Annotated in this window: 170 protein-coding genes and 15 pseudogenes (1 of these 185 only partly in view); 165 read left to right on the top strand and 20 right to left on the bottom strand. The window is 43.2% G+C overall.

Translation table 11 applies throughout. The annotated features are described in order from the left end of the window. Positions 1–173 precede the first annotated feature (173 nt). From AM231_RS09690 to AM231_RS09630, 13 genes and pseudogenes are all read left to right on the top strand, one after another. Positions 174–476 (top strand): annotated as a pseudogene (locus tag AM231_RS09690) (MarR family winged helix-turn-helix transcriptional regulator); the annotation flags it as partial. Further along, on the top strand, positions 448–1,647 hold the full coding sequence (locus AM231_RS09685; RefSeq protein WP_242615108.1) for a macrolide family glycosyltransferase: 1,200 nt from the start codon (positions 448–450) through the stop codon (positions 1,645–1,647). The pseudogene AM231_RS09690 and the gene AM231_RS09685, both read left to right, overlap by 29 nt. 1,726 nt (positions 1,648–3,373) lie before the next feature. Continuing rightward, complete coding sequence (locus AM231_RS09680) at positions 3,374–6,022, top strand: ABC transporter permease (protein ID WP_054402429.1); 2,649 nt, start codon at positions 3,374–3,376, stop codon at positions 6,020–6,022. A gap of 19 nt (positions 6,023–6,041) precedes the next feature. After that, positions 6,042–6,503, top strand: coding sequence for a TlpA family protein disulfide reductase (locus AM231_RS09675; RefSeq protein ID WP_054402428.1), 462 nt, complete (start codon positions 6,042–6,044; stop codon positions 6,501–6,503). Further along, positions 6,493–6,960, top strand: a complete 468-nt coding sequence (locus AM231_RS09670) for a TlpA family protein disulfide reductase (RefSeq protein WP_054402427.1) — start codon at positions 6,493–6,495, stop codon at positions 6,958–6,960. Before AM231_RS09675 ends, AM231_RS09670 begins: the two co-directional genes overlap by 11 nt. Beyond that, on the top strand, positions 6,957–7,661 hold the full coding sequence (locus AM231_RS09665) for an ABC transporter ATP-binding protein (RefSeq protein ID WP_054402426.1): 705 nt from the start codon (positions 6,957–6,959) through the stop codon (positions 7,659–7,661). The genes AM231_RS09670 and AM231_RS09665 overlap by 4 nt, the downstream gene beginning before the upstream one ends. Before the next feature lie 6 nt (positions 7,662–7,667). After that, positions 7,668–8,546 carry a MauE/DoxX family redox-associated membrane protein gene (locus AM231_RS09660; protein ID WP_054402425.1) on the top strand — a complete coding sequence of 293 codons (879 nt, stop codon included), beginning with the start codon at positions 7,668–7,670 and terminating at the stop codon, positions 8,544–8,546. Beyond that, entirely contained in the window at positions 8,521–10,323 is a 1,803-nt protein-coding gene (locus tag AM231_RS09655; protein ID WP_054402424.1) for an ABC transporter ATP-binding protein, read from the top strand. Before AM231_RS09660 ends, AM231_RS09655 begins: the two co-directional genes overlap by 26 nt. A gap of 843 nt (positions 10,324–11,166) precedes the next feature. Continuing rightward, a complete protein-coding gene (locus AM231_RS09650) occupies positions 11,167–11,985 on the top strand; it encodes a MerR family transcriptional regulator (RefSeq protein ID WP_054402423.1) in 819 nt (272 codons plus the stop codon). 24 nt (positions 11,986–12,009) lie between these two features. Further along, the gene (locus AM231_RS09645) at positions 12,010–13,170 is read left to right on the top strand and encodes an MFS transporter (protein ID WP_054402422.1); all 1,161 of its coding nucleotides are present in this window, start codon (positions 12,010–12,012) and stop codon (positions 13,168–13,170) included. Positions 13,171–13,492: 322 nt separating this feature from the next. Next, positions 13,493–14,302 carry an alpha/beta fold hydrolase gene (locus AM231_RS09640; RefSeq protein WP_053493316.1) on the top strand — a complete coding sequence of 270 codons (810 nt, stop codon included), beginning with the start codon at positions 13,493–13,495 and terminating at the stop codon, positions 14,300–14,302. A gap of 183 nt (positions 14,303–14,485) precedes the next feature. Continuing rightward, on the top strand, positions 14,486–17,317 hold the full coding sequence (locus AM231_RS09635) for a ligand-binding sensor domain-containing protein (protein ID WP_054402421.1): 2,832 nt from the start codon (positions 14,486–14,488) through the stop codon (positions 17,315–17,317). Positions 17,318–18,027: 710 nt separating this feature from the next. Continuing rightward, the gene (locus AM231_RS09630; RefSeq protein ID WP_053494230.1) at positions 18,028–19,374 is read left to right on the top strand and encodes a lytic polysaccharide monooxygenase; all 1,347 of its coding nucleotides are present in this window, start codon (positions 18,028–18,030) and stop codon (positions 19,372–19,374) included. A gap of 87 nt (positions 19,375–19,461) precedes the next feature. Here the strand turns inward: AM231_RS09630 and AM231_RS09625 are convergent, their stop codons facing one another. After that, complete coding sequence (locus tag AM231_RS09625; RefSeq protein ID WP_054402420.1) at positions 19,462–20,772, bottom strand: amidohydrolase family protein; 1,311 nt, start codon at positions 20,770–20,772, stop codon at positions 19,462–19,464. Between the two features lie 156 nt (positions 20,773–20,928). Here AM231_RS09625 and AM231_RS09620 point away from each other — a divergent pair, with 156 nt between their 5' ends. Both AM231_RS09620 and AM231_RS09615 read left to right on the top strand, forming a co-directional pair. Further along, positions 20,929–21,357 carry a MarR family winged helix-turn-helix transcriptional regulator gene (locus AM231_RS09620; RefSeq protein WP_054402419.1) on the top strand — a complete coding sequence of 143 codons (429 nt, stop codon included), beginning with the start codon at positions 20,929–20,931 and terminating at the stop codon, positions 21,355–21,357. A gap of 274 nt (positions 21,358–21,631) precedes the next feature. Further along, positions 21,632–22,417: a copper amine oxidase N-terminal domain-containing protein gene (locus tag AM231_RS09615; protein ID WP_054402418.1), complete on the top strand. Its 786-nt coding sequence runs from the start codon at positions 21,632–21,634 to the stop codon at positions 22,415–22,417. Between the two features lie 91 nt (positions 22,418–22,508). Here AM231_RS09615 and AM231_RS09610 read toward each other — a convergent pair whose 3' ends face one another. After that, positions 22,509–23,426, bottom strand: coding sequence for an AraC family transcriptional regulator (locus AM231_RS09610; protein ID WP_054402417.1), 918 nt, complete (start codon positions 23,424–23,426; stop codon positions 22,509–22,511). A 103-nt stretch (positions 23,427–23,529) separates the two neighbouring features. Here AM231_RS09610 and AM231_RS09605 point away from each other — a divergent pair, with 103 nt between their 5' ends. After that, on the top strand, positions 23,530–24,381 hold the full coding sequence (locus AM231_RS09605; RefSeq protein ID WP_054402416.1) for an aldo/keto reductase: 852 nt from the start codon (positions 23,530–23,532) through the stop codon (positions 24,379–24,381). A 26-nt stretch (positions 24,382–24,407) separates the two neighbouring features. Continuing rightward, positions 24,408–25,403 carry an aldo/keto reductase gene (locus tag AM231_RS09600; protein WP_054402415.1) on the top strand — a complete coding sequence of 332 codons (996 nt, stop codon included), beginning with the start codon at positions 24,408–24,410 and terminating at the stop codon, positions 25,401–25,403. 145 nt (positions 25,404–25,548) lie between these two features. On the opposite strand, the gene AM231_RS09595 is transcribed toward AM231_RS09600, so the two are convergent. Together AM231_RS09595 and rsgA are read right to left on the bottom strand one after the other, a co-directional pair. Beyond that, positions 25,549–26,358, bottom strand: coding sequence for an AAC(3) family N-acetyltransferase (locus tag AM231_RS09595; protein WP_242615107.1), 810 nt, complete (start codon positions 26,356–26,358; stop codon positions 25,549–25,551). 210 nt (positions 26,359–26,568) lie between these two features. Continuing rightward, positions 26,569–27,642 (bottom strand): ribosome small subunit-dependent GTPase A, encoded by a 1,074-nt coding sequence (rsgA, locus tag AM231_RS09590; protein WP_082341584.1) that lies wholly within the window; start codon positions 27,640–27,642, stop codon positions 26,569–26,571. A 464-nt stretch (positions 27,643–28,106) separates the two neighbouring features. On the opposite strand from rsgA, the gene AM231_RS28105 reads away from it, so the two are divergent. Next, complete coding sequence (locus tag AM231_RS28105; RefSeq protein WP_242615106.1) at positions 28,107–29,027, top strand: AraC family transcriptional regulator; 921 nt, start codon at positions 28,107–28,109, stop codon at positions 29,025–29,027. On the opposite strand, the gene AM231_RS09580 is transcribed toward AM231_RS28105, so the two are convergent. After that, complete coding sequence (locus tag AM231_RS09580) at positions 29,017–29,304, bottom strand: hypothetical protein (protein ID WP_165593386.1); 288 nt, start codon at positions 29,302–29,304, stop codon at positions 29,017–29,019. The two genes, AM231_RS28105 and AM231_RS09580, sit on opposite strands and share 11 nt — an antisense overlap. 462 nt (positions 29,305–29,766) lie before the next feature. Here AM231_RS09580 and AM231_RS09575 point away from each other — a divergent pair, with 462 nt between their 5' ends. The 19 genes and pseudogenes from AM231_RS09575 to AM231_RS09490 all read left to right on the top strand — a co-directional run bounded on the left by AM231_RS09575 (position 29,767) and on the right by AM231_RS09490 (position 46,642). Beyond that, a complete protein-coding gene (locus AM231_RS09575; protein WP_053493325.1) occupies positions 29,767–30,000 on the top strand; it encodes a hypothetical protein in 234 nt (77 codons plus the stop codon). 677 nt (positions 30,001–30,677) lie between these two features. Further along, positions 30,678–31,238, top strand: a complete 561-nt coding sequence (locus AM231_RS09565) for a helix-turn-helix domain-containing protein (RefSeq protein WP_054402412.1) — start codon at positions 30,678–30,680, stop codon at positions 31,236–31,238. Between the two features lie 217 nt (positions 31,239–31,455). Further along, complete coding sequence (locus AM231_RS09560) at positions 31,456–32,691, top strand: CynX/NimT family MFS transporter (protein WP_054402411.1); 1,236 nt, start codon at positions 31,456–31,458, stop codon at positions 32,689–32,691. 2 nt (positions 32,692–32,693) lie between these two features. Continuing rightward, positions 32,694–33,128, top strand: coding sequence for a universal stress protein (locus AM231_RS09555; RefSeq protein ID WP_054402410.1), 435 nt, complete (start codon positions 32,694–32,696; stop codon positions 33,126–33,128). A 268-nt stretch (positions 33,129–33,396) separates the two neighbouring features. Continuing rightward, positions 33,397–34,326 (top strand): poly(ethylene terephthalate) hydrolase family protein, encoded by a 930-nt coding sequence (locus AM231_RS09550; protein ID WP_054402409.1) that lies wholly within the window; start codon positions 33,397–33,399, stop codon positions 34,324–34,326. A gap of 172 nt (positions 34,327–34,498) precedes the next feature. Further along, a pseudogene (locus AM231_RS29900) lies at positions 34,499–35,055 on the top strand (transposase); the annotation flags it as partial. Between the two features lies 1 nt (position 35,056). After that, positions 35,057–35,430, top strand: a pseudogene (locus tag AM231_RS29895) (transposase); the annotation flags it as partial. A 1-nt stretch (position 35,431) separates the two neighbouring features. Then, a partial coding sequence (locus tag AM231_RS30430) for a hypothetical protein (RefSeq protein WP_423212921.1) occupies positions 35,432–35,534 on the top strand: 103 nt, incomplete at its 5' end. Positions 35,535–35,760: 226 nt separating this feature from the next. Further along, positions 35,761–37,263, top strand: coding sequence for a spore germination protein (locus tag AM231_RS09540; RefSeq protein WP_054403595.1), 1,503 nt, complete (start codon positions 35,761–35,763; stop codon positions 37,261–37,263). Beyond that, positions 37,260–38,354, top strand: coding sequence for a GerAB/ArcD/ProY family transporter (locus AM231_RS09535; RefSeq protein WP_054402408.1), 1,095 nt, complete (start codon positions 37,260–37,262; stop codon positions 38,352–38,354). Before AM231_RS09540 ends, AM231_RS09535 begins: the two co-directional genes overlap by 4 nt. Continuing rightward, positions 38,351–39,478 carry a Ger(x)C family spore germination protein gene (locus tag AM231_RS09530; RefSeq protein WP_053493333.1) on the top strand — a complete coding sequence of 376 codons (1,128 nt, stop codon included), beginning with the start codon at positions 38,351–38,353 and terminating at the stop codon, positions 39,476–39,478. The genes AM231_RS09535 and AM231_RS09530 overlap by 4 nt, the downstream gene beginning before the upstream one ends. Before the next feature lie 94 nt (positions 39,479–39,572). Beyond that, on the top strand, positions 39,573–40,091 hold the full coding sequence (locus AM231_RS09525; RefSeq protein ID WP_053493334.1) for a hypothetical protein: 519 nt from the start codon (positions 39,573–39,575) through the stop codon (positions 40,089–40,091). A gap of 143 nt (positions 40,092–40,234) precedes the next feature. Continuing rightward, positions 40,235–40,912 carry a response regulator transcription factor gene (locus AM231_RS09520; RefSeq protein WP_053493335.1) on the top strand — a complete coding sequence of 226 codons (678 nt, stop codon included), beginning with the start codon at positions 40,235–40,237 and terminating at the stop codon, positions 40,910–40,912. Further along, positions 40,909–41,970 (top strand): HAMP domain-containing sensor histidine kinase, encoded by a 1,062-nt coding sequence (locus AM231_RS09515; protein ID WP_082341583.1) that lies wholly within the window; start codon positions 40,909–40,911, stop codon positions 41,968–41,970. The genes AM231_RS09520 and AM231_RS09515 overlap by 4 nt, the downstream gene beginning before the upstream one ends. 123 nt (positions 41,971–42,093) lie before the next feature. Beyond that, positions 42,094–42,807 carry an ABC transporter ATP-binding protein gene (locus AM231_RS09510; RefSeq protein WP_053493336.1) on the top strand — a complete coding sequence of 238 codons (714 nt, stop codon included), beginning with the start codon at positions 42,094–42,096 and terminating at the stop codon, positions 42,805–42,807. Next, positions 42,804–43,589, top strand: a complete 786-nt coding sequence (locus AM231_RS09505) for an ABC transporter permease (RefSeq protein ID WP_054402407.1) — start codon at positions 42,804–42,806, stop codon at positions 43,587–43,589. Before AM231_RS09510 ends, AM231_RS09505 begins: the two co-directional genes overlap by 4 nt. A gap of 44 nt (positions 43,590–43,633) precedes the next feature. Continuing rightward, positions 43,634–44,344, top strand: coding sequence for an ABC transporter permease (locus AM231_RS09500; RefSeq protein ID WP_242615104.1), 711 nt, complete (start codon positions 43,634–43,636; stop codon positions 44,342–44,344). Between the two features lie 246 nt (positions 44,345–44,590). Further along, positions 44,591–45,268 carry an ArsR/SmtB family transcription factor gene (locus tag AM231_RS09495; RefSeq protein WP_053493339.1) on the top strand — a complete coding sequence of 226 codons (678 nt, stop codon included), beginning with the start codon at positions 44,591–44,593 and terminating at the stop codon, positions 45,266–45,268. 66 nt (positions 45,269–45,334) lie between these two features. Next, positions 45,335–46,642, top strand: a complete 1,308-nt coding sequence (locus tag AM231_RS09490; protein ID WP_054402405.1) for an MFS transporter — start codon at positions 45,335–45,337, stop codon at positions 46,640–46,642. Between the two features lie 472 nt (positions 46,643–47,114). Here AM231_RS09490 and AM231_RS09485 read toward each other — a convergent pair whose 3' ends face one another. Beyond that, positions 47,115–47,978 (bottom strand): AraC family transcriptional regulator, encoded by an 864-nt coding sequence (locus AM231_RS09485; RefSeq protein ID WP_054402404.1) that lies wholly within the window; start codon positions 47,976–47,978, stop codon positions 47,115–47,117. Between the two features lie 235 nt (positions 47,979–48,213). Between AM231_RS09485 and AM231_RS09480 the strand changes: the two genes are divergently transcribed. Then, entirely contained in the window at positions 48,214–49,140 is a 927-nt protein-coding gene (locus AM231_RS09480) for a phosphotransferase family protein (protein WP_054402403.1), read from the top strand. A gap of 226 nt (positions 49,141–49,366) precedes the next feature. Here AM231_RS09480 and AM231_RS09475 read toward each other — a convergent pair whose 3' ends face one another. Further along, positions 49,367–50,002: a flavin reductase family protein gene (locus AM231_RS09475; protein ID WP_054402402.1), complete on the bottom strand. Its 636-nt coding sequence runs from the start codon at positions 50,000–50,002 to the stop codon at positions 49,367–49,369. A 116-nt stretch (positions 50,003–50,118) separates the two neighbouring features. Between AM231_RS09475 and AM231_RS09470 the strand changes: the two genes are divergently transcribed. The 5 genes from AM231_RS09470 to AM231_RS09450 all read left to right on the top strand — a co-directional run bounded on the left by AM231_RS09470 (position 50,119) and on the right by AM231_RS09450 (position 53,893). Further along, on the top strand, positions 50,119–50,490 hold the full coding sequence (locus AM231_RS09470) for a winged helix-turn-helix transcriptional regulator (RefSeq protein ID WP_054402401.1): 372 nt from the start codon (positions 50,119–50,121) through the stop codon (positions 50,488–50,490). Between the two features lie 66 nt (positions 50,491–50,556). Further along, entirely contained in the window at positions 50,557–51,483 is a 927-nt protein-coding gene (locus AM231_RS09465) for a DUF2268 domain-containing putative Zn-dependent protease (protein WP_054402400.1), read from the top strand. Continuing rightward, positions 51,458–52,222 (top strand): MerR family transcriptional regulator, encoded by a 765-nt coding sequence (locus AM231_RS09460; protein WP_054402399.1) that lies wholly within the window; start codon positions 51,458–51,460, stop codon positions 52,220–52,222. The genes AM231_RS09465 and AM231_RS09460 overlap by 26 nt, the downstream gene beginning before the upstream one ends. Before the next feature lie 167 nt (positions 52,223–52,389). Beyond that, positions 52,390–52,983, top strand: a complete 594-nt coding sequence (locus tag AM231_RS09455; protein ID WP_054402398.1) for an RNA polymerase sigma factor — start codon at positions 52,390–52,392, stop codon at positions 52,981–52,983. Further along, positions 52,943–53,893 (top strand): hypothetical protein, encoded by a 951-nt coding sequence (locus tag AM231_RS09450; RefSeq protein WP_054402397.1) that lies wholly within the window; start codon positions 52,943–52,945, stop codon positions 53,891–53,893. The genes AM231_RS09455 and AM231_RS09450 overlap by 41 nt, the downstream gene beginning before the upstream one ends. A gap of 698 nt (positions 53,894–54,591) precedes the next feature. Here the strand turns inward: AM231_RS09450 and AM231_RS09445 are convergent. Then, positions 54,592–56,568, bottom strand: coding sequence for an ATP-dependent DNA helicase (locus tag AM231_RS09445; protein ID WP_054402396.1), 1,977 nt, complete (start codon positions 56,566–56,568; stop codon positions 54,592–54,594). 66 nt (positions 56,569–56,634) lie between these two features. Here AM231_RS09445 and AM231_RS09440 point away from each other — a divergent pair, with 66 nt between their 5' ends. The 4 genes from AM231_RS09440 (at position 56,635) to AM231_RS29495 (ending at position 58,643) form a co-directional block, all read left to right on the top strand. Continuing rightward, positions 56,635–57,600 carry a S1C family serine protease gene (locus AM231_RS09440; protein WP_242615103.1) on the top strand — a complete coding sequence of 322 codons (966 nt, stop codon included), beginning with the start codon at positions 56,635–56,637 and terminating at the stop codon, positions 57,598–57,600. 131 nt (positions 57,601–57,731) lie between these two features. Next, positions 57,732–58,004: a hypothetical protein gene (locus tag AM231_RS09435; RefSeq protein WP_054402395.1), complete on the top strand. Its 273-nt coding sequence runs from the start codon at positions 57,732–57,734 to the stop codon at positions 58,002–58,004. Between the two features lie 51 nt (positions 58,005–58,055). Continuing rightward, on the top strand, positions 58,056–58,280 hold the full coding sequence (locus tag AM231_RS09430) for a hypothetical protein (protein ID WP_054402394.1): 225 nt from the start codon (positions 58,056–58,058) through the stop codon (positions 58,278–58,280). Positions 58,281–58,415: 135 nt separating this feature from the next. Then, positions 58,416–58,643: a hypothetical protein gene (locus AM231_RS29495; protein ID WP_054402393.1), complete on the top strand. Its 228-nt coding sequence runs from the start codon at positions 58,416–58,418 to the stop codon at positions 58,641–58,643. Here AM231_RS29495 and AM231_RS09420 read toward each other — a convergent pair whose 3' ends face one another. Further along, on the bottom strand, positions 58,644–60,005 hold the full coding sequence (locus AM231_RS09420) for a TolB family protein (RefSeq protein WP_054402392.1): 1,362 nt from the start codon (positions 60,003–60,005) through the stop codon (positions 58,644–58,646). Positions 60,006–60,708: 703 nt separating this feature from the next. Here AM231_RS09420 and AM231_RS09415 point away from each other — a divergent pair. From AM231_RS09415 to phnE (AM231_RS09290), 25 genes and pseudogenes are all read left to right on the top strand, one after another. Then, positions 60,709–63,423, top strand: coding sequence for an FIMAH domain-containing protein (locus tag AM231_RS09415; RefSeq protein WP_242615102.1), 2,715 nt, complete (start codon positions 60,709–60,711; stop codon positions 63,421–63,423). Between the two features lie 540 nt (positions 63,424–63,963). Continuing rightward, positions 63,964–64,872, top strand: coding sequence for a carbohydrate ABC transporter permease (locus tag AM231_RS09410; protein ID WP_054402390.1), 909 nt, complete (start codon positions 63,964–63,966; stop codon positions 64,870–64,872). A gap of 213 nt (positions 64,873–65,085) precedes the next feature. Further along, the gene (locus tag AM231_RS09405) at positions 65,086–65,907 is read left to right on the top strand and encodes a carbohydrate ABC transporter permease (protein ID WP_054402389.1); all 822 of its coding nucleotides are present in this window, start codon (positions 65,086–65,088) and stop codon (positions 65,905–65,907) included. 129 nt (positions 65,908–66,036) lie between these two features. Continuing rightward, entirely contained in the window at positions 66,037–67,398 is a 1,362-nt protein-coding gene (locus AM231_RS09400; protein ID WP_054402388.1) for an ABC transporter substrate-binding protein, read from the top strand. Positions 67,399–67,549: 151 nt separating this feature from the next. After that, positions 67,550–69,349 carry a cache domain-containing sensor histidine kinase gene (locus AM231_RS09395; protein WP_242615101.1) on the top strand — a complete coding sequence of 600 codons (1,800 nt, stop codon included), beginning with the start codon at positions 67,550–67,552 and terminating at the stop codon, positions 69,347–69,349. Then, the gene (locus AM231_RS09390; protein WP_054402386.1) at positions 69,321–70,922 is read left to right on the top strand and encodes a response regulator transcription factor; all 1,602 of its coding nucleotides are present in this window, start codon (positions 69,321–69,323) and stop codon (positions 70,920–70,922) included. Before AM231_RS09395 ends, AM231_RS09390 begins: the two co-directional genes overlap by 29 nt. A 32-nt stretch (positions 70,923–70,954) precedes the next feature. After that, positions 70,955–72,826, top strand: coding sequence for a DUF2264 domain-containing protein (locus AM231_RS09385; protein ID WP_082341582.1), 1,872 nt, complete (start codon positions 70,955–70,957; stop codon positions 72,824–72,826). 27 nt (positions 72,827–72,853) lie between these two features. Further along, positions 72,854–73,978 (top strand): glycoside hydrolase family 88 protein, encoded by a 1,125-nt coding sequence (locus AM231_RS09380; RefSeq protein ID WP_207383609.1) that lies wholly within the window; start codon positions 72,854–72,856, stop codon positions 73,976–73,978. A gap of 755 nt (positions 73,979–74,733) precedes the next feature. Next, the gene (locus tag AM231_RS09370; protein WP_054402383.1) at positions 74,734–76,800 is read left to right on the top strand and encodes a binary toxin-like calcium binding domain-containing protein; all 2,067 of its coding nucleotides are present in this window, start codon (positions 74,734–74,736) and stop codon (positions 76,798–76,800) included. Positions 76,801–77,339: 539 nt separating this feature from the next. Continuing rightward, positions 77,340–78,713 (top strand): ADP-ribosyltransferase, encoded by a 1,374-nt coding sequence (locus AM231_RS09365; RefSeq protein ID WP_054402382.1) that lies wholly within the window; start codon positions 77,340–77,342, stop codon positions 78,711–78,713. Positions 78,714–79,070: 357 nt separating this feature from the next. Next, positions 79,071–79,553, top strand: a pseudogene (locus AM231_RS09360) (IS3 family transposase); the annotation flags it as partial. A gap of 309 nt (positions 79,554–79,862) precedes the next feature. Beyond that, positions 79,863–80,339: a GNAT family N-acetyltransferase gene (locus tag AM231_RS09355; protein WP_054402381.1), complete on the top strand. Its 477-nt coding sequence runs from the start codon at positions 79,863–79,865 to the stop codon at positions 80,337–80,339. A gap of 138 nt (positions 80,340–80,477) precedes the next feature. Then, complete coding sequence (locus tag AM231_RS09350) at positions 80,478–80,957, top strand: NUDIX domain-containing protein (RefSeq protein ID WP_054402380.1); 480 nt, start codon at positions 80,478–80,480, stop codon at positions 80,955–80,957. 151 nt (positions 80,958–81,108) lie between these two features. Next, entirely contained in the window at positions 81,109–81,408 is a 300-nt protein-coding gene (locus AM231_RS09345) for a ribbon-helix-helix protein, CopG family (protein WP_082341581.1), read from the top strand. Positions 81,409–81,424: 16 nt separating this feature from the next. Further along, positions 81,425–82,558, top strand: a complete 1,134-nt coding sequence (dnaN, locus tag AM231_RS09340; protein WP_082341580.1) for a DNA polymerase III subunit beta — start codon at positions 81,425–81,427, stop codon at positions 82,556–82,558. Between the two features lie 262 nt (positions 82,559–82,820). After that, positions 82,821–83,495 (top strand): hypothetical protein, encoded by a 675-nt coding sequence (locus AM231_RS09330; RefSeq protein WP_242615100.1) that lies wholly within the window; start codon positions 82,821–82,823, stop codon positions 83,493–83,495. Between the two features lie 22 nt (positions 83,496–83,517). Then, positions 83,518–83,922, top strand: a complete 405-nt coding sequence (locus AM231_RS09325; protein WP_054402377.1) for a hypothetical protein — start codon at positions 83,518–83,520, stop codon at positions 83,920–83,922. Positions 83,923–84,088: 166 nt separating this feature from the next. After that, a complete protein-coding gene (gene rarD / locus AM231_RS09320; protein ID WP_054402376.1) occupies positions 84,089–84,967 on the top strand; it encodes an EamA family transporter RarD in 879 nt (292 codons plus the stop codon). 160 nt (positions 84,968–85,127) lie between these two features. After that, positions 85,128–85,217: pseudogene (locus AM231_RS29890) on the top strand (sigma factor); the annotation flags it as partial. Between the two features lie 32 nt (positions 85,218–85,249). Continuing rightward, positions 85,250–85,429: a hypothetical protein gene (locus tag AM231_RS09315; RefSeq protein WP_054402375.1), complete on the top strand. Its 180-nt coding sequence runs from the start codon at positions 85,250–85,252 to the stop codon at positions 85,427–85,429. Between the two features lie 89 nt (positions 85,430–85,518). Further along, entirely contained in the window at positions 85,519–85,728 is a 210-nt protein-coding gene (locus AM231_RS09310; RefSeq protein ID WP_054402374.1) for a DUF6366 family protein, read from the top strand. Between the two features lie 291 nt (positions 85,729–86,019). Then, positions 86,020–87,120 (top strand): phosphate/phosphite/phosphonate ABC transporter substrate-binding protein, encoded by a 1,101-nt coding sequence (locus AM231_RS09305; RefSeq protein ID WP_423212908.1) that lies wholly within the window; start codon positions 86,020–86,022, stop codon positions 87,118–87,120. A gap of 120 nt (positions 87,121–87,240) precedes the next feature. Further along, positions 87,241–88,026, top strand: coding sequence for a phosphonate ABC transporter ATP-binding protein (gene phnC / locus AM231_RS09300; protein WP_054402373.1), 786 nt, complete (start codon positions 87,241–87,243; stop codon positions 88,024–88,026). Then, entirely contained in the window at positions 88,019–88,834 is an 816-nt protein-coding gene (gene phnE / locus AM231_RS09295; protein ID WP_053493374.1) for a phosphonate ABC transporter, permease protein PhnE, read from the top strand. The genes phnC and phnE (AM231_RS09295) overlap by 8 nt, the downstream gene beginning before the upstream one ends. 21 nt (positions 88,835–88,855) lie before the next feature. After that, on the top strand, positions 88,856–89,662 hold the full coding sequence (phnE, locus tag AM231_RS09290) for a phosphonate ABC transporter, permease protein PhnE (RefSeq protein ID WP_054402372.1): 807 nt from the start codon (positions 88,856–88,858) through the stop codon (positions 89,660–89,662). Positions 89,663–89,829: 167 nt separating this feature from the next. Here phnE (AM231_RS09290) and AM231_RS09285 read toward each other — a convergent pair whose 3' ends face one another. After that, positions 89,830–91,419 carry a bifunctional metallophosphatase/5'-nucleotidase gene (locus AM231_RS09285; protein ID WP_054402371.1) on the bottom strand — a complete coding sequence of 530 codons (1,590 nt, stop codon included), beginning with the start codon at positions 91,417–91,419 and terminating at the stop codon, positions 89,830–89,832. Between the two features lie 226 nt (positions 91,420–91,645). On the opposite strand from AM231_RS09285, the gene AM231_RS09280 reads away from it, so the two are divergent. Together AM231_RS09280 and AM231_RS09275 are read left to right on the top strand one after the other, a co-directional pair. Then, positions 91,646–94,972 (top strand): chitinase N-terminal domain-containing protein, encoded by a 3,327-nt coding sequence (locus AM231_RS09280; RefSeq protein ID WP_054402370.1) that lies wholly within the window; start codon positions 91,646–91,648, stop codon positions 94,970–94,972. Between the two features lie 24 nt (positions 94,973–94,996). Continuing rightward, positions 94,997–95,560, top strand: a complete 564-nt coding sequence (locus AM231_RS09275) for a hypothetical protein (RefSeq protein ID WP_054402369.1) — start codon at positions 94,997–94,999, stop codon at positions 95,558–95,560. 246 nt (positions 95,561–95,806) lie between these two features. Here AM231_RS09275 and AM231_RS09270 read toward each other — a convergent pair whose 3' ends face one another. Next, on the bottom strand, positions 95,807–96,397 hold the full coding sequence (locus AM231_RS09270; RefSeq protein WP_054402368.1) for a TetR/AcrR family transcriptional regulator: 591 nt from the start codon (positions 96,395–96,397) through the stop codon (positions 95,807–95,809). 218 nt (positions 96,398–96,615) lie between these two features. Between AM231_RS09270 and AM231_RS30335 the strand changes: the two are divergent. Then, a pseudogene (locus tag AM231_RS30335) lies at positions 96,616–96,696 on the top strand (nitroreductase family protein); the annotation flags it as partial. Positions 96,697–96,891: 195 nt separating this feature from the next. Then, positions 96,892–98,079 (top strand): MFS transporter, encoded by a 1,188-nt coding sequence (locus AM231_RS09265; RefSeq protein ID WP_054402367.1) that lies wholly within the window; start codon positions 96,892–96,894, stop codon positions 98,077–98,079. A gap of 1,020 nt (positions 98,080–99,099) precedes the next feature. Here AM231_RS09265 and AM231_RS29490 read toward each other — a convergent pair. Further along, a complete protein-coding gene (locus AM231_RS29490) occupies positions 99,100–99,276 on the bottom strand; it encodes a hypothetical protein (RefSeq protein ID WP_207383557.1) in 177 nt (58 codons plus the stop codon). Positions 99,277–99,601: 325 nt separating this feature from the next. Between AM231_RS29490 and AM231_RS09260 the strand changes: the two genes are divergently transcribed. From AM231_RS09260 to AM231_RS09200, 15 genes and pseudogenes are all read left to right on the top strand, one after another. Further along, a complete protein-coding gene (locus tag AM231_RS09260; protein ID WP_054402366.1) occupies positions 99,602–100,588 on the top strand; it encodes an ABC transporter substrate-binding protein in 987 nt (328 codons plus the stop codon). Positions 100,589–100,635: 47 nt separating this feature from the next. Beyond that, positions 100,636–102,330, top strand: a complete 1,695-nt coding sequence (locus AM231_RS09255; RefSeq protein WP_242615099.1) for a helix-turn-helix domain-containing protein — start codon at positions 100,636–100,638, stop codon at positions 102,328–102,330. Positions 102,331–102,498: 168 nt separating this feature from the next. Further along, a complete protein-coding gene (locus AM231_RS09250; RefSeq protein ID WP_054402365.1) occupies positions 102,499–103,536 on the top strand; it encodes an NAD(P)/FAD-dependent oxidoreductase in 1,038 nt (345 codons plus the stop codon). Positions 103,537–104,012: 476 nt separating this feature from the next. Then, positions 104,013–104,780, top strand: a complete 768-nt coding sequence (locus tag AM231_RS09245) for a DeoR/GlpR family DNA-binding transcription regulator (protein WP_053493383.1) — start codon at positions 104,013–104,015, stop codon at positions 104,778–104,780. A gap of 179 nt (positions 104,781–104,959) precedes the next feature. Continuing rightward, positions 104,960–105,796, top strand: coding sequence for a DMT family transporter (locus AM231_RS09240; protein WP_242615098.1), 837 nt, complete (start codon positions 104,960–104,962; stop codon positions 105,794–105,796). Between the two features lie 38 nt (positions 105,797–105,834). Next, positions 105,835–106,695 (top strand): metallophosphoesterase family protein, encoded by an 861-nt coding sequence (locus tag AM231_RS09235; protein WP_423212920.1) that lies wholly within the window; start codon positions 105,835–105,837, stop codon positions 106,693–106,695. Positions 106,696–106,854: 159 nt separating this feature from the next. Next, positions 106,855–107,028 (top strand): hypothetical protein, encoded by a 174-nt coding sequence (locus AM231_RS29485; protein WP_207383556.1) that lies wholly within the window; start codon positions 106,855–106,857, stop codon positions 107,026–107,028. Positions 107,029–107,243: 215 nt separating this feature from the next. Next, positions 107,244–108,299, top strand: a complete 1,056-nt coding sequence (locus AM231_RS09230; protein WP_054402362.1) for a serine hydrolase domain-containing protein — start codon at positions 107,244–107,246, stop codon at positions 108,297–108,299. A gap of 727 nt (positions 108,300–109,026) precedes the next feature. Then, the coding region (locus AM231_RS09225; protein ID WP_207383555.1) for an IS3 family transposase at positions 109,027–109,629 on the top strand (603 nt) is incomplete at its 5' end. Positions 109,630–109,700: 71 nt separating this feature from the next. Beyond that, a complete protein-coding gene (locus AM231_RS09220; protein WP_054402360.1) occupies positions 109,701–109,898 on the top strand; it encodes a fructose-bisphosphatase class II in 198 nt (65 codons plus the stop codon). Between the two features lie 77 nt (positions 109,899–109,975). Further along, positions 109,976–111,046: a hypothetical protein gene (locus tag AM231_RS09215; RefSeq protein WP_054402359.1), complete on the top strand. Its 1,071-nt coding sequence runs from the start codon at positions 109,976–109,978 to the stop codon at positions 111,044–111,046. Further along, positions 111,043–114,375, top strand: a complete 3,333-nt coding sequence (locus tag AM231_RS09210; RefSeq protein ID WP_054402358.1) for a hypothetical protein — start codon at positions 111,043–111,045, stop codon at positions 114,373–114,375. Before AM231_RS09215 ends, AM231_RS09210 begins: the two co-directional genes overlap by 4 nt. Beyond that, a complete protein-coding gene (locus tag AM231_RS09205) occupies positions 114,372–120,518 on the top strand; it encodes a hypothetical protein (RefSeq protein ID WP_054402357.1) in 6,147 nt (2,048 codons plus the stop codon). The genes AM231_RS09210 and AM231_RS09205 overlap by 4 nt, the downstream gene beginning before the upstream one ends. 186 nt (positions 120,519–120,704) lie before the next feature. Further along, a pseudogene (locus AM231_RS28080) lies at positions 120,705–120,863 on the top strand (erythromycin esterase family protein); the annotation flags it as partial. Positions 120,864–121,188: 325 nt separating this feature from the next. Continuing rightward, positions 121,189–121,359, top strand: a pseudogene (locus AM231_RS09200) (MFS transporter); the annotation flags it as partial. Between the two features lie 292 nt (positions 121,360–121,651). Here AM231_RS09200 and AM231_RS09195 read toward each other — a convergent pair. Further along, on the bottom strand, positions 121,652–122,359 hold the full coding sequence (locus tag AM231_RS09195) for a P-loop NTPase family protein (RefSeq protein ID WP_054402355.1): 708 nt from the start codon (positions 122,357–122,359) through the stop codon (positions 121,652–121,654). Between the two features lie 221 nt (positions 122,360–122,580). On the opposite strand from AM231_RS09195, the gene AM231_RS30425 reads away from it, so the two are divergent. The 12 genes from AM231_RS30425 (at position 122,581) to AM231_RS09140 (ending at position 135,113) form a co-directional block, all read left to right on the top strand. Next, positions 122,581–122,853, top strand: a complete 273-nt coding sequence (locus tag AM231_RS30425; protein WP_082341692.1) for a GNAT family N-acetyltransferase — start codon at positions 122,581–122,583, stop codon at positions 122,851–122,853. Positions 122,854–123,061: 208 nt separating this feature from the next. Continuing rightward, positions 123,062–123,397, top strand: coding sequence for a hypothetical protein (locus AM231_RS09190; protein ID WP_054402354.1), 336 nt, complete (start codon positions 123,062–123,064; stop codon positions 123,395–123,397). Positions 123,398–123,582: 185 nt separating this feature from the next. Continuing rightward, a complete protein-coding gene (locus tag AM231_RS09185; RefSeq protein ID WP_054402353.1) occupies positions 123,583–124,647 on the top strand; it encodes a serine hydrolase domain-containing protein in 1,065 nt (354 codons plus the stop codon). Between the two features lie 350 nt (positions 124,648–124,997). Next, positions 124,998–125,783: a DeoR/GlpR family DNA-binding transcription regulator gene (locus AM231_RS09180; RefSeq protein ID WP_341271604.1), complete on the top strand. Its 786-nt coding sequence runs from the start codon at positions 124,998–125,000 to the stop codon at positions 125,781–125,783. 313 nt (positions 125,784–126,096) lie between these two features. Next, positions 126,097–126,303, top strand: coding sequence for a hypothetical protein (locus tag AM231_RS09175; RefSeq protein WP_165593385.1), 207 nt, complete (start codon positions 126,097–126,099; stop codon positions 126,301–126,303). Further along, entirely contained in the window at positions 126,300–126,953 is a 654-nt protein-coding gene (locus AM231_RS09170) for a phosphatase PAP2 family protein (protein WP_054402351.1), read from the top strand. The genes AM231_RS09175 and AM231_RS09170 overlap by 4 nt, the downstream gene beginning before the upstream one ends. A gap of 209 nt (positions 126,954–127,162) precedes the next feature. Next, positions 127,163–128,089 carry an ABC transporter permease gene (locus AM231_RS09165; protein ID WP_054402350.1) on the top strand — a complete coding sequence of 309 codons (927 nt, stop codon included), beginning with the start codon at positions 127,163–127,165 and terminating at the stop codon, positions 128,087–128,089. An 18-nt stretch (positions 128,090–128,107) separates the two neighbouring features. Then, a complete protein-coding gene (locus tag AM231_RS09160; RefSeq protein ID WP_106406059.1) occupies positions 128,108–129,010 on the top strand; it encodes a carbohydrate ABC transporter permease in 903 nt (300 codons plus the stop codon). A gap of 104 nt (positions 129,011–129,114) precedes the next feature. Next, on the top strand, positions 129,115–130,641 hold the full coding sequence (locus AM231_RS09155) for an ABC transporter substrate-binding protein (RefSeq protein ID WP_054402349.1): 1,527 nt from the start codon (positions 129,115–129,117) through the stop codon (positions 130,639–130,641). A gap of 165 nt (positions 130,642–130,806) precedes the next feature. Continuing rightward, positions 130,807–132,552 carry a sensor histidine kinase gene (locus tag AM231_RS09150; RefSeq protein ID WP_054402348.1) on the top strand — a complete coding sequence of 582 codons (1,746 nt, stop codon included), beginning with the start codon at positions 130,807–130,809 and terminating at the stop codon, positions 132,550–132,552. A 19-nt stretch (positions 132,553–132,571) separates the two neighbouring features. Beyond that, complete coding sequence (locus AM231_RS09145; protein ID WP_054402347.1) at positions 132,572–134,179, top strand: response regulator transcription factor; 1,608 nt, start codon at positions 132,572–132,574, stop codon at positions 134,177–134,179. A gap of 661 nt (positions 134,180–134,840) precedes the next feature. After that, entirely contained in the window at positions 134,841–135,113 is a 273-nt protein-coding gene (locus AM231_RS09140) for a DUF2277 domain-containing protein (protein ID WP_054402346.1), read from the top strand. 499 nt (positions 135,114–135,612) lie between these two features. Here AM231_RS09140 and AM231_RS09135 read toward each other — a convergent pair whose 3' ends face one another. Beyond that, complete coding sequence (locus AM231_RS09135; protein WP_054402345.1) at positions 135,613–136,806, bottom strand: alpha/beta hydrolase family protein; 1,194 nt, start codon at positions 136,804–136,806, stop codon at positions 135,613–135,615. Positions 136,807–136,958: 152 nt separating this feature from the next. On the opposite strand from AM231_RS09135, the gene AM231_RS09130 reads away from it, so the two are divergent. Then, the gene (locus AM231_RS09130; protein WP_054402344.1) at positions 136,959–137,522 is read left to right on the top strand and encodes a PadR family transcriptional regulator; all 564 of its coding nucleotides are present in this window, start codon (positions 136,959–136,961) and stop codon (positions 137,520–137,522) included. A gap of 828 nt (positions 137,523–138,350) precedes the next feature. On the opposite strand, the gene AM231_RS09125 is transcribed toward AM231_RS09130, so the two are convergent. After that, complete coding sequence (locus AM231_RS09125; protein WP_054402343.1) at positions 138,351–138,902, bottom strand: TetR/AcrR family transcriptional regulator; 552 nt, start codon at positions 138,900–138,902, stop codon at positions 138,351–138,353. A 148-nt stretch (positions 138,903–139,050) separates the two neighbouring features. Here AM231_RS09125 and AM231_RS09120 point away from each other — a divergent pair, with 148 nt between their 5' ends. Further along, entirely contained in the window at positions 139,051–139,974 is a 924-nt protein-coding gene (locus AM231_RS09120) for a ketopantoate reductase family protein (RefSeq protein ID WP_054402342.1), read from the top strand. A 901-nt stretch (positions 139,975–140,875) separates the two neighbouring features. On the opposite strand, the gene AM231_RS09110 is transcribed toward AM231_RS09120, so the two are convergent. Further along, entirely contained in the window at positions 140,876–141,631 is a 756-nt protein-coding gene (locus AM231_RS09110; RefSeq protein ID WP_054402340.1) for an SDR family NAD(P)-dependent oxidoreductase, read from the bottom strand. Positions 141,632–141,788: 157 nt separating this feature from the next. Here AM231_RS09110 and AM231_RS09105 point away from each other — a divergent pair, with 157 nt between their 5' ends. The 6 genes from AM231_RS09105 (at position 141,789) to AM231_RS09080 (ending at position 145,605) form a co-directional block, all read left to right on the top strand. Next, a complete protein-coding gene (locus tag AM231_RS09105; RefSeq protein WP_341271603.1) occupies positions 141,789–142,244 on the top strand; it encodes a MerR family transcriptional regulator in 456 nt (151 codons plus the stop codon). Positions 142,245–142,493: 249 nt separating this feature from the next. After that, positions 142,494–142,895, top strand: coding sequence for an alpha/beta hydrolase (locus tag AM231_RS09100; protein ID WP_054402338.1), 402 nt, complete (start codon positions 142,494–142,496; stop codon positions 142,893–142,895). Positions 142,896–142,897: 2 nt separating this feature from the next. Further along, entirely contained in the window at positions 142,898–143,140 is a 243-nt protein-coding gene (locus AM231_RS09095; protein ID WP_054402337.1) for a hypothetical protein, read from the top strand. 90 nt (positions 143,141–143,230) lie between these two features. Beyond that, on the top strand, positions 143,231–143,677 hold the full coding sequence (locus tag AM231_RS09090) for a LytTR family DNA-binding domain-containing protein (RefSeq protein WP_207383554.1): 447 nt from the start codon (positions 143,231–143,233) through the stop codon (positions 143,675–143,677). 13 nt (positions 143,678–143,690) lie between these two features. Further along, positions 143,691–144,119: a DUF3021 family protein gene (locus AM231_RS09085; protein ID WP_054402336.1), complete on the top strand. Its 429-nt coding sequence runs from the start codon at positions 143,691–143,693 to the stop codon at positions 144,117–144,119. A gap of 178 nt (positions 144,120–144,297) precedes the next feature. Next, positions 144,298–145,605, top strand: a complete 1,308-nt coding sequence (locus tag AM231_RS09080) for an alpha/beta hydrolase family protein (RefSeq protein ID WP_054402335.1) — start codon at positions 144,298–144,300, stop codon at positions 145,603–145,605. A 231-nt stretch (positions 145,606–145,836) separates the two neighbouring features. On the opposite strand, the gene AM231_RS09075 is transcribed toward AM231_RS09080, so the two are convergent. Further along, positions 145,837–146,544, bottom strand: coding sequence for a P-loop NTPase family protein (locus AM231_RS09075; protein ID WP_054402334.1), 708 nt, complete (start codon positions 146,542–146,544; stop codon positions 145,837–145,839). Between the two features lie 184 nt (positions 146,545–146,728). On the opposite strand from AM231_RS09075, the pseudogene AM231_RS09070 reads away from it, so the two are divergent. The 16 genes and pseudogenes from AM231_RS09070 to AM231_RS08990 all read left to right on the top strand — a co-directional run. Beyond that, positions 146,729–147,524, top strand: a pseudogene (locus AM231_RS09070) (tyrosine-type recombinase/integrase); the annotation flags it as partial. A gap of 895 nt (positions 147,525–148,419) precedes the next feature. Beyond that, positions 148,420–149,997 carry a discoidin domain-containing protein gene (locus AM231_RS09060; RefSeq protein WP_054402332.1) on the top strand — a complete coding sequence of 526 codons (1,578 nt, stop codon included), beginning with the start codon at positions 148,420–148,422 and terminating at the stop codon, positions 149,995–149,997. Between the two features lie 51 nt (positions 149,998–150,048). Beyond that, positions 150,049–151,581 (top strand): amino acid adenylation domain-containing protein, encoded by a 1,533-nt coding sequence (locus tag AM231_RS09055; RefSeq protein WP_054402331.1) that lies wholly within the window; start codon positions 150,049–150,051, stop codon positions 151,579–151,581. Positions 151,582–151,627: 46 nt separating this feature from the next. Continuing rightward, complete coding sequence (locus AM231_RS09050; RefSeq protein ID WP_053493467.1) at positions 151,628–151,888, top strand: acyl carrier protein; 261 nt, start codon at positions 151,628–151,630, stop codon at positions 151,886–151,888. Positions 151,889–151,906: 18 nt separating this feature from the next. Beyond that, the gene (locus tag AM231_RS09045) at positions 151,907–152,953 is read left to right on the top strand and encodes a hypothetical protein (RefSeq protein WP_054402330.1); all 1,047 of its coding nucleotides are present in this window, start codon (positions 151,907–151,909) and stop codon (positions 152,951–152,953) included. A gap of 19 nt (positions 152,954–152,972) precedes the next feature. Then, a complete protein-coding gene (locus AM231_RS09040) occupies positions 152,973–153,860 on the top strand; it encodes a phytanoyl-CoA dioxygenase family protein (protein WP_054402329.1) in 888 nt (295 codons plus the stop codon). 48 nt (positions 153,861–153,908) lie between these two features. Further along, positions 153,909–154,652, top strand: coding sequence for a YqcI/YcgG family protein (locus tag AM231_RS09035; RefSeq protein WP_054402328.1), 744 nt, complete (start codon positions 153,909–153,911; stop codon positions 154,650–154,652). Positions 154,653–154,676: 24 nt separating this feature from the next. Next, the gene (locus AM231_RS09030; RefSeq protein WP_054402327.1) at positions 154,677–155,855 is read left to right on the top strand and encodes a DUF4915 domain-containing protein; all 1,179 of its coding nucleotides are present in this window, start codon (positions 154,677–154,679) and stop codon (positions 155,853–155,855) included. Between the two features lie 37 nt (positions 155,856–155,892). Further along, complete coding sequence (locus AM231_RS09025) at positions 155,893–156,420, top strand: DinB family protein (RefSeq protein ID WP_054402326.1); 528 nt, start codon at positions 155,893–155,895, stop codon at positions 156,418–156,420. 67 nt (positions 156,421–156,487) lie between these two features. Next, positions 156,488–157,135: an adenylyl-sulfate kinase gene (cysC, locus tag AM231_RS09020; RefSeq protein WP_082341576.1), complete on the top strand. Its 648-nt coding sequence runs from the start codon at positions 156,488–156,490 to the stop codon at positions 157,133–157,135. A gap of 23 nt (positions 157,136–157,158) precedes the next feature. Continuing rightward, complete coding sequence (cysQ, locus tag AM231_RS09015) at positions 157,159–157,971, top strand: 3'(2'),5'-bisphosphate nucleotidase CysQ (protein ID WP_242615097.1); 813 nt, start codon at positions 157,159–157,161, stop codon at positions 157,969–157,971. Between the two features lie 63 nt (positions 157,972–158,034). Next, the gene (locus AM231_RS09010; RefSeq protein WP_054402325.1) at positions 158,035–158,463 is read left to right on the top strand and encodes an ectoine synthase; all 429 of its coding nucleotides are present in this window, start codon (positions 158,035–158,037) and stop codon (positions 158,461–158,463) included. Next, positions 158,456–158,959 (top strand): diaminobutyrate acetyltransferase, encoded by a 504-nt coding sequence (gene ectA / locus AM231_RS09005; RefSeq protein WP_054402324.1) that lies wholly within the window; start codon positions 158,456–158,458, stop codon positions 158,957–158,959. Before AM231_RS09010 ends, ectA begins: the two co-directional genes overlap by 8 nt. Positions 158,960–159,036: 77 nt before the next feature. Then, a complete protein-coding gene (gene ectB, locus AM231_RS09000; protein WP_054402323.1) occupies positions 159,037–160,320 on the top strand; it encodes a diaminobutyrate--2-oxoglutarate transaminase in 1,284 nt (427 codons plus the stop codon). Between the two features lie 89 nt (positions 160,321–160,409). After that, positions 160,410–162,188, top strand: coding sequence for an ABC transporter ATP-binding protein (locus AM231_RS08995; RefSeq protein WP_054402322.1), 1,779 nt, complete (start codon positions 160,410–160,412; stop codon positions 162,186–162,188). Continuing rightward, on the top strand, positions 162,175–163,878 hold the full coding sequence (locus tag AM231_RS08990) for an ABC transporter ATP-binding protein (protein ID WP_054402321.1): 1,704 nt from the start codon (positions 162,175–162,177) through the stop codon (positions 163,876–163,878). Before AM231_RS08995 ends, AM231_RS08990 begins: the two co-directional genes overlap by 14 nt. Before the next feature lie 289 nt (positions 163,879–164,167). Here AM231_RS08990 and AM231_RS30420 read toward each other — a convergent pair. Then, positions 164,168–164,269 (bottom strand): annotated as a pseudogene (locus tag AM231_RS30420) (helix-turn-helix domain-containing protein); the annotation flags it as partial. 462 nt (positions 164,270–164,731) lie between these two features. Between AM231_RS30420 and AM231_RS08980 the strand changes: the two are divergent. The 7 genes from AM231_RS08980 to AM231_RS08955 all read left to right on the top strand — a co-directional run bounded on the left by AM231_RS08980 (position 164,732) and on the right by AM231_RS08955 (position 171,398). Next, positions 164,732–165,589, top strand: coding sequence for a carbohydrate ABC transporter permease (locus AM231_RS08980; RefSeq protein ID WP_053494245.1), 858 nt, complete (start codon positions 164,732–164,734; stop codon positions 165,587–165,589). Continuing rightward, complete coding sequence (locus tag AM231_RS08975; protein WP_054402320.1) at positions 165,586–166,470, top strand: carbohydrate ABC transporter permease; 885 nt, start codon at positions 165,586–165,588, stop codon at positions 166,468–166,470. The genes AM231_RS08980 and AM231_RS08975 overlap by 4 nt, the downstream gene beginning before the upstream one ends. Before the next feature lie 54 nt (positions 166,471–166,524). Continuing rightward, the gene (locus AM231_RS08970; protein ID WP_054402319.1) at positions 166,525–167,910 is read left to right on the top strand and encodes an ABC transporter substrate-binding protein; all 1,386 of its coding nucleotides are present in this window, start codon (positions 166,525–166,527) and stop codon (positions 167,908–167,910) included. 132 nt (positions 167,911–168,042) lie between these two features. After that, positions 168,043–169,038 carry a LacI family DNA-binding transcriptional regulator gene (locus AM231_RS08965; RefSeq protein ID WP_054402318.1) on the top strand — a complete coding sequence of 332 codons (996 nt, stop codon included), beginning with the start codon at positions 168,043–168,045 and terminating at the stop codon, positions 169,036–169,038. Positions 169,039–169,444: 406 nt separating this feature from the next. Beyond that, on the top strand, positions 169,445–169,735 hold the full coding sequence (locus AM231_RS29880; protein WP_054402317.1) for a hypothetical protein: 291 nt from the start codon (positions 169,445–169,447) through the stop codon (positions 169,733–169,735). Between the two features lie 88 nt (positions 169,736–169,823). Then, entirely contained in the window at positions 169,824–169,979 is a 156-nt protein-coding gene (locus AM231_RS29875; protein ID WP_242615096.1) for a hypothetical protein, read from the top strand. A gap of 891 nt (positions 169,980–170,870) precedes the next feature. Then, positions 170,871–171,398 carry a GNAT family N-acetyltransferase gene (locus AM231_RS08955; RefSeq protein WP_054402316.1) on the top strand — a complete coding sequence of 176 codons (528 nt, stop codon included), beginning with the start codon at positions 170,871–170,873 and terminating at the stop codon, positions 171,396–171,398. 260 nt (positions 171,399–171,658) lie between these two features. Here AM231_RS08955 and msrA read toward each other — a convergent pair whose 3' ends face one another. After that, positions 171,659–172,177, bottom strand: a complete 519-nt coding sequence (gene msrA / locus AM231_RS08950; RefSeq protein ID WP_054403583.1) for a peptide-methionine (S)-S-oxide reductase MsrA — start codon at positions 172,175–172,177, stop codon at positions 171,659–171,661. On the opposite strand from msrA, the gene AM231_RS08945 reads away from it, so the two are divergent. The 20 genes and pseudogenes from AM231_RS08945 (at position 172,137) to AM231_RS08855 (ending at position 192,986) form a co-directional block, all read left to right on the top strand. After that, positions 172,137–172,934 (top strand): HAD family hydrolase, encoded by a 798-nt coding sequence (locus AM231_RS08945; RefSeq protein WP_054402315.1) that lies wholly within the window; start codon positions 172,137–172,139, stop codon positions 172,932–172,934. The genes msrA and AM231_RS08945 overlap by 41 nt on opposite strands. Positions 172,935–173,557: 623 nt before the next feature. Continuing rightward, positions 173,558–173,767 carry a hypothetical protein gene (locus AM231_RS08940; RefSeq protein WP_054402314.1) on the top strand — a complete coding sequence of 70 codons (210 nt, stop codon included), beginning with the start codon at positions 173,558–173,560 and terminating at the stop codon, positions 173,765–173,767. Positions 173,768–173,936: 169 nt separating this feature from the next. Further along, positions 173,937–174,638: a lantibiotic protection ABC transporter ATP-binding protein gene (locus AM231_RS08935; RefSeq protein ID WP_054403582.1), complete on the top strand. Its 702-nt coding sequence runs from the start codon at positions 173,937–173,939 to the stop codon at positions 174,636–174,638. Beyond that, positions 174,638–175,399, top strand: a complete 762-nt coding sequence (locus tag AM231_RS08930) for a lantibiotic immunity ABC transporter MutE/EpiE family permease subunit (RefSeq protein WP_054402313.1) — start codon at positions 174,638–174,640, stop codon at positions 175,397–175,399. The genes AM231_RS08935 and AM231_RS08930 overlap by 1 nt, the downstream gene beginning before the upstream one ends. A gap of 2 nt (positions 175,400–175,401) precedes the next feature. Then, positions 175,402–176,127: a lantibiotic immunity ABC transporter MutG family permease subunit gene (locus AM231_RS08925; RefSeq protein WP_242615191.1), complete on the top strand. Its 726-nt coding sequence runs from the start codon at positions 175,402–175,404 to the stop codon at positions 176,125–176,127. 17 nt (positions 176,128–176,144) lie between these two features. Then, positions 176,145–176,819, top strand: a complete 675-nt coding sequence (locus tag AM231_RS08920) for a response regulator transcription factor (RefSeq protein ID WP_054402311.1) — start codon at positions 176,145–176,147, stop codon at positions 176,817–176,819. Next, the gene (locus tag AM231_RS08915) at positions 176,795–178,126 is read left to right on the top strand and encodes a sensor histidine kinase (RefSeq protein WP_054402310.1); all 1,332 of its coding nucleotides are present in this window, start codon (positions 176,795–176,797) and stop codon (positions 178,124–178,126) included. The genes AM231_RS08920 and AM231_RS08915 overlap by 25 nt, the downstream gene beginning before the upstream one ends. 454 nt (positions 178,127–178,580) lie before the next feature. Continuing rightward, complete coding sequence (locus AM231_RS08910) at positions 178,581–179,021, top strand: hypothetical protein (RefSeq protein WP_131724732.1); 441 nt, start codon at positions 178,581–178,583, stop codon at positions 179,019–179,021. Between the two features lie 30 nt (positions 179,022–179,051). Next, complete coding sequence (locus AM231_RS08905) at positions 179,052–179,468, top strand: phosphotransferase (protein ID WP_054402308.1); 417 nt, start codon at positions 179,052–179,054, stop codon at positions 179,466–179,468. Next, positions 179,469–179,972, top strand: a pseudogene (locus AM231_RS28065) (MBL fold metallo-hydrolase); the annotation flags it as partial. 273 nt (positions 179,973–180,245) lie between these two features. After that, positions 180,246–181,301 carry an NAD(P)/FAD-dependent oxidoreductase gene (locus AM231_RS08895; protein WP_054402306.1) on the top strand — a complete coding sequence of 352 codons (1,056 nt, stop codon included), beginning with the start codon at positions 180,246–180,248 and terminating at the stop codon, positions 181,299–181,301. After that, positions 181,301–182,224 (top strand): ABC transporter substrate-binding protein, encoded by a 924-nt coding sequence (locus AM231_RS08890; protein WP_054402305.1) that lies wholly within the window; start codon positions 181,301–181,303, stop codon positions 182,222–182,224. Before AM231_RS08895 ends, AM231_RS08890 begins: the two co-directional genes overlap by 1 nt. A gap of 178 nt (positions 182,225–182,402) precedes the next feature. Continuing rightward, positions 182,403–183,404 (top strand): FecCD family ABC transporter permease, encoded by a 1,002-nt coding sequence (locus tag AM231_RS08885; RefSeq protein ID WP_054402304.1) that lies wholly within the window; start codon positions 182,403–182,405, stop codon positions 183,402–183,404. Then, the gene (locus AM231_RS08880) at positions 183,401–184,417 is read left to right on the top strand and encodes a FecCD family ABC transporter permease (protein ID WP_054402303.1); all 1,017 of its coding nucleotides are present in this window, start codon (positions 183,401–183,403) and stop codon (positions 184,415–184,417) included. The genes AM231_RS08885 and AM231_RS08880 overlap by 4 nt, the downstream gene beginning before the upstream one ends. A 925-nt stretch (positions 184,418–185,342) precedes the next feature. After that, entirely contained in the window at positions 185,343–186,710 is a 1,368-nt protein-coding gene (locus AM231_RS08875) for a cytochrome ubiquinol oxidase subunit I (protein WP_054402302.1), read from the top strand. Next, complete coding sequence (locus AM231_RS08870) at positions 186,707–187,720, top strand: cytochrome d ubiquinol oxidase subunit II (RefSeq protein ID WP_054402301.1); 1,014 nt, start codon at positions 186,707–186,709, stop codon at positions 187,718–187,720. The genes AM231_RS08875 and AM231_RS08870 overlap by 4 nt, the downstream gene beginning before the upstream one ends. A 68-nt stretch (positions 187,721–187,788) precedes the next feature. Beyond that, complete coding sequence (gene cydD, locus AM231_RS08865) at positions 187,789–189,567, top strand: thiol reductant ABC exporter subunit CydD (protein WP_054402300.1); 1,779 nt, start codon at positions 187,789–187,791, stop codon at positions 189,565–189,567. Then, entirely contained in the window at positions 189,560–191,287 is a 1,728-nt protein-coding gene (cydC, locus tag AM231_RS08860; RefSeq protein ID WP_054402299.1) for a thiol reductant ABC exporter subunit CydC, read from the top strand. Before cydD ends, cydC begins: the two co-directional genes overlap by 8 nt. A 314-nt stretch (positions 191,288–191,601) precedes the next feature. Beyond that, positions 191,602–191,694 (top strand): annotated as a pseudogene (locus AM231_RS30205) (alpha-galactosidase); the annotation flags it as partial. Between the two features lie 359 nt (positions 191,695–192,053). After that, positions 192,054–192,986, top strand: a complete 933-nt coding sequence (locus AM231_RS08855) for an SPASM domain-containing protein (RefSeq protein WP_054402298.1) — start codon at positions 192,054–192,056, stop codon at positions 192,984–192,986. A 31-nt stretch (positions 192,987–193,017) separates the two neighbouring features. Here AM231_RS08855 and AM231_RS08850 read toward each other — a convergent pair whose 3' ends face one another. Continuing rightward, positions 193,018–194,145: an ROK family protein gene (locus tag AM231_RS08850; protein ID WP_054402297.1), complete on the bottom strand. Its 1,128-nt coding sequence runs from the start codon at positions 194,143–194,145 to the stop codon at positions 193,018–193,020. A 322-nt stretch (positions 194,146–194,467) separates the two neighbouring features. Between AM231_RS08850 and AM231_RS08845 the strand changes: the two genes are divergently transcribed. From AM231_RS08845 to AM231_RS08800, 11 genes and pseudogenes are all read left to right on the top strand, one after another. Further along, positions 194,468–195,868: an MFS transporter gene (locus AM231_RS08845; RefSeq protein WP_054402296.1), complete on the top strand. Its 1,401-nt coding sequence runs from the start codon at positions 194,468–194,470 to the stop codon at positions 195,866–195,868. A gap of 83 nt (positions 195,869–195,951) precedes the next feature. Next, a complete protein-coding gene (locus AM231_RS08840) occupies positions 195,952–197,382 on the top strand; it encodes a sulfatase family protein (protein ID WP_054402295.1) in 1,431 nt (476 codons plus the stop codon). A gap of 133 nt (positions 197,383–197,515) precedes the next feature. Continuing rightward, on the top strand, positions 197,516–198,337 hold the full coding sequence (locus AM231_RS08835) for a purine-nucleoside phosphorylase (protein WP_054402294.1): 822 nt from the start codon (positions 197,516–197,518) through the stop codon (positions 198,335–198,337). Positions 198,338–198,467: 130 nt separating this feature from the next. After that, a pseudogene (gene deoB, locus AM231_RS08830) lies at positions 198,468–199,430 on the top strand (phosphopentomutase); the annotation flags it as partial. A gap of 145 nt (positions 199,431–199,575) precedes the next feature. Next, positions 199,576–200,874 (top strand): NCS2 family permease, encoded by a 1,299-nt coding sequence (locus AM231_RS08825; protein WP_054402293.1) that lies wholly within the window; start codon positions 199,576–199,578, stop codon positions 200,872–200,874. Between the two features lie 304 nt (positions 200,875–201,178). Further along, positions 201,179–201,987, top strand: a pseudogene (locus tag AM231_RS08820) (alpha/beta hydrolase fold domain-containing protein). A 328-nt stretch (positions 201,988–202,315) separates the two neighbouring features. Next, positions 202,316–203,113 (top strand): annotated as a pseudogene (locus AM231_RS28055) (translocation protein TolB); the annotation flags it as partial. A gap of 282 nt (positions 203,114–203,395) precedes the next feature. Further along, positions 203,396–203,602: a helix-turn-helix transcriptional regulator gene (locus AM231_RS08815; RefSeq protein ID WP_054402291.1), complete on the top strand. Its 207-nt coding sequence runs from the start codon at positions 203,396–203,398 to the stop codon at positions 203,600–203,602. Then, positions 203,603–204,043: a hypothetical protein gene (locus tag AM231_RS08810; RefSeq protein WP_054402290.1), complete on the top strand. Its 441-nt coding sequence runs from the start codon at positions 203,603–203,605 to the stop codon at positions 204,041–204,043. It begins immediately after the preceding gene. A gap of 1,118 nt (positions 204,044–205,161) precedes the next feature. After that, the gene (locus AM231_RS08805) at positions 205,162–206,031 is read left to right on the top strand and encodes an abortive infection system antitoxin AbiGi family protein (RefSeq protein ID WP_054402289.1); all 870 of its coding nucleotides are present in this window, start codon (positions 205,162–205,164) and stop codon (positions 206,029–206,031) included. 10 nt (positions 206,032–206,041) lie between these two features. Beyond that, positions 206,042–206,571 carry the beginning of an abortive infection system toxin AbiGii family protein gene (locus AM231_RS08800; protein ID WP_054402288.1) on the top strand. The gene runs 661 nt beyond the window's last position, so the window shows 530 of its 1,191 coding nt (coding positions 1–530); its start codon is at positions 206,042–206,044; its stop codon lies beyond the right edge, outside the window.

Raw genomic sequence — 206,571 nt, 5'->3', positions numbered from 1 at the left:
ACATTACAAAAACTCCCATCATGGTAGAAGTAGAGTTTTGTTTTTTCTACTGTCTACTATGATGGGAGCATATCAAACTCTGGCTGGCCTTTTTTTATGTGCGTGTTACGATGGGAGAAATTTATGATGGATTATCGAAGATGGCTTAATGCCTGCTAGCTGTGATGATATAAGTAGATCGAACAACCGCAGCACGCGCGATAAAAAAACTTGAAATGAACGGCTTTATTGAAAAGAAAGACGATGAGCATAATAAAAAAAACAAAAAACTCTTTCTGACAGAGAGAGGGGAACAGGTTTATCCTTTTATCAAACGGGAACATGATTATTCTAATACTGTTGCTTCAGAAGAATTCTACGAAAGTGAAGCAGAAACTCTATTTAACCTGCTAACAAGAGTCGGAAAAAATGTAGAAAAAGACTGGGAGTATGTAAAGAAGGAGGATAATGACGATTGCACGCGTTTTGTTTATTAATGGAGGTTCCGAAGGACATATTAATCCGACCATAGGCCTGGTTCAAGAACTGGTTCGTCGTGGCGAGGAAGTCGTTTATTGTATAGCAGATCAATACCGTGATCGCGTCGAACAGGAGGGTATAAAAGTCATCACGTTTGATATCAACAAATTTGTAGAGGCTTTTCTGGCCCGTGGAAGAAGCCCTTGGGGACGAGTGAGCGGACTTTTGCGTACTGCTGACATCATCATTCCCGGCGTCCTGGAGCAAACCAAAGGAAAACGATTTGATTACATTATTCATGACTCAATGTTCGGCTGCGGAAGATTGCTTGCCCAAATCTTCGACTTGCCAGCAATCAACTCGTGCACGAGCTTTGCATCTCAACAAAATAACTTTGACCGTCTGCAAGACCAGCTTTCAAGCCATTTTCCGGCAGAAGTGAATGAGCGTGCACAACAGGAGATTCAGCAACTAGCCAGCAAGTTGGAAGCGAAATACAATGTACACGTTGGCTCTGCCTACGAGGTTTCTTGCAATCCTGCGCCATTGAACATCGTCTATACTTCGAAAAGCTTTCAACCGGGTGGAGCAAGCTTCGATGACAGCTTTAAGTTCATTGGCCCGTCAATCGTTCCGCGTTCAAGTGGTCCTTTTGATTTTGCTCATGTGGACTCGGATCACCTGATTTATATTTCCTTCGGCACGGTTATCAATCAAGCAATGGATTTCTATAAGATTTGTTTTGCTGCGTTTGCCGAAACGAAGTACGGCGTAATTCTATCCGTCGGAGGGCAATCCCTGATTGCTGAACTGGGGGAGATCCCAAAGAATTTTTCCGTTCACAGCTACGTCCCGCAACTCGAGGTACTGCAAAAAGCCAAGTTATTTATTACACACGGTGGCATGAACAGCACCAGCGAAGGCCTTTATTATGGCGTGCCGCTGATTGTAATTCCTCAAAGCGCAGACCAGCCTATGGTGGCGCGGCGTGTTGCTGAAATCGGAGCAGGCGTCCATTTAAATCAAGACAGATTGACCGCGGAAGAGCTCAGAGAGACGGTAGAACGTGTGTTCAAGGTCAAATCAATACGAAAGGCAGCCCTTGAAATGGTGGTTCTTTTCGGCCTGCGGGCGGATATCATCGAAGAAATCTTCGCATATAAACGAAGTCTAGGATTGAATAATTAAATCATGCTTCACGAGCATTTGTGTATACTGCTGGCCGATGGCCGGCTTTTTTTTAACAACATGAGTTGAGTATGAGCAATACCACTTCCGAAAGGTTCTTTTCCATCGAATTCAATTTTTCTATGTAACTTTTTTGCTCTATTGGTGTTTATTAAGTTGAAGGAGATAACCGTTAGGCAAGGAGTGGGAATCATAAATCATATGGTGAAGTGAATATGCCATGGTCACATTACGAAAATTAAAATGTCGCGGGAGAAGTGAGAATGTTTAAAACTATAAAAGACATGACTTTGAACATGGCTATGCTCCTCAATAAGCCTTGTTTCTAAAATTATTCTTTGCGTTGCTTCTTAGCGTACCGTTTACAATTATAAATTTCAATGCATACCTAAAAGGCAACCCACCTTCAATTATGAACTTAGTGAGTACTATTCTCTTTTTAATTTTATGGATGTCATGGGGAGGTTACAAACATTATAGGAACAAAGTGAACACTCATTTTCTTAAGTTCAGCTCCATATACTGTCTTTTCTCTATTGCATGTGTTTTTGTAATGTATCTTATAGATTCAATACTTTTTGCAATACCAGTAGGAATAATTATTTTAGGTCCAGTGTATGGGTTAAGATATTTCTTACCCTCAGTATCATATGAAGCATTCGGATTTATTAGTGTAATAATAGTGTTTGCTGTCAGTTTGATTGGTTCCTTTATAGGATTTATGACAAGTAAAAAAGCAGCAAGTAAGTTCAGTAATGGATTGACCTGTAGTGAGCTAAAATAAAAACGCCTTCGAGAGAATGCAAGCATTTTCCATGGAATTTCATTAGGCTTGGGCAGGACGGTTCAATAAATTCATGAATATTCTAAATGTGTAATTAAAACTCAAATATACCTTTTTTTGACTAACTATTCCATTTCATAACATTTATGTTATACTTAGCCTAACCGATTGAGTAGTGCCTTGCAAGGACACTCAGCATCGAAGAAACTGCTCTTGAAGTCGAGAATATGGTCATTCTACTACAAGAGAGTAATCTAATAATCTTATTATTCTCGTAAATGTCAAGGAGGTGAAAAGTATGGAAATTCAGCCATTAGCAGCGTGTCCTTCCGGATATTCTGCACAAGGGAATTCATATGGCAGCTGGTTCTGTAATGGAGAATGGTGTAGTCCATTAAATCCGTTTTCGGATCGCCAAAAAGTTAGGCATATATACATTCGTTGTGTTCGTAGTTCGGATGGCGCTATCCAAGACGTGTACGCTAATACCGAGATTGAATGTACATGTCCTAATTAATCCATCTTTCTGATGGTCGATTATTAGGTTCGCTCCTGATGTCATTCGTTCTTGAACGACTGTGACTTGAGAGTTCCCTTAATCCTGGTGATTGTGCATCCAATCAGTAGTACGTTAGAGTGTGGGAATTGCAGCGAATTCGAATGACCGACATGCAATTGAAACTCCTGCACCCCCAGTACCCGTTTCGGTGACGTGTTCGTGTATATGCACATGCCGTCACCGAGCACGGCGGGGATAAACCAGTCAATCCAAACGCAAGATATTGGTTCACGAAAACGTGTCAAGTAGTCCTACGGAATACGTAAAAGTATCTTTAGATTTACTCTTTGTTTCTGCATTAAGGGGACGAAGATTATAAGCGCCCGTAATAGAAAGTTGGTGCCATAATAAGTATATTTTGGAAAATGGGAGCTCGAAATTTCATGGCCCAGATACGGCAAACGCTACTCACCGTATGCATAGGGTCTATCGGTGTCGTTCTGATTTTTTCTTGTTATTTTGTCATTTCTTCTATTACACATAGCAAATCACAATGGGAAGAAAAGCACTTTGGTGTAATTGGTACAGAGATTTATTCGCGTGTCGGACTTGATTTGACCGAGGCTCAGATTAAAAATGTTCAAACGAAGCTTCAAACCAGAAATATTACCAGTCTTCCCTACGTTTCTCAGGTCGTTTCCGTGCACAGCGGGAATAGTGATGAAGCCAGGGAAGATAGCATCGTTGCATTAGGGTTTGATTTTCAAGTTGCTCGGGACTTAGAACCGAAGCAACCGCTGTGGTCTACGGATCCCCTGTCAGAAGAAGAAGCGATTGTATCGGTTCCGCTAGCACGGAGGTTGGGACTTAGTGTCGGTGAAACAATGGTAATCTCGTTTGCTGGGCAAGAAGTGCCTGTAATGATTCGTGATATAGCAGAGGAACGTGGATTAACAGGTTTTCGCGGAACAATGAGGGCACAAGGGACAGTTATTCTCTCTGATACGCTTGCGCATCAGCTATTCGGCGTTCCAGAAGCAAGCGCACACAGTATGTTACTGGCGACGAACAAGATGTATTCATCATTACCAGGCAGTTCATTCTTTACGGATCTCACGGAGAGAGCAATCAAAAAAGAAGCACTATCTCATATGTCGATGGTGCAGAGTATTTTCACGCCTCCATTTTTATTTTTTGTCGCTGTTTCTTTGTTCGCTGGAATTCTGCTGTTGGCGCAGTTGTTTAATATTCTGAAAGAAAGGCGCAAATTTTATATTGGCGTGCTCCGATCGCTTGGACTCAGTAACCGCAAATGCTTTGTCATCTACATGAGTGAGTGTACGTTACTGTGTGCGGTCATTACCATCTCGGGAGTTGTTCTCGGAAATGTACTCGGTTTCGGATTATTATCTGTTAATGTATTTTATATCGAACAATTACTGGAACGGTATGCCGCTTACGCCTATCCAATCCAACCCCACGTGAATGTGACGGCAACATGCTGGATTGCGTTGGCCATGTTTATCGTTTTCTTACTCCTTGCTTGTTTTGTCGGGCGTTTCATTAAGCGCACATCCATTTTGCACCTTATGGGCAAGGAGGATAATCGTGTGAATCCGGCACAGAAGCGTCTACTCAAAATCTTAGGTTGTCTCCTTGTCACAGTGGCATTCATATATTTTAATTATATCGCCACAGAGGGGATTTCAGATGGCGATAGGCTTGATGCAAAAGTATTCGGTTCGATTATAAGTTGGCTTATTGGAATTATAACGACTGCCTATCTTGTGTTTCTCATTGTACCTTGGATGAAACGGGCCTCCTCCATTTTGCCACATCGGTGGTTGAATCGTTTGGCTGTTACGTTAGGCACGCAGTACCCGCATATGCGGTTTAATCGTTCATTTGGCATCGTTTTATTGTTCACGGTATTATCCTGCTGTTTGATTGTGATGATAAGTTTCGCTTCCAATGTTGAAGATTATGCCGCTGTAAACAAGAGAGATTCTTTTATGGCTACCGACGCCTATATGTCTTATGTCGATGAGCTGGAAAAAAATGAGCTGACAGTCAATATGAATGAAGTGAAAGAAATCGTCCAAGGTGCTGCCTACGTGGATACGTATAGAATACTCGTTTCATCTCCCGACAATGCAGTTGATCTTACAGAATTAACACCCCCTATGAATGGTTACAAATGGGCACATTCCCAAGTTGTGTGGGGAAAGTGGCTAGGGAAAGGTTACCAATTACCGCTTACCTCCCGTGCGCCGCAATTTCAGAGCGATGCAGAAGTATTTCAAGCCTTGAGCGATCAAGCGTCTGTCGTTCTCGTGGATGATAAATTGGAAGGCACATACCAAGTAGGCGATCAGATTCCGCTTCGTTTATTGAAAGGTGGGGGCAAAGAGGAGAACCTGATTGGAGAGGAAGTGGTCACGGTAGCGGGAACGTTCGCCATTGGTGATGATAACCGCTTCAAAGGCAAGGTATTTATAGTGGCTGACGAACTTTACAACAAATATAGCAAAAGCGGCGCCTATAAGTGGCCTGGGGATCCCAAAGGCTATGCGCTGTTGCAGTTGAATGATACAGATGTGACGGCGGTAGATCCCATAAAGACACTGAAATACCATTTTACAAAAACAGCTGGTGTTACGGTGAGTACGCCTGGTGAGGACCAGGCAATCATTACGATGATTGTTAAAGCTGAATTCACTCTGTTCTCTTATATTATGTCATTCATGATGCTTATGGCCTTGCTCGGCATGTATGTGATTCAGATTCGATCTGTACAGGAGCGGGTTCCCCATATGGTTATGTTATGGCAGATGGGTGTAAGTCAAAAGTCGTTGAAACAGGTTTTTATCGTAGAGGGTTGCCTGATTGGTATCGTAGGGTTGATTAGCGGTATTGTGGTCGGAATGCTCGGTTCGGAGATGCTGATGCGTTTGGCGTGGATGGGTGTTGAGTTTTCGTTCCCTTATCTGAAAGTGACAGGTCTCATCATCGGATTGCTGATCTTCATCTGGTTGTTTAACCGACTCAGCACAGCCGGATTAAGACGTTTACAGATCAGTCGGACAGAGTAACATGGGAGGAGGATGACTGATGGAACATATAGGTTACAGGAAATTTTTGAAAAAGGTGCAGCAACGTGTTGTACCCGAGCTTGGAGAGTTGCTGCCTAACTTCCCCGTAGGGACGAAAAATCTATATGATTTTTTAGGAAACGGACTGTTAGTGATTGTCGTCTCTACTCGGTGTGTACCTTGCCAAGATGCACTTGCTGTGTTATCCGATTACTATCAGATGCATTCGGTTAATACGGTCATGCTAGTGGACACACAGGAGGACAATATGCCCTTATTCTATGAAGCGTTTGCTGCGTATGCGGAAGTGTTTCATATGGAGACGGAGAATTGGAAAAAACACTTTGCTGGCGTTCCATGGGCGACAGCACTGGACAGAAACGGGGTCATATTGCAATCGGCACCATTCAGGTCTTTACCGACACTGATGCCGGTATTAGACTTTATTGTTGATAGGGAGATGATTCGCCATGATGAATAAGATCAACCGGTTGTTCGATTCATTGCGAGAACCGAGTAGTAAAGCGCCTGAAAAATATCACTTGGGTGAAGTGCCGATGTTTGCTGGGCGAACGCCCCATCGCAACTCCACGTTAATTGTCATTATCTCTCTGTATTGTGCAGTATGTGTGGAGTTGTTGCCAAAACTCGAAAGTGTTGCCGATGTATTCGATGGGGAGATTGTTCTTGTAATCGATGGTGACGTGAACGAAGCCCAAGCAATCCAGCAGCACTTTGACTTTTCCTTCGATGTACTGTCTGCATCCGCTGAAGAATTCTATAATGTGTACCGTCCGGAAATCACCCCATATGCCTATGTGCTTAACCCTGACCGTACCATTGCCTACATGGGGCATGTGGGAGAGGTAGCGACGACGAAGGGAACGATTGCCCAATTAGGTCTTATGCCCGAGGTAGAGGAGGTTTCTAGATCATGATTGCTGCCAAAGCTGTTCGTAAGAACTACGGCATGGTAGCGACTCCACAAACAGCCGCATTATCAGGAGTGGATTTACACATCCATAGGGGCGAGATGGTGAGCATTATGGGGCCATCTGGTTGTGGCAAGTCCACGTTGCTTTATACGCTATCAGGTATTGAGTCAGCTGACAGTGGCGAGATTTGGTTCGACAAGCAAGCAATACACCAAATGAGCGAAAAAGATGTCTCCGCGCTCAGGTTGACGTCGATGGGGTTTGTCTATCAGCAATACAATCTGATTCCTGTGTTGAATGTCATTGATAACGTTGCATTACCGCTTATCAGTCAGGGCGCTCAGATGTCAGTTGCCCACAAAGCTGCAAAGGCAGCACTTGAAGATGTCATGCTATCGGATAAGTTGAAAGCCATGCCGCATGAACTGTCCGGAGGACAAGCCCAGCGGGTTGCAATTGCCCGAGCTATTGTCCATAATCCTTGCGTCATCTGGGCTGATGAGCCTACTGGAGCTTTAGATACAGTGACATCGAAGGCGATAATAACTTTGCTACGCAAGATAAATACAGACAAGCAAGTGACCATAGTTATCGTCACGCATGACCCGTTAGTTGCATCAGCAACAGATCGTGTAATCCGTATGAAAGACGGAAGACTAACTGATTCTGTTGAGCGCGACGGGGTAGAAGAAACAGGCGGGTGATAAGCCGTGATCGTGTTTAGTTATGCGCTTGATATCCTGTTTTCAGCGTTCTTCTTGCTGGCACTACGTAGCAAGGTAACTAACGTAATGAATTTTCGCTATGAAATCATATCATATGGGGTAGTGTACAATCCGTTAGTTGTAAATGTAGCAGCGTGTTTTGTTCTGATCTCCGAAGCGCTCCTTGTGCTTTGCTTTGCTACAGGCCTAATGTTGGAATGGGGAATTGCTTTGGCGATTTTGTTACTTGGCTTTTTCACCATCTTGTATTGGAGAAAACGAAGGTTAACAGGCGCGAAAGGATGCCACTGTTTCGGACATAATAGTTGGCTGAATCGGATGCCAGTTTATCGGAACGGGACGATTGTCATCCTACTTGCTGTACGCTTAATATTACTACCGCATCGTCCACCGGAATTGTGGATCACGATGCTAGTACTAGTAGCGGTAGTGATTCTGTCATATGGATTGCAAGGGAAATCAGCTTTCTCACGGACTCGCGCTTCAAGTCTTGGGATTGCAGAAGCAGTCAGACGAAAAACGGGAAAGATCCATACATACATTGCCGTATTGGGTCATCAAACCGATGTGACGGCTGGTATGGATAATCTATTGTCGGCTGTATCGACTGACACGAAGCAACACCATGATATGGCAGTCATTTTGGATGCACCAGATTGGTTTATCGCAATGAAACGACAAAAATGGAATAACGTATTGGTCTTATCCGCAGAAAGTATTTTGCCACAAGGCAGTGACTATCCATTCATTCTCGTTTGTAAAAGGAGTCATTCTAAGCGGATAGTCTATTCGATGGTGACCGAAATAGATGGCTTTGCGGAATGGTGGGAGATGAAAAATGACAAGTCAAGTGAAATGGCGTAAAGTCATTCATACAACTTATAAAATTTTACCATTAGTGTGGAAGATGTCACCGAGAGCATTGATAGTTAGTCATATCATTATGATTATTCAGGGCTGTTTACCGCTTGTCCAAGTTTATCTGGTCGCTAAGGTTGTAGGAACGACTGAGCGGGTGATTGCGGGAGAACTGCCGTATATATATGCCGTTTTTTGGCTGTTGGGACAAGTTTCCTTAAGCGCTTTCACAAGTATTATGGTGCTCGTAGAGCAATTAAATGGGCGGCGGCTGGGTTATCGCGCGGCTAATTATTTTGAGCATTTAATCATTGATAAGACGTTGCGTCTGTCATTATTGGAATTTGAAAAGCACGCCTCTTATGATCTGTTACAGCTGACAAGCGGAAGCGGTGAGCGTGGAATGCAAATGATTATGACTTTACGGCAGATGGTCATGAACATCATTACGATTTCCGGATACTTGCTTACGTTATGGTACTTCAGCCCATGGCTTGCCCTATTCCTTCTCATTGTCACAATACCTTCGTTTTTAGCTAATATAAAACAAAGCGGAGATCGCTTCCGTTTAACAATCACTCAATCTCCGCTAATGAGGAAAGCGTCGTATTTACAACAGTTGTTCCGTAATCGAGACGCGATAAAGGAAATTCAGTTATTTCGCATGGGCGCGTATTTTAAGAAGAAATGGAATGACGTATACTGGGAACAAGCGGAAGAGAACATGAAACTAGAACGAAAATCTGGCATTGTGAACTATGTAATGGAGAACATCGGACAATTATCAATTGCTGGCACAACGGTTATTCTTGTGCACATTGCGTCCAAGGGGCGTATGACGATTGCCGAGTATGTAGCTCTAACCATCGTGGTTAGTTCCGCATACGCTTTGATGAAAGGCTTGGTTAATTATATTGTGCGTTTCGGAGAAGATGGGATGTACGCTGAGCGATTGTTCAACTATCTGCAATACCCAGAAAGTAAACAACAAGACGCGAAGCTGGAATTTCCTAAAAATCTGACGCACGGAATTACAGTGAAAGATTTATCCTTTACTTATCCAAATCGACAAGAGTCCTCTCTCAAAAATGTCAATTTGCACATCAAACAGGGAGAAAGGATTGCCATTGTTGGCGACAATGGGGCGGGAAAATCAACATTTATCAAATGTTTATTGGGGATTTATCCTGTGCAAAACGGGACGATTTTTTATGACAAGACAGATATTTGTGACATTCGCAGTGATAGTCTTAAGGAAAGTAGTATCGCCGTATTTCAGGATTCCGTCCGTTATCAGCTAACGGTACGAGAAAACCTTATGGTGGGCAATATGGATGGGGTTACGGATGATAAACGACTGCATGATGCTTTGAAAGTGGTCGGGCTTTCTAGCGAGAACAATTCGCTAGAGCTGGATACTGCATTAGGTCATCTGTTTCAGGATTCCACAGATCTATCTGGAGGTCAATGGCAAAGGATAGCACTTGCGAGGGTGTTTATTCGTGACGCATCGTTTATCGTGTTCGATGAACCGACAGGAGCGCTTGATCCGCTTGCCGAAGAACACATATTTAACAAGATGCTTGAATTGACGGAAAGCAAAACAGCTATTTTTATCTCGCATCGTTTAAGCAGTTGTATCAAAGCTGACCGAATCGTTGTATTCAAGGACGGCGAGATTCATGAGTTCGGCACGCATAACCAATTGTTGGGACATGGGGGCTACTATGCGAAAATGTTTCAAGCTCAGTCAGAAAAATACCAAATGCAGTCCGCACTATAGATGTCCAGACCACGAGAATCAATCGGAACTACCGCACCAGCGGAAAAAGAACTAAACAAACTAATAGAGACTAAAAAACTATAAATGCGGATGTTTAATAAATAAAAGAAAAGCGAAATACATATACAAACATGAGTGGAATCAAAGAAGAACCGAACATCAAAGTTAACTTATTAAATCCCCGAATGCGAATGTCTTTTAAAAGGACGATTTCGGTAAACTCAGACTAGAACATTCAACCAGCTAAGTCTAATGCCCCCTTCCCTAAAGCATTTACACTTACTGTTATATCGATCAAAAAACAAGCTGAAATAGAAAGTCACTCAGCGGAATTAATTATGGGAAATGTACTTTATAAGAGCGAAAGAATAACCTAGGAGGATAAGGTAGAGTTTGGAGGCCGCCGTTGTTGAAGGACAAGCGACGGACAAACACGTGGTCCCAATGAAAGTCGCTATTTTAGCGGCTTTTTTGTTTTCTCTTGTACAAGTTCTTCTACCGATTGTCGTAAAAATTGCCGTTTAGCAAAGAAGAAGGTCCGATTACCGATTAGATAAGTATTAAATTATATTTCGTCGAATGAGTGCATACCATACTTAATTTAAAGCTCCATAGGCATGGAGGTTAGGTGTTAAAATGGACAGTCGAAAGTAATGGCGTATTTCAGCATCTTTGGAAAGGATTTTTCAAACGTTTCTTTGTCTTACCAATAAAACCAACATAGAGTGATGACAAGAAAGGCAGCCGATTTTAGCTATGAAAAAGAGAAACATTCACACCCTTGACTTTCCCCTGCACAGGAAACTGTATAATCGGATTATGTCATAGATTGGAGTTGATATTTTGTTCAAAATCAGTGCGTTTTCCAGACTAAGCAAGGTCTCCTTAAAGACACTGCGTTATTACGACCAGATCGGCATACTTAAGCCGAGAAAGGTAGATCACGATACGGGATACCGTTACTATTCCGCAGATCAGCTTCTTGAGCTCAACCGAATCTTAATCTATAAAGAACTCGGATTCACATTGCCACAGATCATACAGCTGCTCCAGGAGGATATTACACTGGAGAATATTCAAGGGATGTTTAAGCTGAAGAGAAGTGAAATCCAGCAAATTATTGATACAGAACAAGCCAAGCTCGTCAGGATTGAGGAGCGTATGCAGCTTATTGAAAAAGAGGGCCAATTCGAAACAGGTCAAGAAATCAGAGTCAAAGCAGAAGGTGCACAATCTTTTCTTTTTCAGAAAGCATGCGGGAGAGAAGAGGACATTCCAGATTTATTACGTCAATTTGATCAGTTATTAACCAAGGAGATTCGCCAGTTGACTCAAGGACCTCAGGTTGTTTTGTGGAAAGAAATCGACGGAAGAGAGGAAGAGTTTGAATTTGAAGTCGGTTATTTTTTAACTTGTGAGCTGCAATCATCTCCAGAACCGTTTTATCTGCGGACCCTTCCTCCAGAACCAATGATGGCCACCATGGCTTTTCATTCAAATTCGAAGTTTGATGGTGCGGCCTGTGTTCATTTAGCTACATGGATTGAGAAGAATAACTATCAGATCAAGGAGAACGAATCGGGTAGGGAACTATATTTACCGTTATCTCCAGATCAAGATGCGCAATTCATCGAAATACAAATTCCAATTATACATAGATAACTGAAGAAGGTGGAGTGGAGTAAATTGAAAAATAAAGGAATCATCTACATCCTGGCACTGGCTGTTTTTCTAATCGGGACCATTGAATACATTATTACAGGCGTCATTGAAATGATCGCTATGGATTTGGGAGTATCAACTTCCGAAGCCGGGTTACTGGTGACTGTGTTTGCCCTCGCAGCGGCCATTATCGCTCCAATGTTAATTACACTCACGATCAATGCAGATCGTAAAAAGCTACTCATGACAACCCTTGGAGTGTTTATTGCCAGCAATGGACTCATGTTAGTAGATCTTACTTATGAATCATTACTATGGGTACGAATTATTCAAGGGGCTAGCGGAGGAATTGCAACTGTAGTAGCCATGGCAGTAGCGACAAGACTCGTTGAAAAAGAAAAAAGGGGCAATGCCATCGGCATCATTTTGATGGGGCTTAGCAGTTCGCTAGTGCTTGGTGTTCCTATTGGCACATTTTTTAGTGAGATGTTTGGATGGAGAGTACTGTTTATTTTAATCAGTTTATTAAGTATTCTTCCATTATTTATCATCTATAAAAAGGTGCCAGCAATCAAAGAAGAAGAAAAGGTTACCATCAGAATGCAGCTTTCCATTTTGAAAAATCCTACTATTCTGATTGCCTTGGTTATTACGTTATTGTATGTCGGTGGCTATGCTACACTGTTCACTTATATTACGCCTTTCTTGCAAGCGACATCCTCTCTTTCCATGAACGAAATTAGCGGAGTTCTTTTCCTGGCGGGCGTTTGCAGCTTTGTCGGTTCAAAGATAGGAGGACAATTAGCAGATGCAAAGGGATCGAAATTTACGATTTATCTCGGGCTTCTGTTACAAGGGGCGACTCTTCTATTATTCGCTCTAGCAGGTGTCAATCTCTTTGTGTTAATCGTGGTACTCATGATTTTCATGTTAGCAACGTGGAGTATTTCTCCTGCCCAGCAACTATTCCTGGTTACTCTTGCGCCTCGAAATCCGGACATTGCCCTTAGCGTAAATACTTCGTTCATCCAATTTGGGTTTGCACTGGGATCTGGATTAGGCGGGCTTGTCGTCAGTCGTACATCTGTCCTGTATTTGAATTGGCTGGGTTTTGCTGCTGTATGTATAGCCTTGCTTCTTGCCATCTTGCTATTTAAGAAAATGAGCAGTAGGACTGAGAAATGAATGTTTGATTAAAGTAGCACAAATTGACTATGAAATAGGATTGTGGAATCATGAAATAGGGTGATGAAATGGCGAAGTTAGTTAATACAGAAGATACGGATTGTTCGGCTAGCAATAGGGGAGGTAACCGGAAAGGGGCAGGTCGCAAGCCAATAGGTGTAACCAGGAAAATTTCACTAACTTTACCGCAGGAATATTGGGAACAAATCGACCGGTGCTGTCACAGAGGGGATTATTCTGTTTCCGAAGTCATACGATCCATCATCGAAGATAATCTCCATAATGCCGATCTATTATGATGTAGTTGTTGGAGGTTCGTGTTATGCTAGAAGGCTTTTTGAAAATGGATGATGGGCAGCTTTATTATACGGTGTCAGGAGAAGGTAATCCCGTTATCCTGATCCATGGGAATTTTAATGATCATCAAATCTGGAATGAACAAGTGGATTCTTTATCCGCAAATTACAAATTAGTTCGATATGATTTAAGAGGATACGGCCTTTCCAGTACGCCAAATACCACATTTTCCAATACAGAAGATTTAAGGATACTAATTGATTCTTTGAAGCTCCGCGGGGTTACTTTAGTTGGTTCCTCCATGGGTGGTGGCATTGCTACAGACTTTACTCTTACTTATCCTCATTTGGTCGAAAACCTGATCTTGGTCGCACCCTCTATAAACGGTAAACCTTATCCTGTGAGGATGATGTGGCAAGGAACAAAAAACTATATCAATCTTCGATTGAAAGGACGCAAGAAAGCCATTGCTTCATTCATTAGTAATCCCTACTGGAGTTACTTATTTCCTTCCACAAGAAAAGAAGAGGCTAGGACAAAATTGATTCAAAATATCAGCAACCCTAATAACTTTTGCAGATACTCTCCAAGTCTTGCTATTGCAGTTAAGCCTTATGCTTCTAATCGGTTGCACGAAATAAACATACCGACTCTTATCATGATTTCTGATGAAGACCATGTATTTAACAAGGAAACTGCTGAAACATTACATAGTAGTATAGAACCTTCCATAAAAATAACCATGCAAGACTGTGGTCACCTCCCATTTATCGAGGCATCGAATGAATTCAATCAAGCAGTACTTGATTTCCTATCAAAAAGCTCGCTGACTTAAATAGTTGGCGGGCTTTTAAAACTATGAAAGCTATAGTTAAGTATCATAACACCGCTATCAGTTTCGAATGATATATACATGTATTTTACTTGTATACGAATGAGGAGATATGATAAGATGATAACGATTCTGAAAGCGCTTACCAAAAACAGCAAGAAAATTTAATCGCAAAGGAGAGAGTTAATGAGAAGCAAGTGGAGGAGTCGGGTTGCTATAGTAGCAGCAGTTATCATGATGTTCGCAAGTGTCGAGTGGGCAATGCCGAGAACGTATGCAGATGATAATTCGACCAACGTATTGGTCAACGGCGGCTTTGAGATTTCAGAAGAAGATGGCCGATTACCGGGCTGGCAGGCTGATGAAGATGCAACTGCCTTGGCCATAAGTGAGTCCGTGTATATGGAGGGGCAGCGTAGTCTTCAGGTGGAACGCTTGTTGCCTACAGAAGGTTCCGGAGCGGTGAGTGACGCTTACGCCGTACAGCCATTTGGTAATGTCATCATGACAGCAAATGTGCTTTCAGAGGAAGGTCATGGCGGCAAAGCCGACCTCAGGTTTTATGATCCAGACGGTAAGCTTGTCTCGGTAGTCAGCGGCCTGGTCGGTGAACCATTGGGCAAATGGCAAAGTTTAAGAGTGGCTGCTGCCGCACCTAAAAATGCAGCAGAGGTCAGGGTAGCCTTCTATTTTAATGGCGATCAGATCGGCAGATATTTCGTTGATAGTGTAGCATTGGAAACGCAAAATTCCTCCCCGTACTTAACGAATTTAGGGCCGCAATCTTCGAGTCTGACTCTGATGACTGCTGCGTTCGGTAAAGACAAGGAGGGGCGGGCTGCCATGTTTACGGTCGCCCAGGGCGATCCGGCACAATTCATCGTGATGGATGTGGCATCGAAAGAAGTGAAGGCAACCCATCCTTTAGTTGCACTTGACGGGAGCAACGTATCTGCAGCATGGGCGATTGTGACAGCCTCCGACGGAAAGGTATACATCGGCAGTACGCCGAACGGGACGCTGTTTCAATATGATCCGACAGAGGATAAGCTGCGTGCTATTGGAAAACCGGTTCCTACCGATACCGTAATATGGACACTTGTTGCCGGAGAAGATGGCAAAGTGTATGGAGGAACGGGATATTCCCAAACGCTGTTTGAATACGATCCCGTATCTGACCAGACTCGAATCCTTAAATCCTTCAAGACTTCATCGAAAGAAGCTCATATCCGCAGCCTTGCTTACGATTCCGATCGCCAAGTGATTTATGTGGGGGGAGCCGATGTCGCCAAGCTTTACCAATACGATCTCGCTAGTGGTACATCCATAGCACTTCATCCTCCTGAGTTTAACGGGATGACTTCGGTTTACGATCTTCGGTATGCCGGAGGTAAATTATTCGTGCGCGTGGATCCGGGACCTGTCATGTTCGTGTATGACCCCGATTCTGTAAGCTGGATCGTAAATAAAAATACAGCATATAATACCCGCGGATTTTCACCATTATCGCCTGACGGCAAACAAGTATACTACACTTATTACGAGACCCTTCCTGAGGGTGCGCAGCAGTGGTCTCTCTATTCATACGATGTGAATACGGGTGTTTACGGCTCGCTGGGTGTGGATGTAAAAGGGGCAGGCGTTGCATTTGGTTATGTACAGCTTGACCAGACAAAGTATCCGGGCTGGACATTGGTTGGTTTGGCTGGAAATAGTGGAAGAGCCTTCTATTACAATCTGGAGACTGGTTTGATTGAAACGCCGGAGCTTCCTTTTCCGCCACAGTTTGTAGAATTGTTTAACATCGGGAAGAGCACAGACGGGCAGATGCTGTCTTCGGGCTTCATTTCAGGCGGAGGAATGGGAATTTACTCCCCGACACGTAACGAAACCAAGCACTATCCTCAGATCGGCCAAGTCGAGGGATTCGGCTCCTTGAACGGGAAAATGTATTTTGGTGTTTATCCTAAAGCCACTATCTTTGAATACGATCCGGCCAAACCATGGAACCGAACGAACCCTTCAGAACCGAATAATCCGCTTAGGCTTAATCAGCTTGGTTCTGATCAAGATCGGCCCGTCGCCATGCTCGGGGTCGAGGAAGAAAACCTGTTATACATCGGGTCCTATCCGATTGCAGGCAAAACAGGCGGAGCTCTAACGATCTACAATCCCGTGACTAGCAAGTTCGATGTGAAACGGGACATTATTGCTGGACATTCGATCAATTCGTTGCTCTATAACAATGGAAAGCTGTTTATGGGTACAGGCGCGATGACTGGTGGGGAAGGAAAGCTCGCCATTTACGATACAGCATCCGGCCGAGTAGAGCTGGAACAGATACCTGTACCGGGTAAAAAAGCAGTAACCACTTTAATATGGGGCCCGGATGGCAACATATGGGGGATGGCGCTCGGGGCACTATTCATCTATGATCCGGACCTTCAAGAAGTTATTTACAGCGACGATATGTTTCCCTCCGCCGATTATGCTCACAGCAATCCTCGCTTGACCGTTGGCACAGACGGCAATGTTTACGGAACTATTTTTACAGGCTATGTTGCTGACCAGACGTATACGAGTAAGATGTTTAAAATCGATGCAGCGAGCAAAACGCTGTCCATCTTGCTGGAGAGCAATGCGGAGAAGCTGGCACAGGACGACTTTGGCAACTTATATTTCAAATATGGCAGCGAGCTGATGAAATACAGCGATCCGAATTTGGTGGTACAGATAGATAAAATACAGCTTATGGCGGCCAAATCGCTTCAGCTCCATCCTGGAGCTGAAGTCGATTATTCCTACGAAGTCTTCCTTGAAAAAGGAAGAATGACAAAGGAGTTATCCGGCGCTAGTATTGAGTATATAAGCAGCCGTCCGGATAAGGCGGAGATCGATCCCAGCGGAAAGATTATCGCCAAACATCCGGGCCAAGCCGAGTTGTCGATCCGAATAACATTGAACGGGGTAATCGTTGAATCCAATAAAATCAAGGTGAAAATAACCGGCCCTTTTTAAAACTGTTAAGAAATATAGCAACAAGAGACCGTTGTCTATGACAACGGCTCTTTATTTTCAAGTGATCCATTAGACGAGAAAAAGCTGTTAGATAAAATACACTCTTGACAAGAAATGGTTATTATTTAATAATGAATACAACCAATTACTGGTAACATATCTTTCCTTTCTACTGACCCATACATCATTAACTTCTCTTAGCTTTTTGACACTCCGTTAAACACGACTCCATTGTGACCAATCTCTTTAATACCAATCTATATAGATTCCTCCAAATTGAGACATGATCCCTTACCCCTCAATGCTTTACTCATAAGCGTACTTATTGGTTTCGACCTCCACCTAGTTGCGCGCTATGAATGTCTGTAATCATCAGCAGTTTACATAGCTGCTTCATTATAGTAGAGCAGAGTTGCTCACGGTTATTTAAATTCCCCCTTCCCGCGAAGATTTCCAACCGGCTTGTTTATGCTTCTCAGAAATGCAATTAGTATGGTTATTCCTGACTTTGTAAGAGTATATAAGCTCCATAGGAGTTTGTATAAATCGGCTTAAAAAGGAGCGGATGCCCACACGTTTACGGTGTTTGTACACAGCATTGGTAGGATCATATTCAAGAGAGGAGGCAGTTCTAAAGACTGCGGCAAAGATGGTGTCGGAAAATGAAAGGTTTATCATGGCCAAACCAAATAATGGGAGGTAATGTGATGATGTTTCAAACCCGTTCGGATTCCAGTTTCACACTACGTTTAATGATGATTGGCGGCGGACTGCTGCTAATATTCGCTTGTATGTTCGCATTCTCGAAAACTGTGTCAGCCCACGGATATATTAATGATCCAGCCAGCCGCGCGATCCAGTGTAAAAATGGATTGAATACCAACTGCGGCCCGATTATTTATGAGCCCCAGAGCCTGGAGGGACCGAAAGGTTTTCCTGCTGCCGGACCTGCTGACGGCAAAATCGCTAGTGCCGGTCTTGCCGGCTTCTCTCAGCTTGATCAGCAATCAGCCACACGTTGGAACAAGGTCAACATGACCAGTGGCACCAATAACTTCACTTGGATTTTTACCGCTCGTCATGCCACGACAAGCTACCGTTATTTCATTACCAAGCCGGATTGGAATCCCAACGCTCCGTTAACACGGGCCCAGTTTGATCTGACTCCGTTCTGTACGATCAACGGGAATGGCCAGCAGCCGCCTTCCACGTTAACTCACACTTGTAACGTGCCGCAAAGAGACGGTTACCATGTCATCCTCGGCGTGTGGGATATCGCGGATACCCAAAATGCCTGGTACATCGTCATTGATGCTCAATTCGGTGCTGGCGACAACGTTGCACCTACGGCGCCGACAAATTTGGCCGTCAGTAACGTTGGCACAACAACCGCCACATTGACTTGGGGAGCCTCGACGGACAACAAAGCCGTCGCGGGTTATGAAGTGTACAATGGCGGCAATGTTATCGCCACTACAACTGCCAATCAAACGACAGCCAATCTTACCAATCTATTGGCAGGCACATCTTATAACTTATCGGTGAAAGCGTTTGATACTTCCGGCAATCGGTCGCCAAACAGTAATAGTGTCCAGTTTACAACCACGCAGTTACCGGTTGACGTGACGCCTCCGACCAATCCGACCGGCCTGCATGTAATGGGAACGCCGACGTCGACGTCAGTCACGTTGATGTGGAATGCATCCACAGATGATTCCGGCATCGCTGGTTACCGGATTTACAACGGCAGCACGGTGATCGCTACCGTCACTGGAACGGCAACCGAGAAGGAAGTTACCGGTTTGTCGCCGAACTCGCAATATTCATTCACAGTCCGCGCTTACGACTCGTCCAACAACGAATCTGGCGATAGCAATGCTGTCTCGGTGACAACGCCTGACGGTCCGAGTGCAACACCATGGGCGCCAAATACCACTTATACGGCCAATACGCTCGTATCCTATAATGGCAAGGTGTACAAATGCATTCAGAACCATACCTCCTTGCCTGGTTGGGAGCCTAGCAACGTACCCGCACTCTGGCAGCTACAACCATAAACTAAAGGCTTTAGAAGAACAGGAAGCCCGACGCTTGCAAAGAGCGCCGGGCTTCTTTTTTATGGTTGATTCGGAGACCGAATCTGATTAACCTAGTTGCTGTGAACCATTGAACCACACAGATTTGATCGACAAGGTATCCGAAATATTATTGATCGGATCACCGTCTACGAGAATAAGATCAGCGCGAGCGCCTTCGGTAATACGGCCGCGATCGTGTAGACCAAAACAGCGGGCCGGTTTGGAAGTAGCCGACTGAAGAGCTTCAAGCGGAGTGAGCCCGGCCTTCACCAGCAGCTGCATTTCATGGTGGACACTGGCCCCATGAGCAAGGCCACCAAGGTTCGGAACGGGAACCGGCGCGACATCCGTCCCTACCAGAATATCAACTCCGGCACGGTGAAGGTCCATCACATTCTTAAAGCTGTTCTCCATATTGCCTTGCGGGTACGTATTGAAGCTTGAGTTCAAAATATCGATCCAATCTGGACTTAATTTGGAATGAACACGTGGATCATTTGCCAATTCCGATGCCGGATTTCCAATAATCGATGAATTCAACACCAAGCACGGTGTAACAAAAGCGCCTGAATCCGCTATGGATTTCACTAACTCGGACGTATACTCGGGTCTGTCGATAAACAAGTGTCCCAAGCCATCGACTCCAAAATCGATGGCTTCTTGCGATGAAAGAGCCGTCAAGACGTGGGCGATGACCAGCTTATCGAACTTGTGGGCCTCTGTCACGGCTGCTTTTAGAATCTCGTCGCTTAATACAGGCAGGCCAGGTGCACCCATGACCGATCCTTCTTCAATCATAATTTTAATATAATCGGCTCCGTTCTCCACTTGGGTATGCACATGTTTAATCGCTTCTTCAACTGTCGTCACTTGCGGTATTTCTTCGTGATCGTGAGCGTATGCGGCCAACATCGCTTCCCGGTCTTCCTCCGATAACTTCTCTAGTTCCTTTAATACGAATTCCGGTATTTCATCTCCATCCGGCAGTAATTCATCTGGGTGTCCGCCCGGAGCGGTGATGGCTGTACCAGCAGAACGAACATCTGCGACGTCATTCACATTTTTTAACTGAATCTCGCGCCCTCTTTTAGTAAAATCGCCGTTCATTTCGAGTTCGGTTGTAACACCGAATTTTAAGGCATCTCGTAATCCACCGATTGAAGTGTGCACATGTGCATCAATCAGCCCAGGCAGTAGAGTCCCATTTTCCCCATCGATAATCGTTGCATCGGCCGGAAAATCTCCGCCTACTGAAATAATGGACTCCCCTTTAATGACAATATGTCTAGGCGCAATAATCTGATTTCCATCAAAGATACGTACATTTGTAATCGCCGTAACTTGTTCTAACGCAGCGTTTCGAGTTATATTCTCCATTTGATTTCCTCCCAGGTGTTTGTTGTTCAACAATTCGGAGTATAACTGTTAGGTTCCTAACTGTCAATAAACTAATATTTTTTTGACAATAGGGTCACTGTATAGTTTAATTACTTACAATTAGGTTTCTAACAATAATAGGGGAGGAGGAAGACTATGCAATCCCGAAAGGATACACCTTATCTGGATTTGTTTCAGATTATCGGTCTTAAGTTAAAGAAAAGAGCGGACGAGAGTATAAAAGAACTGGGGTTAAATGCTCAACAAGGAAAAGTAATTGAATATATTTATGAGAATCAAAGTAATCAAATTATTCAAAAGGACCTTGCAGATCGGTTTCATCTACGTGGGGCCAGCATTACGAGCATGCTTCAAGGTCTAGAGCAAAAAGGGTTCATCGAGCGTAAAATTCCAGCCAATAATGAACGGCAAAAAAATATATATGTATTGCCAAAAGGGGTTGAACTGATAGAAAATTTTCAAGACTCTTTCCAAATGGTGGAGGAGGATATCGTTCAAGTCCTTACCGACGAAGAGAAGCAAGTCTTAAAGAAATTGTTAATCAAAATCAATGAGCGTATATAAAGAAGACGATTCCTTATGAAATATTACATTAAAAACCGCATAAGTTGCGGTTTTTTTGTTTTTAGTATGGTTCGAATAATTCATATTTAGAATTAATTGATTCATACATTTTCTCCTGATTCGTATATTACATGATTGGTGTATTTCTTATTAAAATCTGCAACATTATCCATTTAAATTGCGTTAACCTAACTGATGAGCATTTCGCAAAAAATTTGACTACAAAATTTAACTAGGATCAAGAATTTTCTAGAACCGTAGGGAGTAATCATCTATGAATAAATCAAAAATTGCGCTAACACTATCTTTAGCGTGTACCTTACTAATCGGTAACCCGGCGCTAAGCCTCGCCAATGATATTTCGAATACGGTTGACAATGGGAAGATTGAAAATGGACGAATACTGATTCCACTACGTGCTGTTTCAGAAAGTTTCGATTCAGAAGTCACTTGGAACCAGGCAAAAAAAAGCATTACGATTATACGTGGCAAAAGAAAGCTAGTACTAGAAGTTAATTCGCGCACTGCATTATTAAATAACGCTACTCTCAGCCTTGAGGTGCCTGCAAAAATCGATAATGGAATCACCTATATTCCAGCGCGTTTTTTTGCTGAAACCTTTGGCGGTACAGCGCTGTGGTCCGAACAAGAACGAAAAGCAACCATTACAATCGGTCTAGCACAGGTCTTTATCCATACAGAACCGATTAAAGCTTGGAGAATGAGTCAGGACAGAGTAGACACACTTAATGAAAAGATAAATGAAGCCACCGATCTCTCAAACTTCTCTCAAATTCGAACATATTTCAGACCTTATTTCACTGACTCATTTATAAACAAGATTATTCACAGTAAAGGCATTAAAAATAACGCCATACTAACAAAAAAAGCCGATATTACCTATAGCAGCACCACTGCGGCGAGAATGCACCAATCTGCTTATTTTGAAAGTGGCCCTACCCATCTCGAGCTCGTTGATCGTTATGTATTTTATAAATTTGTTGATGGCAAATGGAAGGTAGACGATGTGAATGTGGGGAGACAAGTTATTGAGCCATAATACGGATTAGCAGTTCATTAAGAAGCTGTATCAAGAACGATCGTTGTCCATTTCCTATACACAAAAAGCCCCCTACCATAAGGAAGGGGGTTCAAAGGTTTATCGTTTTATCTTGGTGTTCTCTCAATCGCTTTACATCTTCTTTAGGTGGTAAGCCAAACATACGCGAATACTCACGGCTAAACTGTGATGGACTTTCATAGCCAACCCGGAATGCAATATCTGCCGCATCCTCTGATTCGGATAATAACAGGCTCCGAGCTTCTTGAAGTCTCAGTTGTTTTTGAAATTGAATGGGGCTCATTGCTGTTACCTCTTTAAAGTGCCGATGTAGAGAAGAAACACTCATATTTGCTATTTCCGTAAGTTCCTCAATCTTAAAAGACTTTTCATAGTTATTCATGATATGTCGAATCACGTCACTGATTTGATTTGTGGAACTTCCTTCTATGGCTATTTGTTTTAACATTCCTCCATGTTCTCCTTGCAGAACTCTATAGATGATTTCTTTCCTAATTAGAGGGGCAAGTACTTTAATATCTTTTGGAGTCTCCAGCAAACGAGCTAATCTTGTTACTGAGTCTAGCAAAGATGGCTCTATTCTACTGACATACATTCCTCGTTTGGTATTCTCTTTCTTTTCGATTCCCATTTCGAATTCACGTAACACCTCCAATATTTCACTGGGGGTGAATTCAAGTTTGAGAGCCAGATAAGGTACTTCAGAAGACGCTTCGGTGACCTGTCCGGTAATTGGCAGATTAACGGATGCAACCAGGTAATCGGCAGGACCGTACCTGAAGCGCTCCTGTGAAAGCAATACCTCTTTCATCCCTTGAACGACAATGCATAAGGAAGGCTTGTGAACTCCGTAATTTGGTCCAGTATGATTAGAGTAACGGGAGAAAAATAAAGAGGGTATAGCCGTCATTTGAGTACCGTCCAGTCCAGTGTGTATCTCTATGATTTTGGTGAGCTCAACTCTTTGTCTATATACTTGTTCAATCATAAGCTTCTCCTTTGTACTCCCTCTAGATGATCCTATTATAATTGCAGAATATACAATGGAAAAATAACAGATATTCAACATGTAAAAAACAGGAGGGCTACATATGCAAAAAGTTATTTTAAACAATGGTGTTGAGATGCCTATACTGGGATTTGGTGTTTTTCAAATTCAAGATGAACATCAATGTGAAAAAGCTGTTTATGATGCGATTATGGCAGGCTATCGCCTGATTGATACTGCTGCTTCTTATCTTAATGAAGATGCTGTCGGCAGAGCAATTAAGCGCAGTGGTGTGCCAAGAGAGGAATTGTTTCTTACGACAAAACTCTGGGTTCAGGATGCCGGTTATGAGAGCACAAAGAAAGCATTTGAAAATTCCTTTAAACGACTGCAACTTGATTATCTTGATTTGTATTTAATTCACCAACCATTTGGCGATGTCCATGGTTCTTGGCGCGCAATGGAAGATTTGTACCGTGAGGGTAAGGTTAGAGCAATCGGAGTAAGTAACTTCCATCCAGACCGCTTGATTGATTTAATTATCCATAACAAAGTGGTTCCTGCTGTAAATCAAGTTGAAACACATGTATTCAATCAACAAATTGAAAGTCATAACTTTATGAAAGAGAACGATGTTCAAATTGAGTCTTGGGGACCTTTTGCTGAAGGGAAAAACAACTTTTTCCAGAACGAAGTCTTGGTATCAATCGCTGAAAAATATAATAAGTCCGTTGCTCAGTTGGCTTTACGTTGGTTGACACAAAGGGGAATTGTGGCAATTCCGAAGTCTGTCCGTAAGGAAAGGATCATCGAAAACTTCAATATCTTTGACTTTGAATTAAACCAAGAGGATATGAACCTGAGCGCCACCTTAGATACGAAAGAGAGTTTGTTCTTTTCACACAGGGATCCAGAAATGGTCAAATGGATTGGGACACGTAAGCTTGATATTTAAATCATAAAATTTAGGAGGTTTGAGAAATGGAATATGTGAAATTAGGAAATTCAGGATTAGATGTATCACAGATTTGCCTCGGCACAATGGGAATTGGAATTGCCGAACGGTGGGTTCATCCCTGGGTGCAGAATGAAGAGAATAGTCGTCCTATTATAAGAAAAGCCCTCGAACTAGGGATTAATTTTTTTGATACGGCGAATGTATACAGCGATGGAACTAGCGAAGAAATTCTCGGGCGAGTGTTAAAAGAATATGCAAATCGTGATGAAATTGTTATAGCTACAAAAGTTTATTTTCCAATGGGCAATTCTTTAAATAGTAATATTCCAAATTCAAAGGGGCTTTCCCGAAAAGCAATTATGAGAGAAATTGATAATAGTCTCAAAAGACTGGGCACGGATTATGTTGATCTTTACCAAATTCACCGCTGGGATTATAATACTCCGATTGAAGAAACGATGGAGGCTTTACATGACCTTGTGAAATCTGGAAAGGTGAGATATATTGGAGCTTCCGCGATGTATGCTTGGCAATTTTTAAAAGCAAATCTTGTTGCAGAGAAAAATGGTTGGACAAAATTTGTTAGCATGCAAAATCATATGAACCTTATCTACCGCGAGGAAGAGCGCGAAATGCTACCGCTTTGCCTTGATCAAGGAATTGGCGTCATTCCATATAGTCCCCTTGCTTCGGGAAGACTCACGCGTGACAATTCAGAAAAAACGCATCGTTCCGAAACGGATCAAACTCAAAAATCAAAATATGATAGCATGATGATTGCTGATCAGGCAATTATTGACCGTGTTTCTGAACTCGCGCAAAAACATAATGTTTCTCGCTCTCAAATTGCACTCGCTTGGCTACTTCAAAAACAACCTGTTACAGCTCCGATCGTTGGTGCAACAAAAGTAAGTCACCTAGAAGATGCTGTAGGGGCACTTTCTATTATGTTAGCTTCGGACGAGGTTAAATACCTTGAAGAACCATATGTTCCACATCCCGTTGTCGGTACTTTATAACCCTCTTGACAATTTCCTGACAATAAATGCTGTACGGGCCGGTTAATGGAACTTTTCTTTTTAGCTAAATAAACTCAAAAGATACCGAAGGCATATGCAGAGAAGTCGCATGGCGCGCGCTCTCCGCATATGCCTTTTCCTATCCTTACACCCGGTTACGCTCCATCCATGTGGCTGCCCAGTCAACCAGCTGTCTTTGGCGGATCAGCCGGACAAATGCGTTTCCTACCTGATGCACAGTGACACGATGTTCCTGCTCGAACTCGGCGCCCAACCGCACAAAATCCCGATCATCAACCACTTGCGTCGAATAGGTCACCCACCTACGCTGTCCGTCAATAATCATGGCACTGCTTTCATCAGCATATGTCTTTCCGGAAAAATTGGCCCTGGTCTCCGCGAGATGGAGCGAGGTATTCTTGTCATGCCCGACACCGATGAGTAGTACATAGCCATCCAGTACGTACAGCTTGTCGAGAGGGGAGCCTTGGCCAAAAATATTGCTCAAATCGTGGCTTTCCGTCAAATATTCCGCATGCTTGCCGACGGCCGCGAAAGATCGTGCCGGATGATCGGAGCGCCGCGCTCCCGGCCATGTTCGGAGCATCTCGGCGACAACGCCCATCCCGATCGCCGGAGTGACTGCCTTATCGTAAGCGGGCCATTGTTCCCGGATAATCGGCCACCAAGCTTCTTCTGCATCCCAGTGAACGCCGGTCACCGGATCAAGATTTTTCCACGTTTGCGCTGGCATCATCACGGTCCCTTGCTCTCCAATGATTGTGAGCAGTGCACGGATCAACGTTTCCGCTCCGCCTACGACATAACCGAGACTTTTCAAAGAAGTATGAACGATTAAGGTCTGTCCTGCTGACACCCCGCACCGTCCGAGCTGTTCGATAAGATCTTGCTTCGTTAAAATTATTCTTGACTGTATTGCCTGCTCCTCCATCATGCGAATCCCTCCCGATATGACAACATAAAAAAACAACCCCGCTGCATGAGCGGGGTTGTTACTGGCTGCTCGCCAGAAAAGCATAGCCCTTATGTTATAAAATGAAGTTCCTTCCCGAATTATACATAAAAGATCTGTATTATACAAATGAGTTTTATGAAGACGACAGTTACGTTTCAGAAACGAATCCTTTACGATATCGGCTGTCTTTTATTTCTTCCATCCTCCGTTTTTCTTCGTTTGCTTGCTCTGCATGGCGATCATTTTGTTTCGAGCTCTCTTGTCGATGAGGTAGCTCGTTTTATCTTGGACATACTTATTCTCATGCTGCTGGGCAACGTAAAGCTCCCAGCGTTCACGCAGCAACGAACCGTCGGCAAGCGCGGCGAGAACAGCACAGCCCGGCTCGGCCTGATGACGGCAATCTGTAAATCGGCATAACGAGAACCACTTCTCCACATCGGTAAAGCTTGCGCGTATGCCTTCGTCGGCATCAATAAGTCCAAGCTCACGCATCCCCGGTGTATCGATGACCATCGTACCGGAGGGGAGCATGAACAGTTGACGGTGTGTTGTCGTATGCCGCCCTCGGCTGTCGACCTCCCGGATATCCTGAACCTTCATGACTTCCTGTTCCATCAACGCATTGAGCAGAGACGATTTACCGACGCCGGACATACCGAGAAATACGACTGTTTTACCAGGCAACAAGTAGGGATTGAGTTCGTTAAGCCCCATACCTGTATGGCTGCAGATCGCGTGGACTGGCACATCAGGGATGTTATTTGTAACTTCTGCGAGTGAGCGATAAGGATCTTCAACGAGATCTGCCTTGGTCAGGATGACGACCGGCTGGCCGCCGCTCTGCCTGGCTTGTGTCAGGTACCGCATGATACGGGTAACATTGAAATCCCAATTCAGAGAAGAGAGGATGAACACATAGTCAAAGTTGGTTGCAACGACCTGTTCCCTCACGGTTTTGGCATAGCCTGCGGCATGCCCTGAGTAATCCGCGCGCGAGAACTTGGAACGGCGGGGCAGTACCGTAACGATGAGAGAATCTCCGCTCTCGTTATACTGCAGCAAGACAAAATCACCGACGCATGGAAAGTCTATGCGCGTTTCCGCGCTGTGGTAGAACGCCCCTTTGAGTACCGCCATTACTTCGCCGCGCTCGGTCATAACCGTGAAGCGCTCGCGTCGAAGCTCCGTCACTCTGCCGGAGATTAATCCATCAGGGATTGCTTCTATTTCTGTGTAACCATAGGTTTTTAAATTCATCATGATTTTTTTGTTAGCTCCTTTTTAATGTTGTTTTTTTGGACGCAAAAATGCCACGGACAAGCAGCCTCTAAAGAAGCTGCTGTCGCGCGGCATCAGGGCGCAAAAAAGATACGACCTTCATCGTATCCCGCAAACAGCAATATTCACGAAAGGTTACTTTGAGTGGCATGCCGAATACCACGGGCGTTTTCCCGCTTTTTTCGTGTATGCCTGCTATTCAGTTTTAAGACCAAACCACCATATAAGTAGTTGCCATTAAAACACATCTCCCTTCGTGTCAGGAACTTGCTTATCGCTAAGCTTTCTATAAAATAACCTATTTTGGTAAAAAAATCAATGCCTTACAGTATAGTTTGGGTATGAGACAGGATCGTTCAATAATTTCGCGAATACTCTATGTATTAAATTTTTTTCGAAATTCGTAGATAAGACTTTATAAGAATCGGCGAAAGGACATAAAGAAAATGATGAATAAAAACAATTACGTCGATCGAATTAACAAGGTGTTGAATTTTATTGAAAACAATTTAGGTAATAAGATATCACTCGACGTAATGGCGGAAACAGCCCACTTCTCAAAGTATCATTTTTCTAGAGTCTTTACGGCTATGGTAGGGATAACGCCCGTAGCATATTTGACAAAAGTAAGATTAGATAAATCAATTCACTATTTGGCTGATTCAAATCGAACAATACTAGAAATCTCCAATTTATGCGGTTTTGAATCTGCTTCTAGTTTTAATTCTGCATTTAAGAAGCAATTCAATACAACCCCAAGTGAATATAGAAAAGCCTTAAATAAGGATAGCAATATTTCATTATTTCTTGGCAATAAACAAATAGATGAATTAAATCCTCCTCGATATGATGAAAGTGTTAAAAACAACTTTCTGAGGAGGATTTGGCAAATGAATGTTTCAATTAAAGAGTTACCTGAGTATGAAGTTGCATACGTGAGACATGTTGGAAGTTACCTGGATACGCAAAAGGCGTGGCAGCAATTATTAGCATGGACAAACCAGCATCAATTATATCCACCGAATCAGCAATTCATAGGAATCTCTCTGGACGATACAAGTATTACAGAAGAGTACGAATGCCGTTATGACGCTTGTGTGACCATACCACACTCTTTTGTTAAAGAGCATGATTCTGAAATTCAATTCAGAATATTGCCAGGCGGGCTTTATGGCATGTTTCATTTTTATGACACAGTAGATAAGCTAGGCATTTTTTATCAAAGTATTTTCGGTCAATGGTTTCCAAATAGTGAGTATGAACCAGACGAGCGGGAATGTCTTGAATTCTGTATGAATAATCCATTTGAAGATCCTGAAGGAAAGGCTAAGGTTGATTTATACGTTCCTATTAGAGCTAGAGATTAATCGAAATGTATAGTAATGGTTTAATATGCTGATCTGCTGCATTTAGTTGATTAGTAAATTCCTTAGAACTTTCGTATTCTTTTGGTAAATCACCTTCAAATAACTGGATTTGATCGATGACTTTTGCAAGTACTTCCGAATGAACACTATCACTAACTATTTGTTGTCTTACAAGAGAAGCATAGCGAATCCTAAAAATCATAAAATCATTGATTAGTTCATCCATTTCACTAAAACTTTTGGTGTTTTCTTTTAGTTGAGTTAATCGGTCATTCACGAAAATTATCGATGTATACACATCAAACATATGTAAAATAACTTCATTAGATTCTGCTCCATTTGTTTAATTGTAGCGGTAATCAAGAATACGAGAGCGAATATGATGACTCTAGAATATTTTATTAACATGATTAATTAAATTAAAACTTTATCTTTCTTCATTATGTAAAATACCCCCAATTTTTTGTTGTGTGGGATTCCTAAACAACAGGAGTAATATTAACACTAAGATTGTTATAACTCTATCTGAATATCTTACCAAATAAATCAAAAAACTAATGATTAAAGAAGCCAATGAGCAAGGAAATACTGCACACCATGCGCGGCGACGGAACTCACCCAATTCATGGAGCAGACACATGGGAATGCGATCGTTATCGCTCCTACATAAAGTATATTCATGCTGGCAATGGACAACGCTTAAGATGAAGTATTATCTTATGCGGGAGGTCATTGCTTCTTGAAATTTGAACTTGGACGTTGCTTGTTGAATGAACGATTGTTGGAATCCGGAAAGTCAGCGGAATGGCTGGCAAAAGACTTGCTTATCAAACCAGAACGAGTTTACGACTTTATTGAAAACAAAAGAGTGATGCCACTCAAAATGGCCATATCGATCGCTGATTCCATCGGTTGTGATGTTCGAGCCTTATATGAATTAATTCCGTACGAATATGAAGTAAAGAGATATTAACGGAAACATTAGATGCATATAAGGCTGCTGAAGCATTCACACTCACATGCCTGGCTACAGATATATACTCCTTGCATTCTCGTTGAAAAAGTCTGTTATATTTTTATACTTGGTTATGTCTATACGATTATCCCGAAGAATTTTCTGAATAAAAATGGCATCGGTAAAAATAGTATTGATGATCTGTTCGTACCATAACGGTGTATTGTTGAAGTAATCCACAAGGTCATTCAATTCATCAAAGTTAAAGTAAAGGATATACGTGACATAATTCTGTAGGAGCATTCTGAAGCAGTAATCTCGATAAGAGCTTGAATGCTCAACAGAGAGACACTCCGCCATTACTTTAAAAACCTCTGATTTATTTTTCCGGTTCTTATGTATTAAATGATCAACGTTATTGATGAGCTGTAATACATCCCGTTCCAATGTCGGTACAAGCCATGGATATGTTCGAGCGTCTGAGACCTGCTAACGGGAAACGATAGTTGAATAAATAGAGAAGGCAGCTGGTCAGAGCGATCAGTTGCCTTTTTAAACTAACGGGCAGACTAGTTACATAGACGGCAGAATTTTGCATAGGAGTGTTATTCCACCATCAAATACTAATCGTATGGAAAAGAATCTAGATTAACAATATACTAGCTATAACAGTTTATTGTTGAGGTGAATATCAAATGGATGATGTCAATGAATCAAAACAAATTGTATTACAAATCGGCGGTGCCTTGAAAAAGTACAGAAAAGAAAAAAACATGAGCTTAGACGACTTAGCGGAATTAACGGGCGTAAGCAAACTTACTCTGGGGAATATCGAACGTGGCGAAACAAATCCAACTTTGGCAATTATATGGAAAATTTCAAAAGGCATATCTTTACCGCTATTAGCTTTGTTCAAATCAGAAGACCCTGTTAGTTTGTATCGAGCAGGCGAAGGATTGCGGTTTTCAAATGATCAAAAAAATTGGATCATTGAACCAGTCTTTAAAAGCAACGATACTGAAATGTGTCGGGCATACTTACAGCCAAATAGCTCGTATTCCCCTGAAGGTCATCATGTGAATACAACTGAAATTGCGACAGTAATGACGGGTTCCATTGAAATACAAGTCAATGGAGAGATTTACACATTGAATCAATATGATACGATTAGTTTTCGTGCAGATTCTCCTCACGCTTATACCAATCATACGAATAGTGAGACAGTGCTCCATTTATCCTTAAAGTATGGTTTCTAAAAGTCGAAAATCCCACTTATTAAATACAACTCCGAATTCCAAGACGGGAATTCAGAGTTGTAATTTTTTTGTTCAGACGAGTTATGGTATACCATAAAATATTTCTTGTTATATTTGATATATTATAATATACTTTTATTGTTCGCGCGAATGTTATAGCATAGTTTTTTCTATGGAAGCAAATAATACGTATGAATTCACGAAGGAGAATTGAAGAATGCCGAATAAACAAAATAAAAAAGCCGTACCATCCTCTATAGGGCTGATCATTCTCGGCATTATTGTTATTGCAGCTAATTTACGTACTCCCTTAACCTCAGTCGGTCCTTTAGTGAGTCTCATAAGGGATGACGTTCATATTTCAAATACATTAGCAGGCCTGATAACAACGGTACCCTTGCTTGCCTTTGCTTTATTATCCCCTCTAGTACCAAAATTAGGACGAAGGTATGGGGTTGAACGTATCATTTTGATTGCCCTAATCTTTCTGACTGTTGGTATTGTATTACGTTCTCTATCGGGCGCAGCTAATCTGTTTATTGGGACAGCAATTCTTGGATTCGCAATTGCCGTATGTAATGTATTATTGCCAAGTATAATCAAAAGGGATTTCCCAAATAACATTGGCTCCATGACAGGTGTTTACTCCATTTCAATGAATTTATGTGGAGCAATCGCATCGGGAATCAGCGTACCGCTAGCCGTGAACGCAGGTCTAAAATGGCAGGGAGCATTGGGAATATGGGGGATTCTAAGCTTTGTATCGATCCTCTGTTGGTTACCCCAATTAAGAAATCAGACGAAGCAAACAGCTACGACGAGTCAACAGATGGCCAGCAACGATGTGAATGTTTGGCGATCCCCGCTTGCCTGGCAAGTAACCTTGTTTATGGGTATACAGTCCATGGTTTTCTATGTGTTGGTCGCATGGTTACCTGAAATTTTAAAGCAGCAAGGAATTGACTCCAGCCAGTCAGGATGGTACCTCTCGTTCATGCAGTTAGCTATGCTTCCATTTACCTTTATTGTCCCCGTTATTGCTGGGCGCATGTCTAGCCAACGTTTGTTAGTGGTCATCACAACCATTTTGCTTTTGACGGGAACGCTCGGACTTCTTTACGGAAGCTCCAATATCATTCTGTTGTGGATCATCATACTCGGAATTGGTGGAGGCTTCGCCTTTAGTTTGTCCATGATGTTTTTCGGGTTACGTACTGAAAATGCGCATCAAGCAGCGGAACTGTCTGGCATGGCGCAATCGATCGGATATCTTCTTGCCGCAATCGGTCCTGCCCTTATAGGATATCTGCATGATGCGACAAATAGTTGGAACCTGCCACTCTTCATTCTGCTTGGCGCTTCGGTCTTACTCTTTTTAGTCGGTATAGGAGCAGCAAGAAACCGTTTTGTAGGTAGCCGAAATAGTTACGAGCTGCCACGGAAAGGACGATAAATATGTTTGATAAAATTATTGTGGCCATTGATAAAGCTGAAATAACGAACAAACTTCTCGATGCAACCATTGAAATAGCCCGAAACAAACAAACTCAAGTTACCTTGGTTAATGTCAGCCAGGATTATGTGTCGAATGGCATGACATATGTACCAGAGAATTTCTTGGAAGAAATATTGAACGAAATGGAGAAAGCGAGTTTGGAACAGTTGCAACAAGCCAAATTCAAATTAGAAAAATCTGCGGGGATTAACCCAGAAACAGTTCATCTTAAGGGAGATCCTGCACATGAAATTTTAAAATATGCAAGGGATACCGAGCAGCAACTCATTATTATTGGAAGCCGTGGGCTAAGTGGCATAAAAGAAATGATGCTTGGAAGTGTCAGCCACAAGGTTTCACAGCTATCAAATTGCCCAGTCCTCATTGTACATTAACGGCTTCGGTAACTGTAAAGATGGTGCACTGTTATACTTATACTAATGGGAAAGGTCTCAGCACAATAAAGACAAGCAGGCAGCCGATACATAATGATCGGCTGCTTTTCGTTTGTGTTATTAATGAAATCCCATGAGGTGTCTGTGTTTGAAAATATGGGTTATGGAAATGCAACATAACTACATCTTTTACGTATATTCAATCAGATTCATACTTTAACAGAGAAAACGATAGAGAAATCTATAGACTATCGTAGAGGTCATGTGTATGTCGGTTTTGAAAAAACGAAAGTGGATTTCTTGGTTGTCAGCTTTAGTCCTTATCGTTGCAGTTCTAATAACCATTTTCATACAAATAATCATTCATTCTAATGTACCAGAACTTGCAGAAGGAAGCATTGAGCAGCGATATGCACAGAAAGGAAGCTATCATGTAAAGGTAGAAGAAGTTAAGAGAATGAGCGGGGAGGGTTTATTTAGAATATACTACCCAACATTTCAAGAAGACGAATCCTATCCTATTATTTCATGGGGGAATGGAACAGATGCCACGCCAGATCGTTATGATGAGCTCTTAACTCATCTAGCTAGCTGGGGATTCATTGTAATAGATTCCTATAGCAAGACAACAGGAACAGGCAAAGAAATTATGGAGGCTATTGATTATTTAAAAAATGAAAACGAACAAGCAAACAGCTTGTTTTATCAAAAAATACAAATGGAACATATTGGAGTAGCTGGACATTCTCAAGGGTCTACAGGGGCCATTAATGCTCATACCAACTATAAAAGTGGATCGTTGATTAAGACGATTGTATCCATCGCTCTCCCGGATTTGAAGTATTGTGATCCAGAAGATGTGTACGATACAGCACGTATTACCGTTCCTTTTCTTATTATGGGCGGTACACGAGATTTTCTAATCTCACCGCTATCAACGAATCAATTTGCAATGCAAAGTACTAGCCCAAGCACGCCAGTTATGATGGGGATGGCAAAAGGTGCAGCTCATACAGCGATCGAAGGTAATGGTGGCAATCATAGGGGGTACTTGACAGCTTGGATGAGATATCGGCTGCTAGATGATCAGGAAGCCATGAAGGCATTTCATGGGGATTCTTCCGAGATGATGCATAACACCAATTGGGTGGATGTTATACAAGCAAATATGGATGATAATAAATTCGTGCATCCATAACAGTAACACTGAAATTATGATTCTAACTAATATGTTTATGGAGTAAGCACCCTAATGGGTGCTCAGGCTGTCGAGAAAGTCTCGGCAGCTATTTTTTATGCATTTAATTCAACACGACACCGCGTTATGTTGTATAATATAAGTAAATAAACCGTTCGGAAGGGTGTTAACTATGCTGCGTTCTAACCGGGAAAAACAGCAGGCTTATGAGTTTGTTTCGATTGAAGAATTGGTTCCTCAAGATCATCTTCTCCGTAAAGTGGACAAGTATATCGATTTCTCTTTCATCGACGAAAAGGTTCGTCCACTTTACTGTGCTGATAATGGGCGGCCTGCGATTGACCCTGTCGTGTTATTTAAGATGATATTCCTCGGTTATTTTTACGGCATCCGTTCCGAACGTCAACTCGAACGTGAAATTCAGACCAATCTTGCCTACCGCTGGTTTTTGGGGTTAGGGCTAACCGACAAAGTGCCTGACCATTCAACGATTCGTTGGAATCGTCGGACTCGCTTTAAAGACACAGAGATTTTCCAGGAGATTTTCGATGAGATTGTGCTTCAAGCTATTCAGCATCGTATGGTAGGCGGACGTGTTTTAGTTACCGATTCCACCCACGTCAAAGCGAATGCGAATAAGCATAAGTACACCAAGGAACAGGTTTTACAAAACACCCGTGATTATGTGAGTGAACTTAATACCGCCGTCGAGGCCGACCGGAATGCACANCATTTTTGCTGTTATTGCTCACCGAAGATTCCATCCGACCCAAGGTTTATTCCCAAAATGGAAGTTCACGTATGATGTAGAGCGCAATCTTTATGTCTGTCCGGCAAAGCACGAATTACCGTACAAGACGACCAACCGAGAGGGATACCGGCAGTATGCTTCGGATCCGCAGCACTGCAAGAACTGCGCGTTATTAAACGAATGTACGCGGTCTCGCAACCACCGAAAGGTGGTAACCCGTCACGTCTGGGAGGACAGCAAAGAATGGGTGCGAGGCAACCGGTTGAGTCGATCCGGGAAATATCTCTACCGAAAACGAAAAGAAACGATTGAGCGAAGCTTCGCGGATGCCAAAGAGCTCCATGGGTTTCGCTNACGCGGTCTGCAGAACGTCAGGGAGCAAGCTTTGATGACAGCAGCCGTGCAGAACATGAAGAAGATAGCGATCCACCTGGATCGCCTAGAAAAACGGGGGTAGCCCCCCATTTTTCATACCTAGCCACTTTAGAAAAGTCGAGAAACCCTGTACCTTTGAAAAAAGTACAGGGTTTCTCGACAATCTGAGCACCCTAATGGGTGCTTTTTCTGTGCCTTCATAAGATATATTACCGCATTGAAACTGGATGTGTACTCAGAGGATATGTATATCAAAGTCCAAAATCGTCATAATAAGGAAAACATGCGGGGATGAAGGGAGCAAATGGATAGTGAAGGAGCGATCAGCCAATTTCGGGCAAGGGGAACACATTACCACACACATAAAAGAATCTATAGACAGAATTGAAGAAGTCTTCACTGACACACCCGACTTGATCATACGTAAGCTGCATATTAAACAAACTGGGGAAGAAGCGGCTCTCGTATACATGGACGAATTAACCGACAAGACTTGTCTCAATCATGACGTTCTCGCACCGCTTCAGCTTGAATCGGGGAACCCTTCCGGAGACTTCGTCACAAATGTAGGTTATGTAATACCGGAGTCCAAGTGGGATGTGCTCAAGCTGAACATAATGCTCGGTAACAGCTTGCTGTTCATCGAAGGCCGATCCACTGCTTATATATTGGATACGAAGGGACTGCCAAAGCGCGCGATTGAAGATCCGCAGCAGGAGCCCTCACTGAAAGGTGCACATCAAGGATTCATTGAAATCGGCTCTCAGAATATTGCCATGATCCGTCGTTACATCCCGGATAAAGAGCTGAAGCTGCGGCGTTATATCGTTGGGAAAAGGGGGCAAACGGCGGTTTCTTTGGTTTATTTGGAAGATGTTGTAGAGCCAGAGATTATTCAAGTATTCGAGAAACGAATACAAGCCATTGATGTAGATGCCATTATCAATACAGGCGAGCTGGCAGAATTCATTGAAGACCATCCCCTTGCACTGCTTCCGCAGATCTTGACGACCGAAAGGCCGGATACGGCCGCTTCGCATATATTACAAGGCCGCTGCGTCGTTGTCGTTGACGGTTCGCCCAGTGTTTTGGTAGCGCCTGTAACTTTCATGTCTTTTTTTCAAACTGTGGATGATTACAGCTCTCGCTGGTCGATATCGTCTTTCCTTCGCATTCTGCGAATATTTGCGTTTTTTATCGCTATCTTTTTGCCCGGATTTTATATATCGGTCATCTCCTATCATTTTGAAATCATACCTATGAAACTGCTGCTGACACTTGGCGAATCACGGGGACAAGTTCCGTTCCCGCCATTCGTGGAAGCGATTATTATGGAAATTACGCTTGAGATGTTACGGGAAGCGGGGGTTCGGCTTCCTGCGCCGATCGGACAGACTGTAGGGATCGTCGGCGGTATTGTGATCGGACAGGCTGTGGTGCAAGCAGGGCTGATCAGCAATGTCATGGTGATCGTAGTTGCTTTTACGGCCATCTCCTCTTTCATTATCCCGAATCAGGACATGATGGCTGCGGTCCGTATCATGCGGTTCATGATCATGGTTCTTGCGACTTGGTTCGGTTTCATTGGCCTCGTCGTTGGAATGATGACCATCATGGCGAGACTCATTACGCTGAATTCGCTGGATACCTCCTACAGTACACCGCTTGCACCATTTAAAGCTCCAGACTGGAAGGATACCTTTCTGCGTTTGCCGCTTTGGATGATGACCAACCGTCCCTTAAGTACAAGAACAATCCAAGAAAGACGACAAGGAAGGAATCGAGGCTGGAAGGAGAAAAATAATAGATGAAGACGACTCGTCCGGTATCCACGCTACAATTCACCCTAATGGTTTCGGCTTTTCAAATCAGCGTGGCGTTTTTATCCCTTCCAAGAGAACTGGCCAGGCAAGCGGGAACGGATGGTTGGATCGCGATTTTTTTTGGCTGGGGAATGGCCACATTGGCATCTGTCGTGCTCGTTAAGGTGATGAAAAATAGTCCAAATGGTTCGATCCTTGAGTTGATCCAACGATTTATGGGCGTCTGGGCATCAAAAATAGCAGCTGTAATTTTTATAGCCTATTATTTACCATTGGCCTATGACGGCTTTATGATCGCTTCGCTTGTTATGAAACTTTGGTTATTGCCCAGCACGTATATCTATGTTCTAGTACTGCTCCTGCTCATACCTACTTATCAAATTGCCCAGCATGGGTTTCAGGCAATCGGACGGTATTGCGAAATTGTAACGCTTATCTCCATATGGATTCCGTTCGTTTATTTATCTACGCTTCGCCATGCCCACTGGCTCTATTTACTGCCTGTCTTAAAAGAGGGCTGGCTTCCGGTGCTTTCAACCGTAAAAATCATGTTCTTTCCGATGGTGGGCATCGGTCTCGTGTTCTTTATTTACCCCCATCTCGTTAATAAAGAAAAAGCTTTGAAAGCTATGGTGATATCGAATACGCTCACTTGCCTTGTATATTTGGGTATTACTCTCGTGTGTTTTGTGTATTTCAGTCCTGATGAAATCGGCGAATTCAATGATCCTGTTATCAGCATCATGAAGTCGATCGAACTTCAGTTTATCGAACGGGTGGAAGTTCCATTCATTGCATTTTATCTGTTCGTGTTCTCTTGCGTATGGATCCCTTCCATGCATCTTGTATCCATGAATTCGGCATGGCTATTAGGAAGGGGTGGAGAAAGAGGGAGTCTTGTTGTGTGGTGTTTCGCAATTGCGGTTAGTTTTTTCATCTATAAGCCCAGCTTTATCGATGCTGCTCGAGTTAATAACTTCCTAAACCTCACTGGTTTTGTGATGGAATTTGCTTTGCCTTTATGCCTTCTTCTGTATGTGGCCATCGCCAAAAAGGTAAGAGGGGGGAGGCGATCATGAGATGGTTCAAAAAATTCTCTGCTGTCGCAATGAGCTGCACGCTGCTGCTTGCACTGATAAGCTGTAGCAGTGACAAAAACAATCTTGAAGATGCAACTGTACCTTTATCCCTCGGTCTGGACGTCATAGATGGAAAGCTTCATTATTATTTGTCAGCACCGGTATTCAGCAAAGACATTGAGAAGAAAAGCCGAGAAGGGGAAGGAATAGCAGAAGGTTTAAGACAGGCAAGAAATCAGGAGGACGCCCAGTTTCCGGGGACGGTTGCCTTTCGCAATTACCAGGTGATCATTGTGGGGAAGAAGCTGCTTCAATATAAGGATTGGTTTAAAGTGCTGGATGTTACGTTCCGCGACCCTCGCAATACGACCGCCGACCGCATCATTGCTTATGATGGTCCCGTTACCGATGTCATTCATTTTCAAGCAAAGGATCAGCCAACGACTTCCGTGTTTTTAAGAGGGCTGATCGATTCGGGAAGCAGACGGTCAACAACGGTAAAAACGACGGAGCAAGAGCTTCATAGACAATTGCATGACCGTGCAATAACCCCTGCCATCTCGGAGATCATGATTGAGAATAATAAGATATTGCTCAAGGGAACGACACTGCTGTCCAAACAAGGTCAGTACCGGGATTCGCTAAGTTATCAGGAAACCTCGCTTCTGCAAATTTTAAAAAAAGAATCTAAACCCGGAGTCAGCCTCACTTTTCCTGTTGAGGGGATGCGGAAACAGTTGCCTTTCAACACCGATTTGGTGAGTTTTAGCATAGGGAACATTTCTGTGAAGATTAAAACTTCATATGAAGATGGCAGGTTCCACTACAACATTAAGATTAACTCGTTTATCAGCATTACAGAAAAGTTTCTTGAATATGAACTTCAGGAGAATTCCGAGGAAATGGCGAATGATTTAAGCGACGAAATGAAGAAAAGCATTGAGAAACTCATCGGTAAATTTCAGCAGCACAAAATTGACCCGGTAGGTTTCGGCCTTTATGCAAGAGCCTATCATTATCCTTTATACAAGGCCGCCCAGGATAGCTGGGGCGAAGAGCTCGCCCGTGCTAAATTTCAAGTAGAGGTTAACCTTCGGATCGGCGCAACAGGGGCAGTAGAATAATATGGACAAGTTTATGACATAGTCAGGGGAACAGACAATATGGAGGACAGACTCAAATGAATGGTACAATCAAAGCTCGAGTAGAAATTAATTTATGAAGAAAGCAAATTCTAAAATCATGATATTGGTTGTCGTTTGCTTGATTATTGCTTCAATTGGTACATTGATTAACAACCTAAGCATTAAGAAAGAAGATGAGGTTAAATCCCGTTATTATACGGGTTTCATTTCGAGAGTGCAGAGATTAGAGGAGACACTTGCTCAAACAAATGATACAAGGTCTATTGGGGATCCTGTGCAAATGCTTGATGTGTATACATCGATTATTTTAGTGAATGACCGATTAAATCTACTAAAAAACAACACTAAAAGTTTTACTGATATGGATGTTCTAATAAATGATTTTTTGATATTCAGGGATGAGTATGGTTATCTCCTAAGAAATCAATTAGAAGGTAATGGTGTGGATTCTGAAGTACAGTTAAAAGTAGACAATCAGATCAAGTTGTTTCTAAGTGATCTACCAAAAGAATACGAGAATTCTAAGGAATTTTCTAATCAGTTTCGTGCAGCAGAGGAGCATATTAAACCATTACTACACCTTAACTACTAAATATAGTCAGCTATCATGATGTAGTTTTCAATTCTTTTTGAGTCGCGATTGCGGCTCTTTTTTCAATATTAACTGGAAACCATTTTTTTCATTGTGTGTTAATCTGTCTAATAGAGAACCCCATGTAGAGAGAGGGATGTTACTTGAAAAGAAGCGTGTTATATATTGAAGATAATGAGAAGATAGGTAGTTTGGTAAAAGAAGAATTGGAAAAGCGAGAGTTTTCAGTTCAGTGGCTCCTTTCTGGTGAAGGTGCCGACAAAGAAGTAAATCAGCATGATGTCGTTATTTTGGATATCATGTTACCCGGGTTAGACGGATTTACGGTGGGAAAACGATTAAAAAAGGCAGCTCCTGCTGTTCCTATTTTGCTGTTATCTGCTCGTACATCGATAGATGACAAGGTAGATGGTTTACAATTTGCTGATGACTATGTAACGAAACCATTCCATACGGATGAATTAATTGCAAGATTAGAAGTATTAATCCGTCGAAGGGGTGGAACACATTCCGAACGTATTTCATTAGGAAATCAGATTGAAGTAGATCCAGAAGGCCAACTGGTATATGACAAACGCACAGGAGAAGAAATTATATTGACAGGGAAACAACATCAAATCTTAATGTACTTCTTACGGCACCCTAATCAAGTTCTGCCAAAAGAACAAATCTATGAAGCGGTTTGGAATGAAACATACATAACGGGTGATAAAACCATAATGGTGCATATTCATCGATTGCGTCAAAAGTTAGAGCGTCATCCAGATTCCCCGGAGATTATTGAAACGTTGAAGGGAATAGGTTATCGGGTGAAACTATGAAACAGAATAGATCCATATTTCGTCGGTTTCTAAAAGTACATTTTCTATTTATCTTTTTTCCTCCGATTATGCTTATTTTCTTCAGTGCGTTTGTTGGGTTTTCCAACGCCCATGAGAAAGATCTAAATTCGCTAAATCTGTTTTACCTTACCGTGCTATTGTTTGGTTTTATAATTGTCGCATTTGTTATATTATCTTGGCTGTTCTTCTTAAAACTCCAAAAACGTCTCGCCCGCTTACAGGAAGTCATGTCATGTTCAGCTCAAAACAACTCATTTCCTAAACCCATATCTGTTCAAGCGGATCGTATGGATGAGATAGACCAGTTAGGAAGTTCTTTTAATTGGATGATTCAGCAGCTTGAAGGCAGCCGCAAGCGAGCATATGAAGAGGAATTACTAAGACATCGTCTCATTGCGAATTTATCTCACGACTTACGAACGCCACTTACCATTTTGAGAGGACATGTTACCAGATTAAATCACGAATCCTTGAGTCTAGAAGGACAAAACTCGTTAACTGAGATCAACCATACGATTACACGAGTCGGAGATCTAATGGATGATTTACTTACCTATACATTACTTACATCAGGGAAACTTCCTTTTGTACCCGTTACAACAGATATTGGACGTTTAGTAAGAGCATCAGTTGCTGCGTGGTATCCTGTATTTGAAGAAAGAGAAATTCAACTCGATGTTGATTTACCGGGAGACGAAACTTTTTATTGGGAAGCGGATCCACAATGGATGACTCGGGTTCTGGATAATTTATTTCAGAATATTCTGCGTCATGCCGCAGAGGGGAAATACGCAAACATTATGGTCGATGTAGAAAAAGAACAGATCATTGTTGCAGACAGAGGTCCAGGTATGGGTAACTCTTCTCATGAGCGTGGGGCAGGGATTGGTTTATCGACTTGTCATTATATGTTGAAAAAAATGAGACTGAAAGCAGATTTTACATCAAATGAAAATGGCACAAGAGTAACTATCAAACATACCGAGAGGACTTCCACTTCTGCAAGTGGTGAGGTGAATCGGTGGTCGCTTGAATAGCCCACGAAACCCTCCAATTAGTAGAGCGTAACCTAAAGTTAAACCAGACGTAAACAGCATGATAACCGAGATGTAACTTTGCCTCTTTATAATGAGAACCATAACAGAAAGGGAGTGTTATGGTTGCTTACAATCAATAACTTAGTCAAACATCGCGGTAATCAAGAAATCTTATCAGGTATCAGTTTTAAAGCCAGACCAGGTAGAGTAACTGGTTTTTTAGGTCCGAACGGGGCAGGCAAAAGTTCTACACTTCGCATCCTGCTTGGATTAGATCGTGCCACCTCAGGAAGTGCACTCATTAATGGCAAGCCATTCACAGAATTACATAATCCTCTAACAACAGTAGGTGCCGCACTTGATGGATTTGGAGCTCATCGAATGCGAACAGGACGAGCACATTTGCGCTGGATTGCTCGGGCCGCAGGATTGCCTCAATCACGTGTCGAGGAAGTTCTAGAAATAGTAGGTCTTACAAATGCAGCTGGCAAAAGGGTCGGGAGTTATTCCCTTGGTATGGGGAAAAGACTTGGAATGGCAGCTGCACTTCTTGGTGATCCCGAAATATTAGTCTTAGATGAACCCGTAAACGGGCTCGACCCACAAGGAATTCGCTGGATTCGGACATTTTTACGTGAACGTGCTGCCTCTGGTAACACGGTGTTGCTATCCAGTCATCTCATGGGAGAGCTTGCAGAGACGGTTGATGATGTGGTGATTATTAATCATGGAAAAATCGTTGCAGATGGAACATTGGAAGAAATCATAGGTAACCATTCTACACTGGAGGAAGCCTTTTTTGACCTGACATCTGAACATGCAGGTGATGTTGTATGAGAGCATTCAACGCAGAATTATCTAAATTGTTCTCCCTGCCGGGCATTTGGCTTGCCTTTCTAATTGGAGTATTTGCCCCAGCTGTCGTTGCGGCCTTGGACAGTTTAGCACAAAAAGAGGAGATCATAGCTGGAGTTAGCACACGGCTATCAGAAGTTGGCTATATTGGACTAGGTTTTGGCGTGCAAGGTGTCATTATTCTCGGCGTGCTTGCTGTTAGCAGTGAGTATTTGACAGAGAGCAGTGAATCTGGTGGAGGACAACAAATTACAACAAGTTTAACTGTTGTGAAGTCCCGGTTTCATTTTTTGCTGGCAAAAGCTGGCGCTGTGACGGTAATCAGCATACTGCTTTGTATAGTTGCTATGATGACAATTGTCCCAACAACACATCTTATACTTGGTGAATATGCCCCTGCATTTGAATGGACTAGACTGATTGGTGCAGTTTGTTACTGGACATTCACTGCTCTTTTAGCACTTGGGATGACTTTGCTAACTAAGAATGGCATCATCCCGCTTGCTGTGCTCATGATAAATTCATCCGTTGTATCATTCAGTGTCCTGCTTTCTAAGATTACAAAGTTGGCGTTCTACTTACCAGATCGGGCTGGCCTTGAAATGTTTATGTTTACGAGCGACAAATTTCACACTCCATCCACAGGCAGTTTCTTCGATAGATTTCACACCCCGTTCACAGGCGGTTTAGTCATGTTTGCCTGGGTAGTCGTTATTTTCATTGTTGCAGCTATCGTATTCCATAGAAGGGACGCTGCATCATGAGAGTCTCATCTTGTAGAAAGATAACACAAATCCTTCGTGCTGAATTGGATAAATTAGTTACATTACCATGGATATGCCTCACTATTATGGGTACCTTCATTCTTAATTTATTTTTAGCCGCAACTTTTACTTCTGCTGGTCTACAAGCGGCAGCTGGAACGCAAAGTATGCTGAATATAGGACTTGCTTCTATGAGATATCTTCAAGCAGGATTCATTATTCTTGGTATCTTAGCTACTTGTTCCGAGTATACGGGTGGACAGATTCGAACGACTTTAACTACGATACCTTGGCGCGGGTTTCAATTATCCATGAAGTATTTGGCATTGGCAGTAATTACCCTTCCGGCGGCTTTTATTATTGCTGCATCAGGCATACTGTATACTTTTATTATGATGAGAGACACAGCAGTAGGGTTTGAAATAGACACAATAATAGAAGCATTGGTAGGGGCAACAGGCTATCTAACATTAACCACACTTCTCAGCGCAGCAATGGGAGCTTTATTTAGACGAACCACTCCTGCTCTAGTTGTCCTGCTTGGTTATTATTTCGTTGTCAGTCCATTGACTATAGATTTTCTGCCTAAGTTTAGAAGTTATTTTCCGGATACGGCAGGATCTTATATGTATATTCCACCTTCAGCTGATGAAATAAATGTCCTTACACCAATACAAGCGACAGGGGTTTTAATGTTATGGACACTGATCTTTATTACAGCAGCCATTGTATTTTACCGTAGGCGAGATGCCTAAGGTTGGGTTTCATCTTTGTATCAGAAAATAGGATACGGGAGAAATGAAACATTTGATAATTCTTCTGGATATAAATCGTTTATTGGATGGAATAGTCGCATATATGCGGCTATTTTTTGTTTATGCTAAAAAGTTATATTTATTGGCTGCCTGTTCAAATTAAGGATATGAAGTTGACACAATACAGAAAAGAAAATAAACTATTCAAGAAATCAATTGAATAGAATGAGTTGAGGTGTTGGAACGATGAATGAGAGAGATTTTAAGGATAATTTATATAAGGAATTTACACGAATCGGTAAATGTCTTTCCAGCCCCAAACGATTAGAAATCCTGGAAGTCTTAACACAAGGACCGAAATCTGTTGAAGCTATATCAAAAGTCACTTCCATGTCTATTGCCAATGTCTCACAGCATCTACAGACTCTCCATCATGCCAAATTAGTAGCTAATAAGAAACGAGGAAATTTCGTTATTTACGAACTTGCAGATCCTGCAGTTTTACACTTTTTAGATTCTTTATATAGGTTATCTGAGAAACAGCTCATTGAAGTACAGCACATCAAAAAACAATTTTTAGATCAGCTATCAGATATAGAAGAAGTATCTTTGGAAGAACTCTTGAGCCGGATGGAAGCAGGAGAAGTGACACTTATTGATGTCCGTCCAAAGGATGAATTTGAAGCTGCTCATATTCCTGGCGCTATTTCAATGCCTATTGAGGAGTTAGCTGAACAGTTAAATTCATTACCAGTAAAGTCTAAGATTGTAGCGTACTGCCGAGGCCCGTACTGTCTAATGTCTGTAAAGGCCATTGAGTTATTAAAGTCTAGAGGGTTGGATGCGGCTCGATTCAGCATGAGGGTTCAAGACTGGGATGCAATTACAACCATGCCAACTGGCGAAGAGGAGGTTATAGGGTAAAACAAACGCGGTCATAATTCATTTGAAATTAATACAGTTGGTTACTGTGGAAGGATGTCTAAACTAATGACTTTAAATAAGGATCTGAAGAAGCTACCAGCATCTATACAGGGTTATGTTGATTCACCAGAAAAACACCGTAAATTGTATCGGCGGACATTAACGATTGTTATCATATCTCAAATTTTTGGAGGTGCCGGTCTAGCGGCGGGAATTACCGTTGGAGCCCTTTTAGCTCAGGAAATGCTCGGAACCGACAATTTTACAGGTGTTCCAACAGCTCTGTTTACGTTAGGATCAGCTGCTGCGGCCTTCCTAGTTGGACGTCTATCCCAGCGATATGGACGGAATTTGGGATTGGGTCTGGGATTTCTGGCAGGAAGTATAGGAGCGATTGGAGTCGTGTTAGCTGCCATGACAAATAGCCTTATACTACTCTTAATATCTTTATTGGTTTATGGCGGAGGCACGGCAACAAATTTACAAGCACGTTATGCCGGGACTGACCTCGCAAACTCTAAGCAACGAGCAACTGCAGCCAGTACAGCCATGGTGTTTACTACGTTTGGTGCAGTGGCAGGTCCGAATTTAGTGAACGTCACAGGTGATTTCGCACTCTCATTGGGTATCCCTAGTTTAGCGGGTCCTTTTTTATTAGCAGCGGCGGCTTATGCTCTTGCGGGAATCGTTTTGCTTATCTTTCTGCGTCCCGATCCTTTGTTGGTAGCTAATGCTATTGCTCTTCAGAGAAAGGCCGATGATAACGCCTCTTCATCAAAGGAAATAGTTAATACAAGAGCAGAAAAGAGAGGAATTACTCTTGGCGCAATGGTTATGATTTCTACGCAAATTGTTATGGTAGCCATCATGACAATGACGCCCGTACATATGAGACACCATGGGCATGGACTTAGCGAAGTTGGCCTTGTTATTGGATTTCATGTCGGCTCGATGTATTTACCATCCCTTATTACTGGTATTCTCGTTGATAAAATCGGTCGTACAGCGATGGCAGTTGCTTCTGGGGTCACACTACTACTTGCAGGGATAGTCGCTGCAGTTGCCCCAACTGATTCCATGATAGTCTTGATCGTTGCCCTATCTCTTTTGGGATTAGGATGGAACTTTGGTTTGATAAGTGGAACAGCATTAATCGTGGATGCAACAACTCCAGCAAATCGCGCGAAAGTGCAAGGGTCTGTTGATGTATTAATTGCTCTTGCAGGAGCATCTGGTGGTGCCCTTTCTGGTATGGTGGTAGCTCAATCCAGTTATGCCACACTTTCAGTTTCTGGGAGCATTCTTTCATTAATACTTATCCCGGTTATATTGTGGCGCCGTCACGATAAAAGCGAAAACCAAGTCTCTTTATAGTGTGAAAATAAGGATTATCCGAACAAGAAAGCTTTCACATTCATATAAAATGGAAGAGACTGAGCAAGCATTCTCGTACCTGCAAGACGCAAGCGCCAAAGGAAAGGTGGTCATTAAAATAAAGTAACTCCTATACTTACTGGCTACGTAAGCGAACATTTAACCGTGTATGTTGGGTGATAAAAACTTTGTAACTTTAGAAGCCGCTGATTATGCGGCTTTTTATTCATGTTATCAAGTTGGTAAGAGTAATACCTGGCTACAGAATAAATACTCCTTGCATTCTCGTTGAAAGAGTCTGTTATATGTTTATACAAATTCAGTGAGATATCAACCGGCACGTGCATTTATAGTGAAGTCAAAGCCTTCTGTATTTTGGAATAAGCATATACGAATCATTATTAATACTGTTGCTGACCATCTAATTTTCAGACGCTAAACGCTCAACATTGGTTGATTATTAACCAAAAGTTCACTTTTTCTCTACAGGGATCCAAATTTCGCTTTTGTTCGTACCGCTATTCTTCTTATCTATAAATAAAATCTCGGGACCTTCTACAACTTGATAATTAGATGAAGGAAACCATTCAGCATAAATTTGTCCCCACACTTCCTGTATGTCGGAGAGATTACCATTTACAGCGAAAATAGCCCATAGGGAAGGTGGAACATTAAGAGAAGCTAGCCCCATTAGGTCTTTTTTAGTTGTTGCTACACCAATAAGATGATCAAGTTTAGCCTTTACCTCATTTTCTCTCTCCCTAATGTTGAATGAAACACTATATCCTCCTAAAGGCTCAGCATTTGCTAGAGATTTCAATTTAGAGAAAACGTCATCTGTTAATTTTGTTAGCATTTTGGTTATAGCAGGGTTTTCTCCTTTATAAACGAGTGGGATTCTTTCTTTAATACCCACAATAGTAAACGCATTTTTATTTTCAATACAATAAGATAGTTCGTTTCCTCCTGAAATGGATAATTGAAAGATCATTCGCGGAAAGGATTTCAAATATTTCCCGGGTTTGCTAGCCTCGGAGGGGTTAATTCCATGTAATTGATAAAAGGCTTTCGCGAACGAATCGGGTGAATGATAGCCATATTTGATGGCAACGTCGATAACTTTTATATTTTGATCCTTTAATTCAAAACCAGCCATGGTTAGCCGTCTTTTTCTAACATATTCAAGTAATGTAACGCCTGCTAAATACGAGAACATTTTTTTGAAATGAAATTCTGAACAGTGAGCTATTTTTGCTACTGTCGCCATATCGATATCATGATCTAGGTTATTCTCAATATAGGTTAAAGCATCATTCATGTGCTCTAGTAAGTTCATGTTTGTTTTACACATCCTTCTCTGATTATTATAGCTTCAATCAAAGAAATATTTCAGTCTTTCATTGCAGTTATTATAACTAAGTTTTATGAATTGATCCGACAAAAGCAATATCAGAATTGTCGGGATCGATGCAGTCTTCTTTGCTAATATTCTTCTTAAGAAGGGGCTTCTTAAATGGACTATTTTGGGCTATTTCTGAGTTAAGAATCGGTAATAAGGAAGGAAGGAATAGATGACTGCATACGAAAAACCAACATTGGAAACTTCGGAAGTAGAAGTTGTGCTGAGTAAACATTTTGATTCGATTGTGACAGGGGTAACGTCATTAAATGGGGGGAATTTAAGCGCGGTATTCTCTTTCTTGGTTTTTGATAAGGAATACGTTATTAAATTTAGTGACTTAGCAGGAAGCTTTGAAACTGAACGATTTATTTCAGACCTCTTAACATCACAGGGAATTCCATTTCCTTCTTGTCTCGGGTTAGGTGAATTTAAATCATTTAACTACCTAATTTCAGAAAAGATCAGCGGACTCAATCTGGCAAGCTGCTCTCCTGAGCAACAACGCCAATTGCTTCCGGAGGTTATACAACTTCTAACCCAGATGAACCACATTGAGTTAGGCCAAACACACGGTTATGGATTCATAAATACGAGCGGAAATGGAGCATATAGTTCATGGAGGGAACATATTATTGCTGTTAATGCAGAGGACCAGGCGGGCACCTTTTGGGATGGGTGGTACGACTTATTTAAAACTTCTTGCCTGGAGAAAGATGTGTTTGATGAATGTTATAACCGTTTATTAGCCTATTCCAGCTATAATGAACCATATCGGTGTTTTATTCACGGGGATTTTCATCAATTTAATATTATGTCTAATGGTCAACGTATAACTGGTATTATTGACACTAATGGTAAATATGGCGATTTTCTTGTTGATCTCGCAACGTTAGACTGGCATTTAAGAAATCTTGATGTGATTAGGGAGTACCAAAAGTATCTGCAACAGATGGGAATTTCCATTCCCAATTTTAAGGAAAGATTAATTGGTGCGAAATATTACAATGGACTGATCGGATTACGTTTTTATGCGAAGATGGGATGGAAAGATGCTTATTCTGGACTTCGCAATGAGCTTTTAAACTTGACCAAATAGGTATTTTAAACAGAATAAAAAAGTCGAGGGACAGGAACATAGATCCTTTAAAAGTCGCTATTTTAGCGGCTTTTTTATTTTAACTGTAGAACATCATTTTCGCATAGGCACGATGGATACAAATGTTCGAGAACATCTTTGAACTCCCTGCGGATTACGCTGTTGAAATTCACCGTGCGGCTCAGCTTACAGCATTTGCAAATGAAAAGTACATATGGGGGCAATATCAGATCTGATCTTTACTATTATCTGGGCCGATTGAAAATGTAGGTGTGAGCCCAGAAAAGTCACCAGCTAGGCTCGCTAAAGGCTTCCAATTGTTAATCTCTATTCTATAATCTCCTGCATATACCGCAGGATCCAACTGCACGTGTTCTACTGTTCCAAGAATCAGATGATCTTCGCCGACAGGAATAATTCGATCCAGCTTTAGCTCAAAAGCGATTGGTGCTTCGAGCACCGCGGGCACATCGACTGTTTTGCAGATTTTAGGCGTGACACCTGCAATCTCAAACTCATTCCTATGTGGTTCGAGATTGGCAGACGAACGCTGCATTGCTTCTCCTAAAGATTCAGATACCATATTAATGACAAACTCACCAACCTCCCGAATATTGGTAAGTGTATCCTTGATTGTGCCAGCCCTTTCTCCTACACCGGGTCCAATTGAAAGTAGCAATGTCGGTGGGTTGCGAGAGGCAATTGTAAAAAAACTAAAGGGAGCTAAATTAAGAAATCCTTCTTTACTTTTAGAGGAAACCCATGCGATTGGTCTAGGTACAACCGAACCAATCATTAACTTATACATTTCTTGCTCGTTTAAATCGGTTTTAGTAAAATGTAGTGAATCATATCCTGGCATAATTATTATCCTTTTCGTTAATTTATTTATGTACTCTGTTAAGTATAGACACGTGCTTTAAGAATAATAAAGTACGCACTTATAAGTGCGTACTTACATTTAGGGAAGTGATCTTGATGACCAATGATTCCGAACTTAGTGGAAAACATAACCTCCTGACTCCATTTGACTACACGTTAACCGTTTTGGGCGGAAAGTGGAAGATGAAAATCATGTATCAAATAGCATGCCAAAAAGTGTTACGCTACGGTGAACTCAAGAGAAGTATTTTAGGAATCACACATAAGGTGTTGAGTTCTCAATTGAAAGAGCTAGAAGAAAGCGGGATCATCAAAAGGGTGGAGTACTCACAAACACCACTAAAGGTGGAATATTCTTTAACTCCAAAGGGTAAAACTCTCATGCCGATTCTTGAAGATATGTGCAAATGGGGGCTGCAATATCTCCCCGATGAACAGAGAATAATTAATAACATAAGAAATGAATAGGGTACTTGACTATGACGTTAGGTCATAGTGCATAATTCTCACTATAAACTACTTGGAGTGAGAATTATGAATATTAAAACACTGCGCTCAGATCATATTTATCAAAAAGTTGCCCAAGCTTCGCCCGAAGAAAAGCTTGAATTATTCAGAAATGAAATGATGGCTCCCTTTATGAAACAATGGCAAATTCAACAGATCCCTTTTAAAGCTGAAGAGGAGAATGGTTTTGACGTTATTGCGTTTAACAGTATGATGCATCGATCCCCTGATCAGATTAGCCCGCAGATTTGTGCAGAGATCGAGCTCATTTCGTCCGAATCATTTTGGTTAGAGTGTGAGCATGCTGTGAAGAAAAGCCTAAATCTATTTGTAGAGCATGAAATTAACCTCCCCGTATCCGATTATTTGTTTACCATTCAGCTAGGCAATCCGGAAAGCCGCGCCTTAACAATAAATGAAGGATATAGCGGTTTCGGGGGCATTCCCGGGTTTATCTGGGGTACACTCTTGCCAAATGAGTATACGATTCCTCGAATGAAGGCTGCGCTCGCACACGAATGCAACCATAATGTACGATATCAATTTATTCAGTGGGATCACACCGTTAATTTGGGCGAGCTACTTGTAAGTGAAGGATTAGCTGAAAACTATGCAACGTTCATGTTTGGAGAGGAACTGCTCGGCCCTTGGGTAACGAAAACCAACGCAGAAATACTTAACACACACATAAAACCTGTACTAAGAGAACAATTGCAATTAACCGGGTTTGATCAATTGGCCCCGTATCTTTACGGTGATGAGATCGCCAAACTTCAAAATCTAGAACCGGTCAATATGCCTTATAGCGCCGGCTACGCTTGCGGATATCATCTAATTCAGTATTATTTAAGAAAGACAGGAAGTACGATCTTTGAGGCCACCATAACACCTGCTGCTCAAATACTAGACGAAATAAAAGGATTTTGGGATGAAGAAACCATTATTAGCTGTTAAAGATTTAGTTCAGATTACCGGCATTACAGCTCGTACCCTGCATTACTACGATAGAATTCATTTATTTAAACCGACGCATCTGACAGAGAAAGGGTATCGCCTCTATGATCGAAGCAGTTTGGAAAAACTTCAAACGATTCTTTTCCTAAAGGAATTGGATTTTTCCTTGAAAGAAATTGCGGACATTTTAAAGCTAACCAGGAAAGAACAGAAACAAATACTGAACAACCAAAGTCATATTTTACAATCGAGAATAAAAAGATTAGAAACGATCAAGACCGCTATCGATGAGTACGTTTCAGGGAAAGATATCGGCAGTTTGCATGTTTTTGATAGCTCTTCTGTGTTGCCATTGCAAGAACAATATGCGAATGAGGCGAGTTTCTTTTATGGCAAGACAGAGGCATATAAAGAGTACAATGAAAGGTTAGAGAAATTATCACCAGATGAAAGAGTGAAGCTGTTTTCTAATGTTGAACAAGTGTTTAAAAATATTGCATCCAATATGAATCAGTCTCCTTCCTCCGCTATAGTGCAGCGATTAATCGGTGAGTGGAGGAATAATTTAGAGCAACTCATGACTTGTGATTCAAATCTGCTAACCTGCATTGCCGATACATATAAATATGATATACGAATGAAAAATTATATTAATCAATATGGCAACGAAGACTTCGCGGATTTCCTACACAGCGCTATTATGCATTATATATCTCAATCAACTAACGGGAGAAAATAGCACAATCCTAATAAGAAGGCAGCTGATCATTGTGATCGGCTGCCTTTGTTAAGCTAACAGGCAGGATAATTTAACTAATAAAACTCTCGATTTAGATTGTAGTATTTTTTTGCTGTCACATTTGGGGGCGAGCTGTTCGTTGTATAGAGTGAAAGGGGGGAGACGGCTTGAATGATGCGGAGTTAAGTCAGGTCATTGCAGAAGTGTTGGATGGGAACACAGTAAAATTCGCGAAAATCATGGAGATTTATCAAAAACCGATTTTTCGCTACTGTTATCATATGCTGGGCAATTATGCCGAAGCCGAGGATAACGCACAGGAAGTATTTTTAAAAACATTCCGCACCCTGAACAAATATGCTCAATATCAGATGAATTTTAACGCCTGGATATACAAGATTGCCTACCATCAATGTGTCGACATCATCCGTAGGCGAAGGTTGGTGAAATATTTGCCTTTCTTTTACCAGGATGATAAAGAAAATAATGAAGTCGATTTGCATATTGAAGCCAATTATTTTGATGAATCCGTACATCAAGCCATGGCTAAATTATCGGCTGATGAGCGTAATTTGTTAATCTTACGTTGTGTCGAGGATAAAAGCTACCAGGAAATCGGATTGATTCTCGGCAAAAACAGCGCCAGCCTTCGTAAAAAATACGAACGTACATCTGCAAAATTTCGAAAGTATTATGCTCAAGTGAAGGGAGTGGGAGTGTATGAATATGGACAGGGATCGGGATTTGAAAAAACTGTTTGATGACCCGCGCATTCCCGACGCCGACTTGACAGGAAAAGTAATGAGAATACTACATGCTAAGCCAAAAGAAAAGGAGAGGTTTTTTGTGAAATATAAAGTTGCTTTGACTGCGTTTGTAGGAATGATGTTAATGGCCTCCACGGGTTATGCGGCAGTTCAATATCATTCTTTGAACAACAAGGATGGCGAAGTCGTATATGAGACTAAATCTACGAAAGATTACGGAAAAACAGAATCGAAAGATGAGATAGAGCGTTACAAGGCATTTTATGAACTTAAGGATAAGATGCTAAAGAACGGGGAAGCTGGGCTGTTCTATATGGTTGGCAATAACCCGAATCATGAAACAATTCTTGGAACGAAGGTGACTATCTTCCAAGATCTATCTCAATTGCGCGATAAGATTACGGATAAATCCATTAAGATCGCAGACAACCTCAATGGAAATTATACATTCCAAACGGCGGACGTAATCTTTAAAAATGCTCAGGAAGTGAATCCTCCTTCTTCGGAAGAAAAAAAGAAAATGGCAGAAAAGCTGAGAAAGCAGGCGGAAGAATCCAATCAGGGATATGCCATGATGCCGGTTGAAATGACAGATCAGTTTTTCATTCTCAATGCTACGTATCAAAATGGAGAGGATAAAATTCGGGTTAATATCACTAAACTGATTGGAGAAAGCGACCCTACAATGTATATTGACAAGAACGTTGAATTTAAGCAGGAGAAGGTTCATGTGAAGGGAGTAGAAATGCTGCATACAGAATTTGGTCCTTCGCAGTGGCACGAGCTGAAATGGGTATACGAGAGCCCAGACAAAAAGGTAAAATACGTCTATAGTATAAATGGAGACTTGAATAAAGTAAGCAAAGAAACCATGATGAAACTTGCCGAAGGCTATTTGGAATAATAAGTACTAAAATAACGGGAATCACCTCAAATTCAATTGGGTGATTCCCGTTTTGATATGGGACAAGAACACCGTCCAATTACCAATTTAGGTAGGCATCAGTACAGTCAAGTGGTTATTCACCTACATAGGATGATTTAAAGTTCCATGTAAAATTATGAAAACCTTCTGCTAGGAGTGAAGTTATGGCTCATATGGGAAACAAAAGACCCATGAGACAACCGCCGCTGTCTCCTCCCTCATTTATCCCGCCGAAACCCGCAGTTTCTTATATCGTCGACTGTGTTTACCAGTATACCTATGTTTGGCTTAGGTCTGGTGAAAACTTCTGGTTTTATCCGACATATGTCGATATGGAGGGGGTTGCAGGGTATAGATGGAGCGGATCATACTGGTACTTCTATGGTATTGACCTGCGATTTATCGATGCCGTATCATGCCCTCCGATTCCTACCCTTTACTGAGCAACCAAAAACAGAGTGCTGGTGGTTATGTTCGCTCACCGTGCTCTGTTCGTAATATTAGGACAACCTCGAATATAAAATATAATCCAGCGGAAATTGTCTATAAGTAACATTCCACACATAACACAGTATAAAAAGACCTGTTCTAACACGCTCCAAGTCTACTTTATGACTTAAATTGCGTTAAAGAACAGGTCTTTTTCCAGCTTACTTTTATACGATTTGAAGTAATAACTACAGCGATTCTACTTCAAGTATAGCTCCAGGCGGCAATACTGCTTCGACTTTATCTCTGACATGCTGATTGAGCAAAATTTCCGCATCCAAGATGGCTGCAATACCTTGATCCGTCGATGAGCGAATGAGTCTACCTAATCCTTGCCGTAAGCGAAGCAGCATATATGGCAGGTCTACTTCTTCATAGGCGGAATCAGCAGCTTCCCGTTTAGCCATAAATACTGGATCTTCCGGTGGATAAGGCAGTGACCAAATTATAACGTTGGATAATGAAGGCCCTGGCACATCCAGACCCTCCCATAGGCTTGCTGCACAGAGCACGCTTTCCTCTGTATTTTGGAACTCAGCGATGAGACTGCTAATCTCACGGTCACCTTCATACAGCATGGTATAGGATGTGAAAGATGGGTGGTGGGAAGCGGCTTGCTTGAACTCACGAAGCTCATTCATCGTTCTAAATAACAATAGAGCTCGTCCTTCAGTACGTTTGATCAGCTCGGCCGCCAAGGCCAGCTTCTTCGCCGCAGCAACTTCACTCCTAATCTCTCCATCTTGCAGAAGTTCACTCGGTGCTAATAACTTCATCTGCTTCTCGTAATCGTACGGAGAGTCCACGGAAAAAGATAAATATTCACTGATACCGAGACTTCCTGCTACATAATCAAAAGATCCATCTACCGATAAGGTTGCTGAAGAGAATACAATTGGCATCTGAAGACCGAATACCCGTTCCTCCAGCACTTCCTTGACCGTTTGCGGCATAATGGCAAGTGTTGCAGCACCGTCCTCATTTTCTTCCGCCCAGCAAATGTAGGTATCTGACTCACGGAAGAGATGAAGTGCAGTTTGGATCATCTCCAGATGCTCTTCAACGATACGCAGTTTATATTCATCAAGCGTATATAGGCCACTCTCAAAGACCAGTTCTTCATCAATAGCTTCAATTGTGCTTTTCCAGCGGTTCAGTTCTTTTCGAAGCTTCTCATCCATTCGAACTCGTTTACGATCAGAACCGGGTATCGCTGTGCTTTGCTCCGCTACCAGAGAAAACACAAGCTGACTCTGATCAATGGAATCTTCAATTCGTTCGGCTAGCGTTTCCCTGATCTCTCCATCTAGAAGACGAGTAATAATCTCTTCATATGCACTATGCTTCAGCTTATAGCTGAGGGCATGTTGTGCTGCCGATTCGAGTAAATGTCCTTCGTCAAAGACGACTGAACTATGTTCCGGGAGGAGGGGAAGCTGACCTTCTCTTTTTCTTCCCTCATAGGTCCACACATGCTCCATATAGTAATCATGGGAACAGATAATAAGGTCTGTAGATTTTCGATAATGGTCCCGAGATAGAGTCATGCCGCAGCGATGTCTTTTATCACATACAAAACAGTCCTGAAATGAATCCCAGTTGATCTTATTCCACTGTTCATCATTCAGATCGGGGTATTCCTTACGATCGCCGTAAGGGTAAAAAGATTGCATCGTTCCTGGGGAATGAACAAAATCAGGAAGATTCTCATACACGTCTTCAATAACCGCCGCATCTTCATCCTGAAAACGAACGCCGTCTATTTTTTTGAGACATAGATATTGATCAGGGGATTTACCGAGCCGCGCATCAATCTGTAAATCTAAATAACGGGCAAGCTTAGCTATATCTCCTTCCTGTTTCACAAGCTGCTCAATGAGCGACTCATCTGCACAGGCAATCACTGCAGGCTTACGCGTATATCTGGCATAGTTAACTGCATAAAGCAGATACACGAGTGTTTTTCCCGTGCCTACCCCTGCTTCTGCAAAAATAGTTTTCTTATTGGCATACGCTCTTTCCAACTGATAGGCCATAAAAATTTGTTCATCACGGACATCAAATCCATGTTCAGGTAAAACATCATAAAAAACATCCGCAACCCAATCGCCGACCTGCTTGACGAACGGTTCTGTCGGATCATACGAGAAAGGATATCGCTCCAAGCTTACGCCTCCAACACTATCAAATTCTTATTAGGAAAACTATAATTATCTCATGAACAAAGAAGTTTGGCAATCGGTATTTCTCATCAATCACGTTTATCCATTCGTTTTCGATCACAGTCTGCCAAGGTTTGGTATAATTATCTTGAATCAGTGTTTTTTATTCTATTTCTCATTAGCAGGGAGGTATTTTCCATCCGTAACGATGAGCTGAATGATCCCAAAACACCCGCCGATCCAGTAAATGATACCGATGTCCCAGTTGAATGGGAAGAAGAATTTTGGAACCTGGAGGATGACGATGAAGAAAATGAGTTGAATCCCCCACCCAAAAGAACATGGATCAAAAAAACAATGATTGTTATGCTGGCCATTCTGCTACTCGGTAATCTAATCGCTTTTATACCACAGGTATATAATCTACCGACACTACGGTTTTTGAAAAAGGATTCACAGTTATCACAAGATGAACAGATCCAGCAATATAAGCAAGCCGTTGTCAACGTTAGTATCGGCGATCGGAAAGGTACAGGATTTAATATTGCTCCAAATGGAATCATTATTACGAATCAACATGTCTTGGATGATGACAAGGCTGGAATAATCCAATTCCTTAATGGAAAAACATATCTGGCCGATGTTATCGTAAGTGACAGCGAGATCGATATCTCCATACTTAAAATTAGAGACAATGCGACCAACCTACCTACACTGCAATTGGAAACAGAGATAGCGTATCAAGAGGGCGACCCTATTCATGTCATCGGAAATCCGCTAGCATTCTATCGAATCGCCACTGAAGGCACAGTGCTAGGATTAACCCCCTCAGAGAGCCGCCAGCTTCCCATGCTCATAATACAGGCGCCAATTCATAACGGAAACAGCGGCAGCCCTGTTATTAACAATAAGGGGAAGGTTATTGCAGTTGTGTATGCCACAACAACTACATCACAGGGAGACCAATCTATCACCGTAGGTCTTGCTATTCCAATCGATTATTTGGAGAAATATGAAAAGATTATGTTTCAATAGTAGTAAGCAGCCGATCCATATGGATCGGCTGCTTTTGTTCAACTAACGGGCCGATTAGTTTAAATCCTCACCTGAAACCATCTCTAAACATAAACGTAGCATATTGTAAATAAATAGCATTGAGGTGAAGCATGAAAGCTTTTGATTACTTAAGAAGAGCCTATTATAAGCTAAGTTTTTACTATCAGAAATTTCAGTTCATTGTAATGTCTTTTGTAGTTGCTGGAATAGTTGATTATTTTTTTATTTACGAGATTTTCGTTTCATTATCAGGTTTAATTCCTGTTTTTATGTTAGAAATTGGTCCAGTCATTATTATCATTTTATCAATAATTATTGTTCGAGGAATCGTTAAGTTTATAAAGAAAATGAAAGAAAACAAATTCTTACTATTTTTACTCTAAACAAGAAATTATCATATTCATTTATCCTAACTGGAAAAGAGGTTTTGAAACATGAATAGCAAAATTATTAGCGGGATCGTATTACTAGCGCTGAGTTTATATCTTAAGCCGTTATTGGCGATTGTGGGGCTGAACGAAGAGTTGTTCGGATTGCACTGGCAAGGTAAAACTGTGTTTTCATTGAGTCCATTCTTAGTTCAGATTATTCTAGCAGTAATTGGGATTATCATGCTTTTCATCGGTGGTATGCAAGTTGCAAAGCAGAAGAATAAATAGTTGAAATATTCACAATTAGCTAATATTGTGAGAAACCCTTTAGAAATTATCGGCGATCGAAAAGCATTTTGGTCTTTCATCAATGATTGGAGCGGCTACTTATTTAAGTAGTCGTTTTTTTGTATTTGGAGGTTAATGGAGATTTATCGCCTACGAACATTCCGATATACAATCATCGATCCGGACGTCCTGGACAGCAATTCTGTAAAAAACAGCGCATTAAAGACGATATGTGCACATCAGTTGTGGCGACCATCCGGATGCATGCCCCCAGCCCCAAGCGGCATTTGTCATGTCGGAGTCGTGATGCATGTGATCGAAGAGAAGGGGGAAGAGGAACTCACGATCCGATTGTTTTTTTGATTACCGAATGAACTTTAGCGATCGGCTGAGCTGGATGATGTGGTTTCGATCGGCCCATAGAATAAAATACGTATAGGAGCCGCCTTGAATAACAACCGGTTCCGGGTATTTAACGATCAGCGCCGACTGGGTCCTCATCTCAGGGGGCTGGTCTGCGGAAGGAAATATATAGCAGGCTGCTTGGGATTGAATGGCCGCAGGGATTATTGTCGGATTGCTTCCATAAGGGCTTAAAACATGAAATGCCTCCGATTTGCACACTTCGTGAATGTCTGCTCCCGACATGATGGCGGAAATTTGGAAAAAACCGCCTGGACCTTCATATCGTTCATCGGTTACCTGCACCCAGTTCATCGGGTAGAAGAACGATACTTTGTACGTTGTATTGCGATACAAACTGTAAGCAGGGTTAACTGGTTTGCGCGAGGACCATGCTAAAGCCGTAATACGCTCTGCATCCACGATTTTAACGGGCGGGGCGGATGTTGCTGTATTCACGATCCAAATTTGAGATGCTGGCTCTTGTTCGCGGCAGCCCGACAAGTAAGCGATGCGGCTTCCATCCGGGGACCAGCTTACCGGCGTTGCGAAGCAGCTCGAGACCGCCCACGTTTGTTGTTGTCCCCCATTCCGACTGTCGGTCTGGATGTAAGAAACATACTGATTTTGAACAAAATCTGTCGCGCTGTACGCGATCAGCGAGGAGTCCGGAGACCATGCCGGAAAATAGTTTTTGGCCTGTGGGCCGCCTTCAAGCTGGCGGTTCTCGCCAGTGGCCAGGATAACAACCGTAATCAATGATATGCTGGCTCCAGGAGATGTATAGAGCGCAAACCGTCCGTCTGGGGAAATCCTAACGTTGTGGAGCGGGCCTTCGGTGTTTTGTGTCAATTGGATCCTATCTGTGCCAGCCAGGTTGCTCCGGAATAGTTGAACATTCCCTGCTTCATCAGGAGCGGCATAGAGGAGCGCTTCCCCCGAAGGAAACCACTGGGCATCAGCCGCCCCCTCTTGAACTATCGAATTGCTGGCATGTAAGCGAATGTCGTAAATGACGATCCTACCGTCCTTTACGTATGATAAATACCGGCTGTCCGGCGACCAGCTAAGCAGCGTATAGGGCTCGATCTGATCGATGCGCGCCACCCCTCCATTCATGAAATCCAACACATACACAATACCGTTTCGCCCGATAAATGAAACGAAATGGTTATCCGGCGACCAGTATGGAATGGAATGCGCTTCGCCCAGATTATCGGTCAGCCTGAATATACGGCCGTCTGCCAGCCGGTAAAGCCATATGTCAAAACCTGAATTCCTAGAAGCGGCCGTAAAAAGTATTGCATTCTCCATGCGATTCATACTCAGAATTCCACCTTTCGTGAACGATCATCTCCTACAGTGTATTCATCCAGCGAAAGATGGGCGAATCGGAAGTTCTTCCGTTTACTGAATCCACAAGTACTAATCGAGTTAGATTTGTCATGATTTCAACCGTCCGCCAGTAACAGGTCCTAGATCCAAGCAGGGCGAGTATCGGCTCCGAAAACATTTATGTATTTCTACCCATTTAGCAATTTCTACACATCATTTTCCCCTTGATAGATTCGTGCACAGGGTTCGATAAGCGACAGAAACAGAAAAACAACAGCCTATGGAAATATGCAACTTTACTAAAATATTAAGGTGTTTTTATACTAAAGCAGCCTATTAAGTCTGATGCTCGCTTGGTGTTGGAGGATTGCACAGTATATGATCACATCGGCCAACCTCTGAGAGAAAATGACAGTAAAGGCAATAAATTGAGGATCATGGTGATAGTGATGGTAATGCCCATGATCATGAGGGGGGACTGAGCAGTACTAGATATCAATCGAGTTCTTGCGCCTCTTCTTTATTGCTTCAGAGAGAGGAACTATAGCATGAGGAGGGTAAAGAGGAATCGCGTCAACTTGTTGACGAATCAATTTAAAGCGCTTTCAATCATCATAAGAAATGGGGAATTACATTAATGTCAAAAAGAATCGTTTACGCAAAAAGAAGCACTGTATCCATTCTTTCACTCATGTTGGTTATAGTATCGCAATGGTGGCTCGCGGCTCCGGCAGATGCACGAGTGGACAAAGCATTCGGCGAGCCGGTCTCCATCGCTTCCCCGATTGAGAATGTAGCTGTTTTTGACGCGACTTTCGGAAAAGAAGATGGCCGAGATGTCATGTATACGACGGTAACTGGAAAGCCGGCCATTTTCCAGGTGGTTGATCTGGTGAGCAGGGAGGTGCTGCGCAAATACAGGCTTGAAGGAACCGAGAGCTCCTGGACGCATATCACGCTGCCGGACGGTACGGTCTATATTGGCGGTAACGGCAAGCTGTATACGTATTCGCCTGTAACGAAGGAGCTGAGCGACCTGGGCGGGATCGGAGAGAGTGTCGTATACGGGCTGACGTATGACGAACAGGGCCGGGTATATTTCGGTTCTTATCCTAACGCCAAGGTTGGCCGCTACGATCCCTCCACCGGCGAGATAAAGGATTACGGCAACGTAATGCCTGGTCAAAGTTATACCCGGGCCACAGCCTATCATAATGGATATCTATATGCAGGTATCGGTATTCAGGGAAGCCTTGTAAAAGTGGACGTAGACACGGGGGAGAAGGAACAAATTCCGCTGCCGACATATGGCGGTGCGGTGCAGACTGCGCAAGTATATCAGCTTGATGCAGCAGGCAAGTATATCGTAGCCGGCTTGAGCGGTGGGAATAACGCTCTGCTGTTCTATGACACAGAAGCCGGGGATTGGAGCGATACCTATTTTCTGGACAATAAGGGAATTCGGTTATCGTTTGGCGAGCCGGACAGCAACAAAGTATATTTCGTACAGAACAACCGGTTGATGGAGCTCGATCTCATCACGATGGACGCAGTCGACACCGGAATCGAATATACCACCTACCTTCGCAATACCGCGTGGGTCGAGATGCCGAACGATCCGGAGCTTCCGGGGAAATCGCTGGCTACTGTCATGTGGTCGGGAGCGGTGGCTTACATGAACCTGGAGACGAAGAAGGTCAAATCGGTTACCTACCCATTCTCCGGTAATCCGATTCCGATTCAGACGCTGGAGAAAGGGCCGGACGGCAAGCTGTATATGAGCGGCTATCCGGGTGGGAAAGGGGCTGCATATTCCCCGATTTCCGGTGAAATAGAAATCTTCTCTTTAGGACAGGCGGAAGGCATGGCTGCCCTCGGTGACAAAATGTACTTTGGTGTTTATCCGGGAGGTTATATCTGGGAGCTGGATGTGAATCAGCCGATTCAGGATGGTGTCAATCCGAAAGAGATATATAAAATTCCTCATCAGGACAGACCGTTCGCCATGACGCCGGGCGAAGGCAAGCTGTTTATCGGCACGATTCCGGATTACGGCGAACTCGGTGGCTCGCTGACCGTTTACGATCCGTCGCTCGGTCCTGAGAACGGGTTTACCGTCTATGAGGATGTTGTGCACAACCAATCGATCGTCGGCCTTGCCGTCCGCGACGGGAAGCTGTACGGTTCGACGACTGTTGCTGGCGGGCTCGGGATCGATCCGACAGAAACGGCGGCAAAAATCTTTGTATGGGATATCGCCAGCGGAAGAAAGCTTCAAGAATTCGTTCCTGCGATTCCAGGCGCAACCATTCAACCTACAATGATCAGCGGACTTAGCATCGGTCCTGACGGATTACTCTGGGCGGCGGCGGATGGATTGATCTTTGCCATGGATCCGGAGACAATGGACATTGTGAAGAGCGCCAATATTTATCCGTCCGTATCCAATTATGGAAGATGGCGTCCGGTGCACATCCGCTGGAGTGAGGACGGCTTTATGGTTACGACGCTTGCGGGCAGGATTACCATCGTCGATCCGAAAGAGCCGGAAGCTGCGGTCACGCTGTCATCAACTCCATTGATGACGCTTGGTGATGACGGGCATATCTATTATTCAGATGATACGTTACTTAAAAAAATCGAAGTGACGAAGGGAAACGGAGCCGTTCACATCCCGATCGAGCTCCCTCTATTGAACGGAAGCTTTGACCAACCTGCAGATAGCGGGGTGATCCCGGGCTGGAGCTCCTTGTTCAATATAACGCCAAACGTGTCTTTTGGGCTAAGTAATGAGCAGACCTTAAGCGGGCCGAGCAGTCTGAAAATAACGGATACTTCCACGACGGAAACGGTTGCGGTCGCATCCGATTCCGTTCCCGTGAAACCGGGCACGGCGTATTCGGCGAGATTCCAGGTTTACCTGCAGGAAGGACGCACCCTCGCTTCATTGAATTACTATGATGACAATCATAAGCAAGTCGGCGGGACTTCGCTTCAAATTACCGCAGGAAACGGAAAATGGCAGCAGCTTGAGATGAGCGCCGTTGCTCCGGAAAATGCTACTTACGTCAGGCTGGTTTTTTTCTGTTCCCAGTTATGGATGACGAAGGCGTATTATGATGATGCATCCATAACCTATATGGAGACGGTCACGCCGGATCAGCTGCCGGAATTGATCGAATCTCGAATCGAGCAAGGTGAGATTCAACACCCGCTCGCAAAGCAGCTTTCTAATGCAATCCGTCAAGCACTGTTTCACTATGGGGAGGACCGCCTCGAACAAGCGGTTCATCAGTTGGAGAATGCGCTGAAGCATCTGGATCGTTCAGGGGATGGAGACATCCAGGAAGGAACCCGGACATACATCCAAAGCGTAATCCGCGCGTTCATCCAATCCTGGCATTGAATAGATAAACCGATCAATTATCGTTGATCCAATGAAGAGAGCTGGAATTCACCCATCCATGCTCTCTTTGTTGTGCGTTGGGATCGTTTAGAGCGCAGTACAGGCATTTGCCCGGATTTTGTCCGGCCCATTACTAATAGGTATAACAAGAACATAGACCGATTACCGATAATTAGAAAAGCATATAACTACATTTCATTGCTCTAAATCATTAAGCTAACGGGCCGGCCAGATACGCTAACAAAAAATGCTGATTGAGCCACACCGACCACGCTATAGAGCAATCAGTAACACGTCAAGAAGAGCTCAGTTGGCACTTAGCCGCTAAGCTCTTTTTTTCGTTTTGTGAATGTATAATGATCCGCGCAAACGCGCAAAAAGTAAAATTTGTTCCAAATAGCACATTTCTATTTCTTATAAGCGGCAAGCGACTTTTTTACAATGAAGGTACATCGATTCTACACGAAAGCAGCATCAGGTTCGATCCAAGATTTCAAGCGAACGAAGGTGCTAAGCAAAAATGCCCAGGAGGAGAGACGTATGAAACGAACCGACAAATCCGCCCATCTCAGCATGGCAGCAAAGGAGCAAATCGCCGGATATTTATTTGTTGCCCCTTTGATGCTTGGGCTTCTCATTCTGACATTGATACCCGTTATCGGGTCCTTGCTGCTAAGCTTTACGAAATGGAACTTCGTAGCCGGAATGGGTGCAATCAAATTTACAGGACTAAGCAATTTCATCACCTTATTTCATGACAGCGCTTTTATGCAAAGCTTGGTGAACAACCTGGTCTTCATTATTACCGTACCGATTACCATGATTGTGGCTTTGGTGCTGTCGGTGCTTATTGACCGGCATGTCTATCTTAAGGATGCTTTTAAGGTTATTTACTTCCTTCCTTATATTTCGAGCATCGTTGCTGTGGCCATGGTCTGGCAGGTTCTGTTTCACCCCTCTCTCGGACCCGTGAACAAAACCCTGATGTCCCTTGGCATCGACAATCCGCCGAAATGGCTTGCAGACATTGACTTTGCACTGCCGTCTCTGATGATGATCCAAGTATGGATCCTGTTGGGATACAACATCATCATCTATATTGCCGGGTTACAGTCCATTCCTAAGGATCTGTATGAAGCAGCCGAGATTGACGGAGCCAATACATGGGTGAAATTTCGCAGCATTACGCTGCCGTGCATATCGCCAACCACCTTTTTCTTGCTGGTGACGGGGATTATCGGTACCTTCAAGATCTTTGACCTAATCCAGGTACTGACCCAGGGCGGACCCGCCAATTCAACCACCGTCATCGTATATGAGCTGTACGATACGGCCTTCAACCAGCTGAAGACGGGTTACGCTTCCAGCATGGCCCTAATCCTGTTCCTGATCTGTCTGCTGATCACAGGCGCACAGATGCTGGTTCAGAAGAAATGGGTCAACTATTAGAGGTTGTTCAAAAAGTCATCCTTTGATCACGAAGCAACACATGAAGCTTAATCGACATCGAATCTTGAATTCAGCCGGGCCTTACGGTGCTCACGTAGGTTTTGCCTACGCTCCGCTCCTCAGTCCCTAGCTTCATCCAACCTTCTCGGTGCTGAAATCATGACTTTTTGAACTCGCACTTTTAAGCAAATTTTAATGAGAGGAGAGGTACCCATGAAATTAAATATATCCAAATTGATTTGGACCATCGTCATGGCTTTGATCGGTGTCCTGTTCATTCTACCGTTTGTATGGATGTTGTCGACCTCCTTTAAACCGGAGATGGACGTATTTAAATTTCCGATTGAATGGATTCCGGAACATTGGAATGCCGTGGAGAATTACCGGACCGTATGGAGCGGACAGTTTGTACGCTATTACTGGAACTCCATTTATATCACGATAGCTACAACGGTCATCAATGTGTTTGTGTGTGCGCTCGCCGCCTATGGATTCTCCAAACTTCGGTTTCGCGGCAGAGACGGGATGTTTGTGCTGGTTCTTGCCTTGTATATGGTTCCGCCGCAAGCCTCCCTGGTGCCGCAGTTCCTACTATTTAATTGGATGAATCTGATTGATACCCATACGGGCCTGATTCTGCTGAACAGCTTCAGCATTATCGGAGCATTTATGTTAAAACAATTTTTCATGGGCGTGAACAACGAATATATCGAGTCAGGCAAAATGGACGGGGCGGGACATTTCCGAACATTCTGGCAGATCGCCCTTCCGCTGATCCGTCCGGGGGTTGCTACCTATGCCATTCTCCGGTTTATCTGGACATGGAACGACTACCAGTACCCGTTAATCTTCCTGAAATCCAAGGACCTGTTTACGATCCAACTCGGCATCCGGCTGTTTGGGGACCAATACGGGGATGTGTATTCGCTTATGATGGCTGGCGCAGTCTCGGCCATACTGCCTCTGTTGATCATTTTTGCAATCGGTCAGAAGCAGGTCATCGAGGGCATTTCGCTTGGCGGAGTAAAGGGGTGATAAAAGTCAAAATAGTTTCGCTTCCGTAAAAATTAGGAACTACGCTAAAAGATCGATCATGATAGGATGATTTTGTAAGCACTTACTTCAATGCATGAACACAAGCAGTTATATTAGAGGAGGGTCTATATGAAAAAGAAGAGAATACCTGCGATGCTGTTCAGTTTATCCTTAGCGCTTGTTGTGTCGGCCTGTGGGGGCGGTGGCGGCACGACTTCCGATCCGGCTGCTTCAGGCAGTTCGGGATCTGGCAAGGAAGCAGAACCAACTCCTGTTGTATTGAAATTAAGCACATGGCAGACGGATGCAAAAGCGCAGTGGAGCAAGATCATACCAGAATTCGAGAAGAAACATCCAAACATCAAGGTGGAGCTGGATCTTTTGAACGAAAAGGGAGATTCGCTAGCTTCCATGCAAAAACTGGACCTGATGGCTGCTTCGAACGATCAGCTCGACATCGTTGAGCTTCCTTATACGAATTATTCGCAGCGGGCCGATATCGGACTTTTTGAAGCGCTCGATAGCTACATCGAACAAGAGGGTTACCAATACGACGAGGAGTATTTGGTCGATACCAGAGTCAACGGCAGTATTTATGCACTGCCATCCTCCATGCAGCGCTGGTTCGTTATTATGAACAAATCGATGTTGGAGGAAGCCGGTCTGCCGATTCCTACGGATTGGACCTGGAAGGAGTTCGAGGAGTATGCGAAGAAGCTGACTAAGGGAGACGGAGCAGAGAAACGGTACGGCGCTTACCTGCACAATTGGCCTGACTATTTCCAGCTTCAATTGATGAGCAAACCATCGGACAACACGTTTCTCAAAGGGGACGGGACGTCCAATGCCAAGGATCCGGTGTTGAAAGCCAATCTGGAAATGATGAAACGGATGATGTATGAGGATAAGAGCGCGAATCCGTACGAAGACATTATTTCGCAAAAATTGGCTTACCGTAACCAATATTTCAACGGGCTTGCCGCCATGCTCCCAATGGGCGACTGGATGGTAGCGGAGTCTGGTGGAACGGATGCCATTCCGGCCACCTTCGAAACCGCATTTGCTCCTCTGCCTAAGCTGGAAGGAGAGAGCAAGCATTACTCCCCGGTTCAACCGACCTATATGGCTGTGGCTGCAAAATCCAAAAACAAGGAGGCTGCTTATCAATTCGTCAGATGGTATACATCCGAGGGACTTGAGATCGGTGGTAGAGTTTTCTCCGGCTGGGCCAAGTCGGACACGGATAAACTGATCGACACAATTGTGGGTTCCTCGAAGGACCCGTCGAAGATAGATGTGGAGTCGTTGAAAAATACGATTCATAACACCGTGCCGGGTTCGGCTCCCGTGCCTGTCAAATATGCAGAGGAAGCAAAAAATGTTGTGATTCCGGAAGCTGAGCTGTATATTCTGAATAAGGACGATCTGGATAAGACGATCGACAGCATCGACCAAAAGATTACCGAGGTCGTGAACAGTAATAAAAATTAGGCTGGTATCCGTCGATTCGGTAAAAAGCGGTATTCAGCAGTATTTAATAAAGCAATAGGATAACGAGGATGGTCAAGGGAAAACTCAGGTTTTCCCTATTCCAATTCATTAGGATTTGAGGACTGCATCTGTGATGATTCCCAAATTTTCATTGCGAAAAAAATTGATCTGGTCGGCATTGCTATGTTTTCTGCTTCCACTTGGCGGAATCTATGGACTAACCAATTATTTAACCAAAGACCTTCTGCTGGACCGGGCCATTGTCAGCTCTGAGGATGCGCTGCGAGCGGTTCAATCCGACGTGAACAGAATTCTGGACCAAACGCTGGAGTTGTCCAACATGGTGCTGATGAATTCGGAGATCAGGCAGCAGATTATTGCCAGTCAGAAGCGGGGGACACAGGCATACCGGAACGAGACGCTTGTTAGTCACAGCCGCTTGATCCGGCTGCTTGATGAGCTGTTTGGACAACATGACGGTTATTATGTCACCATTCTTGGAAAGAACAATTTTACATATACCAACTATGCACACGACGACTTTAATCCGGCACTCTTATACAAACAGGATTGGTTCAAGAAGATGAACGAAGTTCCCTCGTTCTCCACTTATTGGGTGGGCTTGCAGGACAATTATTTTGCAGCGAACCCGAAGGATTCTCATCTGGTTACGATCGGACGGCCGATAAGAACGTCTTCCAACAGCATCATTGGATATGTGATCATCAGTGTGAATGAACGCAAAATCCGCAGCCATCTTCAAAGCGGCTCGGGTTCTGATCAGAATATGATGCTGCTGGATGAGGAGGGCGTGGTCATCTCCCACTCCGATTCGTCACTGATCGGAAGCAGAATGACCTGGTGGAACCAGGACAGACCTGCACGAACCATTCACATGGAAGGGCAGGAATACGTCTATGCCGAACAGTCTATCCGCCCGAATGATTGGAATCTGGTCAGTTTGATTCCATTATCCTCGGCGGTCTCCAAGTACAAACAGATTTTGTTAATCAGCTTTGGGTTGCAGGTGCTGTTCTTTACCTTGTTCTGCATTCTTCTGATGGTATTGATCTCGGCATTTACGAAACCGATGAGGGAGCTCAGCAGCTTTATCACCCATATTGGCCGCGGTCGGCTGGATATTCGCTCGGGTATCCGCGGCAATAATGAGGTGACTCAGCTTGCGAAGACGATTGATCATATGCTGGATCGGATTGAATCCAATATCGAGCAAATTACGGTGGAGCAGACCAAGAAGCGGAAGGCTGAACTAGAGATGCTGCAGGCTCAGATTAACCCGCATTTTATGTTTAATCTTCTGAACTCGATCAGGCTTAACATCCTGATTGAAGGGGATCAAGAGAATGCCGAATTGATTGCTTCCTTATCTTCCCTGCTTCGCATGACCATTAACCGTGACAACGAATTTATTCCGCTTCATGAAGAAGTGCAGACGGTTCACCACTACATCCGTCTGATGAATTTCCGGCATGCCAACCAGGTGAGACTTGAGGTATATTACGAGGCAGGCTGCGAGAGGGCATTGGTTCCGCGCTTAATGATTCAACCGATCATTGAAAACGCAATCATTCACGGATATGAGCAATTTGCCGGTGTTATCTTCATTGAAGCGGTCCACATAACCGAACAAGGAGACAATGACATCAGCATCACCGTTCGTGACAACGGAATCGGGATGAGTGAGGCCACGCTTCAAATCTTGCGCGCCAATGTGGACCCTGTTCAGGAGGAGACCGCGGCCCCTGCCAAAAAGGGATTCTCCGGCATTGGCGTCAAGAATGTATTCCAGCGTCTTCGTCTAATTTACGGGACTAGCGCCCAACTGGAGATTCACAGTGAAGAGGACATAGGAACAAACATCACGTTAAGGTTTCCATTCGAAGTGGAGAGAGGTGAACTGGATGTTGACGGCGATTCTGGTGGACGATGATTACCCCGTTGTACGTTATTTGTCACAGAGCATTGCATGGAAGGAACTAGACATTGAGTTGATCGGTTGTTACTCAAACGGTTTGGAGGCTTGGGAGGATGCGCAAGGCAAGCAGCCTGATATTATCATTACGGATATCGGGATGCCCAAGATGAACGGCCTGGAGATGCTTGAAAAGTTCAACAAAGCGAACCCCCAGTTTCGGGCAGTTATTCTGTCCTGCCATAACGAATTTCATTACGCGCAGCAAGCCATGAAACTGAAAGTGAGCGATTATATTCTAAAAGAAAGCCTCAATGTGGATCAGCTTCAGCAACTGCTGCATAACATAGCCGCTGATTTGAACGCGGAAAAGCATAAAGCGGCAGAAGTCATGATGTATATGTACAAGGAATCGCTCAACCGCCCCGCATTGAAAGATAAACTGCTGAAGGATACGCTGTACCAGCTATCCTGGACCAAGGAAGCGTGGATCAAGCATGCCCGGTTGTACGGAGTCGACCTTAAGGCGAGATGTTACTTGCCTTTCATCGTTTCTATCGACCGCATGCCTGAAGTATCAAGAATACGCCAAATGAACGATTATACGATAGCATTTGCGGTCGAGAACGTATTGCAGGAAGTGCTCGATTCGATGCATCGCTGCATGATCTTTCATTTCAGCAACAAGGAATTAGTCGTGCTTATCTGTTGTGATGATCCTGCCAAGGAACAGCAGCTGCTTTATTATTCTCTCCAGCGGTGCATAACGTCGATTAAACAATATTTAAAAATATCGGTCACCTGTTTGTTAGGAAGAGAAACCGCAGGGCCTGAAGACCTCCGAATGGTATTAATGCCGATGCTCAAGGAATGGAGCCATCGCTTCTATCTGGAGGAGTCCAGCATCTGCCGGTTCGAGAAGAACTCCTTCGCCAGCGGGGATATGTATGACGAGTATGCCGCATTCTTCTCGCGCATCAATGACACCTTGGCCTTAAACCGGCCGGAGCATTTGGAGGAGATTGTCAAGGAATGGGCGGCATGGGTGGAGGCGAACCGGTTTCCTCCAGCGGATGTGAAGGAATGGGTGCTGCAGCTGCTTATGGATTTACAGATGAAAACCAAAGTGACGCTGCAGGTTCAGGATAGCATAACCGAAGAGAAGTTGTATGACGTGATCAACGATATTCATTCCATGCAGCATCTGCGGAGCTGGGTCGTGGTCTATCTGACAGAGCTCTCCCGCAGATTAAGCGTATTGTCCATTCGCTCCAAGCGTTCGGAGATCATTCGGGCACAGAAATATGTCATTCAGCATGTGACCGAGAAGCTGACGCTTGAAGAGATGGCGGGTTATTTGAATTTGAATTCAAGTTACTTCAGCCGCCTGTTTAAACGTGAAACAAACCAGAATTTTATCGAATATGTCAATATGGTCAAACTTCAGAAGGCGAAGCAGCTGCTTCAACAGTCCAATAAGACGGTAGAGGAGATATCGGACTATCTGGGTTATGCCAACAAAAGTTATTTTATCAAATTGTTCAAGCGGGAAATCGGAATGACGCCGAGCGAGTTTACGTCTTGGAATTGATTTATGGCGAATAAGAGAAAGGAAGCGAGATCATGGAGCAGACAACAGCAATGTTGCAAGGCAATCAGCTTCGTACGAAGCGTGATTTGCAGAAAGCCGTCCTGGATATGCTGGAGCCCATCAAGCGGCAATTCACGCCAGGAAATGCAGGGCTGATACTCGGATCTACTGCAGCCATACATAATGAAGCCATCGCGCTGATGGAGGCGTTTGCCAGGCCGCTGTGGGGGCTGATTCCGCATGCCAGCGGGGGTGGCGAATCGGATTTATGGCCCCGGTATCTGAAAGGGATTGTGAACGGTACGAACCCTGCGCATGCCGAATATTGGGGAGACTTCGTCACCCAGGATCAGCGGATGGTTGAGCAGGCGGCGTTCGGATTGGGACTTGCGCTTGCTCCGCATAAGCTGTGGGAGCCGCTGCAGGAGGAGGAGAAGTTGCGGCTGCACCGCTGGCTTAATCAGATCAATCTGGTTGACCATTCCAATCCGAATAATTGGCTGATGTTTACGGTGCTGGTTAATATGGGTTTCAAGAAGGTAGGCATGCCTTACGATCAGGCCATCATGGATGAATATCTGGATATGATCGATACCTACTATTTGGGTGATGGATGGTATTCTGACGGCAAGACGGACCAGCGGGATTATTACATTCCGTTTGCGATGCAATTCTACACGCTGATATATGCGAAGCTGATGGAGCAGGATGATCCCGGGCGTGCTTTGATGTACAAGGAGCGGGCAAAGACGTTTGCCGAGCAGTTCATTTATTGGTTTGCCGAGGACGGAAGCAGTCTTCCCTTCGGACGCAGCCAGACTTACCGCTTCGCCCAGGTCTCCTTCTGGTGTGCGCTTGTGTATGCTGGTGTGGAGCCATTCTCCCTCGGCGTGATCAAAGGGATCATTATGAGGCATTTGCGTTGGTGGTTTGACCAGCCTATCTTTACGACAGACGGTCTGTTAAGCATCGGGTATGCTTATCCAAACCTCATGATGGGGGAGAGTTATAATGCTCCGGGATCTCCGTACTGGGCGTTTAAATCATTTCTAATATTGGATTTGCCTGATAATCACCCGTTCTGGAGCGTGGAGGAGGAGCCCTTGCCAAGTTTGAAAGCGGTGTCAGTTCAGCCTCATGCCAGAATGCTAATATGCAAGCCGGAGGATGACGGCCATATTACGGCTTTGGCATCCGGGCAGATGGCGAATTTCGAGATGGCGCACAGTGCAGCTAAATATGCCAAATTCGCCTACTCTACACGATTTGGTTTCAGTGTTCCTAAAGGGTACTACGGTCTCGGAGAAGGGGCTTATGATTCGATGCTTGCCCTGAGCGAATGCGACGAGCATTATCGCGTGCGGCGTTTTTGCGAGGACTTCCGCATTGAAGAGTCGCATGTTTATTCCAGATGGCTTCCTTGGCATGATGTTGAAATACGGACATGGCTGATTCCGGTCGGATTGTGGCATGTGCGCATTCACCGTATTCGTTCAGACCGGCCCCTGACTGCCGCAGAGGGCGGATTTGCCGTCGGAAGGATGACGGATTTTGCTCTAAATGAGACGGAAGCGGTCAAGGCGGAAGCCGACCGGATCGCCGCGATGATGCCTGGGGGAATCAGCGGCATTGTGAATGTGCAGGGATACGGTGGAGCCATTATAGTCTACCCGGAAGCCAATACGAACCTGCTCAAACCGAGAACGATGATCCCAACATTAACCGCCCGGCTGGAACCGGGAGAACATGTGTTGATCTCGGCCGTATACGGTGCTTCCAACTGTGATGAGAATCGTATAGGCTACGGCTTTCCTCCCGCGGTGGAATGCAGCCATGAAGGGAAAATCTCGGTTACAGATCCGAGGAACGGAAGCGTCCAATTTTGTTTGGACCTGTCACACTAACACACAACGAGTATGGGGAGGATGAATATGTGGAAAGGCGCCATTGAAGATGCGATGCAGAAAATAAAGCAAAACATAGTGAAACATCCGGGGAAACTGCCTCATATTACCGAGGGACAGCAATACGAATGGGGCGAAAATAACGACTGGATCGAAGGATTCTATGTCGGCATGATGTGGCTTGCTTATGAATATGGTCAGGACCCCTTTTATAAGGAGGCGGCCGAATCGTATCTGGCCAATTTCAAAGATCGGCTGGACCGGCACGTCGCTTTGGACCACCATGATATCGGTTTTCTATATTCCCTGTCTGCGGTAGCGCAGTGGCGTGTAACGGGGAGTGATACCGCCCGGGCTGTGGCACTTCAGGCGGCAGATACCTTATTGGCGCGATGGCGTCCCCATATGGAGATTATTCAGGCGTGGGGACAGGCGGATGATCCCGAGAACGGGGGACGGATCATTATTGATTGCCTGCTGAATCTTCCGCTGCTGTTCTGGGCTCATGAGCAGACAGGTGATGCCAAGTACTACGATGTTGCCATGAAACACGCTTTGCAGAGCCAGAAGTTTCTGGTACGGGGAGACGGCTCTTCCTACCATACGTTTTACTTTGATGTTAACAATGGACAAGCGATTCGAGGTGGAACCCATCAAGGGTACCAAGACGGATCGACTTGGACGCGCGGTCAGGCCTGGGGGATTTACGGCTTTGCGCTCGCTTACCGGTATACGAAGCATGAGGCCTTTTTGGACACGGCCAAACATCTTGCCCGTTATTTCATCAGGCATATGGCAGCGGATGCGGTTGTTTACTGGGATTTCGATGTGCCGGTTGAGGAGAGCACTCCGCGCGACAGCTCGGCTTCGGCTATTGCGGCGTGTGGCCTGTTGGAACTGCTGGAGCTGATCGAAGACCGTGATCCGGACCGGTTGCTGTTCGAAGATGCCTTGCACCGCAGCATGAAGGCATTGGTGGAGCATTATTCAACGATGGATCTGCCGGATGCGGAAGGGCTGTTGAAGCACGGCTCCTACCATGTGAGAGGGGACCGGGCACCGGATGATTATATGATCTGGGGAGATTATTTTTATTTGGAAGCCCTGGTCCGGCTCGAACAAGGAATTAAGGGCTATTGGTATGAAGTATAAGTGGAAAACAGCTCTGTGGGCGACCATTCGCTTGCAGAGGTTTTTAAGCATGAATGTGGCTAAAACCGCAATTGCCAAAGAGGTAAAACTCGTGCGGCATCCGTCAAATTGGTTCATTATATCTGTATTTTAACTTTATCTAAAAGGGTTGCTCAAAAATGTAAGTGCCTACAAATGGATGGATGGAGATTATGCTTGGAAAACATCCCAAATCTCGCACGTTATTACTGTTGATAAGCCTCACGCTAATCATTGGGATTGCAGCAGCTGTGTTGAAAGAGCAGGTGCGAGCTTCTGCGCATGAGGTCGTTCTCACGGTTGAGGACGAACCCGTTACAGTTCAGAAACTGTCGGGGGAAAAGAACATAGTCCCATTGAAAGTCTAAAATAGCGGCTTTTTTGTTTTATCGGTACAAGTTCGTGTCCCGAGTCGAGGACAAGAACTTGTACCGATTGCCGAAATGGACAAGAAGATGGTCTGATTAACGATTAGATAAGTATTTAACTAGCAATTTCGATAAAGGTCAACGATGATTTAGAATCACGACCTGCAAAAGATTGCCTTCCAAGGCGTGCCTTCCGCTTCTCGAGCGTTCCTCCCAGTTATTTCGCCAGTAGCGGACGATGAGTGGATATTTGACGCCCCGCGCTTCGGCCAAGAATAGGACGGGAGGTTAAAAAAGAGTAATTAACCAAGATTTGTATAATAAGCATATAAAGGGATACATTATCTTATCAGAAAGGTTGATTATATCATGGAACATACGCAAGGGCTTTTAGGCTATTATTTTACTGATGATGCAGGCAAAGATCTTGTCTTAATGCGTGAAGAAAAAGGTGCATTATTGGCACAAAAGAAAACAAAGGATATTAAATTTATTCGATGGGTTGGGGATATTCAACCTGAAGAAACTGGGAACTATACATTCTCCTCATCGGATAACACGCATGTTGCTTTACAAATCGATAATAAATTAGTTTTAATGTCAAAAAAGAGTGAAGCCATTCCATTAGAAAAAGATACAACCTATCGAGTTCGCTTAGAATATAAAGCTCCTCAACAACTTCTCTATAATGAAATGCCACCTTTACAATTGTCTTGGTCATACAATGGACAATCCTTCACTCCGATTCCGGATACATGTTTATTTCATCCTGATTTTTCTGGAAACAAACGATATGGTCATGCTTCATCATATACCCTATTTGAAGGAAAAAAAGAAGGAGAATATTATAAAGTCGAAAAAAATCATCCTGATGAAGACCGTGATGGAGATGGTATATATGATGATTGGGAGAAAGACGGATGGACACTTGATGGAGATAAAGATAAAAGAAGTTGGAAAAGCTTATCTTCCGAATTATCTCCTGAAGATTTAAAAAAATATAATCGATATGTAACAAACCCCTATTTAAAATATACAACTGGTGATCCATATACGGATTTGCAACATCCTACACCATCGAACCAAAAAAGCCTAGGTACATCATCTGAAGTAAGTCATCCACTTGTAGCAGCCTTTCCTTCTCTAAGATTGACTGTTAAAGAGATTATTATTTCAACGAATAATGATGTAACTAAAGGTAGCAACGTTTCCGACCGAGAAGCAAACTCTACTGCTACAACACAATCTAAAACGACAAATTGGAATATAGGAGGATCCAGAGATGTAGGAATGAGCATGACAGGACCTTCTATAGGCCTAGGTCTTTCAGGCGGATACGGACAATCTACTACTAATTCAACAACAACTAGCTATGATAAGAGTCACGAGATAACAAACAGCAGCTCTGAAACAGTGCACAATGCACAAGCTGCATATATCGGATTCGCTGTTGAAATCGAAAATATTGGTACAGCTCCAATTATTGAGGCGCAGGCCCAATTTAACGTTTATCTTGCAAGTAAAAATGGGAATGATAAGAGGGCTATTTGTACATTTGTCACAAGAGAAAATAATAAAATACTTACATTAAATCCTGGTCAAGCTAAAAACACTACTATTACAACAAATGATGACTTCGGCTCGCATTCACAGGCTTTAAATGCAGAACAATTGAAATGTGTGTTAGCTGGAGAAGAACTCATAATTGAATTAACTGGAATTAAAGGGCTTTATGGTAATCTTCCATCTAAAGATTCAGCATTAACACATATATCAGACACTGAAGCTGCAACTGCACGTTTAACGCTAATCACACCGGAGGGGAAAATATACGATCGCCGCGTTGCATGTCAGTCATCTGACATACAGGATCCAAAAAATTTTACACCACCTATTTGTTTATATGACGCAGTTCGAATCGCATTTGGTGGTACAGAAGATCATAATGGGCATTTAAATTGTAAAGAGTTTACGCTCGATGAGAACGCAACATTTATATTCGATAACAAAGGTGAAGAGAAGCTACACGCAATTTCAGAAAAACAAAATGCAGGACATAAGGTAATGTTAGAGCCTGGGATGGGTATTATTATTCAACCAAAAGAGTTCCAGGAACCTTTATCAAAAGAATATCACATTGAATGTGAAGGCGTTGGCCGTCTAAATACTATAAGTTATAGAGTTGATCCTAAAATTACGAAATTATTTGAGGTAAAAACACACCGAACATATGTATATGTCAACAATACTCTTGACAAAACAGCCGAAGTGAAATTCACTTATGACAAAGTATTTGGTGGAGCCCAAATTGATGTAACATTAACAGATAACTTAAAATCTGGAGAGGCAAAAATCTCACTATACTATCAAGAATTTCCTATAGCATCCAAGAAACTGCTTAATGAATACATTACTTATGTTCATATCCCCAACTAAAAAAATTATCATGGCTTATATCCGCATCCCCGACATGAAAATGAGGGTTGGGTCGATAAGCATTGTTCCATACTGAGTAATACGGCGATTGGAGAAACATACGAGACTCTATTGGGTGGTTCGACCCTAACCTAAAAACTGTGCGCATTCGTATTGAGCAAAACCGCATGCTGGCTCAACGATTTTTTGCTGAATGACCGCGTACAGAAAAATGGAGACTTTCATACGAATGCGCCAATCGTCCCAATTACTCGATTGGATGAAGAACGAATGTAAACATTTGTCACTCACAGTGCCGGACTGGATGTCCACATAGGAACGAGTTCGGCTCCCAGATGGTATCCGATTTCCAAGCAAGATCCGGGTCCTAATGGAACACCGTGGAGTGAAGAATTTAAAAGAATTCGCCCCGACTTGGCTATGCCCTCCACCTTTACAACACCATCTGGAAATTCAATTCGTTCCTTCTCATCTGTCTGGATCAACCAAAAAAAAGAACAAAACGACCTTACAAATACGATTATACGAGGAGAATAGATATGAATCATTCTATCTTTACCAAAAAAGAATGTGCACATCTTTTAAATATGATCCCCGAAGATATTTATCAAGAATTTGCTGCAAATGAGGAAAAAAAAACACCCGAGGAAATAAAAAAGGAAATTGACAAACTAAAAGAAAAAACGGATACGTGGAAAGATGAATTACGTTCAGAAGAAAAAAACATTGTAAATGACTTAAATGAGCCAAATAAGATTCAAGAATTAAATGCGGACTTACAAAAAACACAAGGAAAAGTAGAAGAGTTATCCCAAGAAAAAAAACGGACTATCGAAACTCTTGATAAACTCTTGGAAAAATCACCAAAATTGGAAGAAACGACAGAGATACAAGTAGATGTAAGTGAAAAGAATGTGAACTTAAAAGAAGGTCAATCAGGATATGAAATCGGGTATCTAGCAGGTTCCCTAAAGAGTGAGGAGAGGGAGAAAGATTATTTAGCATTATCAGTTCCAGAAGGAGAGCGTGTCATTTATATTGGGACATCTGAAGATCCTAATAATATATTATTAAAAAGAGATACTTCATTCTCGATTACAAATAGTTCTAAAGTGAAAAGTAAGAAAGGAGACTGGGTTACAAAATTAACAGGTTGGTTACTTCCGAAATACACTGATAGTATAAAATGGGCAGAAAATCTAGAAACTAAAGCACACGAACAATACGAAGCTATAAGGTATTACACCGGCGAACTCGGTTACCGAAGTATAAATCATTATTTAAGAAGTAACCAAACCAAACTCCTATCAAAAGAAGAGCTAAAAAATGTACTAACAGCAGAGCTAAATCATCTAAGGTACGAACTAGAACAGAAGGGAAAATCAGAAAATGTGATAAAAGAACAGTTGACACAGCTAGAGGAGCGGTTGTCAAAGCCGGGAATAGATAACACAATACATGAAATAGATGCTGCGATGAGAAGGTTTAGCCTAAAAGAGGACATTACAGTGTATAGAAATACGGGGGAACAAGAGCTTAACAAGAAAGAAGATTTTTTACAGACTACATTGGGACTTGATTTTAGTCCTCTAGAAAACTTTAAGACTTACGAAGAGTACATTACAAAAGCAATTGAAATTGTAAAAGCCAATAAAGGTAAAACGAATACAGCACTAGGATATACAAGTACGGCTACCCAAAAAAATACTGTCTTTAATAAAAGACCGATCCGTCTAGAAATACTGGTACCAAAAGGGACTTCCGCGCCTTATATAGATTCTATTTCTCGATTTCCAAACGAAAAGGAAGTACTCTTACCAAGAGGATCAAAGTTTCAGATAACAGGTGCATCTACGGTTCAAGAACAAGGGCATAATTTATTAGTTATTAAAGCCAAATTAATAAACTCGTAATACACCGTAGTAAGCTCAACCTTTATGTACGCCTATACTGAACGAACTATACAGGTAGTTTTAGTGTGAAGAAGATGAACGATGCAACCATCGAATAAACGGGTACAAGAACTCAATGAGGCTGCAACAACCCCCTGTCGGGTGACAAGAACATGTCGCTATTAGCGGCTTTTTTTTGTTTTATAGGTACAAGTTCTTGTCCCGAGCCAAGGACAAGAACATAGTCAGTTTACCGATTAGACGGAAATCTAAAGATATGAAACCAAACTTTACTTGATACAAAGTGTTTTTATATTTAGTTACTTTAAAAAATATTTGTCTTATAATTATCGCCCTTAAGCCAGTCCCCTCATTTAAAATGAGAAATGGGTGACGGACATCACGGAGTTTAAGTTATTTGGAGAAAAGCTGTATCTATCGCCCATTTTGGACTTATTCAACGGGGAAATTATCACCTATACCGTGGGTTCACGACCAACATATTCTCTGGTATCTGAGATGCTGGATGCAGGACTGAAACGTCTGCCGGAAGAGCACCACCTTCTCCTTCATTCAGATCAAGGATGGCATTACCAAATGAAACCGTATCGCCATGCACTTAAGTCCAGAGGCATTCTCCAAAGCATGTCACGAAAAGGGAATTGTTACGATAACGCCGTCATAGAGAATTTCTTCGGCATTCTCAAGTCGGAGTTTCTATACTACAAAGAGTTTGAAAATGTGGAGCATTTCAAGGAAGAGCTGAAAAAATATATTGAATATTACAATACCAAACGGTTGAAGGCAAAAATAAAAATGAGTCCGGTACAGTACCGAACTCATTTGAAGAAAGCTGTCTGAAGAAATAACTGTGTCTAACTTTTGGGGGTCACTACAATTATGCGGCTTTTTTTATTTATGTTATCAAGGGCGGCAGACGCTCTTTGATTAATCAACGGGGCAGGATACATTAACAAAAAAATAAAACCGGCACAATTATGTGCCGATTAACCAATTGTCATATGCCAAAAAGGATGCCCCTAAAAATGCCATGGATACATGATAGTATATAAAAAAATTCAACATAAGTCTATTAATTTTTTGGTGAAAACTGTAAGTTATACATGCGACCGCGGCGCAAAACCTTGATCTATGAAGGAGACGATCTGCATGATTACCCTTAGAAAAATAACGCTGGAAAATCGACGCGCCATATTTAACTTGGAAGTATCCGAAGAACAACGGCGTTTCGTTGCGTCCAATCTGTCAAGCGTGGCTTCGTGTTATGTCCTTGCTACCAACGGAGGACATCCACTTCCGTTTGCCATTTACTCGGATGAGCAGCCGGTCGGTTTTGTTATGTTGACTTATGGAATTACCGGATACGAGATCCCGTCAATCGCACACGACAGCTACTGTATCTTACGACTGATGGTTGACAAGCATTACCAGAACCAAGGCTACGGTCGGGAAGCTATGAACAAAATCTTGGATTTTATCCGCACCTATCCGGCTGGGCCTGCACATTACTGCTGGATTTCTTATAAGGCAGATAACTTGCCCGCTAAAAAACTTTATGAAAGCTTTGGATTCCGTGACAACGGCGAAATCTTTGGAGACGAACTAATCACCGTTTTGACACTCTGATTTACACTGGAAACTCACCAACAGTTCGAAAGACGGAAGCTAGGCGGTGAAACCGATCAACCGCTGTCTTTCATTACGGCAGGCACCGTTGCGCTACGTTGTATAGAACATAATATACCTAATGGGATGTGATAAAGGATGGAAAAGATAAGACTTCGCGCTTGTGCATTAATCATTGAAAACGAGGCAATCTTACTAGTCGAATTCAAAAATGATGACGGCGTACATTACAACCTTCCAGCAGGTGGCCTTGAGCCAGGTGAAACATTGATTGAAGCTGCGCAACGGGAAGCAAAAGAAGAGACTTGTGTAGAGGTCGAAGTTGGTCCAGTTGCTTTTGTTTACGAATATCAACCAACGAAAAACAACTATATTTATGGAGATACTCACTTAGTAGGAGTTACATTTGAATGTAAGTTGAAACCAGGATCGATTCCCAAACTTCCTAAGATTCCAGACAGTCACCAGAGTGGAGTCAAGTGGATCCCTATTTCGGAGTTACATTCTATTCAACTATATCCAGAAATTAATAAGGATATTGTGGATTACTTTAGTGGTGAATATTACCGCAATTATATTGAGGAGCATGATATTCAACTGAGCAAGTCATTGCCATAATGAAAAAACATAAAGAAGAGAAGGCAGCTGATCCGAGCGATCAGTTGCCTTTTTAAGCTAACAGGAAGGGTAGCAGAATTGTAGTTTTCTAAACTTAGATAGCCCACTCATCATTTGAAAAAAATTGCCAGCTCGAAATTGATGTGATAAAATGAAAGTAAGTCATTTTGAAAAAAGTTACTTAAATCAGAATCACGAAGGAAGAGGGAACGGATTGAGCGATAATAACATAAAAATAGGTGTATCCAATAAGGAAGGTCAACTAGGTTTTTTGTTCTCAAGAGGTGGTCTGAGAGAGGGAGCGGGTAGAAAGAGTATAGGCATTACTAAGAAAGTATCATTAACCTTAACAGATGATATGTGGGAGAGACTTGAAAAAGAGTGTATAAACAACAATCAATCCCGTTCGCAGGTCATCCGCAATATGATTGAATCTTTTTATTCAAATTAATTTATTTGGAAGATAGGTGGAACCTTTGCTAATCCATATAAGAAAGGATTCTCTTATTAGCGTTCTGCAACTTGTATTAAAAGCTGTATCACATAACAACCTAATACCCGTTTTAGCAGGCATATGTATAGAGGTACATACAACCGAAATAGTGTTTACGACAAGTAACACAAGTATGACAATACAGTATAGGGTTTCCCAGGACAGTGATTTATTGATTATACATAGAACAGGTGGAATTGTTGTACCAGCACGGTATTTTATTGAAGTCATTCGCAAACTTAACGAGGGGTTAATTATATTTGAGGTTAATCAAGGTTTAATTCTCACAATTATATCTGGTAGTTCACAGATTCGATTACAAGGTATAGACCCTAATGAATTTCCGTCAATTAATAAAGAGTACCATTGTGGTGCTAAGTTTAGAATAAATAATGCTTTATTGAAGTCAACAATTAGGCAGGTGGCAATTGCAGCTTCGTCGTCCGAAGCGAGACCGGTTTTGACGGGAGTTTCGTTCGATTATAACAATGATTATCTGAGATTAGTTGCTACTGATGGAATTCGCCTTGCTTCCCGAACTATTTATACCGAAAATAATTGGAACAACAATACAAAAATTTTGATCCCGGCCCAAAATCTATATGAAATATCAAAAATGCTGAAAAATGATGATGATACAACTGAGATTGTTACGTTTGCAAGTCAAGTTAGATTTACTACGAATAAACTTACGATTGATTCTGTTCTAATTGATGGAGTCTTTCCATCAATATTGAATATAATCCCTAAATCTTATATGTCTGAAGTTTTAGTTGAATCAAACCGTTTACTGCAAGCCGTGGAATGCGTCGCAGTTTTAGCAGGTGAAAGTAAAATGAAAATAGCGACAACTATGAGTGCCTTAACACTGTTTTCTCAGACAGCCGACGTTGGGGAGATCCAAAATGAGATACCCTTAATAGAAATGGAGGGAGATGATTTTACCATTTCCGTTAACGGTAAACTTTTAGTTGATCTGCTCCGATCCATTGAAAGTAATAATGTTAGAGTAAGGTTTACTGGAAACATGGGCCCCATAATCATCATATCTGAGGATACCGATTCATCTACCATGTTTTTAATTTCACCAGTACGATCTCATAATTAATTATTGGCTTCTATGAGATCATCATAATATGTTTCCATACAGTCAAAGAACCCGTACAAATGGGACAACTTATGTTCCAGCACGTGTATTTGCTGAAGTTTTTGAGGTACAGCGTTTTGGTCCGAACAAGAACGAAATGCAACCTCTTCGATCGGTCAGCAGCGGTATTTATCCATACAGAGCCGCTCAAGTCCTGGAGAATGAGTGAGCATAGAATTAACGTGCTTAACGATAAACAGATATATAACTACACATAAATCTGGTGTGGACGTGGTTTCCCTCGAAAGGAGGTGAAGCCAGCGAAGAGAAGGAAATGATGGAGGGATACAAACTGATAAACATAATTGAAGAGCTTAAGAAAATGTCCCAGAAAAGAGGGTTTGAGAATAAAGACGATTTTCATCAGCTGTTGGAAAGGTGCAAGGATATAACGTTGTCAAATGAAGATGCTGATTTTTTAATAGAACTATATTCTAAGGCTAAAAATTTGTACATTCGCAACACTATATTGAAAGCACTTGTGTTCTGTGAAGATATTGATTTAAAGGATTTTTTCTTCAAAGCTTTTAAAAAAGAACGATATTTAGATATGAGGTTGACTGCAGTTCGGGGCTATGCAAAGTTTGCGACTGAAAAAGAAGTAGAAAAACTGATGTCTACATTCACAGAGATTCTGTTGAAGCGTCCTGAAAGCACCCCTTATAACTATCAAGAATATGAACTGCTTCGTTCTGCTTTTGGGCTTCCGTATTTAGTAAATCAATATGGATATGCTTGTTTTATTCAGGCATATGAGCAGGAAGAAAAACAATATAATGCCATGCCAGATGCTTTCAAAGGACATTTTACTTTAAATGAAAGAGGCGATATTGTGCAACTTCGCTCATTAGGAGAACGCAAGAAGATGCTTGATGAATTTAGGAGCATAGGTAAATAAAGTTTGAAAGGAAGTGACACTAATGATAAAACAACACCTGCAATTTAAAATCAATAGATTCTCAACAAATGAAGTTTTGACAGCATGGGAAGACGCGGATAAATCAAAAGATGTAATACTATTAGAATTCGCCAATTCGGATTGGTCAATAGAAGTAAACGATATCCAAAATATCTCTCATCAAATGTTTGAACACTTTCTATCTAAAATTGATGTATTTGATAATGGAGTGCAGCTTTTTTGTAAAGAGGTCTATGAAAACAGTAATTTTAAAATAGAAAATTATATCGTGTCATTGCAGTGGATTTCAGTACTCGAAAACTCTATTACAATGGGATATTGGGGAGATTATGTAAACGTAGAGTTAAGATCCAACATAGAGTGTGACAATGGCATCTGGAAGCAGAAAGACATCTATTATCAATAGCAAGATGCTTATACATACAGCATAAAACCTATGGACATCAAAAGCCGCATTAGTTGCGGTCTTTTTCTTTTGAGTAAGCTCATACATAATATTTTCTTTACTTTAGCGAGGATCGAGGCGTATAATCCGTTCAGACATCCGAGAGAGAGAGAAGAGGGGAAAAATAATGAACAATGGATTAGTCAACGCTATTATCGCGTATATCATGTGGGGAATTCTCCCGCTATATTGGAAGTTGTTTGACGCTGTCCCGGCAGGCGAAATTCTATCACATCGGGTGGTCTGGTCGTTCGTCTTCATGGGTATTCTCGTCGCCGTTCAGCGCCGCTGGGGTGAGATGAAGCGTATAGCGGCTAACCGCTCGCTTCTGCTGTCGCTCGCCGCCAGTGGACTGCTGATCGCAGCTAATTGGCTCATCTTCATCTGGGCGGTCAACAACGGCCATGTTGTCGAGACAAGTCTCGGCTATTATTTGAACCCGTTGCTGAATGTACTGCTTGCGGTGGTCTTCCTTCACGAGAAGCCAAGTCGCGGCCAATGGCTCGCGATTGCCATCGCAGGTGCCGCGGTGATCATCATCGCCATCGACTATGGACGGTTCCCTTGGATCGCGATCTCGCTGGCCGTGTCGTTTGGCTTGTACGGTCTTGCGAAGAAGAAGATCATGCAAGACGCTTCGGTAGGCTTGTTGTCGGAGACAGCAGTAGTCCTGCCCGTCGCGCTCGGCTACTGGATCTATTTAGCCGCCGTGGGAAAAACGACGGCATGGACGCTGCCTGCGCCCATGTTCGTCGAACTGCTGCTTTCCGGCGTGGTAACGGCGCTGCCACTGCTCTTCTTTGCGCGGGCGGCCGCCCGGATGACGCTGTCTACGCTCGGCTTCGTACAATACATCGGACCGACGATCATGTTATTACTGAGCGTTTTCGTGTTCAAGGAAACGGTCTCACCGGTTCTACTTGTCGGCTTCGCACTCATCTGGACAGCGCTTGTCGTATACGCTTCGTCATCGATTCGCAGCGCGAAACTCGCGAAGGCGAGCTAACGACAAAGGCTCCCCGGTACCGACATAACGGCCATTTCCGTCCGATGGGGCGGAAATGGCCGTTTTCGTTTGCGGTGTTACCTGGCATACGAGAGCACACTTAGTTTCCGTGGCAGTGAAAGCATGTCAAAGAGAAGAACTGTACGATTAATATAAAACGCTGCTGTTTACACTGGCGTATCAATTGACAGGCTCTGCGGCAAACGCAGAGGATGCGGTTCAGGTCGTTTTTGTTAAGGCCTTCGACGTACATCCATAAAATTTTATAGGAGTTGAGAAAGCATGAATTACTATAAAGGAGCAGTAATTGGATCAGATAACTTCATTTATTTTAGAAGCGAAGTCAAATTGCAGGAAAGTGATGTTCTTGTTTTAGATGATAAGAAGTACTTCATTGAGAGTGTTGATAATGGATTATTGATTCTTCAAAGGGTTGGATCAATTATATCAGTGAGTGTCTAAATAGGGATAATAATGTTATAATTATAATAATTCATCAATATAGTAGTATTTGGATATCTAATTAGAATTTTTTATCTAGGGGGTAAATAATGAACAATGATTATGAAACTCCTGAAAGAACAAGGGAAAGACTGAGACAAGAAGAATTACTAAATAATCCATTTGGTCATTTGAAAGACGGAATTTATAGGACTCAGCATGGTAGTTTAGTTAATTTAGTAAGTAGTTTAGGTTGGAAAGGCACTTTAATATTAATCATTGTTATTATTGTTGTTCTTATAGTTGCCCAATATTTTTAGTAAGAGACAAGAACATGGTCCCATTAAAAGTCGCTATTTTAGCGGCTTTTTTGTTTTGTCAATTAAATAAATATCTAACTGAAGCATCTGTACCTTCCATATTTCATCATTGGACTAACCATCCCCCAGAGATTTGTTTTCATAGGGTTAACTCTATGTAAATGAGTGCTTTCAATTTTTTACAGGTAGATAATCACTCGATAACAAAGGGCTTGTATGATGAATTTGGGTTTGCAATAGGGGAGCAAGACACTGGCGAATCCGAATTATAAATAGTGGGGGTATTTGATAGTGAAGAACAGATGGATGTTAACTGCAGTATTTGCATTAGGCGTAGGCCTGCTTGCAGGATGCGGTTCTAACGGAAACACGGCAAATAACGGAGCGGCAGGGGATAATACGACTCCTACACCTCAGCAGAATACGGCTCAAGAGACAACGCCTTCTGCAACAGAGATCAAGGAGCTTAAGGTCAGCTTCGTTCCATCCAAAGACCCTGACCAAATCATTACGGCAACAGATCCATTAAAGGATCTGCTGAAAGAGCAATTGGCTACTGAAGGCTACAATGTGGAAAAGGTTACGATCGATGTAGGTACGACTTATGAGGCGGTTGGTGAGGCGTTAACGGCAGGGACGACGGACATCGGGTTCATCCCGGGTGGAACATATGCCCTGTATGATGACGGTGCAGATGTAATTCTGACTGCTACCCGTGCGGGTCTGTCCAACGATTCCGACAATCCGAAGGATTGGAACGACAATAAACCGACGGCACCTACAGACAAGCAAGCAACTTACTACCGTTCGATTGCGATTGCTGGCCCAACGGATAAAGGTAAAGAGCTGGCAGCCAAGGTGAATGCAGGCGAACCCTTGACTTGGGAAGACCTGGACAGCGCGAACTGGGCAGTCATGTCCACTTCGTCTTCCGCGGGTTACATTTACCCGACACTGTGGCTTCAAAATAACTACAACAAGAGCATCACAGATCTGAAGCATGTGGTGACTTCGGACTCTTACGGAAGCTCATTCGCCCGTCTGGCGGCTGGTCAAGTGGATATCCTTGTTGCTTTTGCTGATGCAAGAAGAGATTATGAGGAAAAATGGACAACCGAGTTCAGCCGTTCCGCTTCGATTTGGGATGAGACGAATGTGATCGGGGTTACGCAAGGAATCTATAACGATACAATCAGCGTAAGCAAAAACTCCTCGCTGATGGATGATCAATTCAAGTCTGCATTGCAAAAGGCCTTTATCGCCATTGCTCAAACAGATAAAGGAAAAGAAGTTATCGCCGTGTACAGTCATGAAGGCTACCAAGAAGCAAAATCCTCGGATTATGATAATGAGCGCAAGGCTCAAGAGCTGATCAAGAGTCAAAAGCAGTAATCCAGGATCAAGGCGAGGAAGTTAGGGCGGAAGCTTTGGAATGAAATGAGTGCATCATGGCAACGTGATGCCCTCATTTTTTCACGTTTCTATGCAGACTAAAGGATTGGAGCTTATGTCATGATTGAATTCAAACAGGTGGATAAGAAATACGCAAATGGAACAACAGCATTGAACAATATTAATCTGTCCATCGAGCAGGGCGAATTCGTCGCCATCATCGGTCTCTCCGGTGCGGGGAAGTCTACACTGATCCGTTGTATTAATCGAATGCATGAGATTACCGGAGGCCAGCTCAATGTGGATGGCGTAGATGTAGGGAAGCTGAAGGGCAGCCAGGTTCGCCGGTTCCGCCGGAGAATCGGCATGATTTTTCAATCCTTCAATTTGGTGACAAGAACTTCTGTGATCAAGAATGTACTGGTTTCCTTTGTCCCTGATCTGCCGCTGTGGCGGAAGCTGACCGGAATCTTTGCGAAGGATCATAAGATCAAGTCACTGGAGGCATTAGATAAGGTAGGTATTCTCGATAAGGCATATGTGCGTGTGGATCAGTTGTCGGGCGGTCAGCAGCAGCGGGTAGCACTGGCACGGACGCTTGCTCAGAATCCGGATATTATTCTGGCGGATGAACCGATTGCCTCGCTTGACCCGGTGACATCCCTGATGGTCATGGATGATTTCAAACGTATTAACCAGGAGATGAACATCTCGGTGATTATGAATATCCACCATGTCGAGGTAGCACTGGAATATGCCGACCGCATTATTGGCATTCGCCAGGGCGAGGTTGTTTTTGATGGGGAGGCTTCCGGGGTCACTACGGCAGTGCTTGGCGAGATTTACGGCGGTCGTTTTGAGGAGGAAATGTCAGTCCAAGCAGAGGCCGGGATTGCTTATGTATGACAAACTATTCCCGCCTAAAAAAGTTGCTCTTCGCAGCGGCAAGATCGTCATGGAGAAACGCTCCCGCACGCCGCTGATTCTATTGCTTATCATTGTAGCAGTTGTTCTGTCCGTGGAATTTACGAATTTTAATCTAAAAGTGTTGTTTGTGCGAATAGGCAAGCTGTTCGGGATGATTGGTGAAATGTTTCCGCCGGATTGGGCGTACTTCCCTAAATTGTGGGGAGCGCTTGTAGACACCTTGCAGATGTCGCTGATCGGTTCTATGATCGGTGCGCTTCTTGCGCTGCCTATAGCGATTTTGGCTTCGTCCAATGTCATTCCAAACCGGTTTGTGACAGCCTTCTTTAAAATTGTGCTGAGTCTGCTGCGTACCTTGCCAACGCTGGTCACAGCCTTGATTGCTACCTTTATCTTTGGGCTCGGGCCAACCGCGGGCGTAGTAGCGATTCTGCTGTTCACACTGTCTTATGTAGGCAAGCTGCTGTATGAGCAGATTGAAAATGTGGATATGGGTCCGTTTGAAGCGATGGAATCCATCGGTATGACAAGAATTCAGGCATTCCGCTATGCCTTGTTTCCACAGGTGCTGCCAAGCTATTTGTCCAATTCGCTGTTCTGCTTTGAGGGAAATGTACGTTATGCGGCGATCCTGGGATACGTGGGGGCAGGCGGAGTCGGCCTGTTAATTAAAGAAGATTTAGGCTGGCGTGATTATCAGAACGTAGGAATGATCATTCTGGCTCTGGTGATCACCGTTTATCTGATTGAGACAGTTAGTGAGCATTTCCGTAAAAAACTGATTTGATGAAAGAGAGGAGGTTCGTGAGTGACGACGATTGAGAAGCAACTTCAGGCCCATCCTCGTAATATGCGGTATGTGCTGACGCTTTCGGTAATTATTATTGCACTGTTTATCTGGTCGCTTGCTGCTGTTAATCTGAAGGATATCCATCAGAGCGGTCTCAACATCGCTCAGAATATTATTACAGGAATTATGAATCCCGACTTGAACTTACTATTGAGCGTCTCAAAACAGAGTGTACTGTATTTGCTGCTTGAGACGGTGGCTATTGCATTTCTGGGAACCATTGTAGGGGCGATCTTATCCGTTCCGCTTGCCTTTCTGGCAGCTTCGAATATCGTACCCAAGCCGGTGGCTTGGCTCATCCGCCTGCTGCTGATCTTTATCCGAACGATTCCGGCCCTCGTGTATGGCTTGATGTTCATACGCGTCTCCGGTCCTGGACCGTTCTCAGGCGTGATGACGATAGGGATTACGTCGGTTGGAATGCTGTCCAAGCTGTATGTGGACGCGATTGAGGAACTCGATACCAAGGTGCTCGAATCCATGACCTCCATTGGCTGCACGACCTTTGAAAAGGTACGTTACGGCATTTTGCCGCAATTGATGTCGTTGTTCCTCTCCGTAACCATTTACCGGTTCGATATGAATATGCGTGAAGCGTCCATTCTGGGCTTGGTTGGCGCGGGAGGGATCGGTGCGCCGCTGATTTTTGCCATGAACGGGTATAAGTGGAATCAGGTCGGGGCGATTCTGATCGGATTGGTCTTTCTGATTCTGATCATCGAGTGGATATCCAACAAGCTTCGGACTAAGCTGGTAAAAGGGTAAGAAGGGGACAGGCTGCTGGTGCTGCCTAGTTGCCTAGCAACTAAATCGGCATTTTCCCATAAAGTAATCGGCAGCCAACTTTAACTGAAAAGGGCGACGTCAGAGAATGTGTCTCTGACGCCGCCTTTTTCGTTGTGGATTTAGAGGGAAGAGGCTGACTAATGAGCTTAGTAAACAACTTCCCAATTATGATTGCAAGTCGCCTGGATCACGCCCACCCGGGAAATGTAATCTGCAAGAATCTCGGTCATATCGGTCGGAATTTCACGAATTATAGGCGCGTCCTTCAGCATGTCGAAGTTACCGCCACCTCCAGCACGATAGCTGTTCATGACGACATCGAAGCTTTGATCCGGACTCACAGGGGCTCCGTGGCGCTCCAATCTGACTACCCGGTGTCCGACGGGCTTAGAGATGTCGAGCGTATATTCGATGCCTTCCCACATATCGTAATTGAAATGCTGCGGTTTTGGCTCCAGGTATGACGGTGCAATGCATAGTCCATCACCGGTCTCATTCACCTCAAAGTACTCAGCAGTCTGCTCCAACATGGCTCGGATGTTGCTGCCCCTCATGCGGACAACTTTTAACGTATTAGGGTATATGTAGTTGGACACCACATCCCGCATCGTAATGAATTCTCCGAAACCTCTGGCTTCATTGGTAAAGATGGCGGCCAGTGAGATCTCCGCCCCAGTCACCTCCATCTGAATCCGATTTATCATTTCCGTAAAGGCATGATCTGCCTGACGAGCTGTGAACGGATCGGGAATCGAGAGATCTCCTTCGGTGCGGCCTATGGGTTGATCGAGCCAATGCTGCGTTTGCCGTTCATCCTCAGCAAATAGAGCCAGAAAATCCTCATCCGCCTGATCCGCTTCATCTACAAGAAGCAAAGAGGAAGATTTGCCCGATAGCCGCCACCCCTCTTCTGGAATCGCCTGAAATTCAAGCTCTACCTTTGCGACCGCTTGTCCGGCACTGCCAGGCTGCGTAATGGCTACCCCGTTAATCACCCCGTTTAACAGGCGGTGTTGATGGCCGGTGAGCAGTACGTCGACACCCGCGATCGTCTCACATATAGCATAGCCTTGATTTTCACCGGTTAAGGGTTCGGTTGCTTCACCAGTCATGGGATCGCGTTCGAAGCCCCCGTGATAGCTCAAGATCACCGCATCCGGCTGTTCAGTGCAGCGAATCTTGTCTACCCAGTACTTAGCAGCATCATGCGCATCAATAAAGGACAAGCCTTCGATGTGATTCAGCTCCTCCCAATTCGGAATAAAGTGGGTGGTAAGTCCGAGCAGGGCGATGCGAATGCCTTGGGGAAGCTCAAAGATCCGATATGGCTTGCCGAATGCCGGCTTACCGTCAGTCTTGGTTACAATGTTCGCAGATAGCCAAGGACAATCGGAATCGCTGATCGCCTGTCGAAGCAGCTCCTGTCCGTAATTGAACTCGTGATTCCCAAGCACGGCTGCATCATATCCAAGTGCATTCAGCGCTCTGGCTGCAGGATGCAGACCGTGGCGGTTGAACTTGGCATAGTGATACATCAGCGGCGTTCCTTGAAGCAAGTCTCCGTTATCAATCAGGATTAGACTTGTGCTCCGACTTCTCTCCCTCTGAATCAGACGTGACAGCTTGGCAAGGCCAAGCGGCTTGTCACCAGGGCCACGGTAGTCGGTCGGATACAGGTGACCGTGAATATCGCTTGTATGCAGAATCGTCAGACTTATAGAATTCATAGATGCCATTAATGACTGCCTCCTTATGCCGATCAGAAAAGTGCAGAACTTGCATGGAATACAGCTATTATAAACAACTGCTTCGGCGATATGGTAAACGCAGTGTTATTTTTACAGGACACCGATGAAAAGAAGAATATTTTTCTTTGAATTTTACACAACCTTACTTTTTAGCTAATAATCCCATGTAAAAATAAGGGTGTTACACTACTCTTAATCTTATGGGAGGGAAATTATGAGCAGAAAGCTGGTTGGACTTGGAAAGAAGATAGGGACGAAGTGGTTGGGGATCGGACTTGCTGTATCCTTGGCATTTACGATTCAACTGGAGCTGGGCGCAATTCTCGCACCAGTGCATGCCGAGGGCCCGAACGATCCCGCACCCTACATTGCTGCCAAAGTGGTAAATGAGAATGCCGGTAAGAAAATTCTTTTTGACAACACTCATGCCCAAACCGCAGGTGCCGCAGACTGGGTTATTGACGGCGGGTTTTCCGATTTTGGACAAGCACTGGCAGCTGACGGATTTGATGTCGCTGAGTTGCGCAAGTCAACACCCATTACCTACAGCGATCTAAGCGGCTATTCTGTATTTGTTATTGCTGAGCCAAACATTCCCTTCAAGCAGAGTGAACAGGCTGCGATGGAGCAGTATGTACAAAATGGAGGAAGTATTTTCTTCATTGGCGATCACTATAATGCTGACCGTAACAAGAACCGTTGGGACGGCTCCGAGGCGTTCAACGGGTATCGCAGAGGTGCCTGGGAGGATCCAACTAAGGGCATGAGCTCGGAAGAGCGAAACTCAAAAGCGATGCAAGGCGTCGTCAGCTCGGATTGGCTCGCGGATAATTTCGGAGTTCGCTTCCGGTATAACGCATTGGGCGATATTATGGCTAATCAAATTGTAGAGCCGGATCAGGCCTTCGGAATCACCGAGGGAGTTAATGGAGTTGCGATGCATGCCGGTTCTACACTAGCAATTACCGATCCGGACAAGGCCAAAGGCATTGTGTATCTCCCGCAGACGAATAAGGCATGGGGAAATGCGGTCGATCAGGGCGTATATAACGGCGGCGGCATTGAGGAGGGACCTTATGTTGCCGTAGCCAAGGTCGGATCGGGTAAAGCGGCTTTCATCGGTGATTCCTCGCCAGTAGAAGACGCGACACCAAAATATTTGCGTGAAGAGACAGGAGCTAAAAAGACGACCTATGATGGCTTTAAGGAGCAGGATGATGCCGTCCTTTTAGTCAATTTGATCAATTGGCTGGCGGAACAGGAGAGCTATACAAGTCTGGCACAAATCGATGGCTTTCAATTGGATGAGGTGACAGAACTGCATTCCTTCGAAGCGCCTGAGGCTTCAACGGAGCCCCAGACAGAACCATGGTCTCCACCGGCAGCCGGCTATAAATGGTGGGACAGCTCGACCTTCAAGCCAGGTTCCTACGGTGGTGCTACAGTGAGTGCATCGCCAGTTTACAGCTTTGTTCATCAATCGGTTCTGCCCAATGCATCAGAGTTCCAAATTCGCGTTCTCATCGAGAACCTGCCTGCTAATTCAACGGTGACCGGCTTTAGTGCAGGAATCTACGTGACGGGGGGAACTCAGGTGGCCATGACCCAAAGAGCGGACGGAACCTGGCCTACCGCGTATGGATATGGGGACACCTTCAGCTTGACCGCTGATAGTCAAGGACGGGCCTATAAGGATTTGACAATACGCATCATGCCAGGCACTTCCGGGGCGGCCAATCTACGCTTGCGGCAGAACGGTAATAATCTGCTGACCAAACCCGTGACGCTGGGTAACGTGCCTGCCGAGCCATTGCCGGATGCAGGCAGCTCGATCCCGGACGTGATTATGATCGCGGAAGGAAGAAGCAAGCCGGAAGGAAGTCTGATCACGGTCCAAGGTACTGTAACCACTGAACCAGGCATCTATGGTGGGCAAACCTTCTATTTGCAGGATGCTACCGGCGGAATCTATGTCTTTCAGAGCAGCACGGGATTTCATCAAGGAGATGTAGTAAAGCTTACGGCCTCGACAGCCCTTTATAACACAGAGCTTGAATTAGTGAGTCCAGTCTTAATCGAAAAGATCGGGACGGCAGATCTGCCGGAGGCAGTTAAGGTCGACTCCGTAAATGCTGCCAATCAAGGCCAACTGATTGCACTTCAGCAGGTGGAAATCACCAATATCATTACAGCATCTCCATCTGGTTCCTTCGAATTTGATGCGATCAGCGCGAATGGAGTCAGCAATCATGTCCGCGTGGATGTCAGAACGGGTCTGACACTCGCAGACTTCCCTTATGAAGAAGGTCAGATTGTAAATCTTCAAGGTGTATCCTCGGTTTTTAAAGACGTATATCAATTGAAGGTCCGGGGAATAAACGATATCTCGCTTGCACAGGCGAACGTTCCTCCGGCAACCTCCGCCGCTCTATCGGAGCAGCCGAACTCGCACGGTTGGTTTAACCGGAATGTGACCCTTACTTTGACGGCTGCGGGTTCGGAGCCGGTATCGACAACCTATCAGTTGAATGATGGGGCTGAGTCCGTATACTCGGGTCCATTGGTTGTCGACAGAGAGGGTATCCAAGTCATTCAATACTACTCTTCTGCGGGCGGTGTGGCTGAAGAGGTAAAGAAGGTAGAAATCAAGCTGGATAAGACAGCACCCGCCGTGACATTGACTCAATCGGGGAAGCAAATTGGAGACCTATGGGAGCAGGATACCCTGAAATTTGAGCTTCATAGCACGGACGAGCTCTCGGGGGTCATTACCCAGAAGCTTCTCCTCAACGACCAGCTGGTTGAAGAGGGTCAGGCGATCAGCGCCAAGGAGCTGGGAGCAGGTGAGCATGTTATTGAATATCGCGTAGAAGATGCCGCAGGTAACGTGGCCTCGGACCGAGCTGTCTTCCAGGTGAAGCAGCTGCATGCCAACGCAGCGCCGGGCACACCTATACTGTCTGACAATAATGGTTCGGATACAGGACTTCGAGACGGAGATTATACGGTGACGATGAATTTGTGGTGGGGAAATAACGGCTCGGAATTCAAACTGTATGAAGACGGCGTCTTGATTCAGACCATCCCATTGAAGGAGGCTTCCCCCTCGAAGCAGACGGCTTCTATCGATATTAAGGGAAAGGCCAACGGCGTATATACATATGTCGGTGAATTGATCAATGCCTGGGGCGTATCGCAGTCGGAGCCGCTTCGCGTAACGGTGACAGATGCTTCACCGGGCAAGCCAGTATTGTCGCATGACAATTGGGACGGAGCTGGCAGCTATCAGATTAGCGCGAACATGTGGTGGGGGACGAACGCTACCGAGTACCGTCTCTATGAGAACGGCGTTCTGATCGACACCGAGGCGTTGACTAACGCCTCGCCTGGTATGCAGCGGGCTACCACAGAAATCCATGATCGGACGCCAGGCACTTACGAATATTATGCCGAATGGATCAATGCTGCAGGCGTGACTCAAAGCGACCGTATTCAGGTTCGTGTCAGAGCAGGGGGCTTCCTACCGCAGCACGCCGCTTAATTCATTATATAGAAAGACAAGCGAATGGCCGATCGGACCGGGGGAACTTGGAGCCGATTGGCCTTTCTATCGGTAAGAGCTATCCATCCAAACAATTTATTCTGGGTTCCTCAACGGGAAGATATCGAAAAAATAAGGGATTTGTATTTTCCTAACACAGCGGTTTTAGTATACCGGAATAACCGTATTATCACAAAGATAATGGAAGATAATTTTATACCTTCCTCAATTATTGAGTTAGAAACAAAAGAAAAAAACGGAGTATATATTTCCCCTGAGATCATTACTGTAAATGGTTCATTAAGCGTCTTAACAGATACTAATGGAAGGGGATGGGAACTAAAAGCTGGTAACTCTGTAGAATATGTATTTGAAAAGTATAAATCGGAGGTCGTTGAATATCAAAATATATTAATTGGTTACGTTAAAGACGGTGTTCTAAATCCATCGCAAAAGTTCGATCAATTAAAGGGAAATTACAATTTAACTATTGAGGAATCAGGGCGATATTACTTTTACATAATAAATGCAAGTTCTGATACGATTGCTTTAAAAGAGGGAGAATTAAGGCTCACAAAACATAACTGATATTTTTATGAACCATAATACATTATTTCTAAGATTCAATCGGTACCAGCCCCGCTTTGAACCGTCGCCACGCTGTATGCTCATGAGGGCCTGTTTATGCTGCAATAAGGAATGTTAAGAATACGGGTTCCAAATTAATAGAGATAGATTCCGTTAAACTCAAAAAAAGACCCAACTCCTCGCGAAGGCGGAGAGTGGGTCTTTTTTGGTATGCATCTTGTTTTTTCACAGCAATAGCGACAGGTTCTATTCCAGCAGTTCTTTGGCTCCGTTCATCACTAAGGGCATACTCTGTTCAACGAATGATTCCGCACTTATTAGACACCCATCATTGTTCCAAACGTATGCCAATCCATACATCCCCCAACTTAACATAATAGAAGCTGTATTTATTAAGAATTGCTCATTTGGACTCAATAGCATCTTGTCCTTGTCTATAAAGGAAAGAAGTATCGCTTGAATTTTTTCCTTTATTTGAGTTTCAAATACAGCACCGAGTGATGTATTTCTTCTTTTGCACATCGTGCTTAGACCCTTGTGAAAATCGCATACACCCAGAAAAATGCTCTGAATGGTTTCTTCATTTAATACTTTGTGACCGCATAATCTACGATTTATGATTGTCATAAATGATTCCATTAGTCTAGCCTCAAGAATTTCGAATTTATCTATAAAGTGCGCATAAAACGTCGCTCTGTTAACAGTAGCCCGCTCTGCTATATCCCTAACGGTTATCGATTCAAAGTCTTTTTCTTGAATTAATGAAGCAAAAGCGTCTTGAAGAAGTCGCCGTGTACGTATCACTCGAGGATCAGCTTCATTCTTTTTAATTGTCATGGTTAAAATCTCTCCTAATAAAACGACATTATAGAAATGGTGTTGTCTATACAACGGTTCATGGTTATTGATGATTGCTCACCATCTGGTTGGAATTATAACATATGAATACAACGAATGTTGTTCAAACAACAAATGTTGTATAGAAACAAAATTCAGAATACCGCTTATTCAAAAGGAGGAGAGAAACATGTCGGTTTTACGAACCGTCACCCGAACTGAAGCAGAAGCTGCTTCCGATCGCATTCAATCAACAGCAAGTGGTTGAGGCTTCGGCTGTCATTGCGGTACTCGGAGATTGGAGAGTCATAACGGGCTAGTAGAGATGCAACTCATGCTTGTTGCCCGCGCAAAAGGCGGCGAAGTCTGGTCATCCGACGGTGAGGCTGGCAGTCGATGATGTACCTTTCTTTAACAAAATGCTTAAGGAATAACCATATGTAAAGATTGCTTTTGAAAAATAGTTTATTTAAAACACATCAGGAGAGTGAAATATGAAGAGCACATGGAAAGTTTACGTTCTAGCCTTAATTAGCTTTTTAGTTGGAACATCCAATTACGTCATTTCTGGGATATTAGACCGGATCGCAGAGACGTTGGGAACAAGCGTTGCGACAGCAGGCCAGCTTATTACGGTGTATTCCCTGGCCTATGCGGTCGTCACGCCTATATTGATGGCACTGACGGCCAAGATGGACCGGCGCAAGCTTCTCCTTTATTCGCTAGGTCTCTTTATTGCGGCAAATCTGCTGACATATACATTGTCCGGCTTCGGTCTTTTCATTGCCGCGAGAATCATTACGGCAATAGGCGCCGGGGTAGTCACCGTTAACGCGCTTAGCATCGCCGCCAAAATCGCTCCGCCAGGCAAGCAGGCCAGCGCCATCGCTAACGTCACTATGGGTATTACCGCTTCGCTCATCATCGGCGTCCCGCTCGGCAGAATGGTAGCCTCGGCTTTTGGTTGGAAAGCGGTATTTCTGGCCATCGCAATTGTCGGGGTCATCTCTATGCTTGTCATAGCTGCGGTTTTTCCACGTATGCAGGGCGACAAACCTGTCCCATTAATCAACCAATTTGCTTTGTTAAAAAAACCTCAGGTTTTGGTAGCTTTAGCGATTACTTTTTTCTGGTTGGGAGGATATTCCCTCGCCTATACCTACATCACCCCTTTTCTACTAGAGGTGACTCATGTAAATGAATCATTGATAAGTGCAGCTCTGTTCGTGTTCGGCATTGCCAGTTTGATTGGCTCAAAAGTCGGTGGCTACAGCACGGATAAACGTGGCATCAAATACACGCTCGTTTCAGGGATGGTGCTTCACGTCATTTCGTTGATTTTGCTATCTTTAGTCGGGCAGTCGGCCATTGCCGTATTCGCCATTTTGATCCTCTGGTCTTTTGCCGCTTGGTCATCCGCACCTGCCCAGCAATTCAACCTGGTCTCGCTTGTTCCTGAATCCTCGGGAGTAATGCTGAGCTTGAACAGTTCCATGATGCAGCTTGCCATGGCAGTTGGCGCAGGAATGGGCGGGCTGATCGTTAACCGTGTTTCTTTGGCATCCATTACTTGGTTCGGGGTACTCGGCGTACTCATCGCCATCATTGCCGTGTTTGTTTTGTTCAGCATGGTATCACGGTATTCGGCGGGGCAGTCAGCGGATAAAAAACTGCAGACATGATGCATGCATCTAGATGGTTACATGGGGGAATTACTTGGTCCGTCAACCCGCTGCTAAGTTGCGTTTTTGGATAAAGGAAAACATTAAGGTATAAAGGAGCGAATAACCCTAGTAGGAGATGAACCTGAGATTACATGGGCCTACTACAGAAAGAACAAGCTTCTCATTGAAACGGATCTGACTGACTATAACAACGAAATGTATTCAGTTATTGGAAAACGATGGGTGCTGCTTGGGCCCGCGGTTAGCGAGGCAAGTCCGTAAATAACTGCAGTTAAGAAACGACTTGGGGAGTTTGTGATTTACACTTGCTGATGATGGACCGGACGAAACGGAATGGTGGCTGATCCACCCGGATGCTCATCTTGCATGGCGTGGAGGTCCGAAATCGACAGAACAATTGGAATGGTGGCTAGAGAGTGCTCGAGAAGGAGGGAGGGTCGCACCAGAAAGCCTGGAAAATGATGATGTACCGCTTCCGGAGCTTATAAATCGTATGGGTTGCATTATTGGATAAGATAACATTCAATACCAACATGTTAGTGATTGATCAATCACAAATGCGAAGACTACCTCTCATTGATTAAGGTAAAATGATTCCTCTTGAAGACTTGTTGTGGAGCATCCATTCTTTCTCACTGAATCAGGTTTACTGATGCGTCACCATAATCATTTGATTAGAAGGACTTAAATGGAGAATAGTCTTTTACCATGAATTTAGGTAGGTAGTTCCTACAAATTTTCAATATATTAATGTAATGCACATTGGTTTTCGAAGATAAGGAGAGGGACGAGAACATGGTCCCATTAAAGTCGCTATTTTAGCGACTTTTTTGTTTTTTTCTTACAAGTTCGTGTCCAGAGCCAAGGACAAGAACATAGTCCGATTACCGATTCGATGGTTATCTAAATAACGTGTTGAGTTTCACGTTAGCATCTTGAAGCATCTTGTGAATTCGATTTTTCTCGGCAGTTGCATCGTGAACGAGCTTCTTACGCTATTTTGTTAGGTCGCGCAACTCACGAATTTCTACGGGAGGAGAAGCTGCCTTCGATAAGACCACAACGAAGCAGTTTGGCAATCCATTCCGCATCTTTCATGTCGGTTTTACGTCCGGAAAGATTCTTGATGTGGTAGACGATGGCTAGGAGCAAAGAAATGTCAAAAGCTTCAAGGCATTCCAAACCGTTTTCCACAAGACACCTGTGCTTGCCATAGCAACATGCGTGCATTGTTGCTCCATTAGCCACTCGCCGAGTTCAAATTGGAGGGTTTAGAAGACATTAAAGGTTATGAAAATTGCCATCGTAGTCTGTGACCCGGTCGAGGGTCATGAATGTTTTATTGTTTTTCGTTAGTAGGAAGTGACGAGTTTGTATAAAGCCTGTCGTAGAGAATGTATATTGAGCATGTAATCCAATTTGGGGTAAAATCTACTCAAGCAAAATGATAATGATTATCATTATTAATAAACGAATTGTTTTGCTACAAAACATAAAACTTATGGGAGTGAATTAAATCATGGCAAGATCAGGATTTATGAAAACAGGATGGATATCACTTATAACGGCAGCAATAATTACGGTGACAGGTTGCGGCTCGACAGGCGGTACTACCGATCAACCTGGACAGACAACCGCAGCGCCAAGCGAAGCTCCGCCTCAGACGGAAACGCGCGTCGTAACCGATGGCTTCGGAGAGGTAGAGATTCCGACAAATCCGAAGCGAGTCTCAGCTCTTTATCGTGAAGATTATTTGGTTGCGCTTGGGGTAACTCCTATTGTGCAATATTATAACCCGATGTGGGGCAAGCAGGATTATTTGAAGCTGGAAGTGCCGTTGTTCGACGTGACCGGCAGCATCGAAGCTTTGCTTGTGTCCGAACCGGACTTGATCATCGGCGCCGGAGAGGTCGATGCAGCACAATACGAGCTCTACTCCAAGGTTGCGCCGACGTTCCGCTTGCCGGACGACGTACTTGCGGATTCGCGCAAAACATTGACCTTAATCGCCGAATTGCTTGGTCTCAGCGAGAAGGCGGAGCAGGTTCTTGCCGATTACGAAGCCCGTATTGTTGACGTGAAGGCGAAGCTGAACGCGGCGATCGGCGATGAGAAGCTTGTTGTTCTGCGGATGAACGTCGTAGACAAATCGATGAATATTTTCGGCATTCATAACACGTTTGTCGGACAAATCTTGTATGAGGATCTTGGTTTGAAGGCACCGGGGTTCGCCGAGGCGATGACGGAGAGCAATATCGTCTTGTCGAGAGAGGTCATTCCGGAGCTTGACGCGGACCATATTATTGTGCTTCCGTCCAACGGAACGTGGGAGGAAGAGAGCAACGCGAAAGCGCTTGAGGAAATGAAGGCAGATCCGCTATGGCAGACCGTTCCTGCATTTAAGAACGGCCATGTATATCCCGTAGAGAGATCGCATTGGCAGACGGGAGCCATTACGGCCAACGGATTGAAGATGGATGATTTACTTCGATTGCTGGCTTCTTAGCAGGAAATAAGAGTGATTGAGTTCATTGACGGGACTCATCGCCATAAGTGAGAAAGAGCCGCTACTCAACGAAGGTTGATGGGCGGCTCGTTTTGATTTACACTATATTCATTGAGAATGAATATCAATTAAAAAGGCAGTTGATGGTAATGATGGATATTGAACAGCGCAAAAAAGACGGGGCAGCTCCTTTAGTTCATTATGTGCTGCGATCAATCCGCTTGATCGTTGTGGGCGAGCAAGCAGACATAAGTGATTTGGACGGTAGCGATAGAAACGATAAGGACAGCTTTGAACTGTTCATTGTAACGAGCGGGACGGGACAAGGAAAATGCTATTTGCAGGGGCCTGGGAGATCGTTATCTGTTGATCAAAAGGTTATGAGCTGCAGCTATTACCGATTGTGCTTCGAAACGAGCGACTATGATGCAGCTTCGAGCTTGCTGCCGGATAAGCAAGAGCTTGCCTGCGCACCCTTCGCTAAGACGATGGAGCTGCTTGATGAGTTATATGGACTCCGCGGGGCGACAGGCGGGCTCGAGATGTTCCAACGTTTTGTGAGATTTCAAGAGTTGCTGCTCTTTCTATTCCGCCAAAATGCACCTGCAGCCGAGGATGAGGGAACGGATATCGAGCGGCATGGGGTAGAGCTTAGCATACGGCATATTCATCAGAATTACCGTGAGCTTCTGACCGTGGAGGAGCTGGCCTCACTCGCAGGCATTGATCGCTGGAAGTATACTCGTCTGTTCAAAGAGGCTACGGGTCAAGTACCGCTCCAGTACTTGAATGAAGTTCGGATTAATGGAGCCAAGAAGTGGCTGGCAAGAACCGATGACAAGCTGCTCGATATTGCGCTGAATGTAGGTTTCAACAATGAATACTATTTCAATCGTCGTTTCAAGCAGACGGTAGGCATATCGCCCGGACAATACCGTCGCAGCCGCAAGGGAAAGCTTAGAGTGGTAGCGCCGTATTTGGAGGATTTCATAGTCGCGCTGGATATGCAGCCTATCGCTCAGTATTGGCATGCGAAATGGGGAAAACAAGACTATTTAGGCTTAAACCATATTCCGACGTTCGATGAGAATGGCGGCAATTTTGACGCGCTTTCCGGTTATAAGCCGGATTTGATATTGCTTATGGATCGTTACGAGCAGCAGCAATATTCTCAGTGCCGACGCATATCCAACACGTGCATCCTGCGTGAGCAGACCCATAATTGGCGTGCGCTGTTCCGTACCGTCGCCGATTATTTCGGTCGCACGGAATTGGCCGAAGATGCTATCGCAAAATATGATTTCAAAGCACGGAGCGCGAGTCTTATGTTGAGTCAGGTTATGAAAGGTGAAACGGTCGCTTTTTTGCGTATCTCGGCGGACCACATCATTCAATATACGGATGAAGGGCAAGGCTTTGTTTCGACTGTTCTCTATGGCGATGTTGGATTGCGCTCCCACTCCGCAGTCGGTGTAGCTTCAAAAGCGAATAGGCCGGGCATGTTCAATCTCTCTGTAGAGGACCTGCGTACGTTAACCGCGGATCATCTGTTCATTACTTTCGATAAGTGGCATAGCCAAGCAGAAGGAAAGGAGAGGGAACTGCTGGAGCAGCCAGAGTGGCGTAATCTGCCGGCTGTACGAAACAACCGCGTTTACGAGGTTGATTTTCTAACTTGGATGAATAACGGAATTATTTCCAACGGTAAAAAAATCGATGATATACTGCGTTCGTTAGCTTGATTTGGTTTTGCTTGCCACTGAAAGGTCTGAATCCTCCATTTTTGTATTTTGTATAAAGCACCCGTCGATTTTGTCCATTGTTAATGTCACGTCGCCGAGGCTACAATTAGGTTGATAATGATTATCATAGCATGGACGTTACATGAGCCGGCTGGAGGAGGACATCAATTGACTGAGCAGCTTGAATTATTCGATGTGACAATTATCGGCGGTGGTCCTGCGGGAATGTATACTGCCTTTTATAGTGGAATGCGGGATTTAAAGACGAAGTTAATAGAAGCGAAAGACGAGCTGGGCGGGCGGATGCTTATTTATCCCGAGAAAATGATTTGGGATGTTGGAGGGGTTACGCCGATCCTGTGCGAGAAGTTAATCGCCCAATTGTCGGAGCAGGCGAAGACGTTCGACCCGACAATTGTATTCGGCCAGCACATTATCGGATTGGAGAAACAAGCGGATTCGACCTACATTCTGGAGGCGGCAACGGGGGAGAAGCACTGGACACGTACGGTCATTCTGGCTATCGGCCGAGGCATTCTGCGAATGGCGAAGCTGGAGCTGGAAGGGGCTGAGCGCTATGAGGTGTCCAATCTTCACTATACCGTGCAGGAACTAGAGCCTTTTAGGGGGAAACGGGTACTTATTTCGGGTGGGGGAAACTCCGCTGTCGATTGGGCGAACGAGCTGGTTTCCATCGCTGCTCAAGTCATAGTCGTGCATAGGCGCGACCGCTTCGGCGGACATGAGAAAAACATTGTCCGAATGAAGGAGTCTTCTGCCGATGTGCTTACGCCATATGAAGTCACACAGTTATACAGCGGCAACGGAAAGACGATTGAACGGGTGACGATTACCCATACCGAATCAGGGGACTCGCACGAGCTAGAAATAGACGAGGTTATCGTCAACCACGGGCTGAAGTCCGATTTTACAGGTATCAAGGATTGGGGATTGGATATGGACGACTGGAACATATTCGTCAGCCCGAGACTTGAGACGAACTTGCCGGGCATTTTCGGTGCTGGTGACATCGTCAATTACGAAAGCAAGCTCAACCTCATTGCAGGGGCGTTCACGGATGCGGCCTTAGCGCTTAACAGCGCCAAACATTACATGGATCCCGAGGCACCAAGAATGGCTTATGTATCGTCGCATAATGAGAGGTTTAAAGAACGGAACAAAGCGCTTGGCGTATCCGATGAATAGCAGGGTCTACTATCATTAGGGCGGACGAGAAATCTACTCTACCTTTATATGATGTATAAGAGATGTCGGAGGATAAGAACATAGATCCATTGAGAGTCGCTATTTTAGCGGCTTTTTTTGTTTATTGGTACAAGTTCTTATCCCGAGTCATGAAAAAAGAACTAAAAATAGTTGCGAAGGAAGAAAATATTTCTGGCTGTGCTAAGGTAACATTTTGAATAAGTATGTACAAAAGGTGGCTAATTCAACGGAAATAACACACCATATACCCTTCTTTTTGATGGTTCTGGTAAGCCTTACTGTCCAACAAATAAATAACAGATCACTGACCTGACATGGGCTGAAAGACAATAGATGGTCGGTCAAAGCTATTTGAACTCGCTTTTTAAATTTATAGATGAATGTGTGTTTTTGTGTTTTTGTGGTATTCTTGTATTAGTAAATGAATCGTAGTCGTATTATTGGAGGAAAATCGAATGCTTGTACATGATCGGCATCAACAAATCATGCAACTCCTTCATGAATTCCAATCGGTCAAGACATCGGAATTAATTGCGCAATTCGGAGTTTCTTTCGAGACGATTCGAAGGGATCTGGAATATCTGGAACAGGAAGGCTTCTTGAAAAGGGTTCATGGGGGGGCGACCCTACCCGCAGTGGACTATCAGATAGAGCTCCCTTTCACCGTGCGGGAGATGAAGAGACTTCAAGAGAAGCGCGAGTTGGCCCAGATTGCCCTCCGCTACGTGGAAGAAGGGCAATCCTTGTTCCTGGATGTAAGCACCACAAATACCGAATTCGCCAAGGCATTGATGGCCCGCTTTGATCGATTGACGATATTGACCAATTCCTTTCAGATCGCCTCGATACTTATGGTAAAACCCCAGTTCACGATTATCTTTATCGGAGGGGTGGTACGCAACTCGGAATGTTGCGTGGTTGGCGATTTTGCCGAATCGTTCGTCTCACAGTTTCATGCCGATCTGTTCTTTATGAGCGTAAGTGGCATATCCTTGACCGAAGGCTTAACGGATTACGGCATAAGTGAGATTCAATTGAAGAAGAAGATGCTGGAGCGAACGCAAAGGGTCATCGTACTTGCAGACAGCAGCAAGTTTAACGCAGTTTCGCTCACACCGGTGTGCAGATTCGATCAGATTGAGCGGATCGTAACGGATTCCCGGCTAGAATATGATGTTCTTGAACGATACAAGGAGGCGGGAATCAAGATCGATTGCAACTAATATCACAGGAACAAGCAGAACCTTTCGTCAAGGTTCTTTTTTTTGTTCATTTTGAATTGACAGTAAGAATTCCCCATGATACCATCGGAACTAGGTTGTATTTATGTGTGTTTATGTGTTAATCAGGGCTTATTATTGTGTTTATGAGAGGAGAACTAACTATTTCACTTGCAGTATTATTGGTACTGGGGTCTGGTATGGCGCACGCGGTATGGAATATGTTGGCTAAGAAGAGCGAGAACAAGCAGTTGTTTTTATTTATCATCTATATCCCTACTTCGCTTATTCTTCTCCCAGGCTTTATTGCCGAAATCGCCGCAGCAAATCCACCTTTATCAGGTTATATCCTGTTATTTCTGTCTCTGTTTATTCAGGCGGGATATGCTTATTTCTTATCCAAGTCCTTAACCTTTGGCGACTTATCCCAGGTATACCCGATGATGAGGGGGATATCCACTTTCTTATTGCCTCTTTGCGGAGTCGTCCTTCTGAACGAGCGGTTATCCGTCTGGGGATGGCTAGGACTCGGCTTGATTGCTTTGGGCTTCATACTATCAAGCGGCATCTCGATGAAGAAGCAACGATTTCAAGTCCCGAGAATGGTGCTTTTCAATACCGTAGCCGTAGGATTCTGCACGATGTCGTACGTGATGGTAGACAAAGTGAATCTCCAGCATTTTTCGCCAACTTTGCTTCTGGAGATTTCCAATATCGGATTTATGCTGGGTCTCGCCCCTTTTATTCGCTTTGGGGAAGTACGCTGGTTGAGAGAGATGAGAGAGCATGGAAAACTAGTGGCAGCAGGTGCAATTCTTTCACCAGGCTCCTATTTGTTGTTTTTGTTCGCCATGAGTATGTCGCCATTAACATACATAGCACCTCTTCGAGAAATTGGAACCGTTTTCGGTACCCTGATGGGAGTGTTGTTACTAAAGGAAGGAAAGGGGGTACTGCGAATCGTATCAGCAAGCATCATTTTTACCGGCATCTTGCTTGTAGGCATGTTGGGAATTTAAATAGAAATCATTTTTGAAGGAGGAAGAAGAGCTTGAATATGCAGAATGAAGAAGGAAGAAACCGGGAGGGGAACGTGCTGCTCCAATTTCAGGTGATTACCGATACGCACGTGAGGTCAGATCCCGGACATACGTACAATCGTAATTTGGCAAGGGCACTCGAAGATATTAAGCGGGTGGCGCCAGACAGTGACGGAATTATGCACGCGGGCGATATTACTGACCAAGGGCATACGGAGGAATATGCGGAGTTTCAAAGAATATGGAGGGAGCATGGTGCCGGATTGCCGGTCAGTTATTTTGCTTCAGGCAATCACGATGTCGGTTGGGGACATTGGCTTTCCCAATTGGGAGCTTATCAAGATGCCACGGGGATGAGTGGGGCATACCACGATCACTGGGTGAACGGGTATCACTTTATCTTCCTCGGAACCGAGGAAGGGCTAGAGCTATTCGCTTCCTTGTCGGAGATTCAGCTGTCATGGCTCGACAGCAAGCTAAGCGAGAGCAAGAACCCGGCTCGTCCGGCCTTTGTCTTCCTGCATCAGCCGCTTAAAGATACAGTCGCGGGATCTTACGAGTCGCAGAGGTGGTATGGGGTTACTCAAGACGAAGCACTCAAGGAAGTTCTCTCCAAGCACCGGCACGCTATGCTGTTCACCGGGCACACTCACTGGGAACTAGAGTCGCCCTATACCATGTTCGATGGGCAGGAACGATTACCTTATATGTTTAACGCCGCGTCGGTTGCATACTTATGGACTGACGAAGACGAGCATAAGGAAGGGAGTCAGGGGCTGTTCATCGATGTTTATAAAGATCGTGTTATCGTCAGGGGGCGGGATTTTGCTGCTGGCGAGTGGCTGGAGAATGCCCGATTTGAATGTAGAATACCCTGAGCAGCTTGAATAATTGGAACATGGTTTAAAAGAACCCTCCATCGAACGACATCGGTTCATTAGAGTGAACACGGCTGTCGGATTGATGGAGGGTTTTTCATGGAGAAGTAAGTCATGGTTCGAAACGCTGCTAAACGCCGTTAGCATGGCCTTAACTTCATGTATTGTGAGCGGGAAAAATATGTCGCAGGACAAGAACATAGTCCCATTGAGAGTCACTATTTTAGCGGCTTTTTTGATTTATCGGTACAAGTTCTTGTCCTGAGCCAAAGACAAGAACTTGTACCGATTGCCGTAAAGGACAAGAACATGAGCCGATTTCCGATTAGATAAGTATCTAACTATGTTTCCATGCAAATTCATTTAGCTAACGGGCAGGATATTTCCAATATGTGATGCACCGCTGATCCGTTAATCCATTAAGCCAACGGGGCAGGAAAAATGAGAGTTGGTAACGAATACATAATTCGGATTTCCAAAACAGGTTGATTTAACGTGATTTCAACATTCAAGTATGAATCATACAATTAAAAGGAGTAACTTTTACAATGGAGGATTTAGAAAATTTCGTTTCAGATTACACGGAAGATAAGAAACATTTGCATCTTGCTATCGGGATTATTAGGGAGAAAGATATTGAATACCATTCATTTAGTAATAATAAAAAGAAAAGTATGATCCCTCCTGAAAATATGTTGTTTGAAATCGGCTCCATAACCAAAGTTTTCACATCCATACTATTATTAGAAATGGAACAGGAGAAACTGGTTTCCTCGGATGACGTTGTTGGTAAGTTCGTGCAAAACGTTAAAAACGATTATTTGAATAAGATTACCTTGAAAAGTCTTGCTACTCATACCTCAGGATTACCTGTATTGGCAACAAACCACATTTTGACTAAAAAAAGATCGAATCCTTTTTCAATTTATACCGAGGAAGATTTAACTGCTTTTTTATCTAATGCTGACTACACGGATAGCATTGGTTCGTTTGAATATTCCAATATCGGTATGGGCTTACTGGGAAATATTCTATGTAAGGTGTCAGGAAGTACGTATGACGAACTGTTAAAAAAATATATTACGAGACCATTAAAGATGAATGAGACAGCCGTTATGCTTCATTCAGAACAGAATAGCAGGTTTTTGAATGGACATGCTTCAACTGGCAGAAGAGTCCCTCATTGGGATCTTTCTATATATGAAGGAGCTGGGGGGATTAAGTCCTCTGTTAGCGATTTGAGTTTATTTGTCCAAGCCAATCTAAATGATGATCATCCGATAGCCTCTACACTACAAAAAAGTCATCTTCCGATATGGATCGGAAATTCAAACCGTTATTTTGGCTGGGGTGAGGATAAACTTCTAGATAAATGTATACTCTGGCATAACGGAGGCACATCTGGCTTTAATAGTTATCTAGCTTTGAATAAGGAACTTCGTGTAGGCATTGTATTACTATCAAATTATTCTTTTTTCACGAATTCTCTTATGGATTATTATATTGCTCAATTAATAAAATGGATTACTAAAAAAGAGCCTTCTCAAGGAACTATGATAGACTCTACAGGTAAAAAAATATTTGAAGCAATCATGCAGAGATAAATGTCATTAAAGTAACGGAAAACGATAGTTGAATGGCACGAATCCCCAGACACATTCCAAAACAACCTAAACACAACAAACAAGGAGCAAGATGGCCGTGGATCTTGCTCCTTGTTCTACATGAGGGAAAGAAAAAAGATTACGGATGACGAAGTAGATCCAGGGTGTGGGATAAACTCATAAGAAGAAACAACTTAGTATTTATAGCAAAATGTCGAGGGACAAAAACATAGTCCCATTGAAAGTCGCTGCTTCGGCGACTTTATTGTTTTAACGGTACAAGTTCTTGTCCCGAGCCAAGGACAAGAACTTGTACCTATTACCGTAATGGACAAGAACTTGGTCCGATAACCGATTATACTGAAATCTAATTAATATTCGTCAGCTACTCTGGTTCCAACATCTAGGACACCTCGCATAAACAGAATGTCTTCTGCTCATATCTCATGGTGATGACCGAGATCAGTAATTACTAAAAAAATTGAATTTTGAAACCCGTTGATGATTAGATCCAATGGGTTTTTATTTTTCTAAAACGATGATGATAAAAAGCTACAAGGTGAAAAGAAGAAACAATAGGCGAGATCGAAATGTGCATATCTAATGAACAAAAGAGTCTACATTTATTAAAGCTGAAAAGCCTGAATTATGGTATTATCCCCTCAAAGTAGACACTCGAAAAAAGCCTCATGTTATCATGAGAATCGAGCTTAACTTAGAGGGGATNGTATGGCGTTTGATGAAAGAACTGTCGATTCAGTCCGTGATTCGAAAGAAACGAAAATCATCCAGTTATACACCATCTGTGGTGTACCCTAACCGACTCAAACGTCAATTTCATGCTACGGCCCCGGGACAAAAAATGGTGACGGATATTACATATATCTCTGACGGAACAAACTTTCATTATTTGTCTGTCATTCAAGATCTATTTAATAATGAAATTGTAGCTTGGCAAATCTCTAGACGTAATGATGTTGAACTTGTACTTAACACCGTCGAACAGTGGACACAAAAAAGAGACGTCTCAGAAGCCGTGCTCCATTCGGATCAAGGCTTCCAATACACGTCTGAGGCGTACAACACACGATTGAAAGAATTCTGCATTAAAGGCAGCCACTCTCGCAAAGCAACCTGCCTGGATAATGCATGCATCGAATCCTTTTTCTCGCATCTTAAAACGGAAAAGTTGTACCTCCTTCAGTGTAAAACAGAAGAAGAGGTACATCAAGCCGTTGAAGATTATGTTTATTTTTATAACTACCAGCGCTTTCAGGCAAAACTCAAACAGCGCGCGCCGATTGAGTACCGGCACGCGCTGGCTGCTTAGTCTTTTTCATTTGTCTACTTGACAGGGGTATAACCAATTATCAGGCTTTTTTATGTACTCAAAGTTGTGTCATGAAACATGATAGCGTTCTGTTCTTGATTACCGGTGTCGCATCCGGAGAATTTCTGAACGGGGTCCGCTACCTGCCGAACCAGAAGGCCGACACACACTCTGTCATCACGCATTCGCAAAACCAGCTGATCAGCTTTCTGCGGACCATTAATAAAATGCCTGTTCAGCGGCAGATTTTGAACGAAGCGGCGATGTAAGTCAGATTTGGAATAGCGGAATGCATGCATGATCCGAATGATCAACTTATCGCAAGAAGCAGTATGAACTAGCGTTCATGTCTGCTTCTTTTTTTGTGGGTTATCAAGATGATGAGAAGAATGATCCAATGTCGGTCGTACTTCATTCGACCTTAGGATGCTTAGCCGATGATCTTCTCACCTATTATGCCAGTGCCACCAAAATTAATAACAAGCCATTTGAGCATACTACAAGTAAGCGACTCAGAAAAATGTTCAAGGATGTGAATCAAATGGATTGTTACTTGATATGCAGATCCAAAATAGGAAGAGGGGATCACGAAATTGAATCCCTCGTTACTTTGTATGCTATGAACAGCGAACAGATTGATTTCGCTAATGTTCAATTTATACGCGGAAGTCAGTTTTTCCTTAAACCAGGTTCAGGATGCAGATGGCTCTATGTCGATGAAGAAAAATGCCATTATGAACAGATATTCGTTTTGCAAACGGACTTGACAACTTCTCACGATAACCCAAGCCGGGATCCACATATCATCGACGGTAAATTATCCATTCATAGAAATACGGTATTTCAGGACGGTTATGTTTTATTTGATGGTATTCTCTCGGACCGATACGGGCGAAGTCATCAAAAGTTTAAAACGGTAATCGCCAAGTGGGGATCAGAAGCACACTGCGCTAACGATGAATCCACAGAAATGAAACCCTTAGGCTCCATAGAAAAATCTAAGGTCGTGATTTACGCCAGTGTTGCAAAAAATCCGGAAAATAATAATTATGACCTGATCCGTATTTCATTTGCTTATCATGACGGTCGTAATCAATTTCCTCTGATTCGATGGTATAAAAAGGATGCGACCGAAGATTGGATATATTTGTATCAGGGACATACGAAAGAAACTCCAATGCAGGAGGAGGATTATATATTCAAGACTCCCGAAGAAATCAATAAACCCTATAAGTTACTCGTGCGCTCTGCCGAGATGTTCCCTCCAACAGAAGATTACATGGGAAAATTGAAATTGGATGCTATCATTTTTGATGGAAACACGTCAAGACCTATAACCGGCACCTTATTCAACTGGGACACACAAGGTGATCCAGTCGCTGTCCATGCCGCTGGTGAAGGAATGATCAGCCAATGAGCGACTTACAATTCCGTAAAAGCGATATTTCCACTTTGTTGATTGCTGAGGAGGAGCAGTCCACTTGGTCACCTTGCTGGAGGGCTTTTATATCCAATGAGGAGCTGTCTGGCACGACCTTCCCGCTACAGAAGTTATGGAATCAAAAGGGCATATTCATTTTTGCGAAAACTTCCCCGCAGCAATTTCAGGACTTCATTCAAAAGGTACGTGCATTCGTGACGGCTACAACGAACGATAGCAGACTTCATACGACGATCTTGATCCTGTCTGATTCAAATGCAGGGGATTTGAATACCCAAAATGCCTGGTATCTGAATTTGAGAAAAGCGGCACAGGGAACGGGTCGTTATGTATCCTTGAATCCGATGAATATCGACATTGGGCGGTATGTCGTTTTTTCAATCCCAGAAAAATGTTCGGTTCGTTTAGATAAAACCCATCAGCATATCCATGTGCAGAAAATGAATCCGAGCCCAGCAGAGCATTTCATTTTCTCGCGAGTGGCTTCTCAATCCGATACCTCGATTCGAGGCAACGAAACGTTTTTGCCCTTCATTGGACCAAGCGGCGGTTCATTCCGCTTTCTGCTCGATACGACGGAACAGGAACTGTTCATTAACTTTGAAATTACAATGAATTATTACTATTCGTCTGAATCCGTCAGAGAACCGGTCCAGCGGTTGGAATTTCCGATCTTCCAGCCAAGAGATGCGAAAAGGCTGTCTTTTCAGGCTTCTGTAGACCCGGCCAATCAAGAAAATATGCTGAGTCCAAATACCGAATCCAGAACATTTCTCGCTTTTGATCCGGACTGGAGCCAATCTTCGGATACGTTGTCCAGTTACTACGTCACCCAATTTGGCCATGAGGTGCGTTTAATCCCTTCTGCAAGTTATATGGTGAACCCCGAGGGGTTACCCTACCTTATCCCGGACTCCAGCTGCGGCATGATGGTATTTTCCCGGCAGAGAAAGGATTCCATCTCAGACGAATTTACGATGCGCATTTTGCCGCGCGGGAGATATCACCTGGAAGTGCCTTCTGTTGGTCCTAGCCATACAGAGCCCGTTCATATCATTTGCGGAATTTCCGGAACGGAAACGATTGCATGCTTGGTGAAAACAGAGGAATTTGCAGGAGACATACTTGATTTTCAAGTCGGTCATCCCGGATATTCCCCAATCTTCGGATTAGAACCTGGAAGACGCCTGGCCTCTTATCACGAACCTTTATTAACCGATGAATTTGTCACAACGCGAGTAGCTGTTCGGGCTATGGAGGGGCGTATCTCCAGCGGGTATCCCATTCGATACCTTTCCCAGCCTGAGGAGGAAGCACAGTTTCAGTCCGTAGATCATAAGCGGGTCCTTGATTTCTACGAATCAACTGTCGCTGATCTGACGAACGCAGTCATTGCGGTTCCTTTAATTCCTCATGCCGGAATCACACCAGGCCCTCTATGGACCGAAGGCGATTTTGAGAGGAGAATAGCAGCGCTTGTCAGGAAGGAAATGATGGATAGCCTCTTTTTTAACCAGGTTCAACCTCTATATCAAGAAGAAGTTCAAGCGGCTACTCCTCAAGGGTTGCTTGTTCACGATAACGGCTCTCAATGGACCAAACTTCTTCTGGCTAAGTCCAAGAATCTGGAGTTATCGTTTCGTGATGTTTCCAGGGAGTTGAAAAACGCGTTTCAGACGAATCAGATGTTTTTGGTTATTTCGAGAAACTTATCCGGACGAGTGAACAAATTTGATAACCTCATGTCCATTGCGGGGTGGCCTTTTCAAATCCAGTTGCCCGTAGACGACGAGAACAGCCCCTTACAAAATGTAATCGTTTTTAAATATGGGGCGGGAACTGTCTTGGATTATGTTAAAGATCCGAAGCGCTGGACCCGCGCATCTGAGTTCAACAAGGAGGGTGAGATGATCGAGCTAGCCAATTGGCTCAATGATCAGTGCGAAGAAGCGATCAGTCTTTCCAAAAAAGATGATGATGAATCCAAAGCTTTTGAGAATTTGGCATCCATCCTACAGGATGAGACCTGGAATGGAATGTTGTCATTTCGAGTTAGTATCATTCCCCAACAGATGCCCAAAAATTTCAAATGCTTACTTGGAGGAATGGACCCTGCGAACCTGTTTGCTCATCATTTCGGATTTGCTTTTAGCCGAATCAGCTCTGACGACGCCGGACTTCAGATCGATGACAGTTCACTCTTTGGATTAATCCGATATAAGGATGCGGGGATGAGAACGCATGACGATGATTCGGCATTCGATTTCAAGGTCACTAAGCTGGAAGCACTTTTCCTCAACTCCGAACTGGCGCTTTTTGATGCGAAAATGAATTTGGCCGTCCGCAAGCTGTTTGGAAACAACGTCATGAGCCTGCCGAACATTGAATTTGAGAGTTCACAGGAAGAACAGAATGGAATACAGACGTATGTTTTCCGTACGGCGGCAGAGCACCACATCAAACTAAACAACAACATTTTGCCAGCCGTCCAGTTTATCAAAGCCAGCTTCGAAACATTGGATGACACCGGCGGTCAAATCAAAACTCGTTTTTCCTTTCAAGGATCATTGATTTTTGGGCAATTGGCACAAGACGTTTTTTCATTTGCAGATGATGTAGATCCTACAATAGCTACAAAAGGGCTGGCTTATACGAATCTGGGTGTTCAATTGGTGTTTCCGGAAGCAGTATCATTCCGGCAGCTTAAGAAGGATTTTGCGTTCGATCCATTTTCCATTCTCCTGGACAGGAGCCAAAGCTTTATAAGAGAGAACAGTTTGCTTAATTCTATCCCGCTCGAAATCAGCAAATTCATCACCGGAAAGGGGATATCCGAATTATTAGAATCAGGTTATATGCCGGTATCGACAGGATTAGAAGAGAAGCCTATTGATAAAGAAGAATGGTTCGGAATCGAGTTCATTATGGATTTAGGGAGCTTGGGAGGTCTTGGTTCGAACCCTAAAGTTCTTGCGAATGTTGCCGTCTGCTGGAGTGCGGATTGCGGAGTCTTTGTCGGACTAAGGATACCTGGAGTTAATATGGCGCAGAGCTTGCTGAAGCTGCAGCAAGTAGTGGATACCCAGTTTGAGGGGATATGCCTGGCTGACGAGGTGTCGTCACTTGACGGGAATAGGCGTTACAGTCTTGTTTTGCAAAATCTAACTCAGCGCTTTCTAGGGCAGACGTTCTCGCCTGAAACGGGAGATGCTAACAAAATTATTCTGTTCCCTGGTCCTGACGCTTTATCTGGTAGTCTTGGATGGTATGGGGCAGTACAAGATACGGGAGGAGCAGAGCCATGAGCAGACGCGAGAACTTTATTGGCTTTCAATTGAATTTCCTGGGGGTTGGCCAGCATGTCATGCTGAGCCCACAGCCGACCATAGAAGAGACGATCAGTCAAATGGAGGGCGTTTTTCAAGAACCAAGCTCCGAGGTTTCGCCACTGCCAACCGGACTTCATTATGACAAAGACACCAATTGGATCATCGGCCTGGATTTTACTGTGCTGGATTATATCCGTATGAAGGCGCTGTTTCTGGACCCGGGCCAATATGGAATCGTCGTATCCCTTTCAAGTCCGAAGGCAGGAGATCTAGAAGGACTGGAACTCGAAATCCTGTACGAGAAAATATCAAGAAGCCTTGGAGCTTATAAAGGAAGATTGGCATTACCGTCAAATTTTAAACGGATGGACTATGGCAGCTTTGTATTAATTACGCCCGAAATTTACGTAGAACTCTATACGAATGGCGATTTTCATGTGGATATTGGTTTTCCGCAACATTTGGATTTCTCACGCTCTTTATCCATTGAAGCATTCCCGTACACTGGTGGTGGCGGATTTTACATTGGGAAACTAAGTGAACAGGCTTCCTCTCGCCGAAATATTCCAAGGAATTCAACATCAGTTACCGAATTCGGGATCGGCATGAGACTCGGCGTGGGGAAAACTATTGAACAGGGGATTTTCAAAGCAGGGCTTAATCTGACCATTATGGGCATTGTAGAAGGAGTGATCGCCACTAAGCCCGGAGGTTTCGTTCTGTCCTCTGATGACAAGAACTATTGGTTGAAGGGAGTGCTTGGGGTAGCGGGTGAACTATACGGCGAAGTGGATTTCTCAGTCGTCACCGCTGCGGTTAGATTTGATGTGAAAGCTCCGGCAGAGGTCATTTTTGAAACGAATCAAGATACTCCTGTTAAAGTAAGTGTGGATGTTTCTGCCGAAGCCGAAATTAAGGTGGACTTTAAAGTTACAAAAGGTAAAGTTAAGAAATCGTTCCACACCAAACTAAGCACTGACTTTGTCATTGAGAACAAAAATAGCCTCCGGTTGGAAGCCCCTCAAGCTACATTAGACTGGCATCGGATCATTCCAAGACAGCCCATAGAAATCGGCCTGTTTACGATCCCGCATATCAGTGTGTGTGACGATGTAAATGGTAAGAGAGTGCTGAATTATACGGTTATGACATACATCGGAAGCGAGGGACAGACGGATCCGTCTTTCAAAGAGCTCGTCCGCGGCATTCTGATTTGGTCGATAAATGCCTACCTGAAGCGGACTAATCCTTCATCGAGTTCTAACTTGGAGGACGTTCTGAATTTGGATGTACGTCTTGATGATTTGGTACAGTTTATGAAATATTTGGTCGGGGACAAATCGACTGGACAAACCATCATTGAATATGGAAATTCGGACGAGAAGGATATCCTGACCTTTATGAATCATTATTTTTCCATCAAAATGTTCTATCCGGAGCAACAGGATGGGACGAATTGTGGTGAATCCGACCAAGAGTTAGAATTATGCTATTTCCCGATGATTCCGGATATGACGCTGGAAGCTACGCTTTATAAAGGCGATGGGAGCGAAAAGGTGCTGCATCCTAAAATTGATTTCAGAAGAGATAACCCAAGGGATCCCGATTATTTAAAGGCCATAAAAGACTATATCCGATCTATGCTCCCCGATTTTAAGACATCTGCGGAAGAAGAGCATGATTTGGCGAGTTATCGCAAAGCGCAATACAGCCAGTCACCTCAGACCTTTGCGGTACATTTCACGCAAGATTACGTCACCATGATCGCTAGAGAATCAACGACTGCGGCTCTGGCTTGGATGGCACAGAGCGGCAAGAACAGCATCAAGTTGGGAGAGCTTGTCGCAGACGATAAGGTCATGACAATGCAGATGGTACAGGATCTCGCCGGGATGGCTTCCCGGTATTGTTTGTTCGGCATGACAGTACCCGGTCCCGAGAATACAGCATTTAAAAAGGGAACTCCGCTATATCCGATCTATCAATTAATCGGCCAACAATTTACTGTACCGATGCTGCAAGCGAATGACAAAATACTTATTCGGATGTCTAATGTCCGAAATCCGGATCCAGCCTTAAGCGTTGATTTCTACCCTTATCCGGATGCAACTGGGCAGGGCGAACCCGATGTCGCTATTGACGTCCCGCCGTGTGAATTAGAACGTTTTCGCGATTTGCAGCGCATTGAACTAAAAGATGAATTTAAAAATGTCAGCCCGATGGTATCTTACCGGGATGTACGGGAGAAGTATTCTTTCAAAGCCCATTTGATATGGAACACGGACAAGTGGATCTTGCCTTTTTCAGAACCGTTAATGCGTAAACAGTACCTGGCAGATCCCCCTATAGAGGTTGATCTCATGATATATAACAAAAAAGAGAAAACCTGCCAAAGTGTCGATCCTTCGCGATATCAGTTAGCAACAAAACTGGAGGTTGAAATACGCCGGGGACACGTAGTTCCAGGAATTTCGGATCATGATAATGAGGCGATTTACGAGGTCATCGGAACAGATGAGGGGAGCCAGCGGCTGCTGGAAAAGCTTTACTCCTCGATGACGCAAGATTCAAATGCATCGATTCAATCCATACAACTACTGTATTCAACCAAAGGAGTAGATGGGTTGCAATCAGAGGATGGAGCGGAAGTGTTTTTGTTCAGGACTAACCTGTCCAATTTCGGCAAACCACCAGCATTGACAAAATCTTTGAAAGAGGATATTCACAAGCAACAATGGATCATTCGCTATCTACTTCAATCCAGCATTGTCCGCTTTGATGGTTTTTTTCTGGCTTACTGTAAAGATAATAAAGGGTTGCCTAAGGAAGTATTCGATGGAAAGGACTCTGCACGGGTTACCATTTTTATTGAATACGAGTCCAATCAGCAGCTTCAACCCTATATGAACAGTCTGATTTGGATTCAAGGTTCGGATATTGACCTAAATGAGCATGAATTGTACTTTGAGGAGCAAAGTGAATCGGTCAGGTTATCCGCTATACCAGAGGGTCATGTTGGCATCGAAGTGATACGTAAAAGCTCTGAAGGAGAAACGTATTTAGAAAGGTATTTGAAGGATCAGTTTAATTTAATCGGATTCACTTTGGAAGGCTCTTCGGGAGGACATGCTACAATTCCGGCCCAAAACCAGGCTGCCTTGCCTGTAAGCGCCCATATAGAAGAGAACGGTGAGAAGCATTATGCTTTCGTGGTGCCTGTTTCGCAGTTTCACAAGGATTATAAATTTAATACTTTGCGTGGTCCTGTCGTGTCTAATCCGTATGCGGGAGCGGGAGAGAGCGTACAGATCAGACTTCATTTGCAGGACGGATTCGGAAACCGGCTTTCACAGCCTGATTTCCTGATTTCCCTTCCGTTATATCTGCGCAGTCCGATGATACCGATACATCAATGGCCAGGTATAGAACTCCAGTATGATTTTATAAAAGATCAGGGCGGTATTCATCTGAAGCTTACCATCCGATTACAGGAAGAGCTCTATAGCAGCGTCAACGATCCCAAAGGAGAAGGCGCCAGACTGGCACTGGTCTGTTACAAGAAAATCCTTATCCAAATGGCTCAGGATGGAGTGGATGTCTTTCTTGATGCATCGTTAGCCCCTCAATCGTATAATATGGACAAAGCTGGGTTGTTACATTATATCAACCAATGCATTGCGTTTTTTGAAGCTGTGATCATTGATCCCCAGCAAGGAGCAATACATGTCGACCTGCTGACTTACTCTTATCCAGTGGTTCTCGATCAATCTGATACGATCTTCGAACTAACCGTTTCTCTGGTTATCAAGCGTACGGATAGAATGGATGATTTAATTGATCCTGCATTTAGCCATGTGAAGGAAGTCAGGGAAGGAATGTCGATGATATTGCCTTCAGCGCTCAAAGGAAAACTTACAAACAATAATCATCCACTGGAGCAACCTACGTTACAGGCTTTTGCTCAGTCATTCGAGGAGTATTTTCAGGCGAAGCTGGCGACCGGTTCTTCACGTAACAAGGGATGCAAACAAGGAATGGATAAAGCCCTCTGGGTCGTACAACTCCAAAAGCTTCAGATTCAAATTGACCATAAGAGCTATGCATTCTCGCCGGCTCTGAATGCTAGACGTAAGCTAAAGGCGACGTTTAATCTTCAAACTTATGATGGATTACCGGAACTTGAGCATCATCAAGTATTGGACGTTAATTTACTTGCCAAGGAATGCCTGCAGCTAACAGATAAGCTTCTGGAGTGCCGTTATGCTGAACTTGCATACCGCGTAGATGACGGGATTACCTTTGAAAAGATCATGGACTGCAAACGCACATTGGCCGGGATCATAGCGTCTTCGTTGGAGCACACGGGGGTGCTAAATCCCGACTATCCCGATAACAGCAACCATGCCGAGGCTCAAGAAAGATTCAAACAGCAACTGCGATACAAATTATCCGATGCTTACGAGACCGATGCGATAGTTCAACATATGGTTACAACTACTATGCCTGTTGTTCAGGAGAAGATTGCTCCGAGACTTTATGGACAGATGACCACTGTGGGCGAGCAGCAGAAGGAATATGTCTTTTCAGACGCGAAAATTCCGCTTCAAGGCACTTCCACCTACTTGACGTATTTGTTTGACACCAAAAAACCAAAAGACTATGAAATTCAGCAATGGGATCAATTGGTCTTCAGAATTAGCCATGTTGAGCACGATATTCAAGATTTGCCAAGCATGGAAGGATATCAGACCGCATCATGGCTGGCGCTGATCATACCATATGACGTGGCTATTAACAGCGGAAACAATGAAAAACCAAGTATACCCATTATAATCAAAGAGTGCCCGGGTTCTTCACCTTCGCTTCCTGTGCATTGGCATGAGCACCAAGAGCAAGCTTCTACATTGAAGCAGGCACGTCTTTGGAAATACAAGTATAACTATGAGATGGTGGAAATGATGTCCATTCAGGATCGGATCAAGGTAAAGATCATATTGGACTTTCCTTCGAACCTGACCGAGAACGATCCGTTTCAGGAATTTGCACACGCGCTAGCACAGTTTCGCCTTTCCTGTCTAGGCATTAAAGCGGTATTAGACGGATTATTGAATCCTCAAGGCTGTCAGACAAGCCAAGCTAAAATTCCGATTGAGTTTTTGTTGACGAGCCTGACTCTTTTGACCGACAAGTGGAGATGGTGGGTTTCTCAGGCTGCCATTTCGGATGAAGGCCTTTCATCTACTGTATTAAAATATGAAATTCAGGAGATGCCAGACAAGGATGGAGATCATGATTCACCTTTAGTGATATCAATTAGTGAGAATACCCGCTCTAAGATCAATATTGAATACCCTGTGATCACCATTGACGGGTATGTGACCGAAACTGTTACGACCGGTATGTATAGATTTTTGAATGAACAGGATTTGGGCAATGGAAGAAGGGTATACCTGATCTTTAAGGACAGAGGGAAGAAGGAACATCTGAAAAAAACCGTCCACTTAGACAACATTGACATCATCCAGTATCGGACAGCATGGGCAGAAACTCAGCTCACCCGTAATGAGGGAATCTTTGATACCGGAATGTCCAAATTTTACATGAAAACCAATCCAAAGTTTGTATTCGAAAGTATGGCAGTGAAGTTCGGCAGCCCGCTCGAGCCGCTACTAATCCATCGCAAGCCGATGAATATTGCCGAGCTAGATGGTTCGCCGACGATCATGCCGCTTAATCAGCACATTAATGGATTATTCGAACATGTATTGGAAGGCAGATTGCAAAAAGGCCATGCCTTGAAAGGATGGGTGAAATATCGTTTCCCGCTGTTTGAAGGAACGCCGGATATTTACTCGGTTAGTGTCCCGTCAAATTTATTAGTGCAATTCGAATATGATCCGGATACCCAGACAGGTAAAGACATCGTAGATGCATTGGCTGCTAAAATATTGGACAAATTCAAAAGAAAGGATGGTCCTAGACCAACGGTGGGTACATTGGTCTTTGAGCTCGGTATGTTCGAATCACGAGTAACCAAGAGACCGCCTATTTTAAGATTGAAGAATCTATACCTGGATGTAGATAATATACAGGAGCTTGTAGAACAATCTAAACCTTAAAAGAACATGGGCCAGGATTTTAAACTGGTGGTACCCATAGACGGGACACTTTGAAAAAAAGTATCTTGGCTATGGGTACTTTTTTTACACTGGAAAATGCATTGGAGGGAATTAATACAGCACTCAATAGTTTAAAAACTGTCGGGTGAGAAAAAAACAGTAACATTAGAAGCCGCTGATTACACTGGAGTGACAAAAACTTGGCTAAACGAGCAACATCCCGTTTTCGCTGGAAAAACTATGGTAGGTCCAGATATCCCAACAACTGTTGATGTATCATTAGGCAAGACATTTGACATCATCGTCCATATTCAAAAAGTGAATCCATCTCAACTGAATCAATAAAGTCTTATTTAAAGTTGATACTATTAAACTAACGGGAAACGTTAGTTTAAACATTAAGGAGCAGTTTGCCGGTTGGCAGCTGCTCCATTTTTCGTTAAGCTAACGGGCAGGTTAACACAACATTGTATCTGAAAATAAGCTGACCATTAAAATAAATGTAAGCATTCCAAAATAGATGGATTATCCTTGTGATAAGAGTCAACTACCTTTAATGCTGTGTGCAAAATGAGAGCATAATTCTGTAAGCTTATCAAAGATAGTAAATGGATATCTGAGCTATCTCAAAATACAGCATAAAGGAGCATTTTTTGTGATCTCGAACGAAATGTATACTGTCACCGATACTGAAAAGGAAAGTCTGCCCTGGGCAAGTCTCTTGGCATTAGCCATGGCAGGATTTATCTGCATACTTACAGAAAGTCTGCCTGCAGGGCTACTGCCCCAGATTGCGAGTGATCTTGACGTGACGCAGGCGCTGGCCGGACAACTGGTTACCTTCATATAACCCCGAAACAAAATAAAATTGCTAAGGTTTAAATTACTACGGGGTAACTGTTATTAATAAGCAAGGGGCAGAGAAGCTATTAAAGATATCAGACAAGTGGCTTGAATTAATCGAAGAAGCACCTGACACATATAGTTTAAGAGGAGATACCGTTTGAAGAGAATGAAGAAGGCTAGCTTAAATCAAATGGAGCCAACTCATCAGTCGGAAACTGCTCCATTTTTCAGTTAAAACGGGAATATTGTTGCTCGAAGATCAAAGCAAATTCAGGTCAGCCCCTATTTCATTTTGGTCGTATGTTCATACCATCGCTCAGCAACGATTCCGACACAAAGCTGTCGATTCGAGCGTCATACTCAGCCCACGAATAATCCTTGTTCTCTATGATCAACTTTGGGATCGGCCATGCATCGATCGCCGCGCGTACGAATGCCTGACTTGAGCTCCACACCTCGCCAGCCTGAACGAAATCATCATCCGATTGAAAGGAGACTGGTCCCCATTCGTTGCCGCGAATACCGCATATGTACCGCCACTGCCCTTCGACATCGGTGTGGTAATAGTAGATTAGGTGAGGGTTTAGCGGCATCAACAACAGTTGCAACGACTCGGTAAAGCTTTGGAGCTGAGCGATATTCATGCCTTGCAGGTGCGAAACGCTGACAATGTCCTGGAAAAGGACGCTTTCTATAATGGCGATGTCTTCGGAGCTGCTTAATTGCTCTTCGACGAACCGGCTGTACCGGTCAACTAGCTGTCGGATGAAGGCGTCAGCGCCTTCATCTGTATTCAACGCATAGTACTGCTCCATGGGCGGCAGCAAAGGGTGATTTTCTGCCTGCTCGAGCAAGCATCTTGCGCGTATGCCTTGTGATATCAACCGGTTATAAATGCGGGTCGCCGTCGTCGTTTTGCCGGAGCCGGGGATACCGTCGATAATAAGCAATCGTTTCGAAGAATGGATTGCTGTTGAGTGTCGTTTTTCATTCATGGTTGTTTAGAATGCCTCCTTTGGTCAGTAAATCGATTATACTTTCGACGTTTGGGAGAAATATCCTGTCTTCGAAGGGGCCGAAGTATCTTATTGTCCCATATCCGCCGAAGTGAGTGGACCTTGTTGAGCTAACGGGAAACGATAGCACTATTACAATAGGCAACTGTGATTATTGGCTGCCTATTCAGCTAACGGGCAGGATAACGTAAAATGATGACCTGAATGAACCTAAATTTGGCTATGGGATTCTCCCATGTGCAAGAGAGAAAGGGTACGCTAAGGAGGCTGCAAAAGGAACTCTTGAATGGATAGAGGAAAAGTACGATATTCCATATATCATTGGAACAGTTGCGATTGACAACATCCCGTCTCAAAAGGTTCTTGAATACTGCGGGTTCCAGCTTGTTAATGAGCAAAGTTTGCTGATTCATATGATAAATGGGAGGCATGATTTTATGTATTATCGGTATTATTTTAATAGTTTTGAATAGACCGAGAAGTGATACACACGATTAAGCTAACGGGCAGATTAACCTAGTATGTAACTAATCCTTCGATTATTCCGTTATTCAAAGTAAGCATATAATTGGATTTAGCTATCCGATTTATTTGTTTAGTTAATTAGTTTACGGAGAAGAAGGATATGTCTTCATGCGAATATAAGTGGTGATGCACTAACATGAGGAGGGCAATTCAGAAATGGAATTCAAATTTGGAAGCGCGGCTATTGTGCTACCGCCTTTACACATTACGATTATAGCAATAATTATTATTCTCTTTTTAGTAAGGTGGAGCAAGCAATTAGAAACAAGACACTTTACGGTTTTCTTTTACTTTTTGATTAGCACATCCATTACTCCAGTTTTTACTCGTGCTACAACAGAAGGTGTATTTCAGCTATGGATTCCCTTAGGGTTTATAGTGGTTTACCTTTACTTGTTTCGTAGCAAAAGAAATCATCCTTCAAAAATGAAAGCGAGTATTTTAGGACTTCTCATAGCATTGTATCAGTTAACTTTTCAATATTTCGGGTAGATTCTGATATTCCACTAACGGGGCACGAGTCTCTCATCACATAGAATCCAGTAGAAATGAGGAAGGGGGTGGGCAGGAATGTTGAGAGTTGGAAACGAATACATAATTACCCAAACAGGCTGATTTAACGTAATTTCAACACTCAAGTATGAATCTTAAAATTATTAAAAGGAGTAACTTTTACAATGGAAGATTTAGAAAGTTTCGTTTCCGATTACACGAAAGATAAGAAACATTTACATCTTGCTATCGGGATTGTTAGGGAGGGAGACATTGAATACCATTCATTTAGTAATAATAAAAAGAAAAGTATGATCCCTCCCGAAAATATGTTATATGAAATCGGCTCCATAACCAAAGTTTTCACATCAATACTATTATTAGAAATGGAACGGGAAAGACTGCTTTCCTCGGATGATGTGGTTGGTAAGTTTGTGCAGAACGCAGAAAACGATTATTTGAATAAGATTACCTTGAAAAACCTGGCTACTCATACCTCTGGATTACCTGTATTGGCAACAAACCATATCTTGACTAAAAAAAGATCAAATCCTTATTCCATGTATACCGAGGAAGATTTAACTGCTTTTTTATCTAATGCTGACTACACGGATAGCATTGTTTCATTTGGATATTCCAATCTCGGTGTGGGCTTACTAGGAAATATACTATGTAAGGTGTCGGGAAATACATATGACGAACTGTTAAAAAAATATATTACGAGACCATTAAAGATGAATGAGACAGCTGTTATGCTTGATTCAGAACAGAATAGCAGGTTTTTGAATGGACATGCTTCAACTGGCAGAAGAGTCCCTCATTGGGATCTTTCTATATATGAAGGAGCTGGGGGGATTAAGTCCTCTGTTAGCGATTTGAGTTTATTTGTCCAAGCCAATCTAAATGATGATCATCCGATAGCCTCTACACTACAAAAAAGTCATCTTCCGATATGGATTGGAAATTCAAATCTTTATTTTGGCTGGGGTGGGGACAAAATTCTAGACAAAGGTATCCTCTGGCACAACGGGGGTACAGCTGGCTTTAATAGTTATCTAGCTTTCAACAAGGAACTCCGCGCAGGAGTTGTATTGCTATCCAATTATTCTTTTTTCACGAATTCTCTTATGGATTATTATTTGGCTCAATTACTAAAATGGTTTACTAAAAAAGAGCCTTCTCAAGGAACTATGATAGACTTTACAGGTAAAAAAATATTTGAGTCAATCCTAAGAAGTGAAGGGATTTAAATAGTAACGTAGGAGCAGCTGTGATATTAAAATATGGGACGACTAATACAATACCTATTACCATGACTAACTCAATTAAGCTATTAGGAATCGATAAAATAACTTTCCTCCACTGGAAACGTTTAAATCATGCTGCCCCAGGTAGTCCAATACGCCTTCGAGTTCTTTTTGGATGAACAATCCTAAAATATCTAACTGTCCTACAACCACTCCGTAGTTTTTGCCACGCTTTTGAGAAAGAATGTTAGAATCGTGGACACCGGTAACGATTTCAGCCTAACAATGCGGTTGCCCGATTGTCGTCAAACCTCCTGAACGGGAGGATAAACTTCTAATCAAGAAGTCTAGGTATGCAAGGAGTGGAAGAGTTGTTTGCAGAGCAGCGGCATCAAATCATTATTCAGAGACTGAATCAATACAAATCGATCCGAGCCTCGGAGCTCATGGAGCATTTCGAAGTTTCGTTCGAGACGATCAGACGGGACCTCGAATATTTAGAAAGCGAAGGCTATTTGCGGCGAGTACATGGCGGAGCGATTCCGAATGAGCCTGACTACAGCAGGGAAATCCCGCTTCCAATCCGCGAATCGATATATATGGAAGAGAAGACGGAGTTAGCTCAGATTGCGGTTCGTAATGTGACTGAAGGGATGTCTATCGCACTTGACCCAAGTACGACGAACACCCAGATAGCCAAGGCGTTGAAGGCTAAGTTTGACCGACTAACCGTGATTACGAATTCGCTTTCGATCGTAAACGAACTCGTTTCGATGCCGGGTTATACGGTGATTATGACAGGAGGCGTTATTCGTCATGAAGAGCAAAGCATTATCGGGGATTTGGCGGAAGAGTTTTCATCGCGCTTTCATGCGGATTTGTTCTTTATGAGTATGAGCCGGGTTACGTTGGAAGCAGGGATTACAGATTACGGAGTCGGCGAAATTCAAGTGAAAAAAATAATGCTCTCGAACGTGAAGCGCTGCATCGCTCTGGCAGACAGCAGCAAGTTCGGACAAAATTCATTTATCAAAGTATGCGGAGCAGCGGAAGTAGAACGGTTTGTGACGGATTCCAAAATCGATCGAGATATCGTTGAACAATTTCGCAAGAACGGCATCGAAATCGTATATAAATAATCATAATCCTATGAAAGATTCTTGGTTCCACGAACCAGGAATCTTTTTTATTTATTGGGAAGGCACTTATTCTAGAGTTGCATTTGTGTGTGTTTGTATGTTTCTGAATTTTCTGACATGGCTCACGCACTTCAACTGTTCTTCCGACGCGGAGTTAATCGATCCACTTGTGTCTTTATGGTCAACAGGTAACAAGCAGTCCAGCTTGGACTGCTTGTTTTGATTTGGGAATCAATGAAGAAAAATACAAGTCTAGTATTTAACTTGAGCCCATGGTATATTAATGATTCTACTGTAAAATTTAGGAGTGCTAATGATGGAGCTTGGAAATTTATTTACCCATGATGCATTTATTAATAACCGTGCATATGCTCAAACCCTTGATGGAGTAATCGTCGCAGGCACAGAGCGGGTGGCGGGGGCTAAAAAATTCGGATTCCTACGAGTAATGTCGAGAGGCTGGCGCTTCATATACATGAATCAGACCCATGAGTCGAAGCAGGATGGAGGGAGCATGTGAGCCGGAGTTGGAAAGCTTATCTCCCGTTGTTATGGATACTGATCATACCTGTAATCAACATTTTTTACGCTATTTTGAATCAAGCGCATATACCGGTATACAGTCTGATGACGGATCTTGATGCCCATATACCTTTTGTGCCGATCTTTATAATTCCTTATCTGATATGGTACCCTTTCATATTCATCGTGCTGATATTGCTCTGTGTCAGGGAACAAAAAGTGTATTACCGGACATTGGTTACCCAATGTATCGGTTTGCTTGCTTGCTATCTAATATTTTTCTTATTCCAGACGACAGTTGATCGGCCTCAAACCATGGGGTCAGGAATTTTTGAGCGCTTAGTGGGCCTGGTGTACAGTACGGATAATCCTTACAACTGCTTCCCCAGCATTCATGTGTTGACCAGTTATTTAATGATCAAGGGAGCTGTGGGTAGCGATTTTGTTTCAAAACGGGAACGAACAGCGGTGAAGGTATGTGCCTGGTCGATCATTGTTTCTACTTTGTTCGTGAAGCAGCATGTCCTTCTGGACGTGGCCGGTGCTATCGCGCTGGTAGAGATCCTGTGGTACGGGGTGGGAAGATTATCTCGCGGTCAACAATCGAAGTTTAAAGGAGAAATCGTTCGTCAGGAGAATGTGTATTAGGCCATAAAATGTATTCTGAGGCGACTGCTTGCAGCAGTCGTCTTTTTTGATGGAATCAAGACGCTACATGAAGTCCTATTCTTCACCTTATACAGAGAAAAAGTCACCATCGTTGCACTAGAAAGTCATGAGGATAGTGGCTGAGCATTTTCGTTGAATATAGAATGAGATGTAAGGGTTTTCATCACTTGACACAAAGGGGCTGGAACATGAGGGACACGTCGAGTTTAAGGAAGAGATTGAAGAAGTATAAGTGGCTGCTGATCATGACGTTTCCGGGGATCGTCTACTTGTTCATCAATAACTATATCCCGATTTACGGCGTGATTCTAGCGTTTAAGAATTATAATTATGTTGATGGCATATGGGGAAGTGAATGGACCGGATTCGATAACTTTAAATTTTTGTTTAACTCACAAGATGCGTATATCATAACTCGGAATACCTTTCTATACAATATCGTCTTTATCGTGCTCAATCTGGTGTTAGCCGTTCTGGTAGCGCTGTTAATTAATGAAATCAAGGATAAAGCGATCAGTCGGTTCTATCAAAGCACATTCCTGCTGCCGCATATCATTTCTATGGTAGTGGTTGCCTATCTGGTATACAGCTTTTTGAATGTGGATAGCGGCCTTGTTAACAAGCTGTTGATCAAATGGTTCGGTGCTGAGGCGATATCGTGGTATGGAGAACCAAAATATTGGCCATACATATTGGTCATCGTAAACGGGTGGAAGAACGTAGGTTATCTGTCCATCATCTACTTCGCTTCCATCATTGGAATAGACAAAGAATATTACGAAGCCGCCAAGATCGACGGTGCGAGCAAGTGGAAGCAGATGACCCGGATCACCATCCCGCTTATTTTGCCTGTCATCACAACCATGACTTTGCTTGCGGTCAGCGGTATTCTTCGGTCGGACTTTGGGTTATTCTATCAGGTTCCAATGAATACTGGAGCCCTGATCCCAACCACAAATACGATCGATACCTTTGTCTATCGAGCTATGATTCAATCCGGAGATATTGGCATGTCAACAGCAGCCGGATTCTATCAATCCGCAGTTTGCTTGGTGCTTATACTAACAGCGAATTCGGCAGTAAGGCGAATTAATAAACGTGACGCTTTATTTTAGCAGAAAGGGGAGAGAGGAATGCTAAAGGAAATGAGCCCAAAAAAATGGATCGCTGCATCTTCAATTCACTTGTTTTTCTGGGCTTTTACAGTCGCTTCGTTAATTCCATTTATTTTAGTATTTATGGTGTCCATATCCAGTGAGGATTCCATCATGCAGAACGGTTACTCCTTGTTTCCCAGTCAAATCAGCTTTGCAGCCTATCAGTTTTTATTTCATGATTTTTCGGAAATAGCGAAAGCTTACGGCGTTACGATCCTGACCACGGTGGTGGGAACCATCGTAAGTCTTCTGATTACATCACTTTTTGCTTATCCGTTATCCAGACCTGAGCTGCCGTTTCGCCGTACCATCTCCTTTTATATTTTCTTCACGATGCTGTTCGGAGGGGGGATGGTCCCTTGGTATATTACTTATGTCAACATGTTTGATCTGAAAAACACGATTTTTGCTATGATCATTCCCAACTTACTGTTAAGTGCCTTCAACGTTTTGCTCATGCGCAGCTTTTTCGCTTCGACTATTCCTGAATCCGTGATTGAATCGGCAACGATCGACGGTGCCAGCGAGTTGAAGATTTTCTTCAAAATTGTGGTGCCGCTCTCCTTGCCGATCATGGCGACAATCGGGCTATTCAACACATTATCCTACTGGAATGACTGGTACAACTGTATGTTGTTTATTGATAAACCCGAGTTGTATAACATCCAGTATTTGATGACAAAAACGCTTACCAATATTCAATATCTTCTCATGAAGTCTAATAGCTCGGCCCAAGTAGGGGATCTGCTCGCCACAATGCCGAGGGAAACCGTCCGCATGGCGCTGGCGATTGTCGGGATTGCCCCATTGTTGTTCGCCTACCCGTTCTTCCAAAAGTATTACATTAGCGGGATAACAACCGGTGCCGTAAAAGGTTAGATATAACGCGCCCGGCGTTGGAGGGGAGGTGGGGCGAAGCGATTCGAGCCTCATTACATGCCATGTTGTATTTAAAGTAATTGTTGAGAGGAGAACTCAGGGATATGAAAAAAGCGCATCAACTGGTACTTATGATCATGCTATGTGGAATGTTGGCATTGACTGGATGTGGTAAGGGGGGAACAACGGATAATGCAGGCGCCGGGACCGCGAAAGCCCCAGTGGAGGGAACGGGACAACATTCAGACTCCTCACTTAGTCCTTATAAAATAACCCTCGTATATCCGGCAACCGCTCCTAAAGACATGCAGCTTGTACAGGAAGAAATGAGCCAATATCTGACGGAAAAGATCAATGCCACGATTGAACTCAAGCCGATCGAATGGGCTTCCTGGGACGATAAAACCAATTTGATGAAAATCTCCAATGAGCCGTTTGATCTGATGTTTACAGCCAGCTGGTTCTCATACCCGAAAGATGTCGCCAAAGGGCAGTATTTGGAACTCGACGATTTGATGGCCCAATACGGCAAAGAGATCCCAGATATCCTTGGCGAAGAATTCATCAAAGGATCCCGAATCGGCGGAAAGCTGTACGCTCTTCCAACCAAGAAGGAATTCGGACAGGGATTTGGATTTCTTCTCGACAAGAAGCTGGTGGATAAATACAAGTTCGATACAAATGGCGTCAAGACCTTGGAAGATTTGGAAGCGATGTTCCAAACGATTAAGGAGAATGAGCCTAGTGTGATTCCAATCGTTTCAAGCAAATTCACAAATATTTGGGAAGCATCCAATTATGATGGCATCGTTGCCAATCTTGCAATACCACGGGGCAGTACTGAATTGAAAGCCGTGGATACCCTGGAGGATTCGAAGTTCATCGAATTTTATAAACGAATGCATCAGTGGAACAAGAATGGTTGGTTCGATAAGGATATTCTAACATCCGACGCCGACCAAGGCATGAATATGATCAAGGCAGGCAAAGCCTTTGCGGTTGCCCAGTCCTTAAAGCCGGGAAAAGACAAAGAGATGAGTTTAAGCTCAGGCGTTGAGGTTATACAGGTCGTAACGGCGGAGCCATTTACGACAACTGGAGACGCACAAGGCGCCATGCTGGGAATATCGCGCACTTCCAAAGATCCTGCAAGAGCCATGATGTTCCTGAATCTGCTGTACAGTGATCCGAAGCTGATCAATATGCTGGATTGGGGAATTGAGGGCAAACACTATGTGAAGAAATCCGATAATGTCATTGATTTTCCTGAGGGTATGAATGCGGATACGCAAACCTATCCGAATCCTGGAGGCTGGATGTTCGGGAATCAGTTCAACTCCTATCTATGGGCCAATGAGGATCCGAACAAATGGGAAGAGTTCGAGAAGTTTAATGAGAGAGCAGAGCATTCCATCGCTTTAGGTTTTGCTTTCAATCAGGAGCCTGTCAAATCAGAGATGGCCTCCATTGCAAACGTGGATAAAGAGTTCGGGGCTACATTGAGAGCGGGAGCTGTTGATCCGGAGAAGATTATTGCCAAATGGAAGGAAAAACGAAAGTCTGCAGGCTTTGATAAAGTGAAAGCCGAAGTTGAAAAGCAGCTGGCGGAGTGGGCAGAGACTCAGCAGTAACAGATATTGAAAAATAAAGGAGATTCCGAACTAGGACTATCGTTTTTGGGTCCTTTAAGGGATTTTCTTTTTTTCTATATGTCAATATACTCAAATGGTAGATGAACAAAGTATTGCAAAAGCTCATCTGCTAACCTTCCACAAAGCCGAGGTAGTGTTATGAATATGTTGAATATTAAAAACTCGCTTCGCTTTAAGTTAATCATCGGTTTTTTTACAATTGCTGTACCCTTGGTCGGCCTGCTGCTTTACAACAATTATTACGCTTCCAATACCATTAGAGAGCAGGTTGCGGATTCGAATAAAAATTTGATGATCCTCTATTCACATCAGATCGAAGCTGCTTTAAACAAAGAGACGAATTTTTTGTACAATATCGCTGTTGAAGACCCCAATATTGCGGCCCTTTCGCAGCTATTGAATGATCCCGATGAGTACTATCTTGCCAAGGCAAGAATCCTGAATACGCTCACACGATATCACCGTTTCGACAACAGCGTCGATCTTCAATTTATCTACTCCGTGAAGAAGCAGGATTTATTCAACACACCGATCAAGACGAAGTCCTATGAAGAACTGTTGTCCATCAAAACCACCATTGAACAGCTGGTCAAGGAAGTACAACCGGACAGCGCCTATTTCATGGAGTGGAAAGCCATTGAATACAGTCGGGACAAATATGCGCTGATCAGGCTGGTGGATACGGGAGATGATTTTTATCTCGGGGCTTTTGTAGCGATGGAGAATTTGATGATACCTCTAGACTTGATTCACTTGGATGCTGGTTTTGCCAGCTTCGTCGATGAACATGGTAAATTGATTACGAATACGTCAGCGATCGGCTCGCAACGGCTAAACATGGAACTTGCCTCTGAGTCCAACGAAGTGTATCAAATCGTGAAGAAGGAGAATCGAAAATATATCGTGGTCATGAATGAAATTCAAGGCACCGATGTGATCTTAAGCGCTGCTGTACCGGAGGCTCAGATGCTTAAGAATCTGTATCACTTCCGGAGAGGAATTGTCATCCTATCCATCGTGACCTTCATCATATTGATCATTTATTTGATTTATCTTAATAAGATTATCCTTAAACCAATGAACAATCTCGTCCGTGGTATGCGAAGAATTAAGCTCGGGGATTGGAATATCCGACTTCATTCATCCAAATCGAAGGAATTCACCATCATCAACGAAACGTTCAACAGTATGGCTTCCCAGATTCATGAGCTGAAGATCAGCGTGTATGAAGAACAAATCAAGGCACATAAGGCTGAGCTCAAGCATTTACAGCTCCAGATAAACCCCCATTTTTTACTGAATTCCATCAATATCGTCTACAATCTAGCTGAAATCAAAAATTTTAGCGTGATCCAGCTCATGTGCATGAACCTCGTGAAGTACTTTCGATTTACGACAAAAACGAATCAAATCGCCGTGACTATCGCAGAAGAAATGGAGCATATGGAAAGCTATATCAAAATACAGCAGGTACGCTTCCCGGAACGAGTCACCTATGAAATACATATTTCCGATAGTGCCGATCAAGCGGCAATACCGCCGCTGTTAATCCAGCCATTCATCGAAAATGCCATCAAATATGGATTCGACTTCATGGATCATCCATTTCATATTGATATACAGATCCGTCTTCTCGAGCAGAATCAATTGGAAATAGTGATCACAGATAATGGAAATGGTTTCTCTGCGGAAGTCCTGCAGCAATTACAGTCAGGATCTTACGCGGAAAATCAGAATGGAAAGCATTTGGGGATTTGCAATGTGCAGTACCGGCTTAAACATATTTTTGGCCATATGACTCGACTTGAGTTTGATAACGTCCCGGATTCAGGGGCCAGGGTAACCATTGTACTTCCTTTCCGAACGGTTGAGCAGTTTACTTCTTATTGATGATCAGGAGGGTAATGGCATGTATAAGGCACTTATTGTAGATGATGAGATCTATGCGGTAATGGGAATAAAGAGCGGCGTGAATTGGAAGGAACTGCAGGTGTCTGAGGTGTACGAGGCTTATAATATGCGGGATGCTTTGCGGATATTTGAACACACCACGATTGATATTATGGTCTGTGACATCGAAATGCCCAAAGGGACGGGGATTGAGCTGCTGGAGCGGGTAAATGAAATTTCTCCCGATACGGAGACCATCTTCCTAACCGCCCACTCCGCCTATGACTTCATGAAGAGAGTAATTCAACTGGATGGATTTGATTATCTGCTAAAACCGATAGAATTCGATGTGCTTCAGGAGACGATCGCCAAAGCGTTGGACTCGATTAAACAGGAGCGGGAGCTCATAGATATGCGCAAGCATTACAAGCCATATTACGAGTTGTGGCAAAAGAAAAAAAGCCTGATTACGGATAAATTCTGGAATGATGTTCTTTCAGGCAGAATTGTATGTACTCCGGATAATGTTACGGATGTTCTTGAAGAGCATGAGCTCAGCGGACATCAAAATGCCGTTTTTCTGCCTGTTCTGGTAAGTGTGGAATCCTGGCTGCGGGAGCTTGGCACCAAAGATGAAGAGATCATGGAATACGCTATACGGAAAGGTGCATCCGAAATGCTGCTGCCAACAGGTGCAGGAGAGGTCATTCAGACCAAGCAAGGAGTGAATGTGGTCCTTATTGTTGGATTAAGGGGAGAAGAGGCTGAGGCAGATCCTCATGAGCTGAACTCGCGTTGTGAAAAATACATTCAGGACTGTTACACATACTTTGGTTGTAAGATTTCCTGCTATATTGGCAATCGATCCACATTGTATGAAATTGCCGATACTTACAGGCAGCTGCTGGAAATGGAGTACAACAATCTGAATAAATCCAATCAAGTATATACACTGACTCCATCAGGCTCCCAAACGATGAAATCCATGATCCCGCGAATATCGACTTGGACCCTCCTTATGGAGCATGGCAAGCTGGATGAAACTCAGAGAGAGATACGTGGACATATTACAGAGCTGAGAAATAATCCGGAACTTTCAGTTAGTGAGCTTGAAGGTTTCCGACGTGAATTTATGCAAATGGTGCATTATATCCTTCATAAAAATGGACTGTCTGCTTTTGAGCTGTTTCAGCATCAGGAAGAAATTCTACTGTATGCTCAGCTGCGTAACGTTGAGCAATTGGAAGCGGCTTCGCTTCAAGCGGTACAGATTATTCATGATCAGCTTCATCAGAACTACTCCGTGATTCAACGTATACAACACTATATAAAAAAGCATATAAACGAACCGATCACAAGAGAGCAGCTAGCGAATTTCGTGCATCTTAATCCTGCTTACCTATCACGCCTGTTCAAACGCGAGGTAGGAGAATCAATAACGGATTACATATTGCATGTCCGGATGTCTTTAGCCAGAGATTTGATATCGACCACATCTATCCCCATCTCCGATGTAGCCAAAACGTTCGGCTATCATAACTTTTCACATTTTTCTAAAATGTTCCGAAAGGTATACCATGTTACTCCTCAAGAGTTTAGAATTCAGTCCAATCCTAACCCTAGATAAGTAGAAAGCAACTGCTTGACTATCGACTTTACCATTATGGAGTTATGGACCAGAAAGAGAAGAAGACGATTCTATAAAAGCTATGAATGCTGTGAATTTAATACAAGACTACGTGAGGGAGAAGGCATGTAAGTGATCACACGGTTGTTACCTTAAAAGAAAGAATGAGCTAGATGAACAAACGAAATGAGCTTAATAGCAAAGAAACTGACTCTCATCCTTGTTATATTAATTCGTAAACACGGCAATAAGACGCATTAACGGACAAATACAGCGCACAGCATCTTATTACGGACGGTTAAATCGGTCAAGCTGGATGACTTAGATCTAAAGACTTCTCTCCAGCATGGTTCCAAATAGTGAACCAGGGCCTCTTCCCATTCCAGTTCGCATGCTCATGTATCCATCTCTTTTAATTCGTTGATCTGGTTCTCCGTAATCTGGTCCAGCAGATCAAAGCTCTTTTCAAGGATTCTTGTGTTTTTAGAATTCTTCGGTCTACTTTTGCCATGTCATCGTTCCTCCATGGTATCTATCCGATATCGCCACATTGATACTGCCGATTTTTAATATGAGAGGTTGAGGAACTACTTGATGAACAAACTATGTTATGCTGGATACAACATAGTACGTTCATTTCAAGAAAGGGGTTTAAACTGCCATGTGCCGAAATATCAAGACCTTATTCAATTTCGACCCGCCTGCGACGGATAAAGAAATTCAGGCTGCAGCGCTACAATTCGTAAGGAAGCTCTCGGGCTTTAACCGTCCTTCCAAAGCGAACGAAGCGGCGTTTAACCAAGCGGTGCAAGAGTTTACCGTCGTTGCACGGCAGCTGCTGGATTCTCTGGTGACTCAAGCCGAACCCCGCAATCGAGAGGTCGAGATCGCTCGTGCCCGGGCACGATCCGCTAAGCGATTCGGGGAATCCTAAGCGGGTATAGACGGAATCCTATTCGAGATCAATCAAGTATTGAATGGGTGGGGGATTGTTATCAAGTTCTTGTCATCCGACATTTGTCGAGGGACAAGAACTTGGACCCATAGAAAGTCGCTAATTTAGCGGCTTTTTTGTTTTATCGTTACAATTTCTTGTTCCGAGTCGAGGACAGATCTTGTGCCGATTGCCAAATTTGATGAATGTCTATTAATGAAGAAACAGCGAAGGTCTTTAGGCAAAGTTTGGCAACAGTGGATTTTACCCCAAGAGCAAACCACCCGTTGGACGGGTGGTCAGGATTTAAGGAATCAGGCTTTTGTTCTCATCTGAGGATAAGAACTTGATTCCTTTTGCTATAAAGATAGAACATACATTTGGAACAGGCAGCTCTAAGAACTTCAGACAAACACAAACGCCTTCTTTCCTGTGTTTGGGAAAGGCACTTAAGAGGTGATGTAATCTTCACCTAGCTTCGGTATTCTTTAAAAGAAACTTAATTTTTATTCAAAACTTGATCTAACCAGGTGAACATGCGGTGATTAGCCAATTTCAATGCTCCAAAATGGCAATGTTCTTCAGCAGAATCTTCTGCAGTAAATTTCATGTATGTTTTGGAACCCTTTAAAGATTGGAATAATCGTTCAGGTTGTCCTGCAAAGGCATGATCATGCTCAGCTTCGCACACGAGTACCGGGCACATGATTTGCTCAGCAACACCCTCTAAGGTAAAGGGTTCAGTTTTGCGTACGAGTTCTTCTACATTCGTTGCTAGGAACGTGAACTGTCCATTTTCAATTCCCCATCGAGTGCCTGTATCTTTGGCCATAATCGACGCGATTAAGTTCTCCGTCTCTGGTGAACTTAAATCGGATTTGTCACTTGTATTTATACCCAACGCCTCAGCCAGTGCCCCCACTTGAAAGGAGAATAAACCGTCATTTGCTATGCATGCAGCAAGTCTGTGTTCATAAGCAGCCGCGCGCGGAGCCAAATACCCACCTAAACTAATACCCATTAACGCTATTTTGTCAGAGATGACTTCTGGGCGCTTGGTCAGGTAATCGACCACTGGAGTTACAGCAGCCTCCCAGTCATGCCTGAATGGAATTCGCTGCTCGCGGATAACAGATCCTTGTCCAGGACCCTCGAAAACCATGCAATGATAGCCTCTTTCTAAAGCAGAGCTAACGACTTGAAAATAAAGCTCTTCTGCAGTGGAATCATATCCACCGTGAACAATCAGGACAGGCCCGGGCTGATCCCCGGCTAAATATAAGTAACCCGGCAGCTCTGTATCTTCATAAGGAATCGAAACAATTTCCCAATGATGATCAAGCAAAGAAAGCGCCTGTCTGAATGTGCTGCGGCTCAGGCTCCATGTTTCAAGAATACGCTTATCCTCCGGATTACCATGGAGAAAAAATTCAGCAGTACGGTAATAATTAGATGCACGTAAGTAGAATTCTCTCGCGCTGGTCTTATTGCCTTGCTTGCTGCTCTCTTCAGCTTCCCGATGAACCCGGATTGCTGTCTTAAGCCATTCCTCATACCAGCTTTCAAAATTGCCTTCCTCGATTCGATAAGCGGTAGATAGGCATTCGCCTACGTCCGCTCCACCAAAAGCTGCGTAACCCATTGTACGAAGTAATTCGAACGAAAAAGTCTGATCATCGAAAATAAGTTTCATGATTAGTACACTCCTTACATGTGTTATGTTTAACCTATTTAAGAATCCTAGCTCATTTCATTCATTGTGTCAACATTGTTTTATGTTATAATTAACCTATACCTTAAAAGACTGGACTCGAACACAGAGATAGAGAGGAGAAGGAGAACTTCATGAATAATATTCAATACACCATATTAGGATTGTTGGCACGAGAACCGTTAAGCGGATATGAAATGAAGCAGCAGATCAACAACAGAATTACCCATTTCTACAAAATTAATAATAATCAGCTGTATCCATCTCTTTCGAAACTAGAGGAAGCCGGCTTTATTGAACTACAAGCCATTGAACAAGAGTCTTATCGTCCTCCCCGAAAAATTTACAGAATTACGCCTAGTGGCATTGACGCCTTAAAGTCTTGGGTGTTAGAGCTTCCTAAAGTTGGTGATACAGATACCTTTCTGTTGAAACAATACAGTTCTTGGTTAGTAAGTCCAGATGCATTGATTGATCTGATACGGAAGAAAAAAGAACAACATGAACACATGCTGAAGGATTATAAGGAGAGAGTCTCGTCTTTTCAAGAACAGAACCCTGACGTCAATCATCCTTTATTCTCTACAATTTCTGTTATAAAAATGGGAATTCATTTCGAGGAGGCGGGTATACTCTGGTGTAATAGCATGCATGAGGTGTTGAAGCAGCATACACTTGCCAATAGAGTAGACACCTAGAATACAGGTAAGCACATATTGTAATAAATATTAGATATTAATCTAATCGGTAATCGGGCCATGTTCTTATCCTTTTAAGCAATCGGTATAAGTTTCATTCTTCTTTATAGAATAGATCTACGGAAGGAAAAGCGTTTGAACGCGGAAACCCTATAGGAATTCATCTTTCGTGTATCCTCTGGAACGCTTGTTCCAATGAATGGGTTAGTGGCCAAAATTGAGTGGTTTGAAAGGGGTCTTATGGTTAGCTAGACGGATAAATATGGAAGTTTTTAAAATGCCATGTGCCGAAATATCAAACGGGGAACGATAGTTAAATAAAAAAAAGTAGGCAACTGATCAGAGTGATCAGTTGCCTTTTTAAGCTAACCGGTAGGATAGATTAACTCAATTACTCTGGCTTGTACCAACAGAATCCTATGAAAGTCAAGAAGGGTGGGGAATGTTATCAAGTTCTTGTCATCCGACATGAGTGTCGGAGTATAAGAACATGTTCCCATTGCCGATTTGATGAATATCTAAGTGGATGTGGTGGGTCTTTTGTCTTGTGAGTGACTGAAACTTCTGAAGGCTGGTTTATGGTCAAAATTGATCGAAAGTATATCAACTAGAACTGTGAACCCGTTAGTAAACACTTTAGCAAAGAAATGGAGAGGATAGTGAATATGATTTTTGGATCAAAGAACGAGGAATCATATGCCGAGAACCGTATCACAAATAGAGGCAATACACTTTTCTTAAGAAAAACTTGTAGAATCTGTATTTACAGATGAGGGCCCTTAAGAGTAGGTTAGGTCAGCCTTTATGGATTTGGTTTGAATGACAGACTCATTGTTTAAAATAGGGCGTAATCCCTCTTGAATATAGGTTCTCCACTAACTTGAAAAATTCTTCTGACGATAAATCCTTTTGACGCTGAAGCCAAAGACGAAATAAAGAAAGGGAAGTTGCCAGGTAAAACTCAATTAAATATGGCGTTAAGGAATGGTTTTGGGGAACGTTTAATTCTAATTGATCCAAAGTGATTTCTTTTTTTAAGCGTTTTAAAAAACGGGCACTTCCATAATCACCCAAAAGGGCATTAAGAACCAGGAGATGTTCTCTTTTGTCCAGACAATAGAGCGTATCTTGAACCGTATGTATCGATAGCTCTTTATTCGCCAATTCTTTTTTTATGTCATTCAACAAGTCATTTTCAACAGAGTCTAACAATTCGTAAATGTCAGTAAAGTATTGATAAAAGGTGCTCCGGTTATATCCTGACTTATTCGCAATTTCCTGAACCGAAATTTTCTCAATCGGCTTTTGGCTATATAACTCACAAAAAACTTCTATGAACTTTTGTCTTGTTTTCTCCGTTATTTGGGGTTGCTTTTTCATGTTTCCCTCCTACTAGCGAATAAGATTATCATCCGACAAATCATAAAAAACTGATGGTTGATCAAGGAATAATAAAGATTTATGATCACATCATACAACATGTTGTCTGATAATTAAAAGGAAATGATAATAAGTAGGAGTGGTTTTAATGTCAGCAAAACAAGATAGAATTTTAATTTTTGGTGCAGGTGTTATCGGGAGCATGTACGCAATTAAGCTCATTGAAGCAGGGTTTGACGTTACCCTGTTTGCACGTTCTAATAGATTTAAATCATTAAGAGAAAATGGCCTGCAATATAAGGATAAAGGTACGGTTAAATCGATACAAGTGAATGTCATTGATACGCTCGAAAATGACGATGTATACGATTTTATTTTCGTTACCGTTCGTTATGATCGGTCCGAATCAGCGTTGTTAGCGCTAAAAGATAATCAAAGCAAAAATATAGTTACGATGACTAATAATTCAATTGGATTTTCTTCGTGGCTGGATATCGTAGGGAATAGACTTTTACCGGCTTTTCCCGGCTTCGGCGGACAGATTAAAGATGGAATATTGCATCCTCGATCTCTACCAAAGATTATAGTGGCAACTGCATTTGGAGAAATTAATGGTGTAGTAACAGAACGCATAAAAAACCTCGCAAAATTATTTAAAATAGCAAAGCTTCCCTACGTTATTAAAAAAGATATGCAAGCGTATCTAATTACACATTCCGTATCAGACATTGCCATGATGGGCGTTTTGTATTCTGAGAATAAGATAATGGACAAAAAAACAGCCAGAACCAGAAAGACGGCACGCAAAATAACAGTCACTTTAAGAGCGTATCTAAGGGCAATACAAAAAGCTGGCGTTTCAATTGATCCACCCATGCTTAAAATGGTGCTTAAATTTCCAAACTTATTTTTGGATCTTTTCTTTATGACATGGCTACGAACTAAAATGGTTAGTGATATGATGTTGCCGGATTTTTCGAATAATGCTAACAATGAGATTATGCAGCTGAGTAATGATTTAATGAAATTTTTAAGTCAAAATGATATCAAATCGGAAATACATGTTCAGTAATTGGGCATTAGTCTGAATATAAAATCGAAATATATAGTTTTTTCGTAGCATCCTTGACTAAACTAATGGGAAATCGACAATTGAACAACAACATTTCGGCGGGCATACATGCGTTTGTTAAAGAGTAAAAAGGCCCTCAGAGGATCATAAATCTTCTGAGGGCCTTTTTCGTATTTCAGGCTGCAGTTTTGCAGGCTACTCATTTTTTGTTGAGCTATTTTAAGAATTGATGAATTAGCTCACTGATCTCTTTCGCATGTGTTTCGAGAGCAAAATGCCCCGTATCAAGTAAATAGACTTCCGCTGATAGAATATCCCGCATATAAGCTTCAGCTCCAGCGGGGAGGAACGTGAAGTTTTTCGGTCGAGCCTTGAACCAGAGAAGCCACTCCATTGTTAGGAGTGGCTTTTGTTATTAGCTGATGTATATGTTGCTGTCGAACCGTATTTTGTGCTTGATCATTATCGTGAACCGTAACACAAGGTGGTTATGACTGATTACTTTGTGCATCGGAACACAACGAGCCAGAAGAAACTTCTAAAACTGTGGATACCTGAAACTTCAATGATAATTCTTGAGTTAATGTCAAGAGCGATAATCATCGTAGCTTCAGTTGTCCTTCTTCGTGAATTGGAATGAGTATGCAGTTTCACAGACCGTGCATGTATTGCACCAGACTCCAATAGGAATCTTAGGAACCTCAAAACCAGTTATGATGCTGTCGAGGGACAAAAACTTGGCTATTTATCCGATTAGATGAATGCTTAATGTAACTCAATATTAGATACCTTTACTTGGTAGTCCAACGTAGCTAACCCTATCCTTAGACACACAATATGGTCGTATTCGTTCGGAAACAGGCCCAGACTCACGGATTGTCTTTATTGCCATTACTTGCGATCAGATGTTCTGACCACCCGAGACTTCGATTCTCTGTGCATTAACCCAGTGATTGTCGGATCCAAGTAGGTTGGCGACTACAGGACCGATATCCTCGGGTACGCCGACTCGACCAAGGGCAGTCATCGAGGCAAACGTGTCATTGTAAGCAGGTATGTCGCGTACAGAACCTCCTAAAAAATCGGTTTCGATTGCTCCAGGTGCAATCGTATTAGCGGTAATGCCTCGGTGACCAAGTTCCTTGGCCAAATAGAGGGTTAGAATCTCAACCGCGCCCTTTGCGGCAGAATAGGCGGAGAATCCAGGAAAAGAAACGCGAGTGAGTCCCGTTGAAAAGTTCACAATACGACCACCATCTGAAAGAAGCGGCAGAAGGGCCTGAGTCAAGAAAAATACGCCTTTGACATGCACATTAAACAGGCTGTCGAACTGAGCTTCTGTAGTCTCGGCATAGTCTATCATTTCTCCGTGGCCGGCATTATTCACCAAATGATTGAAAGTGGCACGATCCCAAGTAGACCGCAGGGTCGAACGAACTGTCTCAACAAAGGCCGTAAAGCTGGATATATTTCCAACATCAAGTTGTAATGCCACTGCTTTACGACCCAGAGATTCGATTTCAGCAACAACAGACTTTGCTTCTTCTGCTTGGCTACGATAGGTCAGGATGACATCACCACCATGACGCGCAATACTGATGGCAGTATTGCGACCAAGTCCACGGCTACCACCAGTGACGATTGAGATATTTTTCATTGTAACTTCATCCTTCCAGAGTTCATTTATAATTACAGTGTTATCATAGATTATAAAGTTCACTTTAAGTCAAGACTTTTTTCTCTGAAAAAGTGTATAATAAAAACCGTAAAATACTTGGATTAATCATATATTTCTCATCTTTTATAGTGTAAATTTGGATTTATTAATTAGATATGCCAAAAAAGCAATTAAAGTTCACTTTAATAGGAGGCGAAGAGTTTTATTTATGTTGACTATAAGGGAAGTTACTGAATTGACAGGAATAGCGGCTCCCACACTTCGATACTATGAAAAGGAGGGGCTGCTTCCACATGTGAGGAGAAATGAAAATGGGAAGCGATTATATGACGAAGATGATTTAAGCTGGATTCACTTCGTTACTGCGCTTAGAGCAACAGGAATGCCGATTTCTCAAATTCAGAAGTATGTATACTTGTATAAAGAAGGGGATTCGACGATTTCGGAACGAAAAATGATGATGCTGCAACATAAAAAAGAAATTGAGAAGAGCATAAGGGAACTGTATTTTAACTTGGATAAAATAAACTATAAACTTGCTCTATATGATGTAATTGAATCACAGATTGAACGAACTAACATCAAAATTTGATTATGCCAAATACAAAGTCGCTAATTTAGCGACTTTGTATTTTTATATAATTGTATTGACTCAAACATACATTTCCAAATAGCCATACCTACACGATACTGTCAAAGATTGATGCCGATAATGCCCATTACTTCAGATGATTCACAAAGAGAGCTCTCCGTAAGAAAACCAGGTTGGCCCGTTCGCTTTTCCCGCTCTCTTGTGAGAAGGAAGATAATTTTGTAGCAGGGGTGTCCATGGGAGGCTACGGTGCTTTCAAATGGGCTTTGCAGCAAACCGGGGATGTTTACCTCTGCTGGAAGCTTTTCCGGAGAGCTTGATATAGCGTTCCGAACCCGAGATTATGAAGCGGAGTCTCCTGTCGGCAGAGATGTTCAGGCCATTTATGGAAACCTTACGGTTGCAGGCTCGGATAATGATTTATTGGCGCTTTTGGGCCGCCAGCTGACAGGTATAAATCTTCCCTTGCTGTATCAATATTGCGGTACGGGGGATTTTTTGTATGCTCACAATGTTACATTCCGTAATGCATGTCAAAACCATGGACGCGAACTTCATTATATAGAAGAATCAGGTGATCACACTTGGCCTTACTGGGACCGGGCGGTTGAAAATTATTTGAAATGGCTGGCAGGAAAGAACCTGCTGTAGAAATGATCAAAATTGGGCTAGGAATTTATCAATTCGCCGAGGGTTTGTACACTCAAACTTATATCGAAGAAGAATTGGTTGCCAATGTTACGACGTTTATCGGCTTTATCCAAGGCAACTCATCCGTGTTGGGCGTCGTCGTTCTCTCATTCGCCATAGGTATTGGCCTTCTCGAAAACTCATTGCCCACGCCTGATCGGCGAGGAGAGCCGTCCCCCGGCGACCAGATCGAAATCCTCTTTTAGGAATTAAGTTGCTTAAAGTAGAAACTTACGCATTTTCGTTGTATGATTCACGTAATAAACGTTAACAAGTTTTAATTCGAATTTTCGAGGGTGATTTTCATCAAAATTTTCATCGAAGTAATAGACCATACAGAAGAAGAGGAGATCCGCATCAGGTGTCACCAAGTAGACGAAGAAATACATGAGCTCGTTAATAAATTAAAAACCGAAACACTCATTATACTTGGTTATCATGAGGATAAGATCAGCCGCATTAAAATTAGTGATATTTATTATTTTGAAGCTGTTGACGGAAAAGTGTTTGCGTATTGTAAGAACAATGTTCATGAAGTCAAACAAAAGCTTTATGAATTGGAGGAACTTTGCAAAGAGATACATTGTTTTCGCGCCTCCAAATCCACTATTCTAAATATAGCCAAGATTTCCAGTATTCATCCGTCGATCAGCGGCCGTTTTCAAGCATTATTGGATAACGGGGAAAAGGTAGTCATCTCACGGCAGTATGTGCCAATACTTAAACATATGCTTGGATTATAAAAGGAGGGACTATATGAAGTATTTCGAGCTCATAAAAGAAATGCTTAGAGATTTCTTAATTATATTTGCCTCTATCATTATAATCATCGCTATTTTGCGGCAAATCTATGCTCCAGAAGCAAGTTTCGAATTAAATACGATTTTTACAATTATGGCTTTCTCTTTTCTGGGTGCTTTGACCGGAATCATTTTATATACGCCGCATGCGATTAGCGAGAATAAAATGCGCCTTCGAATGATTTTTCATTTCCTTTTTCTGGAGACTCTATTAATTTCTCTGGCTGTCCTATTGAATCTCGTATATGGCACTTTCGACATACTATTATTGGCTTTGGAAATTGCCGTAGTTTACGCTATCGTTCGCCTGTTGACGTATAAGAAGGACAAAAAGGAAGCTCAAAAGATCAATGAAAGACTAAAAACATTTAAACACGAGGTTTAGAATATATACACAAACCGCTCCTAAATAAAGTCATATTCGCAGCGTGAGAACAATTCTTTGCGTTGTTTTTTACAACCTATTGGCTCTCAGCTACAGCTTGTCGTTTATGCGTATACACCCGCTCTTCCATTTATTATGATGAACTCATAAAAAGTTGGAGGAGGAGCAGAGAAGTCTTATGGAGATTTTAATACTTGTTGTTACGTTGGTCTTCGAGCTGGCAATTGCCGTTTATTCCATTGTAACCAAGCAAAGCCGCAGCAAGATAAAGAGTTGGACGAGAATCGCAATGTTTATAGTATTCATGATACTGAGCGTGGGTAAAGTTGTCGTATGGGAGTACACTTGGGGACTGTTTGCAGGCTTGCTCTTTATATTAGCGTTCAAGGAAATGGTTGCACTCCTGCGCAATCAAACACACCACACTCCGCGTTACAAAGTTTTTTCTCCGATATGGAAATTCCTCTTGTTAGCACCGACCGTCGTCGTTACCCTTGTTCCTGTTTTACTTTTTCCACAGCATAGGCTGCCGCAAGTGACAGGTCCGTATCCAGTGGCGACCGCCACTTACAGCTATGCGGACAAGAATCGTATCGAAGAGTTTACGGATCAGAAAGACAATCGGTTTGTTAACGTGGAATTTTGGTATCCTGAACAGGCAGACGGAACCTATCCTTTGCTTGTGTTCTCCCATGGAGCATTCGGTATTAAAACAAGCAATACTTCTACCTTTACGGAACTTGCGAGCCACGGTTATGTCGTCGTTTCGATTGACCATCCTTATCATTCTTTTTATACCGTTTCGGAGGATGGAAAGGTCGTGACGATTAATCCCATGTACATGCAAGAAGTCAACAATGCAAATAAAGGGGTTTATTCGCTTGGTGAGTTTTTCGAGCTTACTCAAAAATGGATGAAATTGCGAACGGATGATATGGATTTTGTGATGGATACGATTCTGGAACAAGCCGAGCAAAAAAAAGATTCTGTATATAAACGCATCGATACACAGAAAATAGGTGTGTTCGGTCATTCTATGGGGGGTGCCGCAAGCATAGCACTGAGCAGAGAACGCGATGACATTGACGCCGTAGTAAATATAGATGCTCCGTTCTTTAGCGAGCTTGTGTATGATAAAGTTACAAACGAATTAAAAGCAAAATCCGAAGCTTATACCATCCCGCTTCTTAACGTTTATTCGGATGATGTGTGGATACAGCTCGACAGCAGTTCTTCGTATATCGCGAATAGAATTTCGAATGAAAATTTTAAAGGTGCATACACCGTTCATTTTAAAGGCGCAAAACATTTAAGTTTAACCGATCTGCCTTTATTCTCGCCTATATTGGCAAACCTGTTGCAACAAGGCAGAAAAGCAGATATCGATAAATATTACGCGATTGAAACACAAAATGAGCTTATCCTTCGTTTTTTTGACTATGCTCTAAAGAATCAAGGTCAGTTTGCTCCAAAAGCGACGTATTGAGTATCTGTTCTCTAAGTTAGAAAGAAGAACCTGTAGATTGAACCGTATTGATGTAAGGGGATGATATGGAGAAATTTTCAAAAAAGATAAGAATGAGTGTGAAGAAATGATAACAGAACATCGGATACCGCATGGAAATAAATTATTGGGGGTGTTACTTCAAGGAGTCTTAAATATTGATTTGCTGGAGTGATAGGTGCTATCGTTTAGCTTGTAATTAGTTTCCCTTTTTCATTTTGGTCGTATGTTCATACCGTCGCTCAGCAACGATTCCGACACAAAGCTGTCGATTCGAGCGTCATACTCAGCCCATGCATAATCCTTGTTCTCTATGATCAACTTTGGGATCGGCCATGAATCGATCGCCGCGCGTACGAATGCCTGACTTGCGCTCCACACCTCGCCAGCCTGAACGATATCTTCGTCCGATTGAAAGGAGACTGGTCCCCATTTGTTGCCGCGAATACCGCATATGTACCGCCACTGCCCTTCGACATCGGTGTGGTAATAGTAGATCAGGTGAGGGTTCAGCGGCATCAACAACAGTTGCAACGACTCGGTAAAGCTTTGGAGCTGAGCGATATTCATGCCTTGCAGATGCGAAACGCTGACAATGTCCTGGAAAAGGACGCTTTCTATAATGGCGATGTCTTCGGAGCTGCTTAATTGCTCTTCGACGAACCGGCTGTACCGGTCAACTAGCTGCCGGATGAAGGCGTCAGCGCCTTCATCCGTATTCAACGCATAGTACTGCTCCATGGGCGGCAGCAAAGGGTGATTTTCTGCCTGCTCGAGCAAGCATCTTGCGCCTTTGCCTTGTGATGTCAACCGGTTATAAATGCGGGTCGCCGTCGTCGTTTTGCCGGAGCCGGGGATACCGTCGATAATAAGCAATCGTTTCGAAGAATGGATTGATGTTGAGTGTCGTTTTTCGTTCATGGTTGTTTAGCATGCCTCCTTTGGTCAGTAAATCGATTATACTTTCGACGTTTGGGAGAAATATCCTTTCATCGAAGGGGCCGAAATATCTTATTGACCAATATCCGCCGAAGTGATACATAATATGGACTAACTAATAGAGAGAATGATGAATAGATGCTCGGTCGGTTTTTATTTTGGAAACACGAATTCTAACCGGAAAGAAATAAAATTAGAGACACTTGAACTATTAACAATTCGCGAAGTGGATTATCAACTTGGGAATAAGAAACTTACGATAAATCGCAAATTATCCTCGCTAAAATCTTTATTTGGTTATCTTCAGAATAAGGCTGAAACAAGCGATCTGAAGCCTTATATTCAAAGAAATGTAATGGCCAAAATGGACTTAAATGCTATCAAGGAAAGCCAAGAAACTATTGCAAACCGTATAGAAGGGAAAATTCTTAGAGAAGATGATTTTGATTTATTCCGGAGATTTATTGCTTATGACTTTGGCGAGAAATTCAAAGATAACAAGAGAATATACAATTTTCATCAGTTTAATCGAGAACGTGATACAGCAATAGTTTCACTTATATTGGGTTCAGGTCTAAGATTATCTGAGGTTGCAGGCATTAATATGGATGATCTGGATATAAAAAAGGCATTAGTCCGTGTTATACGCAAGGGTGACAAAGAACAATATGTACACTTTAGTAAGCAGGCTTTAATGGATCTAGAAAGCTATCTGAAAATTAGGGAAACGCGTTATAAACCAGAAAAATTAGATAACTGAAAAGTACTCAGCAGCTTTTGGAAAGCCAACATTAAAAGTTCATCCACTTAGACATTCCTTTGCAACACAATATCATTTAGAAAATAACGATGTACCCAGATTGAAGAATCAGTTAGGACATTCATCAATTCAAGCAACAATGATATACACACACTTAACTGATGAAGAAATTCGTAATGCATTAGATAACATTGTACGGTGAAAAAGAATTGTGTATAGATCGAAAAATATTTCATCGAGTAATTACCAACCACGAAATTCGCAATAATCCCCTCTTTATTTCAAACAATAAATTATTAATTTCTCTTGTTTCAAACAGACTTTATCCCATTGATACCGATTTATATTGTCTGAATCAATTTATATCCAAAAAGAAAATCAAAGTAAGTCAACTCAGAAATCTAATGTCTGATACAATTTTGCAGACAAGAATTATGGAAGCAGTAAGTTGGCTCATATTTAAAGGAGAAATGACGACAGGCGGCTTATTTAAGGCTGCCGCAATTCTAATACAGTAGCCACTTTAAAGGCTGTACATACGTTATGGCTGTTTCCATACACGAAAGAAAGCAGTGGGATTCACCTCCAAACACGCCATAAATAGAATACAGAAATAGCAAGGGTGGGTTCTATGTAGTCTGAAGAGGATGTCTTTGACGCTCATCAGTGAAACAAAAATCCCCTTTTATTCTTCTAATGACACAAACATATACATGTATGAATGCAAGATGTTGACTCGTTCAACACATGGCGAGTTAGGTCAACATGAATGAATCCCAGATTGTAATCGAAACGGCTGCTGAGCACTGGGCGACAAAAACAACTTAAAGGCTGGACAGACAAGTCGGCCCACTGGTACGGGGATCCGAGCCTTAGACAAGAACCAAATTCAAGCAAAGAACGCACGACTCGACTTATACGATGAACCTATACGCAAGCTTATCCAAGTAAAAAAACCTCAAAAGTGACAAAAATAGTAGAATTCTGTCATATTAATACATTGGATAAAATAGTATATTTGTTGATATGAGTCTATATAAGTATAGATTTGGATATTCTGAGAGATCGAAGATTAGAGACGTATGGAGGAAAATCACTTGAGTATCATTGATAGCTCATTGTTTTATAGTTTTATTAGCTGCAGAAAAGGACAATATTTCCAAAACCTGTCTCACACTGTAGACGTTACCCCTTTTTTCTGGAATTCCTTTGAAGATATCAAGGAAATCTACGAGCATATTATTGAGCAAGGGGGAAGCGGATGGACCTATCCATGGAATACGAATCCGATATCCCCGCAGGCGGGGGTTCATGAAGTTGTTGAACCATTCGTCACTTTTGAAGAAGCAAAGAATGAGATTGATTGTTTACTAAGCCAAAACAAACATATTTTTATCTACATTCGGAATCGTTTTGTTCCCCATATGGTTCTAACTGGCAGTGAGCTGGAAGGTACACATTCGATAACTCTAATTTCTCACGATGCCGGTGAGAACATCTATAGAGTGTGGGATTACCCTTTTGATAAAGAGTACGAACTACACATCATTCAGGAAGCTTGCAATCATTCAACCATTAAAGAATTTAGTTATATTACAATCGACAAAAACGAATATGATAGGTTTCAACAAAATACCAAAAATGACTTTAAACAATGGATGCTGAATAGCGACGGCAACTTCCATTATTATGAACGTTTACGAAAGGTAATGAGTGACAGCTGCCCGGCGGCGAAAACATTAATATCGTTTTTTGGGGTTGTAGCATTATCTAGAAAAATGCTCTCTCAGTATATCGAAAAAGAAGAGTACTCCCGCATACATTTTGAAAGATTGCTGCGCATCTCTAATCTGGCCGAAATCATCAAGCAAAAATTGGTCAGGCTTTCCGTTTCCGAGAATTACAATATTGAAAAGATCTTAACGAATATTGAAGAACTTCAAAAAATGGAGCATGAGTTTTTAGAAGAATTCAAGCGTGAATTGGCTACCGGGATTGAAACGGACTATAAGTCCATAAAGCCGGCAGCACCGGCACAAATAAATGTAAAACATCTAACGGATACGAGTGCATGGCTCACTTGGGATAATAGCCGCGGCGAAATTGAGATGTTAAAATATAACATTTATGTGGATCATACTTTTTATGGAACTTGTGCCGCCGATAACATTATCATCGGAAATCTCTCTCCGGACAGCGTTTATTCCATAAGTATCGAAAGTGTAAATAAATGGAATCAGAGCAGCACTGAAAGAGCTAGCGTGCAAGTTAAGACGACGCCATTGTTAGAAGAGGGCAATCTTTCACGGTATAAGCCTGTATATGCATCGTCGGAGGAAAATGATCTGTTCGTGGCTGCGAACACGGTAGACCAGCAAGGGGCTACCCGCTGGAGCAGTTTGCACAACGATTCAGAATGGATTTATGTTGATCTTGGGCGAGTGAAAAAATTTTCTCGTGTTTTATTAAATTGGGAAAATGCTTGCGCTGCAGAATATAAATTGCAAACCTCCAACGATGGAGAAAAGTGGAATGACATTTACCATAATCAAAACGGTAAAGCGGGAATTATTGAAATTAACCTCGCAGAGGCTTCTGCCAGATATATAAAAGTGTTAGGAATACGCAGAGCCTCGGTATATGGCTATTCGCTATGGGAGATATCCGTATTCTGAACTTCGTGAGAAACAGAGGAACTATCATTTTATAGTGGAGGATTCCTATTTATGAGTGCATCAACAGCATGCATACCGCAGTTATTCGAAGAAATAGTGTCGCATTATCCAGATCGGAAAGCTGTACAGTTTGATAAACAGTCCATGTCTTATCAAGAGTTAAATGATGAAGCAAATAAAGTAGCGGGAAAGCTGCTGGAGATCGGTGTAAAGCCTCAGCAATGTGTCGGGGTATTCATAGAGAGATCCTTTCAGTTGATCTCGTCTATACTCGGCATACTAAAAAACAGGGCGGTTTATGTTCCATTTTCTGTAGAATATCCGGAAGAGCGAGTCAGATACATAATCGAAGATGCTGGAATCCAGATCGTGATTACGCAAGAGAACTTAATGCCCATGTTTGAAAACATAACAGGGCTTACCGTGTTGAATATAAACGACATAGGGCAATACCATCCATTGTCTGACCATAAAATAGAGCAACAATCCTACAATGCCGACGATACTGCCTATGTTTTGTATACTTCGGGCACGACTGGCTATCCAAAAGGCGTGGCTATCCAGCATTCAGGCATTTGCAACCGGCTCTTATGGATGAAAGAAACTTATCAATTACAACCCCATGAAGTTTTGCTTCACAAGGCTCCGATTGGCTTTGACGTATCGATATGCGAAATATTTTATCCTTTGACAAGCGGGGCTGTATTGGCTGTCGCTAAACCGGACAGCAATAAAAATATTCGCAAGCTGATTTCAGAGATCAAAGAAAACCAAGTGACCATGGTTCATTTTATTCCGCCTTTGCTTGACCTCTTTTTGGATTATATTAAACCCGGGGATTGCGAGTCTTTAAGAATACTTGTGTGCGGCGGGGAGAAATGGTCATTTTCTCTTGGGGAAAAGACATTGGGAAAACTAAATGTAGAGCTTTACAACGGCTACGGTCCCACGGAAACGTCAGTCGGTGTCGCTTACTGGAAATTTGACGGCATGTATCCTGATCGGCTCGTTCCAATTGGAAAACCAATTGCGAACACAAAATTTTATGTTTTGAATGAACAGCTCGACTATGTGAAGGAAGGCGAGATTGGAGAACTATGCATATCTGGCATTTGTCTGTCTAGCGGATACCTGAATAAGCCGGATGTAACCAATTTGAAATTCGTTTCTAATCCCCATAACCATGACAATGCGCCATTGTATGCTAGATTATACCGATCGGGAGATCTGGTTCGTCAACTGGAAGATGGCAATATCGTATACGTTGGCCGGACAGACGGGCAAGTGAAGCTTCGCGGAATGAGATTAGAGCTGGGAGAGGTCGAAAACGCTCTGCTGGCTAATGAAGCTGTCTCTGCGGCAGTTGTTTTGTACCATGAGTCTGGCGGGAGGGCTTTTTTATCCGGTCATGTTGTGCTTTCAAATGGGGATCATGGCCCAAATGAAGAACAGCTCAAGGCTCAACTAAAGGAAAAGCTTCCTGATTATATGATCCCGAATTCGTTAACTCTATACAGCAGATTTCCGACGACACTAAATGGGAAAACCGACAAGGAACAATTGAAGCTGCTGGCTGAACAATGATTATTTAAGCAGACCCTAATATTTTTAGAATAGGTGGAGAACTTTTATGAATACACAAATTAACGCTCAAGCTATTACCGATTCAGTAACGCGCATTGTCAATCAGCATCTTCAATCAAGCACAGAAATCAAGCAAACGGACTCCTTAAAAGAACGAGGCATGGATTCTATTGTGTGCATGCGAATTATAGTGGAGCTGGAAAACGAGTTCAATATTGAGATTGAAGATGAAGATTTGCTTATTGAAAACTACGAAAATATTAATACGATTACGGAATTAATGAGCAGATTGGTAGCTAAGATTTAAATTTTTGGAGGGGTTCAATTGCAATCGGTTTTGCTTCCGCTAGGCGCGCCGTTATCAAAAGCTTATTCTCATAACGCTTATCAGCTGGCTATTCTGGCGTGCAAAAAAGAAACGCGAACATGGGTTTTTATGAATTACATCAACCTGGTATCGGAAATAGGAAACCGCAATGATCCCATTGCTTTCTATTTGCCGGACTATTCGGGCTGCAATTGGAGCAGTTTGACACCGTGGTTTGAATATAGCGTATTTACGAGAGATTTTATTAGACAATGCAACCTGAGTTTTAAGGGGCTTGTCAAACATGCAATCTTTAATCAGAACTATATTTTTTTATATGTAAATGAGAAATATATACCGGGAACAGCATGGCATGCCAAAGGCATGGATTTTAATCATAACCTCCTGCTCCATGGGTACGACGAGGCGACGGATGAAGTATCTTTTCTCATCTACGATACGAATAGATCATTAACTGTAAGAAGCATACCTGTAAATGAACTGGAAATGGCGTTTTACGATAATACGTACAGTTGTGAAAGAAACGAAAATAGAATGTATTTTCTTAAGTTGCGTGAGGATTCCAATTTTAAGCTGAGCTTTGATCTTGACTATGTGATTGAGCAATTGCTGAATTACCAGAGCGGGAAGCAGGCGATTTGTAACGTGATGGATTATCACGCGGACTGCAAGTACAGCTATGGTTTGGCCGCTTATGATCGCATGATCGACCATTTAAACCAGTTGCTTCAAGATCCTGTTGCCAAGCTGCAAGAAAGGGTAATCATCCCGTTGCACCTGCTTATGGAGCATAAACAGATTATGGTCGAGCGCCTGAAATTTATAGCCGAGCTATATCCTCACGCTGACCTGGCTGCTTTCATAGAGGCGTTTGAAAATCTAAAAAAATCTTTCGAGACATTAAGAAATAACGGAATAAAGCTCGAACTGACTGGCAACTCCGCTATTCTATCCAAGATTATAAAAGGAATGGTTGAGCTGAAGGAAAAAGAACGGAATGTACTAACCGATTTGATTAACTATTTGTCTACTATAAACCATTAGAAATGGAGTGCGGTTTGAAGTGAGCTTAAGCGAGGAACAAGTCGAACACTTCATGGAAAAGGGCTGGGTCAAAATTAAAGGAGCCATTCCAAGGGAATTGACATTGGAAGCCCAACAAGAGCTGTGGAATATAGCCGAAAAAAAGTTTGGCATTACGAAAGATCGACAATCTTGGAGCTTGCCCTCATACCAGCTGTCCGAAAATTATAGACACGGTGTATTCGGCCCGTGCAGCACCCCGGAATTGATGGATGCGATCAGAAATTTGATCGGTCACGATCGTTTGGATGAGCGTTATGAGAAAGAAGGCATTCCCTTTGGATGGTGGCCTATCAACGTGGGGGTAGGAGCTGACGAAGATTGGAATGTGCCAATTCAAGCATGGCATTGGGACGGGCTTCACTTCCGTCCTCATGTTAAACATCCCGACCACGGATTGTTAATGTTTGTGCTGTTTTCGGATATCGAGCCTAGAGGCGGAGCGGCCCTGCTCGCAGAAGGTACGCATAAGCTGGTTGTCCAGTTTCTCGAAAACCATTCAGACGGCATGATTGCGTACAAAGAAGATGCCCTCTCTCTCATAGATGAGAGCAATCCTTGGCTGGCTGAACTAACCGGAAACTGTGTGGGAGCTACAGGCGAGGATCGAATCATCAAGTTTATGGAACGAGCGCATTTGGATGAGTCGGGGGCCCAGCTTAAAGTCATTGAATGCACCGGCGAGGCAGGAGATGTGTTTTTAATTCACCCCTTCATCTATCGCACAGGATCTCAGAATCATTCGGGCAAAGCTCGTATCATGTGCAACTTTCCCGTTCCCCTCCAAGAGAAGATGGAGCTCAATCGGGAAGGGGATTTGGGCTACTCTATACTGGAGCAAAGCATCCGGCGAGCATTGAATCGGTGATCCCCATGTATCTCTTGCTGGACTAATATTTTTATAAGGAAGTGTCACATGCAAACGAAAGAGAACATTCGGATGTTTACTCAACAAGAAATGAGTGATTTAACCAAGATACCTAAATGGTTAGAAGGGGAGTATAAGACGTTTAGCAGCATTGTTTCGGCTCCCAAATTTCCGTGTTATTTTGGGACGCTCGCTGAAAAAAGGGGCGAAGTCCGATATACCTATATCGAGGAAGATGATTACAGAAAATTACCGCATACTTTAGCTTCTTTTTTAGAATTATCGCGTGCTAACCCGGATAAACGTCAAAATTTAACGGTTTTTTTTGAGCCGGAGAAGGAAGAACAGTCGTTAGAATTTTATAAAAACAAGACATGGGAAGTTCTTCAATATCTGCATAGCCACGATCCTGCCCCGTGGCCGGAAGAAGTCCCCTATGATTCGCAAAATCGATCTTGGGAATTTTGTTTTGACGGGGAGCCGGTATTTGTATTCTCAGCTTCTCCAGCATACAAAAAAAGACATAGCCGCAACTACGGCAACTCCTTGATTTTACTTTTTCAACCGACTAGGCTGTTTAACGGCTTCGAAAGCGACGTTCCCGAAGGAATAAAAGCAAGGAACATTATCCGCACCCGCTTATTGGAATGGGATGAGCCCGAAGTCGATATTCCCGCGGATAGTTCGAAGCTGGGAGAGAAAAAGGATTATTATTGGAAACAATACATTATTTCAGATGATAATGAGCCGATACAGGGCGGTTGCCCGTTCCATATGAAGGATAAAACTTAATTTAACGCAATCAGGAGGAAGGAAATGGATAAAAGGTTTGTGGACTTCAATTATATGTTGAAGCTGAAACAAAAACTAATAGCTTCAGGAAAAGAAGAAGTTATTTTATTTGGCATAGGTTCCGGGCTGGACAAGGTTTATAAAAGCTTACCTTTTTATACGATTAAATATGTGGTAGACACCGATGAGAGTAAGTGGGGGACAGTAACCGAGCAAGGACTGGAGATTAAAAGTCCGAACCATTTATTAGAAGAAAAAAAAGACAATATTTTTATTCTCATCACCTCTTCTTCATATTATGAGATCTGCTCACAATTAACGGATTGGGGCTTTCGCGAAGATATTGATTTTGTATATGCGCTCCCGAATGTTCCAATGCCGACAGGGCTTTATCCGAATCAGGAAATCCTTGTGACATGCTGCGGGTCTGGGGGCGGCGTATTTCATATCAATTTGCGAGATGATACGATCACCAAATTGATGAGCGGGGATTTTAGAGGGATTTCTTATGGTCCGAATGGCTATTCCGTATTGAATGAATCCTCGATCATTTTTTTAGATGAAAAATTTGCCGTATACAAGGAAAAGAAATTGCATGATCGTGATTTTGATTTGCATGGCATCGCTTATGATGATGGACGCTTTTTTATCATTGAAACCGCGACCAATACGTTAACGGTATATGACGAGCATAGCATGGAAATTGAAAAGCAGCTCAATTTAAGCAAGCCGGATGAAGATTTGAATCATATCAATGATATTTTTGTTGGCGAAGAAAGCATATATCTCTCTATGCTTTCCATGAAAGGATTAACTAAAAATCTTTGGACAGATCGACAAGATGGCGCGATCGTCGAATTTGACAAAAAAACGCTGGAGCCAAAAAACATTATCAAACAAAATTTAAATTTTCCGCATAGCGTAAAAGTATATAACGAAGAACTGTATTACTGTGAGTCGCTAAACTTCAATGTAGTGAAAAAAGACGAAGAGTTAGTAAGCTATGGAGGATTTACCAGAGGAATAGAGTCTGACGGCCGCTTGCTTTATATTGGACAAAGCACGTTTCGAAATGCCATTGCGCATACAGTAAAAAGCGTTTCGATGGACGCGGGTATCCACATATTTGATCCGATGCACAGAACAACAAGGATGATCAAACTGGACACGGACAACGTATATGGGATACTGCTCGTGAAGTAATCTGAAGAGGACGACAAATTAAGGGGGAAGCGTTAAGATGCGATACGATTTGAAAGGCGAAATCAATATGTCGCCCATTGTGGGAATGCTATATTCTGCCGTAAAGGAAAACAGCGACCGGCTGCAGCTTATCACTGCCGGCATGTCGCAAGAAGAAGTCGATTATAAGGGGCCCGATGGCAGCAGCAATAGTACAGCGCAGTTGATCAAACATATTTTGTATGTGGACCTTAACTGGGTTTATCGGATAAAAGGACAACCGCTTCCTCTTTCTTTGAAAGTGCAGCATGGCCCGATGATCGATGCGAATGGCAGACTCCCAATGGTTAAGGGAGAACCTTTGCATACTCTTATATCCGATTATAAAGCGGTCATCACCATGTTGAAGGATACATGCGCGCAATTAACGGATGAGGACCTGGATCGAATCGTGACTTTTGGGCATGAAAATGAAAAGGAAGCAACCGTTCGTTGGGGCATATGGCATATAGCCGACCATAGCCGTTATCATCAGGCGAATATCAACCAGCTTAGAAAATGGTATAAAGAAAATTTGAAGCCATAACACTTTGAAATAGAAGTTTGATTTAATCGAAGTCCTTAAAGTATCGGGGGTTATTCTAATCGATCGAATGACAAATGTTACTGCGAATTGCGAAAGCATTCATCATTCTCTCCATAGCTCCGCCAATATTGTATGGCAAGAGACCGATATTACGAGAGAAATCCGCTCGCAGCAAAAAGGACAACAACCGTTAACATTATGGTTTACGGGTCTTTCTGGTTCAGGGAAATCGACGCTTGCTAACGAAGTTGAAAAGAGATTGCTGTTTAACGGAAACCATACCATGCTGCTGGATGGCGATAATATCCGGCTCGGCTTAAATAAAAACTTGGGCTTTGAAGAGAGCGACCGCGTGGAAAATATTCGCCGCGTTGCTGAAGCCGCTAAGTTAATGAATGATGCAGGATTGATTACTCTAGCATCGTTTATATCGCCTTACGAAAAAGATCGTCAAAATGCCAGAGACATTATCGGAAAAGAATATATAGAGATTTATGTCAGCACTCCGCTAGCAGAATGCGAACGGCGCGATGTGAAAGGCTTATACAAAAAAGCGCGCAGGGGGGAGATTCCAAATTTCACAGGCATATCTAGCCTGTATGAAGTGCCCAAAAACCCTGAAATTGAAATTGACACGAGTCAATATTCTTTGGATGACGCAACGAATTATGTGATGAAAAAAATTGCCCAATATTTAAAACGAGATTATAAATAGCAGAAAAAGGTGGCTGGAAGCAGGTGGGGAATTCCCATTTATACGACCTATTTAATATCTCATTGGAAGCTGGCAAAGAAATAATGGACGTGTATGCACAGGATTTTAACGTGGAATTTAAAAAGGATGACTCCCCATTAACACAGGCGGATAGACGGGCCCATGCTTTGATTATGAGGCGCTTGAATGAGCTGGACTGTACTATTCCGGTGTTAAGCGAAGAGGGGCGACAAATTCCGTATAGTGAACGCCGTACATGGACTCGTTTCTGGCTGGTTGATCCAGTCGATGGAACAAAGGAGTTCATCAAGAAAAACGGAGAGTTTACAGTAAATATTGCTTTTATTGAGGGGAATTATCCTACTATCGGCATCATTTATGCCCCGGCATTAGACGTCATTTATTTTGGCCGCAACGGCGATGCTGCTTACAAACTGGAACACGCTTCGAAAGCAGCCGTACCCAATGAAGAAGAGCTGATCCGAAAAAGTATAAAGCTGCCGAATTTAAAAGAACATTCAGCTATTCGCGTAGTCGCTAGCCGGTCGCATATGTCGCAGGAAACGGAAGCTTTCATTAAAGATCTGGAAGCAAAGCATGGCGGCATAGAAGTTGTTTCATCCGGCAGCTCCTTAAAGTTTTGCCTCGTTGCAGAGGGGAAAGCAGACTATTATCCAAGGTATGCGCCGACAATGGAATGGGATACCGGAGCAGGACAAGCTATTGTTGAAGCAGCGGGCGGAACAGTGACCCGCTATGAAGACGATGAACGATTCGATTATAACCGTGCAGACTTGTTGAATGGATGGTTCCTAGTAAAGGGTTCATCCGCTTAGTAGACAATAGGGTTCAAGTTTTTTAAGAATCACTTACCAATCCAAATAAGAGGAGCATTTTACATGATCGTAAAGCAACTTGAAGATATTTTAGGAACGGAAAATGACGTAGACACTCCGACATGGAATAGCCGCCGTTTGCTTTTGAAAAAAGACGGCATGGGATTTTCACTGCACGATACGATCATTAAGGCAGGAACCGAGACAATGATCTGGTACAAACATCATGTAGAAGCGGTTTATTGTATTGAGGGAGAAGGGGAAATCGAGGTTGTCCAAGAGAACAAAACGTATCCAATTAAGCCCGGTACGATGTATGCGTTGAATGGGAATGAAAAGCATTTCCTTAGAGCACATAGCAACAATGACATGCGGATGGTCTGCGTATTTAATCCCCCAATCACCGGACGCGAGGTTCATGACGAGGATGGAGCCTACGCACCGAGTGTTGATGAGCCGGAAATATCCAGTGGAATATCGGGTCATGAATAACTTTCCGCAAAATGAAGCGCTGCAGTTCCGAAAACCTTCGGCAGAAGATGGTTCCCGTGTGTGGCGGTTAATTAAGGAAACTGCGGTTTTGGATTTGAATTCATCCTACTGTTACATTATGCTATGTGATTTGTTTAAGGAGACCTGCGCTGTGGCTGAACAGAACGGGGAACTGGTTGGCTTTGTATCCGCCTTTCAGCCAAGCGAACGAAAGAATACATTGTTCATATGGCAAATAGCCGTAGCTGAATCTGAGCGCGGGCAGGGAGTAGGACTATCCTTATTAAAGCAACTGCTGGAGCGTGAGGAAAACGCCGGGATCCGCACGATTGAGGCAACGGTGTCCACTTCAAATATCCCTTCCCGATCGTTATTTGCCCATTTGGCAAAAGATTTAGGCTCATCATACGAGGAAGGCAACGGATATTCTGCCCATTTATTTCCGGGAAATGCGCACGAGGACGAGAATTGGATTCGGATTCAGATTAAAGGATAGGGCCGGACGTTTTAGGAAGAGTGCATCCTTTCAAATAATGATAACAATCACGAGTAACGTTTTAGGAGGAAACAAGCATGAGAGAGTTGTTGGACAAGCCGAACATAAGCATTTTCGAAGAGCTTGAATCTGAAGTAAGAAGCTATTGCAGAAGCTTCCCAACTGTATTTACTCAAGCGGAGAACTATAAGCTTCGTGATGTTGCGGGCAAAGAATATATCGATTTTTTTGCCGGCGCCGGCGCTCTGAATTACGGGCATAACAATCCGAAAATGAAAGAAAAGCTGATCGATTATATGATGAACAATGGTATAACGCACAGCTTGGACATGGCGACTTCTGCCAAAGCGGAATTTCTCAAAAAATTTAATCAGGTGATTTTAAAACCCCGGGGGCTGGACTACAAGATTATGTTTCCTGGCCCAACAGGCACAAATTCGGTGGAAAGCGCACTGAAGCTGGCAAGGAAAGTGAAAGGCAGAGAGACGATCATGAGCTTCACGAACGCCTTTCATGGCATGTCGCTGGGCTCTCTTGCGGTTACGGGGAATAAATTCAAAAGAGAGGGGGCAGGCGTGCCCCTGCAACATAGCGTATTTGTCCCTTTTGATAAATATTACGGGGAAGAGGTAGACACTGTTGAGGTTATCGCCAAAATTTTGGATGACCAGTCCAGCGGTGTTTCTATCCCTGCGGCGATTATTTTGGAAACGGTTCAGGGAGAAGGCGGCATCAACGTAGCTCGTTATGAATGGTTGAGAAGAATCGCTGAACTTTGCAAAAGCAGAGATATTTTGCTGATCGTTGACGACGTGCAGGCAGGCTGCGGCAGAACGGGAACATTTTTCAGCTTTGAAAAGGCGGGAATTGTGCCGGATATCGTTTGTCTTTCCAAATCAATTGGAGGCTATGGGCTGCCGATGGCTATTACGCTGATTCGGCCATATTTGGACATTTGGAAGCCTGGCGAACATAATGGAACGTTTCGCGGCAACAACATGGCGTTTGTCGCTGCTGCTGAGGCTCTTTCTTACTGGGAAAATGATGAGCTTTATAACCATGTAGAGAAGAATGGACAGACCGTCCGCCTTTTTTTAGATAAACTAGCGGAAAAATATCCCAATATGAAAGGGCAAGTACGGGGAAGAGGGCTTATGCAAGGAATTGCGTTTGGAGTTGAGGGGCTGGCGGACAAAGTTTGTAGAATCGCTTTCGAACGCGGGCTGATTATGGAGACCGCAGGAGCCGATAATGAGGTTGCCAAAATTATGCCTCCGCTCACTATTGACCATGAAGGGCTTGTAAAAGGGTTAAACATCTTGGCAGATTGCGTGAAGGCTTGCAGCAAGGAGCTCAACTAGCCCATTCCTTGGAAATACTTAGGGGGAAGTCGTATACGCTTTCGCAATAGAACAGCTTTAATTATTAGAGAATGGGGAACAAATCAAACATGCGAGAGAAGAAAAAAAGGCATGCATGGAAATCCTATCTTTGGACCTTATCCTATTTGAAGTCCTATAAAAAAGAAATTGTTTTTCTAATCATCTGTATCGTGGCCACAACATCTGTGGAAAATTTAATTCCGAAACTGGTACAAATACTTATCGATCGGGTATTGCCCCATCAAAATATGAAATTGTTTGGGGTGCTGCTGCTCGTTTTGTTTATCTCTTATGTACTAGTTTATATGGCTAAAGCTTTTAGCAATATTTTGCAACGTTCCATTTCTGAAAAAAGTTCGCGAGATCTCGAATATTCTATTTTTTTGAAGCTTAGACAATTGGGCTTTTCTTATTATGAACAAAACCCTTCTGGCAAAACTTTATCCCTTTTTAATACGGAAGTAGCAACTGTGTTAGAGCTATATCGCACGCATCTCCCCTCCATGATCAACCACTTCCTGTTTGTTGCGATTTCCGTTATTTACATGTTGTCGATCAATTTCTATTTAACAATAATCATGATTCCATGCTTATTAATGTACTACATTTTTGGCCCTTATTTAGAGAGAAAAACAGCAATTGCCTTCCAGAAGGTTTCGCAAGAAAGAATGGTTTTTGGACAAAAAATTTACGAGAGCTTATCGGGAATTAGAGACTTCAGAGCATTCGGCGCAGATGCTTGGGATAAAAAGAAATGCGTGGACTCTTTTGAGGATTTTTCCAAAAGCGTGCGATCGGGAATGATCCTGACTAATATTCGCGGAAGCTACCGAAGATTTGTATCCTATATTGGAGCCGTGGCTATTTTTTACTTGGGATATCAGTTTATTCAACAGGGAATGATTTCGTCCGGCGGACTGGTTGCATTTCTTCTGTTATATTTTACCGCGATGCTAAAATTAACATTCCTGGTAACCTCCATTACCGAACAGAAAAACATTATTACACAGGTTAGAACGCTATATGAGTTTTATACTAGATCCGTTGATGTGTCGGAACCGGCAACACCGACCAGGCTGGACAATGTCAGAGGGGAATTGCGATTTCATAACGTTCACTTTGGCTACAGCAAGGACGAACCTTTAATAAAAGGATTCGATCTGCATATAAAGCCCGGTGAAAAAGTAGCTTTTGTAGGAACAAGCGGCAACGGCAAATCAACCTTATTCAAGCTTATCGGGCGGTTTTATGACGTAACAGAGGGGCGAATTGTACTGGATGGGGTTCCGATCGACCAGTTGTCTTTTGAACAATTGAGATCGTCTATTGGTTATGTGTTTCAGGAGGCCTATTTGTTTGGGGGCACCATTAAAGAAAATATTCGCTTTGGGCTGCCGGAAGCGACTGATGAACAGGTCTATCATGCTGCAAAAGCTGCCTTTGCAGACGATTTTATAAAGCGGCTGCCTCAAAAATACGACACTATAGTCGGCGAACGAGGCATTAATCTTTCCGGCGGGCAGAAACAACGAATTTCGATTGCACGGTTATTTCTTATGCAGCCGTCCATTTTATTATTGGATGAAGCGACATCTGCCCTCGATAATTCCAGCGAAAACATGATCAAGCAAGCGCTGGAGAAAATTGCAGTGAATAAAACGACTATCGTAATTGCCCACCGGCTATCTACAATCATTCATTACGACAAAATCGTTGTCATTCATGATGGAAGAGCAGCGGAGTTTGGAACCTATGAGGAATTAATGAAACACAAGGGGCTATTATACGAGTTAGTGGAAGGACAACGGAGTAACCCAAAGGAGAATCTATTAAATGGGGTATCTTAAATGGGGAGCACAATACTGTAAAACGATCAAGTGGGGATATATACTGGCCATTTTATTGGTTGTCATTGACGCCTTATCTTCGGCCGCGGTTGTTTATTTGCAAAAGTATTTGATTGACAGTGTTTTTGTTACCAATAATTTTCAAGTATTCATTTTGCTGCTTCTCGGCTTTTTATTGGCTGCTCTTGTACATTCGATTATGTTCTCGCTCAGCAGTTACGTGGCCATACGGAATGAATATCATGTCAGCAAATCAATCGTGTTTACACTGCTGGGGAAAATTCAACGCATGCCCATTAGCATTATTCAATCTAATCGAACGGGAGAATATATCCAGACGCTGACGACAAGCGCGATAGAAGCGGGCAAAGTACTATGCTGGAAGTTCCCAAGAATTATATTGTCAGAGACAATTCAGTTATTGATTATCACATTCATTTTGGGAGCTATTTCTCCGCTGTTTCTCGTTTTTGTTTGTGCGGTGTCTATCGTGTATATTTACGTTGGACGATACTTTGCTCCGATTTTAAAGAACAGCAGAAGCGAGATATTGAAGAGGAAAAAGGATCTAATTGTGAGGATGGAAGAAGGCATAGCTTCCACTCGGGAAGTCATTGCATATCATCGAATGGACTGGGAACGCAAGCTATATGATCGTCTATTTAAAAGTTATTTCAAGGAGGTAACTGAGGAAGGAAAAATAATCAATAGGCAAATGCTGTATACCGACCCTCTGAAATGGCTGGTGAGCCTTACAGTATTGGGATTTGGCGGGTTTCAAACGATCAAAGGGAATATGTCAATTGGAACACTGGTGATCTTTATTCAATTCAGCACGCAATTCACTGATTTGTTTATCAATGTGTTCCAATCTTTGATGAGTGTTTCGGGTGACATGGCCTATATCGATAAAATTCGTTCATTGGAAAGCAGTCCTGAAATTTCGAATGATGGTAAAGCGATTAAAGGCCCGATAACAAACCTGGAATTAAAAGAAGTTCTTTTTCGATATAATCAGGAGAAAATTATTCTCAATCAATTGAATCTGAATTTTCCTATTGGTAAAAAGATTAGTTTAGTCGGGGAGAGCGGCGGCGGAAAATCAACGATTGTTCATTTGTTTAGCCGTTATTATGAGCCTGCGGGGGGCTCAATCCTTGTCAATAATGTGCCATTGAATAAGATTTCTATGGAAGAATGGGTTTCAAGAGTAGCGACTGTCCCGCAGGATCCCTATATGTTTTCAGATACGATCCGAGAAAATATATTGCTCGGACGTTCGTATACGGATGATGAGATTATAGAAGTATGCCGGGTTGCACAAATTCATGATTATATATGTAGTTTGCCAGAGGGATATGACACTAATATTGGGGAAAGAGGGGTAAAGCTATCTGGCGGCCAACGCCAACGGATTGCGATTGCGAGAGCCTTGATCGGCAATCCGGAACTATTATTATTGGATGAGGCGACTTCAGCCTTGGATTTGGAAACGGAGCGGCAAGTCTTGTTCAACGTTCAGCAATTTCGAAAAAATACGACCACAATCATGGTTGCTCACCGCTTATCCACCATAATTGATTCGGATCTTATATATGTCATTAATAAAGGGCAGGTAGCGGAAAGCGGGAATCATGAGGAACTGATCAGCAAGAAAAAGGCCTATTATAAGCTCATTCATGCGCAATGACCACCAGCCAGCCCGAAGTTACTAGAAAAAAAGACTTTAGCCGGTTTGGTATTATCCCCTTCAAGTAGACACTCAAAAAAGTCCACATGGTATCATGAGGGACTGACCCCAGTTTGTGAGACAGGGATCAAAACACCTTGCAAGTTTAAGCAGCCAGTTGCCGGAAATGAACCGGTGACTGGAATGAAACGATTCGATGGGGGCATTATCAGCGGGCGTACCCTTGCGGGACATGCTCATGGTAATGCCTTTTCCCTTTACCAAGCCGATGCACGTCACCTTCTCGATACCACTTCATCCACGTCTTTAGCTGTGTCTTATTCCGTATCCCAAGTTGCTCCATGACCTCTCTAACCGGAACTCCTTCTAATCTCATTTCAATGGCTTTCATCTTAAGTTCGAATGGGTAGCTAACTCTTGTTGCCAACGCAAAAACACCTCCAAGGTTATCCCCATATCTTACGACATTGGAAGGGGGGCTATTACCTTCCAGCGTAGGTGTTTTCCCAACCAAAAATTTCATGATGTTTCAGAGTCTGGATATCGGCTACAAACCGTTCTGTATCAGCCTTTGGCAGACTTCCCGTCAAATGGTTTCAGCAGCGGCAAGCGATGCAGCGCTTTCATTTTCTTAAAAAAAGAGTTGATAATTGAGAAATCATCCTCTATGATATTGTCATCAGACCGGATATGAAAATTAAAGCACTTTAACTTTTATGCATACATCATCCTATGAAACCCTGAAAACAGGGGTAATCTTATATTGAAAGTTAAAGCGTTATAATTTTCAAAAATAAAAAGAAAGGTTGGTGTTTCCGTGACCCATCGCGAAAGCCGGCGGCAGACGTTATACATGTACCTCTTCATCGCTCCATGGCTTATCGGTTTCCTGGTGTTTGCCTTGTATCCGATTCTGTCATCCCTTTATTACAGTTTCACGGACTATGACATTATCCACCCACCGAAATATGTCGGCCTGGCGAACTACACCGAAATGTTTCAAGATGATCTGTTTTGGAAATCCGTCGTGGTAACGGTACGGTATACGTTTATAAGCGTACCGATCCAACTGTTGCTGGCACTCGGATTTGCGCTCCTGCTCAATACGAAAATACCGTTCCGCGGATTTTTCAGGACCGCCATGTATTTTCCGAGCATGGTATCCGGCGTGGCGATGTCACTGCTGTGGTACTGGATTTTCAATCCATCGATCGGTCTGTTCAACTACGTTCTGTCCTGGTTCGGCATCAGTGGCCCGTCCTGGCTTATGAGTCCGGATTATGCGCTTTACGCTCTGATCATTATGTCCTTCTGGACAGTAGGTTCAGGCATGATTCTGTTCCTCGCAGGACTCATGAGCGTGCCTGCAAGTCTCGTGGAAGCCGCCAAGCTTGACGGTGCGGGACGCTTCCGGATTTTTCTGAATGTGACGCTCCCGATGATATCACCGGTGCTGTTGTTCCAGCTGATTATGGGTGTCATTGACTCCTTCCAGGTATTTACGCAAGCGTACGTCATGACCCAGGGCGGTCCTAACTACTCAACATGGTTCTATGTTTACAACCTGTACACCAGCGCCTTCAAAGAATACCGGGCTGGATACTCATCCGCTCTCGCGTGGGTTCTGCTGATCGTTGTCATGCTGTTTACGGCACTAATTATGAAATTCTCGAACCGTTATGTTCACTATGAAGGAGGCGGACGCAAATGAGAACCATTCCGACAGCCAGTCCTTCGGCTTCACCTTCTACGAATAAACGCCGGCGCAAAATCGATGCCGTAAGCATTGCCAGCTTTATTGCCTTGGTGGTCACCACCTTTCTCATGCTCCTGCCTTTGTTTTTCATGGTTTCGACCTCGCTGAAATCGAAGAAGGAACTCCTGAAGTTTCCTCCGACCTTTTTGCCGGATTCCTGGCAGTGGAGCAACTACAAGGAAATTTTCGAAACGCTAAACTTCGGCCAAATGTACATGAACAGTCTCATTATCGGCACTTTGACCGTGGTCGGCACTCTGTTGTCGTCGGCGCTGGCAGCCTACGGCTTCGCCAGATACCGGGGCAAGGGCAGCAACCTGTGGTTCATGCTGATGCTCAGCACCATGATGCTTCCTTATCCAGCGATTATGATCCCGCAGTTCATTCTTTTTTCCAAGCTGAACTGGATCGATACGTTCTTGCCGCTGATCGTACCTGCATTTTTCGGCTCGGCATACAACATCTTTTTGCTGCGCCAGTTCTTTTCCACGCTGCCGGATGAGTTGTTTGACGCAGGGCGCATGGACGGTTGCAGCGAGCTGCGGATGTGGTGGCGGATTGCCTTGCCTCTGTCTGGTCCGGCACTTGCAACCGTTGCCATCTTTGCCTTCATTTACAGCTGGAACGACCTGCTGACACCCGTGCTCTACCTAAGCTCATCGGATAAATTTACGCTTCCGGTCGGTATGTCTTCCTTCACCTCGTCACGGTTTCGCATTCCGCCGTGGCATCTGCTCATGGTTGCCTCCGTGCTCGCCATGCTGCCGATTGTCACCTTATTTGCGATAGCCCAGAAACGATTTGTTGAAGGAATTGTACTTACAGGCATCAAGTAAAGACCCCGCCGCAGCGGCGGCAAACAAACTTGAGTATATGGGGGACTGTAGTTCATGAAAAATAGAAGGATTAAAAAGACCTATGCACTTCTGCTTGCGTTCAGCATGCTCGTCGTATTGGCATTGTCCGGCTGCACCGGCGGGAAATCAGCGGGAGAAGTGGCTCCCGAAGGCAAAGGCGACAGCGGCGGTTCTTCAGGCGAGCAAGTAACCATTACGCATTACACGATGGATTCGGAAGACCGGACTTTTATTGAAAAGCTGGTTCCGGACTTTGAAGCCAAGCACCCTAACATCAAGGTCCGAATAGAAAAGGCTCCTTACGAGCAGTTCGATAGCAAGCTGCAAACGCTGATCGCTGGCGGTAAATCACCTGACGTGACAAGCCATTATGGCTACGGCGGTTTTGCGGAATATTTCAACAAAGATATGCTGCTTGACATGAACGACATTATAAAGGAAGACGGTTTTAAGGCATCGGATTACAGCATCCCGGATGACCTCATGGACATCTATACCATCAAAGACCATGTATACGGGATTCCGGTCAATATGTATGTGACCCTCATGCTCTATAACAAAGACATGTTTGATGCTGCCAATGTTCCTTATCCTCCAAGCGATTACGAGGACAAGAGCTGGACGTTTGACAAAATGGTTGAAGAAGCCAAGAAAATGACGCATGTATCCGACGATATCGCTAAAACACAGTATGGCGTCGACTTCACATGGTCCGAACGCGATATGCGCCCGCTGTATTTCGGCGTTGAGCCCTATTCCCAGGATACCTGGACCAACGGCGGCGTGCCTTCGGAGACTCATTTTGATTCTCCTGAAGTGATTGCAACCTACAACAAACTGTTTGACCTGATTTTGAAGGATAAGGTTTCCCCGACGACGGAATGGAGTAAGAGCGTAGCCGGGCAAAATGGCGATGCATTCGTAACCGGCAAGGTTGGCATGACCGTCAGCGGCTCCTGGAGCCTTGCAGGCTCCAATGACTTCCCGTTCGAGGTCGGCGTGGCTGCAGTTCCTGCCGGCGGCAACGACAAGATCCGCAGCGTGCTGTTCGTCGATCCACTCTTTATTCTGAAAGGTTCCAAGCATCCGAAGGAAGCTTTTGAATGGATCAAATATCTGGTCAGCGAAGAAGTTCAGGAAAAATCCATTGACCTGAGCGGCGGCAATCCTCCTGTCAATACGAAGGCAGCCGAAGCTTATTACAAGCATTTTGAGGGCATCGATCCGGAAGATGTGAAAAAGGTTTATGAAGGCGCTGTGAAATACGGCTTTGAATCCTATAATCACTTGATCACCAACTACTCGCAAATCAATGACATGTTCATCAACGAAATGCAGCCGATCGATACCGGACACAAGACCGTTGAAGAAGTGATGCCAACGATTCAGAAAAAAGTCACGGAAATTATCAAACGTTAATGCAGACTATGGTACCGCCCCGAAAGGGGCGGTGCATCTGTTAATTTAGCTTCGCGGCCAGGCCTCCGTCCATGTATACTAGTGTTAAGCCAATGTAAACGTACGGAAAATCCGCCGCAAGGAGTATAAACAATGAAGGTTAGTATATTTGACGTAGCAAAAAAATCAGGCCTGTCCGTTGTAACGGTTTCACGTGTCATAAACGGTGCCGAATCTGTTCGAGAGAAAAACAGACAAAAGGTTCTGGAAGCCATCAAGGAGCTTGATTACCGTCCTAATGCTGCCGCTCGGAGTTTAGCCCGCGGTAAGACAGGGATTGTCGGTTTGATCGTGACCACCCTTCAGGACTCCTTCTTCGACGCTGTGGTCAAGGAGTTGAATGAAGTGCTGGCACTTCACGGTTATTTCCTGGCCATTTCGGTCTCTACGGGCATAGGCTCTGACGAAGCCCATTATCTGATTCAGGAAGACCGCGTGGACGGACTGATTCTGCTCTCGCCAATGGAAGAAGACAACTATATCGTGGAATTGAAACGACGCAATATCCCTTATGTCCTGATTGACAACCAGAAGCCAGATAATGACGCTTTTTCCGTCACCATAGACAACTACAAAGGCGGTTATACCGCAACGAAGCACCTGCTCGATCTCGGCCATACTTCCATTGCACATTTAAGCGGGCAGGATATGTTCCGCAGCACGAGGGAACGCCGCAGTGGCTTTCTACAGGCACTTAAGGAAGAGAGCATGGCGCCGTTCGAAATGATTACAGGTGATTTCGAAATCGACTTTGGCTATGATATCTGCCGCAAATGGCTGCAGGAAGGGCGACTTCCTTCCGCCGTATTCGCAGGTGATGACAATATCGCGCTCGGGGTCATGAACGCTCTTCTGGAAGAAGGCATCCGGGTTCCAGAACAGGTAGCCATTGTCGGCTATGACGATCAGTATATCTCATCTAAGCTGCGCCCCCATTTGACAACGGTCCGGCAGCCTACTGACCGGATTGGGCTTGCCGCAGCGGAAATGCTGCTGAAGCGTATGGATGGTACGATGAAACGTGGGGGCAATGTTCGGATTGACCCTGAACTTATCGTAAGAGAATCTACGGTTATACCTGCAGAATAGTCAGTTGTTTCATTCAAAGAAGAGTGTCTGCTCCCCGTATTTACGGGGACTTTTTCTTTTTTATCGAATGTACGAGTAGATGAGCATGCAGCTTCAAATACCATACATCGGTTAATAGATCAATGACTCGATAGAGTGATTTTCTTGTTTTTCACCGAGTTGTCGGAAAGATACGATTGTTTGTTGAACGAGAGGCTTTCGTGATTCATTTGAGACATTGCTTCGTTATAATAACGTTTAATTATCGGGTAATTATGGTTAGGGTCAATCCCGATCAACGAATGAACAGGGTTTGAAAGGAGGCAGTATCTCGTGGTTATAGATACGGTGCTGTGGAGCAAATGCAGAGTACAACGCCGAGAAGCTCGAGTCTCATGATCTCCCAGCAAAGACAATAGAGGTATGGATGAAGCGTGATGGAAAGAAGTATTATCTGCTGAATGAGAAGTACACGTCGATTATGTATTTGATGTCTATAACCATCCCTTTGAATATGTCGAAACAACTTCCAGGGTACGTGCTGGATGGGCGAATAACCGACCCGAATTCAGCCATCTCCGAATTGCAAATTCCGGGAATAAATGGGAGGGATCTCTCAAGGTATACGTTCTTTACACAAGACGGCGTTGAGTACATGAATCACAATGGGAGCATTTTAGTGAACGAGGATGCCGTGAAGCCTTCAAAACTTCGCTAAAAAATCAATCGTTACAATTCCGACCAACGGATACGCGCAATGGTATAAGATAAGCGACAAAGACAAGAGTAAGTCCATTAAGGTGAACATGTCCCCGAACGCTTCCTTCGCCGTTTATGATGCAAAGGGATCATGCACCTATTTTAGTGTCATTGGAGGGAAGGATCAGGTTGAACTACCTGCTGGAGGATCTATTGTTTTTGCCGGAGATGCCGGCACGAAGTTCGAGGTTTCCGCTCAGTAACTTCGCAATAGGTATCTAATAACAGTCCAAGATATAGTCCTGAGTGTAAAAATGAAGATTTCCTAGAAAAGTTGGATGAACTAAAAACATCCATAAAAAGTGCCTTGATTTATTCCAATAACATAAGAAGGTAGCTGATCATTATGATTGGCTGCCTTTGTTAAACTAATGGGCAGAAACTGTTTATCTAGCTGTTTTTAAAAGATAATATAAGTAAAAGCATAATAAAAAGTTGTCGAGGGACAAGAACATATCGGATATGGTGGAGGATCAGAGGCGAATTTTATACGAAACAAGCCTCACTGATGGATGGTCTTTGTAAGTAAGTGGAGCGCTTAAATTATTATCTAAATAAATGTCGGGTGACAAAAACATAGTAACATTAGAAGCTGCTGATTATGCGGTTTTTTTATTTATGTTATCAAGTTCTTGTCAAAACACAATGACAAGAACTTGATCACATTTCCGACAAATGACAAGAACATGGATACATTCCCGATATGATTTCATCGACGACGGCTAATAAAGATGATTAGACTCTTTTTTATTAAACTAACGGGCAGATTAGTTTAATAATCTATCGAAAAATAATGATGGTAATTTTCCTGTTTCACTTGCTATAATTCCATGAAATGGTTATAGAAATGGGGGATGGATTTAATGAATATTATGATTGTATGTACCGATAATTTTACTCGAAGCCTAAGAACGATATAACTCAATGGAAATAAAGTGATTTTTCAACTAACGGGCAGGCTACTGTCGCCTCCTCATTTTTATTAAACAAAAGGGCAGATTAGCGAAAAAAGACCAAACCCAAAATGCCCATTTGTGGTAACGTGTAAGTGTGGATACTTTTAATTCACAGATACTTTGAGAGAGGTTTTATTAATGAGTGATTTAAACACTGTTTATATCGAAACAGAAAGGCTGGTCGTCAGAACTTTTGACGAAAACGATTTTGAGCAATTTAAAAGGCTTTTGGATTTGTATGGAGGTTGGCAAATGCAGAAACCAAGAGCAAAAGAGTTTTTTGATTGGCACCTTTCTAATTATTATAAGATGGATATTATCACTGGAACATTATGCTTAGGTGTTTTTGAAAAGGAAACAGGTGCTATTCTTGGTCAAGTCGCTGCACAAACACATGATGACCTGAATGAACCTGAATTTGGCTATGGGATTCTCCCATGTGCAAGAGAGAAAGGGTACGCTAAGGAGGCTGCAAAAGGAACTCTTGAATGGATAGAGGAAAAGTACGATATTCCATATATCATTGGAACAGTTGCGATTGACAACATCCCGTCTCAAAAGGTTCTTGAATACTGTGGGTTCCAACTTGTTAATGAGCAAAATTTGCTAATTCATATGATGAATGAGCGACATGATTTTAAGTATTATCGGTATTATTTCAAATAGTCCTGAATTGTCGGGGGACAAGAACATGGTCCCATAGAAAGTCGCTAATTTAGCGGCTTATTTGTTTTATCGGTACAAGTTCTTGTCCCGAGCCAAGGACAAGAACTTGTACCGATTGCCGTAATGGACAAGAATATGTTCCGATTACTGAAATGTCAAAATTCCACGTTAATTCATTAAACTAACGGGAAACGGTAGCATAATCAAACCAAGGAAGCAAACGTGACATTAAAAGTTCACTTGTCTCAAGTTTTAGGTACTTACTCACTCCAGAATTTTTTGATAACTTCATCACGACCTGAGTAGATGCGAGATTCCTTATAGTAGTCAGGGTTTTTACGATGAAAGTTTTGATGGTACTCTTCTGCAGGATAGAATATAGAAGCCGCTTCAATGGCAGTCACAACGGGTTGGAGGAAACGTCCTGATTGATTCAGTTCTGCTTTCGATTTTTCTGCGAGTTCACGCTGTTCCTCAGTATGATATAAGATAACAGCACGGTACTGGCTCTTTCGATCGTTCCCTTGGCCGATAGAATCAGTCGGGTCAATCTGCGGCCAATATAACTCGAGTAGTTTTTCGTACGGAAAAATGTCCGCATCATACGTAATTTGCACAACTTCCAAATGTCCTGTTTCTCCGGTCAAAACTTGCTCATATGTGGGATTCTCAACAGAACCGCCCATGTAACCTGAAATGATGCCGTGAATACCCGGCAGCTCCTCGAAAGGACTAACCATGCACCAAAAACACCCTCCGGCAAAAGTTGCTTTTTCAATCAATGTATTCGCCCCATTTCCTGCTCATGATGTGATTAATTTTTATCATTATAATATTGAAAACAATTCAGGTCTAGGAAAATGTCATTTCCAGATTAGTATTAGCGGTCATCACTCCATTCTTCCTGAATATCTATGGTTAACATTTACGCAAGCGAGTATGGGTCTTATTAAAGAGTATCAGGCTACATATTTAATAGATGGTGATTGGGATTATGCTTATACAGGTGCGATGGATCATCCTATTTTGAATAACTTGGATACTTTGATAATCGCTAAGAAAATACCTATTGAGTTACTCGATAAGGTCGTTAAAGTACTTATTTTATCTGCTACAAATGCGGAAGAACTATCAGAAAAATTGGTTCCATTGGATGTTGTTATTCACAAACATAGCAACGAAAACTTAATTGATATTAGCCCTAAAAATATTCATAAATGGAGCGCTCTACAGAAAATAGGTACTACTGAGAAAGGGTTCATTGCGTTTGGAAATGATGCTAATGACATCAGCATGTTTAAAGAGGCTCGTTACTCAGTTCGAATTGGTAATCATGAAAAGCTAGGGAAATATGCGGATGAAACGATTTCTCTAGAAGGCGATTATGAACAAAAAATTATAGATAAGCTCGAAGAACTATCACATAAGTATTATAGCTTTACAGAACAGGAAAAGAAGCTTCTCATTAATGAGAAGCTTCTTTTTGCGATTAGTGTCGAGGGACAAGAACATGGTCCCATCGAAAGTCGCTATTAGCGGCTTTTTTTGTTTTATCGGTACAAGTTTTTGTCCCGAGCCGAGGACAAGAACATAGTCCGATTACCGATTAGATGAATAATCCCAATGCTACTTCATTAAGCTAACGGGAAGGATGACGTAACTAACGTCTTTATTATTTGATCGATTTGTATATTAAAGAGGATACAGCTCAATGAAGACATTTGAAGGCAGCCGGCTTTTTATGCGGTTGCCTTTTTCTTAACTAACGGGGAGGTTAGCGGAACGGTTTAACAATTTAACAAGATCTAATGTTCTTAGGAAAGCGGAGATTAGGAGGTGATGGTATCGCAGTTTGGAAGGAACCAATTGGAGCAGCTAGTCAGCAATAAAAGATGCTACGCAAATAACAACATTTCGAAGTAATTATTATTTGAAATACAAAAAAAGAGCCGCAACCGCGGCTCAAATAAATTAGAAATTAAGATGTAGTAATTGGTGCCCTAATAGGTGCCTACATTCCACGAGGCCCTATAAAAAGCAGCGGGGGCTGGACGATTTGAACATCCTTATGAAATCCATCTAAACCATGAGCACCCTAACAGGCGTGGGGGCGGACCTCGCACCTGCTATTTTTTTCACCGGAAAGGAGGGCTGGCTTTATGGCGACAACCCGGCTGATGCCCCGGCATATCGATGCCGGGCGCAGTATCCTCGCCACCATCGCGGAAAGCATAGACTATGGCAAGAACCCGAACAAGACGCGGGACGGTAAGCTGATTTCCTTCCACGAGTGTGGCCCCAGCACAGTGGCAGTGGAGTTCACGCTTATCAGGAGTAAAGGGCTCAGAGGGAGGTTCTGTTCAAACTGATTTCCCTCGGGTCCCTGGAATATGTACAAACGCATACCACAACTCTCAATATGCCTTGGTTCCGTCAGGTGTTCAACGCTGGCGCCTTATACCGTAGCCCTCTTCCTTATAAATTCCTTAAAAATGGCTGTTACCATAGTAGTAACAAATGAAAAGGAGTGAAGTTATGATGTATGACTATATAATAAAAACCAACAATGTTTCTAAAAAATTCAAAAAGACATATGCAATAAAAGATTTATCTATGTCTGTAAGAAAAAATTCTGTCTACGGTTTATTAGGACCTAATGGTGCTGGCAAATCAACATTCTTGAAGATGATTACAGGAATTATCAGACCAACTTCAGGTGAAATATTATTCAACAATCAGCCTTGGATGCGAAAAGATTTATTGAATATTGGTTCATTAATCGAATCACCTCCACTGTATGAGAATTTAACGGCATTTGAAAATTTAAAAGTGCGAGCAACTCTTTTGGGGATTTCAACAAATAAATGCAATGAAGTTTTACAAAAAATGGACTTAATGGATGCTAAAAATAAAAAGACATCCGATTTTTCGTTGGGAATGAAACAGAGGTTGGGTATCGCATTGGCGCTGTTGAATAACCCCAAATTATTAGTCTTAGATGAACCTACAAATGGGTTAGACCCTTTTGGTATTGAAGAATTAAGGAAAATGATTCGGACTTTTGCGGAGTCCGGGATATCTGTGATTATATCCAGTCATATTTTAAGCGAAGTAGAGCAAGTTGCCGATGACATAGGGATCATATACAATGGATCACTTTTGTATCAAGATAAAATTGATGCAAATGGAAACCTGGAACAACTGTTTATGGATATCATTAGACAGGAGCGTGTTTCCTGATGTTGCAAACTTATTTGAAAGCAGAAAACCTAAAATATAAGCGCTCTCTATTCAGAAAACTTATTATATTGATTCCGACAGCTTTAATTATGATATCTATGGTATTCATATTTATTGGTATTGGTTTAGGCGGTTTTTCAAGTGCTATGGTCAGCAATTGGAGTATGCCGATTGCATCTTTGTCCATAGTGATTTTATGTCATTTAGTAAATAACAAGGATCAAAAACACAAATACCGAACTATTTATAGTTTGCCCATCGACTTGAAGAAGACATTTATTTCTAAAACTATTTTGATAGCACTTAATCATTTGATCATATCATTATTCCTATCGCTTATCACTATTATCTCCGAAGGCGTATCGTCAGGTGTTTCAGTTGCAATTGGTCATACCGGATATTTTATTTTAGGATACTGCTTATTGTGGCTCTCTTTATTATGGCAGATTCCTTTCTGTTTATTTTTGGATCAAAAAATCGGATTTATTGGTTCTGTGATCATTAATTTGTTTGCTAGTGCGTTAGGTGGTTTGTTTTTTTCCTTGACGCCTTTGTTTTGGTTCTTCCCATATAGCTGGCCTGCAAAGTTTATGGTTACATGTTTTGGAGTCTTGCCAAACGGATTATTGGTCGAAGCCGATTCAAGATACATTTTGAATTTAGGAGAAAGCTCGTTGCTGGTATTGATTTCTGTGCTTGCTATGCTGATTCTTTCCGCCTTGTTTTCGCGCTGGTATAGAAGGCAGGTGTATCGCAATTGACGATGATAAGGGAGTTTTGTTCTAACTTTACCAAAATCAAACGAACTCCAATAATTTTATTGCACTTGTTACTGCCTATAGTGATTACAACATTATTTTTAATTTATTACGCTTTTGCTGGATACCATATTATTTCTGATGTGAGGTTATTTTTCGTTATATTACAAATAGGCTATCCGATTTTTGTTGGTATTGTTGTGCCAATTTTAATTCAATTAGATCGGAATATAAACAATATTCAAAATGCTCTAGGTTTAGTGGAGTCTCTAAGAGGTGTATATCTGGGGAAATTGTTCTTTCTACTATTTCTTTCAAGCATAAGTATCATAATATATGAGCTTTGTTTCTATATTGGAGTCAATTTGTTTTTAGATATCAGCGTAACGCACTTTGATTTATATCTTGACCTATTTTATATATTTTTATTTAGCAACTTATTTTTATATTTATTACACTTACCAATTGCTTTTAGGTTTGGTTCAAGTATTTCTGTTTTGTTAGGGATATCTGGTACAATTTTAGCGGGTTTCTTCGAAAATGCGATTGGTGATGAAATTTGGCCGATCATTCCTTGGGAATGGGGTGTTCGGTTTTTAAAAAATGCTTTTGACTTTTCAAGTGCCCCTATTTTTTGGGGGATTATTTCTCTGATTATGATTACTTCGATGATTCTAGTTTTATCAATACTATGGTTCAGTAGATGGGAAGGTAAAGTCATACAAGAGTAAAACAAGGGGGATAGGCTATGCCGAAACTGTTAGTGGTCGATGATGACCTTGATATGCTGGCCCTGGTGCGTGCTGCCCTGGAAAAGGACGGTCACCAGGTAGACACCGAAACGGATTCCACTACCGTGCAGCCCGCACGATGCCATCTGTATGACCTGCTGCTGCTCGATGTGATGATGCCCGTCGAGGATGGTTTTTCCCTTTGCAGCCGTATTCGTGCCGAGGTGGACTGCCCCATACTGTTCCTGACCGCCAAGGCGGAAGACGCGGCCCTTGTACAGGGCTTTGGCTTGGGCGCCGATGATTACATTAAAAAACCCTTCAGTATTGCGGAGCTGCGCGCACGGGTAAACGCCCATCTGCGGCGGGAGGTGCGGCAACCGACCCACACCCTAAGTCAAGGCGGTGTGCGCTTTGATATGCAGGCAAAAGTGGCCATCGCGGGCGAACACACACTGCCTTTTACCAAGGGTGAATACGCCATCTGTGAGCACCTGGTCCTGCACGCCGGACAGGTGTTTACCAAAGAACAATTATACGAAGCGGTTTTCGGCTTTGACGCCGAGGGCGATTCGTCGGCCGTTGCGGAGCACATCAAAAATATCCGCGCCAAGCTGAAAGCGGGCGGACTCAGCCCCATAGAAACCGTTTGGGGGGTAGGCTACAAATGGCGAAAAGACAGCGTTCGGTAAGCCTTTCTTTTGTGCTTTTACGCTTTGCCATCGTCATGCTTTGCTGTATGCTGTTATGTTGCCTGGTATGGTATTTCGTCATGGTGCGGTTTCAAAACACTGGCGTTACTTACCAGGGGGCCGTCTCCAACCAACAGGTGGAGCAAATGCTGGCCGGAGAGCCAACAACCTTTGTTTCTCCTGGTAATGATTTTCTGGCCGAATATGCTTTGTTTGGCCGGAACGGCGAAGTGTTGGAAAGCAACGTAGAGGGAAAGAAGCTGGAAGTCCTGGCCGGGTGTTTACAGGAGGACGCCAACAGCATAGATGTTTCGCGGCACACCTACGCGGATGGAAGCACCGTAATCCTTCGCTGGCATTTCAGGGCGGAGTTTGTCAATCCTGTACTGCGCGACATGCTTCCCCCCGCGGAATACCTGGGGCTGGCCACGCTTGTTGTGACATTGTTGCTTTGTCTGCTGTTCAACACCCTGTGGCTTCGTCGGCGCCTCGCCGGCAAGCTGAAGCTGTTCAGCGAGGTGAGCAAGAAGGTAGGCGCGCAGGAGCTGGATTTCACAATTCCCCACGCCGGCATACGGGAGTACGATCAGGCGCTCGATGCTATGGAGCATATGCGGGAGGCATTGTACAGATCCCTGTCATCCCAATGGGAGGCACAGCAAGAACGCGAGGCGGAAATGGCAGCACTCGCGCATGATTTAAAAACCCCACTCACCCTGGTTGGAGGCAACGCCGAGCTTCTGCTGGATGAAAAACTGCCTGAGAGCAGCCGCAAAATGGTGGAAACCATTGTGGTAAGCAACGATCGGGCCAAGCAGTATGTTGCCAGCCTGCTAGAAACCTCCACCGGTGCGAATGAGGCATTTGAAAACACCTGCCTGCCCACCATGTTTGACGAGCTTTGCCAGAGCATAATAGCTATTGCAGAAGCCAAGAGAGTTTGCCTGCAAACCCAAAATGGCCTGAAGGGTGCTGCGAGCATTCAGAAAGATCATTTACTTCGTGCCCTCGATAATGTGGTGAAGAATGCCATCGAGCATACACCGGCGGGGGGAAACGTGTATTTGGAAAGCAGCATGATAGATGGCGGCTGGCAAGTTACTGTGTGTGATGAAGGCCCCGGTTTTAGCAAGGCGGCGTTACACCATGCGACAGAGCGTCTATGGCGCGGAGATGCAGCGCGTGGCGCCGATGGACACAATGGCCTTGGCCTTTGGTTTGCAGCACAAGTAGCTAAAACGCACGCAGGACAACTAGAACTGCGCAACTGCGATTCTGGTGGGGTGGTTACAATGAAGTTCTGCTAAGCCGCCAGGAATTATTCGGAACACTTGAAAATATGAGAAGCTAGATTTGCCTAAGAGACCTACCATTGCTGACAAACAAAAATAGGGGTACCCAGTGTAGATAATAAAATCCGAGTATTGTATATCAACAATCCGAACATCAAATAATGCATCCGTGTTAACTGTCAATCATCCGGACGCAATGCTTATCAATTTATTTGTAGGGTTACTCGCGTATAAACCGAGTTCAGATGATGGTAGGGGTACAATGGGTGATATGTTCGGTGCTGTGTGAATGCCTTATTTTGTCGATGGACAAGAACATGAGCCGATTACCGATTAGATAAGTATCTAACTATGTTTCCATGCAATTCATTAAGCTAACGGGCAGGTTAGTAGAACAAGTTGTATAGAACTCTTTTTCACACTAAAGCTTAGAACTACGGTATAATTCGGTAAAGTATTAAATGAGTGGGTGAGTAACTTGACGTTAATAAATAATAATGTCCTAAAATTGGTACAAGAGACTGTGAAGAAATTTATAGATCCTAAAGCAGAAGTTTTAAGCATTGAAAGTAAGGCAATTAATATGGGATTACAAGCAGTTGAGTTAATGCGACATAGTGTACTAATAAAAATACTTGACGAAACCTCGAAGTTGTCTCTTGTTTCAAAACATGCTACCAGGATAGAACGGCTGATACTAACAAGGCTTTACTCACAAAAAGCAAGTGTGCCTTTTTCTCTGTCATATGGTTCTGAAATAGATGAAAGGTCTCTTATTTGTTTACAGGATGTTGATTATCAAACGGATTATAAAACTATAAATATTAGGTTGCTTCAGAAAAGTGAACCGAGTGCACTATCACATATTCACATCTCTAACTTTGGTCAAAGAAAAGAACTTTCATGGTAACCTGAGGTAGACAGCTTCCATATTGAAAAGATGATATACGAGCGGTGGAAACCCCAATGGCAAGCAGCTAAGGGGAACGAACAGTTTAGAGCCACCTTCGGAGAATACATACCTTTAGTGGAAGCTGTGGCAAATACGATTTCCGTGGATATACAATACGTAATAAAAGATGAGAGCAGTCAAACATTAATTCATAACGACCTTAATCCAGGAAACGTGTTAGTCCATAACAATACGGATGTAATTTTTATTGATTGGGAAGAAGCTAGGTATGGCTCTTTATTCCTAGACATTCCTCTTCGCTGCGGTACCTCGGAACAAATTGAGGAATATAGGGGGTTACTGGCTGCTAATACTATGGAGTTTGCAGATAATCATTTCAATCAAATGTATACAATCGCCTCTCGCTACTTAGGACTTAGGTATATGAGTAAACAAGTAGTGTGAACTCTTCAAGTATATTACTTTTCAGTCAATCAAGGCGACTCTACATTAATTCGCACACCAAAGAATGAATACATTCTCATCGATGGTGGTGACAACAAGGAAGGAAAGAATGTTGTGAAATATTTAAAGCACCTTGGCGTCACTACCTTAGATGCAATTGTGGCCACCCATCCTAACGCCGACCATATTGGCGATCTTGATGATGTATTGAATGCATTTAAGGTTAAAGAGGTCTACGCGCCAAAAGTATCGCATGCCACAGATACTTATAAGGATTTCTTGCTCGAGGTTAAAAGGAAAGGATTAACTATTAAGGTGCAAAGAAAGATGTCATTATTCCTATAAAAGGTGTATCAGCAAAATTTGTTGCTCCGGTTAAAACCTACGGTAACGATTTGAATGATTGGAGTGCAGTTCTGCGGGGTTACATATAAAAACAATTCCTTCCTGTTCACTGGTGATGCTGAGGATGCGTCCGAGAAAGATATGATTAGCAGTAAGAAGAAAGACACCGCCGGTGGTGGTGAATGTATGCTTTTAAAAGGGGGAGTTCACGCTGTAATAGCGTGAGCTTTTTTTGCTAGTTAGGATGTTCGACTCAATAGACGTATAAGCTCTCATCCCCCAAAACGGCTTAAAATGGACAGTTCGCCAGGTCATATATTTTTGTGATAGAAAACTGCACCTCTATTGACTAGAAATGTAACGCTATATATAATAAATGATATTGATAATCATTATCGATTATGACAATGAACATTAAGGATGTGTTAACAAGTGTCAAGAAGTCAGGAAGAACTTTATGATATTACTATCATTGGCGGAGGGCCAGCCGGGCTTTTCGCAGCGTTTTATGCAGGTTTGCGTGAAATGAAGACGAAAATCATTGAAGCGGATAGTAAGCTGGGTGGCAAGGTTCATGTTTATCCGCAAAAAATGATATGGGATGTTGGCGGAATGCCTCCTTTGACAGGCAGAGAATTAATTGAGCAATCCATTGAGCAAGGACTCACATTTAATCCAACCGTTGTATTGGATCAAGTCGTAACCAATATCGAAAAAGATGAAGATGGCTCTTTTTTACTTACTACCGCAACAGGAAGCACTCATTATTCCAAGACTGTCATTATTGCTATTGGAATGGGTGGCGTCATTAGCCATATGAAGCTTGAAGTGCCGCGAGCATCTGAATTCGAAGATAAAAACCTCTATTATAAGGTACTCGATGTAAATGACTTTAGAGGAAAGTCATTGCTTATATCGGGTGGCGGTCCGACCTCGATTGACTGGGGGAATGATTTATCCCCGATTGCGAAGAGTATTACTTTAATTTATCGCGGGGATCAAATGAGAGGGTTGGAAGCGAACAGGACGAAACTCATCAATAATGGTGTGGAGATACTCTATAATACCGAGATTCGTGAACTTAGAGGCAAGGATCATATTACCGAAGTAGCACTTTACAATAATAAGAAAGACGAGGTCTTTCAGATCGAAACTGATGCGGTGCTTGTCAATCACGGTTATCATAAGGACAATTTACTTTTTAGCGGGGAAGGGAAAAAGGTAGAACTGGAATTAGTCGATAATTTCTTTATCAAAAGTAGTTCTATGGGACATAGCGATGTACCCGGCGTTTATGGAGCTGGGGACTGTGTCTTATACGATGGCAAAGTGCAACTGATCGCTGGTGCCTATCAAGATGCAACAAATGCTGTAAATTGCGCAAAATTATATATTGAACCAGACGCTGGTAAAACCGCTTTAGTATCTTCACATAATGATATTTTGGATGAAAGAAACAAGAAATATTTATACGAGGAGAAAATATAATGAAAAAAACATCACTCCTTTTAATAAGCATCTTGCTTTTGATTTTTTTAGCGGCTTGCTCTAATAGTGAACAGGGAGCGACACAGAACGAATCGAGCGTAGGTAAAACCAAAACGTTCACTACAGACAGCGGGGATAAAGTAGAAGTACCTGTTAATCCGCAACGAATTGTCGTTCTTCATCCTGCATACGTAGGAGCTTTAATTAAGTTTGGGCATATGCCTGTGGGCGTATCTTATTATGTCGATCAAGATGAGGTGCTTAATAAAGCTACAGAAGGCATCGTACGGATCGATCCGGAAAAAGTTGAAAGTATAACGAATTTAAAACCGGACTTAATTATCGCCACCGCTACTGAGCCAAACTTAAATAAATATAAACAGATTGCCGCTACTGTAACCTTCGATTCCATGATTAGTACCTATAAAGATAATACACGATTACTTGGAGAACTGGTCGGGGAAGAAGAACAGGCACAATCTTGGTTAAAGGAATGGCAAGAGACAATGGCTCAAGATGCCGTTGAGTATGAAGGGCTGATAAAAGGCAAGACGCTCTCCATCTTTCAATCCTCTCCGAAAGGGCTAATATCGTTTAATACCGACTACGGCCGCGGTGGTGAAATACTGTATGACGGATATGGATTTGTACAACCTGAAGCATTGGCTGAAATTACAAAAGATCAATTTAATGTCACCTTGTCGAATGAAGATCTTCCGAAATATGTTGGTGATTTTATCATTTTGGCAACGATCGGGAATGAACCGGCGCCTGTTACGGATACGGCAGTATGGAAAAACTCCAAAGCGGTTCAAGAGGGCAAAGTCATTAAATTGGATTTATCCGTAACACGATATAATGACCCGATTTCATTAGAAGCTCAAAGAGATATTATAAAAGAGCAACTTGATAATATGAAATAAAAACTTAAAACCTTTTCATAAAGGATACTTTGTGAAAAGGTTTTATCTGTAATCTTTCAAAAGGAGAGAGTCCTATGATTCGACTTACAGGCCGCGGATTGTGCATTGCATACGGTCATAAAATGATCATTGAGGATCTGAATATTGATATCCCAGCGAAAAGGAAATATTCAAATCAATGAGATCAAAAAGATTGGCTCTAATTCATACCTTTCTCAAGTTTACCATTGCCGGTCTAATTATGATGGCCCTATTTTTATTGTCGGTCGTATTGGGTAGTGCCAATATTAATATTCCAACTATTTTTCAAGCTATCTTTGATTTTGACCCTTTGAATATAAATCATATGATTATTGTAGATATTCGTATCCCTAGAAATATAGGTGCTTTACTCGTTGGTATAGCACTTGCTGTTTCAGGAGCTGGAATTCAGAGTGTGACGAGAAACAGTCTTGCCGATCCTAGTTTAATTGGCTTGAGTTCGGGAGCTGCACTTACGCTTTCATTGACCTATGCGCTTTCGCCCTCGGTACCATTTTCGATTTTAATATTGACGAGTTTTGTAGGAGCCATAATAGGCGGAACGATGGTGATGATGATCGGGCGCTCAAGAAGGAATGGATTTAATCCAATCCGTCTCATTTTGGCAGGTGTTGCGGTTAGCGCGTTGCTTAGTGCAATAAGTCAGGCGGTTTCCCTTTATTTTAGGCTTAATCAATCATTAATTTTTTGGAGTGCCGGAGGCGTTTCTGGTACAACATGGGAGCAGCTATACATCGGCATGCCCGTAGTCATAATGGCTGTCATTATATTTTTCCTCATGAGCAGGCAATTAACGATTCTGAATTTAGGAGAATCCGTGGCACAAGGATTGGGGCAAAATGTTAAATTCACTCGAGTTGCAACTATAATTTTGAGTATGCTGCTCGCGGGAATTTCAGTAGCCATCGTGGGGCAAGTAGCTTTCGTAGGATTAATGATTCCGCATATCGCAAGATTTTTAGTTGGCACAGATTATAGAAGAGTTATCCCCTTATCAGCCATGTTGGGAGCGAGCCTCGTTGTCGGTGCGGATACGGTTGCACGTTTAATGGGAGAAGCGCCTGTCAGTGCAATTATTTCTTTTATAGGGGTTCCCTACTTTTTATACTTGATTAAAAAAGGGGGGAAACCGATATGACTAACCCTCGCTCGAAGAAATTGCAGTTGGTCATATTTATCATTTTTTCGATTCTTCTCTTTCTGGCTATCACCTGGAGAATCACGGCTGGCGATTATAAAATGGATATATATACGTTTTTTAAATCATTAATTGGGCAAGGCGAGTATACGGATCATTTAATCTTAATGAAATTTAGAATGCCTAGAATGATTATTGTTGTGCTGGCGGGTATGGCTCTAAGTCTCAGTGGGGCAGTTATCCAAAGCATTACAAAAAATCCATTGGCTGAACCGGGAATCCTCGGTATAAACGCCGGTGGGGGATTTGCTATTGCTGTACTCATCAGCATCGGGCAAGTAAATCCAAATACGTTTATTTACGTATTGCCGCTTGTCAGCGCAGTTGGCGGTGTATTGGCTGTAACGTTGATATTTCTATTGAGTTTTAATAAAGGAAGAGGAATAAGTCCAACGAGTATGATTTTAATCGGCGTGGGCATATCTACCGCTTTATCTGGCGGTTCGATTGCGATCATTCGAAAATTCAATGAAAGCCAGACAGAATTCATCTCTGCCTGGATGGCAGGCAGCATTTGGGGTGATGAATGGCCTTTTGTCATCGCCTTTCTTCCTTGGGTGATTACCATTATTCCGTTTTTGTTTTTGAAATCTAATGTATTGAATATTATCAATACGCATGATCAACTTGCGATAGGCTTGGGGGTAAACTTGAATGCAGAAAGAATAGTATTACTGATTTCCGCTGCTTTCTTGTCTTCAACCGCTGTTGCGGTCGTGGGTTCCATTGGGTTTGTCGGGTTAATGGGGCCACATATAGCTAAATCACTTGTTGGACCACGACATCAATTGTTCTTACCCATTGCCTTGTTGACAGGTGCTCTTTTACTTGTAGTTTCAGATACGATTGGTCAAACGATCATGTCCACAACAGCCATTCCTACCGGGATTGTTGTAGCCATTATTGGTGCGCCTTATTTCCTATTCCTGATGTATCGAACTAAATCGATATAACGCAGCAGCCTTACAGTCTTTCACCATTTCGGTGAAAGGCTGTTATTTGTCAATTATTCGTTGAGTAAATGCAAATGCCCCTCGTCAATGCACTTCATTCGAAGGCTCTTTCGCATGAAAAACGTTAAACAAAGGATCAATATACAATCCCACTACGTTTTGTTTGATATTATTTTTGTTTAAACCACGAGTTCCTTTTGTAAAGACATATAGCTCCGGTGTTATCGAGGCTAACATTTGACTGAGCACGCTAATGACAATCGTACCTCGCCGTAACACGCTTAAGCACCCCGTTATCGCTTCATTCACATTCATGAGAATCGAGCATGCTCTAGAAATCTTGGGTTCGGTCGAGGATGGAAATGCAGAGGCGTGTAGCCTTAGATAAAAATTAGCTATAAATGAAGCCATGCACATTCGTGTGCTAGATTAAGGATGATGTTTAAATGAAATTGAAGAACCTACCGGGTGGAAGAAACAGTGGACCAGAGGAGTACAAAACTCCTTGGTCCATTTTTGCGATTATGTTATTGCTCACTGTGATGTTTTTCACTAAGTTGTCAGAAAAGGTTGACCTTTTCTTGAACATTCAAGGACGAACATGTGTCAGTGATTGAATTCGTGGTGAACAAAGATATAATGACTTTACGATCAGGTTTCGCACTCGTACTTTTGTCTGCATTCAGTACCAGGTTAATACAGGCTCGTCAGATCTCTGTTCACTAGCGAAGGGCAGTATGACACAAGAATGTTGGCGTAGCCAATTTAGCACCTTGCTTTGTGAAAAAAATCTCTTTTTACATAGTTGAGATCGAGGGACACCTTATACCACCCGGGTATGGATTGCAGGGGAACGACGGGCAGGCCTGTTCAAAAGATTAATTTACCCCTGGATTAAACAGAAGTTTGAAAGGAGGCAGTATTTATGGAAATGGACACAGTACTGTGGAGCAGGCTGGTGACAGGTTTGACACTCGCATTCCACGTGATTTTTGCAACGATTGGCGTCGGTATACCATTAATGATCGCAATTGCAGAGTTCATCGGGATCCGCAAGAAAGATCCCCATTATACATTGATGGCGAAGAGGTGGGCGAGGGGATTTGTCATTACGGTTGCGGTTGGTGTCGTGACCGGTACAATCATCTCCCTGCAGCTGGCCCTGGTGTGGCCGAACTTTATGAAGATGGCTGGGAACGTCATCGCACTGCCGTTATTCATGGAAGTGTTCGCATTCTTTTTTGAAGCCATCTTTCTGGGCATTTATTTGTACACCTGGGATCGATTCAAAAACCCGTATATCCACTGGCTGCTGACGATTCCGATTGTGGTCGGGGCAGGCATGTCTGCTGTGTTTATTACGACGGTGAACGGATTTATGAACCAGCCTGAAGGCTTTGTCATGGAAGCAGGTCAATTCACAGCGGTTGATCCGGTGCAAGCGATGTTGAATACGGCCACGTTCTCCAAGGTATTCCATGTGTTAAGCTCGGCCTATTTGACAGGGGCGATTCTATTAGCCGGAATTGCAGCCTTTGCGATGCTGAGAAGGGGAGTTAAGGCTTATCACAAAAAAGCCTTGAACCTCATGATGGCCGTTGCTTTGTTGTTTGGCATGCTGAACACACTCGCTGGGGATGTATCCGCCAAGTTTTTGGCTGAGCATCAGCCGGAGAAGCTTGCAGCGGCAGAGTGGCATTTTGAGACGGAAAGTGGTGCGGACCTAATTCTAATGGGATGGCTGAATGCCGAGCATGAAATTCTGGGTGCCCTGCATCTGCCGAAATTCCTTAGCTTCCTGGCCTTTGGCGACTTTAACGCAGAGGTAACGGGGCTGGTGGAGTTCCCGCAGGAGGAATGGCCGCCACTTCTCGTGCATTACTTGTTTGATTTAATGGCAGGAATCGGATTTGCTCTCGTAGCGATTTCCTTACTTTATTTCCTTTTTAAGATTTGGAAAAAACGCAATGAGCTGAACAAATGGATGCTACGACTCATCGCACTCAGCACACCGCTCGCCTTTCTGGGTGTTGAGCTCGGCTGGTTTTATGCGGAAGTTGGGCGACAGCCATGGATTATCCGTGGAGTTATGCGTGTAGAGGAAGCCGCTACGACTTCACCGACGGTAAGAACTTTATTCTTCGTCTTCTTGCTCCTGTACATCTTACTTGGCATCATGTGTGTCATCGTGTTAAGACGCTTGTTCAACAATAAGCCGGCGGAAGTTGAGATGGAGAAATGGTTAAAAGAAAATCCTAATCAAACTATAGAAAAGGGGGATCCTGCACAATGAGTTACGAATTGATTGGCATCACGGTGCTCTGGCTGTTTTTGTACGGCTATTTAATTATAGCCTCGATTGATTTCGGAGCAGGCTTCTTCGCTTTCTATGCACGTTTGACGAAGCAGGATCATTTGATTAACCGTCTGATTTCCCGTTATTTATCACCCGTTTGGGAGATCACGAATGTATTTTTTGTTTTTTTCTATATTGGCATCGTCGGATTTTTTCCGGACACGGCCTATTATTATGGCTCCGCGCTGCTTGTACCAGCAAGCATAGCCGTGATACTGCTTGCCATTCGCGGCTCGTTCTATGCATTTGAAAATTACGGTTCCAAGAAAAGCCTTGTGTATCTATTTTTATACGGAGCTACAGGTTTACTTATTCCGGCTTCGTTATCCGTGGCGCTGACGATGTCTGAAGGCGGCTTTATTGTGAAGCAGGGTGAGACGGTTTCTCTGGATTACTGGGAGCTGTTTACCAATCCGTTATCCTGGAGCATCGTTGGACTCGCAATCGTATCCGTACTGTTCATTAGCGGAACATTTCTGACATTTTACGCTTCTCGGGCAGAGGATCACGCTGCTCTGAAGCTGATGCGAAACTATGCCCTATTCTGGAGCACACCGACGATTATTCTCGCATTGACAGCATTTATTTATTTGGGTCAACACAATGAACGGCATTTTCAAAATATGATGGATTTATGGTGGCTGCTCGGGCTTTCCGTTGCCTTCTTCATGATCGCCATGTGGCTGATATACAACGGACGCCGATACGGATTAGCTTTTATATGCGTCATGCTGCAATTTTTCACTGCTTTCTTCGCATACGGAATCGGGCACTACCCTTATATTCTGGATCCATACATCACGGTTCAGAGCAGCGCTACTACTCCAGCCATGGGCTTCGCGTTAGTTGCTGCATTTATTGGTGGTCTGTTCCTGTTAATCCCGTCCCTGATATTGGTCTTCAAATTATTCCTGTTTGATGCGGATTATGTAAAAGGAAAAAAATAAAGCGGTATTATCCATTACATCGTATATGAGATTTCATCTTAGGCCTGTATATAAAGGAGGAGAAAACTGTGAAAAGGAAATCCAGTCTGATTTCTCAGCAAATGTCTTCACAAAGAAAAAATACAGCTCTCCTCGCAGTCATTTCACTTGCGCTTGGTGCAGCTATTTTGAGTCAGGCTGGATTACTTGCTGAAGCAGTCCAGCGGGTTTTTGTGGAGCGTGCTACCTTTTCATCGGTTATCGCGCTGCTTGGCCTGCTTCTGATTGTTATGGTTGTACGCACACTGTTGTCATATGGAAACGGTAAAGTTGGACTGCGTATGGCTGCCACGGCCAAGACGAATATGCGAGCAGCCGTACTGCAGGACTTGACTCAAGCCTCCATGCCTTCAACCCTTCGTGGACAGACAGGAGGGAAGGTCAGTATTGCACTAGATGCGGTGGATGAGGCTGACAGTTATTTCAGTCAATACATGCCCCGTATGATGGAAGCGGCGATCATCCCGATTTTGATTCTGATTGTTACATTTACTGAGCATGCTAACACAGGTTTCATTATGCTGTTTACAGCCCCGTTCATCCCCTTGTTTATGATTTTGGTAGGGCTTAAAACGAAGAACAAATCCGAAGAAAAATATGCACAGCTGGCCGAGTTCTCTGGTACATTTCTGGATTCTCTTCAAGGACTGGTGACGCTAAAAATATTTGGACGTGCTCACCGTCAGCAGCAGGAAATTGAACGCAGCAGTCTGGGTTACCGAGATGCCACGATGGGCATTTTGAAGATTGTATTTACGAATACCTTCATGCTGGAGTCGATCGTGATGCTAAGTATCGGCATTGTCGCGCTCGAACTGGCTATCCAGCTGCTTGTTTTCAAATCGATGACATTCCACACCGCGTTTCTTGTTTTGCTGCTCGTTCCCGAGTTCTACAGCCTGTTAAAGAATACGGGAACCGCCTTTCACAGCGGTCGAACAAGTATGGGTGCTATTCATAAGGTGGAGCAGATGCTTGAGGAAACAGCAGGGAAGAGCGAGGACCTGAATAGCACTGAAGGTGCAGGTACATCCGATAAAATCGTCGAGATCGACAACATGCCGCCAATCATGGAACTGGACCATCTCCGGTTTCAATATGCGCGTGATTCTTTCGAGCTTAAGACTGGAGAGATCACGATGGGTCCGGGAGAGCACATTGCTATCGTTGGTAAAAGCGGCTCTGGCAAAACGACTTTGCTCCATCTCATTGCAGGTTTGCTGAAGCCAGCATCGGGAACGGTTCGGGTGAATGGAAGCCCACTCTCCCAATTCGATGAGAATGCATGGTTTAAGCATGTTAGCTACATTACACAGCACCCGTATATTTTTGCAGGCACATTGGCTGAGAATATTGCTATTGGTGCTGGTGGGAACATTACTAGTGCTGAAATAGAGCGGGCAGCGGAGGAAGCCGGGCTTGCTGCTCTTACAGCCCAATTGGAGCATGGACTGGGTACCTTTGTTGGTGAAGGAGGCAGGGGGCTATCTGGCGGGGAAAGACAGCGGCTTGCCTTGGCACGAGCCTTTTTGAAGCGGCCTGCCATCATTCTGTTTGATGAACCTACCGTTGGACTGGATTTGCACACCGAGCGCGTACTGCAACGCTCCATTGCCAAACTGGCAAAAACGGCTACGATGATTACGGTGGCTCATCGATTATATACTATTCAGCAAGCCGACAAGATTTTGTTCATGGATAATGGAGTGTTAGTGGACGCCGGACGGCATGATGAGCTTCTGGAGCGCCTGCCACAGTATGCCGAAATGATCGATATAGAGCGGAAAAGGGGGGAGCATCATGAATGAACTGGCTGTTCTGTCAAAGGCGATGATTCAGGAGCGAAAAGACATCTTGCTTTCGATTCTGGGTGGATTCATCGCAGGCATAGCGGGTGTGGCGCTCTTTTCCGCGAGCGGGTATCTAGTTTCGCAAACCGTATTTTCGCCACCGCTTTATACTTTGATTGTACTCACCTCGATGGTCAAACTGCTGGGTCTGCTTCGGGCGGCAAGCCGTTATGGAGAGCGCTTGTATTCTCACCGGGCGACGTTCTCGATGCTTAGTCGTTTGCGTACGTCCTTTTTTGCCAAACTTATTCCTTTAACACCTGGTATATTGAATAGAAATCGAAGCGGGGATCTGCTTGCGCGGATCGTTGGGGATGTGGAGAGCTTGCAAAATTATTTTTTGCGAGTGGCTTATCCCCCCATCATGGTCGTCATGGTGTTTTTGGCTACGGTGTTGTTTATCTCTGCCTTCTCGTTCTGGATTGCTCTTCTGTTTGTAATAGGCATGCTCGCAACGGCATTCGTTGTACCGGGCATTGTTTTGCTCGGGCAGCGGAGAATACATGGACGCGTTCGCGAGCAGCGGGCGCAGCTTTCCACGGAAGTCACCGAAGTACTGTATGGTTTCAGGGACTTGAAAGTATACGGGCAATTGGCACAGCGGGAGCAGCAGCTTCAGCAGGCTTCCGCTACATTGGCAGCTGAGCAGCAACGAGCAGCAGGGCACTTGCTCCGCGGGCAATCGATGCACGCTTTGGTTACGTTTCTCATTTCCTGGGGGGTGCTCGCGCTTGGAGCCTACTTAATTATGAGCGGAGCGCTTGCCGGTGTGTTTCTTGCTATGCTGGTCATGGCCTCGTTAACCGTGTTTGAAGAAGCGGCGGCCATGGCTACATTACCCGCGTATAAGGAGGATAGCGAACACGCAGCCAAACGACTGACGGAAACGGTTCAGCCCACCGACGTGCAGTCTTTGCGGCCAGGGGGCGCGTTGTCTCTTGATCAAGCCGTTTCGTTAGAGCTATCCGGGGTTACGTTTCAATATGAAGGGGAGTGGAGACCGGCGCTCAAGGATGTTTCCCTGCATATTTCACCCGGATCCAAAACAGCGATTGTCGGGCCGAGCGGGTCAGGAAAGTCAACGATTATCGAATTACTGCTCAAGCTGCGTACACCAACGGCTGGCGATATACGACTAAACGACGTTTCGGTAATGGAGCTTGAGGAGAAGAGCATTTGGGAAGCGGCTAATGTCGTGTTGCAGCAAAGTCATTTCTTCCGGGGAACGATCCGCGCTAACTTGCTGTTGGACGAGGAAGAACATTCTGACGAACAATTGTTGGATGTGCTGGCTAAAGTGCAGCTGCCAGATAAATCGTTGACCGATATGGTGTATGAAAAAGGGGAGAATCTATCGGATGGGGAGAAGCAGCGGCTGGCTCTGGCGCGAGCAATGCTCCGCCAAGGGCGGTTGTGGCTTCTGGACGAACCCACTTCATCGCTGGATTATGTGACAGAGCAACACATCATGAAGCATCTCTACGCACAGACGGCTCAAGATACACTTATTCTGATAAGTCATCGGCTTACCGGATTGGAAGAGATGGATCGAATTGTGGTCATGGACCAAGGCAAGGTCGTCGAAACAGGTTCCTATTCGGAGTTGATGGAGCAAAAAGGCTATTTTTATGAGATGAAGAAAATCGAGCGGCAAATGATCGGAGAAGCTGCAGTGTAGCGTAATAAGTAGAAAGCCCATTGATCAGGATTCAAGACCCGATCACTGGGCTTTGTTTTTATCGAAAACCGTCACTTGTCGAGGGACAAGAACATGGTCCCATTGAAAGTCGCTATTTGAGCGGCTTTTTTATGTTATCGGTACAAGTTCTTATCCCGAGCCAAGGACAAGAACTTGTACCGATTGCTGTAACAAGAACATAGTCCGATTACCGATTAGATGAATATCTAAGTAATCCCAATGCTACTTCATTAAGCAAACGGGCAGTATAGTTCGAAAACAGTATGGGCAATATTTGTGGGGCGAGGAGCCTAGAAAAAGCCGCGAAACATGGCGTTGAGCCTTTTGTCGTTGATGACGGCTGGTTCGGTAAGCGGGACGATGATACGGCCGGACTCGGCGATTGGCACGACTCATAGAGGCTTATGAAAAGCCCTTCAATTTACTGCGTTTAAAACCTTCAATTAATATTATGCATATAGAAATTGACTTAGAAAATGACGACTCCAGCCACTGCTGCTAAAAAAATAACAGCAAAGGGATGCACTTTATACTTGGTTACTCCAATAAGGCACCGGCGCTGATAATCAGGCTGCCTATCATAGGCCAGCTTAGTAAAGCTTCACTTCTCCCGCTAAATCCAAAGTGAATAGCCGCGTAAATAATCATGCCGGTGATAACTGGACGTAGTCCATAAAACGAAGATTATAATTTCCTGATCGGTTTAAGTCTGGATAGCCCCAAGGAGATTCATGATGCCCGCCGAGTGAATTCCGTCGGTAAGGGAAGTTTCAATCGTGTGATGGCTGGAATCGAGCATCTTCACCGCCATCAAGTTGATTTTAATATATTAACGGTTGTTCATAAAGGCAACGTAGGTAAAGCGAAAGAATTGTTGAATTTCTATCGTGAGCATGGTTTCAATTATGTCCAGCTCATCCCATGTATGGATTTCAAGTCCCAGCATGTAGACGAGCCTGGAGTCTACGAAATTACTCCTCAGGAATACGGAGACTTTCTCTGTGAAGTGTTCGACGAATGGTACAATAACGGAAACCCAGAGATGTCTATCCGCTTCTTCGATAATATGCTCAACGTCTACCTTAATCGGGACGCAGAGCTCTGTATCCATCAGGGAGAGTGCCCCACAAACCTGGTGCTTGAGCAGAACGGGGATGCCTTTCCATGTGACTTCTTCATCAATAAAGATTGGAAAGTCGGCAATGTTAGAACTGATTCTATATCGAGTATGCTTGCCCATCCTAACTTTGACCGTTTCCGCCTACTGAAGCCAACTCTGTCAGAAAACTGTCGCACCTGTAACTGGAAACGATTATGCTATGGCGGCTGCCCACGTAACCGTAAGTGGAGCCCCGAAGGAAATCAGTCTTCTCCAGACTTCTTCTGTCAAAGCTATAAGCAAATATATAGCTATGCTCATGAGAGGATGCTCGAATTGGGCAAAAGGTTACGTGAGGAAATGTACTCCAACAACTTGAAACGCTATTTCAAAGGAAAGACCCCTGGTCGCAACGAACCTTGTCCTTGCGGGAGCGGCAAAAAATATAAACCTGTTGCGCCTCTGATCTTCCCCTTATCTTGTAACAGAATTACTAATTGGGATATGAATTTAAGACAGAGGGCAATGCATTTAATCAAAAGAAAAATCCATCTTGCAAAGCGAAAACGTCGCTTTTAAGATGGATTTTTTATAATTTCAAGACTAGTTGTTATTCCGTAAATGAATCAATGATGTGGCAACCAGCACCAATGGCAACAATATTGTAGTTTGCAGCAGGCTTGTATTGGATGTTCATCTCGGGCATGTTTGTCATTCGTTTCGTGACAGCATCGACGGCAGTATTGAAAAAAACAGGATTCGGACCTAAAGCACCTCCGATAATAACCGTATCTGGTTGTGTAATGAGGATCAAATTGAACAGACCTACGCCAAAATAATATGCAGCGGTTCTTACGACTTGACAGGTCAATGGATCTTCAAGTGTAAGCGCCTCTTGCAAATGCTCGAACTCGAAATACTCGATATTGTCTACGAGCTCAGTGAGTTTGGAAGGTTGTCCTAGCCTAATTAGGCGGATGAGTTCGTGACGAATGGCTTGAATGCTGCTTAACGCCTCCAAGCATCCATAGGAGCCGCAGGAGCACCTTGGGCCATTTACATCGACGACCATATGGCCGAATGCACGATCGGATAAGACAGAAAGACGATTTTCGATACCGAGGTTTGTAACCAATCCGCTCCGGATGCTGATACTACACATGGTGTAGATGAGGCGTTCTCCCCGATCAGGGTTGAATTTGCGGTATTCTCCAAGGGCTGCGAGATCTGCTCCGTTCTTTTCAATGACCCTGACCTTAAATCGTTCTTCTAGTAGTTGCACGATTCCATTTACAGGACGAAGATTTGTCGACCCAAGTCCAATTCCAAGCAGCTTCTCTTGATCTATATGATGTTCCAGAATCAGACGCTGAACGGATTCAACACAAAAGGCTTGAATGGCTTCGGCACTTTCAGATGAATGAAATTTTTTCTTCGATACATCGACGATATTCAGCTCCAAATCAAGTAATGCAATCGTGATATAAGAGAGTGAAATGTCGACGCCGATTACCGAATAAGCTTCCGGATTAATCCGATACATAAGTGGTTTTCTGCCCCCGCTAGAGAGGCCATACCCTGATAATTGAATCAAATTCGCTTGCATGAGCTCTTCTAATAAGCGAGCACAGGTATTGGGTTTTAATTTGGATAATTCTACGACATCACTGACCGACACAGGCCCGAATTTATGGATAATCCGATACATGGTTTGTAAATTCAAGTTTTTGGGTGACATTGGTTGTGTAAACTGTTTGAGCAGAAGAATCACTTCCTATTCATTAAAAAAAGAAAATTAATTCATTCTCATTCTAACTGAATCCTTATGGTGATACAAGAATGGTGAAAATAATAAGCCAGGGAATAACGCAAACAATCATTCAAAAACAAATTAAGATAGCTATATCATGGTTAAAACATTGGGAATTATTATTGAATAATAAACACTTTTATTCAAATACAAAAAAAGATATGTACAAATCGCCTCGAACGCATTACAATGAAAGCAGTTACATGAAACTAATTAGTAGGAACATACTAAATGACGAGGTGATCACTTCATGGGAACTGCAATCCAGTTGTCCAAAGAAGAGAAACGTGGTATTTGGAAAGTATTAACTTGGTTATTGATTTTAGAATTTTTCTTTGTATTCAATAACAATGTCTTCATTTTGATTTCCCCAAAGCTTGTTGAGGATTTCAAGGTTGCACCGTCGACAGTGAGCCTCGTCTTCTCGTTAGGAACGTTAGCATTCGGCGTATGTTCAATCGTGTATACGATATTAGCCGATCGCATCAGCATGAGGAAGTTGTTACTCGTTGCTTGTACCGCATTTCCGATCATATCGTTTCTCGGTGTTTTCTCCGTTTATAGTTTCACTTTGTTAATTATTTTCCGTGTTTTATTCGGTATGTCGATTGCAGCACCCGTTGCTCTAGTTGTGATCATTGCACTCCGTTATTTCAACAAACTTGAGGCGGCGAAGCTATTTGGATTTGTCGGGGCTATTTTTCAGCTTGGTGCGGCTGTCGGAAATGCGCTTGGAGGGTATATCACGGAGCATTTAAGCTGGAATATCATCTTCCTGTTCTCATGTATAACGATTTTTAGTGTTCCAACCATCTATAAGCATATGCCAAAAGAGAAAAGTCAGCAGCATTCATTTGACTACTTTGGAGCCGTTATGTTGACGGGGATCGTCACACTCATTATTCTGTTCTTTACCTCTAAAATGCAGTATCCAACGATGTTATGGGCAGCTATTGTGCTTGGCGTGATCTTCATGCTCTATTCTAAGAAGAAGAAGGATCCTTTTGTCGATATTCGTTTGTTCAGTATTAAGGGTGTAAGCGGCTCACTTCTCGTTTGCTTGCTCTTCTATATGACCCAAGCAGCGTTCTTGTTTATTTTCCCATTCATAGTGAAAGATACGTACGGGATGTCTCTGACCGTGATTGGGATGTTCAATATGATTACGAATATATTAGCGTTTACGGTAGGTATGTTCTCTGGGCGAATTATCAAGGCCATTGGATATCGAAATATGGTGATTTTGGGAGGCGGTTTCATTTTTACCGGTCTTATTATCATTGCATTTCTTGTTGGATTCTCGGTCGTTCCTGTATTTATAGGGCTTGGGATTTTCAATATTGGTTATGTGCTGTTCTTCTCTGGTTACTTATCGAACTACACGCAATTATTGCCGTCCGAATTCCATGGTGCAGGTGTTGGCGTAGAGAAGTTGATCGTACAATTAGGATCTTCACTTGGGGCTGCCTTTATCGGGATGTTCTTCGGCGCTTCGTACATGAATCATGCACTGGTGGATTTCTCCGGCCGAGCGGAAGCTGCGCAATTCAGTAATATGTCACTGATATTATTAGTTATGATTATAGCTGCGACATCGATGTTCTTAGTCATCTTTAAGAAAAATGTAAAGCCGCAGGATACGCTTTCTTAAAAGTTTTAATGAATGAATGAATGAATGAATGAATGAGATAGAGAAATAGAGAACCAATGTAATTTGGAGGAGGAGTAAGTAGTATGTCAATGCAGAAACCAAATATTGTATATATACTAACGGATGATCAGGGGCCTTGGGCGCTTGGATGCGCTGGGAATGATGAAATCAAGACGCCAAATTTAGACCGATTAGCGAGCGAAGGGATACGATTTGATAATTTTTTCTGTACATCTCCTGTATGTGCACCGGCAAGAGGGTCGATTCTTACCGGGAAAATCCCTTCTCAGCATGGTGTACATGACTTCGTAAGAGAGAATGATAATCCGCATTTGAGCTATTTGGACGGGCAAGTGGCTTATACGGATATATTAGCTGAACAAGGGTATGTCTGTGGGCTTAGCGGTAAATGGGGGCTATGCAATGACTATGAACCACAAAATGGGTTCTCACATTGGTACACGTATCTGTATGACGGGGGACATTATTACAATCCGCAGATGGTACGAAATGGGGAAGTGGTCAAGGAATCAGGTTACTTAACCGATTTGATTACGCAGGATGCTATCGGCTTTATCGAAGAGCAAGCCGAGCGCAAGAACCCATTCTACATTAGTGTTCATTATACGGCGCCCCATCACTTGTGGATTGGAGAGCATCCGCAGGAATATGTCGACCAATATAACGACTGCGAATTTCACTCTTGTCCGCAGGAACCGGTACATCCAGATTTCTTATCTCTGTCTAATCCGGCGAATGTATTCGAAGAGGCCAGGGAGAATCTGAAGGGATACTTCGCCGCGGTTACAGCGATGGATTATAACGTGGGTCTCATACTGGAGAAGCTAGAGAAGCTAGGGCTGCGTAAAAATACGTTGATTTGCTTTATGAGCGATAACGGATTTAGCTGCGGGCAACATGGCATATGGGGCAAAGGGAATGCAACTTACCCGCAGAATATGTACGATAACTCCGTTAAAGTTCCGGCAATATTCAGCCATCCAGGCCTGATTAAGCAAGGCGAGGTGAGTTCAGCGTTATTGAGTCAATACGATGTCATGCCGACGCTGTTGGATTATGTAGGAATTTCTTATACGCCGGATACGGACATGCCAGGACGTAGTTTCAATTCTCTATTGAATGGAACAGGGGAACAGGAAGATGGCCATATTGTTGTTTATGATGAATATGGTCCTGTTCGTATGATTCGCTCCAAGAAATATAAGTATATTCATCGTTATCCTTACGGTCCGTTTGCATTTTTCGATCTGGAGCATGATCCGGAGGAGCGTAATAACTTGTATGATGAGCCAGCTTACGCGGAGATGATCCAAGAGATGAGGAATCAGCTCGAGCAATGGTTCGTGAAGTATGCTGTTCCAGAGTTAGATGGGGCACGCATGCCTGTTACCGGGACAGGACAGAGTAACCTTGCGGGACCGAATGTGACTGGAATTCCTGCGTTCAATCAAGCGGGGAGATTGCATATGGAGAAGTTGAAGCAGCAGAAGTGACTTTTAAAAATTGAAGGACACTTGCGATGGCAAGAGCCTAAGCGTTTGTAAAATCAGCTTTATTTTGAGTGATGTATATGATGAACACATGAGAAGTGATCAACTATGTTCTTAGAAAGGTGAAGTGCTGACTATGTCCAACATTAAACAACAAGTTCAAGAGGCTGTATCATTTATCGAACAACAAATAGGCTTTCGACCTGAGATTGGATTAATTTTAGGCTCAGGGCTAGGTATTATAGCCAATTTGATAGAAGAGGCAACCGCTATTCCTTATCACACCATTCCTCACTTTCCCGTCTCGACGGTAGAAGGTCACGCGGGGGAATTGGTTGCTGGTCATATAGGTGGTAAACCCGTTGTCATGATGAAAGGCCGATTTCATTTATATGAAGGTTACACGGCGACTTACGTTACATTTCCGGTGCGTGTGCTGAAGGCGCTTGGCGTTAACCAGCTCATCGTCACTAATGCTGCCGGGGGAGTAAACGCGGAATTTGAAGTCGGGGACCTGATGCTCATAACTGACCACATCAATAATATGGGAACCAACCCGCTAATCGGACCGAACGACAAAGAACTGGGAGACCGATTTCCGGACATGTCCGAAGCATACAGCAAAAGCCTGATTCAATTGGCTCGTGAAGTTGCAGTCAGCAAGGACTACACCTTACGTGAAGGTGTATACATGGGTAATCTTGGTCCTACTTACGAAACGCCTGCAGAAGTCCGATTCGCAAGAGTCATTGGAGCCGATGCAGTTGGTATGTCGACAGTGCCGGAAGTTATCGCAGCCAGACATGCAGACATGGAGGTGCTCGGAATTTCATGCATCACCAATAAAGCCGCGGGAATCCTTGAGCAACCTTTGTCGCACGAAGAAGTTATGGAAGCAGCGGAACAAGTCAAACCCAAATTTTTGCAGCTTGTCCTTGGTATAATCGGAGAGCTGTAAACAATGTTAGTGGTTTGTTCCAGGCCAAGGCGCTTTTAATCAAAGTGCAGGATTGTTCAAGAAACGGCAAAACGCTGAACGGTTAGAAACAAATAGTTATGAACGGGGGACATGACATGAGATTCAAACGTATAGCAAGATGGCGGAGGTATCTGTTGGAAAAGATACTATGACAGGGCATTGGGAACTGGCAGGACTTAAAGTGATGATGCCATTTAACGTATACCCCGATGGCTTCCCTCACGAACTGATCACCAGATTCGAAGAGGCGACAGGTCGCTGTGTGATCGGCAACAAACCCGCTTCTGGAACGGATATCCTAGATGAGTTAGGTGATGAACAAATAAGAACGGGCGCATGGATCGTTTACACATCAGCGGATAGCGTCATGCAAATTGCCGCTCATGAAGAAATAATTCCGTTAGAGGAACTTTATCAAGCGTGCCGTATAGCACGTGAGCTGACCATGCAGGATGAGTTTGCCGTCGGTCGTATCATCGCTCGTCCATATGTTGGGGAATCGGGGGCTTGGCGTCGTACGCCGAACCGTCACGATTATGCTGTTAAGCCGCCGGAGCCAACCGTGCTAAATCATATGAAGGAAGCGGGTTTGGATGTCATCGCGATAGGTAAAATCAATGATATTTTCTCTGGCGAAGGCATTACAGAAGCGATAACGACGAAGAGCAATGCGGATGGAATGCAAAAGACGATTGAGGCACTTGAGCGCGATTTCCGAGGAGTGATTTTTACAAATCTCGTCGACTTCGATTCGTTATACGGTCACCGGCGCGATCCCCAAGGCTATGCTCAGGCGCTAGAGCAATTCGATGCCGGTCTTCCTCAACTAATAGAACGGCTAACTGATGAGGATTTACTGATCTTAACAGCAGATCATGGAAATGATCCAACGTATCAGGGAACAGACCATACCCGAGAATACGTGCCTCTGCTTGTCTACAGCCCAGCTCTGAAACAGCCAAGAAGCTTGGGCGTGAGGGAAACATTCTCTGATTTGGCAGCATCTCTAGCGCGAAATTTCGATATTAAGGGAACAGGTAATGGGGAGTCGTTCATGAATCTTCTATCGTAAACAACCGTTTCCTGTACCGACTCGTGAGGCTGTGCGCTGAAGTGGATCCGGGCGACATTACGGACGGTCATGTTATTAGTAACGAATTACGGTTTCATAAGCAAAGGGTGGGCGAGGGATTATATAGGAGGAAGGTACAACATGAATGAGTAAACGATCCGGTCGGTTAAAGGAAACCGCAGATCTTGAACGCCCAGTTCAGAAAGAGCTGCTGGCAGGCGTCATTTCCTTTTTCACGATCGTATATATTATCGCCGTGAATGCGTCCATTTTACAGGATGCAGGCATCCCACTTGAAGCAGGGATTATCGCTACCGCCTTAACCTCATTCGTCGGGTGTTTGTTGATGGGTTGGTGGGCAGATACTCCAATCATTCTCGTGCCAGGGATGGGGATCAATGCCTTGTTCACGTATACCATTGTTCAGACGATGGGGCTTACATGGCAGGAAGCGTTGGGTGCGGTCGTCGTGTCAGGTGTGCTGTTTGCTCTTGTTGCATTTACACCACTCACCAGAACGATTTCACAGTCCATTCCCGACTCGCTAAAGGAAGCGACAACGGTAGGCATCGGCTTATTTCTTACGTTTATTGGCTTACAAAAAGGCGGCATAGTCATTGCCAATAAACAAACATTCGTTGCCTTGGGTCATTTCTCCGACCCTTCTACGATGCTTACTTTGGTGACGTTAGCCATTGCACTGGTGTTGTTCATCCGCAATGTCCCGGGTAACTTTCTGATCACCATTGCCATTGGCACCTTGCTTGCCATCGGCTTCGGCCAAGTGAACCTAAGTGAAGTATCGTACGGTGATGTGTCGCTTCATGCCTACTTAGACGTTTTTGGGGCCTTTTCGTTAGGCAACATGGCCTCGGCGACGTTTTGGATTGCGGCCTTTACACTGGCTCTTGTCATTGTGTTCGAAAATATTGGTATGATACACGGCCATCTGAGTATGGTGGGGAAGCCGCAAAAATTCACACGCTCCTTGCAGGCCAATGCGATCTCGGTTATCACTGCCGGCATTTTCGGAACGAGTCCTACGGTTTCAACAGTGGAAAGCGCTGCGGGTATATCGACGGGTGGGCGCACTGGTCTCACAGCAATTACGACAGGTGTTTTATTTCTCGTGTCAATGTTCTTCATTCCTATCATTAAGCTGATTCCGGATAGTGCGATTGCTCCGATATTGATTATTGTCGGAGGCTTGATGATCTCCGGGGTACAACGCATTCAATTCGATCAATTTACCGAAGCGTTTCCCGCATTTCTCATTATTGCTTTAATCCCTTTGACCTACAGCATTGTGGATGGAATGGCATTTGGATTTATAGCCTATGTTATTCTGAAAATTTCGCTAGGAAAAGCAAAAGAAATTTCACTTCCGTTATATTGCACTGCAGCTCTCTTTCTTGTTAACTTTGTTCTCCATGCAGCGGGATAGCCCGAGTTGTTTAAGGTAAGGGGAATTATCGCATCTTTAATCGTTTGTGCACTGTAGTAGAGAAATGGTCCATATGTCTATTGTGTTCCCTAGCTTGTCATATGGCACAATGCTCCTCAATCTTTAGAAAAGATAATCGCAGGAGGACTTCAAATGACAAAAAGAATGTGGGGAACCACTAAAAAAATATTAGATGTTTCGGGTAATAAAGGCTATTTTGACGTTTCATATGGAGAGTTAAAAGCACAAAAAACTAGATATTTGGTTGCCTGATAACTGCCAAAGTCCATTACCTATATTATTTATGATAGATGGTGGAGGATTTACTGCTCTAGATAAAAGATCAAGTGATGCCAACGAGTTTATTTTGGAAGGTATTAAGCGTGGCTATGCAGTTGTAAGTCCAACTATAGGATGAATGATGAATCGATTTTCCCATTTCCTGTAATGGATATTAAACAAGCTATTCGATTTATCCAGGCTAATGCTGCTAAATATAATTTGGACCCTTTCAGACTCATAACATTTGGCCGCAGCGCGGGAGGATACTTTTCCTTAATGGGGGCTCTAAACCGTAACAACCCTTATTTCGATAATGAAGAAGACCCGAATATCGGTGTTACGTCAAACATAAAAGGAGCCGTAGCTCTTTACCCGGTTACTGATTTCACGACATTAGAGTATGAATTGAAAATAAATAGTCTCATTAAAAGATTCATAAAAATGGATGAGGATACCTCAGAACTTCACGTGGAAGCTTTTCCACCTTCTGAAGCAGATAGCTTTCCATACCACAATAGAGAAGATGGTAACGGTTCGATTTTTCTTGGATCTTCATTACCGAAAAGTGCAAGAACATTAAAGCAAGCTAATCCGATTAGTCATATTAACCCAACTAGCCCGCCAATCTTACTTCAGCACGGTAGTGGAGACGAAATTCTTCCAATGCAGCAGTCCATCAATTTTGCTTTGGAAGCCAATGAAATTTGCAATGAAGAAAGAGTCGTGTGTGGAATTCTGCCGGGAGCCATTCATGGTTCAGTTAGATTCTATTCAGAGGAAAATTTGAATCGTATTTTCAAATCGATAGAACAAATCATGAGTATTGTGTAGTAATCGAATTCACGCTTCAACAATCGGGCGAGTTTATGGAATATTTGGCTCTCGAAATAAAATGTCACCTTTCAGTAAGCTGAAGGGTGACATTTTTCTTGTGTTATGCATCTCAAAAACGATTTTTTGAGATTACTGATAACAGGCAAGTATGTCCGCTACCAACTAGGCGCGGAGAGATACCCAAGGGAAGTCAATATAATGTAATGCCGACATTGCTGGATTATGCAGGTAACTGCTTATAAGCCGGATACGGATTTGCCAGGACGCAGTTTCTGTTCTCTCTTGAATGGAACAGAAGGAGTATCTTTGAACCAATTCGACTCTCACGGATCATGGTCTATTAAAAGTGACAAAAATAAAGAATGGCCGGCCGCAAGGATTTGAAAATGTCTCATTAGGAGTTAGTGGTTTTGAATGGTTTCCGAACGGGAAAGAATTTATTGTTTCCTCACAATCCAACTTACTTCCTACAGGATGGAGTCCAATTCCACTTTATAGAATTCCAGTAGATGCAAATCTTGCTAAAGATAAAATAAAGCCATTTTATACGATTCAAACTAAAGTACCTGACTTGTTTGGGATTGATGCCGATTATTTTAAGTGGAGTTCTGATGGGAAGTGGGTTAGCTTTTTAGTTCTTCCTACAAATTCTTGGTCCATGGATAGTAATACGTTAAGTGTTTTATCTTCACAAGGAAGACACTTTCAAGCAGTGGGGAAAATGTTAGGGTTTAAAGACTGGTTTAAGTGGGCTCCTTCTGCCAATTAATTGGCTTATATTTCAGGAGAAGGAAGATTTTTCGTTGAAAACAAGACAACGACGGTTACCGAAATACCAACATTTAAATAACAAGAAGAACACATACCTAAAGGATTTGTAGACCTTGATCTGGAATGGTACTCTAAAGATTTGGTAATTGTGGCTCATGCGAAAGAGAACAAGGAGTGGGAAGAAGGACGTCCACCAACTATGTTCACATCACTTTACGCTATAAACATAAGAACAGGAGAGCAAAAACAATTCTCATTTCCAGTGAAGAATGAACTTGACGAAGATCCTCAAGTTGTCGGGCCTTACCTCACTTGCACGTGCAAAAAGAACCAGAGATACATATGGCGAAGAGGGAAGAGGAGCCTTCTAATAAGGTGAAGTACAGAATTAAGGGTGAGTTAAAAATAGAATAACTGTTTTGGCACGGTTTATACGGCTTCCAATAGGTAGTCGTTCTTTTTTGTTTCAAAAGAATACCCTGGCAGCAAGCTACAAGGCAATCAAAATGGACAAAATTCCGGGGTTTCCTTCGGTGAAATTACAAAACCACATAAAATGCAAAGTTTGCTTGACACTAAATGCAAAGTTAACTATGCTAAAAAAGAAAAGTAAACATTGCAAGGGTGTGATAACTTGAAGACAAGAATTGCAGAACTGCGAAAGCAGCATAAGCTGTCACAGGAAGATCTAGGAAAAATTGTTGGTGTTACCCGGCAAACCATCACCTCCCTTGAAAGGGGAAAGTATACGGCTTCCCTTATTCTTGCTTACAAAATTGCCAGTTATTTTGGACTCGCCATTGAAGATGTTTTTGATTTCAGCGAAGTGGAGGAAATGTAAATGGACAAGTACAAGATTAAAGTAAAAACTCGCAAAAACGTACTGTCACTGGTAGCTACTGCTACGCTATTGATCTATGTAGGACTTGTATTTTACAGAGGTGGACTACCGGATTTACCCAGTTTTATAAAGGGATTTCACACAGGTGCTTTTATCGGGATTGAAGTGGCCGTCGTTTCTTTCCTCGTCAAGTATATAAAAGCCAGCAAAAATGAAGCCGAGCTGAAGAAGCAGTATATTGAGGAGAATGACGAGCGGAGTATAATGATACTCCATAGTGCCAGTATTCTCAGCATAGCCATCATTCTCATAGGACTCGGCATTGCCTCCGTGATCGCCGGTTTCTTTAATCCCTTGATATTCTACACCTTACTAGTTTGCTTATTATTTGTTTTGATCGTATTTTTTGCACTGTGGATGTATTATGCGAAAAAACTTTAAGGGTTGTATCAAAGCAGAGAAACATAATCTGAATAAAAGAGTAAATTGTATGATGAGGTCATAGAGTAAACATTATATTGCGATAAATTGGATATTCGCACACAAAGAAGCGAGTCATTTAATTGATTTGCTTCTTTGTTGTTAATCCGGCATCCACTTCAACTGGTTAGATTGTGGCTATAATGAGGGACAAGAACTTGAGCCTATATATTTATTGATCAAATTCATTTAAACATCAAAAGGAGCAGGGTATGACACTTCTGAAAACTTGGATTCTGATTATGGATCAACATGGCGATCAAACTACTAGTCATGAAGTGTTCTTGAGTGCAGAGATATATTTATAGATATCCCTTACAGATTTGCGGCAATATATTCGGGTGATAAACGTATGATAAGACGGCATCATTAGAAGAAATTGAGAGTTTTATCAGCTATGATCATATTTCTTTTTCTACATATCTGGATAGAGGATGGGCCAACAAGGGTGGGGAAGCTGTCGAGGGACAAGAACATGTTCCATAGAAAGTTACTAAAATAGCGGCTTTTTTGTTTTATCGGTACAAGTTCTTGTCCCGAGTCAAGGACAAGAACTTGTACCGATTGCCGTAATAGACAAGAACTTGATCCGATTACCGATGCACTTTACGAACTGCATAAATCTCGCGAAAAAGATCGATCTATGCAGTTCAGCAGCGAGGTAGCAGCTACTTATGAAGGCAATGCTATAAACCATTATTTAGCAATGGTTATTTACACACAAAAAACAGCTAAAGAATTCGCAAACAAGGGGGACGGACGGGACTGACCCCAATACATGAGACAAATCAAAACATCTTCAAGAGAAAACTGCCATGTCGTAAGATATGTTGGACGACTTGGAGGTGTTTTTGCGTGGAGTAGCTTACTTTAAGAAATAAGGCACAGACTAAGACCTGGATGAGATGGTATCTCAACGATACCTGAGAATCTTCAATTGAATGCCAGGGGGATAAACTTTCTCCAAGAGATAAAAAGACTTCTTGTATTAATGCGTCCTCGTAATCCATAAGGTATAATTTTATTGTAAATGATTCTTTCAGTTAGCAATATAACACGAAAATCTATAGGAGACTCTTATGGCCATTGAACAGTATAGTGATATTTTATTGGACTCAGCTCCACAGGTGACTCAGGCTAATTACACTTACACACAAAGTGCGAATGTCCTTTTCAATTTCATGCCTAAACTTGAATACCTGAAAAGTAAATTAAGCAATAAAGCAATGATTCCGAGATTTTATGAAGAAAATATCGCTTACTTGGATTTGTCCGAGATGGATAAAGTGGCATTTCCTATGGTTTGCTTCTGTGATATTCATCTAAACAAATTAACGTACCATATGGGAGGCTCCAATAGCTCTGATGGGTACGGGCGATACGGAATTGGTATGAGCAAGATGTGGGGCATACAAGAAGGTGTTCAGCCGATCAGTTATATGAATAGTTCATCGGCTCTACTGTCTGACTTCAAAATAGCATTCAAACATGCTATGGAACAAATGCGTGATGGTATTGGGGATGAAATCCTTCATAATCAACTAGCAACACAACTGCTTTTTATTAAACCCTTAAACGGAGAAATGGCCAAGCAAAGAGAGGCTTCTTTTGAACACATTTCTAAGAATTTTCATGATGAGAGGGAATGGAGATTCGTCCCAAAATTTAGTGATGTAGATACAGATTTGAGTTTAATAATTCCACAATCGGTTTTGGTGAATAATTTGAATAATGTGGTATGTAACGCGTACTCAGACGGCATTGAGCAAAAGGAAGAACTGTGGTTAAAATTTGAGTATGAGAAGATTGAATATCTCATCGTGGATACAGTTGAAGATCGAGATAATCTAATTCATTTCATCATGGATGAATTACAAACTGATCATGCCACAAAATATATTCTAATCTCTAAAATTATGGTATTTACTCAATTAGAGAAGGATTGGTGATTGGTGAACTATGTTTTCCAACTTTAAAGAATCATTTAAAAAATCGGATGGTCATATCATCCCAAAAGAAATTGTTGAATCTCTCAATAAAAGGTTGCCTGATGGTCTAATATATAAGCGAGTAGCTAAAGACCTCGTTATTGCAGTTCCTAGCGAGGGTAGGGAGATCAAGATGTCTGCCAATATCAAAATCCCTGAAAGTCTAAGAATTTACAAACCGGAGCAACTCTTTGAAATTCTCTATAGAACTCAAACTGAACTTAAGATTGATAAAAATGTGCCAGTGAAAATAAACGGGATCGATATAGCTTTAGATGAAGCGGCATTAGCTCCCTTAATTGCAAGTAAGAATACTGAATTCTTTCTACAACCAAGAGCATTCCCGTCACCTTATGAACTTGAGTTTTCTGGAAATGGACACAGTAGAACATTAACCATGCAAAGGCAGCCGCTTGCTGATCTTAATAAAACGTTGATAAAGAATATAGACAATGACGGTCTGCAGGTATCTATGAAAGTACTTGAGGATACAGAAACGCT

The sequence above is a fragment of the Paenibacillus solani genome (assembly GCF_001277345.1).
GTDB classification, from domain to species: domain Bacteria; phylum Bacillota; class Bacilli; order Paenibacillales; family Paenibacillaceae; genus Paenibacillus_AQ; species Paenibacillus_AQ solani.
Note: the sequence above shows the minus strand (reverse complement) of the source record. Positions and strands in the feature narration are given on the sequence as shown.

What these genes read in the sequence shown, in the direction of transcription:
- AM231_RS09685 (WP_242615108.1), top strand. Translation starts at nt 448, where the DNA reads ATGACGATTGCACGCGTTTTGTTTATTAATGGAGGTTCCGAAGGACAT.
- AM231_RS09680 (WP_054402429.1), top strand. Translation starts at nt 3,374, where the DNA reads ATGGCCCAGATACGGCAAACGCTACTCACCGTATGCATAGGGTCTATC.
- AM231_RS09675 (WP_054402428.1), top strand. Translation starts at nt 6,042, where the DNA reads ATGGAACATATAGGTTACAGGAAATTTTTGAAAAAGGTGCAGCAACGT.
- AM231_RS09670 (WP_054402427.1), top strand. Translation starts at nt 6,493, where the DNA reads ATGATGAATAAGATCAACCGGTTGTTCGATTCATTGCGAGAACCGAGT.
- AM231_RS09665 (WP_054402426.1), top strand. Translation starts at nt 6,957, where the DNA reads ATGATTGCTGCCAAAGCTGTTCGTAAGAACTACGGCATGGTAGCGACT.
- AM231_RS09655 (WP_054402424.1), top strand. Translation starts at nt 8,521, where the DNA reads ATGACAAGTCAAGTGAAATGGCGTAAAGTCATTCATACAACTTATAAA.
- AM231_RS09640 (WP_053493316.1), top strand. Translation starts at nt 13,493, where the DNA reads ATGCTAGAAGGCTTTTTGAAAATGGATGATGGGCAGCTTTATTATACG.
- AM231_RS09635 (WP_054402421.1), top strand. Translation starts at nt 14,486, where the DNA reads ATGAGAAGCAAGTGGAGGAGTCGGGTTGCTATAGTAGCAGCAGTTATC.
- AM231_RS09630 (WP_053494230.1), top strand. Translation starts at nt 18,028, where the DNA reads ATGTTTCAAACCCGTTCGGATTCCAGTTTCACACTACGTTTAATGATG.
- AM231_RS09625 (WP_054402420.1), bottom strand. Translation starts at nt 20,772, where the DNA reads ATGGAGAATATAACTCGAAACGCTGCGTTAGAACAAGTTACGGCGATT.
- AM231_RS09620 (WP_054402419.1), top strand. Translation starts at nt 20,929, where the DNA reads ATGCAATCCCGAAAGGATACACCTTATCTGGATTTGTTTCAGATTATC.
- AM231_RS09615 (WP_054402418.1), top strand. Translation starts at nt 21,632, where the DNA reads ATGAATAAATCAAAAATTGCGCTAACACTATCTTTAGCGTGTACCTTA.
- AM231_RS09610 (WP_054402417.1), bottom strand. Translation starts at nt 23,426, where the DNA reads ATGATTGAACAAGTATATAGACAAAGAGTTGAGCTCACCAAAATCATA.
- AM231_RS09605 (WP_054402416.1), top strand. Translation starts at nt 23,530, where the DNA reads ATGCAAAAAGTTATTTTAAACAATGGTGTTGAGATGCCTATACTGGGA.
- AM231_RS09600 (WP_054402415.1), top strand. Translation starts at nt 24,408, where the DNA reads ATGGAATATGTGAAATTAGGAAATTCAGGATTAGATGTATCACAGATT.
- AM231_RS09595 (WP_242615107.1), bottom strand. Translation starts at nt 26,358, where the DNA reads ATGATGGAGGAGCAGGCAATACAGTCAAGAATAATTTTAACGAAGCAA.
- rsgA (WP_082341584.1), bottom strand. Translation starts at nt 27,642, where the DNA reads ATGATGAATTTAAAAACCTATGGTTACACAGAAATAGAAGCAATCCCT.
- AM231_RS28105 (WP_242615106.1), top strand. Translation starts at nt 28,107, where the DNA reads ATGATGAATAAAAACAATTACGTCGATCGAATTAACAAGGTGTTGAAT.
- AM231_RS09565 (WP_054402412.1), top strand. Translation starts at nt 30,678, where the DNA reads ATGGATGATGTCAATGAATCAAAACAAATTGTATTACAAATCGGCGGT.
- AM231_RS09560 (WP_054402411.1), top strand. Translation starts at nt 31,456, where the DNA reads ATGCCGAATAAACAAAATAAAAAAGCCGTACCATCCTCTATAGGGCTG.
- AM231_RS09555 (WP_054402410.1), top strand. Translation starts at nt 32,694, where the DNA reads ATGTTTGATAAAATTATTGTGGCCATTGATAAAGCTGAAATAACGAAC.
- AM231_RS09550 (WP_054402409.1), top strand. Translation starts at nt 33,397, where the DNA reads ATGTCGGTTTTGAAAAAACGAAAGTGGATTTCTTGGTTGTCAGCTTTA.
- AM231_RS09535 (WP_054402408.1), top strand. Translation starts at nt 37,260, where the DNA reads ATGAAGACGACTCGTCCGGTATCCACGCTACAATTCACCCTAATGGTT.
- AM231_RS09530 (WP_053493333.1), top strand. Translation starts at nt 38,351, where the DNA reads ATGAGATGGTTCAAAAAATTCTCTGCTGTCGCAATGAGCTGCACGCTG.
- AM231_RS09525 (WP_053493334.1), top strand. Translation starts at nt 39,573, where the DNA reads ATGAAGAAAGCAAATTCTAAAATCATGATATTGGTTGTCGTTTGCTTG.
- AM231_RS09515 (WP_082341583.1), top strand. Translation starts at nt 40,909, where the DNA reads ATGAAACAGAATAGATCCATATTTCGTCGGTTTCTAAAAGTACATTTT.
- AM231_RS09505 (WP_054402407.1), top strand. Translation starts at nt 42,804, where the DNA reads ATGAGAGCATTCAACGCAGAATTATCTAAATTGTTCTCCCTGCCGGGC.
- AM231_RS09495 (WP_053493339.1), top strand. Translation starts at nt 44,591, where the DNA reads ATGAATGAGAGAGATTTTAAGGATAATTTATATAAGGAATTTACACGA.
- AM231_RS09490 (WP_054402405.1), top strand. Translation starts at nt 45,335, where the DNA reads ATGACTTTAAATAAGGATCTGAAGAAGCTACCAGCATCTATACAGGGT.
- AM231_RS09485 (WP_054402404.1), bottom strand. Translation starts at nt 47,978, where the DNA reads ATGAACTTACTAGAGCACATGAATGATGCTTTAACCTATATTGAGAAT.
- AM231_RS09480 (WP_054402403.1), top strand. Translation starts at nt 48,214, where the DNA reads ATGACTGCATACGAAAAACCAACATTGGAAACTTCGGAAGTAGAAGTT.
- AM231_RS09475 (WP_054402402.1), bottom strand. Translation starts at nt 50,002, where the DNA reads ATGCCAGGATATGATTCACTACATTTTACTAAAACCGATTTAAACGAG.
- AM231_RS09470 (WP_054402401.1), top strand. Translation starts at nt 50,119, where the DNA reads ATGACCAATGATTCCGAACTTAGTGGAAAACATAACCTCCTGACTCCA.
- AM231_RS09465 (WP_054402400.1), top strand. Translation starts at nt 50,557, where the DNA reads ATGAATATTAAAACACTGCGCTCAGATCATATTTATCAAAAAGTTGCC.
- AM231_RS09460 (WP_054402399.1), top strand. Translation starts at nt 51,458, where the DNA reads ATGAAGAAACCATTATTAGCTGTTAAAGATTTAGTTCAGATTACCGGC.
- AM231_RS09450 (WP_054402397.1), top strand. Translation starts at nt 52,943, where the DNA reads ATGAATATGGACAGGGATCGGGATTTGAAAAAACTGTTTGATGACCCG.
- AM231_RS09435 (WP_054402395.1), top strand. Translation starts at nt 57,732, where the DNA reads ATGAAAGCTTTTGATTACTTAAGAAGAGCCTATTATAAGCTAAGTTTT.
- AM231_RS09430 (WP_054402394.1), top strand. Translation starts at nt 58,056, where the DNA reads ATGAATAGCAAAATTATTAGCGGGATCGTATTACTAGCGCTGAGTTTA.
- AM231_RS29495 (WP_054402393.1), top strand. Translation starts at nt 58,416, where the DNA reads ATGGAGATTTATCGCCTACGAACATTCCGATATACAATCATCGATCCG.
- AM231_RS09420 (WP_054402392.1), bottom strand. Translation starts at nt 60,005, where the DNA reads ATGAATCGCATGGAGAATGCAATACTTTTTACGGCCGCTTCTAGGAAT.
- AM231_RS09415 (WP_242615102.1), top strand. Translation starts at nt 60,709, where the DNA reads ATGTTGGTTATAGTATCGCAATGGTGGCTCGCGGCTCCGGCAGATGCA.
- AM231_RS09410 (WP_054402390.1), top strand. Translation starts at nt 63,964, where the DNA reads ATGAAACGAACCGACAAATCCGCCCATCTCAGCATGGCAGCAAAGGAG.
- AM231_RS09405 (WP_054402389.1), top strand. Translation starts at nt 65,086, where the DNA reads ATGAAATTAAATATATCCAAATTGATTTGGACCATCGTCATGGCTTTG.
- AM231_RS09400 (WP_054402388.1), top strand. Translation starts at nt 66,037, where the DNA reads ATGAAAAAGAAGAGAATACCTGCGATGCTGTTCAGTTTATCCTTAGCG.
- AM231_RS09390 (WP_054402386.1), top strand. Translation starts at nt 69,321, where the DNA reads ATGTTGACGGCGATTCTGGTGGACGATGATTACCCCGTTGTACGTTAT.
- AM231_RS09385 (WP_082341582.1), top strand. Translation starts at nt 70,955, where the DNA reads ATGGAGCAGACAACAGCAATGTTGCAAGGCAATCAGCTTCGTACGAAG.
- AM231_RS09380 (WP_207383609.1), top strand. Translation starts at nt 72,854, where the DNA reads ATGTGGAAAGGCGCCATTGAAGATGCGATGCAGAAAATAAAGCAAAAC.
- AM231_RS09370 (WP_054402383.1), top strand. Translation starts at nt 74,734, where the DNA reads ATGGAACATACGCAAGGGCTTTTAGGCTATTATTTTACTGATGATGCA.
- AM231_RS09365 (WP_054402382.1), top strand. Translation starts at nt 77,340, where the DNA reads ATGAATCATTCTATCTTTACCAAAAAAGAATGTGCACATCTTTTAAAT.
- AM231_RS09355 (WP_054402381.1), top strand. Translation starts at nt 79,863, where the DNA reads ATGATTACCCTTAGAAAAATAACGCTGGAAAATCGACGCGCCATATTT.
- AM231_RS09350 (WP_054402380.1), top strand. Translation starts at nt 80,478, where the DNA reads ATGGAAAAGATAAGACTTCGCGCTTGTGCATTAATCATTGAAAACGAG.
- AM231_RS09345 (WP_082341581.1), top strand. Translation starts at nt 81,109, where the DNA reads ATGAAAGTAAGTCATTTTGAAAAAAGTTACTTAAATCAGAATCACGAA.
- AM231_RS09325 (WP_054402377.1), top strand. Translation starts at nt 83,518, where the DNA reads ATGATAAAACAACACCTGCAATTTAAAATCAATAGATTCTCAACAAAT.
- rarD (WP_054402376.1), top strand. Translation starts at nt 84,089, where the DNA reads ATGAACAATGGATTAGTCAACGCTATTATCGCGTATATCATGTGGGGA.
- AM231_RS09315 (WP_054402375.1), top strand. Translation starts at nt 85,250, where the DNA reads ATGAATTACTATAAAGGAGCAGTAATTGGATCAGATAACTTCATTTAT.
- AM231_RS09310 (WP_054402374.1), top strand. Translation starts at nt 85,519, where the DNA reads ATGAACAATGATTATGAAACTCCTGAAAGAACAAGGGAAAGACTGAGA.
- phnC (WP_054402373.1), top strand. Translation starts at nt 87,241, where the DNA reads ATGATTGAATTCAAACAGGTGGATAAGAAATACGCAAATGGAACAACA.
- phnE (WP_053493374.1), top strand. Translation starts at nt 88,019, where the DNA reads ATGTATGACAAACTATTCCCGCCTAAAAAAGTTGCTCTTCGCAGCGGC.
- AM231_RS09285 (WP_054402371.1), bottom strand. Translation starts at nt 91,419, where the DNA reads ATGGCATCTATGAATTCTATAAGTCTGACGATTCTGCATACAAGCGAT.
- AM231_RS09280 (WP_054402370.1), top strand. Translation starts at nt 91,646, where the DNA reads ATGAGCAGAAAGCTGGTTGGACTTGGAAAGAAGATAGGGACGAAGTGG.
- AM231_RS09275 (WP_054402369.1), top strand. Translation starts at nt 94,997, where the DNA reads ATGGCCGATCGGACCGGGGGAACTTGGAGCCGATTGGCCTTTCTATCG.
- AM231_RS09270 (WP_054402368.1), bottom strand. Translation starts at nt 96,397, where the DNA reads ATGACAATTAAAAAGAATGAAGCTGATCCTCGAGTGATACGTACACGG.
- AM231_RS09265 (WP_054402367.1), top strand. Translation starts at nt 96,892, where the DNA reads ATGAAGAGCACATGGAAAGTTTACGTTCTAGCCTTAATTAGCTTTTTA.
- AM231_RS09260 (WP_054402366.1), top strand. Translation starts at nt 99,602, where the DNA reads ATGGCAAGATCAGGATTTATGAAAACAGGATGGATATCACTTATAACG.
- AM231_RS09245 (WP_053493383.1), top strand. Translation starts at nt 104,013, where the DNA reads ATGCTTGTACATGATCGGCATCAACAAATCATGCAACTCCTTCATGAA.
- AM231_RS09235 (WP_423212920.1), top strand. Translation starts at nt 105,835, where the DNA reads ATGCAGAATGAAGAAGGAAGAAACCGGGAGGGGAACGTGCTGCTCCAA.
- AM231_RS29485 (WP_207383556.1), top strand. Translation starts at nt 106,855, where the DNA reads ATGTATTGTGAGCGGGAAAAATATGTCGCAGGACAAGAACATAGTCCC.
- AM231_RS09230 (WP_054402362.1), top strand. Translation starts at nt 107,244, where the DNA reads ATGGAGGATTTAGAAAATTTCGTTTCAGATTACACGGAAGATAAGAAA.
- AM231_RS09220 (WP_054402360.1), top strand. Translation starts at nt 109,701, where the DNA reads ATGAAACATGATAGCGTTCTGTTCTTGATTACCGGTGTCGCATCCGGA.
- AM231_RS09215 (WP_054402359.1), top strand. Translation starts at nt 109,976, where the DNA reads ATGTCTGCTTCTTTTTTTGTGGGTTATCAAGATGATGAGAAGAATGAT.
- AM231_RS09210 (WP_054402358.1), top strand. Translation starts at nt 111,043, where the DNA reads ATGAGCGACTTACAATTCCGTAAAAGCGATATTTCCACTTTGTTGATT.
- AM231_RS09205 (WP_054402357.1), top strand. Translation starts at nt 114,372, where the DNA reads ATGAGCAGACGCGAGAACTTTATTGGCTTTCAATTGAATTTCCTGGGG.
- AM231_RS09195 (WP_054402355.1), bottom strand. Translation starts at nt 122,359, where the DNA reads ATGAATGAAAAACGACACTCAACAGCAATCCATTCTTCGAAACGATTG.
- AM231_RS09190 (WP_054402354.1), top strand. Translation starts at nt 123,062, where the DNA reads ATGGAATTCAAATTTGGAAGCGCGGCTATTGTGCTACCGCCTTTACAC.
- AM231_RS09185 (WP_054402353.1), top strand. Translation starts at nt 123,583, where the DNA reads ATGGAAGATTTAGAAAGTTTCGTTTCCGATTACACGAAAGATAAGAAA.
- AM231_RS09180 (WP_341271604.1), top strand. Translation starts at nt 124,998, where the DNA reads ATGCAAGGAGTGGAAGAGTTGTTTGCAGAGCAGCGGCATCAAATCATT.
- AM231_RS09175 (WP_165593385.1), top strand. Translation starts at nt 126,097, where the DNA reads ATGATGGAGCTTGGAAATTTATTTACCCATGATGCATTTATTAATAAC.
- AM231_RS09165 (WP_054402350.1), top strand. Translation starts at nt 127,163, where the DNA reads ATGAGGGACACGTCGAGTTTAAGGAAGAGATTGAAGAAGTATAAGTGG.
- AM231_RS09160 (WP_106406059.1), top strand. Translation starts at nt 128,108, where the DNA reads ATGCTAAAGGAAATGAGCCCAAAAAAATGGATCGCTGCATCTTCAATT.
- AM231_RS09155 (WP_054402349.1), top strand. Translation starts at nt 129,115, where the DNA reads ATGAAAAAAGCGCATCAACTGGTACTTATGATCATGCTATGTGGAATG.
- AM231_RS09150 (WP_054402348.1), top strand. Translation starts at nt 130,807, where the DNA reads ATGTTGAATATTAAAAACTCGCTTCGCTTTAAGTTAATCATCGGTTTT.
- AM231_RS09145 (WP_054402347.1), top strand. Translation starts at nt 132,572, where the DNA reads ATGTATAAGGCACTTATTGTAGATGATGAGATCTATGCGGTAATGGGA.
- AM231_RS09140 (WP_054402346.1), top strand. Translation starts at nt 134,841, where the DNA reads ATGTGCCGAAATATCAAGACCTTATTCAATTTCGACCCGCCTGCGACG.
- AM231_RS09135 (WP_054402345.1), bottom strand. Translation starts at nt 136,806, where the DNA reads ATGAAACTTATTTTCGATGATCAGACTTTTTCGTTCGAATTACTTCGT.
- AM231_RS09130 (WP_054402344.1), top strand. Translation starts at nt 136,959, where the DNA reads ATGAATAATATTCAATACACCATATTAGGATTGTTGGCACGAGAACCG.
- AM231_RS09125 (WP_054402343.1), bottom strand. Translation starts at nt 138,902, where the DNA reads ATGAAAAAGCAACCCCAAATAACGGAGAAAACAAGACAAAAGTTCATA.
- AM231_RS09120 (WP_054402342.1), top strand. Translation starts at nt 139,051, where the DNA reads ATGTCAGCAAAACAAGATAGAATTTTAATTTTTGGTGCAGGTGTTATC.
- AM231_RS09110 (WP_054402340.1), bottom strand. Translation starts at nt 141,631, where the DNA reads ATGAAAAATATCTCAATCGTCACTGGTGGTAGCCGTGGACTTGGTCGC.
- AM231_RS09095 (WP_054402337.1), top strand. Translation starts at nt 142,898, where the DNA reads ATGATCAAAATTGGGCTAGGAATTTATCAATTCGCCGAGGGTTTGTAC.
- AM231_RS09085 (WP_054402336.1), top strand. Translation starts at nt 143,691, where the DNA reads ATGAAGTATTTCGAGCTCATAAAAGAAATGCTTAGAGATTTCTTAATT.
- AM231_RS09080 (WP_054402335.1), top strand. Translation starts at nt 144,298, where the DNA reads ATGGAGATTTTAATACTTGTTGTTACGTTGGTCTTCGAGCTGGCAATT.
- AM231_RS09075 (WP_054402334.1), bottom strand. Translation starts at nt 146,544, where the DNA reads ATGAACGAAAAACGACACTCAACATCAATCCATTCTTCGAAACGATTG.
- AM231_RS09055 (WP_054402331.1), top strand. Translation starts at nt 150,049, where the DNA reads ATGAGTGCATCAACAGCATGCATACCGCAGTTATTCGAAGAAATAGTG.
- AM231_RS09050 (WP_053493467.1), top strand. Translation starts at nt 151,628, where the DNA reads ATGAATACACAAATTAACGCTCAAGCTATTACCGATTCAGTAACGCGC.
- AM231_RS09035 (WP_054402328.1), top strand. Translation starts at nt 153,909, where the DNA reads ATGCAAACGAAAGAGAACATTCGGATGTTTACTCAACAAGAAATGAGT.
- AM231_RS09030 (WP_054402327.1), top strand. Translation starts at nt 154,677, where the DNA reads ATGGATAAAAGGTTTGTGGACTTCAATTATATGTTGAAGCTGAAACAA.
- AM231_RS09025 (WP_054402326.1), top strand. Translation starts at nt 155,893, where the DNA reads ATGCGATACGATTTGAAAGGCGAAATCAATATGTCGCCCATTGTGGGA.
- cysC (WP_082341576.1), top strand. Translation starts at nt 156,488, where the DNA reads ATGACAAATGTTACTGCGAATTGCGAAAGCATTCATCATTCTCTCCAT.
- AM231_RS09010 (WP_054402325.1), top strand. Translation starts at nt 158,035, where the DNA reads ATGATCGTAAAGCAACTTGAAGATATTTTAGGAACGGAAAATGACGTA.
- ectA (WP_054402324.1), top strand. Translation starts at nt 158,456, where the DNA reads ATGAATAACTTTCCGCAAAATGAAGCGCTGCAGTTCCGAAAACCTTCG.
- ectB (WP_054402323.1), top strand. Translation starts at nt 159,037, where the DNA reads ATGAGAGAGTTGTTGGACAAGCCGAACATAAGCATTTTCGAAGAGCTT.
- AM231_RS08995 (WP_054402322.1), top strand. Translation starts at nt 160,410, where the DNA reads ATGCGAGAGAAGAAAAAAAGGCATGCATGGAAATCCTATCTTTGGACC.
- AM231_RS08990 (WP_054402321.1), top strand. Translation starts at nt 162,175, where the DNA reads ATGGGGTATCTTAAATGGGGAGCACAATACTGTAAAACGATCAAGTGG.
- AM231_RS08980 (WP_053494245.1), top strand. Translation starts at nt 164,732, where the DNA reads ATGTACCTCTTCATCGCTCCATGGCTTATCGGTTTCCTGGTGTTTGCC.
- AM231_RS08975 (WP_054402320.1), top strand. Translation starts at nt 165,586, where the DNA reads ATGAGAACCATTCCGACAGCCAGTCCTTCGGCTTCACCTTCTACGAAT.
- AM231_RS08970 (WP_054402319.1), top strand. Translation starts at nt 166,525, where the DNA reads ATGAAAAATAGAAGGATTAAAAAGACCTATGCACTTCTGCTTGCGTTC.
- AM231_RS08965 (WP_054402318.1), top strand. Translation starts at nt 168,043, where the DNA reads ATGAAGGTTAGTATATTTGACGTAGCAAAAAAATCAGGCCTGTCCGTT.
- AM231_RS29880 (WP_054402317.1), top strand. Translation starts at nt 169,445, where the DNA reads ATGAAGCGTGATGGAAAGAAGTATTATCTGCTGAATGAGAAGTACACG.
- AM231_RS29875 (WP_242615096.1), top strand. Translation starts at nt 169,824, where the DNA reads ATGTCCCCGAACGCTTCCTTCGCCGTTTATGATGCAAAGGGATCATGC.
- AM231_RS08955 (WP_054402316.1), top strand. Translation starts at nt 170,871, where the DNA reads ATGAGTGATTTAAACACTGTTTATATCGAAACAGAAAGGCTGGTCGTC.
- AM231_RS08945 (WP_054402315.1), top strand. Translation starts at nt 172,137, where the DNA reads ATGCACCAAAAACACCCTCCGGCAAAAGTTGCTTTTTCAATCAATGTA.
- AM231_RS08940 (WP_054402314.1), top strand. Translation starts at nt 173,558, where the DNA reads ATGGCGACAACCCGGCTGATGCCCCGGCATATCGATGCCGGGCGCAGT.
- AM231_RS08935 (WP_054403582.1), top strand. Translation starts at nt 173,937, where the DNA reads ATGTATGACTATATAATAAAAACCAACAATGTTTCTAAAAAATTCAAA.
- AM231_RS08930 (WP_054402313.1), top strand. Translation starts at nt 174,638, where the DNA reads ATGTTGCAAACTTATTTGAAAGCAGAAAACCTAAAATATAAGCGCTCT.
- AM231_RS08925 (WP_242615191.1), top strand. Translation starts at nt 175,402, where the DNA reads ATGATAAGGGAGTTTTGTTCTAACTTTACCAAAATCAAACGAACTCCA.
- AM231_RS08920 (WP_054402311.1), top strand. Translation starts at nt 176,145, where the DNA reads ATGCCGAAACTGTTAGTGGTCGATGATGACCTTGATATGCTGGCCCTG.
- AM231_RS08915 (WP_054402310.1), top strand. Translation starts at nt 176,795, where the DNA reads ATGGCGAAAAGACAGCGTTCGGTAAGCCTTTCTTTTGTGCTTTTACGC.
- AM231_RS08905 (WP_054402308.1), top strand. Translation starts at nt 179,052, where the DNA reads ATGATATACGAGCGGTGGAAACCCCAATGGCAAGCAGCTAAGGGGAAC.
- AM231_RS08890 (WP_054402305.1), top strand. Translation starts at nt 181,301, where the DNA reads ATGAAAAAAACATCACTCCTTTTAATAAGCATCTTGCTTTTGATTTTT.
- AM231_RS08885 (WP_054402304.1), top strand. Translation starts at nt 182,403, where the DNA reads ATGAGATCAAAAAGATTGGCTCTAATTCATACCTTTCTCAAGTTTACC.
- AM231_RS08880 (WP_054402303.1), top strand. Translation starts at nt 183,401, where the DNA reads ATGACTAACCCTCGCTCGAAGAAATTGCAGTTGGTCATATTTATCATT.
- AM231_RS08875 (WP_054402302.1), top strand. Translation starts at nt 185,343, where the DNA reads ATGGAAATGGACACAGTACTGTGGAGCAGGCTGGTGACAGGTTTGACA.
- AM231_RS08870 (WP_054402301.1), top strand. Translation starts at nt 186,707, where the DNA reads ATGAGTTACGAATTGATTGGCATCACGGTGCTCTGGCTGTTTTTGTAC.
- cydC (WP_054402299.1), top strand. Translation starts at nt 189,560, where the DNA reads ATGAATGAACTGGCTGTTCTGTCAAAGGCGATGATTCAGGAGCGAAAA.
- AM231_RS08850 (WP_054402297.1), bottom strand. Translation starts at nt 194,145, where the DNA reads ATGTCACCCAAAAACTTGAATTTACAAACCATGTATCGGATTATCCAT.
- AM231_RS08845 (WP_054402296.1), top strand. Translation starts at nt 194,468, where the DNA reads ATGGGAACTGCAATCCAGTTGTCCAAAGAAGAGAAACGTGGTATTTGG.
- AM231_RS08840 (WP_054402295.1), top strand. Translation starts at nt 195,952, where the DNA reads ATGTCAATGCAGAAACCAAATATTGTATATATACTAACGGATGATCAG.
- AM231_RS08835 (WP_054402294.1), top strand. Translation starts at nt 197,516, where the DNA reads ATGTCCAACATTAAACAACAAGTTCAAGAGGCTGTATCATTTATCGAA.
- AM231_RS08825 (WP_054402293.1), top strand. Translation starts at nt 199,576, where the DNA reads ATGAGTAAACGATCCGGTCGGTTAAAGGAAACCGCAGATCTTGAACGC.
- AM231_RS08810 (WP_054402290.1), top strand. Translation starts at nt 203,603, where the DNA reads ATGGACAAGTACAAGATTAAAGTAAAAACTCGCAAAAACGTACTGTCA.
- AM231_RS08805 (WP_054402289.1), top strand. Translation starts at nt 205,162, where the DNA reads ATGGCCATTGAACAGTATAGTGATATTTTATTGGACTCAGCTCCACAG.